This is a genomic window from Winogradskyella epiphytica (assembly GCF_003217215.1).
In the GTDB taxonomy this organism is placed as follows: Bacteria; Bacteroidota; Bacteroidia; order Flavobacteriales; family Flavobacteriaceae; genus Winogradskyella; species Winogradskyella epiphytica.
Genome location: NZ_QJTD01000001.1, coordinates 865071 through 1095756, shown reverse-complemented (window position 1 = coordinate 1095756; position 230686 = coordinate 865071). Strand labels below are relative to the sequence as shown.

191 protein-coding genes, 3 tRNA genes and 1 riboswitch (1 of these 195 running past the window's edge) are annotated in these 230686 nt (G+C 34.4%); of the genes, 113 read left to right on the top strand and 81 right to left on the bottom strand.

Annotated elements, in window-relative coordinates; genetic code table 11:
* The 4 genes from DFQ11_RS04775 to DFQ11_RS04760 all read left to right on the top strand — a co-directional run.
* Positions 1–525: the 3' portion of a TetR/AcrR family transcriptional regulator gene (locus DFQ11_RS04775; protein ID WP_110474830.1), read on the top strand. It extends 72 nt beyond the left edge of the window; only the last 525 of its 597 coding nucleotides appear in the window; the start codon falls outside the window, past its left edge; it ends in the stop codon at positions 523–525.
* 7 nt (positions 526–532) lie between these two features.
* Positions 533–1876, top strand: a complete 1344-nt coding sequence (locus tag DFQ11_RS04770) for a TolC family protein (protein ID WP_110474684.1) — start codon at positions 533–535, stop codon at positions 1874–1876.
* Positions 1877–1962: 86 nt separating this feature from the next.
* Positions 1963–3144 (top strand): efflux RND transporter periplasmic adaptor subunit, encoded by a 1182-nt coding sequence (locus DFQ11_RS04765; RefSeq protein WP_110474683.1) that lies wholly within the window; start codon positions 1963–1965, stop codon positions 3142–3144.
* Positions 3145–3189: 45 nt separating this feature from the next.
* A complete protein-coding gene (locus DFQ11_RS04760; protein ID WP_110474682.1) occupies positions 3190–6714 on the top strand; it encodes an efflux RND transporter permease subunit in 3525 nt (1174 codons plus the stop codon).
* Positions 6715–6799: 85 nt separating this feature from the next.
* Here the strand turns inward: DFQ11_RS04760 and DFQ11_RS04755 are convergent, their stop codons facing one another.
* The gene (locus tag DFQ11_RS04755) at positions 6800–8107 is read right to left on the bottom strand and encodes a RagB/SusD family nutrient uptake outer membrane protein (RefSeq protein ID WP_110474681.1); all 1308 of its coding nucleotides are present in this window, start codon (positions 8105–8107) and stop codon (positions 6800–6802) included.
* A gap of 18 nt (positions 8108–8125) precedes the next feature.
* Positions 8126–11098, bottom strand: coding sequence for a SusC/RagA family TonB-linked outer membrane protein (locus tag DFQ11_RS04750; RefSeq protein WP_110474680.1), 2973 nt, complete (start codon positions 11096–11098; stop codon positions 8126–8128).
* A gap of 292 nt (positions 11099–11390) precedes the next feature.
* Between DFQ11_RS04750 and aspS the strand changes: the two genes are divergently transcribed.
* From aspS to DFQ11_RS04730, 4 genes are all read left to right on the top strand, one after another.
* Positions 11391–13145 (top strand): aspartate--tRNA ligase, encoded by a 1755-nt coding sequence (gene aspS / locus DFQ11_RS04745; protein WP_110474679.1) that lies wholly within the window; start codon positions 11391–11393, stop codon positions 13143–13145.
* A 191-nt stretch (positions 13146–13336) separates the two neighbouring features.
* Positions 13337–15088 (top strand): chloride channel protein, encoded by a 1752-nt coding sequence (locus tag DFQ11_RS04740; RefSeq protein ID WP_233487593.1) that lies wholly within the window; start codon positions 13337–13339, stop codon positions 15086–15088.
* Between the two features lie 22 nt (positions 15089–15110).
* Complete coding sequence (locus DFQ11_RS04735; protein WP_110474677.1) at positions 15111–15356, top strand: hypothetical protein; 246 nt, start codon at positions 15111–15113, stop codon at positions 15354–15356.
* A gap of 178 nt (positions 15357–15534) precedes the next feature.
* Positions 15535–15726, top strand: a complete 192-nt coding sequence (locus DFQ11_RS04730; protein WP_110474676.1) for a cold-shock protein — start codon at positions 15535–15537, stop codon at positions 15724–15726.
* Positions 15727–15806: 80 nt separating this feature from the next.
* Here DFQ11_RS04730 and DFQ11_RS04725 read toward each other — a convergent pair whose 3' ends face one another.
* Together DFQ11_RS04725 and DFQ11_RS04720 are read right to left on the bottom strand one after the other, a co-directional pair.
* On the bottom strand, positions 15807–16262 hold the full coding sequence (locus DFQ11_RS04725; protein WP_110474675.1) for a hypothetical protein: 456 nt from the start codon (positions 16260–16262) through the stop codon (positions 15807–15809).
* Positions 16263–16299: 37 nt separating this feature from the next.
* Positions 16300–16749 (bottom strand): nucleoside deaminase, encoded by a 450-nt coding sequence (locus DFQ11_RS04720; RefSeq protein ID WP_110474674.1) that lies wholly within the window; start codon positions 16747–16749, stop codon positions 16300–16302.
* Between the two features lie 65 nt (positions 16750–16814).
* On the opposite strand from DFQ11_RS04720, the gene DFQ11_RS04715 reads away from it, so the two are divergent.
* Positions 16815–18596: a 1-deoxy-D-xylulose-5-phosphate synthase gene (locus DFQ11_RS04715; protein WP_110474673.1), complete on the top strand. Its 1782-nt coding sequence runs from the start codon at positions 16815–16817 to the stop codon at positions 18594–18596.
* On the opposite strand, the gene DFQ11_RS15145 is transcribed toward DFQ11_RS04715, so the two are convergent.
* Complete coding sequence (locus DFQ11_RS15145) at positions 18570–18740, bottom strand: hypothetical protein (protein WP_158524981.1); 171 nt, start codon at positions 18738–18740, stop codon at positions 18570–18572. The two genes, DFQ11_RS04715 and DFQ11_RS15145, sit on opposite strands and share 27 nt — an antisense overlap.
* An 85-nt stretch (positions 18741–18825) precedes the next feature.
* Positions 18826–20166, bottom strand: a complete 1341-nt coding sequence (locus DFQ11_RS04710) for a deoxyguanosinetriphosphate triphosphohydrolase (RefSeq protein ID WP_110474672.1) — start codon at positions 20164–20166, stop codon at positions 18826–18828.
* Positions 20167–20394: 228 nt separating this feature from the next.
* On the opposite strand from DFQ11_RS04710, the gene DFQ11_RS04705 reads away from it, so the two are divergent.
* From DFQ11_RS04705 to DFQ11_RS04675, 7 genes are all read left to right on the top strand, one after another.
* Entirely contained in the window at positions 20395–23166 is a 2772-nt protein-coding gene (locus tag DFQ11_RS04705) for a TonB-dependent receptor (RefSeq protein WP_110474671.1), read from the top strand.
* Positions 23167–23293: 127 nt separating this feature from the next.
* Positions 23294–24427 (top strand): hypothetical protein, encoded by a 1134-nt coding sequence (locus DFQ11_RS04700; protein WP_110474670.1) that lies wholly within the window; start codon positions 23294–23296, stop codon positions 24425–24427.
* A gap of 215 nt (positions 24428–24642) precedes the next feature.
* A complete protein-coding gene (locus DFQ11_RS04695) occupies positions 24643–25239 on the top strand; it encodes a hypothetical protein (protein ID WP_110474669.1) in 597 nt (198 codons plus the stop codon).
* Between the two features lie 286 nt (positions 25240–25525).
* Positions 25526–26734, top strand: a complete 1209-nt coding sequence (locus DFQ11_RS04690; protein ID WP_110474668.1) for a porin — start codon at positions 25526–25528, stop codon at positions 26732–26734.
* Positions 26735–26810: 76 nt separating this feature from the next.
* The gene (locus DFQ11_RS04685) at positions 26811–29108 is read left to right on the top strand and encodes an inorganic phosphate transporter (protein WP_110474667.1); all 2298 of its coding nucleotides are present in this window, start codon (positions 26811–26813) and stop codon (positions 29106–29108) included.
* A gap of 306 nt (positions 29109–29414) precedes the next feature.
* Positions 29415–30266 carry an OmpA/MotB family protein gene (locus DFQ11_RS04680; RefSeq protein ID WP_110474666.1) on the top strand — a complete coding sequence of 284 codons (852 nt, stop codon included), beginning with the start codon at positions 29415–29417 and terminating at the stop codon, positions 30264–30266.
* A gap of 107 nt (positions 30267–30373) precedes the next feature.
* A complete protein-coding gene (locus tag DFQ11_RS04675; RefSeq protein WP_110474665.1) occupies positions 30374–31093 on the top strand; it encodes a DUF6503 family protein in 720 nt (239 codons plus the stop codon).
* 72 nt (positions 31094–31165) lie between these two features.
* On the opposite strand, the gene DFQ11_RS04670 is transcribed toward DFQ11_RS04675, so the two are convergent.
* The 3 genes from DFQ11_RS04670 to DFQ11_RS04660 all read right to left on the bottom strand — a co-directional run bounded on the left by DFQ11_RS04670 (position 31166) and on the right by DFQ11_RS04660 (position 35274).
* Positions 31166–31837, bottom strand: a complete 672-nt coding sequence (locus DFQ11_RS04670) for a hypothetical protein (protein WP_110474664.1) — start codon at positions 31835–31837, stop codon at positions 31166–31168.
* A gap of 362 nt (positions 31838–32199) precedes the next feature.
* The gene (locus DFQ11_RS04665; protein WP_110474663.1) at positions 32200–33996 is read right to left on the bottom strand and encodes a ribonucleoside-diphosphate reductase subunit alpha; all 1797 of its coding nucleotides are present in this window, start codon (positions 33994–33996) and stop codon (positions 32200–32202) included.
* Positions 33997–33999: 3 nt separating this feature from the next.
* Positions 34000–35274 (bottom strand): ribonucleotide-diphosphate reductase subunit beta, encoded by a 1275-nt coding sequence (locus tag DFQ11_RS04660; RefSeq protein ID WP_110474829.1) that lies wholly within the window; start codon positions 35272–35274, stop codon positions 34000–34002.
* 830 nt (positions 35275–36104) lie between these two features.
* On the opposite strand from DFQ11_RS04660, the gene DFQ11_RS04655 reads away from it, so the two are divergent.
* Together DFQ11_RS04655 and DFQ11_RS04650 are read left to right on the top strand one after the other, a co-directional pair.
* Positions 36105–36839 (top strand): LytR/AlgR family response regulator transcription factor, encoded by a 735-nt coding sequence (locus DFQ11_RS04655; RefSeq protein ID WP_110474662.1) that lies wholly within the window; start codon positions 36105–36107, stop codon positions 36837–36839.
* Between the two features lie 3 nt (positions 36840–36842).
* Positions 36843–38807, top strand: a complete 1965-nt coding sequence (locus DFQ11_RS04650; protein WP_110474661.1) for a tetratricopeptide repeat protein — start codon at positions 36843–36845, stop codon at positions 38805–38807.
* 74 nt (positions 38808–38881) lie between these two features.
* Here DFQ11_RS04650 and DFQ11_RS04645 read toward each other — a convergent pair whose 3' ends face one another.
* On the bottom strand, positions 38882–39448 hold the full coding sequence (locus DFQ11_RS04645; RefSeq protein ID WP_110474660.1) for a DUF3109 family protein: 567 nt from the start codon (positions 39446–39448) through the stop codon (positions 38882–38884).
* 169 nt (positions 39449–39617) lie between these two features.
* Here DFQ11_RS04645 and DFQ11_RS04640 point away from each other — a divergent pair, with 169 nt between their 5' ends.
* Genes DFQ11_RS04640 through DFQ11_RS04630 form a run of 3 tightly spaced genes read left to right on the top strand, consistent with a single transcriptional unit; the run spans position 39618 to position 41027 of the window.
* The gene (locus DFQ11_RS04640) at positions 39618–40199 is read left to right on the top strand and encodes a MarC family protein (RefSeq protein ID WP_110474659.1); all 582 of its coding nucleotides are present in this window, start codon (positions 39618–39620) and stop codon (positions 40197–40199) included.
* A 10-nt stretch (positions 40200–40209) separates the two neighbouring features.
* On the top strand, positions 40210–40413 hold the full coding sequence (locus DFQ11_RS04635) for a hypothetical protein (protein ID WP_110474658.1): 204 nt from the start codon (positions 40210–40212) through the stop codon (positions 40411–40413).
* Positions 40413–41027, top strand: coding sequence for an FAD-dependent oxidoreductase (locus tag DFQ11_RS04630; protein WP_110474828.1), 615 nt, complete (start codon positions 40413–40415; stop codon positions 41025–41027). Before DFQ11_RS04635 ends, DFQ11_RS04630 begins: the two co-directional genes overlap by 1 nt.
* A gap of 11 nt (positions 41028–41038) precedes the next feature.
* On the opposite strand, the gene DFQ11_RS04625 is transcribed toward DFQ11_RS04630, so the two are convergent.
* The 3 genes from DFQ11_RS04625 to DFQ11_RS04615 all read right to left on the bottom strand — a co-directional run bounded on the left by DFQ11_RS04625 (position 41039) and on the right by DFQ11_RS04615 (position 43771).
* Entirely contained in the window at positions 41039–42646 is a 1608-nt protein-coding gene (locus DFQ11_RS04625; protein WP_110474657.1) for a S41 family peptidase, read from the bottom strand.
* A complete protein-coding gene (locus tag DFQ11_RS04620; protein WP_110474656.1) occupies positions 42646–43077 on the bottom strand; it encodes a deoxycytidylate deaminase in 432 nt (143 codons plus the stop codon). The genes DFQ11_RS04625 and DFQ11_RS04620 overlap by 1 nt, the downstream gene beginning before the upstream one ends.
* 103 nt (positions 43078–43180) lie before the next feature.
* The gene (locus DFQ11_RS04615; protein ID WP_110474655.1) at positions 43181–43771 is read right to left on the bottom strand and encodes a HupE/UreJ family protein; all 591 of its coding nucleotides are present in this window, start codon (positions 43769–43771) and stop codon (positions 43181–43183) included.
* A 132-nt stretch (positions 43772–43903) separates the two neighbouring features.
* A riboswitch (SAM riboswitch) is annotated at positions 43904–44028 on the top strand.
* 103 nt (positions 44029–44131) lie between these two features.
* Here DFQ11_RS04615 and DFQ11_RS04610 point away from each other — a divergent pair.
* From DFQ11_RS04610 to DFQ11_RS04575, 9 genes are all read left to right on the top strand, one after another.
* A complete protein-coding gene (locus tag DFQ11_RS04610) occupies positions 44132–45145 on the top strand; it encodes a homocysteine S-methyltransferase family protein (RefSeq protein WP_110474654.1) in 1014 nt (337 codons plus the stop codon).
* Positions 45146–45166: 21 nt separating this feature from the next.
* Positions 45167–47884, top strand: coding sequence for a methionine synthase (gene metH / locus DFQ11_RS04605; protein WP_110474653.1), 2718 nt, complete (start codon positions 45167–45169; stop codon positions 47882–47884).
* Positions 47885–47930: 46 nt separating this feature from the next.
* Entirely contained in the window at positions 47931–48887 is a 957-nt protein-coding gene (metF, locus tag DFQ11_RS04600; protein ID WP_110474652.1) for a methylenetetrahydrofolate reductase [NAD(P)H], read from the top strand.
* A 346-nt stretch (positions 48888–49233) separates the two neighbouring features.
* The gene (locus tag DFQ11_RS04595) at positions 49234–50547 is read left to right on the top strand and encodes a tyrosine-type recombinase/integrase (protein WP_110474651.1); all 1314 of its coding nucleotides are present in this window, start codon (positions 49234–49236) and stop codon (positions 50545–50547) included.
* A complete protein-coding gene (locus DFQ11_RS15140) occupies positions 50544–50720 on the top strand; it encodes a hypothetical protein (protein ID WP_158524980.1) in 177 nt (58 codons plus the stop codon). Before DFQ11_RS04595 ends, DFQ11_RS15140 begins: the two co-directional genes overlap by 4 nt.
* Positions 50721–50830: 110 nt before the next feature.
* Complete coding sequence (locus DFQ11_RS04590; protein WP_110474650.1) at positions 50831–51631, top strand: hypothetical protein; 801 nt, start codon at positions 50831–50833, stop codon at positions 51629–51631.
* A gap of 89 nt (positions 51632–51720) precedes the next feature.
* Positions 51721–52026 (top strand): helix-turn-helix domain-containing protein, encoded by a 306-nt coding sequence (locus tag DFQ11_RS04585; protein WP_110474649.1) that lies wholly within the window; start codon positions 51721–51723, stop codon positions 52024–52026.
* Positions 52013–52495 carry a hypothetical protein gene (locus tag DFQ11_RS04580; protein WP_110474648.1) on the top strand — a complete coding sequence of 161 codons (483 nt, stop codon included), beginning with the start codon at positions 52013–52015 and terminating at the stop codon, positions 52493–52495. The genes DFQ11_RS04585 and DFQ11_RS04580 overlap by 14 nt, the downstream gene beginning before the upstream one ends.
* Positions 52496–52556: 61 nt before the next feature.
* Positions 52557–53033, top strand: a complete 477-nt coding sequence (locus tag DFQ11_RS04575) for a hypothetical protein (protein WP_110474647.1) — start codon at positions 52557–52559, stop codon at positions 53031–53033.
* A 457-nt stretch (positions 53034–53490) separates the two neighbouring features.
* On the opposite strand, the gene DFQ11_RS04570 is transcribed toward DFQ11_RS04575, so the two are convergent.
* Positions 53491–53572: transfer RNA gene (locus DFQ11_RS04570), tRNA-Leu, on the bottom strand.
* Between the two features lie 143 nt (positions 53573–53715).
* Here DFQ11_RS04570 and DFQ11_RS04565 point away from each other — a divergent pair.
* The 14 genes from DFQ11_RS04565 to DFQ11_RS04500 all read left to right on the top strand — a co-directional run bounded on the left by DFQ11_RS04565 (position 53716) and on the right by DFQ11_RS04500 (position 67764).
* Positions 53716–54657: a ribose-phosphate pyrophosphokinase gene (locus tag DFQ11_RS04565; RefSeq protein WP_110474646.1), complete on the top strand. Its 942-nt coding sequence runs from the start codon at positions 53716–53718 to the stop codon at positions 54655–54657.
* Between the two features lie 181 nt (positions 54658–54838).
* Positions 54839–55468, top strand: a complete 630-nt coding sequence (locus tag DFQ11_RS04560) for a 50S ribosomal protein L25/general stress protein Ctc (protein WP_110474645.1) — start codon at positions 54839–54841, stop codon at positions 55466–55468.
* An 80-nt stretch (positions 55469–55548) separates the two neighbouring features.
* Positions 55549–56181 carry an aminoacyl-tRNA hydrolase gene (gene pth / locus DFQ11_RS04555; RefSeq protein WP_110474644.1) on the top strand — a complete coding sequence of 211 codons (633 nt, stop codon included), beginning with the start codon at positions 55549–55551 and terminating at the stop codon, positions 56179–56181.
* Between the two features lie 197 nt (positions 56182–56378).
* Positions 56379–57287: a bifunctional riboflavin kinase/FAD synthetase gene (locus DFQ11_RS04550; RefSeq protein ID WP_110474643.1), complete on the top strand. Its 909-nt coding sequence runs from the start codon at positions 56379–56381 to the stop codon at positions 57285–57287.
* On the top strand, positions 57280–58602 hold the full coding sequence (locus tag DFQ11_RS04545) for an HTTM domain-containing protein (RefSeq protein WP_110474642.1): 1323 nt from the start codon (positions 57280–57282) through the stop codon (positions 58600–58602). Before DFQ11_RS04550 ends, DFQ11_RS04545 begins: the two co-directional genes overlap by 8 nt.
* 188 nt (positions 58603–58790) lie before the next feature.
* Positions 58791–60062: a serine--tRNA ligase gene (serS, locus tag DFQ11_RS04540; protein WP_110474827.1), complete on the top strand. Its 1272-nt coding sequence runs from the start codon at positions 58791–58793 to the stop codon at positions 60060–60062.
* Between the two features lie 379 nt (positions 60063–60441).
* A complete protein-coding gene (locus DFQ11_RS04535) occupies positions 60442–62226 on the top strand; it encodes a tetratricopeptide repeat protein (RefSeq protein ID WP_110474641.1) in 1785 nt (594 codons plus the stop codon).
* Between the two features lie 95 nt (positions 62227–62321).
* Positions 62322–62642, top strand: a complete 321-nt coding sequence (locus DFQ11_RS04530; RefSeq protein WP_110474640.1) for a DUF4286 family protein — start codon at positions 62322–62324, stop codon at positions 62640–62642.
* A 122-nt stretch (positions 62643–62764) separates the two neighbouring features.
* A complete protein-coding gene (gene rsmA / locus DFQ11_RS04525; protein ID WP_110474639.1) occupies positions 62765–63553 on the top strand; it encodes a 16S rRNA (adenine(1518)-N(6)/adenine(1519)-N(6))-dimethyltransferase RsmA in 789 nt (262 codons plus the stop codon).
* Between the two features lie 58 nt (positions 63554–63611).
* Complete coding sequence (gene mgtE, locus DFQ11_RS04520; RefSeq protein WP_110474638.1) at positions 63612–64985, top strand: magnesium transporter; 1374 nt, start codon at positions 63612–63614, stop codon at positions 64983–64985.
* 310 nt (positions 64986–65295) lie between these two features.
* A complete protein-coding gene (locus DFQ11_RS04515) occupies positions 65296–66270 on the top strand; it encodes a 2-hydroxyacid dehydrogenase (RefSeq protein WP_110474637.1) in 975 nt (324 codons plus the stop codon).
* A gap of 24 nt (positions 66271–66294) precedes the next feature.
* The gene (locus DFQ11_RS04510) at positions 66295–66750 is read left to right on the top strand and encodes a DUF1801 domain-containing protein (protein ID WP_110474636.1); all 456 of its coding nucleotides are present in this window, start codon (positions 66295–66297) and stop codon (positions 66748–66750) included.
* A gap of 77 nt (positions 66751–66827) precedes the next feature.
* Positions 66828–67214, top strand: a complete 387-nt coding sequence (locus tag DFQ11_RS04505) for a VOC family protein (protein ID WP_110474635.1) — start codon at positions 66828–66830, stop codon at positions 67212–67214.
* Between the two features lie 70 nt (positions 67215–67284).
* The gene (locus DFQ11_RS04500; protein ID WP_110474634.1) at positions 67285–67764 is read left to right on the top strand and encodes a YtxH domain-containing protein; all 480 of its coding nucleotides are present in this window, start codon (positions 67285–67287) and stop codon (positions 67762–67764) included.
* Positions 67765–67831: 67 nt separating this feature from the next.
* Here DFQ11_RS04500 and DFQ11_RS04495 read toward each other — a convergent pair whose 3' ends face one another.
* The 3 genes from DFQ11_RS04495 to DFQ11_RS04485 are packed head-to-tail and all read right to left on the bottom strand — an operon-like array spanning position 67832 to position 71480.
* Positions 67832–69700 (bottom strand): GNAT family N-acyltransferase, encoded by a 1869-nt coding sequence (locus DFQ11_RS04495; RefSeq protein ID WP_110474633.1) that lies wholly within the window; start codon positions 69698–69700, stop codon positions 67832–67834.
* Between the two features lie 20 nt (positions 69701–69720).
* Entirely contained in the window at positions 69721–70971 is a 1251-nt protein-coding gene (locus tag DFQ11_RS04490) for an aspartate kinase (RefSeq protein WP_110474632.1), read from the bottom strand.
* Positions 70972–71000: 29 nt separating this feature from the next.
* Positions 71001–71480 (bottom strand): GNAT family N-acetyltransferase, encoded by a 480-nt coding sequence (locus DFQ11_RS04485; RefSeq protein WP_110474631.1) that lies wholly within the window; start codon positions 71478–71480, stop codon positions 71001–71003.
* A gap of 131 nt (positions 71481–71611) precedes the next feature.
* Here DFQ11_RS04485 and fbp point away from each other — a divergent pair, with 131 nt between their 5' ends.
* The gene (fbp, locus tag DFQ11_RS04480) at positions 71612–72619 is read left to right on the top strand and encodes a class 1 fructose-bisphosphatase (RefSeq protein ID WP_110474630.1); all 1008 of its coding nucleotides are present in this window, start codon (positions 71612–71614) and stop codon (positions 72617–72619) included.
* Positions 72620–72766: 147 nt separating this feature from the next.
* Here fbp and DFQ11_RS04475 read toward each other — a convergent pair whose 3' ends face one another.
* Positions 72767–73198 carry a tellurite resistance TerB family protein gene (locus DFQ11_RS04475; protein WP_110474629.1) on the bottom strand — a complete coding sequence of 144 codons (432 nt, stop codon included), beginning with the start codon at positions 73196–73198 and terminating at the stop codon, positions 72767–72769.
* A 115-nt stretch (positions 73199–73313) separates the two neighbouring features.
* On the opposite strand from DFQ11_RS04475, the gene mfd reads away from it, so the two are divergent.
* The 3 genes from mfd to DFQ11_RS04460 are packed head-to-tail and all read left to right on the top strand — an operon-like array spanning position 73314 to position 78940.
* Positions 73314–76667: a transcription-repair coupling factor gene (gene mfd, locus DFQ11_RS04470; protein ID WP_110474826.1), complete on the top strand. Its 3354-nt coding sequence runs from the start codon at positions 73314–73316 to the stop codon at positions 76665–76667.
* A 56-nt stretch (positions 76668–76723) separates the two neighbouring features.
* Complete coding sequence (locus DFQ11_RS04465; RefSeq protein ID WP_110474628.1) at positions 76724–77587, top strand: DMT family transporter; 864 nt, start codon at positions 76724–76726, stop codon at positions 77585–77587.
* A gap of 51 nt (positions 77588–77638) precedes the next feature.
* Positions 77639–78940: a TlpA family protein disulfide reductase gene (locus tag DFQ11_RS04460; protein ID WP_110474627.1), complete on the top strand. Its 1302-nt coding sequence runs from the start codon at positions 77639–77641 to the stop codon at positions 78938–78940.
* Between the two features lie 110 nt (positions 78941–79050).
* On the opposite strand, the gene DFQ11_RS04455 is transcribed toward DFQ11_RS04460, so the two are convergent.
* Complete coding sequence (locus DFQ11_RS04455) at positions 79051–79992, bottom strand: nicotinic acid mononucleotide adenyltransferase (RefSeq protein ID WP_110474626.1); 942 nt, start codon at positions 79990–79992, stop codon at positions 79051–79053.
* 210 nt (positions 79993–80202) lie between these two features.
* Between DFQ11_RS04455 and DFQ11_RS04450 the strand changes: the two genes are divergently transcribed.
* Entirely contained in the window at positions 80203–81204 is a 1002-nt protein-coding gene (locus tag DFQ11_RS04450; RefSeq protein WP_110474625.1) for an NAD(P)H-dependent glycerol-3-phosphate dehydrogenase, read from the top strand.
* An 82-nt stretch (positions 81205–81286) separates the two neighbouring features.
* Here the strand turns inward: DFQ11_RS04450 and DFQ11_RS04445 are convergent, their stop codons facing one another.
* The 4 genes from DFQ11_RS04445 to DFQ11_RS04430 form a co-directional block, all read right to left on the bottom strand.
* Positions 81287–81682 carry a hypothetical protein gene (locus DFQ11_RS04445; RefSeq protein ID WP_110474624.1) on the bottom strand — a complete coding sequence of 132 codons (396 nt, stop codon included), beginning with the start codon at positions 81680–81682 and terminating at the stop codon, positions 81287–81289.
* 79 nt (positions 81683–81761) lie between these two features.
* Positions 81762–82781, bottom strand: coding sequence for a phenylalanine--tRNA ligase subunit alpha (gene pheS, locus DFQ11_RS04440; protein ID WP_110474623.1), 1020 nt, complete (start codon positions 82779–82781; stop codon positions 81762–81764).
* 93 nt (positions 82782–82874) lie between these two features.
* A complete protein-coding gene (locus DFQ11_RS04435; RefSeq protein WP_110474622.1) occupies positions 82875–83276 on the bottom strand; it encodes a lipocalin-like domain-containing protein in 402 nt (133 codons plus the stop codon).
* A 76-nt stretch (positions 83277–83352) separates the two neighbouring features.
* Positions 83353–83709, bottom strand: coding sequence for a hypothetical protein (locus DFQ11_RS04430; protein ID WP_110474621.1), 357 nt, complete (start codon positions 83707–83709; stop codon positions 83353–83355).
* Between the two features lie 206 nt (positions 83710–83915).
* Here DFQ11_RS04430 and DFQ11_RS04425 point away from each other — a divergent pair, with 206 nt between their 5' ends.
* Positions 83916–84446 carry a CvpA family protein gene (locus DFQ11_RS04425; protein WP_110474620.1) on the top strand — a complete coding sequence of 177 codons (531 nt, stop codon included), beginning with the start codon at positions 83916–83918 and terminating at the stop codon, positions 84444–84446.
* A 342-nt stretch (positions 84447–84788) separates the two neighbouring features.
* Here the strand turns inward: DFQ11_RS04425 and DFQ11_RS04415 are convergent, their stop codons facing one another.
* From DFQ11_RS04415 to DFQ11_RS04365, 11 genes are all read right to left on the bottom strand, one after another.
* Positions 84789–85415: a carbonic anhydrase gene (locus tag DFQ11_RS04415; RefSeq protein ID WP_110474618.1), complete on the bottom strand. Its 627-nt coding sequence runs from the start codon at positions 85413–85415 to the stop codon at positions 84789–84791.
* A gap of 24 nt (positions 85416–85439) precedes the next feature.
* Complete coding sequence (locus DFQ11_RS04410) at positions 85440–86195, bottom strand: tetratricopeptide repeat protein (protein ID WP_110474617.1); 756 nt, start codon at positions 86193–86195, stop codon at positions 85440–85442.
* Position 86196: 1 nt separating this feature from the next.
* Positions 86197–87975 carry a BatD family protein gene (locus tag DFQ11_RS04405; protein ID WP_110474616.1) on the bottom strand — a complete coding sequence of 593 codons (1779 nt, stop codon included), beginning with the start codon at positions 87973–87975 and terminating at the stop codon, positions 86197–86199.
* A 110-nt stretch (positions 87976–88085) separates the two neighbouring features.
* Positions 88086–88940, bottom strand: coding sequence for an aerotolerance regulator BatC (locus DFQ11_RS04400; protein ID WP_110474615.1), 855 nt, complete (start codon positions 88938–88940; stop codon positions 88086–88088).
* Between the two features lie 68 nt (positions 88941–89008).
* Positions 89009–90046, bottom strand: a complete 1038-nt coding sequence (locus DFQ11_RS04395; protein ID WP_110474614.1) for a vWA domain-containing protein — start codon at positions 90044–90046, stop codon at positions 89009–89011.
* Positions 90039–91043, bottom strand: a complete 1005-nt coding sequence (locus DFQ11_RS04390) for a vWA domain-containing protein (protein ID WP_110474613.1) — start codon at positions 91041–91043, stop codon at positions 90039–90041. Before DFQ11_RS04390 ends, DFQ11_RS04395 begins: the two co-directional genes overlap by 8 nt.
* Positions 91043–92746 carry a hypothetical protein gene (locus DFQ11_RS04385; RefSeq protein WP_229791238.1) on the bottom strand — a complete coding sequence of 568 codons (1704 nt, stop codon included), beginning with the start codon at positions 92744–92746 and terminating at the stop codon, positions 91043–91045. Before DFQ11_RS04385 ends, DFQ11_RS04390 begins: the two co-directional genes overlap by 1 nt.
* A 28-nt stretch (positions 92747–92774) precedes the next feature.
* Complete coding sequence (locus tag DFQ11_RS04380) at positions 92775–93641, bottom strand: DUF58 domain-containing protein (protein WP_110474612.1); 867 nt, start codon at positions 93639–93641, stop codon at positions 92775–92777.
* A gap of 97 nt (positions 93642–93738) precedes the next feature.
* Positions 93739–94740, bottom strand: coding sequence for an AAA family ATPase (locus DFQ11_RS04375; protein ID WP_110474611.1), 1002 nt, complete (start codon positions 94738–94740; stop codon positions 93739–93741).
* Between the two features lie 154 nt (positions 94741–94894).
* Positions 94895–95716 carry a DUF4382 domain-containing protein gene (locus tag DFQ11_RS04370; protein ID WP_229791237.1) on the bottom strand — a complete coding sequence of 274 codons (822 nt, stop codon included), beginning with the start codon at positions 95714–95716 and terminating at the stop codon, positions 94895–94897.
* Positions 95717–95899: 183 nt separating this feature from the next.
* Positions 95900–96466 carry a DUF4382 domain-containing protein gene (locus DFQ11_RS04365; protein WP_110474610.1) on the bottom strand — a complete coding sequence of 189 codons (567 nt, stop codon included), beginning with the start codon at positions 96464–96466 and terminating at the stop codon, positions 95900–95902.
* 103 nt (positions 96467–96569) lie between these two features.
* Between DFQ11_RS04365 and DFQ11_RS04360 the strand changes: the two genes are divergently transcribed.
* The 3 genes from DFQ11_RS04360 to DFQ11_RS04350 all read left to right on the top strand — a co-directional run bounded on the left by DFQ11_RS04360 (position 96570) and on the right by DFQ11_RS04350 (position 99438).
* Positions 96570–97433 carry an aldo/keto reductase gene (locus DFQ11_RS04360; protein ID WP_229791236.1) on the top strand — a complete coding sequence of 288 codons (864 nt, stop codon included), beginning with the start codon at positions 96570–96572 and terminating at the stop codon, positions 97431–97433.
* Between the two features lie 85 nt (positions 97434–97518).
* The gene (locus DFQ11_RS04355; RefSeq protein ID WP_110474608.1) at positions 97519–98271 is read left to right on the top strand and encodes an SDR family NAD(P)-dependent oxidoreductase; all 753 of its coding nucleotides are present in this window, start codon (positions 97519–97521) and stop codon (positions 98269–98271) included.
* Between the two features lie 27 nt (positions 98272–98298).
* Positions 98299–99438, top strand: a complete 1140-nt coding sequence (locus DFQ11_RS04350; RefSeq protein ID WP_110474607.1) for an ATP-binding protein — start codon at positions 98299–98301, stop codon at positions 99436–99438.
* Between the two features lie 292 nt (positions 99439–99730).
* On the opposite strand, the gene amaB is transcribed toward DFQ11_RS04350, so the two are convergent.
* Positions 99731–101284 carry an L-piperidine-6-carboxylate dehydrogenase gene (gene amaB / locus DFQ11_RS04345; protein ID WP_110474606.1) on the bottom strand — a complete coding sequence of 518 codons (1554 nt, stop codon included), beginning with the start codon at positions 101282–101284 and terminating at the stop codon, positions 99731–99733.
* 122 nt (positions 101285–101406) lie between these two features.
* Between amaB and DFQ11_RS04340 the strand changes: the two genes are divergently transcribed.
* From DFQ11_RS04340 to DFQ11_RS04325, 4 genes are all read left to right on the top strand, one after another.
* Positions 101407–102477: an isoaspartyl peptidase/L-asparaginase family protein gene (locus tag DFQ11_RS04340; protein ID WP_110474605.1), complete on the top strand. Its 1071-nt coding sequence runs from the start codon at positions 101407–101409 to the stop codon at positions 102475–102477.
* Between the two features lie 158 nt (positions 102478–102635).
* Positions 102636–108206, top strand: a complete 5571-nt coding sequence (locus tag DFQ11_RS04335) for an alpha-2-macroglobulin family protein (RefSeq protein WP_110474604.1) — start codon at positions 102636–102638, stop codon at positions 108204–108206.
* Positions 108207–108258: 52 nt separating this feature from the next.
* Complete coding sequence (gene pbpC / locus DFQ11_RS04330) at positions 108259–110610, top strand: penicillin-binding protein 1C (protein WP_110474603.1); 2352 nt, start codon at positions 108259–108261, stop codon at positions 110608–110610.
* A 52-nt stretch (positions 110611–110662) separates the two neighbouring features.
* Positions 110663–111100 (top strand): hypothetical protein, encoded by a 438-nt coding sequence (locus tag DFQ11_RS04325; protein ID WP_110474602.1) that lies wholly within the window; start codon positions 110663–110665, stop codon positions 111098–111100.
* A gap of 97 nt (positions 111101–111197) precedes the next feature.
* Here DFQ11_RS04325 and DFQ11_RS04320 read toward each other — a convergent pair whose 3' ends face one another.
* Positions 111198–112253 carry an endonuclease/exonuclease/phosphatase family protein gene (locus tag DFQ11_RS04320; protein ID WP_110474601.1) on the bottom strand — a complete coding sequence of 352 codons (1056 nt, stop codon included), beginning with the start codon at positions 112251–112253 and terminating at the stop codon, positions 111198–111200.
* 137 nt (positions 112254–112390) lie between these two features.
* Here DFQ11_RS04320 and DFQ11_RS04315 point away from each other — a divergent pair, with 137 nt between their 5' ends.
* The 3 genes from DFQ11_RS04315 to DFQ11_RS04305 all read left to right on the top strand — a co-directional run bounded on the left by DFQ11_RS04315 (position 112391) and on the right by DFQ11_RS04305 (position 117042).
* Entirely contained in the window at positions 112391–115153 is a 2763-nt protein-coding gene (locus DFQ11_RS04315; RefSeq protein WP_110474600.1) for a carboxypeptidase regulatory-like domain-containing protein, read from the top strand.
* A gap of 32 nt (positions 115154–115185) precedes the next feature.
* Entirely contained in the window at positions 115186–116598 is a 1413-nt protein-coding gene (locus tag DFQ11_RS04310) for a DUF5689 domain-containing protein (protein WP_110474599.1), read from the top strand.
* Between the two features lie 72 nt (positions 116599–116670).
* Positions 116671–117042, top strand: coding sequence for a hypothetical protein (locus DFQ11_RS04305; protein ID WP_110474597.1), 372 nt, complete (start codon positions 116671–116673; stop codon positions 117040–117042).
* A gap of 55 nt (positions 117043–117097) precedes the next feature.
* Here DFQ11_RS04305 and DFQ11_RS04300 read toward each other — a convergent pair whose 3' ends face one another.
* Positions 117098–117616, bottom strand: a complete 519-nt coding sequence (locus DFQ11_RS04300; RefSeq protein ID WP_110474595.1) for a cation transporter — start codon at positions 117614–117616, stop codon at positions 117098–117100.
* A 97-nt stretch (positions 117617–117713) separates the two neighbouring features.
* Between DFQ11_RS04300 and DFQ11_RS04295 the strand changes: the two genes are divergently transcribed.
* The gene (locus tag DFQ11_RS04295; protein ID WP_110474593.1) at positions 117714–118589 is read left to right on the top strand and encodes a DMT family transporter; all 876 of its coding nucleotides are present in this window, start codon (positions 117714–117716) and stop codon (positions 118587–118589) included.
* Between the two features lie 115 nt (positions 118590–118704).
* Here the strand turns inward: DFQ11_RS04295 and DFQ11_RS04290 are convergent, their stop codons facing one another.
* Positions 118705–120786 carry an insulinase family protein gene (locus DFQ11_RS04290; RefSeq protein ID WP_110474823.1) on the bottom strand — a complete coding sequence of 694 codons (2082 nt, stop codon included), beginning with the start codon at positions 120784–120786 and terminating at the stop codon, positions 118705–118707.
* Positions 120787–120805: 19 nt separating this feature from the next.
* Complete coding sequence (locus DFQ11_RS04285) at positions 120806–122134, bottom strand: M16 family metallopeptidase (RefSeq protein ID WP_110474592.1); 1329 nt, start codon at positions 122132–122134, stop codon at positions 120806–120808.
* Positions 122135–122435: 301 nt separating this feature from the next.
* On the opposite strand from DFQ11_RS04285, the gene rplU reads away from it, so the two are divergent.
* Together rplU and rpmA are read left to right on the top strand one after the other, a co-directional pair.
* Positions 122436–123080, top strand: coding sequence for a 50S ribosomal protein L21 (gene rplU, locus DFQ11_RS04280; RefSeq protein ID WP_110474589.1), 645 nt, complete (start codon positions 122436–122438; stop codon positions 123078–123080).
* Between the two features lie 44 nt (positions 123081–123124).
* Positions 123125–123385, top strand: a complete 261-nt coding sequence (rpmA, locus tag DFQ11_RS04275; protein ID WP_110474587.1) for a 50S ribosomal protein L27 — start codon at positions 123125–123127, stop codon at positions 123383–123385.
* 112 nt (positions 123386–123497) lie between these two features.
* On the opposite strand, the gene DFQ11_RS04270 is transcribed toward rpmA, so the two are convergent.
* The 4 genes from DFQ11_RS04270 to DFQ11_RS04255 all read right to left on the bottom strand — a co-directional run bounded on the left by DFQ11_RS04270 (position 123498) and on the right by DFQ11_RS04255 (position 128825).
* Complete coding sequence (locus tag DFQ11_RS04270) at positions 123498–125270, bottom strand: MutS-related protein (RefSeq protein WP_110474585.1); 1773 nt, start codon at positions 125268–125270, stop codon at positions 123498–123500.
* A gap of 100 nt (positions 125271–125370) precedes the next feature.
* Positions 125371–126117 (bottom strand): succinate dehydrogenase/fumarate reductase iron-sulfur subunit, encoded by a 747-nt coding sequence (locus tag DFQ11_RS04265; RefSeq protein WP_110474583.1) that lies wholly within the window; start codon positions 126115–126117, stop codon positions 125371–125373.
* Between the two features lie 8 nt (positions 126118–126125).
* Positions 126126–128138: a fumarate reductase/succinate dehydrogenase flavoprotein subunit gene (locus DFQ11_RS04260; protein ID WP_110474581.1), complete on the bottom strand. Its 2013-nt coding sequence runs from the start codon at positions 128136–128138 to the stop codon at positions 126126–126128.
* Between the two features lie 12 nt (positions 128139–128150).
* Positions 128151–128825 (bottom strand): succinate dehydrogenase cytochrome b subunit, encoded by a 675-nt coding sequence (locus tag DFQ11_RS04255; protein ID WP_110474579.1) that lies wholly within the window; start codon positions 128823–128825, stop codon positions 128151–128153.
* Between the two features lie 332 nt (positions 128826–129157).
* On the opposite strand from DFQ11_RS04255, the gene DFQ11_RS04250 reads away from it, so the two are divergent.
* The gene (locus DFQ11_RS04250; RefSeq protein WP_110474577.1) at positions 129158–130450 is read left to right on the top strand and encodes an aminopeptidase P family protein; all 1293 of its coding nucleotides are present in this window, start codon (positions 129158–129160) and stop codon (positions 130448–130450) included.
* Positions 130451–130528: 78 nt separating this feature from the next.
* Here the strand turns inward: DFQ11_RS04250 and DFQ11_RS04245 are convergent, their stop codons facing one another.
* Together DFQ11_RS04245 and DFQ11_RS04240 are read right to left on the bottom strand one after the other, a co-directional pair.
* Entirely contained in the window at positions 130529–131842 is a 1314-nt protein-coding gene (locus tag DFQ11_RS04245; RefSeq protein ID WP_110474575.1) for a branched-chain amino acid transport system II carrier protein, read from the bottom strand.
* On the bottom strand, positions 131843–133396 hold the full coding sequence (locus DFQ11_RS04240) for a serine hydrolase (RefSeq protein ID WP_110474573.1): 1554 nt from the start codon (positions 133394–133396) through the stop codon (positions 131843–131845). It abuts the gene before it with no gap.
* Positions 133397–133487: 91 nt separating this feature from the next.
* Between DFQ11_RS04240 and DFQ11_RS04235 the strand changes: the two genes are divergently transcribed.
* Positions 133488–134261, top strand: a complete 774-nt coding sequence (locus DFQ11_RS04235; protein WP_110474571.1) for an alpha/beta fold hydrolase — start codon at positions 133488–133490, stop codon at positions 134259–134261.
* An 81-nt stretch (positions 134262–134342) separates the two neighbouring features.
* Positions 134343–134585 (top strand): DUF1660 family phage protein, encoded by a 243-nt coding sequence (locus tag DFQ11_RS04230; RefSeq protein ID WP_110474569.1) that lies wholly within the window; start codon positions 134343–134345, stop codon positions 134583–134585.
* Between the two features lie 75 nt (positions 134586–134660).
* Here the strand turns inward: DFQ11_RS04230 and thiL are convergent, their stop codons facing one another.
* Complete coding sequence (gene thiL / locus DFQ11_RS04225; protein ID WP_110474567.1) at positions 134661–135713, bottom strand: thiamine-phosphate kinase; 1053 nt, start codon at positions 135711–135713, stop codon at positions 134661–134663.
* Positions 135714–135995: 282 nt separating this feature from the next.
* Here thiL and DFQ11_RS15100 point away from each other — a divergent pair, with 282 nt between their 5' ends.
* From DFQ11_RS15100 to DFQ11_RS04160, 14 genes are all read left to right on the top strand, one after another.
* Positions 135996–136235, top strand: a complete 240-nt coding sequence (locus tag DFQ11_RS15100) for a hypothetical protein (protein WP_146221499.1) — start codon at positions 135996–135998, stop codon at positions 136233–136235.
* A gap of 136 nt (positions 136236–136371) precedes the next feature.
* On the top strand, positions 136372–136701 hold the full coding sequence (locus DFQ11_RS04220) for a HesB/IscA family protein (RefSeq protein ID WP_110474565.1): 330 nt from the start codon (positions 136372–136374) through the stop codon (positions 136699–136701).
* A 51-nt stretch (positions 136702–136752) separates the two neighbouring features.
* Entirely contained in the window at positions 136753–138201 is a 1449-nt protein-coding gene (sufB, locus tag DFQ11_RS04215; protein WP_110474564.1) for a Fe-S cluster assembly protein SufB, read from the top strand.
* Positions 138202–138237: 36 nt separating this feature from the next.
* A complete protein-coding gene (locus DFQ11_RS04210) occupies positions 138238–138645 on the top strand; it encodes a hypothetical protein (RefSeq protein WP_110474562.1) in 408 nt (135 codons plus the stop codon).
* Positions 138646–138649: 4 nt separating this feature from the next.
* Positions 138650–139402: a Fe-S cluster assembly ATPase SufC gene (gene sufC, locus DFQ11_RS04205; protein ID WP_110474561.1), complete on the top strand. Its 753-nt coding sequence runs from the start codon at positions 138650–138652 to the stop codon at positions 139400–139402.
* Positions 139403–139529: 127 nt separating this feature from the next.
* A complete protein-coding gene (gene sufD / locus DFQ11_RS04200) occupies positions 139530–140843 on the top strand; it encodes a Fe-S cluster assembly protein SufD (protein ID WP_110474559.1) in 1314 nt (437 codons plus the stop codon).
* Positions 140844–140846: 3 nt separating this feature from the next.
* Positions 140847–141155 carry a hypothetical protein gene (locus DFQ11_RS04195; RefSeq protein WP_110474557.1) on the top strand — a complete coding sequence of 103 codons (309 nt, stop codon included), beginning with the start codon at positions 140847–140849 and terminating at the stop codon, positions 141153–141155.
* A gap of 9 nt (positions 141156–141164) precedes the next feature.
* Positions 141165–142379 (top strand): aminotransferase class V-fold PLP-dependent enzyme, encoded by a 1215-nt coding sequence (locus DFQ11_RS04190; RefSeq protein ID WP_110474555.1) that lies wholly within the window; start codon positions 141165–141167, stop codon positions 142377–142379.
* A gap of 43 nt (positions 142380–142422) precedes the next feature.
* Positions 142423–143250: an META domain-containing protein gene (locus DFQ11_RS04185; protein ID WP_110474553.1), complete on the top strand. Its 828-nt coding sequence runs from the start codon at positions 142423–142425 to the stop codon at positions 143248–143250.
* Between the two features lie 33 nt (positions 143251–143283).
* Positions 143284–143706 (top strand): SufE family protein, encoded by a 423-nt coding sequence (locus DFQ11_RS04180; protein WP_110474551.1) that lies wholly within the window; start codon positions 143284–143286, stop codon positions 143704–143706.
* Positions 143707–143781: 75 nt separating this feature from the next.
* A complete protein-coding gene (locus DFQ11_RS04175) occupies positions 143782–144108 on the top strand; it encodes an iron-sulfur cluster assembly protein (RefSeq protein ID WP_110474549.1) in 327 nt (108 codons plus the stop codon).
* A gap of 7 nt (positions 144109–144115) precedes the next feature.
* A complete protein-coding gene (locus DFQ11_RS04170) occupies positions 144116–145951 on the top strand; it encodes an ABC transporter ATP-binding protein (protein WP_110474547.1) in 1836 nt (611 codons plus the stop codon).
* Between the two features lie 18 nt (positions 145952–145969).
* Positions 145970–146476 carry a DUF2480 family protein gene (locus DFQ11_RS04165; RefSeq protein ID WP_110474545.1) on the top strand — a complete coding sequence of 169 codons (507 nt, stop codon included), beginning with the start codon at positions 145970–145972 and terminating at the stop codon, positions 146474–146476.
* Between the two features lie 138 nt (positions 146477–146614).
* A complete protein-coding gene (locus tag DFQ11_RS04160; protein WP_229791235.1) occupies positions 146615–147526 on the top strand; it encodes a DUF3078 domain-containing protein in 912 nt (303 codons plus the stop codon).
* Positions 147527–147600: 74 nt separating this feature from the next.
* Here DFQ11_RS04160 and DFQ11_RS04155 read toward each other — a convergent pair whose 3' ends face one another.
* On the bottom strand, positions 147601–149871 hold the full coding sequence (locus DFQ11_RS04155) for a transglycosylase domain-containing protein (RefSeq protein WP_110474543.1): 2271 nt from the start codon (positions 149869–149871) through the stop codon (positions 147601–147603).
* 19 nt (positions 149872–149890) lie between these two features.
* Positions 149891–151102, bottom strand: coding sequence for a GTPase HflX (gene hflX, locus DFQ11_RS04150; protein WP_110474541.1), 1212 nt, complete (start codon positions 151100–151102; stop codon positions 149891–149893).
* A 561-nt stretch (positions 151103–151663) separates the two neighbouring features.
* On the opposite strand from hflX, the gene DFQ11_RS04145 reads away from it, so the two are divergent.
* From DFQ11_RS04145 to DFQ11_RS04135, 3 genes are read left to right on the top strand one after another with little or no spacing between them, the layout of a single operon-like run.
* A complete protein-coding gene (locus tag DFQ11_RS04145) occupies positions 151664–156880 on the top strand; it encodes a GEVED domain-containing protein (protein WP_110474539.1) in 5217 nt (1738 codons plus the stop codon).
* A gap of 26 nt (positions 156881–156906) precedes the next feature.
* Positions 156907–157812, top strand: coding sequence for a PorP/SprF family type IX secretion system membrane protein (locus DFQ11_RS04140; protein WP_110474537.1), 906 nt, complete (start codon positions 156907–156909; stop codon positions 157810–157812).
* A gap of 22 nt (positions 157813–157834) precedes the next feature.
* A complete protein-coding gene (locus DFQ11_RS04135; RefSeq protein ID WP_110474535.1) occupies positions 157835–159754 on the top strand; it encodes an OmpA family protein in 1920 nt (639 codons plus the stop codon).
* Between the two features lie 65 nt (positions 159755–159819).
* On the opposite strand, the gene DFQ11_RS04130 is transcribed toward DFQ11_RS04135, so the two are convergent.
* Complete coding sequence (locus DFQ11_RS04130) at positions 159820–160290, bottom strand: CYTH domain-containing protein (RefSeq protein ID WP_110474533.1); 471 nt, start codon at positions 160288–160290, stop codon at positions 159820–159822.
* Positions 160291–160506: 216 nt separating this feature from the next.
* On the opposite strand from DFQ11_RS04130, the gene dinB reads away from it, so the two are divergent.
* Entirely contained in the window at positions 160507–161604 is a 1098-nt protein-coding gene (gene dinB / locus DFQ11_RS04125; RefSeq protein ID WP_110474531.1) for a DNA polymerase IV, read from the top strand.
* On the opposite strand, the gene pyk is transcribed toward dinB, so the two are convergent.
* The 5 genes from pyk to DFQ11_RS04100 form a co-directional block, all read right to left on the bottom strand.
* A complete protein-coding gene (pyk, locus tag DFQ11_RS04120; protein WP_373287843.1) occupies positions 161601–163040 on the bottom strand; it encodes a pyruvate kinase in 1440 nt (479 codons plus the stop codon). The genes dinB and pyk overlap by 4 nt on opposite strands.
* 4 nt (positions 163041–163044) lie before the next feature.
* The gene (locus DFQ11_RS04115; RefSeq protein WP_110474527.1) at positions 163045–163524 is read right to left on the bottom strand and encodes an IPExxxVDY family protein; all 480 of its coding nucleotides are present in this window, start codon (positions 163522–163524) and stop codon (positions 163045–163047) included.
* Positions 163525–163661: 137 nt separating this feature from the next.
* Positions 163662–164399, bottom strand: coding sequence for a ribonuclease III (gene rnc, locus DFQ11_RS04110; RefSeq protein ID WP_110474525.1), 738 nt, complete (start codon positions 164397–164399; stop codon positions 163662–163664).
* Positions 164400–164406: 7 nt separating this feature from the next.
* Positions 164407–165657, bottom strand: coding sequence for a beta-ketoacyl-ACP synthase II (gene fabF / locus DFQ11_RS04105; RefSeq protein ID WP_110474523.1), 1251 nt, complete (start codon positions 165655–165657; stop codon positions 164407–164409).
* A 10-nt stretch (positions 165658–165667) separates the two neighbouring features.
* A complete protein-coding gene (locus DFQ11_RS04100; RefSeq protein WP_007137004.1) occupies positions 165668–165904 on the bottom strand; it encodes an acyl carrier protein in 237 nt (78 codons plus the stop codon).
* 182 nt (positions 165905–166086) lie between these two features.
* Between DFQ11_RS04100 and purN the strand changes: the two genes are divergently transcribed.
* The 4 genes from purN (at position 166087) to DFQ11_RS04080 (ending at position 170571) form a co-directional block, all read left to right on the top strand.
* Positions 166087–166650: a phosphoribosylglycinamide formyltransferase gene (purN, locus tag DFQ11_RS04095; RefSeq protein ID WP_110474522.1), complete on the top strand. Its 564-nt coding sequence runs from the start codon at positions 166087–166089 to the stop codon at positions 166648–166650.
* Between the two features lie 112 nt (positions 166651–166762).
* Positions 166763–167404 (top strand): ribonuclease H1 domain-containing protein, encoded by a 642-nt coding sequence (locus tag DFQ11_RS04090; RefSeq protein WP_110474520.1) that lies wholly within the window; start codon positions 166763–166765, stop codon positions 167402–167404.
* 272 nt (positions 167405–167676) lie between these two features.
* Positions 167677–168603, top strand: a complete 927-nt coding sequence (locus DFQ11_RS04085; RefSeq protein ID WP_110474518.1) for a PfkB family carbohydrate kinase — start codon at positions 167677–167679, stop codon at positions 168601–168603.
* A gap of 69 nt (positions 168604–168672) precedes the next feature.
* Positions 168673–170571 (top strand): amidophosphoribosyltransferase, encoded by a 1899-nt coding sequence (locus DFQ11_RS04080; RefSeq protein WP_110474516.1) that lies wholly within the window; start codon positions 168673–168675, stop codon positions 170569–170571.
* Positions 170572–171102: 531 nt separating this feature from the next.
* Here the strand turns inward: DFQ11_RS04080 and DFQ11_RS04075 are convergent.
* Positions 171103–171711, bottom strand: coding sequence for a superoxide dismutase (locus tag DFQ11_RS04075; protein WP_110474514.1), 609 nt, complete (start codon positions 171709–171711; stop codon positions 171103–171105).
* A gap of 115 nt (positions 171712–171826) precedes the next feature.
* Here DFQ11_RS04075 and DFQ11_RS04070 point away from each other — a divergent pair, with 115 nt between their 5' ends.
* From DFQ11_RS04070 to DFQ11_RS04050, 5 genes are all read left to right on the top strand, one after another.
* Positions 171827–174958, top strand: a complete 3132-nt coding sequence (locus DFQ11_RS04070; protein WP_110474512.1) for a UvrD-helicase domain-containing protein — start codon at positions 171827–171829, stop codon at positions 174956–174958.
* A gap of 39 nt (positions 174959–174997) precedes the next feature.
* Entirely contained in the window at positions 174998–176191 is a 1194-nt protein-coding gene (gene kbl, locus DFQ11_RS04065; RefSeq protein ID WP_110474510.1) for a glycine C-acetyltransferase, read from the top strand.
* A gap of 137 nt (positions 176192–176328) precedes the next feature.
* Positions 176329–177726: an OmpA family protein gene (locus DFQ11_RS04060; RefSeq protein WP_110474508.1), complete on the top strand. Its 1398-nt coding sequence runs from the start codon at positions 176329–176331 to the stop codon at positions 177724–177726.
* Positions 177727–177789: 63 nt separating this feature from the next.
* The gene (locus tag DFQ11_RS04055; RefSeq protein ID WP_110474507.1) at positions 177790–180549 is read left to right on the top strand and encodes a PD-(D/E)XK nuclease family protein; all 2760 of its coding nucleotides are present in this window, start codon (positions 177790–177792) and stop codon (positions 180547–180549) included.
* A complete protein-coding gene (locus DFQ11_RS04050; RefSeq protein ID WP_110474505.1) occupies positions 180549–181388 on the top strand; it encodes an alpha/beta hydrolase family protein in 840 nt (279 codons plus the stop codon). The genes DFQ11_RS04055 and DFQ11_RS04050 overlap by 1 nt, the downstream gene beginning before the upstream one ends.
* A 29-nt stretch (positions 181389–181417) precedes the next feature.
* Here the strand turns inward: DFQ11_RS04050 and DFQ11_RS04045 are convergent.
* Together DFQ11_RS04045 and DFQ11_RS04040 are read right to left on the bottom strand one after the other, a co-directional pair.
* Positions 181418–181491 (bottom strand) — tRNA-Ala (locus DFQ11_RS04045).
* Positions 181492–181558: 67 nt separating this feature from the next.
* Positions 181559–182356, bottom strand: a complete 798-nt coding sequence (locus tag DFQ11_RS04040) for a universal stress protein (protein ID WP_110474503.1) — start codon at positions 182354–182356, stop codon at positions 181559–181561.
* Positions 182357–182410: 54 nt separating this feature from the next.
* Between DFQ11_RS04040 and DFQ11_RS04035 the strand changes: the two genes are divergently transcribed.
* The 3 genes from DFQ11_RS04035 to DFQ11_RS15245 are packed head-to-tail and all read left to right on the top strand — an operon-like array spanning position 182411 to position 184444.
* Positions 182411–182911, top strand: a complete 501-nt coding sequence (locus DFQ11_RS04035) for a GNAT family N-acetyltransferase (RefSeq protein WP_110474501.1) — start codon at positions 182411–182413, stop codon at positions 182909–182911.
* The gene (locus DFQ11_RS04030) at positions 182908–184242 is read left to right on the top strand and encodes an MATE family efflux transporter (RefSeq protein WP_110474499.1); all 1335 of its coding nucleotides are present in this window, start codon (positions 182908–182910) and stop codon (positions 184240–184242) included. The genes DFQ11_RS04035 and DFQ11_RS04030 overlap by 4 nt, the downstream gene beginning before the upstream one ends.
* A gap of 25 nt (positions 184243–184267) precedes the next feature.
* The gene (locus DFQ11_RS15245) at positions 184268–184444 is read left to right on the top strand and encodes a hypothetical protein (RefSeq protein ID WP_189342978.1); all 177 of its coding nucleotides are present in this window, start codon (positions 184268–184270) and stop codon (positions 184442–184444) included.
* Between the two features lie 107 nt (positions 184445–184551).
* On the opposite strand, the gene DFQ11_RS04025 is transcribed toward DFQ11_RS15245, so the two are convergent.
* On the bottom strand, positions 184552–185181 hold the full coding sequence (locus DFQ11_RS04025; RefSeq protein WP_110474497.1) for a 2OG-Fe(II) oxygenase: 630 nt from the start codon (positions 185179–185181) through the stop codon (positions 184552–184554).
* 122 nt (positions 185182–185303) lie between these two features.
* Between DFQ11_RS04025 and DFQ11_RS04020 the strand changes: the two genes are divergently transcribed.
* Both DFQ11_RS04020 and DFQ11_RS04015 read left to right on the top strand, forming a co-directional pair.
* Positions 185304–185756, top strand: coding sequence for a 6-pyruvoyl trahydropterin synthase family protein (locus DFQ11_RS04020; protein ID WP_110474495.1), 453 nt, complete (start codon positions 185304–185306; stop codon positions 185754–185756).
* Positions 185757–185766: 10 nt separating this feature from the next.
* A complete protein-coding gene (locus DFQ11_RS04015; protein WP_110474821.1) occupies positions 185767–186543 on the top strand; it encodes a UDP-2,3-diacylglucosamine diphosphatase in 777 nt (258 codons plus the stop codon).
* On the opposite strand, the gene DFQ11_RS04010 is transcribed toward DFQ11_RS04015, so the two are convergent.
* The 3 genes from DFQ11_RS04010 to DFQ11_RS04000 form a co-directional block, all read right to left on the bottom strand.
* Positions 186540–187811 carry an MFS transporter gene (locus DFQ11_RS04010; RefSeq protein WP_110474493.1) on the bottom strand — a complete coding sequence of 424 codons (1272 nt, stop codon included), beginning with the start codon at positions 187809–187811 and terminating at the stop codon, positions 186540–186542. The two genes, DFQ11_RS04015 and DFQ11_RS04010, sit on opposite strands and share 4 nt — an antisense overlap.
* 72 nt (positions 187812–187883) lie before the next feature.
* Positions 187884–189575 (bottom strand): single-stranded-DNA-specific exonuclease RecJ, encoded by a 1692-nt coding sequence (gene recJ / locus DFQ11_RS04005; RefSeq protein WP_110474491.1) that lies wholly within the window; start codon positions 189573–189575, stop codon positions 187884–187886.
* A gap of 59 nt (positions 189576–189634) precedes the next feature.
* Entirely contained in the window at positions 189635–190066 is a 432-nt protein-coding gene (locus DFQ11_RS04000; RefSeq protein ID WP_110474489.1) for an OsmC family protein, read from the bottom strand.
* 195 nt (positions 190067–190261) lie between these two features.
* Here DFQ11_RS04000 and DFQ11_RS03995 point away from each other — a divergent pair, with 195 nt between their 5' ends.
* Both DFQ11_RS03995 and DFQ11_RS03990 read left to right on the top strand, forming a co-directional pair.
* Positions 190262–193393: a SusC/RagA family TonB-linked outer membrane protein gene (locus tag DFQ11_RS03995; protein WP_110474487.1), complete on the top strand. Its 3132-nt coding sequence runs from the start codon at positions 190262–190264 to the stop codon at positions 193391–193393.
* 12 nt (positions 193394–193405) lie between these two features.
* A complete protein-coding gene (locus tag DFQ11_RS03990) occupies positions 193406–194884 on the top strand; it encodes a SusD/RagB family nutrient-binding outer membrane lipoprotein (protein WP_110474485.1) in 1479 nt (492 codons plus the stop codon).
* Positions 194885–194931: 47 nt separating this feature from the next.
* Here DFQ11_RS03990 and DFQ11_RS03985 read toward each other — a convergent pair whose 3' ends face one another.
* Positions 194932–195960 carry an aminotransferase class I/II-fold pyridoxal phosphate-dependent enzyme gene (locus DFQ11_RS03985; protein WP_110474483.1) on the bottom strand — a complete coding sequence of 343 codons (1029 nt, stop codon included), beginning with the start codon at positions 195958–195960 and terminating at the stop codon, positions 194932–194934.
* 5 nt (positions 195961–195965) lie between these two features.
* Complete coding sequence (locus DFQ11_RS03980; RefSeq protein WP_110474481.1) at positions 195966–196976, bottom strand: dipeptide epimerase; 1011 nt, start codon at positions 196974–196976, stop codon at positions 195966–195968.
* 71 nt (positions 196977–197047) lie between these two features.
* On the opposite strand from DFQ11_RS03980, the gene DFQ11_RS03975 reads away from it, so the two are divergent.
* Positions 197048–197650, top strand: coding sequence for a carboxymuconolactone decarboxylase family protein (locus DFQ11_RS03975; RefSeq protein WP_110474480.1), 603 nt, complete (start codon positions 197048–197050; stop codon positions 197648–197650).
* A 25-nt stretch (positions 197651–197675) separates the two neighbouring features.
* Here the strand turns inward: DFQ11_RS03975 and DFQ11_RS03970 are convergent, their stop codons facing one another.
* The 4 genes from DFQ11_RS03970 to DFQ11_RS03955 form a co-directional block, all read right to left on the bottom strand.
* Positions 197676–198254, bottom strand: coding sequence for a uracil-DNA glycosylase family protein (locus DFQ11_RS03970; RefSeq protein ID WP_110474478.1), 579 nt, complete (start codon positions 198252–198254; stop codon positions 197676–197678).
* A gap of 3 nt (positions 198255–198257) precedes the next feature.
* The gene (locus DFQ11_RS03965) at positions 198258–199619 is read right to left on the bottom strand and encodes a dihydrolipoyl dehydrogenase family protein (protein WP_110474476.1); all 1362 of its coding nucleotides are present in this window, start codon (positions 199617–199619) and stop codon (positions 198258–198260) included.
* A gap of 90 nt (positions 199620–199709) precedes the next feature.
* Positions 199710–200381, bottom strand: a complete 672-nt coding sequence (gene rsmI / locus DFQ11_RS03960) for a 16S rRNA (cytidine(1402)-2'-O)-methyltransferase (protein ID WP_110474474.1) — start codon at positions 200379–200381, stop codon at positions 199710–199712.
* A 119-nt stretch (positions 200382–200500) separates the two neighbouring features.
* On the bottom strand, positions 200501–201253 hold the full coding sequence (locus DFQ11_RS03955; protein WP_110474472.1) for a hypothetical protein: 753 nt from the start codon (positions 201251–201253) through the stop codon (positions 200501–200503).
* Positions 201254–201448: 195 nt separating this feature from the next.
* On the opposite strand from DFQ11_RS03955, the gene DFQ11_RS03950 reads away from it, so the two are divergent.
* The 9 genes from DFQ11_RS03950 to DFQ11_RS03910 all read left to right on the top strand — a co-directional run bounded on the left by DFQ11_RS03950 (position 201449) and on the right by DFQ11_RS03910 (position 213936).
* Complete coding sequence (locus DFQ11_RS03950; RefSeq protein ID WP_110474470.1) at positions 201449–202090, top strand: thymidine kinase; 642 nt, start codon at positions 201449–201451, stop codon at positions 202088–202090.
* Entirely contained in the window at positions 202090–203199 is a 1110-nt protein-coding gene (gene alr, locus DFQ11_RS03945; protein WP_110474468.1) for an alanine racemase, read from the top strand. Before DFQ11_RS03950 ends, alr begins: the two co-directional genes overlap by 1 nt.
* A gap of 83 nt (positions 203200–203282) precedes the next feature.
* A complete protein-coding gene (mscL, locus tag DFQ11_RS03940; RefSeq protein WP_110474466.1) occupies positions 203283–203684 on the top strand; it encodes a large conductance mechanosensitive channel protein MscL in 402 nt (133 codons plus the stop codon).
* Between the two features lie 178 nt (positions 203685–203862).
* A complete protein-coding gene (locus DFQ11_RS03935; RefSeq protein ID WP_110474465.1) occupies positions 203863–204852 on the top strand; it encodes an aspartate-semialdehyde dehydrogenase in 990 nt (329 codons plus the stop codon).
* 116 nt (positions 204853–204968) lie between these two features.
* Positions 204969–207083, top strand: coding sequence for a prolyl oligopeptidase family serine peptidase (locus DFQ11_RS03930; protein WP_373287846.1), 2115 nt, complete (start codon positions 204969–204971; stop codon positions 207081–207083).
* Between the two features lie 325 nt (positions 207084–207408).
* The gene (locus DFQ11_RS03925) at positions 207409–208770 is read left to right on the top strand and encodes an Ig-like domain-containing protein (RefSeq protein WP_110474462.1); all 1362 of its coding nucleotides are present in this window, start codon (positions 207409–207411) and stop codon (positions 208768–208770) included.
* An 11-nt stretch (positions 208771–208781) separates the two neighbouring features.
* Complete coding sequence (locus DFQ11_RS03920; RefSeq protein ID WP_110474460.1) at positions 208782–211259, top strand: FG-GAP-like repeat-containing protein; 2478 nt, start codon at positions 208782–208784, stop codon at positions 211257–211259.
* Between the two features lie 87 nt (positions 211260–211346).
* On the top strand, positions 211347–212261 hold the full coding sequence (locus DFQ11_RS03915; protein ID WP_110474458.1) for an ABC transporter ATP-binding protein: 915 nt from the start codon (positions 211347–211349) through the stop codon (positions 212259–212261).
* Positions 212262–212529: 268 nt separating this feature from the next.
* Positions 212530–213936: an RtcB family protein gene (locus DFQ11_RS03910; protein ID WP_199446462.1), complete on the top strand. Its 1407-nt coding sequence runs from the start codon at positions 212530–212532 to the stop codon at positions 213934–213936.
* A gap of 53 nt (positions 213937–213989) precedes the next feature.
* Here DFQ11_RS03910 and DFQ11_RS03905 read toward each other — a convergent pair whose 3' ends face one another.
* The 10 genes from DFQ11_RS03905 to pdxA all read right to left on the bottom strand — a co-directional run bounded on the left by DFQ11_RS03905 (position 213990) and on the right by pdxA (position 224117).
* Positions 213990–214439, bottom strand: coding sequence for a 3-oxoacyl-ACP synthase (locus DFQ11_RS03905; protein WP_110474456.1), 450 nt, complete (start codon positions 214437–214439; stop codon positions 213990–213992).
* Positions 214436–215119: a monofunctional biosynthetic peptidoglycan transglycosylase gene (mtgA, locus tag DFQ11_RS03900; protein WP_110474454.1), complete on the bottom strand. Its 684-nt coding sequence runs from the start codon at positions 215117–215119 to the stop codon at positions 214436–214438. Before mtgA ends, DFQ11_RS03905 begins: the two co-directional genes overlap by 4 nt.
* Before the next feature lie 3 nt (positions 215120–215122).
* On the bottom strand, positions 215123–216238 hold the full coding sequence (locus DFQ11_RS03895; RefSeq protein WP_110474452.1) for an NAD(P)/FAD-dependent oxidoreductase: 1116 nt from the start codon (positions 216236–216238) through the stop codon (positions 215123–215125).
* Between the two features lie 51 nt (positions 216239–216289).
* The gene (locus DFQ11_RS03890) at positions 216290–218980 is read right to left on the bottom strand and encodes a zinc-dependent metalloprotease (RefSeq protein ID WP_110474450.1); all 2691 of its coding nucleotides are present in this window, start codon (positions 218978–218980) and stop codon (positions 216290–216292) included.
* Between the two features lie 142 nt (positions 218981–219122).
* Entirely contained in the window at positions 219123–220475 is a 1353-nt protein-coding gene (accC, locus tag DFQ11_RS03885) for an acetyl-CoA carboxylase biotin carboxylase subunit (protein ID WP_110474448.1), read from the bottom strand.
* 83 nt (positions 220476–220558) lie between these two features.
* A complete protein-coding gene (accB, locus tag DFQ11_RS03880) occupies positions 220559–221041 on the bottom strand; it encodes an acetyl-CoA carboxylase biotin carboxyl carrier protein (RefSeq protein ID WP_110474446.1) in 483 nt (160 codons plus the stop codon).
* Between the two features lie 31 nt (positions 221042–221072).
* Positions 221073–222068 (bottom strand): beta-ketoacyl-ACP synthase III, encoded by a 996-nt coding sequence (locus tag DFQ11_RS03875; protein WP_110474444.1) that lies wholly within the window; start codon positions 222066–222068, stop codon positions 221073–221075.
* 177 nt (positions 222069–222245) lie between these two features.
* A complete protein-coding gene (rpmF, locus tag DFQ11_RS03870; RefSeq protein WP_110474442.1) occupies positions 222246–222449 on the bottom strand; it encodes a 50S ribosomal protein L32 in 204 nt (67 codons plus the stop codon).
* Positions 222450–222457: 8 nt separating this feature from the next.
* Positions 222458–222997, bottom strand: coding sequence for a YceD family protein (locus DFQ11_RS03865; protein WP_110474819.1), 540 nt, complete (start codon positions 222995–222997; stop codon positions 222458–222460).
* A 79-nt stretch (positions 222998–223076) separates the two neighbouring features.
* Positions 223077–224117, bottom strand: a complete 1041-nt coding sequence (gene pdxA, locus DFQ11_RS03860; RefSeq protein WP_110474440.1) for a 4-hydroxythreonine-4-phosphate dehydrogenase PdxA — start codon at positions 224115–224117, stop codon at positions 223077–223079.
* A 261-nt stretch (positions 224118–224378) separates the two neighbouring features.
* Between pdxA and DFQ11_RS03855 the strand changes: the two genes are divergently transcribed.
* Positions 224379–224969: a riboflavin synthase gene (locus DFQ11_RS03855; RefSeq protein ID WP_110474438.1), complete on the top strand. Its 591-nt coding sequence runs from the start codon at positions 224379–224381 to the stop codon at positions 224967–224969.
* On the opposite strand, the gene DFQ11_RS03850 is transcribed toward DFQ11_RS03855, so the two are convergent.
* From DFQ11_RS03850 to mce, 4 genes are all read right to left on the bottom strand, one after another.
* Positions 224966–225145 carry a PID-CTERM protein-sorting domain-containing protein gene (locus tag DFQ11_RS03850; protein WP_229791234.1) on the bottom strand — a complete coding sequence of 60 codons (180 nt, stop codon included), beginning with the start codon at positions 225143–225145 and terminating at the stop codon, positions 224966–224968. The genes DFQ11_RS03855 and DFQ11_RS03850 overlap by 4 nt on opposite strands.
* A 330-nt stretch (positions 225146–225475) precedes the next feature.
* Complete coding sequence (locus tag DFQ11_RS03845; RefSeq protein ID WP_110474435.1) at positions 225476–227575, bottom strand: amino acid carrier protein; 2100 nt, start codon at positions 227573–227575, stop codon at positions 225476–225478.
* 180 nt (positions 227576–227755) lie between these two features.
* Positions 227756–227829: transfer RNA gene (locus DFQ11_RS03840), tRNA-Ile, on the bottom strand.
* 84 nt (positions 227830–227913) lie between these two features.
* Positions 227914–228318, bottom strand: a complete 405-nt coding sequence (gene mce / locus DFQ11_RS03835) for a methylmalonyl-CoA epimerase (protein WP_110474433.1) — start codon at positions 228316–228318, stop codon at positions 227914–227916.
* A 117-nt stretch (positions 228319–228435) separates the two neighbouring features.
* On the opposite strand from mce, the gene rbfA reads away from it, so the two are divergent.
* Together rbfA and DFQ11_RS03825 are read left to right on the top strand one after the other, a co-directional pair.
* Positions 228436–228834 (top strand): 30S ribosome-binding factor RbfA, encoded by a 399-nt coding sequence (rbfA, locus tag DFQ11_RS03830; protein WP_110474431.1) that lies wholly within the window; start codon positions 228436–228438, stop codon positions 228832–228834.
* Positions 228835–230037 carry an ABC transporter permease gene (locus DFQ11_RS03825; RefSeq protein ID WP_110474429.1) on the top strand — a complete coding sequence of 401 codons (1203 nt, stop codon included), beginning with the start codon at positions 228835–228837 and terminating at the stop codon, positions 230035–230037. It begins immediately after the preceding gene.
* The last annotated feature ends 649 nt before the right edge of the window (positions 230038–230686 follow it).

Here is a 230686-nt window from a genome sequence, read left to right as displayed (position 1 = left end):
GATATTGCCAATGACTTGGGTATTTCCAAAAAAACGATTTATCAGCATTTTGAAAACAAAACCAAACTGGTTGAAGCTACCACGATGTCCGTTTTTAAAGAAATCTCTGATGGAATTGATTGCATTTGTGATTTAAATAAAAATCCTATTGAAGAGGTTTTTGAAATTAAAAAATTTGTAATGCTTCATTTAAAAGACGAGAAGTCATCTCCTCAATATCAACTCCAGAAATATTACCCTAAGATTTTTACCAATTTAAAAAACAGACAATTTAGCAAAATGCTCAACTGTGTTACAGGTAATTTAAAACGTGGTGTAGAACAAAACCTTTATCGTGATTCTATAGACATAGAATTTGTATCACGATTATACTTTAACGGAATGCTCATGTTAAAAGATCAAGAGATTTTTCCTCAAGAGTCGTTCAGCATCCCTAGGTTAATGGACAATTATTTTGAATACCATTTACGCGGGATTTGCTCTCCAAAAGGATTAGAAATTTTAACAGACATACACAACAACTAAACTCATTATGACTAAAACACTAAGGCTACTGATTGGTTTTCTCATAGTTCAAATTGGATTTTCTCAAGAAGAACCTTCTGCGCTTTCTTTACAAGAAGCAATTCACTATGCGTTAGAAAATAATAGGACCGCTCTTAACGCCGCTCGTGATATTGAAGCTGCCAAGCAGAAAAAATGGGAAACTACAGCAACGGGTTTACCACAAATTAATGCATCGGTCGATTATCAAAACTTTTTAAAACAACAAGTTCAAGTGATTCCTGCTGAATTTTTCGGTGGAAATCCTGGTGAATTTCAAGAAGTTGTTTTTGGTACAAAACAGAGTGTTAACGCAACGGCCACCTTAAGTCAAAAAATCTTTGATGGATCTTACCTTGTTGCCTTACAATCGGCAAAAGTGTTTTTAGAAATCTCAAAAAATGCTAAGACCAAAACAGATCTTGAAGTCAGAAAATCGGTTATCGATGCCTATGGCAATGTTTTACTTGCTGAAGAGAGCGTTGAAATTTTAAACAGAAATATTGATGTCCTTGAAAAAAACCTTTTTGAAACCACTAAAATTTATGAAAACGGTTTAGGTGAAGAGGAAAATGTAGAACAACTTCAAATCACACTTTCTGGCGTTAAAAGTAGTTTGAACAACACCAACAGACTTAAAACTTTAGCCTATCAAATGCTCAATATTACTTTAGGATTAGATGTCTATAAACAATTAGAACTTACGGATGACCTTGAAACTTTAGCTGAAAACAATAGATCACTAGCCTTACTGGAAGTTGAAAACAATCCTGAAACCTCCATTGATTATATTATTGCAGCTAATGATACTAAAGCAAAAGAATTACTAGTAAAACTTGAAAAGAGTAAAGCTTTACCAACATTTAACACCTTTATCAATGGTGGTTATTCGGCTTTTGAAAATGACTTTACCTTTTTTAATAGCGACCAAAAATGGTTTGGTTCTTCATTATTTGGTGTCAGCCTAAATATTCCAATTTTTAGTTCCGGCATGCGAAGTGCTGCCACCCAACGTGCTCAAATTAATTTAGAAAAGTCTGTAGATGATCTCACAGAAACAGCACAACGTATTAAGCTTCAAATAGCTTCGGCCAAAAGCGATTATCAATTCGCTATTGAAGATTACGAGAACAAGAAGCAAAACCTCGCCCTTGCCGAACGCATTGAAACTAAAAATCAAACTAAATTTTTTGAAGGCATAGGATCAAGTTTCGAGCTAAGACAAGCGCAAACTCAATTATACACAGCACAACAAGAATTATTACAGGCTATGTTAGATGTCATCAATTCTAAAGCCGCCTTGGAAACTATTTTAAACACCCCAATTAAGTGAGTTTAAAAGCTATCATTCAAAAATAAAAAAGGACGGAAGTCACAACCATAGAAGGCATTAAATTAAAAAAAGAATAAATTAAAAACATGAAATATATATACTCCTTAATCATCATTGCTCTATTTGCAGTTTCTTGTTCTGGCGGAAAAAAGAAATCTGTAGAAAAAGTTATAGAAAGCGGAAATCTAGAAACCATCAGAGCAAAACGAGTTGAGCTTGTTAGCGAACAACAGGTCATCAATGATAAAATAAAATTGCTTGATGAAAAGATCAAAAGCTTAGACACGACTAAAAATGTGCCTTTAGTTACCTCTATTAAAGTGAACACCGAAGTTTTTGAACATGTTTTAGAACTGCAAGGAAATGTAACCACAAAAGATTTACTCACGGTTACACCAGAATTCAATGGTATTTTAACAAAGGTCTACGTTAAAGAAGGTCAATCGGTTAGAAAAGGTCAAATATTAGCTAAGATTGATGATGGTGGATTGAGTCAGCAATTAGCACAACTAAAAATTCAAGCCGAATTAGCCAAGACAACTTACGAACGTCAAAAACGACTTTGGGAGCAAAACATTGGTAGTGAAATTCAGTTTTTACAAGCACAATCTAACTACCAAGCACAGCAAGAGTCAGTCAATCAACTGAATAAACAAATTGCTAAAACGACAGTGATAGCCCCATTCTCTGGTACTATCGACGATATTATTACTGAGCAAGGAAGTGTTGTCGCAGCCGGTCAAACACCTTTAATGCGTATAGTGAATTTGGATAATATGTATATAGAAACGGAGGTTCCAGAACGCTACGTTTCTGATGTGACTAAAGGAAAAAGTGTATCTGTTAACATTCCGGTTTTAGGGAAAATTATTGAAACTAAAATTCGCCAGGCAGGTGATTTTATAAATCCAGCGAACCGAACATTTAAAGTTGAAGTGGAAATTCCTAATGATGACAAGAGCATTAAACCCAACCTAACTGCTCGATTAAAAATTAATGATTATACCAATGAGAATGCTATACTGATTCCACAAAGTGTGGTTTCAGAAAACTCAGAGGGCGAACAATATGTTTATATAGTGACCGATAAATCTGATAAAAATATTGGAACTGCAAAGCGTGTCATTATTAAAACAGGAAAAACTCAAGACGACATTATTGAAGTTCTAAAAGGACTTGAAACTGGCGCTGAAATCATTCAAGAAGGAGCGCGAAGTGTAAAAGACGGACAGTCTGTAGAAGTACTTAAAATGGAAGAGACGAAATAGACGTCAATTTTATTCACAATTTAAACATCTAATGACTAACATCTAATGACTCAAAAAAATAAAAAAAATACCGAAAAGGAATTTGGTTGGGCATCGTGGGCTATTAACAATAAAACCACAATGTACGTGCTTATTGCTGTCTTCTTTTATTTAGGAATTTCGGCATTTTTCAGCATGCCTAGAGAATCATTTCCTGAGGTTAACGAAACTAAAATTTACGTTAGCACCATCTACCCAGGAAATACAGCTGAAGATATTGAAAAGCTCATCACAGATCCTGTTGAAGATCGCTTAAAAACGGTAAGTAATGTTGTAGAAATCACCTCAACATCGCAGGAAGATTTTTCTATGGTGGTTATAGAATTTGATGAAAACATTACTGTTGAACAAGCCAAACAAAAGGTAAAGGACGAAATCGATTCGGAAACGGCTGGAGAAGACTGGCCAACTTTTAACGGCGCAAAAGTGACACCTGATGTTTTTGAATTGAGTCTTTCGGAAGAAATGCCTATTCTGAATATTAATATCTCGGGAGATTACCCAATTCAAAAACTCAAAGAATTTGCTGAATATCTTCAAGATGAAATTGAAGATTTGTCTGAAATTAAAAAAGCAGACATTCGTGGTGCTCAGGAAAAGGAAGTTGAAGTGGCTGTTGATATCTATAAAATGATGGCTGCCAAAGTCACATTTAACGACGTCTTAGGTGCCATTGGCAATGGAAATGTGACGCAGTCTGCGGGGAATTTAATAGCTAGTGGACAGCGTAGAACGATTAGAATTTTAGGTGAAATTCAAAACCCTTCAGAACTTGAACATTTTGTAGTTAAGTCGGAAAACGGAAATCCAATTTATTTAAGAGATGTTGCTACGGTTTCATTTCAAGAAGAAGACAAAACAACCTTCGCACGTAAGTCAGGGGACCCCGTAGTCATGCTTGATGTAAAGAAACGAGCAGGTAAGAACATGGTTGCCGCGGCTGAACAAATTCAAGTTATCGTTCAAAATGCTATTGACAATAAATTTCCACAAGATTTAGAAGTGACTATTACTAACGACCAGTCTTCGGTTACCATTGGCCAGGTTGATGATTTGGTAAACAACATCATCTTCGGGGTTATCTTAGTGGTAACAGTTCTGATGTTCTTCTTAGGTTTTAAAAACGCTTTATTCGTTGGTTTTGCTATTCCAATGTCCATGTTTATGTCACTTATGATTTTAGGATTAATTGGCTACAGTTTAAATACTATGGTTCTTTTTGGTCTTATCATGGGTCTTGGTATGTTGGTAGATAATGGTATTGTGGTTGTTGAAAACGTTTACCGTTTAATGGAAGAAGAAGGTATGACGCGTGTTGAAGCTGCAAAGAAAGGGATTGGAGAAATCGCTTTCCCAATTATTATTTCTACGGCTACCACTGTGGGCGCATTTATTCCACTAGGCTTATGGCCTGGTATTATGGGTGAATTCATGAAAATCTTACCTATCACCTTATCCATTGTATTAGGCTCATCCTTATTCGTGGCTATATTTTTCAACTCAGTATTGGTATCTCGATATATGACTACGGAAGACAAGGATATGCCTTTGAAGCAAATTATTAAAATCACAAGTATTGTGGCCGTTATAGGATTACTTATCCTATTATTTGGAGGTGATTACCGTGGCTTAGGAACCATAATGATTTTTACAGCTATAATGCTTTGGGCCTATCGCTTCTTTATTAGAGGATGGGCAAATAGTTTCCAAAATAAGGCTTTAGTGAGATTAGAAAATTGGTACGAGCGTCAATTGCGTAAAGCTTTATCGAAAAAGCGTCCTTACCTTTTAAGTGGCGGCACATTCCTACTTTTAATAGCTGCCTTTGTCGCTTTTGGAATTTCTCTATCACAACAACGTACAAAAGTAGAATTCTTTCCAGATAATAAGCCAAACCAGATTATTGTCTATATAGAATACCCTGAAGGAACGGCTATCGAAAAGACCAATGCTATTACCAAGCAAATTGAAGCACGTGTATACGATGTTATCAATGCCAACCAATACATGGATAACGGCGTAAATTTCATGGTAGAAAGTGCTGTTTCTCAAGTAGGAGAAGGTGCTGGAAATCCGCAAACTGATATGGGCTCTGGTGCAGAAATGCCTCATAAAGCAAAGATTACAGCATCGATGCGCGAATACAAATACAGACGTGGTGAGGATAGTGAGTTATTGCGTCAAAAAGTTCAAGAAGCACTAGTTGGTATTTATCCTGGTGTCTTAATTTCAGTAGAGAAAGATGCCAACGGACCACCGGCTGGATCTCCAATTAATATTGAATTAGATGGTAAAGATTATAACGAATTAATTGCTACCGCTGAATCGATGCGTGCTTTTATCAATTCTAAAAACATTGCAGGAATTGATGAACTTAAAATAGACGTGAATAAAGACAAGCCAACTATGCTTGTTGAAATTGATAGAGAGAAAGCTGGAGAATTAGGCATAACAGCCAAACAAATTGGCGATCAGTTACGTAATTCTATCTTTGGTTCTAAGGCTGGAATTTATAAAGAAGCTGGAGACGATTATGATATTTATGTGCGTTTTAATGAAGACACGCGATATAATAAAAGTGCTCTATTTAATCAAAATATCACATTTAGAGATAATACAGGTCAGATCAAGGAAATTCCATTGTCTACCGTAGCTAAACAGAAAAACAATTCTGGATTTAGCGCTATTAAACACAAAGCTACCAAACGTGTAGTAACCGTTTATTCGGCATTATCTCCAGGTTATACTGATGCTGGTGCTATTGTGGCACAGATTCAGAATGAAATGAAAAGCTATGAAGGACTACCGGAAGACATTCATATCGATTATACTGGTCAGATTGAGGAGCAAAATAAACAAATGACTTTCTTAGTGGGAGCCTTTTTTACAGGTCTCGGTTTAATTTTCTTCATATTGATTTTTCAATTCAACTCAATATCGAAGCCAACCATTATTATGATTGCTATTTTCTTAAGTTTTATTGGTGTGTTTGGAGGTATTGTGATCACGGGAAAACCTTTTGTGATTATGATGACCATGGTTGGAATTATTTCACTAGCTGGAATTGTGGTGAATAATGGTGTGGTACTCTTAGATTACGCCCAATTATTAATAGATAGAAAAAAGAATCTATTAGACCTCGGTGAAACTGACTATTTAAAGACTGAAGATCTTTTTGAAAGCATAGTAAAAGCAGGAAAAGCACGTTTAAGACCTGTTATATTAACTGCGATTACTACTATTTTAGGTTTAATTCCGTTAGCTATTGGTTTAAATATTAACTTCTTTACCCTGTTTGCCGATTTTAATCCCCACATCTATATAGGTGGAGATAATGTGGTGTTTTGGGGACCTCTAGCTTGGACCGTTATTTACGGTTTGTTAGTGGCTACCTTCTTAACTTTAATTGTAGTGCCTATACTATTTTACTTAAGTATAAGGCTAAAAATGTGGATGCGTGTAAAGTTCACTTCCGTGCCACTAAGAGCCAATGAAGTTGAAACTGCTAAAGCAATAGAAGTACAAGCCTAAGCAAAAAACGTTTTATGCTTTCAATATCATTAATAAAAAAAGCCCCAACTATTGTTGGGGCTTTTTTATCATTAAAACTAAATTATTATTGATTTTCGTTAGCTGGTATTGGAACTGCAACCGGTACAGCATCCGTAGATCTATCGTTTGGCAATTCATCTAATCTACCAAATCTTCTCATATCCACCCAACGGTGCCCTTCACCAAATAAAGAGTAACGTCTTTGGAATAAAATTTCATCTTCTAATGCATCTGGAGTTACTGCTCCACTATAGTCTCCTAATCCAACGGCATTTCTAATAGCATTAATTGCCATCACAGCATCAACTGGATTGCTAGCCATATTCGCTTCCGCATAAAGAAGTACCAACTCCTCATTTCTTAGAATAGGAATTACATCAACATTAGATTGATATATAAATACATCATGAGTTCCTACTAATCCACTTGCTTCAACAGAACTTTCTCTTTCCACAACCTTATTAGCTCTAGAATCATTTGGAAGTGCATCATCTACAAAACTTGAATGTGCTACTCTCACATTAGATGTTTGATTTAATGCCAAGTAAAGTGGGTTTGGAATATCTGCTCCCGCTAAAGAGAATGTATGATATACACCATCATTTAAATTCCCTGTCATATCCATAAAAGAATCATCCAACAAACTTAATACATTAGAATAATTACCTCTATAGGCTTCAACTCTTGCATTTAACCCTTTGTTAAATTCTAAGAATCCACTTGGCGTATCAAAACCTGAGTAACCCGAAGTTAGCGCAAATGGAAAACTAGATCCCGCATTAGCCAAATCGGTAGCGGCTGTAGTTAATAAATCGTTTATGTGAGCTAAAGCTTCATCATGAGTAACAAATGGACCTAAGTTATCAGGATCTGAAGTGTCTAATCGAATTCCGTTGGTATATTGATTATTGGCTACCATTAAAAACTCATGAGCTTTAAGGGTATTTAACACCCCTCTAATACCATTAATCTCTTCAGCAGAAAAATCTGCAGTCGTATTATCAAGGCCTTGAAGCATTAAGTTAATATCCTTAATAGCCGCATACCTAGATCCCCATGGACTAGTTGTATAAAAGGTATTATTATCTAAATTACCTGTTACAACATCACCTTCAAATCTTGGATCTGAACTTGTCCAATAATAATACTCTCTTCCAAATATACTCTGCACATCAACTTGAGTATTTAATCTATTTCTCATGTCGGATAAGACCCCAGACATTGCTTGTGGCAATTCACCTCGAGACAAATCATCCGAAATAGAATTTGTACTTGCACCGTTTAAACTTTCGCCACCTTCAAGTTCACAAGATGTAAATGCTGTGACGCTTATGGCTAAAAGTATAAAATAATATTTTTTTATAATTTTCATTTTTATAGATTTTTTATTTTAAAATTGAGCTGATAAATGGAACATGTATCTCTTAGATGACGGGAATGGCATTACATCAACACCAGTTGATAAACCAGTTCCACCAAAGTTTGATACTTCAGGATCATAGCCATTATAGTCAAAAATATTGATTAGGTTATTTCCAGATACACCAATTTTTAAACTTGAAACTACACCTTTAAATACTTGATCTAGAGTTGAAGTAGGAAGACTGTAGTAAAGTCCGATCTCACGTAATCTTAAGTAAGAGGCATCCTCTACAAATGGTGTTGCGTTACCTGCAAAAATTCCATTATTCACACGATATTCTCCATTAGGAATAACGCCATTTGGATCGAGAGTAATATCATCAAAATCGGCACTTGTACCACCGAAATCCGATAATAAAGTAGATAAGTTAATATTATCACCTCCTTTTTTCCAATGCCATAAGAATGATAATGTAAAGTTTTTATACTCAAATCTATTATTAAATGTCATTTGGAAATCTGGCTCAGCATCACCTAAAACTGATACAGGAGTTCCAGGTCCAGTAGTACCCACAATTTGTGTTACACTTTTACCTTCTTCAATTTGGAACTGACCTAAACTATTTCCAAATCCTCCTAAGTTAAAAGTAGGAACATTTAGTTCTGTCATTTCAGACTCGTTCTTAAACCAGCTAATTCCAGTATCCCATTTAAAATCACCTTTATCAAAAGCGGCAACATTTAGACCTATTTCAATACCTCTATTTTCTAAACTACCAGCATTCACCCATTGAAAACTATAACCAGTTGATGGTTCTATATTCGCTCTTAATAATAAATCATCAACAGTTTTTTTGTAGTATGTAAACTCTAAGCTTATTTTATTATCTAATAAGCCAGCATCAAATCCTAATTCTAATTCACCTTGTCTTTCCGGTGTAATCGCTGGATTTCCTCTAGTTGAAGGAACAGAGATTCCAACATTACCATCAATTGATGAACTACCATAAACCGTATATAATGATCCGAAGGCAGCAAATGTCCCCGCTTCACCATAAGCGATACGTGGTTTAAACCTATTAATCACATTAATATCTCCCCAAAAATCAAAATTATGTAAGTTAACCGCTAATGATGCCTTTGGATAATAAAAAAATTCGTTTATGTCACCGTTGTTGGTGGACTTATCTCCTCGAATTCCTAATGTTCCAATAAGTTTATCCTGGTAATTAATAGATTCTTGCACGTAAAAACCAAAATCCTCTTGCTCTAATCTAAATTGATTTACTGTTTGATTAGATGCCTGATCTAAATTGGTTTCTGAAGCAATTAAATCTGAAGCCACAACTCTAATCACATTTTGTGAGAATTGCTCATTGGTAAGACCAACTTGCGTTGTAAAGTTTAAATTATTATCAGTAGTATAATTATGTACTAAAAACGCTGAGTAATTTGTATTTGTGTTAGTTGTTGTTGAAACGGCAGATACACCATTTAAACCACCATTATCAGGTCTCATAAACTGTAACTCTTTTGGAAAGATTACTGTACCCGTTAAAGTATAGTGATCTGCTCCAGCTTTAGCTACAAATTTTAAATCTGATTTGTCTCCTCTATACAGGTTGATATCTAAAGTTCCACCTGTGATGAATCTTTGTGTCGATTCATTATTTGTCATTAAATCTCTAGTTTGTAAAGGATTCGATGAGTTATTAGGATGGTCTGGGTAATTTCCATTTTCATCTGGCAATAGATAATCCCATGGACGAGTATTAGTTAGTGCAACCCCTAAAGTTGCTCCAGTATTATCATTGTTAAAAAACCCTCTATCTGCAGAAGAATCGATATAGTTTGTTGTTACTGCTAACTTAATATTGTCTGTAAAGTTATGATCTGCATTCAATCTTAAAGATGTTTTTTCATAACCTGTTCTTTTAACGATTCCGTCTTCTTGATTTCTAGATAATCCAACATAGAATTTAGTCTTTTCAGATCCTCCAGACATGCTTACACTGGTGTTACTAATAAATCCTTTTTCACCAAACACTTCCTTTTCATAGTCACGTAAAGTTCCATTATTTAATGCTGCAGTATATAAAGCTCCTTCACCGTAAACACTTTCTGCTAAAGCGGCTGTCCAATTTCTTTGTCCTTGTAAGTTAATCACTTCGTTAAAACCTACGCCTTGCGAAAAGTTCAACCTTGTTTTACCAGCTTTACCCTTTTTGGTTGTAATGATAATTACACCAGCTGCACCACGAGAACCGTAAATAGCCGATGCGGAAGCTCCCTTAAGAATCTCAATATTTTCAATATCATCTGGATTGATATCCGCAATTCTATTGGTTGCGTTATCTTGAGATGATGGATTACCTCCAGTAGCTGCGCCTGATACGGTATTGATACCACCTGAAGCAATACTACTATTGTCTATATAAACTCCATCTATAATATATAAAGGTTGTGAATTACCGTTAATAGATGTGATACCTCTAAGTTTTACAGATAACCCTCCTCCTGGCGCGCCTGAATTTGCACTAACTAAAGCTCCCGTAAATTTTCCGGCTAATGCGCCATCTAAAGTTTGAGCAGGTGTTGTACCAGCCAAATCTTCTGCGGAAACAGTAGCAACACTATTCGCGGCATTAGTTCTTTTAACAGTAGATGCTAATCCAGATATAATAACCTCATCTAGCCCTGTAGCCGATTCTTGTAAGGTTACATTTATCTCCTTAGCTTCAGATACGACAACTTCTACTGTTTCGAATCCAAGAGAAGAAAATACTAGAGTTACAGGAAAATTTTCAACGTTAATACTAAATCTGCCATCAAAGTCCGTGACAGTACCTGTCGCCGTCCCTTTAATGATAACATTAGCACCAAGTAAAGGTTGATTTGTTGCTCCTTCGATTACTTTCCCCGTAACCTGCTGACCAAAACTCAACAGCGGAATAAAAATAATTGAAAACAAAAACACCTTTAAAGAGAAAGTGTAGTTCATAATTTTAAATATTTAAAAGGTTAGTCCCGATAAATATCGCAATAATTAATGATTTAACAATATTTTAATAATTAAAATATGATTATCTAATAAAATAACTTAAAAATTAATGAATTTACAACCTTACAATACTCACCGGATATTAACACTATAAAAAACTTCTAAAACAGTCAATTCACTAAACTTCTATTAAATAATTGGCAATTACATATTTTAAATCTTTTAACTTATTAAATTTGCACCTTCAATCATCGTAATGCATTAATTATGATGTAAACTTTAGGATTTTATTATGTACAGAAGTCACAATTGTGGTGAATTAAGAGCATCACACAATAATACAGAAGTAACACTTTCGGGATGGGTTCAAGGTGTTCGAGATAAAGGATTTATGATATATATCGACCTTCGAGATCGTTATGGTATCACACAATTATATTTTGATGAAGAGCGCACTCCAAAAGACATTATGGAAAAGGCTCAAAAGCTTGGACGTGAATTTGTAATTCAAGTTAAAGGTACTGTTGTTGAACGTTCATCAAAAAACCCTAATATTCCAACTGGAGATATTGAAGTCGTAGTTTCAGAATTACATATTTTGAACAGCTCTTTAGTTCCCCCTTTTACTATTGAAGACAAAACCGATGGTGGTGACGATGTACGTATGAAATATCGTTATTTAGATATTCGTCGTAATCCGGTAAAAAACAGTTTGATCTTTAGACATAAAGTAGCTCAAGCGGTTAGAAATTATTTATCTAATGACGGCTTTATTGAAATTGAAACGCCCTATTTAATAAAATCAACACCGGAAGGTGCTCGTGATTTTGTGGTGCCTTCTCGAATGAATGAAGGTCAGTTTTACGCTTTACCTCAATCGCCTCAAACCTTCAAGCAATTATTGATGGTTGGTGGTATGGATAAATACTTCCAAATAGTTAAGTGTTTTAGAGATGAGGATTTACGTGCCGACCGTCAGCCAGAATTCACACAAATAGATTGTGAAATGGCTTTTGTTGAGCAAGAAGATATTCTAAACACATTTGAAGGCTTAACGCGTCATTTACTTAAAGAAATCAATGGCGTTGAAATAGAGAAATTCCCAAGAATGCTCTATGATGATGCAATGCGTTTATACGGAAACGACAAACCGGACATTAGATTTGGAATGGAGTTTGGCGAATTAAACGAGGTTGCACAACATAAAGACTTTGGTGTATTTAATTCTGCAGAATTAGTTGTTGGTATTGCCGTACCAGGTGGAAATAGTTACACAAGGAAAGAAATAGACAAACTAATTGATTGGGTTAAACGCCCACAAGTAGGCGCTTTAGGCATGGTATATTGCCGTTGCAATGAAGATGGAACATTTAAATCTTCAGTAGACAAGTTCTACGACCAAGAAGATTTAGCGAAATGGGCAGAGGTTACAGGGGCTAAGCCTGGAGATTTAATCTGTGTACTTTCAGGTGCGACCAACAAAGTACGAGCACAATTAAGTGCATTACGTATGGAATTAGCTGAACGTTTAGGTTTAAGAAAGCCAAACGAATTCGCTCCACTATGGGTTATGGACTTTCCATTATTAGAATGGGACGAAGACACTGAACGCTACCACGCAATGCATCATCCATTTACATCACCTAAACCTGGACAATTAGAATTGTTAGATACAAATCCAGGCGAAGTGAAAGCCAATGCTTATGATTTGGTTTTAAACGGAAATGAAATTGGAGGTGGATCTATTCGTATTCACGACAAAAAGACGCAAGCTATCATGCTTAAGCATTTAGGGTTCTCGGAAGAAGATGCAAGAGCTCAGTTTGGTTTCTTGATGGATGCTTTTGAGTATGGCGCTCCTCCACATGGTGGAATAGCTTTTGGATTGGATAGATTAGTCGCGATACTAGGAGGTCAAGAAACTATTCGTGATTTCATTGCTTTCCCAAAAAACAATTCAGGTCGCGATGTTATGATTGATGCTCCTGCACCAATTGATAAGCAACAACTTGAAGAGCTAGGATTAATTCTTGGCAAGAAACAATAATAGTTGCCTTTTGGGAATTGCATTTCCAAAATTGTATATTTGGTAACAAGAGTATTGTACTCAAATTATAATAAACATTTAAACCTGTAGGTTGATTACTGAGAAAAGTCGAAGTATGAGCTTACAGGTTTTTTTAAAAGATGCCAACAAACCCTTTCATAAAACGTCTGCTTTTATTGCGATATAAATATATGTCGCGAAAAAACTTTATTTACATATTGAGTGTTACGGTAGGGCTGTTAACGGGTATTGCGGCTGTGACCTTAAAAAACATCACTTATACCATTCAATCCCTATTAGAAGAAGGCATTGTTTTTTCTCAAAACCAATTGTATTTTATATTACCAGTTATTGGTTTGTTTCTTGTTTTTCTGTTCACTAAATATATGTTCAGTAAAGAATTAGAACCATCGATTCCACCTTTTATAAAACGCGCAATTCCTTCATTACTATATTCATTATTACGGCAGAAAGGGTTATTATCCTATAAACTTATTTATCATCCATTGATAACCGCACCACTAACCGTAGGTTTTGGTGGGTCTGTTGGACTATTAGGACCTGCAATCACTTCCGGCTCTGCTCTGAGTTCTAATTTAAGTCGGATTTTACATGTAGACAGAAAAACAAGAACTTTACTTATTGCTTGTGCCACTGCTGCGGCTGTGGCATCCATGTTTAAATCACCTATTGCCGCCATAGTTTTAGCGGTAGAAATTTTCAGCTTGGATCTTACCTTTGCTTCATTATTACCCTTATTAATTGCATCGATCTCCTCAGTATTAACTTCCTATTTCTTTTTAGGAGATGAATTACTTTTCGATTTTAATGTTACAGATAAATTCAACCCAAGAGATACAGCCTTCTATATGATTTTGGGATTAGGAACAGGAATAGCCTCCATATATTTTACCAAAATATATTTTGCTATTTATGCTTTTTTTGACCGATTCAAAACTAGATTTACCAAATTGTTAGTCGGTGGTCTTGCTATAGGAATTATGCTCTATTTTATTCCTCCTCTTTATGGTGAAGGTTTAAGTTTTACAAGAGACTTATTTGATGGTAACTATTTGCACGCTTTAGGTACAAATCCGTTTGATAAGTACACGGATAATATATGGGTGGTTATTCTATTACTTATAGGGTTTACAATTTTTAAAGTCATCGCTATGACTACAACTTTCGCTGCTGGCGGAGTTGGCGGAGTTATTGTTCCAACCATGGTAATGGGGAGCGCCTTAGGTAATGTAATTGCAAAAATCTTAAATAATGTAGGTCTTGGTCACCAAGTATCTGAAGCTAATTTCACTCTAATTGGAATGGCGGGACTCATTGCAGGCGTAATTCACGCACCATTAACAGCTATATTTTTAATTGCCGAAATCACTGGTGGCTATATTTTGTTCCTCCCCCTCATGATTACGGTTGCAATATCTTACATGATTACCAAAACCTATATGGAACACACTATTTACACTCGTGAATTAGCAGAACGTGGAGATTTACTAACTCACGATAGAGATCAAAGTGTGCTTACTATGATGGAATTAGATAGTGTAATTGAAACCGATTTTATTTCGGTACACCCAGAAATGTCTTTAGGAGACATGGTTCATAATGCAGTATCAAAATCGAAGAGAAACTTATTTCCTGTTGTTGATAATGCTAAACGCTTAGTTGGAATTATTCTATTAGATGATATAAGAACGATAATGTTTGACCAATCTCTATATGATTCTACCTCTGCAGAAACCTTTATGCATAATCCACCGGAAATTATCAATTACGAAAAGGATTCTATGAAAGTGGTCATGAAAAAATTTCAAGACAGTGGTGCTTGGAACTTACCCGTAATTAAAGAAGGTTGTTATTATGGTTTTGTTTCAAAATCTAAATTATTGACGGCATACCGAATTGAATTGATTAATTTTACATCTTAAAAGCTTATTAATCATATATAGAATGAAACCTATAAAAGTCATCACATTCATCGCCTTTATTGCTTCTACAACTAGTATTATATGTGGACTTGCACTTGAGGTAGATTACAATCAAAAACTAATAGGTTTTGGAGTCCTTGGGATGTTTCTTGTTGTTTTTCCATTATTCTCATATTATAGATGGAAAGGAAAAGACGTTAAAGATTATATGCTTACTAAGGAGAATCTCGATAAAATGCGAGAAAGTCAACGCCAATCAAAAAAATAAAATTTCTCATTTCGAAAAAAACCCAATAGCCACCAAGGCCTTTCAATAAAGGCGAGGCAGGGTATTTCCTACTATAATTACAACTAATTGAAGCAATTATCTTAATAATTGAACGATTAAGTTTCACAAGACTTTAATTTTATATTATCTTTGTGCTTTAATTTTTATTTATATTATAATGACTGGAACAGTTAAATTTTTTAATGATTCAAAAGGATTTGGATTCATTACCAACGAAGAAACAGGAAAAGACATCTTCGTACACGTATCAAACCTTAATGGCGTAGAGTTACGCGAAGGTGATCAAGTAGAGTACGATGAAGAAGAAGGAAGAAAAGGATTAGTAGCTGCTAACGTGCAGGTACTTTAAGTATATATCTTACAAGTTTCAACGCTCAACCAATGGTTGGGCGTTTTTTTTGCTTTAATGTGAAATGAGAATCTATATTTCTATTGGAATTCTATCGGTGCATCCGTCTTTGGCAGTATAACAATACAAAAAGGTTGTGTCATTACCATGGTTGCATGGCCTTCCGGGCTAGTACGAATAATATTTACTATCCTCTTTTCCGAAGTTGTGGTCACCTCTAGCTCCAAACTATGACCTCCAGAACCTTTAACATCATCAAAAACCGCAACAGCAATATAGTTTTCAAAATCAATCTTCGTCTCGGTAAACGTATCTGATACTTTATTTACGGAGTTCATTTGAGCCATCAAATTTTCCCAATCTGATTGGTTATCAATAATCGTATTTTGCTTTTCGATACCCTCTGACCCCGAACCATAAAGGTTTCCTTTCGCAATTAAAACTGAATCTGTATTAGCCATTTTTGCCGCATTTTTACTCGTTTTACAACTAAAAACGAATAGTAATGATAGTATAATTAATGCTTGTAATTTCATATCTTTTAGTATTATTTGATTCTGTGATTATCTCGTTTTAATTTAAATTTCGTTTTTGGATAAAAAATCGCTTCATTAATTCGGAAGCCTCTTCCGCCATGACACCACTGACCACTTCGGTTTTAGGATGTAGCTTCGTACCCATGGTTTGAAATCCTCTTTGCAAATCTGAAGCGCCATACACTATTTTTGAAATCTGACTCCAATACAAAGCTCCTGCACACATTTGACACGGTTCTAATGTGACATACAAGGTACAATTCGTTAAGTACTTTCCACCTAAAAAATTAGCCGCTGAGGTAATTGCCTGCATTTCGGCATGGGCAGTGACATCATTTAATAGTTCCGTCAGATTATGAGTTCTTGCTATAACTCTATCTTCTACTACAATTACTGCGCCAACTGGAATTTCTCCCTTATCAAAAGCAACTTCAGCTTCCTGAAGTGCTTTTTTCATAAAGTATGTATCGTCAAATGGGTTTATCATAATTGTAAAAATACAATTCTAATTGAATTAATAAATACAATTGCATATAGTACATTTGTAAACGGATGAAAAAACTGTTAGATCATATTAATTTTCCAGAGGACTTACGTCGATTACAACCTGACGAATTGCCTCAACTTGCGAAAGAATTACGCGAGTTTATCATTAATATCGTTGCTACGAAAGAAGGCCATTTAGGAGCAAGTTTAGGTGTCGTTGAATTAACTATCGCACTTCACTATGTGTTTAATACTCCTAATGACCAACTGATTTGGGATGTTGGGCATCAAGCCTACGGTCATAAGATTCTAACCGGTCGGAAAGAGATTTTTGACACCAATAGACAATTACAGGGGATAAGTGGATTCCCCAAACGAAGCGAAAGTGATTATGATGCTTTTGGTGTTGGACATTCCTCAACTTCCATTTCTGCCGCCTTAGGAATGGCGATTGCTTCACAATTAAAAGGAGAAGACAAACATCATATTGCAGTGATTGGCGATGCATCGATAGCCAGCGGAATGGCCTTTGAAGGTTTGAATCACGCCGGAGTAACCACTGCCAATTTACTAGTTATTCTAAATGATAATGCCATAGGAATTGATCCTAGCGTTGGTGCATTAAAACAGTATTTAACCAACGTAAAGAAAGGCACAGAAAAACAAGACAACATATTTGAAGCCTTAAATTTTGATTATTCCGGCCCCATTGACGGTCATGATTTACCTTTAGTTCTATCGGAATTAAAGCGATTAAAAACCGTAAAAGGACCTAAGTTTTTACATATTATTACCACCAAAGGAAAAGGTTTAAAACAAGCGGAACTGGATCAGGTAAAATATCATGCTCCGGGGAAATTTGATGCCAAAACAGGGGAACTCGTTGTGACCTCAGGAAATAGTCAGCCTCCTAAATTTCAAGATGTTTTTGGTGAAACCATTGTTGAATTAGCTTTAAAAAACGAAAACATTGTTGGTATTACACCTGCGATGCCAACTGGAAGTTCTTTAAAGTACATGATGGAAATCCTTCCGGATCGTGCTTTCGATGTTGGGATTGCAGAACAACACGCGGTTACCTTAGCAGCAGGAATGGCAACACAAGGCCTTATTCCGTTTTGTAATATATATTCCACCTTTTTGCAACGCGCTTATGACCAAATCATTCACGATGTTGCCTTACAGAATTTACCGGTTGTATTTTGTTTGGATCGTGCTGGTTTAGTTGGTGAAGATGGCGCCACACATCACGGTGTTTTTGATTTAGCCTACTTAAATTGCATACCAAATTTGGTCATATTCGCTCCAAGTAATGCCATTGCACTTCGAAATATGATGTATACGGTTCAATTAGGCATTGATTTTCCTATTGCTATTCGTTATCCAAGAGGACGAGGCCATCTTTTAGAGTGGAAACTGCCTTTTGAAAAGCTTGAGATTGGAAAAGGCCTATGTATTAAAAAAGGAAGTCAGATTGCCATACTATCTGTCGGTACACTTTTAAAAACGGTTGAAGATGCTATCGAATTAATAGAAGATAAAGAGGCTATTGGCTATTATGATATGCAATTTGTAAAACCTCTTGATGAACAGTTATTACATGAAGTTTTCAAATCGTACCAAGCTGTTATTACTATTGAAGATGGAACTATAGTGGGTGGATTTGCCAGTTCAATTCTAGCCTTTGCAAATTCGAACCAATACAAACAAAAGATTATGACATTGGGTATTGAAGACCAATTTATAGAACATGGTACGGTAGACCAATTGCACCTTCTTCAAAAGTTGGACAGTTCTTCAATAAAAAAACAAATTGAAACTTTACTCGTTGAGATTAACAATCGCTAAATCGGTTTGTACATTAACTTGTTCTACTTCTGATTTTTTATGAACTACATTAAGTTCTTGTGGACTAGAAATATCATCAAGCAGTAATAAGCACGTCACAACAACAACGAAGATGACAAGCCCTCCAAGTATATTATTTTCCATAAGTAGGTTTTTTAATGGGTTGATTATAAAGTAAATAAAACTATAATTCCGTTAAAAAACAAATTTATTCGTTGAAATGCATAATCTATAAAATCTGACCTTGCAATTTCTTATGTAATAACATGGCATTTGTATCAGATAATTTCGATACATATAAGCAAATTGCTAGTAAGTTTTCATACAGAGATTCTTGTCCAAGTTTAACCGTTTCCGGCAAAGTACTTAGTAGCAAGTTATCATAATTAGACAGATTATCTTCATAATAGTTGTACGCCATTTTCCCGAATGACCTCAGCAACTGATTCAAAATTTCATAACCTGCAATTTCCTTATTAATCACTTCTTTTGAACGGTAGATATTATTAATACTAATATTAATGATGTCCTTAATTTGTGCTTTATACTGACTCACATCTAATAAAGCCGTTTCAAATTTACCCGCTAAAATCGCTTCTTCGTGCTTCATAAATAAGTTAGCTGCCTCGTCGATTAAAGCACCAATAGCTAAAGCTCTCAAATAACTAATGCGATCTTCTGTGGTTTTAAGCGTATTGTAATTTTCTATACGAATACTGCTTTTAACTAATTTAATAAGATACTCCAAAGCATATTCCTCTTGAATCAACCCGAGATTTATTCCGTCTTCAAAATCGATGATGGTATAACAAATATCATCAGCCGCTTCCACCAGAAAAGCCAAAGGGTGTCTTTGATAATTAAGGTTATTTTCATCCCTTTTAGCTAAGCCTAATTCTGAAGCAACATCTTCAAACATTGATTTTTCACTTTGAAAAAAGCCATATTTTTTATCAACAATATGATTGGTAGGTTTCTTAGGAAGAGATTCTTTAGGATATTTCATAAAAGCGCCTAAAGTAGCATAACTCAATCGTAGACCGCCTTCTCTACCCTCTCTGCTTTCGGTTAAAATTTTAAATCCGTTAGCATTCCCTTCAAAATCACATAAATCTTGATATTCTTTATCGGTTAAAAACGATTTAAACGCCGCACCTTCTCCTTCTTTAAAATAGGCTCCAATTGCTTTTTCACCAGAATGACCAAATGGTGGATTCCCAATATCGTGCGCTAAGGCTGCTGCGGCAACAATAGCACCAAAATCATTCATTTTATAACCATGAACGCTTTCTAAATGCGGGTGTTTTTTCAGTAATAACTGGCCTACTTTTCTACCCAAAGAACGACCAACAACACTGACTTCTAAACTATGTGTTAAGCGTGTATGAACAAAATCTATTTTAGATAAAGGCACCACTTGAGTTTTGTCTTGAAGACCTCTAAATTCGGTAGAAAATATAATACGATCATAATCGACCTCGAAACCTAGACGCGTTTCGTCTTGTTCCTTTCTTAACCTTTTGAAATTATCGCCGTAGCGCTTTAAAGAGAGTAATTGTTCCCAGTTCATAGTTTAAATCTTAAAGCTTGCAAGATATATAAAATGGTATTGAATTGTTTACAAAAACAGAAGTTAGATGACAACAACTTCTATATTATCTCAATGTTTCCTGCGTGTAAATTCAGTTAACACTAAGCTAACAGTTAACTAACCTTTTAATGACAAATCCATAATTCTGCTTTAACACACAAAAAAGGCTTTCAGAGTTTCTTTGTGCCATCTTTAAAAGAAGAAAAAATGAAAAGCTTACAAGCACTATTTATTGTATTTATTTCGGCATTTTCCTTTGCCCAAAACACAGGATCCGTCTCGGGTAAACTGATTGACAAGGATTTTAATAATGAACCACTTCCTTTTGCAAACGTACTAGTAAAAGGAACAGCAACCGGGACCACCTCGGATATGGATGGCCATTTTGAACTTCAGAATTTAGAAGTCGGATCACATATTATCGTAGTCAGTTATGTAGGTTATGAAACCAAAGAAATCGTAGTAGAGGTTCAACCTAACAAAAAGGTAACATTAAATGTTCCTTTAGGCTCAAGTTCTTCTACCCTCGATGAAGTTATTATTAAAACAAAAACCAGAAAAGAAAGTGAAACTGCATTACTACTCGATCAAAAAAAGGCTGTTGAGTTTAAACAAAGTATTGGTACAGAAGAGCTTTCTAGAAAAGGCGTTAGTGATGTCGCTACAGCCGTAACCAAAACTACAGGTATTTCTAAGCAAGAAGGTTCTGGGAATATCTATGTTAGAGGTTTAGGAGATCGCTACAATTCTACAACTATGAATGGATTGCCATTACCTTCAAACAATCCTTCAAGAAAGAACATCAGCTTAGATTTATTTTCCACTGATATTGTTGAATACATTTCAATTTCAAAAACATTTAGCCCTATTAATTATGGTGATTTCGCTGGTGCTAATATTGATATCATTTCGAAAGACTATAGAGGTAATGGATTTTTTGAAATTGACCTAGGCATTTCGGGAAACTCAAATGCAATTTCTGAGGACAACTTCTATTTGCAAGATGGTCCGGATAAAATAGGATTCTATAACCCAAGTCAACCTAACAACCCTTTAGCGGCTTATAATTTTGATACGAGTTGGAATACTAGCAAGCATGGCCCAATTAATAATAAAATCGGCCTAAAAGGAGGTGACTCCTATACATTTAAAAATGATAGCAGATTAAGTTTTTTTGCAACAGCATCCTTTGATAATGGTTATAAGTATAATGAAGGGATTGCACGAGGTTCTGTTAGCACTCAAGGTGTAGCGCGTAAAGATTTCACATTCGACAAGTTCGCTTATGAAACCAACACTACCGCATTAGGAAACCTTAACTACAAGATCAATAATACAAATTCATTAAGTTTTAATTCACTATTCATCAACTCATCAAGCCAGAGTCACGAAGAGTTTTCTGGAATTATTGATATTTACGATAATGCCTCTGAAGGTGGTGGATTTACAAGACGTTCAACCTTTGACAAAACATCGATTTTCATTAATCAGCTTTTAGGTAAGCATGATTTGTCTGAAAAGCTCGATGTAAATTGGGGCGTTTCTTATAACATGGTGAACAATGTGATTCCGGACAGAATGCAAAACACATTGGTTCCTGTAGATAACAATAATATCAATGGCGACTTAAGAGTATCTGATTTAGCCACCTCAGATAACCATAGATTTTATCAAGATCTAAAAGAAGACGAAATTGCTGCCAACATTATGTCATCTTATAAATTTGGTGAAGTTGAAGACGAAACTTATAAAGGCAAAGTAACTTTAGGTTATAGTGGACGATTTAAAAATGTAGATTTTGAAGCGACACAATTCAACTTCAGAATTAATAGAAATACTACACAACCTGTTGTAGATCGCAATAATCTTGATGCTTATTTTAACCAAAACAGTTTAAATCAGGGGTTATTTACTATTGAAACTTTTAGAGGTCCAGCAGGAACACCAGGCGTTTTAAATCCGCAAACTTATAATGGAAATCAGTTAATTCAAGCCGCATTTGCATCTTTAGAATATAAGTTTTCACCTCAATTCACAGGAGTCTTCGGATTACGTGGCGAGTATATATTCCAAGAGATTGAATGGGAAACATCATTAGATCCGAATGGAGACAAAAATGATTTTGACACGTTTGAAATTTTACCAAGTGCTTCATTAAAGTATGCTTTAAATGACAAACAGAATTTACGTTTTGCCGCGAGTAAAACTTATACACTTCCACAGTTTAAAGAAAGAGCACCTTTCCAGTATGAAGAAGTGACTCAAGTGTTTTTCGGAAACCCGAATTTATATCCTTCAACCGACTATAATGCCGATTTAAAATGGGAGTTATTTCCAAATAATGATGAAGTTTTCTCGGTAACCGCTTTCGGAAAGTACATTCAAGATCCTATCAATGAAGTTACTATTGCTTCAGCAACAAATGATATTTCTTGGGTAAACACTGGAGAGTCTGCTATTGCTCTTGGAGGTGAAGTAGAATTGAGAAAGAATCTATTCAACCTTTCTGATGACGAAGATTTAAAGAACAAAATCTCTTTAGGATTCAATGCCTCTTATATGCATACTGAACAAGATTTTGACAGAAATAAAGTGATTAATGAAACAGACTTAAGTGTTGGTTTTACTAATGATGATGGGAATTTAACAGGAGCTTCAGATTTATTATTGAATGGTGATATTAGCTACATCAAGGAATTTTCAGAATCGAAAAACCTTCAAGCTACATTATCCTACAACTATTTCTCAGATCGTTTATACGCGATTGGAACTAATAATAAAGGCAACTTAGTTGATAAGGCTATTGGCACATTAGATTTCACATTCAAATCTAACTTAAACAAAAATTTAAGTCTTGGTTTAAAGGTTAGAAATCTATTAGATCCTACAATTGAAAGAGTTCAAGAGACCCAAAATGTTATTGTTCAGTCGTACACAAAAGGCATTGATTTCAGCTTCTCTTTAACCTACAAATTGTAGTTAACATTCCATTAATATTAAGCTGAAATAAACACTCTAACTTAATACTTAATTAATACCAACGTAATCACTAAGTAAACATAGAATCGTTGATTTGTATAATAATATAAAACTTAAAAAAACCAAAATGAAACAAGTATTTTTATCAATGTTAGCCATAGCTACATTAGCATTAACCTCATGTAGTAAAGATGATGACGACCATGGAGGAACTAATTCTATTACTATTGATCCTAACAATTTTCAAGGTGTAGTAAACGATGGTGAGAATGTCACCTTGGATCCAACAGAAACTTATAAGTTAACCGGATCGTTTATCGTAAAAGGTGGTGGAACTTTAACGATACCAGCGGGAACTGTTATTGAAGCAACAGGCGGAACAAGTGCTTATATAGCAGTAGCACAAGATGCTAAAATATACGTGAATGGAACACAAGACAATCCAGTAGTTATGACATCTGGCTCAGCTAATCCTTCTGCAGGAAATTGGGGTGGATTAGTCGTTTGTGGTAGAGCAAACACAAATAAAGGAGGTTCTGACGGACAAACAGCAACAGCTGAAGTTTCGGACTTAACTTATGGTGGAACTAATAATGAAGACAATTCAGGTTCTATTCGTTATTTAAGACTTGAATATACTGGAGCTACATTTAATGGTTCTAAAGAGTTTAACGGTTTATCATTATTCGGAGTAGGTTCTAGTACTACAGTAGAGTATGTTCAATCTTTTGAAGGAGGAGACGATGGTATCGAATTTTTCGGTGGAACTGTAAACGGAAGATATTTAGTATCTGTTAATAGTGGCGACGACTCTATCGATTTTGCAGATGGTTGGTCAGGAACTGGTGAGTACTGGTATATTAAAGGAGGAACTCACGCAGGTATTGAAGGTTCTAATAATGGTGATGATGGTTACGCAACACCAACAACCACAGCAACATTGAGAAACCTTACTATTATTGGTTCTGGTGACGAAGGGGCACTTTACGTTAAAGAAGGTGGTGGACACTGGACACTTGAAAACATCTATGTATCTAACTTTGATTTAGGAATCAAAATTAAAAATGCAACTAGTGATCCTGCCGGAAATGCAAACATTGATAACGGTAATATTTCAATATCTAATATTCAGTTTGACAATGTAACTACAATCACGGATTACGCTGGACCAAACACTGAGTTCTATACTATTGGAACAAATTTAGGAGCTGGAAACGGAGCTGAAGTACCATCTTGGGCAACGGGTTGGACAAGATTCTAAAAGCTAATATTTAACCATTTTATAAAAAGCGCCTCTTTGGAGGTGCTTTTTCTTTTTTACATCAATTGGTTTTACTCTCCACTTTCGCTAAGTACAATTGTGTTTCGCTTGAGCAATCTAAATAAAAGCTTAAAAAATAGGGTAACAAATATTTTCATCTGTTGATATAAGGTTATAAAAGCCATAAACGGTAGAATATTAAATATTTAGAAATTATGAAAAACAAAAAAATCACTTACTTATCCGCCCTATTTACAATAGCATTATTTACAATGAGCTCTTGCGATAATGACCATGACCCAACAAATAATTTATGTGATGACACTTATGTAAGCACAGCAATAACAGATGCCTTTTCGATTGCAAATGGCTATGATGACTTGCCTGAGACCATGGATTTAGAAACCCACAAATACCAGATAAAAATAAATGCCGATGGCGAAATTTGTAGTGTTGGTTATCAAAACCCAAGCACTTGGACAGGCAATTATCTGATTGACATCGTTAATGAAACTTCAAATGCTTCTTATTCGGGTATACATTCTTTTTCACAAACACAATTAGATTATCAGAGCATTAGCCCAATTGCTGTAAGTTCAGGCGATATTATTACAGTAATGCGAACCATACAAAACAGCTCTTCACTTAACGAAACGGTTGGTAGAATATTAAGAAAATCTGATTATACAAATACGCCTTATCCAATAAACTATGGAACTGTTGAGTTTTTAAGTTCTGATTTTTATGGATCTGGTGGACCTGTACCAAATTTTGGTCAACCATACATCCCGTTAGGATTTAAAGTGAATTAAAAATAAAGTCATTTATCCAATGATGAACAACCAAATCCTAACTCAAGTGTAATAATCATTTAATACTAAATTTACACAGCTTTTAACCAAGCCTTATACATTTGCCCTTGTCTTATAAGACTTATTAGGGTTAACTAATTATTGGTTTTTGTCGACTAAATAACTTGAATTTCAAGGACTGCCTTTGACCAGGGCAGTTTCCTTGTTTCAAATATTAACACTCCTAAAAGCATTTATTTTTAAAATAAATAGGTTCTTTGCAGTGACAAAAACTAATATTTTAAAAATGAAATCTACATTTAGCCTAATTGCGATTGTTTTTTTAAGTGTCTTTAATTCTATCAATGCACAAGACATTAGCGATACATCGTTTGGCAAAGGGATGATTAATTTCGTGGCCAAGGACAGTTCTTTTAGTTTAAAATTTGCTCCTCGTTTCCAGATGCGTTCTATAACCTCATGGGATTATGTGAGCGATCAATATGGCAGTGCCAATCATAATTTACTTATTCGTCGCGCACGATTAAAATTTGACGGATTCGCCTATTCACCAAAATTAAAATACAAATTACAACTAGGACTTTCAAATAGAGACATTGCTGGTGCTAACGATTATAATAGAAATTCTCCTCGTTACATATTAGACGCGGTGATCATGTGGAACTTTGCTAAGGATTGGGAATTATGGGCAGGACAAACAAAACTACCCGGAAATTTAGACCAATTGGTTTCTTCGGGGAATATGCAATTTGTTGAAAGATCTTTATTAAACAGCCGATTTAATCTCGGAAGAGATATGGGTATACAATTACACCATAAAACCAAATTAGGAGATACATTTTTAATGCGTGAAAAAGTAGCCATTTCACAAGGTGAAGGCCGTAACGTCACCTCAGGTAATGAAGGTGGACTACAATATACTGGAAGGCTAGAGTTTTTGCCAATGGGGGAATTTAAGTCTAAAGGTGAGTATTTTCAATCTGATTTAAAGCGTGAAGAGCAGCCAAAGTTAATGCTCGCATTCACCTACAACTACAATCAAGATGCGGTAAGAACACAAAACAGTGCCGGTTCGTATATGATCCGTACAGACGGCTCTCTTTATGAGACTGACATTACTAGCATTTTTGCAGATGCTATGTTTAAGTATAAAGGTTTTTCATTCATGGGAGAATATGTAAAACGTACTGCAGCAAATCCGATGGCACGAGAAGCTAATGGAATTTCACCAACAGGAGATGTGGTTTTAATCGGTGATGCCATTAATTTTCAAGCCGGTTATTTATTTATAAATAATTACGAAGTCGCTCTACGTTTTACCGATGTTAATCATGACGATATAACTTATTTACTACCAACAACTGAATATACACTTGGTGTAAATAAATTCATCGTAGGCCATAAACTTAAAGTACAATCCGATTTAAGTTATAGAACTTTAGACGGAAATGACGACAATATTAGTTTTAGACTTGGCTTTGATATCCACTTCTAATCAAAAAGATAACATTAAGGTAACATTGCACTTAATTTCTATGGAGATATTTGCACTCTTTAATTAACTTAACGTTATGGATAATATTTACTTATTAATGATTATTGCTTTAGCCATTTTGGCGATAGCAGATTTAGTTGTTGGCGTGAGTAATGATGCTGTTAATTTTTTGAATTCAGCAATAGGTTCTAAAGCCATCAGCTTTAAAACAGTAGTCATTATTGCCAGTTTAGGTGTTGCCGTAGGTGCCATATTCTCTAGCGGAATGATGGAAGTTGCTAGAAAAGGAATCTTTAATCCTGGTGAGTTCATGTTTAATGAAATTATGATCATTTTCATGGCCGTAATGATAACAGACATTCTGTTATTAGATTTTTTCAACACTATTGGATTACCAACTTCAACCACAGTATCCATAGTATTTGAGTTACTAGGCGCATCTGTTGCAATGGCCTTTATAAAAATTGGTCATGCTAACGGAAGTTTTACAGACATTATTAATTATATTAACACATCTAAAGCTACCGAAATCATTTTAGGAATACTGCTGTCTGTGGTCATAGCATTTTCCGTCGGTGCGGCAGTCCAATGGGTGTCTCGATTGCTTTTATCCTATAATTTCGAACAAAAAGCATCATGGATTGGTGCTGTTTTTGGTGGAATCGCGTTAACCTCCATTACTTATTTCATTTTTATAAAAGGTTTAAAAGGAACTCCATACGCTGAAAACAGCTTTTCTATTTTAGGTGGAATGACCATGAAAACCTTCTTGGAAACAAGAACGCTTACCATTTTAGGTGTAAGTTTTGCGTTTTGGTCGCTTCTATCATTTGGTTTAATTACACTGGTAAAAACGAATATATACAAGCTAATTATAATCGTTGGTACTTTTGCTTTAGCCTTAGCTTTTGCTGGTAACGACTTAGTTAACTTTATTGGTGTTCCTATTGCAGCATTCAACTCATTTGAAGCTTGGGTTGCCTCTGGTGTATCCGCTGAGGAGTTTCCAATGGGCGTGCTTGCAGACAAAGTTCAAACCAATAATTGGCTGCTATTTGCAGCAGGTATGATCATGGTATTAACCTTGTGGTTTTCTACTAAAGCTCAGAGTGTTGTAAAAACGTCTTTAGACTTATCTAGCCAAGGTGCTACAGAAGAGCGTTTTCAACCTAATTTTTTATCGAGAGGTTTTGTAAGAAGCGCTATGTTAATCTCACAATTTTCCGAATATACCTTGCCTAATTCATGGCAAAAGAAAATTGACAAACAGTTTGAGCAACCCAAAGTTTCTAGCAAGATAAAAACAGCGGACTTACCAGCGTTTGACATGGTTAGAGCGGCGGTAAATTTAATGGTAGCCGCTGTATTGATTTCAATTGCTACATCATATAAATTACCTTTATCTACAACCTATGTTACTTTTATGGTGGCTATGGGTACCTCTTTAGCGGATAGAGCTTGGGGAGCAGAATCTGCAGTATATAGAGTTGCTGGTGTGATAAATGTTATTGGCGGATGGTTCTTTACAGCATTTAGTGCTTTCGTAGCTGCAGCCTTAGTAGCGTACTTGCTTAACCTTAATTTAGAGTTGATGTTTCCTCTATTGTTAGTTGCGGCATTTGCTTTATTAATTAGAAACTATCTTTCTCATAAGAAAAAATCTAATGCTACAGCAGAAGAAGACAGTTTAACAAAAACAGGAAGTAGCTCGGTACAAGGTGTAATTATTGAAAGTGCAGGAAATATTTCTAACGTCGTTAAACGTGGAAACCGAATTTACACTAATGCTATAGAAGGTTTAGCAAAACAAGATTTAAACCTACTTAAAAAGAATAAGAAACAAGTCACTAAGCTATCTGCTGAAGTAGATACTTTAAGAGACAATATATTCTATTTCATTAAAAACTTAGATGAAACAAGTTTAAGAGCAAGTAGCTTCTACATTAATATCTTAGGCTACTTACAAGATATGACGCAGTCATTAGAATACATTTCTAAGACCAGTCATAAGCATATTAATAACAATCATAAGAAACTTAAATTTAGTCAGATAAAAGAGCTTAAAGAAATAGACGTACGTCTTGAAGAACTCTTTAATGAAACTAAAGTGGCATTCGACTCTCATTCATTTGAACAGATCGGAACCATCATAAAGGGTAAAAAGGAAATCTTTGACTTAGTATCGGATAAGATTGCTAAACAAGTAGCAAGAACGAGAACAGAAGAATCAAGTCCTAAGAATACGACGCTTTACTTCAGTTTACTTTTAGAAACTAAAGATTTATTAACGGCGACTATGAATCTGTTAGAAGAGTATTATAACTCACATGATAGTTCTGTAGAGCCGGCTACGATCCATACTGATGACGATTAATAATATAATTTAACTTCATTAATTTTAAAAAAGCTTCAATTCATTATAAGATTTGAAGCTTTTTTATGTAAAATCTAATTTTTTCTTTATTAAAACGAACTAGAATTTTGTTCCAAGAACAATTCTCACAACTTAATCGACTTCAGATTATTACAACTTCGCCTTTAAGTACCTAACGTTGCGTTTAATTTGAAATTCATCTATCTCACCAAGTTGAAATGTTAAAAAAATTTCATCCTTCAACATCCAAAGTCATAGTTTCGTCGTATATATAACTTTAAAACGAGATTAACCAAAAATCATAAAATGAGAAAAATTTCAATCCTATTAGTTACAGCAATTTTGTTTAGCTCTTGTGTATCCAAGAAAAAATACTTGGCTTTAGAGCAAGAGAATGGTCAAATAAAAAGCGAATTAACTAAGACTCGAGTAGAGAAAGAAGATTTAGAAAATAAGTTTGCCGTAATCGAAGCACGTGTTAATCAATACAACGCTAAGATTCAATCTTTAAATGAAGATGTAGAAGGTTTAACTATTGAGAACAAAGCGAAATTTGAAGTTTCTGAAGATGGTGCTGTAGTTTCAACTGCTAGTAAAGAAAAAATGCGTGAAACACTTAAAAATGTTGATGCTGAAAAATTAGCTAATGCAAAAACTTTAAAAGATTCTATGAACTTAGCGGTTCAGTACAATCTAAGTAAAGCAATGGACACTAGCGATCTTAACGAAGATGAAGATATCGTTGTAGATATTAACGAAACTGTAGTAATGATTTCTATTGCTGATGATATGTTATTTAACACAGCAAGTTATAGAGTTGGAAATAAGGCTGACAAAATCTTAAAGAAATTAGCTGATGTGATTAATTCAGAGCCAAGCTTAGACGTAATGGTTGAAGGTCATACAGACTCAAGAAGCATCAGTACAGAGAAAATCGCAGATAACTGGGACCTAAGTGTTCTACGTGCAACATCTGTTGTTAGAAAATTACAAAATCAATTTAAAGTGGCACCTGAGCAATTAATCGCTTCTGGTCGTAGTAGCTACCAACCTTTAGTAGAAAATGATTCAAGAGAGAATCGTGCTAAAAACCGTAGAACTCGCATTATTTTAATGCCAAATATTGATAAATTCTTTGCTATGATGGAGGCAAAATAAATTCAAGTCTATCGTAATTAATCTAAAAAAGCATCCTCCCGTAAAAGTCGGCATTGGGTGCTTTTTTGTTTTATTAAACGTGTAATTTGTGGCATAACAAACATTTTATGAAACTACTGTTTACTATTCTTTCTATCTTCCTTTCTACAGTTAGTATTGCTCAAAATATCACTGGTAAACAACTATTAGAAAAAGCTATAGCTTATCACGACCCTAATCACAATTGGAAACATTTCAACAATGAGTTTACGGTTATAATGACCGATCCAAACTCAGAAAAACGCACAAGTACTATTTCAATAAATCTACCAGCAGACTATTTTAGTGTTTCAGCTATTAAGGATAGTATTACCACAACTTACAGTTTAGATAAAGGCAAGTGCCAAATGATGTATAATGGCCGAGAATTAGATAGCTCAACGGCTTCAGAAAAGGAAATGTCCTGTGACAGAGCCAAACTATACAAAAACTATTATACGTATTTATATGGTTTGCCAATGAAGCTAGACGATCCCGGAACCCACCTCAATGAAACGGTAGAGTTAAAACATTTTAAAGGCAAGGACTATTTAGTTTTAAGAGTCACCTATGACGAATCAGTTGGTAGCGATATTTGGTATTTCTATTTTGATCCAAAGACCTATGCGATGGAAATTTATCAGTTTTTTAAAACTGACGCTAACGGAAAGGACAAAAGGGATACAGGTGAGTACATATTGCTTTCTGAAGAAGTTCTCGTAAATGGTATTAAAATGCCCAAGGTTAGAGCTTGGTATTATAATAAGGATGCTGCTTATTTAGGCACGGACACCATGATTGAAAATTAGAGTACTCTTCTGTTTAAATAAAAAAAGCATCTCAGAAATGAGATGCTTTTTTATTTAAATACTTGGAACCCCTTAAGCAGCGTTCCAGATTGTTTTCACTTCCTCACAAAGTTGGAAAACATCTCTTATAGAAGTGTCTATATTTTTAGGTACTGAAATGACGGAATCGCCAAAAACATCTATAGATAAACACAATTCTTCTATTACCTCTTCCTCTTGTTTTGCAATTCCATCTTTCAAATATTTATAAAGTAAGGTTGAAACATACCTAGATTGTACGGCATCAAAAACATTGTTTTTCGATACATGGATTTTAACCGCACCTAAATACTTCTTTCCGTCTAATTCTAATCTAATAATTACATCTGGAGAAATTATTATTTCAACACCATTGATAATTATCGATTTAATTTCAGGGTTTTTAATGACCTCATGAGGAATGTTACAAAGTAAATTTGGTAATTTTAAATTTACAAATCTTGCCATTGCCTCTATAGATACCATTCTATCAATTGCTTGTCTCTGTTTTTCCGGCTTTCTTGAAATTAATTCTTCAATACCTTTAAAAACAGGTTCTAAATCACCATGTTTTTCTATGGCTTTCTTCATCCTAGCTTTCGCCAGTTGATAGTAAGAAACTCTAAATTTATTTGGCACTTTTTGTTGTCTTATTATTCTTCGCCTTTTAGCTTCACTTCCTGTAGCAAAATCTGCTAATTGATTAACTGAAATCTTATAATTCATGTTAAATATTTTTAATTAGAGACTATTATTTTATTATTAGACTCTAATTGTTAATAAGTCTAAAAACGGTTGATAAAAAATAAAGTCCATAAAGCCTTATTCTACCTATGTTTTAAACTTTAAAATTGTTTATTGAAATATTTAACTTGGAAGAATTAATCTTATTTTGTACGTTTGAGGAACAAAATAGGAGATGAGTTAATCTCAATTCTATTTTTTAATACAATTTAGGCCGCGAAACCAATTTGTAAAAAACAAAACCAAGAGGGATATTTCATTATGTCCCTTTTTTTATTGTCTGAACTCTACATAATATTTAATAAAACCAACCCTTGCGAGTTGGTTTTATTATTTAAATTGAATTAAGCTTCACAGCTTGTACATTCTTTCTTTTGCTTAAACTTCTGTGCCGCATTCATACTGTGTTGGTAGTATAATGACTTCACACCAAGTTTCCAAGCTGTAATATAAAGCTTGTTAATGTCTTTAACTGGCATATCTGGATGCACCATAATGTTTAAAGACTGACCTTGATCGATATGATTTTGTCTGTTAGCCGCTTGATAGATAATAGACATTTGGTCTATTTCTGAATAGGTTTTAAACACCTCTTTTTCATGATCAGTTAAACCTTCTAAATGTTGTACAGAACCATCATAATCACGGATACTTCTCCAAACCTCGTTAGTGTTCATTCCTTTTTCTTCAAGAAGATCTACTAAGTAAGGGTTTTTAATGGTCGTTTTGATTTTAGCGATGTCTTTCACATAACTATTAGACCAGATTGGTTCAATACCTTGAGAAACTTGTCCTAAAATAAACGCAGAAGATGTTGTTGGGGCTACAGCATTTAAAGTTGTATTACGTCTTCCGTATCCCTTTAAAATTTCTGGTTCTCCGAATAACTTTGCTAATTCTTCAGATGCCTTTACAGATTTCTGGTTGATAGTTTTAAAGATTTCACTATTTAAGTTAAATGCTTCTTGACTGTCGAAAGCTATCATTTTAGATTGTAATAAAGAGTGCCATCCTAAGGCTCCTAATCCTAAAGCTCTATTTTCTTTTGCGAAATTATAAGCCTTCTCCATGAATAAGAACGTTTGTCTATCATCACGATCTGGAGAATCTCTAAATTCTTCTAATTTAGTAATGAATTCTTCTAGTACAGCGTCTAAGAAATAAACCATGGTTTCAACGGCATCCGTATCTTTCCACTTGTCATAGTGCAATACGTTGATAGACGATAATACACATACAAATGACCATCTATCGTCTGTAGGTAGCATAATTTCAGTACACAGGTTACTTGCGTAAATCTCTAAATTCATATCTCTATAAACGTCTGCTGCATTATTGTTAGCATTGTCTTTAAAGAAGATATATGGATAACCTATTTCACCTCTTCTTTGTAAAACCTTTGCCCAGATTGCTCTTTTATCTTCATCTCCATCAATCATTTCTTGCATCCAATCGTTACCAACAGTTACACCATGTGTTAACTCTTGGATAGGATTACCTTCTGTACCAATTTCTAAAAACTCATGAATATCTTTATGATCAATTGGTAAATAAGGAGAGAATCGACCTCTTCTTACCGAACCTTGACTTACCACATCAACCATCTTTTCGAATAGTTGCATAATGTGAACAGCACCTGAAGACTCCCCGTTATTTTTAACTGGAGCACCTCTATGACGAAGCTTTCCAAAATAACCTGAAGTTCCACCACCTAACTTAGACATCATTCCAACTTCCGACTGAGTATAAAGGATATCCCCCATATCATCAGAAATATGTGACCCAAAACAGCTAATTGGTAAACCTCGTCTTTTTCCAAAGTTAGACCATACTGGAGATGCTAGCGAATAGTAGCCTTCCGCCATATAGCCATAAAACTTATCTGCAAATCCGTCAATTTTTAAGATTTCCTCAGCTCTATCAGCGATTTCTCTAATTCTTTCTTCCGGATTAGTACCTTCAGTAAGGTAACCAGATGCTAAAAATTGACGACTATGATCTGTTAACCATTTAAATTCGGGTTGCGTCTTCGCCTCTTTTATAGCTTCTTTTCTCGCTGTTAGTAATTCATCATAAGTAGATGTAGTTGTAGTTGATTCGTGGTTCAATGTGTCTTTGGAGTCTAAGTTCGTGTTGTTCATGATTTAAAATAGGTCGTCGCTGGTTATACTTTTTGTTCTTTTGCTATAATTGATGGAACGTTTCACGAAGAAATCTCCGTGTTTTGTTCCTATAATTTCATCATCAAACCATTCAGTTTGTGCTAATAATTCTTCGTTTACATCAAATACTTTTTCAATACCAATACTTTCTAATGAGCTATTGAATCTGTTTTTGATGAATTCGTTAATCACATCCTTAGGTAAGAAATCTAATTCACCTGCTTCGAATATCCAGTCGATAATTCTACTTTCAGAATTAAAGGCTTCTTCACATAATGCTTTAACAGATTCACTATGCTCTTCACCAAACCAAGTTGGATTTTCGTTTTTTATGATTTTTATAATATCAATTCCGAAATCACCGTGAATTTGCTCCTCTTTAGATGTTGCTTCAACAACATTAGAGATTCCCTTAAGCATATTTTTATGCTTGTTGAAAGCCATGATGATTAAGAATTGTGAGAATAAAGACACGTGCTCTATGAACAGAGAGAATAACAAAATAGATTCTGCATACTCTTTATTGTCTTCACTTTTTGCATTCTTTAAAGCGGTCTCTAAATAGTGAACTCGCCTCATTATAACCGGGTTTTTCTTTAGTCTTTTAAATTCATTGTTAAGACCTAAGATTTCCAATAAGTGTGAGTACGCATCATGATGGCGCACTTCACTTTCTGCAAATGTTGCTCCTACAGAACCAATTTCTGGCTTAGGCATTTTATGATAAATATCACCCCAAAATGATTTTACAGCTACTTCGATCTGAGATATAGCTAACATTGTGTTTTTAATAGCATTTTGCTCAACGACAGTAAGACGTGCTTTGAAATCTTGAATATCACTTGTAAAGTTAAATTCTGAATGAATCCAATACGAGTGTCTAATGGCATCTACATACTCATTAAGCTCTGGATATTCGTATGGCTTAAGGTTAATGCGCTTTTCAAAGATATTTGTTTTTCTAAGTCTTGCTTGTTCATCTCTATATAAAATGTAGGCTTTAGCGACATCTTGGAAAGTACTTCCCATCAATTTAATTTCAACAAGATCTTGAACCTCTTCAACAGTTGGAATATAGTTCTCGTCTTTGCCTTTACGTTCTAAAAGTTCGTTTAAAACATTTACAGAAATTTCCTTAGCATCTTCTTTAGTTCCATTACCAACAGAAAGCATGGCTTTTTCAACTGCATTTGAAATTTTATTTAAAACAAATGGACTTGTCTCATAGTCCCTTTTGATAATCTGCGTAATCTCCATAATTTTTAATTTAAAGCCTAATTCGTTATTTGAACAATGTATCATCGTTCAAAACTTAATCGTAAATCGGTAAAAACCTGTTTAATTTTTTTCCTAAACCAAGGAATATAAGTGGACGTATTATCTAATTATTGATCTTTCAATAGGATTTTCTAATACCTAAAAATTAGAAAATGTCATAATATTTTGCCCTGAACAAAGATTGACAATTGTACTCAAAAAAGAAAGGAGATTTTATAAACATTGTCAACAAGTTCTTAACAAAGCATTTTACCTACAAAGAATTTACAACAATCCAAAATATTAGACCAACACACTGATTTCCAGTATTTTATAAAAAATAACCTAATTGCAAATTTGTAAGATTTAGATTACTGAATAAGCCTTCATCAAGCGAGTTTATTGACGGTGACGAGAAGTCACATTGGATAAATTAAAAACAAAAAAGAGCGTTATAATAACGCTCTTTTCCCTAATAACTAACTTAAATTTAATTAGAGTAACCCTAAAAACTACTCATCAAAATTAAAATTTAAACGAAAAGTTCGATTTTTTTACAAACCTTACTTTTAGATTAATAGCATAATCCTAAAAAGGCAAATCCCCATTTACTCCTAATTAGGTTATTTTGTTAGTTCAAATATCAAGAAACTATCCTCTAAAATTTACCCGCAATGTATACCTGGTATTAAATCATGTGTAATTGGTCTTTAAAATTCTGATTTTATTAAAAATGTCATTCTACACATAAAACCGTGCTTAATACACATGTTTTCGTGTAAAACATTCATTATTTACATATATTTATGAGCAATATATTATTTTCCACCATGTTAAAAGCAGTAATTTTAGATGATGAGCCTAAGGCCATTCAGAGTTTAGTTTGGGAACTTGGTAACTTCGATCAGGAAATTGAAGTTATAGCTTCGTTTACAGACCCAGACAAAGCATTGACTTATTTAGAATCACATACACCAGATTGTTTATTTCTCGATGTACAGATGCCAACAATAGGTGGGTTTCAGTTTTTGGAACAGTTAAACCATATTAATTTTGCCGTAGTAATTACTACTGCTTATGACGAATATGCGATTAAAGCACTAAAGCACGAAGCTATAGATTATCTATTAAAGCCAATTGATTCTGACGATTTAAGAACTTGTATTGCAAAAATAAAAAAACACAGTGAACGCAATATCAATTCTTTAGACTTAGAACGTATGCTCACCAATTTTAATGCGCAATTCGATAAAAAGCGTATCACTATAAATGCTGATGGAAAACTTCTCTTCTTAGATGTAGATGATATCATATATATAGAATCGGACGGCAACTACAGCACGTTATATTTACAAAATCGCAAAAAAATAGTTGTAACCAAAAAACTGAAAGAGGTTGATGCCATGTTGCCAGAACATTACTTTTTTAGGATTCATAATTCTTATATCATCAATCTTAATAAGATAAAAGCATTTATAAAAAATGAAGGTTATGTGATCATGGATAGTGACCACAAGATTCCTGTGGCTAGACAACGAAAATCAGACTTCCTAGAAAAATTATAGTTCATGACTCAAAAATTACCCATTCAACTATTCAGTTTCTATCTCCTCCTTATTGTTTCTACAACATATAGTTTTTCACAAGAATTAGATTTTGAAAGTGCTTTAGATTATTTAGAAAACAAACAACCTCATCAATTCACCCAAATAGACTCTCTCTTAAAACCTTTTGAAACTGATAGTTTAAAAATAAAACGAGTAATTGAAGTATTTAAAAAAAATAATTATAATGAAGGCACTAGTTATGCCTTAAATTCGTTAGGTGTTTTATACCGAAATATTTCAAATTACGACCGATCGATTGCCTTACATTTAGAAGCAAAATCTTTTGCTGATGCCGCTAAAAATCCCGAGCTTAGAATAATCAGCTTGAACATGATAGGTGTAGCCTATCGCCGAATGGATGTGATTAAGCCAGCACTAGACTACCATACCGAAGCTCTCAAAATCGCTTACTCCGTTATTAGACCTTCAAATACTGTTGTACACAATATTGCCGTTTCACAAAATAGTATTGGAAATATTTATTTAGCACTAAAACAATACGACTTGGCCATTAATCAATTCAACAAATCATTGAAAATTGAGAAAGAGCTGAATAATGAATTAGGCTTAGCCATTAACCACCACAATATTGGTTACGCCGAAGAAGCAAAAGGCAATTTGAATGAAGCCTTAAAGCATTTTGAAACTTCATTGCGTCACAATAATAATATTGATTCTGAAATAGGTCGAGTCATTTGTTACAACAGCCTTGGAGGTGTTTATCTAAAATTAAAGAACTTTAAAAAAGCGGAACCATATATAAAGGTAGCACTTGAAAAAGCATTAATCTTAGATGATCAATTTTATATTACCTCTTCATACATCAATCTAGGTCAACTTCATATTGAATTAAATCAAATACCCGATGCTGAAACCAATTTAAAGAAAGCTTTAAATATTGCGGAATCCTTCAATCTCAAATCAAGCATAGCGGAATCTAGCCAACTTCTGTCAGACATATATAAAAACAGTCAAGAGTTTGAATCTGCTCTGAAGTATTATAAAAAAGCTGTTGATATTGAAAGCACTATATTAACCGAACAGAATCTTCAGTATATTAACGATATCGCTATTGAGTATGAAAACGAAGACAAGAATAACCAAATCAAAGCTTTAGCATTAGAAAATGAAGCCGTACGATTGCGACTAGAGCGAAATAAAAGCATTCTATTATACACATCGCTATTATTGGCTGCTATAGGAGTTATAATGTTTATTATACATAGAACCAAAGCTCTAAAAAGAGATAAGCATATTTTAACTTTAGAGCAAGACATGTTGCGAAGTCAAATGAATCCTCACTTTATTTTCAACTCATTAAACTCTATAAAACTATACATTATTAATAATGAGAAAGAAAATGCTGTGTACTACTTGAATAAGTTTTCAAAATTAATTCGGAAAATCCTTATGGCTTCAAAAGAAAAGGAAACCTCTTTAACCGACGAATTGGAAACGATGAAACTCTATATGAATATTGAAAATATTCGATTTTCTAATGAGATTGACTTTAAAATTAATGTGGATTCGTCTATAAATACAGAAATCACTAAAATCCCATCTTTAGTACTTCAACCATTTTTAGAAAACTCTTTATGGCATGGTTTATCTTCAAAACCCGATAACAAGAAAATTGAGATAAACGTTAAAAGAAAATCACCACAATTTATTACTGTAGAAATTATAGATAATGGAATAGGAAGAGCAGCCTCTAAGGAAATTAACGACCGCAAGAGGTTAAAAAGTAAATCTGTAGGAATTGATATAACTAAGGCTCGACTCGCTAACTTCTCAGAATCATTTTCTAATAGTTACACTTTAGATATTGATGATTTATACGAGAATGGCCAACCTTGTGGAACTAAAGTCACCATACAAATACCAACCAAAATTATCCCAGTTAAAACTTTAAACTTTTCAAGCTAATCCAGTTCTAAAGATCACATAACTTTAATTCAGTTCCTGGAAATTAAGTAATAAATAAAAGGCTAGACCGCTTTTTATTTCATGCTTTCTGCTACCTTTTCCAATTCAGCATACCAATCTTCGCCAAATTTTCTAATCAAAGCTTCCTTAACGAACTTATAAACAGGAACTCCTAATTCCTTTCCTAAAGTACAGGCGTCATCACAGATATCCCATTTTTCATAATTTACACCTGAAAACTCGGTATACTCCTTAACTCGAATAGGATATAGATGACAAGAGACTGGTTTTTCCCAATCAATCTCTCCTTGGTTATAAGCTTCTTCAATTCCACAAAGCGCCGTTTTCTTATCATCGAAAATAACATAAGCACAATCGGCCCCGTTAATTAACGGCGTTTCCAAATCACCAAATTCGGTGGTAATAGATGTGCCTTGTTTTTCAATAGCTTCTATCCCTTCTTTACGAAGAAACGGCTTAACTTTTGGATAAATATCCTCAAGAATTTTTACTTCAGCGTGATCTAATGGCGCACCTGCATCACCATCAATACAACAAGCTCCTTTACAAGCCGTAAGGTTGCATAAAAAATCCTTTTCTATGATGTCTTCTGAGACAATGGTTTTTCCTAGTTGAAACATGTTGCAAAAATAGCTAAACTTAACCGTAATTTAATATGGTTAATCTCTATTAATATTGCACCTTTGCAAAAAAATCGAGGAAGACGCCTAAAATCAGCCCTTTAAGCATCAAAAATGACAGGTATTTTGCTCAGTTTTAGACTAAAAAACATAAAAATAGTAGTACGGAATGCAGTTAAATTTTAAAGAAATATTCACAGCCTTTATGGTTCTTTTTGCAGTAATTGATATTGTTGGAAATATTCCAATTATCATAGATTTGCGTAAGAAAGTTGGACATATTCAAAGTGGAAAAGCATCTATAATAGCTGGTGTTATTATGATTATATTTCTATTTGTTGGACAGAGTTTATTATCGCTTATTGGTGTAGACGTGAATTCATTTGCCGTTGCCGGTGCTTTTGTTATATTCTTTATTGCTCTAGAAATGGTTTTAGGCATTACCCTTTATAAAGATGATGATGGTGACTCGATGACAGCTTCTGTATTTCCATTAGCCTTTCCTCTTATGGCCGGTCCTGGTACTTTAACCACATTACTATCACTACGAGCAGAATTCGCTATTGAAAATATCATTGTAGCTGTAATTAGCAACGTGATTGTTATCTTTATAGTATTAAAAACATCCGCTAGAATTGAACGTTTAATTGGCGCCAACGGAATTAAGATTATAAGAAAGATTTTTGGTGTAATTTTGTTAGCGATTGCTGTGAAATTATTTGCACATAATATTAAAGAATTATTAGCTTAAAACTTAAACTATGAAAATTTTCACTCTTATCTTATCCATCATAGCTGTGGCCTTAGTCATTTTTAATGCTACAAAATTAAATTTTGACGCCTTATTTGAAGGTGAAAGCCATACTGCTATAATCACGATTGTTGCTGCCTGTTGCGCTCTAGTTCTTTTACAAATCCTTAGGTTATCTAAAAAAATAGAAAAACTACATAAACAGAGAAAATGATTTTTGATGCCTTAATTATTGGTGGTGGAGCCGCAGGATTATCTTGCGCTTTAATATTGGGGTCTGCTAAACCTAAACCTTATGCAGAGGACAAGAAAATTGGAATTATAGTACACCAAAGATCATCCCACCTTCAAACCGCATTATTTAATAATGTATTAGGATTGCCACCTGGCACTTTAGGTACTAACATTTTAAAAGACGGAAAAAAACAACTTTCGAATCTTTATCCACATATCACCCAAATAGATAAGGAAAAGGTTACATCTATTGAAAAGGAGAAAGACTTTTTCATCGTTAGCACAAACAAGAACTCCTATAGAACTAAATTAGCAGTTATTGCAGTAGGATACACGAGTTTAATGACCATAAAAGGTCTTGAAGACTATACAGAACCTCATCCAAGGGAGGCTATTGCAAAAGATAGAATTTGGCTAAAAAATACAGATCACCTTATTGCCGAAAACTTGTATGTCGCTGGTACTTTAGCAGGCTGGAGGAGTCAATTTTCAGTCGCTTGTGGTAGTGGATCGCATGTTGCCACTGATATTTTAACCTTGTGGAATGATGGCAAACATTCTAAAGTTCACGATAAGGCCATTGAACCTTTATAAGCTAACTGCTACTATTGTTTGTAATTAGGGTATTCACTACTTAATAGAGTCACCTCTTTAACCATAAGATCTTCTTTATTGATAACCTCTTCAAAAGCATTATCATCGTATAACTGAAGTGCAAGTGTGGCCTTAATTAATCGCCTTATTTCATTATTGTAGGCAACAAAGGTGATGTTAGTTCGCTCTTTTGCATTTACAAAATTTTGAAAACGAAGAATCATCTCATCACTGACTTCAAAATTATTTATAAAATCGTATTTAGCCATATCTTGAAAGGCCGTGCGATCTTTATCTAATTCTTCAAAAACGAAATAACCAAAATGCCCTCTTCGTCTTAAATAGTTCATAGTTTCATTATCAAACAAACGATCTACAGGTACAAATACATCTGGGATAATACCTCCTCCCCCATAAACCACCTTTCCTTTAGGAGTGGTAAATTTAAGAGAGTCATTGACATCAATACTTTCTTCATCAGCTAATTCACCAGTACGTAATCGTTTGGCATAATCTCTATAATAGGTTTCGTTATCGCCATTAGTATAAGGTCTTTGGATAGATCGCCCAGTAGGTGTATAATATTTTGAAACTGTTAATCTCACTGCACTACCATCGCCTAAAGCCATTTCTCTTTGAACCAAACCTTTTCCATAAGAGCGACGACCAACAATAATTCCTTTATCATTATCCTGAAGCGCTCCAGCAATAACTTCACTAGCCGATGCCGAATTTTCGTTGATTAATATATAGACCTCTCCTTCCTCGAAATCACCTCTACGCGTGGCATAAATACGTTCCTCCTTGCCTTTCTTGTCTCGTGTAAATAAGATTAATTTATCATCTTCTAAAAACTCATCGACAATTTGTTCTGCAATACCTAAAAAGCCACCGGGATTATCCCTTAAATCTAGCGCCAGTTTCGAAGCGCCTAAATCTTTAAGCTCACTTAGTGCAGATTTAAATTCTTTAAATGTCGACTCAGCGAAGCGATTAATTTTTATATACCCTAAGTCATCTGTCAACATATATGCGGCGTCCACACTTTTAATTGGAATCGCTTGTCGTTCAACATCAAACTCCAATAAATCATCCTCACCTTTTCTGTATACGGTAAGCCTTATTGAAGTGTTTTTATCGCCGCGCAATTTTTCACCAATATCATCCACTAAAACATTACGACCATACAAGGTATCTCCATCAGCTAATAAAATGCGATCTCCACCCAATATTCCAGCTCGTTCACTTGGGCCGTTTTCAGTGGGTTTAATTACAGCTATACTATCTTTATAAGGATAAAAATTAATCCCGATACCTACAAAACCACCTTTCATATTTTCAGTGACACGCTCTAAATCCTCTTTAGGAATATACGTGGAGTGAGGATCTAGATTATCTAAAATCCCATTTACGGTCACATCGACAATGCTATCTGTATTTACGTCCTCAACATATTCATAATCGATATAATCTATAAGACGATTAAGTTTATCCTTTTTACTATTTGTCGTAAATAGTTTATCTGAAGTGTCTGTAAAATTTAATTTTCCGCCAATAAATACCCCAGCCGCAATTGCAACCCCAACAATAAGTGGTATGTATTTATTTTTCGTTGCCATTAATTATTTAAATCCTCTATCAATTCTAATTCAATACCTGCTTTTTCTAAAAACTGAAGACCGGAATCATCTTTATAACCTTGATGATAAACTACTCTTACAATTCCTGCTTGATGAATTAATTTACTACACTCTTTACAAGGTGATAATGTAATATATAATGTAGCTCCTTTACAAGATTGTGTAGATGATGCTACTTTAAGAATTGCATTTGCTTCAGCATGCAAAACGTACCATTTCGTATAGCCTTCGTCGTCTTCACAATAATTTTCAAATCCGGTAGGTGTCCCATTATATCCATCCGAAATAATCATTCGGTCTTTAACAATTAGGGCACCAACTTGCTTGCGTTTACAATGGGATAACTTTCCCCATTCTTGTGCAATTCGTAAATAAGCTTTATCGTAACGTAACTGTTTTGTCTTTGACATTAATAATGAATATTTTATACATGCACACTGTTCATAACGAATATAATTCGATAGTATTTCAAATACAACGTACTTGTAGTTAAAGTTTTACCAATCTTTCTACCTAATTGAGCAAATCACTTCCCATAATCATAGGAATAACTAAACCAATAACTATAGAAGAAATCACCATCACCCAGTCTCGGCGTGAAAACCTAAACACCGTCTGGCAAATAAAACCGATAAATAAAACTACAAATACTATAATAACTTGTGCCAATTCTATACCTAAAGCAAATTCTAGTAGAAGTTTTAATTTACCTTCAGACTGACCGGCAAACATTTTAAATTCTCTTGCAAACCCTAAGCCATGGACAAGACCAAAAAACAAGGTAGCAAAAAACAGCAGCCCCATCTTATTAGATTTTGGCTTTTTACTTGCTGTGAATACGTTATAAATAGCCGTAACTAATATAGTTATAGGTATTAAAAACTCTACCAATTCACCGTTAACACTCACTACTCCATAGGCTGCCAAAATCAAGGATAAAGTATGACCTAAGGTAAAAGTGGTCACTAATATTAAAACTCTTTTCCAATCATTAAATACATAAGGTACTGTAAGCACCATTAAAAAAAGAATGTGATCGTAACCGTTAATATCTAACACGTGGTTCATTCCGTATTGCACGTTGAACCAAAAATTTTCTAACATAATTTTGTATTTGGGTGCTCAAAGTTACAATAATAGCCACATATTCACATTAAAAATAAAGTGAATAAAATTTGCATTTCACTGATTTCTTTTGCACATTTACAATTCACGAAGTTCAAATAACTTATTTAATTGTTATCAAGAAAGGTGGAGGGATTAGACCCTTTGAAACCTTAGCAACCCTTAAACTTTTTAAGAAGGTGCTAAATTCTACTTAATTGTTCGATGTATAAATCGAGTAATTGGATAGATAACCAAACGAAATTACACGCCTGTAATTCAATTTCTTTTTAGCATTTTCATAATAACTCGTCTCAGCGAGCCTCATTTGACTTTTGGTTTAACCTAAAGAGTATAACTATGAGTATAATAAAAAGTAATATTGAAGCAGAACTATCAAAACGAATTCTAGTGTTAGATGGCGCCATGGGAACTATGCTTCAACAGTATAAATTCTCAGAAGAAGACTTTAGAGGCGAACGTTTTAAAGATTATCCCTCCTCATTAAAAGGCAATAATGATCTATTATCCTTAACTCAACCAAAAGCTATTGCAGAAGTTCATGCCAAATATTTTGAAGCTGGTGCTGATATTGTAGAAACTAATACGTTCTCCGGGACGTCTATTGCTATGTCCGATTACGATATGGAAGACTTGGTCTACGAGTTAAATTTTGAATCTGCCAAAATAGCCAAACAAGTCGCCGAAAAATTCACCAATGACAATCCTGATAAACCTCGTTTCGTCGCTGGCAGCATAGGCCCAACCAATAAAACAGCAAGCTTGTCTCCAGATGTAAACCGACCAGAATATAGAGCAATTACATTTGATGAATTGCGTATGGCTTACAAAGAGCAAGTTGAAGCACTTATTGATGGTGGTGTAGATTTACTTTTAGTAGAAACTATATTTGACACCTTAAATGCTAAAGCAGCCTTATTTGCTATTGAAGAAGTTAAAGAAGAACGCCAAATCACGATACCCATTATGATTTCGGGCACCATAACAGATGCTTCAGGCCGCACCTTATCTGGTCAAACGGTTGAAGCATTTTTGACTTCAATTTCACACATCCCCATGTTAAGTGTGGGATTTAATTGCGCCCTAGGCGCCGAACAGTTAAAACCCTACTTACAACGACTTTCCAACGCTACCCATCACTATACCTCAGCGCACCCTAATGCGGGCTTACCAAATGCGTTTGGAGAATACGACCAATCACCCGAACAGATGCAGCAATTTATTGAAGATTATCTCAAAAATGGCTTAATAAATATTATTGGAGGCTGCTGCGGCACTAGTCCGGCACATATCAAAGCAATTGCTGAAGTGGCTCAAAATTATCAACCAAGACAAATAGCTCTTAGAGTTTAGTAATCTGAAATCAAAAAAATTATGAGTGCATCTTACTACAATCACCCAACAACTAACCACCGCAAGTATCTAACTTTATCTGGACTAGAGCCTCTAGTGGTTACTCCAGAGAGTAATTTTATTAATATAGGAGAGCGCACAAATGTTACTGGCTCCAGAAAATTTCTGCGATTAATTAAAGAAGAGAAGTTTTCAGAGGCCTTAGAAGTGGCACGAAATCAAGTAGAAGGAGGTGCTCAAATCTTGGATGTCAATATGGATGAAGGTATGTTAGATGGCGTATATGCCATGACCACCTTCCTCAACCTAATAGCTTCAGAACCTGATATCTCCCGAATTCCTATTATGATAGATAGTTCAAAATGGGAAATTATAGAAGCAGGTCTGCAAGTAGTACAAGGAAAATCTGTGGTAAACTCTATAAGTTTAAAGGAAGGTGAAGCAGAATTTAAACATCATGCTAAACTTATTAAACGTTATGGCGCCGCTGTAGTCGTCATGGCTTTTGATGAAGATGGTCAAGCAGACACTTATAAAAGACGGATAGAAATATGTAAACGCACATACCATATACTAGTCAACGAGCTCAATTTCCCACCTCAAGACATAATTTTCGATCCAAATATTTTCCCTGTGGCTACCGGCATGGACGAACATCGTAGAAATGCGATTGATTTTTTTGAAGCTACAAAATGGATTAGAGAAAACCTGCCATTTGCAAATGTATCTGGAGGTGTCAGTAATGTCTCCTTTTCATTTAGGGGTAATAACATCGTTCGGGAAGCTATGCATTCCTCTTTCCTTTATCATGCTATTAAAAACGGAATGAATTTAGGAATTGTCAACCCTTCAATGCTTGAAATTTATGATGAAATAGATAAAGAGTTATTAGAACTTGTTGAAGATGTTTTATTTGATAGACGTGAAGATGCTACAGAACGCTTATTAGATTTTGCAGAATCTATCAAAGACCAGAAGAAAGTTCATGAAGATAAAATTCTAGAATGGCGAAGCGACCCTTTACAAGATAGAATTACACATGCTCTAGTAAAGGGAATTAACACTTTTATTATTGAAGATGTAGAAGAAGCCCGATTAGCATCGGAAAAACCGATTCATGTTATCGAAGGTCATTTAATGATTGGTATGAACGTGGTAGGCGACTTATTTGGAAGTGGAAAAATGTTTTTACCTCAGGTAGTGAAGTCAGCCAGAGTTATGAAAAAAGCGGTCGCTTACCTTCAACCATTTATTGAAGCAGAGAAAGATGGCAAGCAAGAATTTGCAGGTCGAATTTTAATGGCAACCGTTAAAGGCGATGTTCACGATATTGGGAAAAATATAGTTAGTGTTGTTCTAGGCTGTAATAATTATGAAATTATTGATCTCGGCGTCATGGTACCTCCCGAAAAAATTGTTGAAACGGCAATTAGAGAGAAGGTGGACATTATTGGATTAAGTGGATTAATTACACCTTCGCTTGACGAAATGGTTTACGTGTCTCAAGCGCTTGAAAAACGGAATTTAGATATTCCTATAATTATTGGTGGCGCAACAACGTCGCGAGCACATTCCGCTGTAAAGATTGCACCTCATTATAGCAATACTGTAGTGTATATAAATGATGCCTCAAGAGCTGTAACTGTAGTTGGCGATTTACTTAAAAAAGACAGTCAGCTTTATAAAGATCAAATCCGTGAGGAGTACGATTTGTTCCGAGAACAATTTTTAAAACGCACCCGAAAAAAAGAATATCTAAGCCTTAAAGAAGCTCGAAAAAACAAGTTTAATATTAATTGGGACACTTCGGAAATTGTGAAACCAAAAGCATTAGGTATTCAGGTTATTGAAGAGTTTGACATTAGTAAACTAGAAGCATTTATAGATTGGTCTCCATTTTTTAGAAGTTGGGACTTACATGGTAAATATCCAAATATATTAAGTGATGAACTTGTTGGAAAGCAGGCCACAGAATTATTTGCTGATGCTCAAGAATTACTACAAGATATTTTTAAAAACAAACTTTTAAAAGCGAAAGCAATTTTTGGTTTGTTTGAAGCAAACACCGTAAATGATGATGACATTGAAGTTTTAGTTCAAAACACCGAGTCTAAAGCTAGTAAAAGCACAGTTAAATTTTTAACCCTTCGTCAACAATCTAAAAAAGCCGCAGGTAAGCCAAATATTGCTCTGTCTGATTTTATTGCACCAAAAGAAACAGGTCTGCAAGATTATATAGGTTGTTTCTGTGTATCGGCTGGATTTGGCACGGCTGAATTAGCAGCACAATTTGAAAAGGATAACGACGATTACAATTCAATAATGATAAAAGCTTTAGCCGACCGTTTAGCCGAAGCTTTTGCAGAATATTTGCATAGAGAAGTAAGAACTAAATATTGGTGTTACGATCAAAATGAAAATTTAAGTAATGATGATTTAATCAAAGAAAGCTATAAAGGTATAAGACCAGCGCCAGGATACCCTGCCTGTCCGGATCATTTAGAAAAGAAAACAATTTGGAATATTTTAAATGTTGAAGAAAACATTGGCGTTGAGCTTACAGAAAGTTTAGCAATGTGGCCGGCGGCAAGTGTCAGTGGTTACTATTTTGCAAATCCTGAAGCTAGATATTTTGGTTTAGGAAAAATTAAAGAAGACCAAGTTGAGGATTACAGTCAACGTCGCGGCATAGCATTAGAAGATGCTACAAGATGGTTAAGTCCAAATATTGCTGATTAAAACATCATAACACCTTAAAGAGACCCTATCGTCATGGGAAGTACATATGAAAGTAACCGAACACATCATAAAAGCTAATGGAAAGACACAGTTTTCTTTCGAAATTTTACCTCCTTTAAAAGGACAACATATTCAATCTATTTTTGATAATATAGATCCTTTAATGGAATTTAAACCACCGTTTATTGATGTGACCTATCATAGGGAAGAGTATGTTTTTAAGGAAATGGAAAACGGTCTTCTCAAAAAACAAGTAGTTAAAAAACGGCCTGGAACGGTTGGAATCTGTGCTGCTATTCAAAATAAATATGCGGTAGACGCTATTCCGCATATCTTATGTGGTGGATTTTCTAAAGAAGACACTGAAAATTTTTTAATTGATTTAGACTTTTTGGGTATTGATAATGTCATGGCTTTGCGAGGTGATGCTGTTAAAAGTGAAACTTATTTTAAACCAGAAAAAGATGGACACGCTTATGCCAATGAGCTTGTATCCCAAATAGAAAATTTGAACAAAGGAAAATACTTAGATGAGGAATTACTCAATTCATCAACCACTAACTTTTGTATTGGTGTTGCTGCCTATCCTGAAAAACATATGGAAGCGCCAAGTTTAGATAGTGATATTCATTTTTTAAAGAAGAAAATTAAAAATGGAGCCTCTTACGTCGTTACACAAATGTTTTTTGACAATCAAAAGTATTTCGATTTTTTGTCTAAATGCCGAGCTGAAGGCATAACGGTTCCTATTATTCCAGGTTTAAAACCGATTGCGACACGTAAACAGCTCAACCTTATTCCACATCGGTTTCATGTAGATTTACCAGAAGATTTAATTATAGCCATTGTAAAATGTAAGGATAATAAAGCGGTAAAACAGGTAGGCATTGAATGGTGCATTGAGCAATCTAAAGAACTTCAAAAAGCAGGTATCCCTATTTTACATTATTATTCTATGGGGAGAAGTGATAATATAAGAACCATCGCATCAAAGTTGTTTTAACTAAAAAGCTAGGCCTTCGTAATTAAACTTCAGCCTATCGTATTTTTTTTAATAAATTGGACTTTAAATCAAAAAAAAATCGCAACAGTCTTTATATTAGATTGTTGCGATTTTAAATTGTACTCAAGGCGGGAATAGAACCCAGTTAATTGAGATAGTTCTTTAAACCCTATAAAAACAACCTCAAACCCTTGATTTTATTACTACTTCAAAAGATTATAATTAAATTTTACTATTCGTATAAATTAGCAATAGTTCGTATAAATTAGGCAAATGTTGTACACTATGTCGGCACCATTGTATTTATTTATTATATTTGGTTTGTTCAATTATTAGATTACACATTATGGCTTCGTTAAAGTATTTCACAAAAGGGAATCAAAACCCAACAACTATTTATTTACGTTTTACTCATGGGCGTAAAATTGATTTAAAACGTTCTACTTCATTACTTATAAATCCGAAATACTGGAATACTCAAAAAGGCTCGGTTAAACAAATTGCGGGTTTTGTGAACAAAAAGAATTTACAAAACGACCTCAACAACCTCGAGACAACTATTTTAAACAGTTTTAACGATCATTACTCTAGTGGTGGTATCATTAATTCAGAATGGTTAAATAAGACGATTAAACAATACTTTAATCAAAATGACAATACCGATTTAAATTACTTACTAGATTACGCAAAACAATACAAAGAAAATCTCGACACTAAAGTTTTAAATACTGGGAATACTGGCGTAACAGATAACACGAAAAAACGATATAACACCATTATAAATAAAGTCTCGGCGTTTGAATCTTACCAAAAGAGACGTTATACTTTTGAATCGGTTGATCTTAAATTTTATAATGATTTTAAAAACTACCTCTCTAAGGTTGAAAAATTAAACCTCAATACAACTGGCCGTTATATTAACTACATTAAAACTTTGTGCCTTGATGCAAAAAAACACGGAATCAAAATAAACCCTAGTGTATTGAATGGGGAATTTAGAGCCACAAAAGAGAAAGTAAATTTTATAACACTTTCGGAAACTGAAATACAAACCATTTTTAAACATGATTTTACAGAAACGCCCTATTTAGAGAATGCTCGAAACTGGTTAATTATAGGCGTTTGGACTGGTGCCCGAGTTAGTGACTTATTGAAATTCACAAAAGATAATATACACAATGGTTTTATTGAATACACCGCAAAAAAGACGAATCAAAAAATAATACTACCACTACACCCACAAGTCAAAGAAATTTTAGAAAACAATAAAGGCGAATTTCCTCGAGAAATTTCAAGTCAACGATTTAACGATTATATAAAAAAGGTTTGTGAACTGGCGGGAATTAATGAAATGGTAAAAGGCTCAAAATCAAAGAAACTTAAAAAGAAAGTTTGGCGTAAAGTAAAAGGGGAATTTTCAAAACATGAGTTAGTAAGTTCACATATATGTCGTAGATCATTTGCAACCAACCATTACGGCAAACTACCTACACCAGTTTTAATGGCTATAACAGGGCATAAAACAGAGCGTGTTTTTTTAAACTATATAAATAAAACCGCCAATGATAACGCGAATACATTAAACGAATTTTGGCAACTACAGGAACAAAAGAAACAACAAAAACCAATACTTGATATTGTTAAAACTGAAACCGCATGAAAAACGACATAACAACTACTCTAGGTTTTTTTAATACCTATTTTGATCTACTCAAGTTTTTTAATACCACAACTGAAACCTTTGAATACTTAAATAATGAAGTTGAGTTTATAACTGGTAAAAAACCTTTTAAAGACTTCAACGAGTTTAAAAGTAAAACTATGCTCAAATAATAAACTGGTAACACTATCAAAAACATATTTTTAACTCATAAAGAAAAGACTAAAAAGGCTCAATACTCTATGTAGTTAAAGTACTACGTTCAATTTACAAACTGGCTAAAATGAAATCTAATTTTAATAAATGGGGTATTTGGATACCTAACGAGGATGAAAAAAAACAAATTCAAGAAAATTTATCCAATCTCAAAAAAACACTAGATAATTATGTTGAGGATGAAAAAATATACTTAGATGACGAAATAAGTACTTGTGTTACTAATGAAAACATAACTCGAGAACTTGAAAGAATTAAATATCACACTATATACGATCTCGAATATAATGAGGGTTTTAAAGATGTTGTTTATTTTAAAAATGGATTTGTTGAGTTCAAACAAGATGAAAACCTTTATATTTTTATTTCTACATATAGGGTTCTAGACGATACAGCAAGGGCACAAAAAGTACTTCAAAACATTTTACGTGTACAACTTATCGACTGGTTAATAACAAACTACTATTCTATTAATAATGCAAAAGAGATAAAAGAATACATAAAAGAAAATATAACAACCCTAAAAGATATTGATTTTGATAGAGAAACATTTGAAAATATAGATAGTGAAAAATTTTTCATGTTCGCCGTGAGTAACTGGATAGAAACCGAACCTCATAAAAGTACAGCGATAGCATGTTTATATCAATATTTATGGATAGATACAACTTTTGAGAGAATTGCAGATTTACCTTATAGAATTAAAAAAGGTCATAGAAAATTTGCCGAGTATTGGAATAAGAATTTCTCTCATATTTATGAGTTCAAAGACACAAAACAGCCAAAATTCAAATATCATATACCTAAAGAATACAGACTTAAATTAATAGATACATTAAATGATTTTGAGTATCAAAGAACAAATTAAGTAAGAGTAGATTAATAACTACTATTTAACTTCTATTATCTACTAGTTCAGGTCTTAGTTTTACCATAATAACAAATAAATAAGATATTATGGCAACTGAAACAATTCAATTCTTAGGCACTACACCTAATGCACTGGCAAACCTCATCGACGAAAAAATTAAGGCTCAATTAGATGAGTTAAAAACCAACTGGACGCCAAAGGAACCCGACGACTTTATGTCTAGAAAAGAAACGGCAAACCTTTTAAAAATATCCTACGTGACCTTGCATGAATGGGTTCATAAACAAATTTTGAAACCCTATAAAATGGGGAACAAAACATATTTTAGTCGAAAAGAGGTACTAGAAACCCTTTATAATTCTAATAAATCACATAGCAATGGAAACGGCTAATATTGATTTTATAAGGGGCGTATATGAAAAAACGTCTAGTAATAAAGATGGCACCCGAATAGATTTTAAACGAATCACACCAGTAACACAAAACAATACATTGTTAACTGATATTGCACGTTTAGAACTAGACAATGGTTTTCATGATCGAAGTCGGTTTTTTGAATACTGGATATATTTTAAATCTGATGCATGGGTAAGAAGTAGTAAAACAGGTTTAGCCAATTCAAACATTACTAATATATTTTATGGGGATATTCCTAGAACACTAAACCTTATAACTAAAACAAATAAAGGTAAAGATTTTGAAAACCCTCAACACCTCATTTTTGTTTATGGATCCGATATAAAAAAGAAGTTTGTAGTTGATATATTTAAAGACTTCTACATAACTGATAAAACCCTCCTACTTCTATTTTTAAGAGATCATTACATAAAACATATTTATACAAAAAAGAACCGTTTATAAAACGGCTCTTTTCTTTTGTTCAAATTGCACTAACTGGCTACGCTAATACAAAGTAAAGATAATGAATATAAATCAAAAAGAACAATATATTGCTATTCCAATATGGTTGATTAAACTAACTTCAAATAAAAAATCTCCAATTTTTTTAACACCATTTCAAAGAGATTTATTTTGTTTGATAAGAGGGTTGTGCAACAATAAAAAAAATCAATTCGACCCGAAACCATGTTATGCAAAAGATGACTATTTTGTTAAAATATTTAATGTATCTATTAATCATATAAATAGAACAATTAAATTATTAAAAACACTCAAACTAATATCAATAGTAAATGAGACAAACCAACGACTTATTTATTGTCCGTATTTAGATAAGGGGTCTGTATTTTTAAATAAAAATGATGTTGGGGATTTTATACTTACTACGGAACACAATGTTTACAAAATACCTCATGAATTATCAGAACAGGAAAGAGAAACAGTTTTCGAGAATATAAGAAACAACACAAAAGAAATTCAACAATATGTTTTAAAATAAAATCAACCTGTAGGTGTATAGCAATCAACCTGTAGGTGTATAGCAATCAACCTGTAGGTGTATAGCAATCAACCTGTAGGTGTATAGCAATCAACCTGTAGGTGTATTATATATATAATATACTTATACTAAAGTTAATAAAAGAGTGTATATATAGTTCACACACATTTTTATTTCAAATCTAAAACAAGGGGTTGGGTATAATCACTAGACTTTTAAAATAGTGTACATCGCCACTTAGTCAGAATAATACTCACGGCAACTTTGTAAGGGGGGGCTTAGTTTATTGAATGAATAATATACTTATGATCTTAACCAGTATATTTAATTTAATTAAATCGATACCAGTTCATTAAATACAATTAGGTTTTATGCAATTGTTGTACACTATGTCGGCACAAATGAAACGCCCTATCTTCAAACATATTGAAAATAGGGCATTTTTAGAAATTATAAGTACTCAAGGCGGGAATCGAACCCGCACGTCTTGCGACATTGGATTTTGAATCCAACGTGTCTACCAATTCCACCACTTGAGCAATTTCGGAACGCAAAAATATAAAAATATTTCTCGCAAACTATTAAAATTAGTAGGTTTTATACTTTAAGTAGAAAAAATATTTATCTAAATTTGAACGCAACAAAAAAAGCTTCACTACAACAACTAAACAACTAATAACAAATGTCTTACAAAACTACAGAAGCAAAATTTTTTGCTTGTACACAGAGCACTTACCTTGCAGAACAGATTGCTAAAGCCTATGGAGCAGAATTAGGCAATGTAATTACATCAACTTATAGCGATGGTGAATTTCAGCCATCTTATGAAGAATCTATCCGAGGATCACGTGTGTTCATCATTGGTTCAACGCATCCTGGCCCAGAAAATTTAATGGAGATGCTTTTAATGATTGATGCCGCTAAGCGTGCTTCAGCCAGACACGTCACAGCTGTGATACCTTATTTCGGATGGGCAAGACAAGATAGAAAAGATAAGCCTAGAGTTCCTATTGCAGCAAAATTAGTAGCCAAAATGCTCGAAGCTGCTGGTGCAACTCGTATTATTACCATGGATTTACATGCTGATCAAATCCAAGGATTCTTCGAAAAACCTGTAGATCACTTATTCGCTTCAACAATATTTTTACCATACTTACAGAGCTTAAACTTAGACAATCTTACAATTGCTTCTCCAGATATGGGAGGTTCTAAACGTGCTTATGCCTATTCTAAAGCTTTAAAAAGCGACGTTGTTATATGTTACAAACAACGTGAAAAAGCGAATATCATTTCGCATATGGAACTTATTGGAGATGTTACCGGAAAAAATGTGGTCTTAGTAGATGATATGGTAGATACCGCAGGTACTTTAACTGCTGCTGCAGATTTAATGATGGAGCGAGGTGCATTAAGTGTAAGAGCGATTTGTACACACCCTATCTTATCTGGAGACGCTTACGAAAAATTAGAAAAATCTAAACTTGAAGAACTTATAGTAACAAACTCTATTCCTTTAAGAAAAGAGAGCAAAAAATTACGTGTCTTAAGTTGTGCTAACTTATTTGCAGACGTGATGCATAATGTACACCACAATAAGTCTATAAGTAATACATTTGTAATGTAAATCACCTGTTTGTTACAGAGTTAATAGTAGTTAAAATAGCTAAAACGTAGCCATTAAACCACAAGAAATAGCGGCTTTGTAAAAAAACGCGATCTTACAGCAATAATATCATATAAAATTTCTAAATTTGCAGCCCTCAAAATGAGGGAATTAAATTTTTAATAAACAAACATTTCAAACAATGAAATCAATTTCAATTAATGGATCTCAAAGAGAAAGCGTAGGCAAAAAAGCAACTAAAGCCTTACGTAATGCTGGTCAGGTTCCTTGCGTTATATACGGAAGAGACAAAGCTTTGCATTTCTCAGCACCAGAATTAGCTTTCTCAAAATTAGTATATACTCCTAATGCGCACACAGTTGTGATTACATTGGATAATGGGGAAGAGTATAACGCAGTTATGCAAGATATTCAATTTCACCCTGTAACAGATAGAATTATCCACGTGGATTTCTACCAAATTTTTGAGGATAAAGAAATCACTATGGAAATTCCTGTTTCATTTGTAGGTGTTTCTAAAGGTGTTAGAAATGGTGGTAACTTAAGAACTCCATACCGTAAGTTAAGAGTAAAAGCGATCCCATCGTTACTTCCTGACACAATCGAAATAGACATTACTCACTTAGGAATAGGTAGTAAACTATATATCACTGAATTAGAAAGTAAAGATTACAAGTTCTTACACCCTGACAACACTGTAGTATGTCAAGTAAGACGTAGTAGATTAGCTGTTGTAGACGCTGATGACGATGAAGAAGAAGAAGATGAAGAAGCAACTGAAGGTGAAGACACTGCAGCTGCACAAGAATAGATTATAACTATTTCAAATAATAAAAAAGCATTCTATTCATAGGATGCTTTTTTTATTTTTATAAAAAAGAAAAACACACCATGTGTACGTTTTTTACAAAATGGTTTACTCCCAGTATTAAAACAGAACTCACAGAAGAAGAGAAAATGAAAAAATTCTTAATCGTAGGCCTTGGTAACATAGGTGACAAATATGCCAACACTAGACATAATATCGGTTTTAAAATTCTCGAGTATTTAGCGGAAACCCGTGACGGTTCCTTTGAAACTGCCAAGCTAGGAGATATTTGTACTTTAAAAATTAAAGGTCGCACATTAATTCTTTTAAAGCCTAGCACCTATATGAATCTCAGTGGAAAAGCCATTAAATATTGGCTAGAAAAAGAAAAGATTCCCATGGAAAATTTACTCGTTGTCACTGACGATTTAAACCTACCATTTGGAACACTTCGATTAAAAACAAAAGGTAGTGATGGTGGTCATAATGGACTTAAAGACACTCAAGATAAACTACAAACGGTGAAGTATAACCGATTCAGATTTGGCATCAGTGATAAATTTACCAAAGGCCGTCAAGTCGACTATGTGTTAGGAGAATGGAATGACGAAGAAAATAAGCTTCTTAATGAACGTTTAAAAGTTTCTGCAGAACTTATCAAATCTTTCGCATTAGCAGGTGTCAACAACACTATGAACCAATTTAATGGCAAATAGTCGTAGATTTCAATTGAAAACCTAAAAGAACATTCAAACATTTCTAATGAATAGTTCAGCAATAAATGTCCCACAATTGAAATATCTAATCACTTAAATTACCAATAAAATAGGATTAATGACAAAACAAAATGTAGTTTTGTTTTACCTTTAATTGAATAGGAAATTATATCATCAACCATCCAAAATCTCAAGGCTTGACTTCGATTCTAGCAAAAGTAACAACGATAGGCACCTTTGATGGCATTCATATTGGTCATCAAAAAATACTTAAACAGGTAGTAAAACTTGCTGAAGAACAAGGTTATGTTCCTGTTGTTTTAACCTTGTTTCCTCACCCAAGAATGGTGCTTCAAAAAGACGATTCTATAAAGCTCTTGAACACCATTGAAGAACGTGTAGAATTGTTAAAAAAAATGGGAATTAAAGAGGTAATTGTAAAAGAGTTCACCAAAGAATTTTCTAATCTATCTGCTGAAGACTACGTTAAAGGTATTTTAGTTGATGAGCTTAATACCAAACATATAGTCATTGGTTACGACCATCATTTCGGTAAAAACCGAAGCGCAAATATCACCGATCTTAAATCTTTTGCGAAGCGTTTTGATTTTAAAGTTCAAGAAATTTCAGCGCAAGATATTGAAGATGTTACGGTGAGTTCTACAAAAATTAGAAGAGCTTTAGATCATGGTAAAGTCGATTTAGCCAATTCATATTTAGGTTATAATTTTTTTATCACAGGCACTGTTATTAAAGGTAAAGGCTTAGGAAGAACCATTGATTTTCCTACTGCAAATATTCAGGTTACAGCAACTTATAAGTTAATTCCAAGCGATGGAGTTTATGTCGTTAAATCCTATTTTGATGATAAAACTATTTTTGGAATGATGAATATTGGTACAAATCCAACGGTAGATGGTAAATCGCGATCTATAGAAGTTCATTTCTTCAATTTTAACGCTGATATTTATAGTGCTGAATTGAAAATAGAATTTCTGAAACGTCTTCGAAGCGAGCAAAAATTTGAAAATTTAGAGGCTCTAAAACTTCAACTCCAAACGGATATGCAAAATGCAAAGGCCTATATAGATACCTTAAATGAATAAATTTTTATTCAAACATATTGACAATTCAGGACTTATTGTTTTTAGAATCGTCTTTGGTTTACTCTGTGCTTTAGAGGCTTTTGGAGCCATAGCCACAGGATGGCTAAGACGTACTTTAATTGAACCTCAATTCACCTTTTCATTTATTGGTTTTGAATGGTTACAACCGCTTCCAGGAAATTGGATGTATGTCTATTTTATGGTCATGGGAACTTTTGGCTTATTTATCATGCTAGGATATAAATACAGATTTAGCATGCTCATGTTTGCCCTAATGTGGTCAGCCACTTATCTCATGCAAAAATCCTCCTATAATAATCACTATTATCTCTTATGTTTATTGAGTTTTATAATGGTATTTCTCCCTGCAAACCGTTATGTTTCACTAGATGTAAAACAAAATCCCTCTCTAAAACAATTATCCATGCCTAGTTGGTGTAAATGGGTTTTTGTTCTTCAGTTATTTATACTCTATTCTTATGCTTCTATCGCGAAATTATATCCAGATTGGCTAGACGCCACTGTAATGGAAATATTAATGCGAAGCAAATCAAATTACTATGTAGTGGGTGAGTTATTGCAACAAAAAGCAGCACATTATTTCATGGCCTACGGCGGCATTTTATTTGATGGTTTAATCATTCCTTTATTACTTTATAAGCCGACAAGAAAATATGCGTTTTTTGCTTCAATCTTCTTTCACTTGTTTAATTCGTTTGTGTTTCAAATTGGAATTTTCCCTTATTTATCTTTAGCATTTAGCTTATTCTTTTTCGAACCCAAAACCATTAAAAATATTTTCTTAAAAAAGAAACCACTTTACGAAGCTCACGACGTTTTTGTACCTAAATACAAGCCTGTGCTGATTTCAATCGCTTCTGTTTATTTTATAATTCAAGTAGCGCTGCCACTAAGACATCATTTTTTTAAAGATGATGTTCTATGGACGGAAGAGGGTCATCGTCTATCCTGGAGAATGATGTTACGGTCTAAAGGAGGTCGTACCACTTATTCTGTTGTTAATACCAATACGAATGAAGCTATTACCATTGATTTAGATGATTATTTAACCAAGAAACAGCAACGTGGTGCAAGTAATAAACCCGATATTATTTGGCAGTTTGCTCAACATCTCAAAAAAGACTTTGCGAAAAAAGGAGTTCCTGTCAAGGTGTATGTAAAATCGTTTGTTAGTGTTAATGGAAAAGCATCAAAACAACTAATAGATCCAAAAGTTGACCTTGCTAATGAAAAATGGCATCACTTTAAGCATCACGATTGGATTTTACCTTCAACCCATAAAGAGTTTAACTAACCTCCACTCTATCTTCGGTATTTATTATTAAATATGAAGCAGGAATTTATACCTGTAATAATACTATTATTATACATTTCTAAATTCTAATCATAAAACAGAACTTATAAGTTTTTTCCTGGTCATTTTCTTTATACTTTTGTTTCTTGTTTTTCTTGCGCCAATTGGCCTTAACTAAAATTAAAGATATGTTACAAGTTGCTTTTATTCGAGAAAATAAAGAAGACATCATAGAACGTTTAGCAAAACGAAATATTGATGCTACAGAAATGATTAATGAAGCGATTGATTTAGATGAAAATCGTAGAGCACTCCAAACTGAATTAGACAATACAAAGGCGGAGTCGAATACCTTATCTAAAGAAATTGGAAACTTGTTCAAGTCTGGTGAAACTCAAAAGGCTAACCTTTTAAAAGAGAAAACAACTCAACTTAAAGAAACAACTAAAAACTTAGAGCAAGAGCTCAATGATAAAATTGAAGCACTATCACAATTATTATATCTAATCCCCAACGTACCAAATCCTATTGTGCCAGCTGGTAATACTGATGAGGACAATGAGGAAACATTCAGGGAAGGCGATATTCCTAAACTCCATGGTGCTGCATTACCTCATTGGGAATTAGCAAAAAAGTACAACATCATTGATTTTGAATTAGGTAATAAAATCACAGGTGCAGGATTCCCTGTTTATATTGGAAAAGGAGCTAGATTGCAACGCGCACTTATTTCATACTTCTTGGACAAAAATACTGAAGCAGGATACAAAGAATACCAAGTCCCACATTTGGTTAATGAAGCTTCTGGTTTTGGAACAGGGCAATTGCCAGATAAAGAAGGTCAAATGTATCATGTCACAGCTGATAACTTATACTTGATTCCAACAGCTGAAGTTCCGGCAACAAATATTTTTAGAGATACCTTATTAAACGAAAGCGATTTACCAATAGGTATTACTGGCTACACTCCTTGCTTTAGACGTGAAGCCGGAAGCTATGGTGCACACGTCCGCGGGTTAAACCGTTTACACCAATTTGATAAAGTTGAAATTTTACGTGTAGAACATCCAGACAATTCATATAAAGCATTAGACGGAATGGTAGAGCATATAAAAGGACTATTAAGAGAACTTAAATTACCTTATAGAATCTTAAGGCTATGCGGTGGAGACCTAGGTTTCACTTCTGCCTTAACTTATGATTTTGAAGTATTCTCTACAGCCCAAGACCGCTGGTTAGAAATATCTTCTGTTTCTAATTTTGAGACCTTCCAAGCAAATCGTTTAAAATTACGCTTTAAAAACAGTGAAGGTAAAAACGAATTATGTCACACGCTAAACGGAAGTTCATTAGCACTACCTCGAGTTTTAGCGGGTATTTTAGAAAACTATCAAACTGAAGATGGTATAAAAATCCCTGATGTATTAATACCTTATACAGGTTTTGATATGATCTCTTAGGTATTAATCTAAACCTATTTCAAACTATAAATGTTAAATAATTGCGCTTTTTATCGATTAATTATGTATTTCTCCGCATTATCTAATATATTTTTAGACATTAGTAGCACCCAAAAGTGAATCTCCTGATTATGAAAAATGTTAAGCGAATTGTTTTGCTCGTTTCGTTAATAGTTATCGCAAGCAAAATACTTTTTTAATAATTAAAATATATAAACGCAACCAGGTTTGAATACTTGAATCATATTTACAAAATAATGATTAATAGCACATTTATTTAACTGGTCAAAATGTCTAAACTCAATGTTTAGACATTTTTTTTATAATTATTTTTAGAATTTCCAAATAAGGTATTCGCTATATTTACAAAAAGACAAAAATGCCTAGGTTATATTTCATTCTGCTTTTTATACTAAGCGGTTCTATTACTTTCGCACAAAGTAGCGAGGCACAAGCTGATAGTTATTATAAAAAAGGTGAATTCAAAAAAGCCTTAATCATCTATGAAAATCTACTAAAGGAACAACCTTATAATTCAAACTTCACCTACAAACTTGTTGATATCCATCAGCAATTAGAACAATATGATGATGCCGAAAATCTTATTCGACAACGATTAGAAAAACGTCAAAATCCGGCTATGGTTATCACTTTAGGTTACAATTATCAACTTAAAGACAGCATCACATATGCAAATCAACTTTATGAAGATGCTTTAGGCTTTGTAGATAAAAACCCAAATTATATTTATTCGATTGGTAGAAAATTTGAAGATTATTCACTTTTAGATTACGCCATAAAAGCCTACGAAAAAGGAAAGGTATTATCACCAGATAGAGACTACAGCATTCAGTTGGCCAGAATCTATGGTGACCAAGGGAATATAGAAAAAATGTTTGCCAACTATATTGAATACATTGATTACCAACCTAATTACCTCAACACCATAAAACGTTTAATCAGCGACTTTATTTCCGAAAACAAAGACAACGAAAATAATATATTTCTTAGACGATTACTCTTAAAAAAAATTCAACAAGAGCCTAAAACCTATTGGTACGAATTACTGAGCTGGTTGTATGTACAGGAAAAGGCCTATAATAAATCTTTCATTCAAGAGAAAGCGTTATATATGCGTCAGCCAGAAAGTTTAGATCGGATTATCGAATTAGCAGTCATAGCTCATAACGATAAGGACGATGATACTGCTAAAAGCATTTTCAACTATATTTTACAAACAACCCAAAATGCAACCACGGCTTTAACGGCGCATCAGTATATCTTAGAAATTGACACCAACAATGCTGACGAGAAAATGCTAACGGAAATTGACAAAACCTATCATTCGTTATTCGCTGAATTTGGTCGATCAGAACGTACCATACCTCTACAATTAGCCTTTGGAAAATTCTTAGCTTTCAACTTAAAAGAAACACAAACTGCAACACTATTTCTAAGAGAGAGTTTAAAACAAAACCTCTCTAAATTTCAAGAAGCCAAAGTAAAATTACTTTTGGCAGATATATTAGTCCTTCAAGAAAAGTTTAATGAAGCGTTAATTTTTTATTCTCAAATTCAAGTGAATCTTAAAAACAGTCCGATTGCTCAAGAAGCACGATTTAAGGTCGCTAAAACAAGTTATTATAAAGGTGATTTTGATTGGGCAGAATCACAACTAAAAATCCTAAAGTCATCGACATCACAATTAATAGCTAATGATGCCTTAGAATTAAAACTAATGATTTCAGATAATAAGTATGAAGACAGTACTCAAACCGCATTGAAGCATTATGCAAAAGCAGATTTATTAGCTTTTCAAAATAAAACAGATGAGGCGATTACACTCTTAGATAAAATACTTGAAGAACATCAAGGTGAAAGCATTATTGATCAAACACTTTATCAGCAGGCTAAACTTTTCGAACTAAAAAAGCAATACCATAAAGCCGAAACGAATTACCAACGAATTATAAGCGATTATGGTGATGGTATTTTATCAGATGATGCTCATTATTATTTAGCCGAACTTTGTAACACGCATTTAGCGCAACCTGAAGAGGCTAAAACTTTGTATGAAAAAATCATTTTTGAGCATCAAGACAGTATCTATTTCATTGAAGCTCGGCGAAAGTTTAGACTATTGCGAGGAGATACCATCAATTAGTTGTTTTTAAGCTCAAAGCTGATTGAACTATAAAACGCAATTCAAAGCCCACTTCGTCTCTAAATTCATACTTTTGTACTTTTAACTCCTATATCATGATCATATACAACGTTACCCTTAACATAGATAAGAGCATTCATACCGAATGGTTAGAGTGGATAAAAGAGCATATACCACAAGTTTTAGCAACAGGTAAATTCGTTGAAGCTAAACTTACTAAAGTATTAGTAGATGATGAAGGCGCCGAAACTTATTCTGTACAGTACAGAGCGGATTCAAGAGAAGCATTAGAATCTTACTACGCTGATCATGCGGAGCGATTAAAAGCAGATGGTTTACAACGTTTTGGAGATAAAATGCTTTCCTTTAGGACAGAGTTAGAGGTTGTAGATGAATATTCGGTTACATTCAAATAAATTAAGAACGGTAGAGGTCATTAATCATATGAATCGCATCTCATTTTGAAGTCCAAATAAAGAGACAAATTTATACCGCTAACGTCTCTTTATAAACAACTAATTAAATAATTCAAGTATTCGTGGCAAATCATAACCAAGTAAAAGCAAAAAAACATTTAGGTCAGCATTTCTTAACGGACGAATCGATAGCCCAAGACATTGCAGACAGCTTGTCTTATAAAGGCTACGACGATGTCTTAGAAATTGGACCAGGAATGGGGGTACTTACCAAGTACCTTCTCAAGAAAGATACGACCACACATGTTATTGAAATTGACACAGAATCGGTAGAGTTTCTTAAAAACAACTACCTCAACCTTGCGGATAGAATTATAGAAAAGGATTTTTTAAAATACGATTTAAACCTCGTGTTTAAAGACAAACCTTTCGCAATCATTGGTAATTTTCCTTATAATATTTCCTCTCAAATTCTATTTAAAACCTTAGAGTTACGACATCAAATCCCAGAATTTTCTGGAATGTTTCAAAAAGAGGTGGCGATGAGAATTTGTTCCAAAGAAGGCTCAAAAGTTTATGGCATCTTATCTGTATTAACTCAGGCTTTTTATGATGCCGAATATTTATTCACCGTACCCCCAACAGTCTTTAATCCACCACCAAAAGTAGATTCGGGCGTTTTGTTACTCAAACGAAAAGAAAATTACACGTTACCCTGCGATGAAAAATTGTTTTTTAAGGTGGTAAAAACGGCATTTCAACAACGCAGAAAAACATTGAGAAACAGCTTAAAAATCTTCAATCTTTCGGATAATCTAAAACCAAATACTATCTTTGGGCAGCGACCAGAGCAGTTAAGTGTTTCGGCATTTATAGAGCTCACTTCGTTAATTGAAAACGACATTAATTAACTTCCTTATTGCCATAAAGATCCTTATCTAAGGCATAAGAAAATACATCTATCATCACGTGGAAGAAATCCAAGAAAAAATACAGTTTCAACTAACTGATGAGCTTATCGAACAGGTAGAAGTCTTAGTTGAAGATAAAAACGACAAAAAATTAAAAGCCTTATTAAATGAGTTTCACCACGCAGATATCGCAGATATTCTTGATGAATTAGATCCTGAAGACTCCGTTTATGTCATAAAGCTTCTAGATTCTGAAACGACTTCAGAAATATTAATTGAACTCGATGAGGACATCAGGGAAAAGGTTCTTAAAAATCTTTCTAATAAAGAGATTGCCGAAGAAATAGAGGAACTTGATACCGATGATGCTGCCGATATGATTGCCGAACTTCCAGAAGACAGGCAAGCTGAAGTGATCTCACAGATAGAAGACGTTGATCATAGGGAGGAAATTCAAGAACTTTTAGCTTACCCAGAAGATACGGCTGGTGGACTCATGGCAAAAGAACTTGTAAAAGTTTATGAAACATGGACCGTTGCTGGATGTCTACGTAGAATTAGAGGTCAAGCAAAAGATGTGACCCGTGTTCACTCTGTTTATGTGGTTAATAAAAAAGAGCAGCTTATTGGAAGATTATCATTAAAAGATTTAATTACTTCTAGAAGTGATCAAAAAATAGCAGATATAGCTAAAGAAAATGTGGATTGGGTACATGTTAACGATAATGTAGAAGACGTGGCTAAAATCATGGCAAAATACGATTTAGAAGCAATACCGGTTGTCAATGACAATCAGGTCTTATTAGGCCGTATCACAATTGATGATATTGTAGATGTGATCCGAGAAGAAGCCGATAAAGATTATCAATTAGCCGCAGGTATTTCTCGTGGCGTTGAAGCCGATGATAGTGTATTCAAGTTAACCATTGCACGTTTACCATGGTTATTGATAGGTATGTTTGGAGGTCTTGGTGCGGCTACTATTATTGAGCAGTTCAATGTCAACATGGGTGATTTTATTATACTTCTAAGTTTCGTACCATTAATTCAAGCAACAGCAGGAAATGTTGGGGTTCAATCTTCAGCAATTGTAGTTCAGGGTATAGCTAATGGCACCATAGATGGTAAAATATTCAAACGCTTATTTAAAGAATTCTTAATTGGATTGGTCAATGGAATTGCCATCGCACTCATCGCCATATTAATTACTCATTTTATATTTGGCACTACATATATGGTTTCATTTACCATAAGTATTGCTCTAGTAACGGTGATTGTAATGGCCGCTATAATTGGCACTTTTATTCCTATATTTTTAGACAAAAGAGGTATTGATCCTGCCGTGGCGACGGGTCCTTTTATTACAACGAGCAATGATGTATTTGGAATTTTAACCTATTTTCTCATCGCAAAACTTATTTTAGGTATTTAATATTTTTTGGGCGTTACCACAAGGGTCAGGCTTTCACTACTCGCTTTTTACAAAAAGTAAAAGAGCTCAAACATACCGTTCAATCCTTAACGCAGTAATTATGATACCATTGCTAACAAAGAATACCCGATTGTGCTTAGAGCAAACATGCCTAACTTTCTCTTAAAATAGGCCTCAATTAAAGGTTTCAAACTTGCTTCAAGCTATTTTTATGATTAAATTTATGTTTAGAAACCAATAAGCCATACTTATCAGGTTTTATAGAATTTAATCTTTTTAAAACAGATTCCCAATTTCGTGGGAAGCACACATGAAAGTACTACACTTAGACTCCAATCATCCGCTTCTTATCAATGAATTAAAAGCTTTAGGATGCACAAATCATAAAGATTACAGCTCTTCAAAATCGGAAATTGAAGCCAAAATTTCTGAATATGAAGGACTGATCATCAGAAGTCGATTTACCATTGACCAACAGTTTCTAGACGCTGCTACTAACCTAAAATTTATAGGACGTGTCGGTGCTGGTTTAGAAAATATTGATTGTCATTATGCAGAAAAAAAAGGGATTTATCTCATTTCAGCACCCGAAGGAAATAGAAACGCTGTAGGGGAACACGCTTTAGGGATGTTATTGTCTCTATTCAATAAGCTCAATAAAGGGGATAGAGAAATTAGACAAGGGAAATGGCTACGAGAAGAAAATCGTGGATTAGAATTAGACGGCAAAACGGTAGGAATTATTGGCTATGGGAATATGGGCAAGGCTTTTGCAAAAAAACTCAAAGGATTTGACGTCAAAGTCATTTGCCATGATATTAAAACCAATGTCGGAGACGCTAACGCCAAGCAAGTTATTCTTGAAGAGATTAAAGAGAAAGCTGACGTCTTAAGTCTTCATACACCACAAACAGAGTTTACTTTAAATTTGGTAAATTCAGATTTTATCAACGATTTTAAAAAACCGTTTTGGCTTATAAATACAGCTCGTGGTAAAAGTGTTGTTACGGAAGACTTAGTTGAAGCCTTGAAATCTGGCAAAATTTTAGGCGCTGGACTCGACGTTTTAGAATATGAGAAAGCATCATTTGAAAATATGTTTAAGCCATCAGATACAATCGAAGGCGACAACCATCATTCAGTTGAGAATTTGCCTGAAGCGTTTCAATATTTAATCAATTCTGAAAATGTTCTACTCTCACCGCATGTGGCAGGGTGGTCTGTAGAATCTAATATTAAATTAGCTCAAACTATAGTAAACAAAGTGAAAAATAAGTTTTACTAAACACCTCAAATACAATTATAATTTATGCAATACAAAGCTACATCTGTTGAAGATTATATTAGTCAAACCCCTGAAGAACGTCATGACGTCCTAAATAAATTACGAAAAACAATAAACGACAATTTACCTGAAGGATTTGAAGAAGGCATTCAATATGGAATGGTTGGTTATTTCATACCGCATTCAAAATACCCAGATGGTTATCACTGTGATCCCAAAATCCCATTACCGTTTATGAGTTTTGCTTCACAAAAAAATTCTATTAACTTTTATCATAGTGGCATTTATGCCAATCAAGAATTACACGATTGGTTTGTAAAAGAGTACCCCAAACACTGTAAGCGCAAATTAGACATGGGAAAAAGTTGTGTTCGATTTAAGAAAATTGACGAAATACCTTTTTATTTGATTGGAGAATTAGTCACAAAGATGTCTGCAGACGATTACATTAACATCTATGAAACTGCCATAAAAAAATAAGGGAGGTTTTGAAGACCAATGATTATTAAAATAAGTTTAATTGTCTTCTCTTTTTCAGGGGAGCAAAAATAAATTCAATGAAAAAACGCGTCACAGGAATTGGTGGTTTATTCTTTAAAACCAAAGATCCTAAAGCTTCAAAAGATTGGTATAAAAAACATTTAGGTTTTAATACGGACGATTACGGTTCAACCTTTTGGTGGAAAGATAAAGAAGGAAGCGATTGTTCTACTCAATGGAGTCCTTTTCCAGAGGATACTACGTATTTTGAACCTTCAGAAAAACAATTTATGTTCAACTATAGAGTTGAAAATTTAGAGGAACTTCTAAAAGTTTTAAAAGAGGAAGGTGTGACCATTGTTGGTGACATGCAAACTTTCGACTATGGTAAATTCGCTTGGATTTTAGATAATGAACTCAATAAGATTGAGTTATGGGAACCTATTGATGCTGCTTTTCAGTAATTGTAATCTTTTTTTTACTAAATTTAGACGTGTAATCAATTTATAATACTAACCAATTAAATAATTTACAATGTCAAATGAGAATAAAGATTTAGGAGACGATCTAAATGATATTTTAGACGACGCTAAAGAAGGAGCTAGAAAAACTGGGGATAAAATTAGCCAGAAGACTAATGAATTTTCCAACGATGCTAAAGAGTTTGGACGAGACGCCAAAGAGAAAGCTTCGGAGTTTAAAAATGATGCAAAAGAAGTTTTAAGTGACGGAAAGAATGTCGCTATCATTGCGCATATCACCATATTTGGATGGATTATTGCGCTTATAATGAACAGCAGTAACAAATCAGAATTTGGTTCCTTCTACATTCGACAAATGTTAGGCTTAGGCTTAATTGGTCTTTTAGTGGGTTGGATTCCTATTATTGGATTTATCGTGGCTATTGTCCTAATTGTCGCTTGGATAATGAGCTTAGTGAGTGCCTTAGGAGGCGAAATGAAACCGACGTTCATTCTTGGTGACAAATTCCAAGAATGGTTTAAAGGACTTTAAACATTAAAAAAACCCAGAACTTTCGTTCTGGGTTTTTTAATTATAAATCTAGGAGAGCGGTAATTTATTAATTCTCGTTTTTCTCTTTGTCCTGTGGCGCATCGTGATTATCCTGGTGGTTATCATTAAACTTGCGCTCTAATTCTTCTTGAAACTCTTCCATTACTGGTCTTACCGTACTTTCAGGAAGGTCTTCTATTTTGATATACATTAAACCATCAACAGCATTATTAAATAACGGATCTACGTTAAAGGCGACAAGTCTTGCATTTTGTTTAATATACTTCTTAAGTAATACAGGCAATCGTAATGCTCCTGGCTCAACTTCGTCTATAATCTTATCAAACTTATTTAAATCGGCTTCAGTAGCATCAAAAACAAAGTCTTTGTCGGCATCTTTCAACTTGACCTTAAATTCCTTTTTAGGTCGTACATACTGCGCTACATAAGGGTCGTAATAATGAGATTTCATAAACTCAATCATCAAACTTTTAGAAAAGTTAGAAAACTGATTACTAATACTCACACCTCCAATTAAATATTTATGCTCAGGATAACGTAATGTGATATGTACAATACCTTTCCAAAGTAAGAATAAAGGCATTGGTTTCTGCTGATATTCTTTAATGATGAACGCACGACCCATTTCTATGGATTGACTCATCATTTTGTATAACTCAGGTTCAAAACGAAACAAATCCTGAAGATAGAACCCATCGATTCCAAAGCGCTCGAAAATTTTAGAGCCTAGTCCCATCCTATAAGCTCCAGCTATAATTTTTTTATCATTATCCCACAAAAACATATGGTGATAATAAGTATCAAATTTATCTAAATCAATTGCCTCATTAGTTCCTTCCCCAACTTCTCTAAACGTAATTTCACGAAGTCTACCTATTTCCCTTAGTATATTAGGAATCTCAGTCGGTGCACTTAAAAAGACCTCGTAATTTTTACTAATTAACAACCTGCCATCGCCATCTCGTAACTTATCTACTTCAGCAATCATTAATTCTGGAGCAATAGGCGTTACAATTCGCTTAGGTTGTTTAGCAACTTTTAGTTGGTTTTGAATATTGCCTAATATTTTCGGTTTATCCTCAAAAGTTTTGGATAACATATAGGTTTTTCGTCTTAAAAAGGAGGTGAAATCGTCAAGACTTTCATGTTCTTGCTGATCTTTAACTGTAATTGGTTTTCCCACCCTTACCTTAATTACACGTCTTTTTTGAGTCAATAGTTCCGAAGGCAGTTTTGCTGTTCTTAGGGTATCACTTAATTTAGAGAGACGGTAAAATAAGCGGCTGTTCTTAGCATGAAAATAAATAGGCACTACAGGAACTTCAGCTTTCTGAATTAATTTCATTGCAGCAACTTCCCATTCTTTGTCTACTACTAATTTTCCGTCTCTATACGTAGAAACTTCACCTGCTGGAAACACGCCTAATGGATGGCCATCTCGCAAATGTCTAATTGCATTTTTAAAACCCGCTATACTACTTTTCGCATCCTTATGATTTTCAAAAGGATTAACAGGCATGATATAAGGCTTTAACGGTTCAATTCGATGTAAAAGAAAGTTAGCAATGATTTTAAAATCACTGCGTTGTTCTAACATTAGCTTCAGCAATAAAATACCGTCTATTCCTCCAAGTGGGTGATTAGATATGGTAATATAAGGGCCTTCTTTTGGAAGGCGCTTCATGTCTTCTTCAGGAATTTCGAATTTAATCTGAAATTCATCTAATATAGCATCTAGGAAATCGACATTACTAAGGTGTTTATTACGGTCGTAAAATTTATTTAAGGTATCTATTTTAAGTACCTTCATCAATAACCAACCAGAAAATGTGCCTAAGAACCCATACTTATCTGTATGAATAACTTTTGCAACTTCTTTAGCTGTTACTAAACCCTTATCCGACGTTTTCCTCATGAAGCAAATGTAATAACTATTTATTTAGTGACTATCTGTACTGTTCCTTGTGTTAATTGTTTCAATAACACAGCCTTATCCTTCTCCAACTCCTGAATTGCGTCGGTATTATAATGTCTAATCGTATAAAGACTCACATTAGTGTTATAGGTAACTCTAAACTTCGCTCTTAAATGCTGAAGTAACTTCTCTAAATTATCATATAAGTTATCAATACAAACAGAAAAACTAATTGCTGAATTCTGAATGACATCAACTTTCATCTTATATAAATGCAATAAACTAAAAATTTCGCTAATATTCTCCTCTACGATATAAGAAAAATCTAAAGAAGATAGTGAAATTAAAGTTTGATTCTTCTTTACAATAAAGCATGGAATCTCTGGAATTAGCTCCTTAACCTTACTCACACACGTACCATCACCTTCTGGATTTAAAAATGATTTTACATATAATGGTATTTCTTTTTGTTGCAAAGGTTGAAGTGTTTTCGGGTGAATAACCGAAGCACCGTAAAAGGCTAATTCAATAGCTTCTCTATAGGATATTTGATGTAGTAATTGTGCATTTTCAAAATAGCGTGGATCGGCATTGAGCACGCCTGGTACATCTTTCCAAATCGTCACACTATTAGCATTTAAGCAATAGGCAAAAATTGCAGCCGTATAATCACTTCCTTCTCTACCTAAGGTTGTTGTAAAATTGTTGGCATCACTCGCTAAAAACCCTTGAGTAATATTTAATACAGAAGCATCTAATTTCGATGAAATATGCTCTTGAGTTTGCTCCCAATTTACATTAGCTCTTCTGTAATAATTATCTGTTTTGATAAATTCTCTTACATCTAACCAATTATTATTCAATCCAATTTCATTGAGATACTGACTTATAATAGTAGAAGAAATTAACTCACCATATCCAATAACTTGATCGTACACATAATTATAATCTGGCGACTTATTACTCTTAAAAAACAAACTTAATTCATCGAAAAGTAATTTTACCTTTTTAAAAACTTGGTGGTTTTCATTATCAAATAAATCCAATATAATTTGGTTGTGGTATTTAATAACTTCATGAATTGCACTTTGTAATTCAGGTTTATTATCAAAGTAATTTTTAATCACCACCTCCATAGCGTTCGTGGTTTTTCCCATTGCAGAAACCACAACTAAGGTATTCGTATAACCTGTAGTTTGTAATACTTTAGCTAAATTCTTTACGCCTTCAGCATCCTTAACCGATGCTCCACCAAACTTATAAACTCGCATACACATTTCCCTTAAATTCGGGAATCGTTTTAATTAATATTATTGAGATAATGCTCAATTCCTTGTTCATCCAATTGCACTACGTCCCAATCTCTCATAACGTTTGCCCCTTTACTTTCGTAAAATTTTATGGCAGGGTCATTCCAATCTAAGACCTCCCAACTCACACGCTTTACACCTAATTGTTTAGCATAACGTATAACTTTGTCTAAGAGTTTTGTTCCTAAACCCTGTCCTCTTTTAGCTTCACTCACAATTAAGTCTTCTAAGTGCAATACTTCACCTTTCCATGTAGAATACCTTGGGTAAACCAACGCCATTCCTTCAATTTTATTTTCTACCTCTAAAACAAAACAGGTAAATTTTGGTTGTTCTCCAAAACCATCTTCTTCTAACTGAGAAACACTTAATTCTACAGCATCTGCTTCTTTTTCAAAGGTGGCTAATTCTTGAATTAGTTCTAAAATACGCGGTACATCTTGCTTTTGTGCTAATCGAGGTTGGTTCATTATCTATAAAAAAAAAGAGAGGTCAAATATAATCTAAACTGACTTCACACCACAATTTATTTCAAGTTCGAAAACGATATAGTTTGTTAAAAATCACGATATTTGTGAGCTATAAATCAATAACCCATTTCATGTCGAATAGAAATCAAACCTTAGGTGAATTTATAATTGAGAATCAATCTTCTTTTAAATACACTTCTGGAGAACTTTCCCGTCTTATAAATTCAATTCGTTTAGCTGCTAAAGTTGTCAACCACGAGGTTAACAAAGCAGGACTAGTAGATATTATTGGAACCGCTGGAGACGTTAATGTACAAGGCGAAGACCAACAAAAATTAGATGTATACGCTAACGACAAGTTTATACAAACCATGACAAAAAGAAATATTGTTTGTGGTATTGCGAGTGAAGAAGAAGATGACTTTATCGCAATTAATAGTCAAGATGAAAATTACAACAATAAATATGTCGTTTTAATAGATCCTTTAGATGGATCTTCTAATATTGATGTGAACGTTTCAGTTGGAACTATTTTTTCTATCTACCGACGAATTACGCCAATTGGAACACCTGTAACCAAAGAAGATTTTCTACAAAAAGGAAACCAACAAGTTGCAGCCGGTTATGTGGTATACGGAACCTCAACGATGCTTGTTTATACTACTGGACATGGTGTTAACGGATTTACATTAAACCCAGCAATTGGAACTTTCTATTTATCACATCCTGATATGCAGTTTCCTGAAGATGGTCATATCTATTCAGTAAACGAAGGAAACTATATTCATTTCCCTGCAGGTATTAAAAAGTATATTAAATACTGCCAAGAGGAAGAAGGCGACCGACCTTATACAAGTAGATATATTGGATCTTTAGTTTCAGATTTTCATAGAAATATGATCAAAGGAGGCATTTATATGTATCCAAAGAGTTCTAAAAGTTCTAATGGTAAACTTCGTTTATTATACGAATGCAATCCAATGGCTTTTATTGCAGAACAAGCAAATGGTAAGGCGAGCGATGGTTTCACAAGGATTTTAGATATTGAACCTACTGAGCTTCACCAAAGAGTTCCATTTATTTGCGGTAGTAAAAATATGGTGGAAAAAGCTGAAGAATTTATGCGTAACGAACAATAAATTATTTTCGGTTTAAAATGGTTCGCTAACATTAAATCGGCTTGCACGGACTACAACCGAAACATTTAATTGTATAAAAAAAGTGACCATAATTTAACTAATACTAGTTATTTATGGTCACTTCATATTTTTAAGCCGTACTAACGGTTACTCGTTCATCGACTTAATGCCATCAATAAAAGCTTCTAAATCTACCTTATCATGAGCTAAGGATAAAGCCTTATCAGCGATATACTTTACATTGGCCGAGTTAAACCCTAAACCAACACACAGCTTCTCTAATAACCAATGCTGATTTGGTCCTTCGATATCATCAGCCCAAACCATACGCGCTAAATCGTAAAGACGCTCTAAACGTTTGTCGTACGATGCCGGAGGGTTTATTGGATGACTTTTATAGTCCTTTAATATTTCTTTGTATTCGCTTTCTGAAATATCTAATCTGGTCGCTAAACGGTCTAAAAACGCTTTTTCTTTCTCCGAAATTACACCATCACTCATTGCAACTCTCACGATTGCTGCAAAATGATCTTCGTTACGTTTTTTAAATCCGCTATCAAATAAATTTGAAAATGACATATATGTTTTTTTAAGTATCTTGTTATTAAATCCGAACAAATATAATTCTATTCGTAGAATTATTCAGTATGGTCCGCTTCAAAAATTTTATATTTGCACTTCCAAACAAAGAAACTTGAGTAAAGTATCTATTGCCCAAACGTTCGCACAAACTTCGCAACTGCAAAGTTTGCAAACTGCTATTGCCCAATCTCAACAGAAAGTTCATTTAAAAGGTTTAATTGGCTCTTCATTGTCCATTGCGGTTTCAGAAGCATTTAAAACGGCCGAAAAACCATTTTTATTAGTTTTTGACGATAAAGAAGAAGCGGCATATTACCTTAATGATCTCGAACAACTCATCAACGATAAAGATGTGTTATTCTATCCAGGAAGTTATCGCAGACCTTACCAAATCGAAGAGACTAATAATGCCAATGTACTATTACGTGCCGAAGTTTTAAACCGAATTAATTCGCGTAAGAAACCTTGTATTATTGTCACTTATCCGGATGCCCTTTTTGAAAAGGTGGTCACTAAAAAGGAACTCGAAAAGAATACTTTAAAAATCTCTGTTGGCAACGAACTCAGCATCGATTTTGTCAATGAGGTATTATTCGAATACAAATTTAAGCGTGTCGATTTTGTTACCGAACCTGGTGATTTTTCGGTTAGAGGTGGGATTGTAGATGTATTTTCATTTTCACATGATGAGCCCTACAGAATTGAGTTTTTTGGAGATGAAGTAGATAGTATTAGAACTTTTGATGTTGAAACACAGCTCTCAACAGAACGTATAAAAAAAGTGAGTATTATTCCGAATGTAGCGAATAAACTCATTGCAGAACAACGCGAAAGTTTTTTAAAATATATTTCAAATAAAACGGTTGTTTTCTCTAAGAATGCTTCATTAATGTTTTCGAGGATTGATGATTTTTATGGAAAAGCAGAAGAGGCTTTTAGAGGTTTAACAAGTGATATTAAACGGGCTGCTCCTGAAGAACTATTCTGTAATTCTGAAATGTTGAAGCGAGAGTTTATAGACTATTCTTTAGTTGAATTTGGGACTCAAAGTTATTTTTCATCTTCAACAAAAAGTGATGATAGTCAAATTATAAGGTTTAATACTCAACCTCAGCCTGCCTTCAATAAACAATTCAATTTGTTAATTGAAGATTTGAATGAAAATCATAAGAATGGCATTACCAATTATATCGCCTGCGTAAGCGAGCAACAAGCGAAACGCTTTCACGATATTTTTGAAGATGCTGAGCAAGAGGAAATTCATTATAAAACCGTTGTCCTTTCATTATACCAAGGTTTTATAGATCCAGAGCATCATATTGCCGTTTACACCGATCATCAAATATTTGATCGTTACCATAAATTCCATCTTAAAAATGGCTATGCTAAAAAGCAAGCCATCACCTTAAAAGAATTAACCAGCCTTGAAATTGGCGATTACGTGACACATATAGATCACGGTATTGGTAAATTCGGTGGTCTTCAAAAAATTGATGTAGAAGGTAAAAAACAAGAAGCTATAAAGTTAGTTTATGGTGAGCGTGATATATTATACCTCAGCATTCACTCTTTACATAAAATCACCAAGTTTAACGGAAAAGACGGAAAGCCACCAACGGTTTATAAGTTAGGAAGTAAAGCATGGAAAACCCTAAAACAAAAAACCAAGTCTCGCGTCAAGGAAATTGCATTCAACCTCATAAAACTGTATGCAAAACGAAAACTAAAAAAAGGGTTTCAATACGCACCAGATAGCCATATGCAATTAGAATTGGAAGCCTCTTTTATTTATGAGGATACTCCAGATCAAATGACGTCTACTGCAGATATAAAGGCAGATATGGAAAGTGAACGTCCTATGGATCGATTGATTTGTGGTGATGTTGGTTTTGGCAAAACGGAAGTAGCGATTAGAGCGGCTTTTAAAGCTGTAGATAACGGTAAGCAAGTCGCTGTTTTAGTACCAACGACCATATTAGCTTATCAGCATCATAGAACATTTACGGAGCGATTAAAAGACTTCCCTGTCACTGTAGATTACGTGAACCGATTCAGAACAGCGAAAGAAAAGCGCGAAACTCTAGAAGGCCTTGAAAAAGGAACCGTTGATATTATAATTGGAACTCATCAATTGGCCAATAAAAATGTAAAATTCAAAAATTTAGGTCTGCTCATTGTCGATGAGGAACAAAAATTTGGTGTCGCTGTAAAAGAAAAATTAAAGACTATTAGGGAAAATGTAGATGTTTTAACCTTAACAGCAACACCGATTCCGAGAACACTTCAGTTTAGTTTAATGGCCGCACGTGATTTATCGGTGATTACAACACCACCACCAAACAGATACCCTATTGAAAGTCATGTGATTCGTTTTGGGGAAGAAACCATTAGAGATGCTATTAGTTATGAAATTCAACGTGGTGGACAGGTTTATTTTATTCACAATAGAATAGAAAATATTAAGGAAGTTGCGGGAATGATTCAACGTTTGGTTCCGGACGCAAAAATTGGAATTGGTCACGGACAACTCGATGGTAAAAAACTCGAAGAATTAATGCTTGCCTTTATGAACGGTGAATTTGATGTATTAGTCAGCACCACCATTGTTGAAAGTGGATTGGACGTACCAAATGCCAACACTATTTTTATAAATAATGCCAATAATTTTGGATTAAGTGATTTACATCAGATGCGTGGTCGTGTTGGTAGAAGCAACAAAAAAGCCTTCTGTTATTTTATAACTCCGGAATATTCTGCTATGACCGCCGATGCCCGTAAACGTATTACAGCTTTAGAGCAATTTACCGAATTAGGCAGTGGATTCAATATTGCGATGAAGGATTTAGAAATTCGAGGTGCAGGAGATTTATTAGGCGGCGAACAAAGTGGATTTATTAATGATATTGGATTTGATACTTATCAGAAAATATTGAATGAAGCCATAGAGGAATTAAAAGAAACCGAATTTGCCGATTTATATAAAGACGATGGTAAGCCGAAAAAATATGTCAAGGATATTACCATAGATACCGATTTTGAACTGCTATTCCCAGATGATTATATCAATAATATTACCGAACGATTAAACCTTTATACCAAGCTAAACGAACTTAAAACTGAAGAGGAATTAACCAAGTTTGAAACTGAAATTATTGACCGATTTGGCGAATTACCAACTCAAGTTTCAGATTTATTAGACAGTGTTCGTTTGAAGTGGCTAGCCATCAAAATGGGTATTGAAAAACTGATTATGAAACAAGGTAAGATGGTCGGTTATTTTATCCAAGATCAGAATAGTGGATTCTATCAAAGTGAGGATTTTTCGAGAGTATTGCAATTTGTTCAAATGAATGCTGGCAAATGCAAGATGAAAGAAAAACCAACCCGAAATGGTTTGCGTTTAATTATAACTTTCGACAAAATAAAATCTGTAAAACAAGCATTGGCTGCACTTTCTGACGTTTAGCAAGTCTTAACATATAGGTAAACTTTCGTGATTAAAGCGGAAAATGACTCTTTTATATGAATGAAAATAGTCACATCAAACACGTTTTTTGGCTTACCGTTGCAACGCTTTGCATCAGCACTTCTGGAGCCTTAGGAAGATATATCGCCTTACCTGCCCCCGTTTTAATTTGGTGGAGAGCTGCTTTTGCTGTGGGAATTTTATACTTGTTTTGTCGCTACAAGGGCCTTGACCTAAAGATTAATTCTGCAAGGGATTATAGAACCTTTATAATTAGCGGACTCCTGATGGGAGCGCATTGGATTACATATGTTTATGCTTTAAAATTATCTAATGTTGCTCTTTCTGTATTAGCATTATTCACTTATCCAATAATTACAGCTCTATTAGAACCTTTGTTTTCTAAAGTGAAGTTAGATCCTATTCATATTATTTTAGGACTTATCATTCTCTTAGGTATTTATATTTTGGCGCCAGAATTTAGTTTAGAGAATGATCATGTTCTTGGCATTTTGTTCGGAATTCTTTCGGCTTTCTGTTATGCCATTCGTACTTTAATATTAAAACAGCACGTTACTAATTACAATCCCACGATGCTGATGTTTTACCAGGTGGTAATTATTTCTATTGTCTTAATTCCTGTTTTGTTTTTTATGGATAGTTCTAATATCAAAACGCAGTATCCTTATGTTATATTACTAGCTTTACTAGCCACAGCCATAGGTCATACGATGTTTGTAAATAGCTTAAAACATTTTAAAGTAAGTACCGCAAGTATAATTGGAAGTATGCAACCTGTGTTTGGGATTATTATTGCCTATTTATTTTTGAATGAGATTCCTACAATGAGTACCTTAGCGGGAGGAAGTCTCATATTGGCAACCGTAGTTATTGAAAGTATAAGATCTAGACGTAAATAAATTTACTGGCTCAGTTGTTGCGGCTATTCTAGAATAAAAAGATATCTAATTATGAAGAAATTATTATTGCTGTTTTTGGTTTTACCTTTAGTATCGATTGCTCAAAGTGTGAAAGGCACTTTTTCTCCTGCTGAAGACTATACCTATGCCTTTTTATACAAAGCAACTCCGGAAAGTGCGAATTATATTAATAGAGGGCAATTAGATAGTGAAGGTCATTTTGAAATTCCTTTAGATTCTACAATGATACCAGGAATTTATAAGATTGTATATGCCATTCCACCAGAAGAAAATAATTTCGATTTCATTTACGATGGTAAAGAAACCGTAGCGTTTAATTTCAGTCAAGAGAAAGGCGTTAATTTCACTGAATCTGAAGAAAATAAACTTTGGGAATCCTATTTAAAGAGTATTGATATGGTGAACCAAACCATCAGTAATTATTACAGCAGAGCCAATTCAGATGAAAAAGGCTTTAAAGCAATTTTTAAGACTTTAAAAGATACCCAAGAAGCTTATGAAGAATTAGCTGAAGGCAAATTAGTTTCAAAATTTATTGTTTCTAACAGACCCTATATGCCGAAGAATTATGAAGATATTTCGACCTATTCAAATAATTTAAAGCAACATTATTTAAGCCAAGTTAATTTTAGTGATGACTTATTACAGAGTTCATCGTATTTAACGGAGCGTGTTTCTGCTTATGTTTTTAATATGGTTGCCAATCCGACTGATGAAATTTATAAATCTCATATCGATGATGTAGCTGCAGCCATTGGTAGTGATGATTTAAAAATTAAAACAAGTCTTTTAGAAATGATCTGGCAGCGTTTTGTTCAATTAGAAAACAATAATGTGGCCAATTATATCGCAGATTCTTATTTATTAGAATTAGCAAAATCAACCAATAATAAGGTTTTAGAAAACGTTCTAATGTCTTATAAAAACACTTCTCTTGGTTCAAAAGCTCCAAATTTTGAAATCACTTACAATAACCAAGAAACAAGTCTACATCAATTAGAAGGTGCAGACTATTACCTTCTTATTTTTTGGAGCAGTGAATGTGGACATTGCTTAAATGAATTACCAAAAGTAAAACGATTAGTTGAAGGTAAAAGCAACTTAAAAGTAGTGGCTTTTGGTTTAGAAAATGAAAAGAGAAATTGGGAAAGAGAGATTAAAAATTATCCCGATTTTATTCATGACATAGGATTAGAAAAATGGGACCATCCTCTAGTAAAAACCTATGGAATTTCAGCAACACCAATGTACTTTTTGTTAGATGCTTCAAAAATTATTATTGCAAAGCCTTATGGGTATGATGATGTAAAGGCCGCTTTAGAAGATTTATAAAACTTCGCTTTCCAAATTCAGCCTGGCTGATTAAAACTTATCAAAAGAAAAACGCCCAATAAAACAAGTGTCTTATCTGGGCGTTTTGAAACTAAATAACCAACCAAAATTTAGCTTCTTGTATTTGTTCTTTTATTCTCTACTTTCTTTGTTCTTTGTTTGCGCTTTTTAGCTCTTTCAACTTCTAAAGTTGACTTTCCTTCTACATCTGCACTTCTGTAATACTGTATGTATCCTCTTCCTTTAAATTCATAAACCGTGCCAGAGTTTGCATGGAACAACTCTATCGTACTATCATTAATAACGTCGAGTTCAAAGAATTCATTATCGAAGAAATCATAATCTAATGTTAATGTTTTTAAATACATATCGCCCGAAACATCTCCTATTCCATAAGCTCCTGTATAATCCCAATAAATAGAATCATAATTATACACATTCACGTCTTGAGAGCTTCTAAACGTATTGTCATTTCCTCCAGATAAAAACTGTAAATAATTCTCATTATCAAATTCATTTAACGCTCCATAATTACTGGTATATGTCTTTTCCCAAGCTTCATACTCCTGTAAGAAATAATGAATATTATCATAGAAGATATAATCATAGTCGAAATTAGATTTTTGATATCCATCTAAAAAATAAGAAGTATCGTTATACGGATTATATAATTCTATAGTATTGTAGTCCACCTGATACACATCAAAACTATCAAATCCGTCAATAACGTGGTCTACATCCAAAATCATATCATAAGCGTCGTAATTTCCTATTTGCACACCATAGCCGCCACCTTGACTACCAAATCCAACTAAATTATTATTAGCATATAACCTTCCGTTCTTAAACGATAAAGTAAATGCAATTTGAAGAAATGGCGTTTCACCATAACCTTGGGTCGCATTAATATCTACATACCATAAATCGTAAGAGTTTAATAACTGATTTAATGAAACTGTTGGAGTATCTGCATAATGTATTTCCTCCTTATAACATGAGGTGAAGAGGGTTGCACTAAGTGCGAATCCTAAGAGTAGTTTTAATGATTTCATAATCCAACAATTTAAAGTTATTGTAATGTAAGTTTCAAAACATGTGCCAAAAATAAAATTGAAGTTTAGAAAGCTTTATGCTTAGGGCTTCATAAGTTCATTAGCCGAAGACCTATGGAGGTACTTTACTTACACGGCGCAAAGCCTATTATTATAGATAATCTTTCTATAAATTTTACGTATTTTTGATTAACAAAATGAACAAGATCTATGAGTGATACTACAAAATACGCGGTATTTGGTGCAGGAAGCTGGGCTACCGCAATTGTGAAAATGCTTTGTGAAAATTTAGACGAAGTCGGTTGGTATATGCGAAGCGTTTATGCTAAAGAACACATCTTAAAAGAAAAACATAATCCAAGTTATTTAAGTTCAGTTGAATTCCATACCGAACAATTAAAACTTAGCAATGATATTAATGAATTAGCAGACTGGGCAGATGTCCTTGTTTTTGTGATTCCCTCTGCTTTTATGTATTCGGAATTAGAAAAGCTAACTGTAGATATTAGTAATAAAACTATTGTCTCTGCAGTAAAGGGAATTATTCCAGAATCGGGATTGTTGGTTGGTGAGCATTTTCATGATATTTATAAGATTCCTTTTGAAAATATCGCTGTTATTGCTGGTCCTTGTCATGCGGAAGAAGTGGCTTTAGAACGACTTTCTTACCTCACTATTTCTTGTGCTGATCCCGTAAAAGCTCAAGCCATAGCCGATAACTTAGCAAGCGATTATATAAAAACGAAAATCAGCGATGATGTTATTGGTGTTGAATACGCTGTAATGATGAAAAACATTTACGCTATTGCTGCTGGAATTGCACATGGTTTAGGTTATGGCGATAACTTCCAAAGTGTACTGATGAGTAATGCCATTCGCGAAATGAAACGCTTTATAAAGAAAATGCATAAGATGAAGCGAAACATTAATAACTCGGCTTATTTAGGCGATTTATTAGTAACAGGCTACTCTGTTTTTTCACGAAACCGAATGTTCGGAAATATGATTGGCAAAGGCTATACGGTGAAATCGGCACAAATGGAAATGAACATGATTGCTGAAGGTTACTACGCCACCAAGAGTGCACACTTACTTAATAAAACCAATAAAAAGAAAGCTCAACTTCCAATAATAAATGCCGTTTATGCGATTCTTTACGAAAATAAAGATCCGAAAAAGGTATTTAAAAAATTAACCGAAAAGTTAGATTAGTGCCAAGCTCAATTTAATAGTGAGTATTCCTATTGAAATAAATTCATAAACTGTAAATAAGATTCCTGCACATGCAGGAATTTTATTTTACTAAAACACCGCGTAACTGCATTAAAGGAACAGTTTGCAAAGCCTTTACGTTTATGGTATTCTTTCTAAACAAATAGGTTTTATCAAACATTTGATTCCCTTCAAAAAAGGTAATTTTAAACTCGTTATTAAGCTCTAATACTTGTTCTTGTAGGTATTCTATTTTGGCGTAACTTCTCGCCGGTAGTTTTGCGATGGTATGTCGCATTACAGGCGTAATTTTTTTATCGTTATATCCTTTAGTTACTATTAAAACCGTATCTAAATCCTTATCACTATTATTAATGATATAGGCGTTCCAATCTTGAGTTTTATATTCCAAATGTTCTTCTTGAACAACAGCCACATGAACATCCTTTACCTCAGGAATTTTTATGTCTTTTTTCATAAACGCAAAAAGCTAATTGAGATTTTGTGATTCCTCATTTTCATACGGAATAACAAAATTAATAGAATGGTATTACAAATTATAGGGCGCTTTTAAATTGCTCTAAGAATCTCACATCATTCTCACTTAATAGGCGAATATCACTAATTTGATTCAGTAACATTGCAATACGATCAATTCCCATTCCGAATGCGAATCCAGAATATTGCTTAGAATCAATTCCGCAGTTATCTAAAACATTAGGGTCTACCATACCACAACCCATAATTTCTAACCAACCTGTTCCTTTAGTAATTTTATAATCGGTTTCGGTTTCTAAGCCCCAATACACATCTACTTCAGCACTTGGCTCTGTAAACGGGAAGTAAGAAGGACGCAATCTAATTTTAGATTTTCCGAACATTTCCGTTGTAAAATATTGAAGTGTTTGTTTTAAATCAGCAAAACTCACATCTTTATCAATATACAAGCCTTCTACTTGGTGAAAGAAACAATGTGAACGCGACGAAATCGCTTCATTTCTATAGACACGGCCTGGAGAAATAGTTCGAATTGGAGGTTGATTGTTTTCCATATAACGCACTTGTACCGAACTGGTATGCGTACGTAATAAAATATCAGGATCGGTTTGGATAAAGAAGGTATCCTGCATATCTCTTGCTGGATGATATTCCGGTAAGTTTAATGCTGTAAAGTTATGCCAATCATCTTCAATTTCTGGTCCTTCACTGACGTTAAAGCCTATTCTTGAAAACACATCAATAATTTCATTTTTTACAATAGAAATTGGATGACGAGCCCCAATAGCAATCGGTTCACCTGGACGAGATAAGTCTCCGTAGATTCCTTTCTCTTCTTCCTCATTTTCTAAGGCTTCTTTTAAGTCATTTACTTTAGCTTCAGCCGTATTTTTAAGTTCATTAATCACGAGTCCGAATTCACGTTTCTGATCATTCGCTACATTTTTTAATTCGCCATAAAATTCTTTTAATAAGCCTTTTGAGCCTAAATATTTAATTCTAAAGGCTTCAACCTCTTCTTTAGATTGTGCTTTAAAAGCTTCTGCTTCAGCTATAAGTTCTTTAATCTTGTCTATCATGATATCTTAAAAATAGATGGCAAATTTAGTGATTTTATGAACAAAAAACGCCTTCTAATTGAAGGCGTTTTTAACTATTTTTCAAGATTTTAGTTATTGTCTCATAAATACATCTTTATAAGTCTCACCTCCATCAATTTCTTCAAAATACATTGTGTTGCCTTCAAATTTAGCTTCTTGGACATAAGTATCACCATCCAACGTTGTCGAATACATACCTGAACCTACGTTTTCCCAAGTTCCCGTGGCAACATATTCTACTTCGCACCCATTGCCCATGTTTTCATAAACGGTTGTTTTAAAAACACCATTTGAGGTTATAACTAATGTTGTTAATTCCTCGCATTCCTCTAAAGGAATTTCTACACCATTTTCGAAATATTTGTAATATTTCCAGGTTCCAACGAAAGGATCTTCAGACCCATTGTCGTCGTCACTACTACAAGATGCAAAAACAAGTGCAAATACGCTAAAAAGTAAAATTATTTTTTTCATATTTTGATATATAAATTATTAAGTAATTGCGAAAATAATAATTTATATAAATTTTTATAAGAATAAATCAATGAATTTATTCTATATACTCCGTTTCTACAAAATAATTAACAATTGCTTCTTTCATCAAAACGCTTTGCTCACCTGCTTTAAGATGCGGTAATTGTGCTTTTACTTTATAATGCGGCCACCCATCATCATCTACAAAATCAAATTCATAAAAACCATAAGGCTCTAAAACTTTGCAAATCGCAATATGCATCAAATCGAGTTTATGATCTTTTTTAAACTCCCTATGCAGCTGACCTAGCTCTTGTACTCCGATGAGGTATATGATAGAATCCAGATCCAACTTATCGCCATCTGCAAATTGATTGGATAGTTTCTCTACCACCAAATCCCATCGTTCTTTTAATTGTTCGTCTCTTGCCATAGTCACTCATTTCCCTATAAACGGGAATCTTTTAATTGTTAGTTCACAGATTAAATTTGAACGTTTTATGTTGATTTTCAATTTCAACAAAGCGTTCAATCTTATTTTCTTATGAGGCTTCAAAGTTAAGAAACTTAAACATCTTGAATTCCTATATTATTCTAAAATGCCAAAAAAAGTGTAGGTTTGCTTAAACAATATATTATATGAGCATAATAGACATCATTTTAGCTGCACTTTTGTTGTTTGGATTTATACGCGGCTTATTCAAAGGTTTTTTTGTAGAAATCGCTTCATTGGCCGCCTTGGTTTTAGGTGTTTATGGTGCCATTCACTTTAGTCATTATGCCGCTGCCTGGCTAGACCCTAAAGTCGATTGGAATGAAAAAACCATGAATATTGTAGCCTTCGCCATCACCTTTGTAGTCATAGTTTTAACAATTAGCTTAGCCGGAAAAGCACTTACAAAACTTGCTAATTTTGCCGCATTAGGCTTAATCAACAAACTTTTAGGCGGTGTGTTTGGAGCTGTAAAAATTGGACTAATCCTCAGTGTGATTTTGATCGTTTTTCACAAAATGAATAACAACTTACCCTTTATGGAGAAAGAAGATCTGGAACAAAGTTCTCTGTACGAACCTGTAAAATCCTTAGCTCCGATGATTTTTCCTGATTTAATAAAAAGCGAAGCCGAACCTTCTACAGAAGAACAGGAACAAGAAGAGGCAACGGCCTAAAAAACTTAATACTTAGTATCCTGTTTAAGTAAATAAATAGCTTATCTTACATACTACCTGAGCTGCCAAAATGAGATAGCTTAAACTAAAGATATAGCTATGGAAAATACTGAGCTAATAGGAATAGTCTTCTTAACTTTTTTAGTCATCCTTTTTATATATTGGAAGACTACTATCGGTCATTTCAAAAGAGAATATGGTGAAAAAAGAAGAAAACTCTGGGGACAGCGAACCTTCTATTGGGAAGGCGCCATTATCATAAGCAGCCTGCTTACAATACTGATAATTTACATCTTAGAATGGGCTGATATTTTGACTTTCTAAGCGTCGTATCAATGATGATTAATCGAGATGATAAATCTCCATGATATCTCTAAGATGTTTCTCGAAGTCAATTTTTAAATCAATTAATTTTCCAGAGTGCACATCGAATACCCATCCGTGAACTTTTAATCCACGATTCCTATACGCCTTTTGAACAGCAGCCGTTTTAAGTAAATTAATACATTGCTCTTGTACATTAAGCTCTACCAAACGATCATATTTCTGACGCTCATCCTCGATAGCATTCAACTCCTCACGGTGTAATCTGTACACATCTCGAATATTTCTTAACCAACCATTTAGAACACCTAAGTCTGCCGATTTCATTGCGGCTTCTACGCCACCACATGCGTAGTGTCCACATACCACAACATCTTTCACCTCTAAGTTTGTTACGGCGTAGTTCACCACAGACATTGCATTCACGTCTGTCCCGATGACCATATTAGCAATGTTTCTATGAACAAATACTTCACCTGGTTGAAGACCCATTAAATCTTCGGCAGTAACACGACTATCCGAACAGCCTATATAAAGTAACTCAGGATTTTGTCCTTTTCCTAAATTTTCAAAGTATTTTGAATTAGCAGAAAGTTTATCTTTAATCCATTTTTCGTTGTTTTTAAATACTTTAGATAAATTCATGAGTTCTATTTAGTTGTTGACTTATTAAATTTTCAGCAATTTAATATCTTTTAGAGGAATCCACCCTACAGATTTATCAGAAAGTTCAATTTTTTTCCAATCATTATAGGTCTCAATGACTTGGACCTTGGTCCCTTCATGCAGTCTAAATAGTTCTTCGCTGGCTTGATTCGGATCAGCTTTCACTCTACTTTCAGACGCAAAAACAATAGCAGGGTTATCTTTCGAATCAAAACCATTTTTTTGAAATGCCATAGCTATCGAAAAACATGCTACCCCTAAACTCACCACACTTACAACAAATGCTAATCGTTTTTTTGAACTGGTATATGTAAAATGATACATCAGAAACAGCAATACAAATACGAAAACACCACCAATGGCTATTTTTGCCCAAGTATCTGCGCTAAAGGTATTCACAACCGATTTTGTGATTCTTGAAAATCCCACATCTGGTACTTTTTCAATCGCGTCAATAGTCATATTTTGCGCAAAGGCTAAGTTATTTTGTATCTCCTTGTCATTAGGATCTAACTGCAATGCTTTTTCGTAGTAATAAATACTCGGAGCTATATTGTTGAGCTTATAATTGGCATTCCCAAGGTTAAAATACAATTCTGCAGAATGCATCTTTGAATCCAATATAGATTCGTATTTATCAATTGCTTCAGCGTATTTTCCATCGTTATATAAGTCATTAGCTTCACTGAACGTTTTATCGTTCTGAGAAAAACCAATGAAGCTAAAACAACATAAAAGTAAAATAGTGATTGCTCTCATATTATCTCAGTTGCTTATCTATTAATGAAATCGTTTTTGCCGCTTTATCATAATCATTTTGCATGGTTACTTGTTCAATTGGTGTGTAACGTGCTAACTCGCAATTCTCTAAAATTGATATAAAATCTGAAACGACTGGTTTTTCCACTTGACGATCCACTAAGAGATTTTCAATTTTTTCTTTATTGAAATCACTGGTTTCAATATTCAATTTTGCTTTTAAATAATTATGAAGTGCTTTTTCTAGAGCTAGGTAAAAACTTTCTTTCTGACCCATCGCTTTTTTAGCTTCACTCAAATATTTTCGAGCTAAACGATCTGCTTTTCTGATTCGGTTGCCTTCAACATCTGCATCGCGTTTATCTTTATTTCGTCTCATAGCAATCGCTATTGGAATAACTAAAAATGGCAAGACTAATAAGGCCCAAAATTCTTTAGACTTAAAGAAAGGCTCTGATTTTATACTTGACCAATCTGTAGATGTTTTAATAAAGGCAAAGGTATTAGTGTTAGGATTCACAGCTTGCTTCGTTGAAGATACTCCTGCATTATTTTCATTATTCACAGAAGCCGTTGGGCCTTCTAAAACATCAATTACAATATCTTCTGAAGAGATTCGCTTATAACTCTCCGTCTTCAAATCGAAATAGGAAAATGAAATCGTTGGTATGGGATATTTCCCCTTGTATTGAGGAACAATTGTATAGGTATCAGAAATACGCCCCTGCATTCCGCCTAAATTTGTTCTAACATTTTCTTCGTGCTCCGGCTCATAAACTTCTAATGAACTCGGTGCGGTTAGCTTAGGTAGTTCGAATAATTTTAAATTTCCTCGTCCTGAAACTTCAATTTTAGCCTGAAGTGATTCCGTAGCGTTCAATTCTGTTTTGGAAGTAGTCACATTAAATGAGAAGTCACCAACAGCACCTTTGAAGTCGGAAGGTTGTCCTTGTTCTGGCAAAGGTTTTACATTAATGGTTCTTGTTCCAGCAGTTACTACCTTTGGTACATTCGTCGTTAATCGTCTTCCAAAAATATCTGTACGATTGATTGGCACCTCAACGGTTACATCTAAAACTAAAGGTTCTATTTTTAAAGCTCCTGATTTTTGTGGATAAAGGACAGTTTTTCTTAAAACCACATAGCGATAATCCTCCCCCTTATATTCTCCACTTTCAATGGTCAGGTTTTGCATTTCAATATTCTGACTCCAAAAATCATTATACCTAGGAATATCTTTTTCTCTCCAGTTATTACTAACACCAATGTCTCTTGCCACATAGAGCTTGTAAACCACTGTTATTGCTTCGTTTAAATAAGGATTTGAATTAGAAACCTCAGCCACCAGATGAACCTTATCTGCGGCGACATCTGAAACAGTTCCATTACCGTTAGGCGCATTCACTGCTTCTGTAACAGTAATGGTTATGGGAAAAGTTTTATAAGACTCGCCATCAATCTCAATAATAGCCTGTTTAATTGTAAATTTTCCTCGTTTTTGAGGCGCTAAAAAATAGCTGTAAGTTTTGGTATAACTTCGTTTACCGTTAATCCATGAATTACTTACTGAGGTATTAGGGCCACCAACCACATCAAAACCTTCAAAGTTAGGCGGAACAAAATTGTCGCCATCTTGATTCATTTCAAAATCGATACGTAAACGTTCGTTAACTCCTAAGGTTTTCTTGCTGACTTTAGCTTCAAACTTGACTTGTGCTGAAGCAATACTTGTCGCAAGTATTAAGAATACTATTAATATGTTTTTTAATATTGATTTCATCTTTAATCTTAAATACTTACAAGGTTTTAAAATCTTGTAGAACACTAGAAAGAACCACTGAGACTGATAACTTTTTCACAAGAGCAAACAACTAAAAACCATCGACTAATCTACCAATCCTTATCAGTCTGAACTTTTGCGCCTTTTTGTTTCTGAGCGTTCATTTTTTCTTGAACCTTTTGCTCTTGATTTTGCATAGCATCTAAAATATTCTTTATCTGCTGAGGAGACATTTGTCCAGGCTGTGGTTTTGGTTTTTGGTTTTTGTCATTCTTATCATCGTCGCCTTTGCCTTCGTCATTTTTATCATCTTTAGGCTTTCCATCTTCATCTTCGTCCTTATCTCCATCTTTTTTATCTTGGTCGCCTTCGTCTTTCTTGTCTTTATTATCCTTATCCTCTTGATCGTCTTTATTATTCTCGTCCTTCTGTTCTTGATCTTTTTTATCTTGTTCGGATTCCTTGTCCTCGTCTTCTTTATCTTCTTCGCCGCCGCCATCTTGCTTTTGCTGTTCAGCACATTCTTTTGCTAAAGCGAAATTATAACGCGTTTCTTCATCATTCGGGTTGTTTCTTAATGCATTTTTAAAGGCTTCAACAGCTTCCTTACACATCTCTCTTTGCATCAAGATATTTCCTGTATTATGAAATGCTCTGTGTTTTTCGTCTTTTGTAGTTGCATTTTTTGCTGCTTCTTGACTTCTGAATAAAGCTTCTTCAAAACTGCCTTTTTTATAATAGGTATGTGCTAAATTATAAGCGCCAACGGCTTTGTTAGGTGCTTCCGAAATAGCTTTTCGGTATTCCATTTCGGCTTCTACATAATTATCTTCTTCCACTAAAGTGTTAGCCTTATAAACAAGGTCCGCCGCTTTTTTTTCAGCCTCCAATTGCTGCTTATCGAGATCTTGGGCAAACCCGAAACTTCCTATTATAAGTGTGATAAGTAGTATGTAAAATCTCATGTTTATTTTGATTATGAAAACGACCTCTAAATTACTAAAGCCAATACTCACTTAGCGTTAAAAAATATCTAAAAGTTCTCATTGAACAGGTTGAGTTTCTTTAACCAAGCTGTTTTTCGTTCTAAAAAGAAAATATCAATGAATAATAAGAAAATTCCTAAACCAAGAAACCACTGAAATTGATCTTTAAAATCTGCGATTTGTTTTGATTCAAATTCTTGTTTATCCATTTTATCCAATTCGGCTTTAATTGCATTGACCACTTCTGCCGTATTGCTACCATTCATATAAATACCATTGGCTTCTTTGGCAATATTCTTAAGTGTGGTTTCATCTAAACGTGTAATTACCGTTTCACCATCTTTATCCTTCATATAATTGAGGACAACGCCATTACGTTTTATAGGGATTGGTCCACCTTTGGTTTGACCAACACCAATTGTGAGAATTCTTATGCCTTCTTCACTTGCTTCTTCCGCCACATCAACAGCATTGCCGTCATGATCTTCTCCATCTGAAATAATGATAAGGACACGATTGTTTTGCGTCTCATCATCAAAATAGGTTTTAGAAAGTTGAATAGCTTCACTGATTGCTGTCCCTTGTGAAGACAGCATATCCGTATTCATATTTTGCAAAAACATTTTTGCAGAAGCATAATCTGTTGTGATAGGCAATTGTGGAAATGCTGCACCTGCATAAGCGATAATTCCAACACGATCGCTCACCAAACTGTTAATAACCTGAGTTACTAGCTGTTTCGATTTTTCTAAACGATTTGGCGCAATGTCTTCAGCGAGCATACTTTTAGAAACATCGACAGCAAATACAATATCTACGCCTTCACTACGTACTGTTTCTAATTTGGTTCCAATTTTAGGATTCACAAGTGCCAATGATAGACAAGCAAATGCTCCACAAAGCACAAGTACTTTTAAAATACGTTTGAATAAGGATTGGTTTGGACTCAACCTATTTAGCAAATCTGTATCTGCAAATTTTCTCTGGGTCGAGCGTCTCCAATATTGAAGTATGACAAACAACAGTATGATTACCGGAATAACCAGTAACGTCCAAAACCATATTTTTTCATCGAGTCTAAACAAAGCTTCTAAATATTGTGTTTCTTAATAATAATTCAATCAATAATAAGAGTCCTGCCAAGAGTACTAATGGTCTGAATTTCTCTTCGTAATTGTAGTATTTCTTTTCTTCAATTTCAGTTTTCTCCAGCTTATTAATTTCTTCATATATTTCAGCCAACTTTTTATTGTTAGTTGCCCTAAAATATTTTCCTCCTGTTTCATTTGCAATTTCCTTCAACAACTTTTCGTCTATTTCTACTTGCTGTCTGCCATATCTAAAAGAACCATTAGGATAAATACCTATTGGCGATAAGGCCATTCCGTTTGTTCCCAATCCAATGGAATATACTTTAATACCGTATTCTACAGCAAGCTCACTAGCGATTTTAGGATCTATAAAACCAGAGTTGTTTACACCATCTGTAAGTAAAATAATCACCTTACTCTTGGCTCTACTATCTTTTAATCGGTTTACAGCGGTTGCCAATCCCATTCCGATAGCCGTTCCTCCTTCTATAATAGTATTATAATTGATATCTCTTAATGAGCGCTTTACTATAGATTTATCACTTGTAATCGGCGTTTTAGTATAAGCTTCTCCTGCATATTCCACCAAACCAATTCTGTCATTAGGACGACCATCTATAAAGTCTGAGGCAACTTCTTTTAAAGCCTCAAGCCTGTTAGGACGTAAATCTTTGGCCAACATACTAGCAGAAACATCAATAGCCATAACTATATCAATCCCACGAGTTGTCTTAGTTTTTGTTGACACATCAACGGTTCTTGGTCGTGCTAAAGCTATAATTAATAAGCCTAAAGCAATTATTCGTAAAGCAAATAGCACATGTCTGAATTTTGACCAAAACGACGAAGAAGTCTTAAAGCCTTTTAAGCTAGACATCTTTAATTCTGCCGTTTGTTTACTATGCTTAAACACATACCAAAGCATAGCTATTGGCAGAAGCAATAACAGCCAGAATAATTCTTTATTTAAAAATTCTATATTCTCAAACATCATTTTTTCTCTTCTTCTGTGACTTCATCTGGAACAAGCTCAATGGAATCTTTAATACGTTGAATGATATCCTCAACATAGTGATCATCAGCTCGCCATCTCAAAACAATTTGCTGCCTAACATTTTCTGCTCTAAAGAAAAAGACATTATACTTATAAGGTTGGCTACTTCCGCCATTTAATGCAATATTCATAGAACCATAAGTATATAGCCCTTCCGCACCATTTGGCGTAGTGTATTTATCTTTTCTTACCGTGATATCCGTTGCACCTTGATCCTCAAATTTCTTCAGAAGTGATTCGGTGGCATTTAATAAGTCTTGCGCTTTTTCTTCTTCCGACATTTCAATGGGCTGACCTTGTTCGTCTGTCATAATGAAGGCTGTAGTACTTACCTCGATACTGACACCTGATTTCTTTGACGCATATTTGAATAAAGCTGACTTAATTTTATCCTTATACTCTTCAGGAATTTCAACGTCTTCACGTTTTAACACCTGTGGTGTTTCAATAAAGATTGGAGGGTAACCGTAGGCACTTTCTACCCAATTACCTTCTAGAAGTTCTTTTCCTTCATGACCAATAATGGTATCTTTTACGTAGCCGAAACCATATTTTAAACCGAAACCAATAAAAGTTGCTACGAGTAAGAACAGTGCTATACCAATGGTTAACCAAATTTTTCTTCGTTTCTTTTTACGTTCTTGCTCTTCTTTGTATTTCTGGTCTAATAGCTTTTCTTCCTCAGAAGGCTCTGGTAAACTAACTTTAACGTGGTCAATGGCTTTATCTATTGTAGATTTATCCATTGCAGCAAGTTCAGGATCTGGTGCAGACTTGGCGAATTTTACTAAATCGGCACGTTGAAGAATAGACTCCAAGTTTTGAATTATCTCTTTTGAAAGTGGAATTTGATTACCATCTTTCAACAAGTTTAATCGATTTATAAGTTCTGATGTAGTACTTTCTAAAGCACGATCATATACTTGTTCGTCTAGGTATTTCCTAATGATAAAGGTTAATTCCGAATAGTATTCCTTTATTTCATCACGCCTTAAATATTCATTTTCGTCAAGTTTCTGCAATGCCAATTTTGCACGATCATAAGGTGGCAATAATGCGATTTCCTCTTCTTCCGTGAGCGGCTTTTTTCTCCAGATAAACCAATACAATAAGAATGCTACTAATACAATGGCTAATACTGCTAGTATAATCCACTTCCACATCTCACTTCCGCTTTTTTCAACTTCAATGATAGGTTTTATGTCGTATAGTTTTTGTTTTGTTGTATCCACCTCAACCGTATTCACAACAACTCTCAAGGAATCTGTGAAAAATGGTTGATCGTCAATAAGTATTTTTTGTCTTGGAATAGTATAAGCTCCCGAATCGAATTGTGTGAGTTTGTAAATTCTAGATAAGAAAAATTTAGACTCTTTTTTAGTCGTATCAATTTTTAAAGCTTCGACAGCTTCTAATGGCATAAAGGTTTGCCCTTCTGGAAATACGACAAGAGCCGTTGAATCTGCTTCAACATTAATTTTATAATCAATCTGTTCTCCTATCCTGATTGTTGTCGTATCAATTTCAGTGGAAACTTGAGCGAAGGAAACTAATGAGAATAGAAAAAAGAAAATTGTGAATAGACTAAACTCGGTTGACCGAGAGTGAAACACCGAAGCTTTCTTCTCGCCGAAAATCATATATCGAAAATCTTTACACCTCATTCGTTTACCCTCTTTGTTTAAAATATCCTAACAATTTCTTCACATAGCTTTCATCGACACGACAATCCATACTACCTGCACCAGATTTTTTAAAGCTCTCTTTAAAATATTGAACTCTATCGTTATAATATTTACTGTAATCTCGTCTTACTTTTTTAGATGCGGTATTAACCAACAGGAGTTCGCCTGACTCTGCATCTTGCATTTGCACCATTCCTAAGTTTGGAATCTCAGCTTCATGTTTATCATAGATTCTTATTCCGGTGATATCGTGTTTACCCGCTGAAATTTTTAGATTGTGTTTATAGTCGTCGGCAATAAAATCTGACAGCACAAAAACAATGGCTTTCTTCTTCATCACATTCGACAGAAACTTAAATGCTTGCGCAATATTGGTGTTTTTACTTTTTGGTTCAAACTCTAATAATTCACGAATAATTCTAAGAACATGCGAACGTCCTTTTTTCGGTGGAATATAAAGTTCTATATCATCTGAAAATAAAATCAGACCAATTTTATCATTATTCTGTGTTGCTGAAAAGGCCAATGTCGCCGCAATTTCAGTCACTATTTCTTCTTTAAATTGATTTTTAGTTCCGAATAGTTTACTCCCGGAAACGTCGGCCATAAGCATCATGGTGAGTTCACGTTCTTCTTCAAACACTTTTACATAAGGCTCGTTGTAACGCGCTGTAACATTCCAATCTATATTTCTAACGTCATCACCGAATTGATATTGACGCACTTCAGAAAAAGTCATACCACGTCCTTTAAAGGTCGAATGGTATTCACCTCCAAATATATGATCAGACAAACGACGCGTCTTGATCTCTATTTTTCGTACTTTCTTAAGAAGTTCTTTAGTATCCATTTTGTCAGTTTGCAGTATGCATTCTTCAATTTGCAGTAATCAGTCGTAGTATTCAGTTCCTAGTAAGTCACTGCTGACTGAATACAGGGAAGTTTTTTTAAGGTACTTCTATTTGATTTACAATCTTATTGATAATGTCTTCAGAAGTTATATTCTCTGCTTCTGCTTCATAAGTAATTCCGATTCTGTGACGTAATACATCGTGTACAATAGCACGAACATCTTCAGGAATTACATAACCTCTTCTCTTAATAAAGGCATAGCATTTAGCAGCTGTTGCCAAGTTGATACTACCACGAGGCGATGCTCCGAAAGAAATCAATGGTTTTAAATCCGCTAACTTATATTTTTCAGGATAACGCGTTGCAAAAATGATATCTAAAATATATTTTTCGATTTTTTCATCCATATAAACTTCTCTAACGGCTTCTTGAGCACTCAGAATTTGAGAAATTGAAACCACAGGATTCACTTTTTCATAAGTTCCTCTTAGGTTGGCTCTAACAATCATTTGCTCATCGTCGATAGTTGGATAATCAATAACGGTTTTCAACATAAAACGATCCACTTGCGCTTCCGGTAACGGATAAGTTCCTTCTTGCTCAACTGGGTTTTGAGTTGCCATTACTAAGAAAGGCTTGTCTAAAACAAAAGTTTCATCACCAATGGTTACTTGCTTTTCCTGCATGGCTTCTAATAATGCCGACTGTACTTTTGCAGGTGCCCTGTTAATCTCATCTGCTAATACGAAATTGGCAAAGATGGGCCCTTTTTTAATAGAGAAATCGTTCTCCTTCATATTAAAGATTAAGGTACCAACAACATCTGCAGGTAATAAATCTGGTGTAAACTGAATTCTACTAAAACTAGCATCAATAGCTTTTGACAAGGTATTAATGGCTAAAGTTTTTGCTAAACCAGGCACACCTTCTAATAAAATATGACCTTGACCTAATAAACCGATGAGTAATCGTTCTACCATATGCTTTTGTCCAACAATGACCTTATTCATTTCAAAGGTTAACAAGTCAACAAATGCACTTTCTCTTTCTATCTTTTCGTTAATTGACTTAATATCAACTGTACTCGTTTCTTCCATTATTTAGGGTTTTAAAAACAAAACTAACTTTATAGTGTTTTTCGACGTTGCAAAGTGTCATTTTTTTTTGTGAGTTGCTGTTAACAATTGGTTAAAAAAATAGAGCGACACTAAAGTATCGCTCTATATAAATTATTAAGATTTAGCATTTTAATTACTCCATCAAAGTAATAGCTTCTATGGTATTTGTTGTACCTACAGTAATTTCAACATTTTCTATAATTACTGCTTGATATAATGGTAAAGCATTAGGATCTGGTGTTACAGTAATAGTATAAACTCCTGCTGGTAATCCTGGTATTTCAAAAATTCCCGCTTCATTAACCATGGTAGATGCTGTTACACCTTCACCATTGTCTATAGAAACTTGTACTGCAACATCTGCATTAGTAATAACACCTGCCAAAGTTCCTGAATTCACTTCTAAACTCGCTCTTAAAACTGGTTTCAAATTAATGTTTCCAGAATTACCAGCCACAACGATAGATTCATCTACATCGAAATCTAGGATAAAATCGTAATTATAACCTGCTTCAATATCTTGATTAATCATCACTTTCAATCCAGACTGTTGAGCACTTGGTGTATTCAACGAACGTGGCTCTGTTTCTCCTGCTAAAACAACACTGTTATCCTCTCCTAATAATAATCTTATTTGCTTTATAGTTCCTGTTTGAATGTCTGCATTTTCAACTAAACTTAGGCTAACTCCACCAGTTAATTCTAATAAATCATAAACTCCAGGGTTCACAATTCCTATAGATTCCCAACCGCTATCGTCATCGTTTTCAGAATTATTTTGATACTTCACCATGACATCTACCACTTCAACAAAAACATGTTCATAATCACCTGGTTCGTCAACTAATTTTACAGACATTTTTGCTGTACCCGAATTATCTGAATTATCTGAATCGCTACATGAAAATGCTACGAATATTACTAAAATTGATGCAATTTGTTTTAAAAATTTCATGGTTATCTATTTTTAAGGTTTATAGTGTATATACGGAAAATAGTGGTGTTTGGATCAATTTTGCCACAATTCAATGACTGCCAGTCTCTTAAAAATTCCCACAAAAAAAAGCAGTACTTTCATACTACTCTTTTCAATTTTAGGACGCACTTGAACACGTCCTATGAATTAAGGATTAGGTAATTAATATTTAATTTTTCTGATTTCAGTATATAATTTTGGATCTAAAATTATCAATGATTCTTCTTGGTCATACCTTACGGAATTGTCTATATCTATATCAATAACAATGTCATAAAAACCATCAGAAATGAATTCCGATCGCACTAAGTTTGAAGGCGCAGCATTTCCAATTGTTGTAACATCCAAACTATATAACACATGATTATAGTCTATAAAATTATTATCACCTAACACTAATCTTATAGCATAGATAAAAGTTGACTCTACCGCAGCGCTTTCCACCAGAACAAGCTCCACACCATCGCGTAAGTCAGAAACATTATGCGTTCCACTGATAGCATTTAGACTTCTCCAAGCGTTTGGCGCATCTGTATTCTCTTTTACTTGCAACTGAACATCTGCAATATCTACATAAACCTTATCTAATACTCCCGCTGTACTTTTTAGTTTCACGTTAACACCTGTTAAGTGACCTTTGGAATCCATATCCTCTTTTGAACAACTGGACACACTAAGTAGCACAATAAATGCAAGAATGACGTACCTGAAAGTCGTAATAGAATTCATAAATGAGAGGTTGATTAATAACTATTCAATAATACCGTATTATCTATGTTTTGCGTATTTTTATACATGAATTGCACAAAAACCTATATAAACTGAAAATAAAGTGACATATTCTCGATTAATTGCAGGCACTATGTCCTGGGGAAGCTGGGGTAAACAGCTTTCTAAAAAAGAGACCGCAGATTTAATAGACTTCTGCGTTGCTCATAACATTTCTACATTTGACCATGCTGATATTTACGGCGCTTACACTACAGAGGCAGCCTTTGGTCAAGCTTTTAAGGATTCCGGAATTCAACGTAAAGACATTCAACTCATTTCCAAGTGTGGCATTCAATACTTATGTGACAGTAGACCAAACAAAGTAAAGCATTATGATTATAGCAAAAAGTATATTATCTGGTCAGTTGAACAATCTTTAAAGCATCTCAACACTGAATATTTAGATTTATTACTGCTTCATCGCCCGAGTCCTTTGATGGTTGCTGAAGAAATTGCTGAAGCCATCACGATTTTGAAAAAAGATGGAAAGATTAGTGATTTTGGGGTCTCCAACTTTAATGCTTCACAAATGGATTTAATTGGATTACGTGCTGATATTGATGTAAACCAAATTGAATTTTCACTCACAGCACATGCTGCAATGCACGATGGCACATTAGACTATATGATGACTAATGGTATTAAGCCTATGGCGTGGTCGCCATTAGGATCAGTATTTAAAGAAGATACTGAACAAACTAGACGCATACACAATCAACTCGGTCTATTAAAAGATAAATACAATGCTACAGAAGATCAGCTGTTACTAGCTTGGATTATGAAGCATCCGGCGGGAATTCACCCTGTTGTTGGAACAACTTCCAAAGAACGACTAAAACAAGCTGTGGAAGCTTCAAAAATCAATTTAGAATTAGAGGATTGGTTCTTGATTTTAGTCGCTAGTCAAGGTCATAAGGTTCCTTAATAAATTCCCGAGAAATCAGAAACCTCCACTATACTAAGAACAATAATTAACAAAAAGCTTCCTGCCGTCGCAGGAATAATACACTATGAGAAAAACAGCATTAATAACAGGTGCAACAAGCGGAATAGGTAGAGCAACTGCTCACGAATTCGCCAAACATAACATCGACTTAATCTTATGTGGTCGCAGACAACAACGATTAGATAGTATTAAAAAAGCCTTATCTAGAGAGACCAATGTGCATACTTTAAACTTTGATGTACGAGATAGAGAAAAAACGCTTGAAGCGATTGCATCTTTACCAAAAGAATTTAAAAACATTGACATTCTGATAAATAATGCTGGAAATGCACATGGTCTTGACCCTATCCAGTCGGGAGATTTAGACGATTGGGATGCTATGATGGATATTAATGTAAAAGGCTTACTTTATGTGAGCAAGGCCGTTATTCCAGGAATGACAGAAAGAAAATTTGGTCATATAATTAATATCGGTTCTTCGGCTGGAAAAGAGGTCTATCCTAATGGGAATGTCTATTGTGGTAGTAAACATGCAGTTTTAGCGATAACTGAAGGAATGCGTATAGATTTAAATCCCTATGGAATTAAAGTTGGTGCAGTCAATCCCGGCTTAGTAGAAACCGAATTTTCAGAAGTGAGATTTAAAGGTGATTCTGCCGCTGATAATGTGTATAAAGGCTATAAAGCTTTACAAGCAGAGGACGTTGCAGAAGTGATCTATTTTGCAGTATCGAGACCAGCACATGTGAATATTGCAGATATTTTAATGTTTTGTACTGCTCAAGCGAGTTCAACAATTGTGAAAAAAGAATTCTAACATTTCGAAATGATCTAAGGAAGTATAATGATTAACAAACGCTTACTCATAAAACATTTGCTCGCTCACAATGATGAGAATAGTTTCTATGATAAAAAGAGACAAATTGATATTACTCATAAAGAAGGTAAAGCCAAGTTCTTGAAGCATGTATGCGCCCTTTCTAATAGTAATCCCAAAAACAACTCGTATATCGTTATTGGTGTTGAAGACGAAGACAATAGTATTGTGGGCGCTGACTTCTTTGATGATAGCAAAATACAGAACCTCATTAATGCTTACCTCTCCAATCCGCCAATTGTTCAATATGAAAATATTCCTTTTCCACATTTACCAGATCATAAGGTAGTGGGATTAGTTACCATAAGACCTAATGGCGAAATTACCTCACTGAAGAAAAATATTTGGAAATATTATGGTGGTGCTGTCTTTCTTAGAGATGGAAGCATGAGTATGCCTAAGGTTTTCGATATTGATATTAAAGATGTTAATTCAAAGATTGTTGAAGCGATAGAAAAACATGCGCAGAATAACATCAAATTGACACTGGATGGCGTCTTTGATTTTATGAACAAGCGCCAAGATCTTAACCCTCAGTATAAAGTTTTTAAAGAATATTTTGTTCTGTGTTGGTCGGGAGATAAAAAACAGATCGACGATGAAACTTTTTTTTCAAGGGTTGATATTGAATTAGTAAATGAACAAGTTCGGCTATTTTATTCAACCCTAGACAGAGTGACCATTTCATATACCGAGGATGCTTTCAAAATAACAGAGTATGTAAAATTAGGTTTACAATCGTCCTTCAACTTTTATAAGCTTGAAGAAAAGATTATTCATTTTGGAGATAATGCACATTATTCCATAGAAACCAATCTTGTTTTTAATCCACCTCAATTCAACAAAAAAGTATTACATCATATTTTTAACACAAATAATGTGATTTTTGAGAAACTAAAAAAGAATGTTTCTTTGACGCAAATAGAAACTGAAGACCTGCATAATTTAGCGGCCAGTTATTTAATTTGTTACCTCAACGGTTTTGGTTTTGAAAATGCCTTGATAAAATTGGAAGCTGTAAAGCCATATTTAAAGAACTATAGTTCTACTCTGTATTCTTCTTATAAAGAAACTATTCGCATATTGAGAAAAGTAAAATATAATTAGTTGGTCGGAAATTATAATCGTTTCATCGCTATATTATACACTTTACCGATTGACATATAAAAAACATACTGATTATACATTTTTTTTAACCATTCATCATATTTATTGCTAAAGAGTGAAATTATTTTACATCTTTGTAATGCTATTAATCAATTATTTTAAGCCTTGTTTCCTTGAAAGTCCCAAAAACTGGATTTGAAACAAGGTTTTTTTATGCATTTTATCGAAGTTATGAAAACATAAAAAAGCCGCATCTCTCGATGCGGCTTTTAACCTTATCTAATTATAATACTTATAGGTCAAATTTGATTCCTTGCGCTAAAGGCAATTCATCTGAGTAGTTAATAGTATTTGTTTGTCTTCTCATGTACACTTTCCAAGCATCAGATCCAGACTCACGTCCACCACCTGTTTCTTTTTCACCACCGAAAGCTCCTCCGATTTCCGCACCAGAAGTACCAATGTTTACGTTTGCAATACCACAATCTGAACCAGCGTATGATAAGAATCTTTCAGCTTCTTTCATTTCGTTAGTCATAATTGCAGAAGATAAACCTTGAGCCACACCATTTTGCATTTCAATAGCGTTTTCAAGATCTCCAGAGTATTTCATGATGTATAAAATTGGAGCAAATGTTTCGTGCTGTACAATTTCAAAATGGTTTTCAGCTTCAATAATTGCTGGTTTTACGTAGCAACCACTTTCAAAACCTTCACCTTCTAAAACTCCACCTTCAACTAAAACGTTTCCACCTTCAGCTTTAGCTTTTTCAATTGCCGCTAAATACGTGTTTACAGAATCTTTATCGATTAATGGTCCAACGTGATTATTTTCATCTAATGGGTTACCAATCTTAATTTGTTTGTAAGCTCCAACAATCGCATCACGCACCTTATCGTAAACCGATTCGTGAATAATTAAACGACGTGTAGAAGTACAACGTTGACCACAAGTTCCAACAGCTCCAAATACAGCACCAGGAACTACTACTTTTAAATCTGCTGTTGGTGTAATAATGATGGCGTTGTTTCCTCCTAATTCTAATAAAGATTTACCAAAACGCTCAGCAACTGTTACTCCAACAATTTTACCCATTCTTGTAGATCCTGTTGCAGAAACTAAAGCAACTCTTCTATCCTTTGTCATAAACTCACCTACTTTGTAGTCTCCGTTTACGATACAAGAAATTCCTTCTGGTAAATTATTTTCTTTTAATACTTCGGCAATAATATTTTGACAAGCTATAGAACATAAAGGTGCTTTTTCAGATGCTTTCCAAACACAAACATCACCACAAACCCATGCTAAAGCTGTGTTCCAAGACCAAACTGCAACCGGGAAGTTAAATGCAGAGATAATTCCAACTACCCCAATTGGGTGCCATTGCTCTCTCATTACGTGACCTGGACGTTCTGAAGGAATGGTAAGACCGTTTAATTGTCTTGATAATCCAACTGCGAAATCACAGATATCAATCATTTCTTGAACTTCACCGTAACCCTCTTGTAAAGATTTACCCATTTCGTAAGACACTAACTTACCTAATGGCTCTTTTAATTCTCTTAATTTATTACCAAACTGACGAACAATTTCGCCACGTTGCGGAGCAGGAATATCTCTCCAAGTTTTAAATGCGCTTGTTGCAGCATCCATCACTTTATCATAATCTTCACGAGTTGTAGATTTAACCTTGGCAATTAATTGACCATCTACAGGAGAATAACTCTCAATAATTTCTCCGTTTGAAAAATTATTTGAACCCGTTGAGGTCCCTTCATTTATATCTTTTACGCCTAATTGCTTTAAGGCCTCTTTAATTCCGAAATCGGTAGCTACTGCTTCCATATTTGCTTATTTTTTATGAATTATTAAACTTTCCCGCGAAGTTACTAATAAAATGTTAGTTTGTCGAAGCGCAACATTCTTAAATTGTGTAATTTTAAGCACACAATCCATATTTTAGCCTAATGAAAAAACCAATTACACTGCTTTTTCTATCTCTATTGTTTTTTACTTGCAAAAAGGATGGACAAAAAACAGAAACCTCTAAAGATAAGACCATTATTGAAACGAAAGTTGAAAAACAAGACTTCGCTATTGTGATTCATGGAGGTGCTGGAACTATTTTAAAAGCAAATATGACTCCAGAACGTGAGGCCGAATACAAAGCTAAACTTGAAGAAGCCATTAGAGTCGGTTATGACATATTAAAAAATGGCGGAAGCAGCATAGATGCTGTTGAAAAAACCATCAATGTTATGGAGGATTCACCATTGTTTAATGCCGGAAAAGGTGCTGTTTTTACAAACGAAGGTACCAATGAGCTAGATGCCTCTATTATGGACGGTAAAACTCTAAACGCGGGAGCGTCTGCTGGAACCACAACCGTAAAAAACCCTATCAATCTAGCAAGAGTAATTATGGAAAAATCTGAACATGTTATGCTATCAAGAGAAGGAGCCGAAACATTTGCCCAAGAACAAGGTCTAGAAATTGTTCAGCCAGATTATTTCTTTACGGAAAGCAGATTCAATTCCCTTAAGAACATAAAAGACAAAGAAAAAACAGAACTCGACCATGACGGGAAGACTGCTTTTTATGACCCAAACATAAAGGATTCAAAATTTGGAACCGTTGGATGTGTCGCATTGGATAAAAATGGAAACCTAACTGCAGGAACGTCAACTGGCGGAATGACCAATAAACGTTATGGCAGAATTGGTGATACACCTATAATTGGTGCGGGAACTTACGCTAATAATGCCACCTGCGCGGTGTCGAGCACAGGCTGGGGAGAATATTTTATTAGAGGAATGGTCGCTCATGATATTTCGGCACTTATGGAATACAAAGGTTTATCATTAAAAGAAGCGTCGCGTGTAGTCATTCAAGAAAAACTCACCGAATTAGGAGGCACAGGAGGCATCGTTGCCGTGGATAAAAATGGAAATATGGTCATGGAATTTAATACAGCTGGAATGTATCGCGCAACTATGAATGACAAAGGCGAATTACATATTGGCATTTATGAAAACTAATATATGTATTATAACTCTAAACTAAAATAGCCTTTTTCATCATAAGTTGCTTTTTTCAAGTCAATTCCATTCGTATTTAAATAATTAATCGTACTTTTTGAACAAGAAAGAACGCACTTTAACCTGAAGCAAAATCTTACTATAAATATACTATTTCTATGCATATTAAAAAGCACTTCATTATACTTCTCCTCTTAGCCATTGTAATATCTTGTAAGAACAAAACTACAGATGTAGATAATATATATAAATATAGAGACTATATCAGCTATACAACTTCAGGCTTGGTTTCTGTAGCAGACCCCATCAAAATTAGTCTTGCCGATTCTGTTGCAGGCTGGGAAATAGATAAAGAATTACCTTCAGAAATACTGAAGATCACACCTCATGTTCAAGGTCAATTGAAAGCCATGAACAATCATATATTAATTTTTACGCCTGATGAAAATCTAGAACCATCTACAGAATATACGGTGACTCTAAGATTAAATGACATTTATAGTCATATGCCTTCAGATTTTAAAGATTATACTTTTCAGTTTAAAACCATTACACCTGGTTTCAGTATCAACACACAAAACTTACAATCCTATAACAAAGAATGGCAGTTCATGTTTGCACAATTACGATCTGCTGATGTGATTTCACTAGACGAAGCAAAAAAATTAGTAAGTGCTTCACAAAACGATAAAGCAATCCATTTGGTATGGAACGAAACAAATACGTCTTCGAAATTTTTCGAATTTAAAATTGATAGTATTAAACGCTTAGTGGAAGACAGTAAAATCGACTTAAAATGGAATGGATCTCCTATCAACGCTGAAACGAAAGGAGAAAATTCAATACTAATTCCCGGTCAAAACAATTTCGTAGTTGTAAATACTGAAGTTATCCAAAGTCAAGAACGCTTTCTATCCCTAAATTTTTCAGACCCATTAGCAAAACAACAGAATTTTTCAGGTTTAGTTTCAATTGAAGGTGTTAATAATCCAAAGTATATTGTTGATGGTAATGTCCTGAAAGTATACCCTAATAGCAAATTAGTTGGGGCTGTGAAAATTAATGTGTTTTCTGGCATCAAAAGCAATGATGGTTTTAAACTTAAAAAAACATATTCAGAAGTCATAAATTTTGAAGAATTAAAACCTGAAGTCCGACTTATTAGCAACGGAAGTATTCTTCCAAATTCAAAAGACTTAAAATTCAATTTCGAAGCGGTAAACCTGAGCAAGGTCGATGTGCGGATTATTAAAGTTTTTGAAGATAATGTTCTTCAATTTTTGCAAGATGAAAATATCAGTAGCAATAATGAATATGCATTAAAAAAAGTAGGTCGTCGAATAGCAAAAGAAACCATCACTTTAATTCAGGATGAAGCCCAAAATACAGGAAAATGGAAGGCTTATAGCATCGACTTATCTAAGTATTTGAAATCAGATCCTGGAGCCATTTACAGGGTGGAATTAAGCTTCAAAAAAGACTACTCTTTATACGACTGCTCATCTAACGCGGAAACAACATCTGTTGAGGATGGTGATGACTACGATGATTATTATGAGGAAGATTATTTTGCTTCCGACGAGATTACCGAAGAAGAGGAGAACTTACGCGAGGAACGTTATTGGGACAATTTAAATTATAGATATAAAAAATCGTATCGTTGGAGTGATAGAAACAACCCTTGTACAGACTCCTATTTCAACTATGGAGATAGAACAGTTGCTCAGAATTTAATCAGTTCAAATCTTGGAGTTATTGCTAAACAAGGAAGTGACAATGCCTACTTTTTTGCAGTGACAAATATCTTAAATACAAGTCCTGAAGGTGGCGTAAAAATCACCTTATACAATTACCAACAACAAGAATTAGCTGAAGGTATTACCAACAAAGACGGTATTGTTAAAGTAGATGCAAAAAAGAGAGCGGCCTTTGCTATTGCCTCTAAAGGCAGCAATGTTAGCTATATTAAACTTCAAGACGGTAATTCTCTTTCCTTGAGCAAATTTGATGTTTCAGGAAATAAATTACAACGCGGACTAAAGGGCTATATTTATGGAGAACGAGGTGTTTGGAGACCTGGCGATAGTTTATTCTTAACTTTTATACTAAATGACAATGCTAATAAATTACCAAAACGTCACCCCGTAAAATTAGAAATCACAGATCCTGTTGGAAAATTAGTATATAGAAAAGTATCAATAGACAACCTCAACAATTTCTATGATTTTATCGTTCCAACATCATCTGATTATAAAACGGGAAATTATAAAGCTAAAGTTTCAGTTGGTGGCGCAACCTTTTCGAAAACTTTAAAAATTGAAACCGTAAAACCCAACCGTTTAAAAATTAAAGTCAATTTTAATGATGAAGTGTTATCCAATAATAAACCTATAAACGGAAATTTAGAAGTAACATGGTTACATGGTGCTACAGCAAAGCATCTAAAAACTGAAGTAAAAGCAAAATTCTCAACAGCACATACAAGCTTCAAAAATTATAAAAACTACGTTTTTTCAGACCCAACAAGAACCTTTGAATCTGAAGAAATCAATGTGTTTGAAGGAAAAATTGATGCCAATGGAAAAGCAACCATTAACTCTAAATTGAATATTGGCAAAAACGCACCAGGAATGTTAAATGCTCAATTTTTAGTAAGAGCATTTGAAAATGGTGGCGACTTCTCTTTAGACGCTTTCACTATTCCTTACGCACCATATCAAAGTTTTGTGGGCTTACAATCGCCAAAAGGAAATGATTATGGATCCTATTATACCGACGAAAACCACACCTTTGATATCGCAACGGTTACAGCCGAAGGACAACCTATTCAAAGAAATAATGTAGAAGTAAAAGTCTATAAAGTGGAATGGCGTTGGTGGTGGAATTCCTCTTACGATAACCTTTCAAGCTATGTATCTAGTGATTATCACAGACCTGTTCAGTCATTTGTAGTAAATACTGATGCTAACGGAAAAGCTAAATTCAAACTTAAAATTCCGGAAGACGAACGTGGTCGTTATTTAATTAGAGTTGTGGACCCGAAAAGTGGTCATGCTACGGGAAGAACCGCTTATTTCTATAAAAATTGGTGGGAATCAAGTCCGTCTTCAGATAAAGAAGCCGCTAAAATGCTAGTGTTTTCAACTGACAAACAAAATTATAATGTTGGCGAAACAGCTCGACTCACATTCCCTTCAGGTTCCGAAGGCCGAGCTTTAGTCAGTATTGAAAACGGCTCAGAAGTGTTACAGCATCAATGGGTAAAAACAAATCCTGGAGAAACAACTATTGATATTCCTGTAACTCTAGAAATGGCGCCAAACGTGTTTATTAATATTTCATTATTACAGCCGCACGCTATTACCTCTAACGATCTACCAATTCGTTTGTTTGGGGTGATTCCAATGATGGTTGAAGATCCTTCAACCAAATTAGAACCTCAAATAAAGATGCCAGATGTAATAAGACCTGAAACATCTTACGAAATCAAAGTATCTGAAAAGAATAATAAGCCAATGACCTATACAATTGCGGTTGTTGAAGAAGGTTTATTAGATTTAACTCGTTTTAAAACGCCAAATGCTTGGGACGACTTTTATGCTCGTGAAGCCTTAGGAGTAAAAACCTGGGATATTTTCGATGATATTATTGGCGCTTATTCTGGTAGCGTTGAACAAGTTTTTGCTATTGGTGGAGACGAAAGTTTAGCCAAAGGAAAGAATAAAAAGGCCAATCGATTTAAACCTGTAGTTACCTATTTAGGACCATTTCTTCTCGATGCCGGAAAAACCAAAACACATCAGCTTAAAATGCCTAATTATATTGGTGCCGTGAGAGCTATGGTGGTCGCTGGAGACCATGTGTTAGAAGCCTATGGAAATGCAGAAAAATCTGTTCAGGTTAAAAAACCATTAATGGTTTTGGCAACTTTACCTCGTAAATTGAGTCCTGGTGAAAAAGTAACTCTTCCAGTTACAGTTTTTTCTATGGAAGACAAAGTGAAAAACGTAAAGGTTTCATTACAGTTAAGTGATGGAATCGAAGTAAAAGGAAATCATTCACAATCGTTAAAGTTTGATAAGCCCGATGAAAAAATGCTGTATTTTGAATTGGATGTGACCAAAGCTAAAGGCATAAATACCGTCGAGGTTATCGCTTCAGGAAATGGCGAAAAATCAACATACAAAGTAGAAATTGATGTTGAAAATCCAAATTCTATAACATCACGGATAATCGATGAAGAATTAGAGGCTAATGCTAAGAAAACAATAGACATAACCACATTTGGAATTGAAGGCACTAATTCGGCAACGGTAGAATTTTCAACCCTGCCACCTATGGATTTTACAGGACGATTAGATTATCTTATTCGTTACCCTCATGGATGTTTAGAACAAGTAACTTCAGGATTATTCCCACAATTATTCCTATCAGATATATTCGATTTGACATCTCAAAAGAAAAGAGAAGTTCAAAATAATATTGAAAGAGGCATCAAGCGTTTAGGTAACTACCAATTGCCTAATGGCGGAATGAGTTATTGGATGGGAGAAAACTCAGCTAATGATTGGAGCACAAGTTTTGCTGGTCATTTTATGATTGAAGCTGAGAAGAAAGGTTTTGTTTTACCATTAACCTTTAAGAGAAACTGGATTGCTTATCAACAACAAGCATCAAGAGAATGGAGACCTAGTTATAAAGTCTATCATTCAGATTTAGCGCAGGCCTATCGTTTATACACCTTAGCCTTAGCTGGACGTCCGGATTTAGCAAGCATGAACCGACTTAGAGAATTCGATGAAATTTCTAATGAAGCCAAATGGCGCTTAGCAGCAGCTTATGCATTAGCCGGACAAAAAGAAGCTAGTGAAGCCATTTCAAAAACGGCTAATATCGAGTTTCAACCACCTAAATCTGATTATTACACTTATGGTTCTGTAAATAGAAATAGAGCCATGGCTTTAGAAACTATGGTGATTTTAAATGACCCGAAAGCTAAGGAATTGGCTAAAACCATTGCCAAAGAATTATCGAAAAACCAATGGATGAGCACACAAACCACAGCTTATAGTTTATTGGCTATGGGAAAAATGGTGATTAAAAATGGTGGTAAGGATTTAAAATTAAACTATAGTATTAACGGTAAATCTGAAACGATTGACAGTAAAAACCCTATAGCCCAACGTAGCATTCCGATTAATAATGGCACTAATCAAATTTCAATTACAAATACAAATAGCAATTTGGTTTATGTGCGAATTTTAAATTCAGGAAAATTAAAACTTGGTGAAGAATTAATTGAACAACGCGGATTAACTATTTCAACAATTTATAAGGATCTGCAAGGCAACACGATTGATGTATCCAAACTTCAACAAGGTCAAGATTTTGTTGCTACGGTTAGTATTTCAAACATGACCAATGATTATGTAAACGATATAGCTTTAACGCAAATTTTCCCTTCAGGATGGGATATTGTCAACACACGATTTACAGATTTTGGCGATACCACAGTAAGTCAAGCGAGATTCACAGACATACGAGATGATAGGGTTAATTTCTATTTTGACTTGGACGCTAGAGGAAAACAAGGCACCAAAACCTTTAGTGTATTACTGAATGCATCCTACTTAGGAACTTACTATCTACCAGGAACACAGGCTGAAGCTATGTACGACAATGATTATCTTATAAGAAATAAAGGAAAATGGATTACTGTTGAAAAGTAAAAAAGTAATTACGACATACTTCAACTGTGCAAAAGGCGACAGTAATCTGTAAATGAAATCGATTATTAACTTCATAAGACGCAACAAGATTAAATCGGCCGTAGTCCTTTTAACTCTTGTTGCTTACTATTTTTGTTTACCGAAGCAGTTGTTTAAAGATCCAACCGCAACGGTCATTACCAGCCAATCCGATGAATTATTAGGAGCACTAATTGCAGACGATGGTCAATGGCGATTTCCGGCAAGTGTTAGTATTCCGGATAAATTCAAAAATTGTATACTCCTTTTTGAAGATGAATATTTTTACAAGCACCCAGGATTTAATCCGGTTTCAATCTTTAAAGCCTTAAAAGAAAATTTAGGTGCTGGAACTGTAAAACGAGGTGGAAGTACATTAACACAACAGGTGATTAGACTCTCTCGAAAAGGACAATCAAGAACCTACTTCGAAAAATTCATAGAACTAATACTTGCCACGCGATTAGAGTTCAGACTTTCGAAAGATGAGATTTTAAATCTCTATGCAAGTCATGCACCTTTTGGCGGAAATGTAGTGGGAATTGATGCGGCCTCTTGGCGCTATTTTAATCGCGATGCCTCGAACCTTTCTTGGGCAGAAAGTGCCACCTTAGCCGTGCTTCCAAATGCACCAAGCTTGATTTATCCAGGAAACAATCAGAAACTTTTATTAGCAAAACGCAATCGATTGTTAAAAAAACTACTCAACAAAGGCACGATTGGTAAGCTAACCTACGAATTAGCGCTTGCAGAGACTTTACCACAAAAACCGTATCCACTCCCTCAAATTGCGCCACATTTACTTCAAAAAATAGCTCAAACCCATAAAGGAGAACGCGTAAAAACAACGATTGACTTTGCACTTCAAGAACGTTCGAATGCTATAGCAAAACAACATCATAATCATTTAAAACAAAATGAAATTCATAACCTTTCCATCCTGGTTTTAGATGTAAAAACTCGAGAAGTTCTAACCTATATTGGCAATTCTCCAACGGATAAAGAACATCAAAACAATGTAGATATTATAGATAAACCCAGAAGTACAGGGAGTATTTTAAAGCCGTTTTTATATGCAGCAATGCTTGATGCTGGTGATTTATTACCCCATACTTTGGTAGCTGATGTCCCCACTCATTACGGGACTTATCAACCTCAAAACTACGATCAAACTTTTGATGGCGCAGTCCATGCTAATGAAGCTTTATCTCGTTCCTTAAATGTTCCGATAGTTCGAATGCTTCAAGAGTTTGGATTATCTCGATTTTACCATTATTTAAAAGCTCTTAAACTTAAAGATCTCACCTACGATGCTAATCATTATGGCTTATCTATAATTTTAGGTGGCGCAGAAAGCAGTTTATGGGATATGTGTAAAAGTTATGCCGCCATGTCTTCAACTTTAAATCATTTTAATGCCAATTCGAGTCAGTATTATTCGAATGAATTTCGTCAACCTATTTTCAATGCTAATCAGTCCGTCGATTTTGGAACATTGACTCACGAAAAAGAAGTTTTTGATGCCGCATCCATCTTTCTAACTTATGAAAGTATGAAACAAGTGAACCGACCAGAAAGTGATGAAAGTTGGGAATACTACGATTCTTCTCAGGAAATTGCATGGAAAACCGGAACTAGTTATGGGTTTAGAGATGCTTGGGCCATTGGTACCACATCAGATTATGTCGTTGGCGTTTGGGTAGGCAATGCTGATGGTGAAGGTCGACCAGGCTTAGTTGGTGTGCAAACGGCAGCTCCGATTTTATTTGAAGTATTCGACTTATTACCAAAAAGTGATTGGTTTGCCAAACCTTTTGACGAAATGTTAGAAGTAAATATCTGCAAGAAAAGTGGTTATCGAGCGTCTTCAATCTGCGATGATACAGAACTCCGATTTATTCAAGCAAGTGGTCAAAAAACCCAAGCTTGTCCGTTTCACAAACTCGTTCATTTAGATGAATCTGAGCGTTATCAAATCAACTCCTCTTGTGAGGCCACTTCAAATATCAATAGTAAGCCTTGGTTCATTCTTCCTCCTTTACAAGCCTATTATTATAAAACTAAGAATCCGTTTTACAAACCGCTTCCACCTTATAGAAGTGATTGTTTAGAATCTTCAGAAGTTTCAATGCAATTCATTTATCCTAACCAACAAAGTACCATTTATTTACCTAAAGATTTCGATGGCAAAACGAATGATTTAATCTTGAAATTAGCCCATTCAAAACCAGAGTTGGAAGTGTATTGGTATCTTGATGACTACTATATAGGAAGCACTAAGGATATGCACGACATGGCCATTTTACCAAGTCCAGGAACCTATATGGTAACTGTTACAGACGAGCTTGGAAATGAGCTGAAACATAAAATTACGATTTCGGAGTAATTACTTTCAAGTGCAAATCCTTATGTTTGCAGAAACAAATCAACTTTAAAATATGGAAATTGTTCAATTTATACATTCGAAATGGGCTTATTTAGTACTTATAGTATTAGTACTTGCCACGTTTAATGCGCTTATTAAATTCTTTGGAAATAAGGAATTCGACGCAAAAGATTTTAGACTTTCATTATTCACTTTAATTGCAATGCATATCCAACTATTAATTGGTATTGTATTGTATTTTGTCAAGGACTATTTTTCCGTAATAGAAGAAGTCGGTGGTATGGGCGAAATTATGAAGAATTCCGAATTAAGGAATCTTATTGTTGAGCACCCTTTAACTATGACTATTGCTGTTGCTTTAGTAACTATCGGTTATTCTAAACATAAAAAGAAACTAACATCGAAACCAAAATTTAAGTTATTGGCTATTTTTTATACCCTAGCTTTAGTTTTAGTTTTAGCTAAAATTCCATGGAATCTTTGGTTTTAATCTAATCCAACAAACCACAAAAAAAAGCGTCTAAATTAATTTCTAGACGCTTTTTTTGTGGTAAACTATTACTTTACAATTTTATTCAATACTGTGTTTATTCTACTTCTTTAATAAGATATACATACACAGGAAAGTGGTCACTAAAGCCTTCAGTAAAACCTCCAAAATCAAAGCTTCTAAATGGGTAGCCTCTATATTTCCCTTGCTTGTTAGTTAGATAAGGTTTATTGAAAATTCCTGCTTTATAAAACCTAAACGAAGAGTAATCTTTTTCCAAAAGTGGTTGTGTAAATAAGATTTGATCAAATAAACTCCATGCATCTCTATACGCGTTCGATCCTAGACCTTGTTTAAACATGTTTTCGTAGGGGTTAAAAACACCTTTTAAACCCACCTTATTTTCTTTACGCTCTGCTTTTAAAACACCTTTTATACTTTCATTTGTAGGATTATCATTAAAATCGCCCATAGTGAAAATTTTAGCGTAAGGGTCAATAGATTGAAGCGAATCAATAATACGTTTATTTAATTTTGCAGCACCAACACGTTTAGATCTACTTCTAGCCTCACCACCACTTCGAGACGGCCAGTGATTAACGATTACGTGAATTAACTCTCCATCTAATTCCCCAGAAACTAATAATTGATCTCTCGTATAAACACGTTTTCTAGAAAGGTCGTCATAAATTAAAAGCTCATGTGAACTTGTCGTAATTGGCTTAAAAAATGCTTTTTGATATAATAAAGCTACATCGATACCTCTTTTGTCTGGTGAATCATAATGAATAATCCCATAATCCTTTTTTAACAACTGTGGATCATTTACTAAATCTTCAAGGACGTCTCTGTTTTCAACTTCTGAAACACCTAAAATTACAGGAGAGTTTTTAGTATCATCAGCACCAATATCGGCAATAACTCTTGCCATATTTTTTACTTTTTTCTCATAGACTTCTCCTCTAATGGACGCATTCATTTCCATGATAGGACTAGCTTCATCATATTTCAAGGGGTCATTGATCGTATCGAACAAATTCTCCAAGTTATAAAAAGCAACTGTATGGATTTTGTACTTTTTCTTTTCTTGTGCACTTATACTTATAAATGCTAAGAAAAATAATATTATTAAATTGACTCTTAAGCTTTTCATTTAAAGGATTTTTAATTAACAGTATTTACATTACAAATCTTACGCCAAAAGTAGATATTTATTATAAATAATGTAAATTTGCAAGCCCTAAATAACTATTATTTAGGACAAAAAGATTATTAACTTGAAATTTAGGTATGAAAAAAAGTTTAATTATTTTGTTATTCGGAGTTTTTTCTTCTTTTACAATGATGGCTCAAAGCACTATTGTAAAGGGTAGTGTAAAAGACGCTGCATCTTCAGAACCAATTCCTGATGTAACAATTACGATTGAAAGCACACAACAAACCACTTTAACTAATGGGTTTGGAGAATTCGTTTTCTCTAGCAATGTACCATTAGGAGAGCAGGTTTTACAAATCTCTAAATTGGGATATGTAACTAAACGTTATCCTATTGTTGTAAATGAAGGACAAACGGTAAACATTACTGATATGACTTTAGATATTGATGTATCTGACGTACAAGACATGTTTACAATTACGCTTTCAGATGATGAACTTAATGACGATACTAGTGGAGCAGATAACATTTCCGGCTTACTATCATCTTCATTAGACATTTTCCAAAGAACAGCGGCCTTCGAATTTAGTTCGTCATTCTTTAAAGTAAGAGGTTTAGATTCTGAAAATGGTTCTGTTTTAGTTAACGGAATTGAAATGAACAAACTATTCAACGGAAGACCACAATGGAGTAATTGGGGAGGTTTAAATGATATGATGCGTAACCAAGTGTTAACGTCTGGTTTAACCCCTTCAGAATATAATTTCGGTGGAGTTTTAGGAACTTCTAATATTATTACAAGAGCATCAAGCTATAGAAAAGGCGGACGTTTATCTTTTTCATCTTCTAATAGAAGTTATACGAACCGTGCAATGGCAAGTTATGCTTCTGGTTTAGTTGAAGGAGGCTGGTCTTATGCTTTTATGATTGGTAGACGTTGGGGTGAAGAAGGTTATCAAGACGCTACTCTTTATGATTCTAATTCATTCTTTGCTTCAATTGAAAAGAAAATTAACGATAAGCACAGCTTAAACTTTACTTCTATTTACACACCTAACAGAAGAGGAAAATCTTCTCCAAACACTCAAGAAGTATATGACCTTAAAGGCATTAGATATAACGAATACTGGGGGCATTTAGATGGAGAACAACGCAACTCTCGTATTAAAGAAGTTGAAGAGCCAATTTTTATGTTAAACCACTATTGGGATATTTCTTCTAAAACAAGACTTAACACCAACGTTGGGTACCAATTTGGTAAATTGAGTAATAGTAGATTAGATTATGGTGGTGGTGCAAATCCAAGTCCAGCATATTATCAAAAATTACCAAGCTATTATATAGACAGAGATGATTTAGCTGGTGCTTATTTAGCGGAGCAAGAATTTATAAATGATGGTCAGATTGATTGGAACCGAATCTTAGATGCAAACGTTACTAATAACATCAATGATATTAGTGCTGCCTATGCCTTATACGAAGACAGATCGGATGATACTCAATTAACGTTAAACTCTATCTTAACCACTGAGATAAATGATAATATTATAGTTAATGGAGCTATTAACTACAAGAACTTAAAGTCTGAAAATTTTGGAAATATTATTGACTTATTAGGTTCTAAAGTTGGACTTTCTAACGTTGATACTTTTGACGGATTCCAGTACGATAATAAAAACCCAAATCGAATTTTAGGTGAAGGTGACAAGTACAGATATAACTTCAACTTATATGCTGATGTAATTTCTGCTTATGCTCAAGGGCAATTTAAATATAACAAAGTAGATTTTTACTTATCTGCTAACGTAACAAACACTACATATCAAAGAGAAGGTTTATGGGAACACAGTAGATTCCTAGGAGATAAATCTTACGGTAAAGGAGATGAGATTTCTTTCACAGGTGTTGGTGCAAAAGCCGGTTTAACTTATAAAATCTCTGGAAAACATTTAATCGATGCTAATGCTGGTTATATTTCAAGAGCTCCTAACTTACGTAATACGTTCTCTAACTCAAGAGAAAACCATACAATTGTAAAGAATATAAGTGAAGAGATTGTAACTTCTGGAGACCTTAGTTATATTTTCAGATCACCAATTGTTACTGCTAAATTAACTGGATTCTATTCTAAAATAGAAGACGCAAACGAAGTAGGATTTTACTATGCTGATGGTTTAAGTGGTGGAAACGCTATTGAAGATAATGATACTTCAGCTTTCGTACAAGAAGTTTTACAAGGTGTAGATAAGAAGCATTTTGGTGCTGAAATTGGTATAGAAGCACAAGTAACTCCAACTATTAAATTAAAAGGTGCTGCTTCTGTTGGACAATACACTTATGACAATAATCCAGACTTATACTTAACGTCTTCAAGCTTCAACACTCCAGATGGTTCAATTTCATTTGGTCAAGCGAACTTGAAAGATTACAAACTAGCAGGAGGTCCTCAAAGAGCCGCATCTGTTGGGTTTGAGTACAGAGATCCTGACTACTGGTGGTTTGGAGCTACAGCAAACTTCTTTTCAAATACTTACGTAGATATTAACACATTAACTAGAACGAAAAACTTCTACTTAGATTCTGATGGTTTACCAATGAACGATTACGACGAAGAATTGGCAACTGAATTATTAAAGCAAGAAAAGTTTAGCGACTATATGGTAGTTAACCTTGTGGGTGGAAAATCTTGGAAAGTAGGCGATTATTTTATCGGTTTATTTGCAAGTGTAGGTAACGTTTTAGACGAAGTTTATAGAACTGGTGGATTTGAACAAGGTAGAAATGCCAACTTCAGATCACTAAGAGATGACCACGCAAACGGTAAACCAAAATTCGGTTCAAAATACTGGTATGGTCGTGGTGCCAATTATTTTGTTAACTTAAACGTAAGATTCTAGAAAAAGAAAAATTAATAAATAATACTACAATTATGAAAACGAGTAAAATTTTAAAATTTATAATGGTCCTAATAGCTTCTGTAGCTATTACATCTTGTGTTCAAGATGATGATTATACGATTCCAAGTAGCTTAGGAGACGAAGAAAACGCAGCAGTTGAAGAACTAATGGCTACAGCAACTGAGATATCTTTTGCGCAAGTTAAGGCACTTTACACACCTGGAAGTGTATTAGAACCAATTGATACAGATGTTTATGTTAAAGGATATGTGTCTTCTTCAGATCACACAGGTAACTTTTTTAAAGAGTTCTTTATTCAAGACAGCCCATCAAATCCAACAGCTGGTATTAAGGTAATTTTAAACCAAGTTGATACTTATAACCAGTTTAACTTAGGAAGAGAAGTGGTTATTAACCTTAAAGGCTTATACATTGGTGAGGAACGCGTTGGAAATGGTGTTACTACAATAGGTGGTGCTATTCAAACTGATCAATTTGGAACGAAAGTTTTAAGTTTAAACGAAATTCAAATTAAAAAACAAGTTCTTAGAACTGCTGTAACTGAAGAAATCACTCCAAAAGTTGTTACTTTTTCTGAACTTACTAACGACCACGTAGGAATCTTTGTTAGTGTTGAAAATGTTGAGTTCCCTGAAAGTTTAGCAGGACAAACATATTTCGATCCAAATGAAGTATATGACACTAAAAGAACTATGCAAGCATGTGGTGGTTTTGATTACACTTACTTTAAATTAGAGACTAGTGGTTTTGCAACCTTCAAAAACGAATCTTTACCTACAGGAAATGGAACTATTTCAGCTGTTGTTGGTAAAACTTTTGATGGCGCTAGTTTAATCTTAGCTTTAAACTCTACTGACGATGTGAATATGAATGGTGAGAGATGTTCTTTATTAGATCCTTCTGATTTCAGCACCATCTTTTCAGAAGATTTTGAATCTGCGGTAAATAATACAAATTTAGATTTCCCAGGATGGACAAACTTTGCCGAAGCTGGATCTAGAGTTTGGAGAGAAAAAACTTTTGATGGTAATGGTTATACTGAGTTAAGTTCATTTGGATCAGGTAATCCTGAAAATATTGCTTGGTTAGTAACACCTGGTATTGATATGGACGCTCAAGACAATGAGTTCTTGAAATTTAAAACAGCACAACATCACTTAGATTCTCCTGAAAATACTTTAGAAGTTTTTGTTTCTACAGATTACGATGGTTCTAATGTTTTATCTGCAACATGGATTCCTGTAGCAGCTGACTTAGCGACACAATCAAATTCATGGTATGAGTGGGTAGACTCAGGTTTAATTGATATATCTTCTTACTCTGGAACCTTATATGTTGCTTTTAAATATGTAGGTTCAGGTACTAATGAAATTTTAGATGGTGCTTACCAAATCGATAACTTAGAGATTATAGCTCCAAACTAAACAATTTAAAATAGTGACAAAACCTGCTGATTAGTGAATTAGCAGGTTTTTGTTTTTTTATACCTTATATCTATGGCATCGTTTATTGATAATTATTACATATCTGTTTTTAACCATTATAAGAAAACGTCTGGAAAGAAAAGCTTGAGTATTGCTCTCTTTTATATCATTATACTAGAGCTATCTATCATTCTTGCTTTGGCCGCGTTCTTTTTGGCTTTTGCCAGTCAAATGAAAATGGATTTAATGTCTTCTACTAAGTTTTGGGTAATATACAGTCTAATTGCCTTATTTATTATATTCAAGAATTGGATGCGATATAACGGACGCAAAAGAACTGTTTTAAATGCGAAATCCAAACGAAATGACACATCCATTTACCTACTTTGGTTATTACCTGTTGGATGCTTTATTTTAGCTCTTATTTTACTTCAAGTACCATAAAAAAATGCCATCCGAAAGGATGGCATTTTTAATATAATTTTATTGAGTATGTTAATTACTCTGCTTGCTTTTCTTCTGTACTACAACATGCTTTTTTGCAATCTTTTGCACAAGTCTTCTTTTCTGCCTCGGTTTTATTAGCACAGCATTCCTTTTTACAGTCTTCTTTACATACTTTAGCTTCAGTCCCGAACTTTTCAACTTTATGCATATCTTTTACTTTGTAAATATCTGCAACACTTCCAACGGCTTCCTCTAAAGATTTTGGAGTTACTTTTGCTTCGTCGTACTCAACCATTGCTAAGCGTTTGTCAAAATCAACCTTTGCCGACTTTACACCTTCCATCTTCGCCATTTTCTTTTCAATGATTTTAGCACAACCCATTGCGCAAGTCATACCATCAATACCAAATTCTACCTTTGCATAAGTAGCATTAGGATCGAGAGTTGAAGCCACTTCTTTCTTAGTCACTTCTACCTCTACTGTTTTAACTTCTGGTTGTGATTCGTTCTTACAAGAAGTAAAAACTAAAGCAATAATTGCAACAATACTTAATGTCTTAAATGTCTTCATAGATTTTAACTATTAATATTTTGGTTAAATCTACCAATAATTGATGTTCCTTGCGAGACAATTAACGAATTTTGTGATTCTTTTATCATCTATTTGTATGAAAAACCTTAATCCTAAGTGGGTCTATCTCATGACACTATCTCTAGTGTGGGGCAGTTCATTTATTTTAATTAAGAAATCACTGCTTGGATTAAACGCTTATCAACTTGGAGCTTTAAGAACAATTATTTCTGGTGTTATTTTAATTGTTGTGGGTTTTAATCAACTCAAAACAATTCCAAAATCTAAATGGAAGTGGTTATTAGTTTCCGGCCTACTAGGATCTTTTATACCTGCATTCTTTTTCGCTATTGCAGAAACGGAAATTGACAGCGCGATTGTTTCTATTTTAAATTCTCTTGTACCTCTTAACACATTATTACTTGGCTTAGCTATTTTTAAAATTACATCAACCAAAAGACAAATAATTGGTGTCTTAATTGGATTTATTGGTACAGCTATTTTAATATTAAAAGGATCTGAACTTAACCCAAGTCAAAATTATCTTTATGCGGGATTTGTTATTGCATCTACCATAATGTATGCGGCCAATGTTAATATTATTAAACGCTATTTACAAGATGTGAAGCCATTAGCTATTGCTGCAGGTAATTATGTGTTTATTACAATACCAGCTTTAATTATTCTCATATTTAGCAATTTCTTTTCTTCAGAAACATTTAATAAGCCAGCCTTCGGAAATGCTTTATTGTATGTCACCATTCTTTCAGTTTTTGGAACGGCCATGGCAAAGGTGCTCTATTTTAAATTGGTACAATTATCCACACCGGTTTTCGCATCTTCAGTAACGTACATAATGCCAATTATCGCTTTAGGTTGGGGGATTTTAGATGGAGAGGCATTTAGCTTTATACAGGCTTTAGCAGCATTACTTATTTTGGTAGGTGTGTATTTATCCAATAGAACTAAATAATCTAATCGCACTTAAACTAAGGATTTTAAGCTTCCATCAAATTTTAAAAAATAGGAGAAACAAAAAAACCGAAGCTCTCGCTTCGGTTTCTTCTATTTATAAAAGTACTTTTTGATTATTTAAAATCAGCATCAGATACACCTTCGTTAATTTTAACTTCTGTAGTTTCAAAAGATAAAACTTGTGGCCCTGTAGTTACTGTCATCGTGTTTGGTAACTTTAAACCATCTACTTCTTTATAATCAGAGAAATCTGTTACTGTTGTCATAGTCATACCTTGCATTTCAGCAGTTTCTTCTGTTCTCACTAAAAGACCTGTTTTTGCATCGTAATATCTGTAAGAATCCATTTCTTCTTTTTCAACTTTAACTTTATAAACGTCAGCACCTTCAATTGTCATGACGCTTTCTAGTTTTAAAGATGATGGGTCCATACTTAATTCTGGAAACAATCCTTTTTCAGCTTTCTTTGCAGCTAATGCTTTTTCATCCATTGGTCTTTTTTGACCTTGCTGCTCCATATATCCAGTTTCTCCATCAAATACTTGCTTCATTAAAGTTCCCATACCTTCAACAACAATCTCCATAGAAGATTTATTTGGTGCCATTTGCTTAACTGTAGCTTTTGGCTTGAATGGAGCGCCTTGGATAGTTACATCAGAATTAACCAATAAAGTATTCACCTTACTTAAGTTATCTGCTCCACCAATAGCAGTAATATAATTATTAATTACAGCTTCAGCAGTTAAACCTTCTGGTAACGGCTTCGTAAATACAGGCTTTTCAACTTGATTTGCATAAGCATCGTAATACATGATTGGAATTCCCGTTTTTTCAAGATTCTCTAATACTTCACTACCCTTACCTACTATTACAATTCTTGAATTTTCAGGCTTAATATATTTATTAGCTACACGTTGAACGTCTTCTGCCGTTACTTCACTAATTTTTTGAATATAGGTTGCGTAGAAGTCCTCAGGTAAATCATTCAGTCTGATATTTAAAGCGTAACGCGCTACGGTTTGAGGATTTTCTAATCCCATAATGAAATTACCAATATACTTAGCTTTTGCGTCTTCAAGAGTTTGAGGATCTACTGGCTCCGTTTTAATTCTTTTAATTTCTTTTAAAGCTTCAACAACAGCACTATCAGTAACCATGTTTCTTACTTTAGCAGATGCGCTAAAACTACCTGCTCCATATCTATTAGCACTTATTCTAGAATAGGCACCGTAAGTATAACCATGTGTTTCACGTAAGTTTTTAAATAGGTAACCTTCACCTCCACCACCAAGGATGTTGTTTGTAATTAGAGCAGCATGATAATCTTTATCATTCATTTTGAAGTCAACACTATTTTGAATAGAGATACTTGACTGAGATGCATTTGGTAAATCAACAAAATTGATTTGCGTGTATTGTGCATTTGGAGTCACAGCAGGAACATTAGAAGATACATCAACAGACTGCTCCCAATCTTTGAAATATTTCTTTACTTGCTTTTTAACCGTTTTAAAATCTACATCACCAATGATTATTAAATAAGCGTTGTTAGGGTTGAAGTGCTTTTCATAATAAGCAACAGCATCACCAAAAGATACATTGTTAATTGTTTCTTCCGTTACAAATTCACCATAAGGATGTTTTGCACCATATAATAAGGCATCACCCACACGACCACTAATAGCATCTATACTTTTAGCTTCTGTTTTAAGACCTTCAATAAGTTTTTCTTTTTCCTTCTTGAATTCCTCTTCTGTCAATAATGGATTAATTGCTGCATCAGCCATAAGTTCCAAAATTCTTTCAGAATATTTTGAAAGAGAACTTGCATAACCACCAGAAATTCCAAGATTTAAACTTGCACCTAAGAAGTCAATTTCTTCATTAAATTCATCTTTAGGAATAGATGTAGTTCCGTTTCCTAACATACTTCCAATTAGACTTTCAACTCCCGCTTTCGCGCCATTGATAACTGGCTTATTATTAATATTTAAAGAATAAGAAACTCTTGGAAGTTTGTGATTTTCAACAACAAGAACTTTTAATCCATTTTTTAATTCAAACTCCATAGGAGTTTTTAAAGATATCGTTGGTTCTGGCCCAGCTTCAGGCTGTTTAGAACGATCTAATTGCGCATTCACATTTACTACTGATATTAAAAACAGCAAAATAAATGCAGATAGTTTAGTTTTCATATTATATGTTTTTTTCATCTTATTGTTCGTCATTTTGAGGTAAGTATTCAATTTCTACTCTCTGATTTGGACTTAAGTATTTTTTAGCTACAGCTTGTATATCTTCTCTTGTGATAGATCTGTAAATATCAATTTCTTTATTGATTAGGTTTACATCACCATATAACAAGTAATAAGTTGCAAGTGAACTAGCAATACCTTCAATATTAGAATTAGCGTTTACAAATTGATTTTCAAATTGATTGATCAATTTTTGGTGCTCACGCTCTGTAATTAATTCGTTTTGCATTTTGACGATTTCCTCATCTATTTCAGTTAACAAAGTATCTAAAGGAACTTCTCCTAAAGGAAGAGCAAACATCGCAAAAATGTTATAATCCATTTGTGGAATATTAACAGCTGCAACCTGTAAAGCTTGTTTTTGCTCATCAACTAATTTCTTATAAAGCACAGAACTTTTACCTCCACTTAAATACGTAGAAATCATATCTAAAATATAAGCATCCCTTGTTCCAAATCCAGGTGTTCTGTATGCTGCAAGAATCGCTGGAATTTGAATATTTTTATCGAAAGCTTGAGCTTTTTTAGTTTCAGTGATTGGTTGTTCTTTTGGGAAATTACGAACTACGTCTGGACCTCTCTTAACTTCACTAAAATATTTCTTTACTAATTCTTTTGTTTTAGCAGTATCAATATCACCCGCAACAATTAAAACCGCGTTGTTTGGTCCATAATAATCTTTAAAATAAGTATTAAATTCTTCAAGTGTAGAAGCATCTAAATCCTCTGCATACCCAATATTTGGGTGCTTATATGGGTGAACTTCAAAAAGATTAGCTCCTAGAGTTTCAAATATTTTACCGTAAGGAGATTCGTAACGCTGACGTTTCTCTTCTTTTACTACTTCATTTTGGGTATCAACACCAACTTGGTCAATTACGGGATGTAACATACGTTCTGACTCTAACCACAAACCTAACTCCAATTTGTTTGATGGAAAAAGTTCATAGTAATAAGTTCTGTCTTGAGACGTATTTGCATTAAATCTTCCTCCGTTAGCAGGAATAATTTTCATGAATTCACCACGTGCAATATTTTCTGATCCTTCAAAAAGTAAATGTTCGAAAAAGTGAGCGAAACCAGTACGAGGCGCATCTGCAGTACCTCCAAAATCTTTTCCTCCAACATCATACATAACAGATGTAATCACAACAGGTGCTGTATTATCTTGATGAAGGATAACGTGCAATCCATTGTCTAGGTCAAATTCCTCAAATTTAACCTCTTGCCCTTTTGCTTGATGACTAATCAGCAACAAAGAAGCTAAAGCCAGTAAATAATTTTTCATTGTAATTTTCTTTAAAATTAGATTGTGTTTTAAGTATAGGTCTATAGTTAATGTAATATGTTACAGGAACTTTCACAAAAATAGGGAAACCTTATGCTTTTTAACATAATTAAATGTGAAAATTCGGTCAGTTATAGTACCTACTATAATAAATATAGTTCATCTTATCAAAAAAACGGACTTAAAATCTATCCGAAAACGGTCAAAACGTTTGTACATTAATAATTTAGAAGTATATTTGCATCCGCTTTCAGAAAAGAAAGTACATTTTTTATAAACAAATTAATAAAAACGTTACGCTATGTACGCAATTGTAGAGATAGCAGGGCATCAATTCAAAGTTGAAAAAGACCAAAAAGTTTTTGTTAACCGTTTATCTACTGAAGAAGGTCAAAACGTAGAGTTTGACAACGTTCTTTTAATAGGTGATGGTGACAATGTTACTTTAGGCGCCCCAGCTATAGACGGAGCACTGGTTAGTGCAAAAGTCTTAAAGCACCTTAAAGGTGACAAAGTTATTGTTTTCAAGAAGAAAAGACGTAAAGGTTACCGTGTGAAAAACGGACACAGACAATCTTTAACTGAAATCGTAATTGAAGGCATTACTGCTTCTGGAGCTAAGAAAGCTGCCCCTAAGAAAGAGGCAAAAAAATCTGAGCCAAAAGCAGAAGCTAAAAAAGCAACTGGTAAGGCAGATGATTTAAAGAAAATTGAAGGTGCAGGACCAAAAGCTGCTGAAGCATTGGTAAACGCAGGTTACGAAACTTTCGAAAAAGTTGCTAACGCTAAGCCAGAAGAATTAAGTAATGTTCTTTCTGAAGCAAGCTCTAGATTAGCACACATCGTTACTGATACTTGGCCAAAGCAAGCAAGATTAGCTGCTGACGGTAAGTGGGACGAGTTAAAAGAATTACAAGACAGATTAGACGGTGGAATTGAAAAGTAATATTTTCAATTGCATTAATATTAACAAAATAAAACCTTAAGATTATGGCTCATAAAAAAGGAGTTGGTAGTTCGAAGAACGGTAGAGAATCAGAATCGAAACGTTTAGGCGTTAAGATTTTTGGTGGACAAGCTGCTGTTGCTGGTAACATCATCATAAGACAACGTGGAAATACTCACCACCCAGGTGAAAACGTATATCAAGGAAAAGACCACACTTTACACGCTAAAGTTGATGGTTTAGTGAAATTCACTAAGAAAAAAGACAATAAGTCTTACGTTTCTATAGAGCCTTTTGAGGCTTAAGAATTTCTTTCTTATCCAATAAAAAAACCCTTTCTATTCAATAGAGAGGGTTTTTTATTTAGTGATTGTTTTTACGTTGTTATTATTCTTTCAGAATGACATACTATCATTCCTATATGATCTCCATTTTCTTCAAGAGGAAACTCGCATTCATGTTTTGGCAAACGCCTTGCTTTAGTTTATAATCGAAAAATAATTCGTCATTTATAATTTCTGCATCGAAGTAATAGTTTTTTACCGCCTCTAATTCCGTTTCTATTTCTGTAAGACTTAAGTCGTGTGTTGCTATAATTCCTGTGGCATTTTGCTTCACTAACTTTTCAACAAACTTTCTAGAACCAATGGCTTTATCTGTACTGTTAGTGCCTTTTAATATTTCATCAAGAATTACAAAATAGTTTTTATCATTCTCAATGGTGTCTACGACAAATTTTAATCGAGTGAGTTCACTAAAGAAATACGAACTATCATCCGTTAAAGAATCCGTCGTTCTCATACTTGTGATTAACTTAATAGGCTTGTATTTGCTTTGGTTTGCACAAATAGGAAGTCCAACATTAGCCATAACAATATGAAGCGCTACAGTCCTTAAAAATGTGCTTTTTCCTGCCATATTAGCTCCTGTAACAATAAAGAACTGCTCCTCTTTTAAATCTAAATCACTATCAATTCGTTTTTCAGGATTTAAAAGTGGGTGACCTAAGCCTTTTGCGGATATCGTAATTGGTTCTTCAGTTAATTTAGGATAAGTGAAACTCTGATGATTAAATGCATAATTGCCAAAACTATTAAAGGCATCAAAAAATGTAACTACTTCAAACCAATCTTCAACCTTATGCGAATATTTACATACCCATTGTTCAACTTTATACGTGTTTCTAATATCCACGAGGAAGAACCCATTAAACAACACCAATGAAATCAAATTATTCCTATTATCTAAAGCATCAAGAGCTTTTGAGAATTTCGAAAATATTTCTGACGCTTTTACATTCTCAGACTGAATAAGTTCTTGTTTTGACTTCAATAATTCAGAATCAAATTCGGCATTCTCAATAGCTTGTAATAGTAAGGCATATTGTCTGAACGTATCTTTCGCTCTGCCTGTATGTTGTGCGAGGTTGCCAATTTTTTTAAAATATACACCTGTTATACCCAGCCCAACTAATAACCAATAGCCCATGATTGACATTGGAATAATTTCAGCAACTCCCAAACTTATCACAACTAAGGATGCGATACTGAAACCCATTGTTAGACCATATTGAAATTTCCCTAAAAAGGATTTATAATGTTTAAGCCAATTAATAATTGAGTTGGCCGAATGTTCTATTTCGACGCCTTGAGCGACTGCTGTATAATTTTGACGCCACTCTGGTAAGCTTGCTAATTCTTTAATAGCTTCTTGACGCTCCAATATATTGGTAATATCGTTAGACAATAAGTTTTCCGTCAGTTTTAAAGTGCCTTCATTAATGGCCGTCCTATTTATAAATTGAAAGAAAGAACCTTTTCCAAATAGATCGATATCAAGACTAAAAAAATGCTTTGGATTTTGAAATTCCGCACCATCAGGGCGATCATAAAAATCACCATTTGCTATTTTTAATTCATCTTCATTAATATTAATAAGACGTTTATATAAATCTCGTTTTGCCTTTAAATCAGTATATCTTGATAATAGCAATAAAAATGCTACAATCCCAACGACCGTAATTCCAACAACTATTTGCCAATTTGGGAGCATCGAATAGATTCCAAAAACCGTAAGAACAAAAACAGAAAGTCTTAGAATACTTAATAAGCTAAGATGTTTAAAAATGCGTTTAGACTCTATTTGATTAAGATCTATCTGTTCTTTATAAAATGTATTTGGCTTTTGCATAGTGGTGAATTGTATTCGAGATATATGAAAATAAAAATCCCAAGATAAGATAATACCTTGGGATTTATATAAATGATGTTCCTGTAGATACAGGAAATTATTAACCTTTTAGACTTGCTGCTAAGTACTCACGATTCATACGTGCAATATTCTCTAAAGAAATTCCTTTAGGACATTCTACCTCACAAGCTCCAGTATTAGTACAGTTACCAAAACCTTCTTCGTCCATTTGTTTTACCATGTTTAATACACGGTCAGTAGCTTCAATTTTACCTTGTGGCAATAATGCATACTGAGAAACTTTTGCTCCAACAAATAACATAGCACTTGAGTTCTTACAACTAGCTACACAAGCACCACAACCAATACATGTTGCTGCGCTAAAAGCGTCATCTGCATCATGTTTGTTTACTGGAATTGCATTTGCATCAATAGTATTTCCTGAAGTATTTACAGAAACAAAACCTCCTGCATGTTGAATTCTGTCAAAAGCTGTTCTGTCTACAACTAAATCTTTTATTACTGGGAATGCAGTTGCTCTAAATGGCTCGATAGTAATCGTATCGCCATCTTTAAACATACGCATATGCAATTGACAAGTTGTTACGCCACGGTCTGGACCATGAGCTTCTCCGTTAATATATAAAGAACACATTCCGCAGATTCCTTCACGACAATCGTGATCAAATGCTACAGGAGATTCTCCTTTATAAACTAGTTGTTCGTTTAAAACGTCGAGCATTTCAAGGAAAGACATATCAGGTGAAATATCATTGACCTTATAGTCAACCATTTTTCCTTTATCACTTGCGTTTTTTTGACGCCAAATTTTTAGTGTTAAATTCATAGTTTTCCTTATTTGTATGATCTTTGTTTTAATTCAATATCTTTAAATTCTAACTGCTCTTTGTGTAAAACAGCATCACTTGGCTCTCCTTTGTATTCCCAAGCTGCTACATACGCGAAGTTTTCATCGTCACGTTTTGCTTCACCTTTTTGTTCACCGCTTTCTTCAACAGCATCTTCTCTAAAGTGACCACCACAAGACTCTTCTCTATGTAAAGCATCTTTTGCAAACAATTCACCTAATTCTAAGTAATCTGCTACACGAGTTGCTTTTGCTAATTCCTCATTAAATTCTTCATTTGTACCAGGAACCATAACATCTTTCCAGAATTCTGCACGAAGTTCTCTAATTTCTTGAATTGCTTCCGTTAAGCCTTTTACGTTACGAGCCATTCCAACTTTATTCCACATGATTTTTCCTAATTTCTTATGGAAATAATCTACAGAATGTTTACCCTTATTATTTAATAAACGGTTAAGTAAATCTCTTACGTTTTTCTCTGCTTCTTCAAATTCTTTTGAATCTGTAGAAATAGGACCTGTACGAATATCATCTGATAAGTAATCACCAATAGTGTATGGTAATACAAAATAACCATCCGCTAAACCTTGCATTAATGCCGAAGCACCAAGTCTGTTGGCACCGTGGTCAGAGAAGTTTGCTTCTCCAATAGCGTATAATCCAGGAACTGTAGTCATTAAGTTATAATCTACCCAAAGACCACCCATAGTATAGTGAACCGCAGGATAAATCATCATTGGGGTGTTGTAAGGATCTTGATCTACGATCTTCTCATACATTTGGAATAAGTTTCCGTATTTGTTCTTTACAACTTCCTGACCTAATTTTTTAACAAGTGCTTTATCGTTAACATCTAAGTGTCTAACGGTAGCTTGCTCTTTTCCGTAACGCTCAATAGCAGAAGCGAAATCTAAATAAACTGCTTCACCTGTAGCGTTAACACCGTAACCAGCATCACAACGCTCTTTAGCTGCACGAGAGGCAACGTCACGAGGCACTAAGTTACCGAATGCAGGGTAACGACGCTCTAAGTAGTAATCTCTATTTTCTTCAGCAATTTCAGTTGGCTTTAAACGACCTTCACGAATTGCTTTTACATCTTCAATATTTTTTGGAACCCAAATACGTCCGTCATTTCTTAAAGACTCAGACATTAACGTAAGTTTAGACTGATGATCTCCAGAAACCGGGATACATGTTGGGTGAATTTGTGTATAACAAGGGTTTGCAAAGTAAGACCCACGTTTGTGAGCTTTCCAAGCCGCTGTTACGTTACTTCCCATCGCGTTAGTTGATAAGAAGAATACGTTACCATAACCACCAGTTCCAAGAACAACAGCGTGAGCTGAATGTCTTTCAATTTCTCCAGTAATTAAGTTACGTGTTATAATTCCTCGAGCTTTTCCATCTACAATCACCACGTCTAACATTTCGTGACGGTTGTACATTTTAATCTTACCACGACCTATTTGACGGTTCATAGCAGAGTAAGCTCCTAATAATAATTGTTGTCCTGTTTGTCCAGCAGCGTAAAAAGTACGAGATACTAATACTCCACCAAACGAACGATTATCTAATAATCCACCATATTCACGTGCAAAAGGAACCCCTTGAGCCACACACTGGTCGATAATATTTGCTGAAACCTCAGCTAAACGATATACGTTAGCTTCACGAGAACGGTAATCTCCACCTTTTACAGTATCGTAAAATAATCTGTAAGTTGAATCACCATCTCCTTGGTAGTTTTTTGCTGCGTTAATTCCTCCTTGTGCTGCAATAGAGTGTGCACGTCTTGGAGAATCTTGGAAACAAAATGCTTTTACGTTATAACCTAATTCAGCTAATGTCGCTGAAGCAGAACCACCTGCTAATCCTGTTCCAACAACAATAACATCAATGTTACGTTTGTTTGCAGGGTTTACAAGATCGATATTGTTTTTGTAATTAGTCCATTTGTCTGCAATTGGACCATCTGGTATTTTAGAATCTAAAGCCATATTAGATGTTTTTTAGTTGTTAAGGTGATGGAATAATGCGATAAAAATGAATCCTAATGGAATTATAATAGCATAAGCTTTTCCAAATCCTTTTAAACCTTTTGTGTATTTATTATTTGCTCCAACTGATTGAAATGCAGAGCTAAATCCGTGTAATAAGTGAAGTGCTAAGAATACAAAAGAAACACAGTATAAAGCTACTCTCCATACATCTACAAACTTATGTTGTAGTTCTTCAAAGTATCTGTAGTCACCATTGGCAAGCAATCCAGACATATCACCTTGAATATATTTAGTGTTTATTTCTGGAAACCAAAAATCATAGAAATGTAAACCCATAAAAGCTAAAATTGCCAAGCCGCTATAAATCATGTTTCTGCTCATCCATGTAGAATTTGCAGCTCCATTGTTTTTAGCATAGCTAATTGTACGCGCTTTTCTGTTTTTAATTTCTAAAACAAATCCCATTATAAAATGGAAAATAACACCAAAAATTAAAATAGGTTGCATAACATATTGAACCGCCCAAAAGGTACCCATAAAGTGAGATACTTCGTTAAAGGTATCTGCGCTAAATACAGATAATAGGTTAATTGCAAAATGTTGTAATAAGAAAATCATTAGGAAGAAAGCCGAAAGTGCCATGGCAAATTTTCTTCCAATCGACGAATTTAGAATTCCGCTCATTGTAGTTTTTATTTTTTTAGTCAAACAAAGATACATTGCAATTAACGTTTTCCCAACAACGGCTCTTGATAATTGATTTATTTAGAATGAATTTAATTAGAAATGTAAAACCCATATTTAACCAATTACGAATGAATCCTCTTAAAAGTCTCTTAAAATTTATGAGATTGTAGCGTTTCACTTTTCCTTGCCGTTTTGTTTGATTATTTTTGGGACGCTCAAAAACACAGATTCAAATGTCAGTTTGGACACAGTCGAAAACCTTGAGCCTTTACTACCATATTTATTCGACTGCGCTCAGTGTGGCATCCAACTTTGAAAATTACATTCACATGAAATACGATTTAATAGATAACAAACTTTTTATCAAAAACCGCAAAAACTTCATGGCTCAAATGAAGCCTAACAGTTTAGCCGTTTTTAACTCAAACGACATTTACCCAATTAGTGCAGACAGCACCATGCCATTTCAACAACATCGTGATATTTTTTATTTAAGTGGCGTTGATCAGGAAGAAAGTATTTTAGTACTGTTCCCTGATTGCCCAAAAGAAAAACATCGTGAAATTTTATTCTTAAAAGAAACTAATGACCATATTGCTGTTTGGGAAGGTGAAAAATTAACCAAAGAAAAAGCTTTTGAAACTTCTGGTATCAAAACGGTTTATTGGCTAAAGGACATGGAAAAAATTATGTTCGAATTAATGACTCAATGTGACACCGTTTACATTAACACTAACGAACATTACAGAGCTAACGTTGAAACGGAAACACGTGAAGACCGTTATACAAAATGGCTAAAAGAAAAATATCCTGCACATTCTGTAGCTAAGAGTAATCCTATTTTACAACGTTTACGTTCCGTAAAAGATCCTATTGAATTAGCCTTAATGCAGCAAGCCTGTGACATTACTGAAAAAGGATTTAGACGAATTTTAAAATTCACTAAGCCTGGCGTTTGGGAATATAATCTTGAAGCTGAGTTTATGCATGAATTCTTAAACAATCGCTCTAGAGGGTTTGCCTATACTCCAATTATTGGTTCAGGAAATAATGCTAACGTTCTACATTATATTGAAAACAACCAACAATGTAAAGCAGGCGAATTAATATTAATTGATGCTGGTGCAGAATATGCGAATTACGCAAGTGATATGACGCGTACAATTCCTGTTTCAGGAAGATACACCGATCGTCAGACAGAAGTTTATAACGCAGTAAATCGTGTTAAGAATGAGGCCACAAAAATGTTAGTCCCAGGAACTCTTTGGGAAGAATATCACGTTGAAGTTGGTAAAATAATGACTTCTGAGCTTCTAGGTTTAGGTTTATTAGACAAAGCTGATGTACAAAATGAGAACCCAGATTGGCCTGCCTATAAAAAATACTTTATGCATGGAACATCTCATCACATTGGATTAGATACTCATGATTATGGTATTTTAACAGAACCAATGAGAGAAAACCAAGTGTTCACCGTAGAACCAGGAATTTATATCCCTGATGAAGGTTTCGGTATACGTTTAGAAGACGATGTTGTAATTCAAAAATCTGGAGAGCCTTTTAATTTAATGCGCAATATTCCAATTGAGATTGAAGAGATTGAAGACATCATGAACTCTTAAAAAGAGTACAGTGTCTAGATAAAAAAACCAAAGCATTGATTTGCTTTGGTTTTTTTGTTTTAAAATTAAATCTCAACATCACTCTTTAATCTGAGACTTTTTTCTTTTTTGCCATAAGACACAAATCAAAAAGGCTATGAGTGCCGGTAAAACCCAACCTAAGCTTTGATTTGAGAATGGAATATCTTCAACAAAGGCATCTAACTCTTCCATAGGACTTATAAACCCTATGACGTCCGGAATGCTAAATATAAAGGTTGTAATAACTACAGCTCTAAACACTAAAGGAGTAGCTAACTTTTCAGGTAAGACATTCAATAAAATTAAGACAATAGTAATTGGGTAAATAAATAGTAATACAGGAAGAGCGACTATAATAATCGAGTTAAAATCTAACTGCCCAACGACTACGCCGACAACACAAGATAAAATAGCGCTAATCACATATACCTTTTGAGAATCTTTAAACAGGCCTTTAAAATAATCTGCTGTTCCAGCTATAATTCCAATGGCAGTAGTAAAACAGGCTAATGAAATAAGTACACTTAATACCGTATTTCCGAATTCTCCTAGAGAAGCAATACTTATACCTCGTAACAATTTAGCACGCTGCATATCATTACTCAATTCGGCATCAATACTAATTTGTGAACCATAATAAGCCCCTACTGAAATGAGTCCGGCATAAATAATAAACAAACCAAAGCCTGCGATAAATCCTGATTTCCGAATTAAAATTCGTTTTGAACCATAGGCCTCAACAGCCATATTTTTAAAATTCAAAGATATAATTATAACGGCTCCTACAACCACTGCTGCAATAGCATCAAAGGTTTGATAGCCTTCTAAAATTCCCGTAGCTAATGGTGTTTCAAATTGCGCTAATCCTGTACTGTATTCAGAAGAAAATAATCCGATGCAAATTACCGCCAATAACATAATAACAATAAATGGCGTTAGAAACTTTCCAATGAGGTTAAGAATCTTTGACCGGTTTAGTACAAAAACCAATACCAATGAAAAATAAATAGCACTTGTAAGTAATGGAGACGAACCAAATGTTGGAAATACAGCAATTTCATGAGTTGCCGCTGCCGTTCTCGGTGAGGGAATTGCCACAGCAATCGCATAAATTAAAATGCAATAAATAAAGCTAAAAGTTGGCGATACCTTCTTTCCGAAATCATATAAGGTTCCTTGCAATCTTGCGTGTGCCAATATTCCAAATATCGGAATCACCACAGCAGTAATCATAAAACCTATGGTTACCCAAATCCAATCTTCACCTGCATTATAGCCTAATAAAGGTGGTAACAACAGATTGCCTGCTCCAAAAAACAATGAAAACAAGGCAAAACTGGTGATTAAAAGTTCTTTTTGCTGAATATTCACCTAATTGATTTTCTTTAGTTCCAAATCATGAAAATCGAAACTAAAATCTGTAATTGGCGCAATGTATTTCATTGTTGCCGAAACTGCCTCAGCTTTTTCGTTAAATGTAAATTGCACATAAACATCTGCATCATAACTTCTGTCATTCCATTTGGCAACAAAAGTTGAAGCATTTAAAGGCAATAACTCACCGAATAATCGCGATGAACGTTTGCTTTTTATAGTATATCCCTTTTTTTCATCATGTGTTATAACAACATCGCCAAACCAGTCGTCTTTATAAGTCCCAACAATCTGCTCTGGCTTAGGCAAGCTTTTAAGTTTTTTAGCGTCTTTAACCTTTGTATAAACCGCAGCTTTTATACTGTCGTTGTATTTGATATAATTAGCATTTCTCGTTCCGTATTTATCTAACCAATTTCGGTTTTCATAACCTAGATAAGAATCTTTAATGGTGTTAGTTACGGTGTTAAATGCCATTCCGTTCATTTGATTGGTTAGCACCACAATACCTAAGTCTAAATCTGGAATCAAAGTAAACTGTGTCACTGTTCCTAATAAACCACCTGTATGATACACTTGCTTGTAACCACCTTTAACATCAGTTACAAACCAACCTAAACCATAACCTCTAAAGTTTGAATTATAAACATCTTCTTTACCCACTCGTAAAGGCGTTTGTAGTTGCCATAATTCATGAAATTGTTTCTCACTCAATAAACGCTCGCCGTCTTTAGTTACCGCATCATTCATTAAGAATTCTGCCCAAGTCAACATATCGGTAACATTACTCATAATTCCACCTGCAGGATTTGCAATTGCACTCCAATCATGAGGAATCTGAACTACTTTTCCTTCAGTCATAGCATGTGCATCTATAATATTAGATCTATCAGACACACGGTTATAAGATGCCTTACTGTTTACCATGCCTACCGGCTTCATAATTTTATTTTCAATAAACTCTTCCCAAGATAAACCGCTCACACGTTTTAAAACCTCTCCTGCGATGATGTACATATTATTGTTGTACTGAAATTCGCTTCTAAATGAACTTTCAGGCTCTAAGTAACGCACATTAGAAATTACATCTTCAACCGTAAAGTCGTTGCCTTCAGGAAAAAACATTAAATCCCCTGCGCCTAAACCTAATCCACTTCGGTGTGTCACCAAATCTCTAACGGTAAATTCTTCAGTCACCCAAGCATCATGTAATTTAAACTCCGGAATATGTTGCCTCACTTTATCGTCCCAATTCAACTTACCCTCATCAACCATCATAGCTAAAGCGAAACATGTAAATCCTTTACTGTTTGAAGCGACTCCAACCATAGTTTCATCGTTCATGTCTTTTTGGTTCGTTAATGAACGTAAGCCGTGCCCTTTAGAATACACTATTTCGCCATCTTTAATGATTCCGACGGATATACCAGGAACATCAAAAGTTGTAAGAGTTTCTTGTATAAGGTTGTCTAATTGTTTTTCTTCAATTTGCGCATTTAAGAGTAATGCAGAAATAATAAAAGCTGAAGTAAATAATTGTCTTAAGAACATTAAATATTGAATTTAGTTTGAAGACTCAAAGATACTAAAATGTTATAATGATTAGTGGGACATAATAATTTCAAACTTTATCTTTGTCATTATGACTTTAGATTATAAAAATAGTAGTATTCACTATACAGTTGAAGGCAAAGGAGAAACCATTGTTTTGCTTCATGGATTTCTTGAATCTCTTGAAATGTGGCATAATTTAGTTCCTGAGTTAACTAAAAAACATCAAGTCGTTTGTATTGATTTATTAGGACATGGAAAAACGGGGTGCTTAGGTTATATTCATAGAATGAAAGATATGGCCGATGCCGTTTTCACGGTTTTAGCTGAGCTCAAGATTAAAAAAGCAAATTTTGTGGGACATTCTATGGGCGGCTATGTCGCTCTAGCTTTGGCCGAAAATCATCCAAATCTTTTTAAAGGATTATGTTTGATGAATTCCACCTACGAAGCCGACGACAATGAAAGAAAACAAATTAGATCTCGCGCTGCTGAAATGGCTAAATCACATTATGAACCTTTAGTAAAAATGTCATTCGCAAATCTATTTGCTCCAGAAAATAAGGATAAGTTTAAAACCGAATTTGACGCTGCACTAGAAATAGCACTTAAAACTCCAGTACAAGGTTATATTGCTGCACAAGAAGGAATGACCTTAAGACCGAATCGCTTTATAGTATTTAATGGCATAAAAGGTAAAAAATTAATTATCATTGGAAAAAAGGACAATTTAATTGATGGTGAGAAAATAATTAGTCAAATTAAGGATACAGATATAGAATATGTAGAATTTTCGGAAGGTCACATGAGTCATATTGAAAACAAATCAGAATTAACTTACAATTTATTGCAATTCAACGAATAATACACCCCTTTAACGTTTTGTTAATCTTTTTTATATAAATTTATCTCAGAAATTAATAGTGATATTGTAAACCATCCTACTATGACACCAACTAAACTAATTTGCGACTTATTTGGACATAATTATCGTGTGACCAAAAAAGTAACCAACCACGTGAGCGAATACACTTGTAAGTGCTGTAAAAAACAATTAACGACGAATAGCAACGGGACCTTAACCGAATTAACTCCAAAACGCCAAGAAATTAATTATGCTTTAGAGCGCCTTTACAACGGGAGAATGATGCGTTCACAACGTAAATCGAACAATTCACCAGCTTACTAATAATTGTTATAAGTAACGCTTCATTTACACGACATTTTAATTCAATGAAGTGATTATTATAGCATTCAATAAACTTTATTCTTGTTGATTTAATGCATTCCAGCCTTTTGCAATTATTGGAATTTTTTGATCAGCTCTAGTTACTAAATGCATTCCTCTATCTTCTTCAGTCATATATCCTATTACGGTTAAATTTGGATTCCCTTTTATTTTTGGAAAATCCTCCTGAGAGATGGTCATTAGTAATTCGTAATCTTCTCCACCATTAAGTGCAATTGTAGTACTATCTAAATTAAATTCTTCACAAGTAGTAATAACTTGAGGATCTAACGGTAATTTATTTTCATACAAATCTACACCAACCTTGCTATGCTTACATAAATGAATAACTTCAGAAGAAATGCCGTCACTTACATCTATCATACTTGTTGGTTTCACATCCAATTCTTTTAATAACGCCACAATATCTTTACGTGCTTCAGGTTTTAACTGTCGCTCTATAATATAAGTGTACATTGATAAGTCTGGTTGGTTATGAGGATTAACTTTGAACACTTCCTTTTCACGTTCAAGGACTTGTAAGCCCATATAAGCACCACCAACATCACCAGTAACTACTAATAGATCATTTGGTTTTGCCCCAGATCTCAATACTTCATTACCTTTTTCTACTTCACCAATTGCAGTTACAGAAATAATTAATCCAGAAGTAGATGATGTTGTATCTCCACCAACCACATCGACATTATAAATTTTTGCTGCAGTTGTGATACCTGCATATAATTCCTCAAGAGCCTCTAGCGGAAAACGATTAGATACAGCAATAGAAACAGTTACTTGTGTTGCCATAGCGTTCATCGCATAAATATCGGACAAATTAACCACCATAGCCTTATAGCCCAAGTGTTTTAAAGGCGCATAACTCAAATCGAAATGCACACCTTCTATGAGTAAATCGGTAGAAACAACAACTTGTTTTTTACCAAAATTAAGTACGGCTGCATCATCACCAATTCCTTTAATCGTTGATTTTTGAGTTATTTTAAAATGATCCGTTAAATGCTCAATCAATTTAAATTCTCCTAATTCACTCAATGGAGTTCGCTGTGGGTTTTTATCTTCAATCATATTGCAAAAATATTGTGCTTTTCTGATATAAGAGCACTTTACTAATCTTATTTAGTTCCTTGCACAAATTTAAGGAATCTCATCAAACTTTTATAAATTAAACTCCTTGTGCGTCTCTCAAAATATTAGGTTCATCTAGTCAATTTTCTTTTACCTCATCAGTTGGTGCAATTTCTAAGTACGAAAATCTTTCAATTTTATGTATTTCATCGAAAAACCAACTAATTATATTCCAGTTCCATACAGTTTCATAATTTCGTAGCCCCTAAACCTACTAACTTAATGAAAAACTCCTCAGACAAAATATTGCCTTGTGCTATATTTGGACACAACTATGTTAGATCTAAGACTAATATAGATCAGACTGCAGAGCTAACCTGTTCACACTGTGATGTGGTAGTTATAACGGATCAACAAGGAAATTTCGAAAATCACACCATTTCCAACTCACAAATTAAAGATACTCTACAAGAATTCTATCGTCTTAACCGACGAATTCCTAAATTAAAAGTGAGTATTTAATTCCCGATTTCAATCGGGATAACATTTATAACTTCACCCTATATAATCATATGCTAATATAATGTTACTAGCTATGGTTATACCTTTCTTATATTGTATATTTGCATTCTATTTAGAACTAATCTACTTAAAGAATATGATTAAAGTATCTGAACAAGCAAAGAAGAAGGTTATAGAACTTATGACAGATGATGGCTTTGACCCATTTACACATTATGTAAGAGTAGGTGTGAAAAGTGGAGGCTGTTCTGGTTTGTCTTACGATTTACAGTTTGACAAAAATCAAACTGAGAGCGATAAAGTTTTTGAAGACAATGATATCAAAATTATTGTGGACAAAAAGAGCTTCCTGTACCTTATAGGCACTACCTTAGAATATTCAGGTGGGTTAAACGGAACTGGATTTGTCTTTAACAATCCAAATGCTAATCGCACATGTGGATGCGGAGAAAGTTTTTCTCTGTAACCCTATCTAATCTTTCCAAAGAGGAAAGAATCTTAAAATTTTGAAGAAATTATGAGTAAATATACTGAAGACGATTTAAGAGAAGAGTTAAAAACCAAGGAATACGAATACGGTTTTTATACAGATATTGAGTCTGATACGTTTCCTGTTGGCCTAAATGAAGAGGTTGTAATTGCAATTTCTAAGAAAAAAGAAGAGCCAGAATGGATGACTGAGTGGCGTCTTGAAGCTTTTAAAGCTTGGAAAGAAATGATTGAACCGGAGTGGGCAAATGTTAAATATGAAAAGCCAGATTTTCAAGCTATTTCTTATTATTCAGCGCCAAATACAAAACCAAAATACGACAGTCTCGATGAAGTAGACCCTGAGCTTTTAGCAACCTTTGATAAATTAGGGATTTCATTAGACGAGCAAAAAGCGCTTGCAGGTGTTGCAATGGATGTTGTTATTGATTCTGTTTCTGTTGCAACAACTTTCAAAAAGACATTAAGCGAAAAAGGCATCATTTTTATGAGTATGTCTGATGCTATTAAAGAACATCCAGAATTAGTTAGAAAATATATAGGAACAGTTGTTCCACAGAAAGACAACTTTTATGCGGCCTTAAACTCTGCAGTATTTAGTGATGGCTCTTTCTGCTATATTCCAAAAGGCGTTCGTTGCCCAATGGAATTATCAACATATTTCAGAATTAACCAAGCAAACACCGGTCAGTTTGAAAGAACATTGGTTGTTGCCGATGAAGGTAGTTACGTTTCTTATTTAGAAGGTTGTACTGCTCCTAGCCGTGACGAAAACCAACTTCATGCTGCTGTTGTAGAATTAATTGCTTTAGACGATGCTGAAATAAAATATTCAACGGTTCAAAACTGGTTCCCAGGAAGTGCTGAAGGAAAAGGTGGTGTTTACAACTTTGTAACCAAACGTGGTATCTGTGAGAAAAATGCAAAAATTTCATGGACTCAAGTTGAAACTGGATCTGCAGTAACATGGAAATATCCATCTTGTATTTTGAAAGGCGATAATTCGGTTGGTGAATTTTATTCGATTGCAGTTACTAATAATCATCAACAAGCCGATACAGGTACTAAGATGATTCACTTAGGTAAGAATACAAAATCAACGATTATATCTAAAGGTATTTCGGCAGGTAAGTCGCAAAACTCATATAGAGGATTAGTACAAATTAATTCTCGTGCAGAAAACGCTCGTAACTTTTCACAATGTGATAGTTTATTAATGGGTAATGATTGTGGTGCACATACCTTCCCTTATATCGAAGCGAAAAATAAAAGCGCCATGGTGGAGCACGAAGCAACCACAAGTAAAATTGGTGAAGACCAAATTTTCTATTGTAACCAAAGAGGAATAGATACTGAAAAAGCCATTGCACTTATTGTAAATGGATTTAGCAAAGAGGTTCTTAATAAGTTACCAATGGAGTTTGCTGTAGAAGCTCAGAAGTTACTAGAAATCAGTTTAGAAGGAAGTGTTGGATAAAATATTTCACTAAGTTTTTATTAGTAAATAAGTAATATGATAAAAAACAGTCTCATTATCATTTTAGCCTTAGTGCTAGTGGCTTGTAAAAATGAAGGCAAACAAGAAGTTAGCCTTGAGGAAAATCGTTCAAAATCATACGATCAAAATGATGGTCTCATAACTATTAAAGGTGACTTCGTTTATTATGCGGATGCTGCTGTTATCCAAACACCAACTGAAATTTACGGTGTAGTAATCGATGAGCAAATGCATGCTTTAGATAAGGAAGCGCAAGCATTTAAAAAAGAAGCTACAGATATGGTGCCTGTAACCGTTCGTGTTCGAAAGTTTGAAAAAGACGAAAACGAAGAAGGTTGGCAGTTTAAAGTAGAAATTAAAGAAATTTTAAAGGTGGAAGCACCTGACCCAGAAACAAAAGACGTTATAAAATTAGCAAAATAAGATTATGTTAAAGATAAATGACTTACACGCAAGTGTAGAAGGAAAAGCAATATTAAAGGGTATCAATCTCGAAGTTAATGCAGGCGAAGTGCATGCAATAATGGGACCTAACGGTTCTGGTAAAAGTACCTTAGCATCTGTAATTGCTGGTAAAGAAGAATATGATGTAACTCAAGGTTCTATATTCTTAGACGAAGAAGATATCGACGAATTAGCTGCTGAAGAGCGTGCACACAAAGGTATTTTCCTTTCATTTCAGTATCCAGTAGAAATTCCTGGAGTTAGTGTAACTAACTTTATTAGAACAGCTATCAACGAAACTCGCAAAGCGAAAGGTTTAGAGGATATGCCAGGTAAGGATATGTTGAAAATGATTCGTGAGAAATCTGAAATGTTAGAAATTGATCGTAAATTTTTATCTCGTTCTTTAAACGAAGGTTTTTCAGGTGGTGAAAAGAAACGTAACGAGATTTTCCAAATGGCTATGTTAGAGCCTAAGTTAGCTATACTTGATGAAACGGATTCAGGATTAGATATCGATGCGCTTCGTATTGTTGCTAACGGTGTTAATAAATTAAAATCTAAAGACAATGCGGTTATTGTAATTACCCACTACCAGCGTTTATTAGATTATATCGTTCCAGACTTTGTTCACGTGTTACACGATGGTAAAATCGTAAAATCTGGAACTAAGGAATTAGCTCACAAATTAGAAGCTCAAGGTTACGATTGGATTAAGGAAGAAGTAGGCGTATAAATTCTTAAACACTAACCTGTTTAATTGTTTACTCAGACACTCATCCTTTTTTAATATTAAAATAGTAATCAATTTTGAAACGTTAATTTTCAGCGTATCGAAGACTGATTACTGAAGACTTAAACACATGAATTTAAAAGAAAAATTAGTATCGTCATTTATGGCTTTTGAGGACACGGTAGATGTGCACTCTTCTGTCCATGATATTCGTACTGAAGCTATAAAAACTTTTGAGGCTGAAGGATTTCCTACTAAGCGTCAAGAAGAATGGAAGTACACATCCTTAAATTCAATTTTAAAGCATGATTATAGCGTGTTCCCAAAGCACGAAAATGATCTGGAATTTAAAGATGTAAAGAAATATTTCATTCATGATATCGATGCCTACAAAATTATCTTTATTGATGGTAAATATGCATCACACCTATCTCAAACAACACATGATGGTTTAGATGTTTGCTTAATGTCATCGGCATTAACAAAGCCTAAATACAAGATGATTATTGATAATTATTTCAATAAAATTGCTGGTAAAGATAGTTTGTCGTCATTGAACACAGCGTTTTCTTACGAAGGTGCTTATATCAATATTCCCAAGAATAAAGTGGTTGAGAAGCCTATTCAAATTATACACTTTTCGACAGGAAATGAAGCGGCTACAATGTTGCAGCCTAGAAACTTAATCATTGTTAACGAAAATGCACATGTTCAAATTATTGAACGTCATCAGAGTTTAACAGATAACCCTGTTTTAACAAATAGTGTTACAGAGATTTTCGCCAATAAACGTGCTATTGTAGATTATTACAAAATTCAGAATGACAGACAGAGTGCTACTTTAATAGACAATACTTTTGTTAATCAAAAGCAAGAAAGTTTAGCTAAAGTTCATACGTTTTCTTTCGGTGGAAAATTAACTCGAAACAATCTAAATTTCTACCAAAACGGAGAACGTATCGATTCTACAATGAAAGGTGTGACTATTATAGGCGATAAACAACATGTAGATCACAATACTTTAGTTCACCATATTGAACCTAACTGTGAAAGCCACCAAGATTATAAGGGGATTTACTCAGACAACTCAACGGGTGTTTTTAACGGAAAAGTCCTTGTTGAAAAATTAGCCCAAAAGACGAATGCTTTCCAAGCTAATAATAACATTTTGTTAAGCGATAAAGCAAGTATCAATACAAAACCTCAGCTTGAAATTTTTGCAGATGATGTAAAATGTTCTCATGGTTGTACTATTGGTCAGTTAGATGAAAGCGCGATGTTTTATTTACGTTCTAGAGGTATTCCTGAAAAAGAAGCTAAAGCACTATTAATGTTTGCCTTTAGTAATACGGTATTAGAATCGGTTAAAATTCCTGAAATTAAACAGAGAATCACCAAAATTATTGCTGATAAGTTGGGTGTGAGTACTGGGTTTGACTTATAATTTATGGTAGACATTTTAAAATTACCTTTAAAATTATTTATTAAAATTATTGCGGTAATTTTAGGTATTGCCTTAGTATCAGGAATCTTAGAACTTTATTTTAAGAACGGATTTTTTGAAGGTTTCATATTAACCTTTTTTGGTTTAGCATCCACTGCCCTACTTATAATTTCACTGTTTCTTATATTTCTAACGACTATTGATTTGTTGACCGGAGATTATAAAAAAGGACTTTATAAATTAGGAGTCGTTGTTGCATCATTGTCTATATATGCTGTTATATTTTTAAATACTATTTCTACATTATTTTAAATTATTATCATGCTTAATATCCAAGAAATAAGAAAAGACTTCCCAATCCTTCATCGTAAGGTTAATGGTAAGGCTTTAATCTATTTTGACAATGCAGCAACCTCACAAACCCCTCAACAAGTCATAGATGTTATTGTAGATTATTATACAAACTACAATGCTAATATCCACAGAGGTGTTCATAGTTTAAGTCAAGAGGCTACTGATGCTTACGAGCAAGCACGAATAAAAATACAGAAGCATTTTAATGCTAAGCATAGTCACGAGATTATTTATACTGCTGGTACAACACACGGTATTAATTTAGTGGCTAATGGATTTTCATCCCTCTTAAAAAAGGGTGATGAAATTATAGTTTCGGCTTTAGAACATCATAGCAATATTGTCCCTTGGCAGATGCTTTGTGAGCGCACAGGAGCGACTTTAAAAGTTATTCCTATGAATGAAAAAGGTGAGCTTATTCTTTCAGAATTTGATGGCCTTCTAAATGAGCATACCAAATTGGTGTTCGTAAACCATATTTCAAACGCTTTAGGAACTATAAACCCTATAGAATATATTATTGAAAAAGCCCATAAGGCGGGAGCAGCTGTTCTAGTAGATGGCGCTCAGTCTTGTCCACATTTAAAACCAGATGTTCAAGCTTTAGATGTCGATTTCTATGTTTGTTCTGCTCATAAAATTTGCGGACCAACAGGTGTTGGAATGCTTTACGGGAAAGAAGAGTGGTTGAAAAAATTACCACCATATCAAGGTGGCGGAGAAATGATAGCGGAGGTTTCTTTTGAAAAAACCACTTACGCAGGTTTACCACACAAATTCGAAGCAGGAACACCGAATATTTCTGGAGGAATTGCATTTGGTGCCGCATTAGATTATATGAATAACTTAGGATTTGATGCTATTGCGGAGTACGAAAATGAACTTCTAGTTTATGCTACAGAGCAACTTGAGAAGATCGAGGGTGTAAAAATATATGGTACGGCTAAAGAAAAAACTTCTGTAATTTCTTTTAATGTCAATGATATTCACCCCTACGATATTGGTACTATTTTAGACAAAATGGGAATTGCGGTGCGAACGGGACACCACTGTGCTCAACCTATTATGGATTTCTATAAGATTCCTGGCACTATACGAGCATCGTTTATGTTTTATAATACCAAGGACGAAATTGACACATTTATCACAGCATTAAAAAAAGCTGTAATGATGCTATCCTGAGTTTGGCACTAAATGTGTAATTTAATGGTTAAATAATATACACATGAAATTACTACTCAGCCTATTCACACTATTATTAGCGGTCACAGCTTGTGATTCGACTAAAAAGACCATAGACTCAAATCAGAAGATGCAAAAAGAAGAAACACTTTCTGGTACTTACTTTATCACTCATGTAGGCAATAATGATGTGTCTAAGCATAAGTTAGCCATCACCTTTGATGAAAGTACCAATCAATTTTCAGGATTTGCAGGTTGTAATCAATTTTTCGGAGCGTATTCAATAGACAACAATTCCTTATTGTTGAACAATGTTGGCGCATCCAAAAAACTATGTCATGGTGACGCTATGACCATAGAAGACCATATTCTAAAAGCCTTAGGTATAGTAGATTCATTTTCTATTGATGATTCCATATTATCGCTTTCAGGTAAATCTACGATACTTATTAAAGCTAGTAAAGCTGAAATGGTTTCTCAACGTCCAGCCGCAAAGAGTAATACAAGTGGAACTTCTATTAAGTACCAAGCTTTAACAAGAGGTAGTTTTGATTTTATTCTTATTTCAAGTTCTGAAATTATAACTTCTAATGATCAAAGTCTTCAGAAGTTAGATAAACACAGTATTAATCAAAAAGATTGGGACGGATTAAATGCGTTAATTGAAAAGGTAGATTTAGAGACATTTCAGAATTTGAATGTACCCTCTACGCAACATCAATTTGATGGTGCTGCCCATGCAACTTTAGCTATTCAAATTGGTGATATAGAATACATGTCTCCAACTTTTGATCATGGCAATCCACCTACAGAGATAGACGCATTAGTTAATAAAGTGTTATCCATAAAAGAAAATACATTAAAACAATAGCGATTTTGTAATTTTGCATAAAAGCAACACACTATGACGATTCAAGAAGTACAAGAAGAGATAATAGATGAATTTTCAATGTTTGAAGATTGGGAAGAACGTTACCAATACATGATAGACTTAGGTAAATCATTACCACTTATTGAAGACAAATATAAAACGGAGGATAATATCATTAAAGGCTGCCAAAGTAAAGTTTGGGTACATGCTGATATGGTTGATGACAAGGTGAACTTTACTGCCGATAGTGACGCTATAATTACTAAAGGAATTATCGCTATATTGATTCGTGTGTTTTCTGATCAACATCCAAAGGATATTATTGAAGCGAACACCGATTTTATAGATAAAATAGGATTAAAAGAGCATTTATCACCAACAAGAGCTAACGGGCTTGTAAGCATGATAAAGCAATTAAAAATGTATGCCATTGCATACCAAACACAATTGAACTAAGTTTCGTAGGTACAGTGTAGATGTTAGTGATTTATCACCTGCATCTAAAACCTATAAACTAAAAACTTTATAAAAATGAGCGATACTAAAATAGATACAGTTGTACTAGGAGAAAAAATTTTAAGAGTCATAAAAACCATCTATGACCCTGAAATTCCTGTAGACATTTACGAATTAGGACTAATCTACGATGTTTTTGTCAACGAAGATTTAGAGGTAAAAATATTAATGACTTTAACCACACCAAACTGTCCAGTGGCTGAAACTTTACCATTAGAGGTGGAAGAAAAAGTAAAATCGATTAACGAGGTTAAAAATGCGGAAGTCGAAATTACATTCGATCCACCATGGAGCCAAGAATTAATGAGTGAAGAAGCTAGATTGGAGCTTGGTATGCTCTGATTAAACCATGGCCAGACGTAGACCTACATCCATAAAAGACGATAAGAAAACAAACATAAAATCGTCCTTTAACGCTCTAGTTTACATTCCGAGGTTTTTTAGAGAAATATGGAGTGTTAATAAAAAGCTGTTTTTAGTATCAGCGTTCTGTAGGCTTATTGGAGCCTTACTTCCTGTAATCATCTTATGGGTTGGAAAACTTATTATTGATGAAATTATATTACAAGTTTCATTAGATAACCCTGATTACACTTCTCTTTGGACCTATGTTGCTGCTGAGTTTGCCTTAATTATTCTAAGCGACTTAATTAGTAGAGCAATATCCTTAACTGATGGTTTACTTGGTGATGAATATAATATTGCCACCTCGATTACTATTATTAAAAAAACGAATCAGATAAATATTGGTTTATTAGAAGATTCGGAGTTTTATGATAAGCTTGAACGCGCAAGAACTCAAACTTCAGGTCGTGTTGGACTTATGTCTAACGTATTAGGTCAAGCCCAAAGTACCATTTCAATTGCGACACTTGTCGCTGGTTTAATATATTTTGAACCCTACCTCATTATATTATTAGTCCTTAGTATTATTCCATCCTTTATTAACGAAGTTCGATTTAGTCAACAACAGTATTCCTTAGCACGAAGCTGGACTTCAGAACGACGCGAACTCGATTACTTGCGTTTTATTGGAGCCAATGACAAAACAGCTAAAGAAATTAAACTTTTTGGCTTAACTGACTTTATTGTAGACCGATTTAAAAACCTGTCTGAAGAATATTACCAACTCAACAAAACTTTAGCGATTAAACGTTCCGCTTTAGGTTTTCTATTCAATGTTTTGGGTTCTTTAAGTTATTACGGTGCTTATGTTTTCATTATATATCGTGTGCTTTCAGGAGCCATTACCCTTGGAGAATTAACGTTCTTATCAGGTTCATTTAACCGATTAATGCGAAACCTTCAAGATTTCTTTTCCAAATTCACGCGAATATCAGAAAGTGCATTATACCTCAAGGACTACTTCGACTTTACAGATATTTCTATTGTTCCTAAAGCCAAGGAAGATATGCCACTACCAAAGAAAATTCAATATGGTTTTGAATTTAAAGATGTACGCTTTGCCTATCCAAATTCAGAAACTGAAATTTTAAAAGGCATTAGCTTTAAAATTAAAGCAGGAGAAAAACTAGCTTTTGTGGGACAGAATGGTGCTGGAAAAACCACATTGGTAAAATTGTTATTGCGTTTTTACGAACCGACCTCTGGTGAGATTTTGCTAGATGGTACAAACATCAATCGATTTAATCTTGCGGAATATCAAGAGTATTTTGGTGTGATTTTTCAAGATTTCTTTAAATATGAATTTACCGTTAGAGAAAACATAGCCATTGGCGACATCGAAGAAATTGATAATCAACAAAAAATTGAAACTGCTGCAATACAAAGTTTAGCCGATGATGTTATAGCCGAATTAAAAGATGGTTACAATCAGCAATTAGGTAAACGTTTCACTAATGGTCAAGAATTATCTGGTGGTCAGTGGCAAAAAGTGGCCTTGGCAAGAGCTTATATGAAAAATGCCGAAGTGATGATATTAGACGAACCGACTTCAGCATTAGACGCTAGAGCAGAAAGTGAGGTTTTTGAAAGATTTATAGGATTAACAGAAGGAAAAACCAGCATTATCATATCACATAGATTTAGTACAGTGCGACAGGCTGATAGAATTTTGGTTCTTGAGCATGGCAAAATCACAGAGATTGGAACCCACGAGGAACTCATGGAAAATCAGTCTTTATACGCCGAATTGTTTACGCTTCAGGCTGAAGGCTATCAGTAAATTAATTACCTTTGTAACATGGCAGATGAGATTATAAATAGAGTAGCAAATAGCAAACTCAAGGTTGTAGATTTAGAGGATTATTATCCTGCAGGTAACCGCATTCTTTTTGATATAAAAGATTGGTTAATGGAAGGCTTAGTACTCCGCGAGAAAGACTTTAGAGCGCAGGTGGCAGCTCATGATTGGTCGCAATATCAAGATTGCTATGTGGCCTTATACTGTTCCACGGACGCCATTGTTCCAGATTGGGCTTATATGCTCATTTCTATGGAGCTACAAGACTATGCAAAATTAACTATCACAGGGTCTTTAGTGGATTTGGAATCTATAATTTACACTTCAATTATTTCAGAATTAGACCTTGAAGTTTATAGAGATTTACCCGTCATCATCAAAGGTTGTTCCCATAAACCAGTACCTGCTAATGCCTTGGTTTTATTATCTCAAAAATTAAAACCCATCGCAAAATCTATCATGTTTGGCGAAGCCTGTTCTTCAGTTCCTTTGTACAAAAGGCGCTAATCAAAATTATTTGTGACTTCTTAGACTTTCATGGGTCTTAATCAATGTGGCCTCTTTTAAATAGATATTTAGCAGAAGTCAACAAACACTTATATTTGCAAATTAATAACAACTTTAAATTATTAAAATTTAAAAATTATGATCAACAAAAAATTAATTTTATCCGCATTCTTTATGTTTGCTATAGCTTTTAGTTTTGCGCAAACGAAAGAAGAATTAAAAGCTCAAAAAGCTGAAAAGCAAGCCGAAGCAGATAAGTTTCAAAGTGAAGCTAACGCTATTCAAGCGCAAATAGACGCTTTACCAGGTTGGAGAATTGGCGCATTTGGAACAATTGGTGGTAGCTTATCTAACTTTAACAATTGGTATGGTCAAGGAACTCCTAATAATAGTTCTGGTAATATTGGTATTACTTTTAATGCATTTGCCAACAAAATTGAAGATAAATATTTCTGGAGAAACTCTTTAACTACAAATTTAGCTTGGACAAAATTTGATGATAAAGACGATCCGAATGATGATGATAGCTTTAGAACTGGAACCGATGTTTTTAATATCTCTTCGCTTTACGGAAGAAACATTAGCAAAACTTGGGCTATTTCTGGTTTAGCTGATTATAGAACTACACTTTTAGATAACTTTAACGATCCTGGGTTTTTAGATTTAGGTGTTGGTGCGACATGGACTCCTACAAGTAATTTAGTGGTAGTTATTCACCCATTAAATTATAACTTCGTTTTTGCTAAAAATGATGCTGCTTTCGAATCTTCTGCAGGTGCGAAAATTGTTGCAGATTATACAAGACAAATTGGTGCCATCAACTTTAAATCTAACTTCTCTACTTTCCAAAGTTATGAAGATAGCGACTTATCAAACTTTACGTGGACAAACTCATTTAGCTACAAGTTATGGAAGATGATAGGTGTTGGTTTTGACTTTGGTTTAAGAAGCAACAAACAAGAAGCGGCTAATTACCAAGCTGTTGATTTAAAAGATGCTGATAATAAATTACAGACTTATTATACAATTGGTATGAGCTATAACTTCTAATAAGAGGCTCTCATCCAAGTAAAAACCTGTCTAGATAGTATTTTAGACAGGTTTTTTTATGCTTAATACTGAGTTTAATTAAACTTCTTCTTTTTCTCTTTTTTCTTAAAAAGGCGTTTAAAGAATCCATCGCGTTTAGTGTCTTCGCAATCTAAATCGTCCAAGACTTTTTGTGACGGCCTTTCGAACTTAGCTCTCGTAATTGAATTAAATTCAGAATCACTATTTAACTTCTGATAAAACTTAGCGAAAATTGGTAAGGCTGAATTGGCACCTTGACCTAATCCTGTCGACTTAAATCCAATGGCATGATTATCATTACCAACCCAAGTGATAGTCGCTAAATTCGGAGTTAAGCCAACAAACCAGCCGTCTTTATTATTCTGAGTGGTTCCTGTTTTACCGGCTATTTCATTTTTCAACCCATACGTACTTCTTAGCCTAGACGCTGTACCATTATTTACGGTCGATTTCATCATTTCTAAAAGTACTTGTCTTGTGTAATCACTGAAAGCTTCCTTTTCTGATATCTCTGGCTCAAATGAAGCGATAACATTTCCATGTTTATCTTCAATTTTCGTAATATAATAGGCTTTAACAGCTCTTCCTTTATTGAGATAACTCGAGAATGCTCCTGTTAAATCTCTCAAGTTAATTTCAGCGACACCTAAAGCTAAGGATGGTTGGTTAGGCAGTTCTTTTGAAATGCCCATTCTTTCCACTTGTTCTATAACCTTTGGAATTCCAACCTCTTCTAGAACTTTAACCGCAATGGTATTAATAGAATTACTTAAGGCTTTTTCTAAAGTATAATTGATATAGGGGTCCTCCTCACTACTACCCGAATTACTTGGTGTCCAATTATCATAATTGGTATAAGTGACCTTGTTTAGTGAAAAATAGGTACAAGGATCCATGCCGTTTTCTATAGCTGCGGTATATACAAAAGGTTTGAAAGTTGAACCCACCTGCCTTTCACTTTGCGAAATATGATCGTATTTAAAATACCTATAATCAATGCCACCTATATAGGTTCGAACGGCTCCAGTACTTGGCTCCACAGACAGCATTCCTGTATTTAAAAATTTGAGGTGGTGTTTTAAACTATCAATAGTGGATATTTTTTGTACAGTATCACCTTTCCAACTAAATAAATCTACAAGTCTTTTCACCTTCAAGGAATCGTCGATTTGCTTATCCGTTAGTCCTTTTTCCTTATAAGCCTTTACCTGAGGCAAGTTGTTAATAGCGCTTTTTATAAGTATTGAATTGGTTTCCCATGGTGAGTTTTTTCCATAGGCTTTTTCAAAATCAGCTTGAAGTAGGGTCATATGTTCCTTCATAGCAGCTTCCGCTAATTCCTGCATCTTATAATCTAAAGTAGTATGAACAATCAATCCGTCCTTATAAAGATCATAAGACTCACCATTTGGCATCTTTAAAGTATCTAATATTGAAGCTAGTTGTTTTTTAACTTCTGCTCTAAAATACGGCGCTAAACCTAAGTCGTGATTAAATGAACGGTAATCTAATTTAAGCTCTTTATTGCTATAATATTTTAATGAATCTTTTGAAAGGTAACCATAAGTCACCATTTGATTAAGCACAACGTTTCTTCGGCCTTTACTACGTTCCTCATGAATTCTTGGATTGTAATAGGTATTCGCTTTTAAAGTACCTACTAAAGTCGCTGCCTGATGAATAGAAATATCAGAAACAGATAAGTTAAAGAATTTTCGTGACGCACTTTCAATACCATATGTATTATCTGAAAATGGCACCGTATTAAGATACAAGGTTAGTATTTCCTCCTTTGAATATACCTCTTCAATGCGTTTAGCTATTATAGATTCTTTAAACTTATTGATGAGCATGCTAAAAAATGCATAATTCTTCCTTCCATATAGATTTTTAGCTAATTGAAGCGTAATGGTACTTCCTCCTCCTGCTGATTTATCTTGCAGAATTAAGTTTTTTACGAATACGCGCATTAAACTGATATTGTCTATACCGTCATGCTCATAAAATCTAGAATCTTCAGTAGCTATTAAAGCATTAATGAGATGCTTAGGAAAATCTTCAAATTTCACAGGTTGCCTATCGTAGATATAAAACTTCCCTATTAATTTAGAATCTTTATCTAATACTTGAGTCGCTTCCTCTTGGATTATAGAACTCAAAACTTCTTTAGTTGGAAGTTTACCAAAGGCTCCTAAATATATACTTATGTATAATCCTACGAAAAATAAAATGACCGCAATCAATACACTAATGGACCACTTGACCCATTTACGTTTTGTTGCTCTTAAAACTCTTGACTTAAAGGTTTTTGAAGATGTAGCCATATAAAGAAAATTATGTTTCTTATTCTAGATCTTCAACGTCTGGATATAAGAAATGATTGTATGGAAAACGAGTGACATGAATTTCTCTAACCTCTTCATATACACGCTTTCTGAAATCTTCAATATTTTCTTTATTTAAAGCTGAAATAAACAATGCATTTCCATCTAATCTAGACATCCATGTTTTTTTCCATTCTTCAATCGTAAAGTTGGCTTTGGTTCTTTCCACTATCAAATCATCTTCATCGTAAGGTTCCGGCTCATAGGCATCAATTTTATTAAAGACCATGATTGTAGGTTTATCCTTACTATCTATTTCATCTAAAATTTGATTTACAGATTCGATATGCTCTTCAAAGTTAGAATGCGAAATATCAACAACATGCAAAAGCAAATCAGCTTCTCTTACTTCGTCTAAAGTGCTTTTGAAGGATTCCACCAATTGTGTTGGTAATTTTCTAATAAAACCAACGGTATCACTTACTAAAAATGGTAAGTTTCCTATCACCACTTTTCTTACTGTAGTGTCTAAGGTTGCAAACAATTTGTTTTCTGCAAAAACATCACTTTTGCTAATCACATTCATTAGGGTAGATTTTCCAACATTGGTATACCCCACTAAAGCTACGCGCACCATCTTACCGCGATTTCCACGTTGTACAGCCTGTTGCTTATCAATTGTTTTTATCTTGGCTTTTAATAATGCGATTTTGTCACGAACAATACGTCTATCTGTTTCAATTTCAGTTTCACCAGGTCCACGCATTCCAATCCCCCCTTTTTGACGCTCAAGGTGAGTCCACATTCCTTTTAATCTTGGTAATAAATATTCACATTGCGCCAATTCTACCTGGGTTCTAGCGTAACTCGTTTGCGCCCGTTGCGCAAAAATATCAAGGATAAGGTTAGTTCTATCTAAAATTTTACAATTTAGAATTTTACTAATATTTCGTTCTTGGGCCGGACTTAATTCATCATCAAATATTACAGTACCGATCTCATTTTCTTTAACAAAATTTGCGACCTCTTCCATTTTACCTGTTCCTATAAAAGTTTTAGGATTAGGTATCGCCATTTTTTGTGTAAAGCGTTTTATCACCTCACCACCTGCTGTATAAGTTAAAAACTCTAATTCATCTAAATACTCATTTGACTTTTCCTCATCTTGATTCTGTGTAATCACACCGATAAGAACCGTCTTTTCTAAATCTATTTCTTGTTTTTCTATCATATAATAATTAAAGTACAAAGTTAATCAAATGCACAATTCCAATATAATGATTTTAATATCTATATTTTGTTTGTAGTTAACATTTCTTAAAAGATCTCCTATTTTAATTAATGAATCATTAGACAAAGTAGATTCCTATAATTTTATTGTTTCCAACTATATAATTCAACGTATTAACCATGTATTAACCCATCATTTACAAACAGTTAATTTTTAACCAATAAGTTTTTCTAAAAATTATGTCAAAACACTTATTTTGGGTGGTAAGAATAAAAATCATAGGAAAAAGCTATCCTAGCTATATTAGGTCATACCCGAATTTTAATGAAAAAAAATGAGCTAAATATTTCTAGTGTTATTTGTCGATAAAAACAGTACTTAATCTATTATAGTATTGTTAACATCTTGTTAATAGTCATTTTTTATATATTCGGGCTTGTATAGTCTGTTCGTCAAATAACGCTAACTGTACCGTAAAATAACATACAATATAACAAAAACCAACAAACCCCTTATAATCAAACGATTATAAATAATTATTTTTTAACAAACAGAATAATAATGAAAAAGATTACTCTATTTTTAATTATGCTAGGCTTTTTCCTCACGGCGAGTGCACAGTATGATTTTGATCCGATAGTAGGACCTGTCACCGTAGTTTCCGGCGCGAACACTCCTATTAATCTAAACGATGTTGCTAACTCAGTAGGAGTTCCAGCGTCTTCAACAGGAACCTATAGTTCCTTCTCAGTATCTGCTGATTGGGTTGCTGGATCTGGTAACCCATTCTCTAGTGAAGCGGCATTAACGGTTGTAACCACTGCTGGTTCAGTAATAATTGATCCTCCTACAACAGGCGCAGGCACAGGAAATGATACTACCCTTACATTTGCTGGGGAGTTTGCTGGTCCGTATGATCCAACAACTGATGGTTTTATTGATTTAATCTTCGATCAAAGTTGGAGTAATTCTCAAGCAGATTATTCGAATATTGTAGTAACCATATTTGAATCACCTACATGCCTTATTCCAACAGGTATGGAGACTTCAATGCTTACTACAACATCCGCAGACTTAACTTGGACTGCTGGAGATTCAGAAACAGAATGGAATATTGAATATAGCACTACCGATTTTACTCCTGGTAATGGTGAAGAACAAGGAACGACTGCTGTTTCGGGTACTGCCACTGTTTCCCTTACTGATTTAACAGAATCAACAGAGTACTTTGTATATTATCAAGCAAATTGCGGTACTGAGGATGGATTAAGTGAATGGGCTGGCCCATTTGTTTTTTATACCGGATATTGTATTTCTAACCCGAGTTCAAACGATGGTAACGGAATTTCACAAATAGTATTAGGCACCGAGGTATTCCCTTCCGGTGGCGATATTACTTACGAAGATTTTACTGGTACAACAGTAGATTTAGCATCTAGTATTAATACAAATTTGCAAATTACTTTTGAAACAGGATACACGTACAATGTAAACGTTTGGATTGACTTCAATAATGATTTAGTTTTTGATAACGATACTGAACTTGTTTACTCAGGTGAGTCTACAAATGCTAACCCAACAACTCTTGATGCTTCATTCGTAATGCCAGAAACTCCTCTTGGAGTTTATAATATGAGAATAGGAACGGCTGATTTTGGACAAACAACTCCTAATCCATGTTATATAGGTGGTTATGGTGTAACGGCTGATTTTGTTATTAATGTAACAGAGGCTCCTGATTGTGTTCCTCCTTATCAACTAACAGCATCAGATATTTTATATGATTCTGCTTCTCTTAGTTGGACTCAACCTGGTAATGTGACTGAGTGGAATATCGAAATTCTACCAACAGGAACAGCACCAACTGGAATGCCTACAGATAGTAATGTCTCTAACCCTTATACAGTAACTAATTTAGACGGATTAAGTACATACGACTATTATGTACAAGCCATATGTACTGGTGAAACAAGTGCTTGGTCTGGTCCATATACATTTACCACTCTATGCGATGTATTCAGTCCAGATTATATTCAAGCTTTTACCACAATTATCCCAGATTGTTGGGACGAAGCTCATAATGGTGATGAAACCACAGGTCCTTTAGAAATAGGTGGAAGCTCATGGAGCTCTGATGGATTCCTTAATAATGGGAATACTGGAGCTTATAGAATTAACTTATATTCTAATAATAAAAGTGATTGGTTACTTTCTCCATTATTTGATTTAACAGGAGGTCCTTTCCAAGTTGAATTTGATTTTGGAGTTATGAACTACAACAGTTCAACAGCACCAGGAACTTTAGGGTCTGATGACACCGTAAAATTACTAATGAGTAGTGACGCTGGTGCAACATGGACTACTTTATTAACATACGACAATACTTCAGTATTTAGTGCAACAGGAGAGCACCCTGTAGTAGATCTTACGGCTTATGAGGGTCAAATAGTACAATTTGGTATTTTAGCTTCTGAGGGAACAGTAAACGACCCTCAAGATGTTGAAGTTTTTGTAGATAACTTTAGAGTAAGAGGAATTCCTACTTGTACTGAACCTACAGATTTATCCGCAACCAATTTAAGTTTAACGTCTACAGAGGTTACTTGGGTTGAAGCAGGTATATCAACTGAATGGACTATTCAATATGGTGAAGCTGGTTTTGCCTTAGGAACAGGAACATTTATTGAAAACGTTTCAACAAATCCTTATATTATCAATGACTTAACACCTGATACATTTTACGAATTTTATGTACAAGCGATTTGTGGCCCTGGAGATGAAAGTTCTTTTAATGGACCATTCCAATTCTTTACAGGATATTGTGAATCGAATCCTACGAGTAATGATGGAACAGGTGTAGCAAATGTTACAGTTGGAGTAACTGACTTCCCTTCTTATGGTGATGTAACCTATGAAAATCACACGACACCTGTCGTAAATGTTTACCAAGGCCTTGATACAACTGTTGAAATAGAGTTTGCTCATGGTTTCTCACACGATACAAACATTTGGATAGATTTCAATGATGATTTAGTGTTTGATATGACTGAGTTAGTGTTTCAAGGAGAATCTCCAGGTGGAGCCGGACAATTATTAGATGCCTCTTTTGTAATGCCTTTAACAGCACCAATAGGAGAACACAGAATGAGAATCGGAGCCGCTTATAGTGGCCAATCAACTCCGAACCCATGTTACAATGGGTCTTGGGGAACAACTTTAGACTTTACATTAAACGTACAGCAACTTAACTGTACCTTGCCTACTGCAAATTATACAACTGTGGCTGATTGTGACGGAGATCAATACTATATAGAAGTCGATGTTACTGACTTAGGAAGTGCAACATCTTTAGAAATCACTAACACTTATGATGCTGGAACTGTTTTAGTTGAGACAGTAGATACTTACCAAGCGGGACCGTTTCCTTTTGGATCTTCTGTGAAAGCCTTGGTTACGAATATTCAAGATAACGATTGTGTAATCAGCAGTCCTTTATACAATATTATAGCTTGTCCTCCAGAAAATGATAATTGTGTAGACGCTATTACGGCAGTGGTTAATGAATTCGCAAATTGTGATGCCGTAACACCAGGAACTATACTTGCCGCTACACCTTCAGGTGTTCCTAATGGAAGTTGTACAGGTTCACCTAATGATGATGTGTGGTTTACATTTGAAGCATTAAATGAATTACAAATTATTTCATTACAAAATATTCAAAATGGTACCTCTAACTTACATCATGCTGTATACGAAGGTTCTTGTGGTGAATTAACTGAAGTTTACTGTTCTACAGATGACTCTTCAATTACACCGCCTTTAACAGTAGGTTCTACCTATTATGTTAGAGTTTTTAGTGGAGGAAACTTACAAGAATCTTCTACGTTCGATTTATGTATTAGACCTGCACCTTCAAATATTATTTGTGAAAGTGCTGAGAACTTCTGTTCTGTAGGTGGTGCTTTAACAGCTCCTAACGTTATAGGTGTTCCTGGATTTGGGTCAGTTGCATGTTTATACTCTACACCTAACCCAACATGGAATATTATTCAAATAGGTCAATCAGGGCCAATCGAAATTCAAATAGCTCAAGAAGATGAAAATGGTAATGGTATTGACGTAGACTTTGTTATTTGGGGTCCATTTACTTCAGTGTCTGAAGCTTGTACAGATATACTACTTGAGGATTGTCCAACATGTCCTAATAATACATCGAGCCCAAACTTTTACCCATTTGGAAATATCGTGGATTGTAGCTATTCTGCTCAAGCTGTCGAAGATTTAACTATCGACAACGCGCAAACAGGCGAAATATATATGTTATTAGTAACTAACTTTAACGGTGGTGCTGGTAGTATAACTATTGAACAGACTAATATTACAGCTGGAGATAATGGTACTATTGAGGCTGAAATTACCGCTGAAATTGTAAGTGAAGAAGTAATATTCGATCCAACAGATAATCCAACTGTTTTTGAAACAAGTGTTTGTGGTTACGACTCTATTACGATCGAAGCTAATTCACCTTTCGCAGATGAATTTGTATGGTACAAAGACGGGTTTGTAATGGAAGGAGAAACATCTTCTACATTAGTGGTAACAGAATCAGATAATTATCAAGTATATGCATACGATGCACAATGTGGATCTGATGCTTATTCTCAAGTAGTCATTGTTAATTTATATGAAGGTGCTACACCTCTTGACCCTCAAACTCTTGCAGTATGTGATGGACCGGAACAAGATGGCTCCGTAGCATTTGACTTAGATGCTTTTACTGATTCATTAGCTCTTGGTGAAGGTTTTACGGTTAGTTATTACACTAACGTTACTGATGCTAACCAAGCTATTAACGCTGTGTCTTCACCTTATGTATCAACTGGCGAACTATTAATCATTAGAATTGAAGATAGTGCAGCTGCAGAAGATGGGTACTTAGGATGTCGTGAATTGTCATCTGTAGAGCTAATTGTAAATCCTCTACCAGAAATAAATCAACCAGTAGACTTTATTGTCTGTGATGACCTTGACGGCGTCGTTGACGGTATTACTGAGTTTGATTTAACATCGATAGATGCAGAAATCACTACTGATGCTAATATTCAAATCACATACCATACATCTCAAGAAGATGCTGAAAATGGGAATGCAGCTATAGCGAGTCCATATTCAAGTGAAGGAGAAACTGTTTACGTTAGAGCTCATAACTTAGAAACGGGCTGTCATACAACAACATCATTTGATTTAGTTATCAATGACGTTCCATTAGCAGAATTTAATCCAGAATTAAATTATGTGGTTTGTCCTAACGCGACATCTCCAAATGTGATAGATATCATCCCTTCTAACTTTACGGCAGAAGAAGTATCCGTGTCTTGGACACTAGATGGAAGTCCAATATCTGGAGGAAGTGGTTTAACATTTGGGGTATTATTAGCAGGAGATTATACAGCAACCATAACCTTTAATGAAACCGGTTGTTCTAATACATTAGCTATTGAAGTTACAGAACTAGAAAACTGTGTAATACCACAAGGTATCTCACCAGGCGTTACACCAGGACAAAATGATGTATTCGACTTAAGTAGTTATAATGTTACTAAGCTGGAAATTTTTAATAGAAACGGTACTTTAGTATATTCTAAGAAAAATTATACTAATGAATGGTATGGTCAAACTAATGATGGCGACGAGTTACCAGTTGGAACATATTTCTACACTATGGAATATGAAGGTGGTACTAAGACAAGATCGGCTTGGGTATATATTAACAGATAATCAACTAACAGAATCAACTTTATATAATGAAAAAACTCTCTATTATAGTGGTTTTGCTTATGGCATTTCAGATGCATGGGCAACAAGACCCTCAGTACACGCAGTACATGTATAATATGAATATAGTCAACCCTGCTTATGCTGGGTCAAAGGAGAACCTCTCCTTTGGACTATTGTACAGAAATCAATGGGCAAGAATTGATGGTGCACCAGAAACTGGTACATTCTTCGGTCATTCGCCGCTGGGAAATAATCTTGGATTAGGTGTATCTGTAATTTCAGATCACATTGGACCAGTAAATGAAACAAATGCTTATGTCGATTTATCATATACTCTTAGGCTAGGAGGTGAACATAGATTAGCATTTGGTGTGAAAGCTGGAGCGACTTTCCACGATATCGGACTGTCAGGTTTAGATTTAATAGACCCAGCCGATCCATTTTTCGCAAATGATATTAGTGAGGTAACTCCTAATATTGGAGCAGGCTTCTTTTACTATACCAACAAGTATTATTTAGCTCTATCTGTACCTAACTTATTATCATCTGTTCATTTAGATGCTAATGGGTACAAAATAGGTTCTGAAACACAGCACTATTTCTTAACTGGTGGTTACGTGTTCGACCTATCTGAGAACACCGAGTTAAAGCCTTCATTTATGGTGAAGTCTGCATTTGATGCACCAACATCTTTCGATGTTAATTTAAACGCTAGATTCTATAAGAAATTTGAAATTGGTGCTTCATATAGGTTAGATGATTCTTTTTCAGGATTAGTTAATTTTGCATTAACACCAGCAATTAGAATTGGCTACGCATATGATGCAGTATCATCTGATATTAAAGCCTATGCACCGGCATCGCATGAGATCATGTTGTTATTTGATCTTAATTTCGCAAAACGTGTTTCACGTTCACCTAGATACTTTTAATCACAGTTAAGCTAAAACAATTATGAAAAACTTTAAAACATTATTATTTATTACGTTGATGAGTAGCTTTTGCTTAACTGCTCAGAATAAAGACACTCAAAGAGCAGATAAACATTTTGCTAGATATGAGTTTGTTAAAGCAGCAGAAAGCTATAATAAGTTAGTTGAAAACGGAAAAGGAGATGCTTATGTATACAGCCAATTAGCAGAAAGTTATTATAATATTTTCGATACTCAAGCTGCTGAACGTTGGTACGCAAAAGCATTAGAATCTTCGGATAAGCCAGAAATGATCTATAGATATTCTGAAATGCTTAAAGCTAATGGTAAATATGAGGCTTCTAATCAACAAATGAAGCGCTTCGCTTCAATGAGACCAGCAGATGCCAGAGCTATTGCATTTAACAAGAATCCTGACTATTTACCTAAAATTTTAGAACAAGGTAAAAAGTTTAATGTTCAGAATGCACCTTTTAACTCAGAGCAATCTGATTTCGGTGGAACATTACATGATGGAAAGTTATATTTTGCATCTGCTCGTAATGATAGTAGAAAGACTTACGGATGGAACGAAGAACCATTTTTAGATATTTACTCGGTAAGTAAGAATACTGATGGTACATATTTAGAACCAGAATTAGCTAATAGTACTCTAAACACTAGACACCATGAAGGCTTAGTATCTATTACTCCTGACGGTAAGACTATGTTCTTTTCAAGAGAAAGTTATTACGAAAAAGATTACGAGAAGGATTCTTTAAGCACTACTCGTTTTAGTCAAATCTATTTATACAAAGCGACTAAAGTAGGTAATGATTGGGATACTGTAGAGAGTTTACCATTTAACAGTGAAAACTATACAGTTAAAAACCCTTCTGTTAGTTCAGACGGAAAGACTTTATATTTCTCTTCAAACATGCCAGGCGGTTTTGGAAGCTACGATATTTATAAAGCACCTATCAATGATGATGGTACTGTTGGAGAACCAGTTAACTTAGGTCAAAAAGTGAATACGGAAGGACAAGAGATGTTCCCATATATTAGTAGTGATAACACACTTTATTTTTCATCTACTGGGCATTTAGGCTTAGGTGGTTTAGATGTATTCTATACAAAAGAAATAGATGGAAAATTTGCACCTATTCGTAATGCTGGTATTCCAATTAATAGTAATTCAGATGATTTTGCTTTTACTATTGACGAAGAAACTGGTGAAGGATTCGTTTCATCCAATAGAGCAGGTGGTAAAGGAAGTGATGATATCTACATATTTAAAAAACTTCAACCTTTATGTGATGTGTTAATTACAGCCACTGTTTTAGATGACACAACACGTGAACCATTAAGTGGAGCAACGGTTTCTTTGCACGATTCGCAAGGCAATAAAGTAGTTACTAAAACTACAAACGCCGAAGGTATCGCTGAATTTATCGTAGAGTGTGAAGAGGATACGGAATTAGAAGTTGTTATGGACGGTTTTGATAGCAAGAAAGTCTCTGTTAAGGGATCAAGCGAAGAAGAAACTGACGTTCAGATTTCTTTAGATCCTATTGAGAAATTGATACTTGCTGATAACATTGATTTAGAAACTATCTACTTCGATTTCGACAAATCTAATATCACCGCTGCTGCAGCTTTTGAATTAGATAAATTAGTTCAAATCATGCAGAAGTATCCTGAATTAGTTATAAAAGCAACATCACATACAGATAATAGAGGTTCTGAATCTTATAATCAAGGACTTTCTGATCGTAGAGCTAAAACTACAGTTCAGTATGTGATTTCTAAGGGAATAGATGAGTCTCGTATCTCTGGTGAAGGGAAAGGAGAGTCTGAACCAAAAGTAGATTGTTCTTCTGGTTGTACAAGAGAACAACATGCAGAAAACAGACGTTCAGAATTCCTAATAGTAAGTGGAGGAACACAAGAAGTCAAAGAATAAGAATAATAACCAACCAATTATTCACCAATAGAGCCTATTCCTTTAAAAGAATAGGCTTTATTTTTTTACCATTCCGAATATGGTGTTTTGCTTAACTGAGAATTAAAATATTTTAAATCGCCCGTCACCTCTTTTCCTAGCCATTCTGGCTTTTCAAAATGTTCATCTTCTGATGATAATTCTACTTCAGCCACTATCAACCCATAATTATCATCTAAAAACACATCTATTTCAAAAATATGTTCATCATATTTTACTTCGTATCGTGTTTTATTTATTATTCCTTGTTCGCAAAGTTTTAGAAGTTCCTCAGCTTCTGAACCTGATATTTCTTTTTCCCATTCATAACGAGAAATTCCATTGAATTTTGATTTTCCCTTAATTGTCAAATAACCCTGGCCGTTTTTCAATCTCACACGAACAGTACGTTCTTTATGACTATTTAAAAAGCCCTGTTTTATAGTGTATTTATTAAAAGCTTCGTTTTTAAAATCTTCTGATTTTACTAAAAATTTACGTTCTATCTCTATATTCATTTTTGAAGAATTTTCTTAATTCTATTGGATGGACTAGCACTTGGGGCTTCAAATTTATTTGTTACTAAATTCATCATTCCTGCATCTATAATTTTATCCTAAATCGTTTTATACTTGGCTAGATTACCTATTAAAAGTCGAATTATAAATACCATTATATTCCTGATTTACTCCTATATTTAATTGTCTTTGATAAAGATATTATAAATTTGAATGATGGACGCGCCTTTCCCAATTAGAAAAATAATCCATGTAGATATGGATGCCTTTTATGCTTCTGTGGCTCAAATGGATTTTCCCGAATTGCAAGGGAAAGCTATTGCCGTAGGTGGCGGTGGTACGCGTGGCGTTGTGAGCGCTGCGAGTTATGAAGCCCGTAAGTTTGGTGTTAAAAGTGCCATGTCCGGAAAATTAGCTATAAAATTATGTCCAGAACTTATCTTTGTAAAAACTGACTTCGAAAGGTATAAAGAGATTTCTAATCAAATTAGAAAGATATTCTATGATTATACCGATTTAGTTGAGCCCTTATCCTTAGATGAAGCTTACTTAGATGTCACAGAGAACAAAATAGGCCTTCCTAGCGCCTCTTTAATTGCTAAAAAGATAAGACAACGTATTAATGACGAAGTTGGCTTAACGGCCTCTGCTGGCATATCCATTAATAAGTTTATCGCAAAAGTAGCCAGTGATTACAATAAGCCAAATGGACAAAAAACGGTAAACCCAGAAGAGGTTTTAGAATTTTTGGAAGCCTTAGATATTCGCAAATTTTATGGTGTTGGTAAAATCACCGCCGAAAAAATGTATCAACTAGGTATTTTTACTGGGAACGACCTAAAATCCAAACCTTTAGCATATCTAGAAGAACATTTCGGCAAATCAGGTAGGTTTTATTACGATGTGGTTAGAGGCATTCACCATAGTGAGGTAAAACCTAACCGCATCAGAAAATCCTTAGCCGCAGAACGTACTTTTAGTGAAAACCTATCATCAGAAATTTTCATGATTGAAAAATTAGAGCATATCGCCGAAGAAGTCTCTAAACGATTACTTAAAAGTAAAGTCGCCGGTAAAACGGTCACATTAAAAATAAAGTATAGTGATTTCACTCTTCAAACTAGAAGTAAAACGCTACCCTATTTTGTAAGTGATAAAAATGTCCTTTTAGAAACCGCTAAAGATTTATTATACCAAGAAAAATTAAATAACTCGGTGAGACTATTAGGTATATCTTTATCTAATTTAAATACAGATTCAAAGGTATCAAAAGCTAAAGATGCCGTAAGTGTTCAACTCAAATTCGAGTTTTAAAAACTACAACTTTCAATCTCTGTAACTCTTAATGTGTTTACCATACCTTTATCTTGAATTGGCATAGCCGCTAAACTAATAAGCATGTCTCCAACTTCTAAATAACCTTTTTTACAAGCTATATTATTGACATCTTCAATGGTTTCATCCGTACTTACAAACTTGTCATAATAAAATCCTGTGACACCCCAAAGTAAACTTAACTGTGTTAATATACGTCTGTTCGATGTGAATACCAAAATGTGAGCTGATGGTCTCCAAGCTGAAATTTGAAAAGCTGTATAACCACTATTAGTCAATGTAGAAATAGCTTTAGCATTAATTTCATTCGCCATATTAGCTGCGTGATAACAAATAGCTTTCGTGATATAGCGTTTAGTTCGAATATGAGGAGGTGATTGTGGCACTTCTATAAGTGGCGAATCTTCAACACTTCGAATAATATTCGCCATCTGACGAATTACTTGTACAGGATATTGACCAACAGAGGTTTCACCAGATAACATTACCGCGTCTGCTCCATCCATGACAGAGTTTGCTACGTCATTTACCTCAGCACGTGTTGGTGTTAAACTTGTAATCATAGTCTCCATCATTTGAGTCGCAATAATTACAGGAATACGAGCACGTTTAGCTCTAAGCACTAACTTTTTCTGAATTAACGGGACTTCTTCTGCAGGAATTTCTACACCTAAATCGCCACGAGCTACCATTAAACCATCACAATAAGCAACGATTTTATCAATATTCTCAACCGCTTCAGGCTTTTCAATTTTCGCTATAATGGGAATTTTATGATCACTATGTTCACTAATTAGTTTTTCAAGCTGCATTAAATCTTCTGCATGACGCACAAATGATAAGGCCATCCAGTCCACTTTTTGACCAATAGCAAAAATAGCATCTTCTATATCCTTTTCCGTTAAAGCAGGTTGTGAAATGTTAGTGTTTGGTAAATTAACGCCTTTCTTTGACTTTAAAGGACCTCCCTGAATAACTCTTGCTTTAACTTCTGATTTCTTATCGGTAGAAACCACTTCGAAAATTAATTTACCATCATCTAAAAGAATTCGTTCTCCAGGTTTGGCATCTTGAGGAAAATTGTCATAAGTCATATAAACACGTTCTTTTGTGCCCTCAAAACGTTTCCCAGTCGCAAAAATAATTTCATCACCCTCATTAACAAATACCTCGCCCTTCATAGTACCTACACGTAATTTTGGCCCTTGAAGATCCGCTAAAATTGATGCGTTATAACCAAACTCTTCGTTCAGTTCTCTAATCATTTTTATACGCTCCTCTACATCTTTGTAATCGGCATGAGAAAAATTGATTCTAAATACATTAGCACCTTCGTCCAACATGGCTTTTAATACTTCTTTCGTACTTGTTGCTGGTCCTAATGTGGCTACTATTTTTGTCTTTTTACTTATCATCAATCTAAAAAATTAAATTGTCTTTCGACTTTATTTTTAACGGATCTACCGTATAACTTGTTATTATTTGTGGTATGGCTTGTAATCTACTTAAGATAGTTTTTTCATCCACACTTTGAATCTCTTCTGAAATTTTTAAAAAAAAATCTACTTTCTTGTATTCTGGAATTAGATGGAAAGTTTTCAATACTTTGGAATTATCACTAAATAAAGTACCTGAGCTATACAAACTATCCTCTTCCTTTTGACAAACATTGGAGACCAAATTCCATTTGACATACTCCGTGTCATTATACCACTCAAAAAGACTGTAAGAAGACTCCAAATACTTGAAGTCCAAATCATTTTCTGTGCGTCTTAACTTGAGATTTATATACTTATTGAGTAAATAAGCTATTCGATAATCTTCTAATCTACAATGAATTGCAATAAGTTTATAGCTTTCGTCGTAAAAATCATCTAATATAAGCTTGTGTAAAGCCATACAAATATAACTTTGAATGGTAAATATAGCATTTTAAAAAATGAAAATTATTAAGAATAGGTTAATCTTAAATTTTAAAATAAACGAAATCGATGTAGTTGAATACCCCTTAGCTTAAATCTGAATTTTCAAATCAATTAAGACTTTGTTATTCGCTCTTGAAGCGCAAAAAATGCTCGCTTTGAAGCTTTTTCTTCTGCCTTTTTCTTAGAGGTAGCTCGTGCTTTAGAAATGACCTTATCATTGATAATCAGCTTCACCGAGAAGTGTTTTAATTCGTCATTACCCGTATCTTCATAAATCTGATAATCAAATGTGTTTTTCTCTTTTTGACACCATTCAATAAGTAAGCTCTTATAGCTAATGACCTTTCCCTCTAAGGCCTCAATATCTACATGAGGATTTATTACACGTTTATAAACAAACTTTTCGCAAGCCTTATAGCCTCTATCTAAGTATATAGCACCCACTAAGGCTTCGAACAAATTACCATGAATATTGCTACCAAAATTAGATTTTGGTATTTTACTTTGAACTAAATCAATAAGACCTAATTCTTCACCTAATTTATTGAGATGTTCTCTACTGACAACTTTAGAACGCATTTTAGTGAGATAACCTTCATCACCATGTGGTACTTTTTCATAAAGATAACCAGCAATGACTGAACCAAGAATAGCATCACCAACAAACTCTAAACGCTCATAATTCATAGCGTTTCCTTTTTCGTCCGTAAGGTTCATTGAACGATGTGTAAATGCAGTGATATAAAGAAACTTTGACTTAGGTTTAAAGCCCAAAATTTCCTTAAGTTGTAAAAAAAAATTCCCGTCCTCTTGAGAGCGGGAATTTAATATGTTACGAATGAAGCTCATTCGGGATTTAATCTAATTTTTTAAATAATACGCAGGCGTTGTGACCGCCAAATCCAAAGGTATTACTCATTGCGACTTTAATATCTCGTTTCTGAGCTTTATTGAGGGTTAAATTTAATTCGGGATCTATGTTTTCGTCAGCTGTTTCGTGATTAATTGTTGGAGGAACAATACCATGTTCCATCGCTAGTATAGAAGCAATAGCCTCAATAGCTCCAGCAGCACCTAACAGGTGACCTGTCATAGACTTTGTTGAATTAATATTAATGTTCTTAGCATGGCTTCCAAACACTTCTGATATAGCTTTTAATTCGGCAACATCACCTAAAGGTGTCGATGTACCGTGTGTATTAATATGATCTACATCTCCTGGTTTTAAACCTGCATTCTCTAAACAATTTTTCATCACCGCTACAACACCTATTCCATCAGGATGTGGTGCCGTCATATGATACGCATCCGAAGATAAGCCTCCACCTACAACTTCTGCGTAGATTTTCGCTCCTCTTGCTTTTGCATGTTCATACTCTTCTAAGACAATCGCTCCTGCCCCCTCACCTAATACAAAACCATCACGGTTAGCATCAAATGGTCTTGAGGCTGTTTGAGGACTTTCATTTCGAGTACTCATAGCATGCATAGCATTAAAACCTCCCATACCAGCTATAGTAACTGCTGCTTCACTTCCACCTGTAATAATCACGTCGCAAGACCCTAAACGAATAGTGTTTAATGCGTCGATCATTGAGTTGGCAGAAGAGGCACATGCTGATACTGTGGTATAGTTTGGTCCCATGAAACCATATTTTATAGATATGTTTCCTGGTGCTATATCCGCAATCATTTTGGGGATGAAGAATGGGTTAAATCGTGGAGTTCCATCACCAGCGGCAAAGTTTAACACCTCATCCTGAAATGTTTCTAAACCACCTATTCCGGCTCCCCAAATGACTCCTACTCTTAATTTGTTTAGTTTATCAAGATCAAGTTTTGAGTCTATAATAGCTTCATCTGAAGCCACCATTGCGTACTGCGAAAACTTATCCATCTTGCGCGCTAACTTCCTATCAATAAAGTCAGTAACCTCAAAGTTTTTTATTTCACAAGCGAATTGTGTTTTGAACTTCTCAGCATCAAAATGTGTCACGGGAGCAGCACCACTCTTGCCACTAACAAGAGCATCCCAATATTCATCTTTGGTATTTCCTATTGGTGTAAGTGCACCTAAACCTGTAACTACGACTCGCTTTAATTCCATAAAAATTGAATTATTTTTTCGCCTCCTCTATATAAGAAATAGCTTGACCAACTGTTGCAATATTTTCAGCTTGATCGTCTGGGATCTGAATATCAAATTCTTTTTCAAATTCCATTATCAATTCAACAGTATCTAATGAATCCGCTCCTAAATCGTTTGTGAAGCTTGCTTCAGTTACAACTTCGTTTTCATCAACACCTAACTTGTCTACGATAATCGCTTTTACTCTTGATGCAATGTCTGACATAATTTTTTAATTTTAAGTTTTAATTAGTAGGCAAAAATAAAAAACTTTATTTTAAAAAACACCTTTACCGATAAAATGTGCAGTTAATTACTGAAAATCGATAGAAGTATTTGATTTTAACCTCTAATTGTTAATTATTATTCTTTTTTTTGTTCGAATATAAGAAACAAATATAACTGTAAATGAAACGTATTGTAATTTTTGCGTCCGGAAGTGGATCTAATGCTGAAAATTTAATTAAGTTTTTTCACAACAGCGATAATGCGTCTGTTATTCAGGTTCTAACTAACAATCCTCGTGCCAAAGTTTTAGATCGATGTAAAAACCTAAATATAAGCGCCTTATCTTTCAATAGAATAGCATTTACAAAGACCAATGATGTTTTAAATATTTTAAAAGCTACACAACCCGACTTAATTGTCTTAGCTGGATTTTTATGGAAATTTCCTGAATTCATATTAAAAGAGTTTCCGAATAAAGTAATTAATATTCATCCTGCCTTATTGCCAAACTACGGAGGAAAAGGAATGTACGGAATGAATGTTCATGAAGCAGTGGTTAAAAATAAAGAAAAAGAAACAGGAATCACTATTCACTATGTAAATGAGAATTATGATGAAGGCGCTGTTATATTTCAAGCAAAATGTGATGTTTCAGCAAACGACACGGCCGAAGATGTCGCTGAAAAAATTCATTTGTTAGAGATGGAGTATTTTCCGAAGATTGTGGATGAATTATTAAAATAGACGACCTGTTACTTCGAGTACAGTTAAATGTCTCAGAGAGAAATTAATCATAATATAGATTCCTACCATCGTAGGAATAGTAAAAAGACACTCACTTTTGTGAAGACTAACGATGTCTAAAAAGAAAAAGAAATATTACGCGGTTTGGAAAGGTCATAAGACAGGAGTCTTCGACTCTTGGAACGACTGTAAAGCTCAAATTAAAGATTACGAAGGCGCCCAATATAAATCCTTTACTACTTTTGCCGCGGCTAAAGAAGCTCTTAAGGGTAATTATTTTGACTATATAGGAAAGAATAAATCCTTTAAAAGCGATCTTTCTAATGAACAACTCAAAAAAATTGGTCAACCTAACTACCATTCTATTTCGGTAGACGCTGCTTCAAGCGGAAATCCAGGCATTATGGAGTATAGAGGCGTGGATACTAAAACAAAAAAGCAACTTTTTATTCAAGGTCCGTTTGAAGAAGGCACCAACAATATTGGAGAATTTTTAGCTTTAGTTCATGGCTTAGCATTTCTCAAACAACATAATAGTGACAGAATAATGTATACGGACTCAAAAACAGCAATGAGCTGGGTTCGAAAAAAAACATGTAATTCTAAACTTCCGCGAAATGCTAAAAATAAACCAGTATATGATTTGGTAGATCGTGCCGTGCAATGGCTAAAAACAAATGAGTATTCTACGACGATTGTAAAATGGGAAACCAAGGCCTGGGGAGAAATTCCTGCTGATTTTGGAAGAAAATAATTCTAGCAGTTGTAGCTTCTTGTCGTATTTCACAAAGAATTATTTGATGAAATCTACTCTTAATAATCCACAAGCTTAATTGGTGACACCTTTATTTTTTTTCTAAAAATTACTCATTGTTGAATTGAATGTTTGATGTACCACCTTTAAAATCCTAGTTTAATTATTAAAGGATCTAAATTGTCTTTTTTCAATTTCTAGTTCAAGTTCAATTTGGGTTTCAATTTCAATTATATTTCACGTACTTTTGCACCGTAATTCAAAATTCTTTTATGAGTAAATTAGTGATTGTTGGTACGGTAGCCTTTGATGCTATTGAAACACCATTCGGAAAAACAGACAAAATCTTAGGTGGCGCTGGAACTTTTATAGGTCTTGCTGCATCGAATTTTAATGTCGATTCTGCTGTAGTTTCTGTAGTTGGGGGCGATTTCCCTCAAGAATATTTAGACTTGATGTCTGACCGAAATATTGATGTTTCTGGAATAGAAATCGTTAAAGATGGTAAGACCTTCTTTTGGAGTGGTAAGTACCACAACGATATGAACTCTCGCGATACCTTAGCCACCGAATTAAATGTACTTGCAGATTTTGAACCTGTAGTTCCTGAGAATTACAAAGATGCTGAAGTGGTTATGCTAGGTAACTTACATCCTTTAACACAAATGAGTGTTTTAAATCAGATGGCCAACAAGCCAAAGTTAGTGATTTTAGATACCATGAATTTTTGGATGGATTGCGCATTAGAAGATTTACACAATACTATTAAGCATATTGACGTTATAACTATCAACGATGAAGAGGCGAGACAATTAACTGGAGAATACTCTTTAGTTGTTGCCGCTAGAAAGATTCATGAAATGGGTCCTAAATATGTTGTAATTAAAAAAGGAGAACACGGCGCTTTATTATTTCATGATGATAATGTGTTTTACGCTCCTGCACTTCCTTTAGAAGAAGTATTTGATCCAACAGGTGCTGGAGATACCTTCGCTGGTGGATTTGCTGGCTATCTGGCAAAAACAGGTGACTTCTCATTTGAAAATATGAAAACAGCCGTAATATATGGTTCTACTTTAGCCTCCTTTTGCGTCGAGAAATTCGGCACAGAACGAATGCTTAGTTTAACGGACAAAGAAATTTATAATCGATTAGACCAATTTAAAAGTCTAACCCAATTTGATATTGAACTATCATAAACCAACGCGCTCTAAACTGAGCGCGTTTTTTTATTTTATAATAACACAACTAACTGCGGATAAACAATTATGAGTGACGCTTTAAAACATGAGTGCGGAATTGCACTTATTAGACTTTTAAAACCATTAGAATACTACAAGGAAAAGTATGGTAGTGCTTTTTATGGTGTTAATAAAATGTATTTAATGATGGAAAAACAGCATAATCGCGGTCAAGATGGTGCTGGATTTGCAAGTATTAAATTAGACGTTAAACCTGGTGAGCGCTATATAAGTAGAGTACGATCTATTGCACAGCAACCTATACAAGATATTTTTGCTCAAATCAACGAACGCATAAACGATGAGTTGACTAAGAATCCGCATTACCAAGATGATGTTGCCTTACAAAAACAGAACATTCCATATATAGGAGAAGTATTATTAGGGCATGTTCGTTATGGAACTTTTGGTAAAAACAGCGTAGAAAGTGTTCATCCGTTTTTAAGACAAAACAATTGGATGCACAGAAATTTAATTGTCGCTGGTAATTTTAATATGACGAATGTCAATGAACTTTTTGATGACCTCATAAGAATTGGTCAACATCCAAAAGAGAAAGCTGACACCGTTACTGTTATGGAAAAAATCGGACATTTTTTAGATGATTCCGTTGGTAAAATTTATAAAGACCTTAAAAAAGAAGGTTATAGTAAAGTGGAATGCTCACCTTTAATTGCAGAGCGTTTAAATGTTGCTAAAATCTTAAAAAGAGCTGCAAAAAACTGGGATGGTGGTTATGCAATGGCTGGCTTATTGGGTCATGGTGATTCTTTTGTATTAAGAGACCCTTCTGGAATTCGACCAACTTATTATTATAAAGATGATGAAATTGTTGTAGTTGCTTCAGAGCGTCCGGTAATTCAAACTGTTTTTAATATTCCATTTGAATCCGTAAAAGAATTAAAACCAGGCCACGCTATCATTACTAAGAAATCTGGAGAAACTAAAATAAAGAAAATTTTAGAGCCTTTAGAACGAAAAGCCTGTTCTTTCGAACGCGTCTATTTTTCGCGTGGTAGTGATGCTGAAATCTACAAAGAACGAAAAATGCTAGGAAGACTGATAATGCCTAAAGTTCTTGAAGCCATAGACTATGATACCAAAAATTCAGTATTTTCATATATTCCTAATACGGCAGAAACGTCATTTTTTGGAATGATTGAAACTATTGAAGACTACCTAAATGAAAAGAAAACAAACTCTATTCTTGCAGGAAACGGTAAACTATCTGCTGAAAGGGTTACGGAAATTTTAGCAGAAAGACCAAGAATAGAAAAAATAGCAATTAAAGATGTTAAACTTAGAACCTTTATTACTGAAGATAGTAGTAGAGATGATTTAGTAGCGCATGTTTACGATGTTACTTACGGCGTTATTAAACCAAAAGATAATTTAGTAATTATCGATGATAGTATTGTAAGAGGTACAACGCTTAAGAAAAGTATTATTAAAATGATGGACCGATTAAACCCAAAGAAAATAGTCGTGGTTTCTTCTGCTCCTCAAATACGTTATATTGACTGTTACGGAATTGATATGGCCAACCTTGATACTCTTGTTGCTTTCAGAGCAGCATTAGAATTATTGAAAGACAACAACCTATATCATATTGTAGAAGAAGTTTACGAGAAATGCCTGAAACAGGTCAATATGAAAGATAAGAATGTCGTAAACTACGTCAAGGAAATTTACTCCAACTTTACAAATGAGCAAATTTCTGATAAAATTTCAGAAATGTTAAGTAGTGAAGATATAAACGCCGAGGTGAAAATCATTTTTCAACCAGTAGAAAACTTACATAAGGCTTGTCCGGATAATTTAGGTGACTGGTATTTTACAGGTGACTATCCAACAGCTGGAGGAAACAGAGTTGTTAACAGAGCCTTTATTAATTTTTATGAAGGTAAAAACGAAAGAGCTTATTAGATTTAAATTGGCAAAAAAACACTTTGTCCGAAAAAGCAAGCTCATTATCAAAGATTTATGCATTTCATCTATTATTTGCATGTTATTTAATAAATTAAATATACATTGGTACTACCATAACATAAGTAGGTTAAGTTCATGGTAGATTTGGGGCAAAAAAAGGTGAACTTCTGTTCACCTTTTTTTATGCTCTATTATTAAGTATTAGTGCATTAGATCACTCCTTACTCAACAAAGCTCTTCATCTTAGTTTTGTATGAAAAACGTCACTTTTCACTCTTAGACTAATAAATACGTCGTTTATCCATAAAATTCATTATTTAACTTATGGTCCACTTATATTTGAGCCACCATAACATAAGTAGGTTAAGTTTATGGTAGATTTGGGGCAAAAAGGATGAACATCTAGTTCATCCTTTTTCATTTTATATCTACAAAAGTAGGCCTCTCATTTTATTATGAATTGATTTTAAGGCATAAAAAAATCCGAGCCTTTTAAGACTCGGATTTTTACTTTATTTACTTAAGCTATTATTTTGCTTCAGCATAACGTCTTTCAACTTCATTCCAGTTAATTACATTAAAGAAAGCTTCAATATAATCTGGTCTTCTGTTTTGGTAATTTAAATAATAAGCATGCTCCCATACATCTAAACCTAAGATAGGTGTACCACCACAACCAATTCCTGGCATTAATGGGTTATCTTGGTTTGCAGAAGAACAAACTTCAACTTTTCCACCTTTGTGCACACATAGCCATGCCCAACCAGAACCAAACTGTGTAGCCGCTGCTTTAGAAAAAGCATCTTTAAAGGCATCAAAAGAACCGTAAGCTGCCTCAATAGCATCTTTTAACTCTCCAGATAAACGTCCTTTTCCTTCTGGATTCATAACTTCCCAAAATAATGAGTGATTATAAAATCCGCCACCATTATTTCTAACAGCCTTATTATCCATATCTAAGTTAATAAGAATGTTTTCTATAGTTTTTCCATCTAAATCTGTTCCTTTTATTGCAGCATTAAGATTGTTAGTGTATCCTTGATGGTGCTTAGAATGATGAATCTCCATTGTACGAGCATCAATATGTGGTTCTAAAGCATCATATGCATATTTCAATTTCGGTAATTCGAAAGCCATAATATTTATATTTTTAATTGGTTAATAAATTGTTTCTACCCAAAGTTACAATTTTGTACGTAATATATTCTTAATAAACTATTAAGATTACCTATTTTGGTATAAAAAATATCTCTTGCAAAATTCAGCCTTTCAAATTTACAATGCTTCTGCTGGTAGTGGAAAAACGTTTACACTAGCAAAAGCCTATTTAAAAATTTTAATTCAATCAAATAGCTACAATCAATTCAAGTCTATATTGGCTATAACCTTCACTAACAAAGCTGTTGGAGAAATGAAGGAGCGAATTGTAGATATGCTAAAGTCTTTCTCTTCAGAAAAAAGTCTTACGGATCCACACCCAATGTTTGTAGCTATTTGCAACGAATTAGATATAGATCCAAAACATCTACATGATAAATCTAAACATATCCTTAATCATATTATTCACAATTATGGAGCGTTTGATATTTCGACGATAGATGGATTTACACATCGTGTTATAAGAACTTTTGCGCACGATTTAAAATTACCCATCAACTTTGAAGTCGAATTAGATCAAGAACGACTTTTAAATGAAGCTGTAGATAGTCTTATCGCTAAAGCTGGAAGCGACAAAACACTTACCAAACTTTTGGTTGATTTTGCCATAGAAAAAGCAGATGACGACAAAAGCTGGGATATTAGTTTCGATTTTAATAAAATTTCAAAATTATTAGTAAATGAAAATGATCTATTCGCTATTCAAACTTTAAAAGAAAAATCTTTAGATGATTTTAAAGCATTAAAAAAGCAATTAGCATTAGACGTAAAAGAAACAGAAAGTAGTCTTGTTAATACCGCGAATTTGGCTTTGACATTAATAGACGAAGCCAACATAGATCACAAAGCCTTTAATAGGAGCTCTCTGCCAAATTATTTTATAAAGTTAAGCACAAAACAGAATCCAACTAGTTTTGATTCTGCTTGGCAAACTGCTCTCGTTGAAGGTGGAAAATTATATCCTGGACGAATTAAAGGAGACGACGCAGCAACTATAGACAATTTACAACCACGTTTAGCGGAAGCTTTTTTGGAAACTAAAGCACTTTTTTATAAACTACAACTCAAAAAAGGGCTTTATAAAAACATCACACCACTTTCTGTTTTAACTGCTATTAAAAACGAGTTAGACAAGTTAAAAGCAGATCAAAATAAAATGTTGATTTCAGAATTCAACACAATTATTAGTCATGAAATTAAAAACCAACCGACACCCTTTATTTATGAACGCTTAGGTGAAAAATTCAAACATTTCTTCATCGATGAGTTTCAAGACACCTCTAATCTCCAATGGGAAAACTTAGTACCCCTACTTGACAATGCACTTTCAACAGTTAAAGGTTCTGCTATGCTGGTTGGCGATGCTAAACAAGCCATTTACAGATGGCGAGGCGGAGAGGCTGAACAGTTCATAAAACTTTATAATAAGTTCGATAACCCCTTTCAAGTTGAAGCGGATGTATTAGCTTTAGATACCAATTATAGAAGTGCAAAAGCAATTATTGAATTTAATAACGCCTTTTTCGATTATTTAAGTGAGAACGCGTTTAGTGAAACCGCTTATGCTGAGTTGTATAAAAATGCAAAGCAAAATACGCATAGTGCTTCAGAGGGCTATGTAAACATTGAGTTTTTGGATATTCAGAAAGAAGACGATAAAGATGAAATGTATACAACTTCGGTCTTAGAAACTATCAAGCAATGTCAAGAAAACGGTTATCCATTAGATGATATTTGTGTTTTAGTAAGACGAAAAAAAGATGGAGTGGCCATTGCTAATTTCCTCAATGAAAATGGCATTAAAATCACATCGTCTGAAACTTTACTTTTAAAAAATTCAGATAAAGTTAATTTCATTAATTCACTTTTAGCATTACTAATACAGCCCGAAAATGACAGCTTAAAAGTTGAAGTTCTTTCCTATTTGGCAACACAAAAAACTATTGAAGATAGACATCTCTTCTTTACCACCTATCTCAAGAAGAATCTCGACGAAATGTTTTCTGCTCTGCAAAAATTAGAGATTTATATTGACAGAAAAAATTGTCTTCAATTACCATTATACGAATTAGTGGAACACCTTGTTAGGATTTTTAATTTGAATGAGGTCTCTGATGCTTATCTGCAATTTTATTTAGATGTTGTGTTAGAGTTTACGCAAAAGCAAAATTCAGATTTATCGGCATTCATCAATTATTTTGAAAAAAAGCAAGATAGTTTAAGCGTAGTTACGCCCGAAAACATGAACGCTGTGCAAATTATGACCATTCACAAATCGAAAGGTTTAGAATTTCCTGTCGTTATATTCCCCTATGCAGATTTAGATATATATAATGAAATCGAGCCTAAAGTTTGGTATCCAGTTGACCCAGAAAAACACAATGGCTTCAATTTACTACTTCTTAATTACAAGAAAGAAATCGAGTTCTATAGTGACAACGGAACTCTAATATATAACACTCATAATTCACAATTAGAATTAGATAATATCAACTTGCTATATGTGACATTAACACGTGCCGTGGAACAACTGTACATAATATCTAAACTACAAGAAAGTACAAAAGGAGAAATAAAAAAGAAATCCTATGCTGGTCTATTAATGAACTTTTTACAATACCATAATAAATGGACTGAGGGGCAATTAAACTACAGTTTTGGCACTTTGAATTACAATAATAATAAGTCGGAAAAAGAAACGCAATCGAAACCTCTGAATTTTATATCTGTACCTAAGGAAGCACATAACCTTAATATCGTTACTAAATCCGGATTACTATGGGACACACAACAAGAAGCCGCTATAGAACGCGGGAATTTAGTGCATTTAGTACTTTCAAAAATTAAAACAATAGAAGATTTAGACCATGCGTTTAGCGAATTAATTATTTCAGGAGAAATAACAAAAGACCATACTGTAGCATTAAAAACTTTAGTATTAAAGGTTATAGAACATCCAAAATTGGCCGAATTCTATAAAGATGGTTTTAAAATTTTTAACGAACGTGATATCATTACCCATTCAGGTCAACTCTTACGACCAGATCGATTAAATGTGAACTTAAAGAATGAAGCTGTCATTATTGATTATAAAACTGGTGATGCTAAAGCCTTTCACGCTAATCAGCTTAATGATTATGAGCTCGTATTAAATCGTATGAATTTGAAGGTAACTCAAAAACTATTAGTTTATATAAATGATACTATTGAAGTTCTTGAAGTCTAATTTTCATAGTATCTTTGTTAAATAACCAATATTAATATTATGTACGGAGATATTAAATATCATTTACAGGAAGAAATAGAATCTATTAAAGACGCTGGGCTTTATAAAGAAGAAAGAATTATCACATCACCTCAAGGTGCTGAAATAACCTTAAATACAGGTCAGAAGGTTTTAAATTTCTGCGCCAATAACTACCTAGGTTTATCATCACATCCAGATGTAGTTCAAGCCGCTAAAGACACTTTAGATTCACATGGTTTTGGAATGTCATCTGTAAGATTCATTTGTGGTACTCAAGATATCCATAAAGAGTTAGAACAAAAGATTGCAGATTTTTACGGTACAGAAGATACCATTTTATATGCTGCTGCTTTTGATGCAAATGGCGGTGTATTCGAACCATTATTAACTGCAGAAGATGCCATAATTTCCGATTCATTAAATCATGCCTCTATTATAGATGGTGTAAGATTATGTAAAGCGGCGAGATATCGTTATCAAAATAATGATATGGCCGATTTAGAAAAACAACTAATTGCTGCAAATGAAGCAGGTGCTAGATTTAAAATTATTGTAACTGACGGTGTATTTTCTATGGATGGCTTATTAGCTCCATTGGATAAGATTTGTGACTTAGCAGATAAGTATGATGCTATGGTTATGATTGACGAATGTCACGCAACAGGATTCATTGGAGAAACAGGAATCGGAACACTTGAAGAAAAAGGTGTACTTGGTCGAATCGATATCATTACCGGAACCCTAGGAAAAGCTATGGGTGGTGCTATGGGAGGGTATACAACTGCAAAAAAAGAAATTATCGAAATCTTACGCCAGCGTTCTAGACCATATTTGTTTTCAAATTCTTTAGCTCCAGCAATTGTAGGCGCGTCAATCAAAGTTTTTGACATGCTTAAGAATGATACAACTCTTAGAGATAAGTTAGACTGGAATACAAAGTATTTCAAAAAAGGAATTAAAGAAGCTGGGTTTGATATTGTTGACGGTGACTCTGCCATTGTGCCTGTAATGCTCTATGACGCCAAACTTTCTCAGAATATGGCGAACAAACTTCTAGAGGAAGGTGTTTATGTAATAGGTTTCTTTTACCCAGTGGTACCTAAAGATAAAGCAAGAATAAGAGTACAACTATCTGCTGCACACACAAAGGAACAACTTGATAAGACCATCGCAGCTTTCATTAAGGTTGGAAAGGAATTAAATGTTATCTGATATGATTTTAAAGTTGACTCAATCGCTCTAATTTAGGGCATTATAACAATAATTTTATATATTTGCCTTTGTTAATAAAGTATAACAACTTACTTTTGCAGATAATTAACACTTAAAAACTAAAAATTAATTAGAATATGAAAAATCTTAGCAGATTATTTTTTGTCGCAGTGCTTATCGCGAGCTTTAGCACATCTAACGCTCAAGACAAGAACAATCCATGGGCTATTACTATTGGAGCCAATGCAGTTGACTTCTACCCAGTAGGAGAAGATGCACCACAAGGAGAGTTTCTTGATGAATACTTCAACTTAGAAGATCATTGGAATATCTTCCCATCTCTTTCTACAGTATCAGTTTCAAGATACCTTAGTGATGGTTTTACCTTTACTGCGAAAGGTTCTATAAATAAAATTGACAAATTTGGTTCAAACTCTAACCCAATGACTGGTGAAGAGACAACTAACAAAGTTGACGATTTAACTTACTATGGTATTGACGGTAGAGTTTCTTACAGTTTTATGAATGTAATTAACTCAAAAACAATCGATCCTTACTTAGGAGTAGGTGGTGGTTACACTTGGTTAGATGACATAGGAGCTGGTACTTTAAACGGTACTTTAGGTTTCAAATTTTGGTTATCTGAAAACTTAGGCCTTGATGTACAGTCTACTTACAAGCACGCTTTCGAAGACTACTTACCAAAGCATTTCCAACATTCAGTTGGACTTACTTTCAAGTTTGGTGGTGTTGATACCGATGGTGACGGTGTTTACGATCATGAAGACGCTTGTCCAGAAGAAGCTGGTTTAGCAATCTTTAACGGTTGTCCTGATACTGACGGTGATGGCATCCAAGATTCTAAAGATGATTGTCCTAACACTCCAGGTTTAGCTGAATTTAACGGTTGTCCTGATACTGATGGTGACGGTGTAATGGATAAAGATGATAAATGTCCAAACACTCCAGGTTTAAAAGAATTAGCTGGTTGTCCAGATTCAGATGGTGACGGTGTTGCTGATGTTGATGACAAATGTCCTAACGAAGCAGGTCCTGTAGCTAACAACGGATGTCCTTGGCCAGATACTGACGGTGACGGTGTATTAGATAAAGACGATAAGTGTCCTAATGAAGCTGGTACTGTTGCTAATCACGGTTGTCCAGAAGTTAAGCCAACTGAAGAAGTTATGGAAACATTAAATAGCTACGCAAGAACTATTTTATTCCAAACTGGTAAAGCTAGTTTCCAAAAATCAGCTGATCAAGTATTACAAGCAATGGTTGCAATCTTTAAAGATTACCCAGAAGCTAACTTCTCAATCGAAGGTCATACTGATAGTGTAGGTTCTAAATCAAGTAACTTAGCGTTATCTGACAGAAGAGCTAATGCTGTAAGAGATTACTTAATCGCTAACGGAATTAAAGCTGAAAGATTAACAGCTAAAGGTTACGGTGAAGATAATCCTATCGCAAACAACAAAACTGCAGCTGGAAGAAAAGAAAACAGACGTGTAGAGGTGAAGTTGAAAAACTAATCACATCTAAAATATAATTCAGAAAAACGCTCCGATATTCGGGGCGTTTTTTATTTTTATAATATGACAACTTTTATAAAATCCGTACTAGTAGATCTTCAAAAGAAACAACTCAACTTAGAAGAACTCATATTTATACTTCCTAGTAAACGAGCTGGTGTATTTCTTAAACATCACCTTTCAACTTTATTAGACCAACCTATCTTTGCTCCAGAAATTCAAAGTATCGAAGAGTTTGTTGAAGACCTCTCTGGGTTGAAAAATATTCCAAATACAGACTTAATATTTAAGCTCTACGAGACGTATAAAAACAATACTCATAGTCAAGATCTAGAGCCCTTCGAGTCTTTTTCAAAATGGGCTCAAATATTATTACAAGACTTTAACGAAATAGATCGCTATCTTATACCTCAAGAACAAATATTTGATTACCTCAGCGATATAAAGGAACTCGACCATTGGTCACTCGAGGCCAATCAAACAGAATTGATTAAGAATCATTTAAAGTTTTGGAAGCATCTAAAAAACTACTATGCTGAATATTCCGAAAGTCTTATACAATCTAAACAAGGCTATCAAGGACTTATCTATAGAGAAGCTGCTAAGGGAATAGAAAACTATATTCAACTTTCACAAAATAAAACCCATGTGTTTTTAGGGTTTAACGCCCTCAATACCGCTGAATCAGAAATTATTCAAAGTTTATTAGAAAATAATCGTGCCCATATTTATTGGGATATAGATAAATCATTTATTGATGACCCCATTCATGATGCCGGTTGGTTTACAAGACAACATCGAACACAATGGAACTATTTCAATACACATCCATTTAATTGGACAACTTCATTGTATACCGAGCCAAAAAATATCCAAGCTATTGGAATTCCCAAATTAGTAGGGCAGGCAAAATATATTGGGCAATTGTTAGAAGATCTTACTAAAGACGAAACCAATTTATCTAATATTGCCGTTGTTTTAGGTGAAGAACACTTATTACTTCCAGTTTTAAATTCTATTCCTGAACACATAACTAAACTCAATGTCACCATGGGACTGTCATTGCAGTTTGTACCATTGGCTTCATTTTTCGAACAACTCTTAACTTTACATAAAAACAATCCGGAGCATTTTTATTATAAAGATGTTATCGGGTTACTCTCACATCCTTCAATTTATCCTTTGTTCGAAACCAAAACCTCAAATATTTCGAATGAATTAGTAGCGCATATTCAGAAAAACAATTTAGTTTATATAAGTGTTAATGAACTAGAAACTTTATCGAAGTCTCATAAAGAACTTATCACCTTATTATTTCAATCTTGGAATAATAGTCCTACTCTGACTTTAAAACAGTGCTCAGACCTTATATTTAAGATGAAAGAGCACCTAGACACTAATAAACAACATAACGCATTAGAATTAGAGTATCTCTACCGATTTAATATATTATTCAATCAACTCTCTGAATTAAACAGTAAATACGACTACCTAAATTCTATAGATGCCCTACAAACTATCTATAGAGAGCTATTAAGTTCAGAAACATTAGATTTTAAAGGAGAGCCATTAGAAGGTCTTCAGATTATGGGAATGTTAGAGTCTCGTGTACTCGACTTTGAAACCGTCATCATAAGTTCTGTAAACGAGGGAATTCTACCTTCCGGAAAAACGAACAATTCTTTTATTCCGTTCGATGTAAAGATTGAAAACAAACTACCTACTTTTAAAGATAAAGACGCCGTATATACCTATCACTTTTACAGACTTTTGCAACGCGCGAAAAACGTCTATATTTTATACAATACAGAGATTGACGCCTTAAAAGGTGGTGAAAAAAGTAGATTTTTAACCCAATTAGAAATTGAAGGCATTCATGATGTTAAACACAGTATTGTTTCTCCAGAGGTTCCAATAATAGAAAAAAGTTTAAAACAAATCTCAAAAACTCCTCTAGTTATTGAACAATTGAAAACTCTTGCAGTAAAAGGTTTTTCTCCATCTTCATTAACTAATTATATCAGAAACCCTATGGATTTCTATTATGAAAAAGTACTTGGCATTAAAGAATTTGAAGAAGTAGAAGAAAACATCGCAGCAAACACCTTGGGCTCTGTTATTCATAATTCTTTAGAAGATTTTTACAAACCATTGGAGGGAGCTTTTTTAACTATTGAACACCTTCAAGGATTCAAAAGTCAGATAAAGCCAATGGTTACAAAGCATTTTGAAGACTTATACAATAAAGGCGGATTCTCTAAAGGGAAAAATCTCATCATCTTTGAAATTGCCCAACGTTATATTTTAAATTTTTTAAATCTAGAAATACAAAGCCTTAAAGAGGGTAATGAAATAAAAATCCTTTCTATAGAAGCAGATGAGGCCATTGAAATTAAAATAGAAGAATTAGACTTTCCTATTAAGATAAAAGGTAAGGTAGATAGGGTTGACATGTGTAATGGTATTACAAGGGTTATAGATTACAAATCTGGCAAGGTCTCACAGAACCAAGTTGAAATCGTTGATTGGGAAGACATCACTACAGATTATAAAAAATACAGTAAGCCATTTCAGATTCTGTGTTATGCCTATATGATGCGCCAACAGAACCAAATAGAATTACCTATTGAAGCCGGAATTATCTCTTTTAAAAATTTAAATGGAGGTTTTCTTAAATTTGGTAAAAAGGAAAAACCTGGAGGTCGTTTAAAAAACCAAATGATTACAGAAGAAACGCTTGACAATTTTGAGATAGAACTAAAAAAACTCATTGCAGAAATCTGTAATCCTGATACAAATTTTATTGAAAAAGAACTCGACTAATGCACATTGATAAAAACATAGTTTTAGAAAGAGAAGGAAAGAAACCAATTCTCATTGATACGTTTTATTCTAGAGAACGGACCAATCAACGTATCGTTATATTTTGTCATGGGTACAAAGGTTTTAAAGATTGGGGTTCATGGAATATAATGGCAGAACATATCACTAATACAGGATTTTGTTTTGTAAAATTTAATTTTTCTCATAATGGTGGTACGGTAGATAATCCTATAGATTTCCCTGACCTAGATGCTTTCGGAAACAACAACTATACAAAAGAGCTTGACGACCTCCATGATGTAATAGAATGGATTCAAATGCACTTTAAAACCAATTCTAATATAGACACCAACAAGATTTGTTTGATAGGTCATAGCCGAGGCGGTGGTATTGCTATTCTAAAAGCATCAGAAGACCCTAGAATTACTAATCTTATAACTTTAGCTAGTGTGAGTGATTTTGGGCGTCGCACTTCTACGATTGGCGATTTAAAAGAATGGAAAGAAACTGGTGTGAAATATATTTTGAATGGTAGAACCAAGCAGAAAATGCCACATTTTTTCCAATTTTATGAAGATTTTAAAGCGAATGAAAACCGTCTTCATATTGAATCGGCAGCAAAACGGATTAATATCCCTTGGTTAATTATTCATGGTTCAAAGGATACCTCTGTTAATCTAAGCGAAGCAGAAGAATTGCATCAATGGAATCCCAATAGCGAATTGAAAATTATTGAAAATGCAGATCATGTTTTTAATACGAAACATCCTTGGAACGATAAGAAACTATCTAAGGAATTGCAGTCTGTAATAAATACTATCACTGACTTTATTCCATAAAAAAAAGCGTGCTCTAAACACGCTTTTTGTGGAGAAGATCGGGCTCGAACCGACGACCTCTTGACTGCCAGTCAAGCGCTCTAGCCAACTGAGCTACATCCCCAAATATGCTTCAAATATAGACTTATTTAATAGAACTATTATCCTAAAAGACCATTTTGAAGAAGTTATTATTTCAATTCACTTAACACCAAAACGGGCATCGTCTTCGTATAAAAATCTTTCTTTAAAATAGTATCCTTTTCCCACAGCTTATTAAAAAATCCACGTTTGCGTCTTACTACGCATAATAAATCAGCTTCATTTTCTTTGTGATGCTCCAAAACAGCCATAAAGGTTGTAGGACTTTCGGTAATTTGAGTGGTTGAAATAATAGATTCTAATTCCTTATTTATTTCAAAATCTGACTCCTTATGATGTGGTGTTTTCACCAATAACAAGGTTACTACCGATTTAAAATGCGCTTTTATAGTTTTTAAAGGTTGTAAAACTCTGTCTTTTTTTATCAAAGCAGATTTAACAGCCATTAAAATATTAGAGTAGGGTTTAAATTCACAACCTTCAGGAACAATTAAAGCGGGAATATGAGTTCGCTTAATAATCTTACCTGAGGTTTTTCCTAAATACACTTCATCTTTAATTGAGTTAGTTCTAGGTTCTAATACCACTAAGTCTACCTCTAAATCCTGACAAACTCTTTCTAAGGTCTTAATTAACTTTCCCTTATAGGTCTTAGTATGCACCTCAACCCCTTCTGTGTTTATTGAAGCCACATGCTTTTCTAAAAAGGCTTTAGATTCTGCTTCTAAGATTTGATCAACCTTAATCATTGAACCTGCTTTACTATAAACATTATATATTTGAACCACAAAAACTTTAGCACTAATGGCTCTTGCAAAATCTATAGCATATTTTAAGTGCGATTGCGCATTAGTCGAAGTACCAACAGGAACTAAAATTGTTTTCATGTGCTAATATTTTTATTCATTACAAGGTTAATCCTTCAAAAGTAAACATTAAAAATGATACGTAAAGCAGAAGAAAAAGATATTGAAATAATTCTTAGTATTACTCAAGCCTGTGCTAAATCAATGGTTGATAATAAAATATATCAGTGGAATGAAACCTACCCAAATAGGGCAGCTTTTCAGAATGATATCAACAGACATGAGCTTTTTGTACTAGAAAACAATAAAACTATTCAAGGCTGTATTGTTATTTCCACATTTATGGATTCTGAATACGAATCAATAGATTGGCTGACCAAAAATGATAGAAATATTTATATTCATCGTTTAGCTATTCACCCTAAACATCAAGGCAAAGGTTATGCTCAAAAGCTTATGGACTTTGCTGAACAATTTGCTATTGAAAACAACTATACATCTATTAGATTAGATACTTTCTCTCAAAACAAAAGAAATCAAAAGTTTTACGAACTTCGCGGCTATAATCGATTAGGCGAAATTTATTTTCCCAATCAAAGCAAATACCCATTTTACTGTTACGAATTAGTCCTATGAGTTCAACGATAACCTTAAAACAGATTAATAAATTAGCTATACCCGCATTAATAGCGGGCGTTTCTGAACCTATCCTGTCTTTAACAGATGCTGCTATTATTGGTAATATGGAATATAACGCAACAGAATCATTAGCAGCTGTTGGCATTGTAACTACTTTTTTATCCATGTTAATTTGGGTTTTAGGACAAACTAGAAGTGCTATATCTTCCATTGTATCTCAATATTTAGGGGCTGGAAAAATTGAAGCTGTTAAAAATCTCCCAGCACAAGCTATCTTTTTAATTACTTCTTTAAGTCTATTAATTATAGTCATAACCTACCCACTAGCATCTCATATTTTTAAGTTCTATAATGCTTCAGATACGATTTTAAGCTATAGTGTAGATTATTATCGTATTCGAGTGTTTGGCTTTCCTTTTACCTTATTTACCATTGCTGTATTTGGTACATTTAGAGGTCTTCAAAACACGTATTATCCCATGTTAATTGCTATTTCAGGTGCACTTGCCAATATAATTTTAGATTTCGCATTTGTTTATGGAGTTGATGGTGTTATTCCTGCAATGCATATCAAAGGAGCTGCTTACGCGAGTGTTATAGCCCAACTTTTAATGGCAGGACTTTCTGCCTATTTTATTCTAAAAAAAACAGATATTCCTTTAATCGTGAAATTTCCATTTAATCCAGAGATCAAACGATTTGTCCTGATGATTCTTAATTTGTTTATAAGAACTATTGCCTTAAATATTGCCTTATATTTCGGAACTAGCTTTGCTACTAAATATGGCGCTTCCTATATTGCCGCCTATACCATTGCTATTAACCTGTGGTTTTTAGGTGCTTTTCTTATTGATGGTTATGCGAGTGCGGGAAATATTCTTTCAGGGAAATTATTAGGAGCTAAAGACTATAAAAATCTTATTGAATTAAGTAATAAATTAATTAAATATGGCATTATTGCTGGTTCAATCATCGCGGTAATCGGTGCCTTGTTTTATTACCCTATCGGACATCTTTTTAGCAATGATGACAAAGTTCTAAAGGAATTTTACAGCATCTTTTGGATTATTTTAGCCATGCAACCATTATGTGCTCTAGCCTTTATTTTCGATGGTGTATTTAAAGGACTTGGACGCATGAAATACCTTAGAAATGTTTTACTTTTTTCTACACTTGTTGTATTTATTCCAATAGTTTTATGGACGGATGCTTTAGATTACAAATTATATGGAATTTTCACTGCCTTCACCTTATGGATGGTTGCTCGAGGATTACCTCTAATCATAAAATTTAGAAAAACGTTTAAACCACTTGCCGAAAACATGTAAATTTGGTGGAAATTCAATTTTATAGATGAACCTTTTAATTACATTACTACAGGACGTAGATATAAATGAAAAGCTAAAGGACGCACCTGATAGCAGCTATGGGATTGGCGTATTTATAGGTACACTTTTGCCTTTTGTTCTTTTAGTGGCTATTGCTTACGCCGTCTATAGATATAATAAAAACAGATTTAAAGAAGAATAATATGGATATACTTAGTTTTTTAGGAGGCAATGGTCTCTTTCTCCTACTTGCGCTTGTACTTATTATTGTGTATTTCTACAACAGAAACAAGCGTCGTTAATTCTCTGTTATCGCGTTTTCAACCAACCTGTAATGCTCAACCTTGGTGTATTAACAGGTTTAACCTCATGCTCTAAAACTTGACTTTCAAAAATAACAACCTTTCCAGGGAAAGGGTAAATAGCCTTTTCCTCACTATTGAGATATAGTACAAGTTCTCCACCATTTTCGGGTTTCCAATCCTCATTATTTAGATAACAAACAAATGATAGTTTTCGTCTGTCATCATTCTGGAAGGTATCTAAATGACGCTTATAGTAGGTGTCTTTAGGATAAATTGCATAGTGAAATTCCTTCTGATTAATACCCAAAAAACAAGTGCGATTGAGGTAATCTTTCAAGTCATTAATTTTAGCAAAAAATAGTTCCTCAGCCGCATTACAAGAACGCTCATCTATCCACAGAATAATGTCGCCTCTTACTGCTTTTTTTACAACCTCATTGTCTTTATTACCTATAGCCGATTTCTTAAACGCATCTTCTTCATACTTAAGAAGTAGAGAATCACGCAAGGCTAAAACCTCTTCAGTTGTAAAGAAGTTATCTATAATACTGTATTTTTGAGTCGAAATGTCTGAAATGATAGATTCATACAGCGTATTTTCAACAAACGGAATAGCTTCAAACAGGCTGCTCACGCTAGACTAGAGATAAGAATTTGATTCATTATATACTCCTATTTTAAAAAAAGTGCGCAAATGTAATCTAAAAACCATTTCCTTTTACATTTATAATATCTTTGTATCTTAAATAAATTTGCATGAACAAGATTCGTATTACAAAACAGTTTTCTTTTGAAACAGGCCACGCACTTTATGGTTACGACGGTAAGTGCAAAAATGTTCATGGACATAGTTACAGTCTGTTTGTTACCGTAATTGGCACACCGATCTCCGATAATACCAATGTGAAATTTGGAATGGTTATAGACTTTGGTGATTTAAAGAAAATTGTGAAAGAAGAAATTGTAGATGTTTTTGATCACGCTACGGTTTTTAATAAAAACACGCCACATGTTGAGCTTGCTAAGGAGCTGCAACAGAGAGATCACAATGTTTTATTAGTAGACTACCAACCAACAAGTGAAATGATGGTTATAGATTTTGCTGAAAAAATAAAAGAGCGATTACCAAAAACAATAAAGCTTCATTCTTTAAAACTTCAAGAAACAACGTCCAGCTTTGCTGAATGGTACGCTTCTGATAATGAATAAACCGCATCACATAACACTTCCCGAAGGAAAGAAAATCTACTTCTCATCAGATAATCATCTTGGAGCTCCAACTACTGAAGCCTCCAAACCACGTGAACAAAAATTTGTTGCTTGGTTAGATGAAGTAAAGCAGGATGCTGCAGCAATTTTTCTACTAGGCGATTTATTCGATTTTTGGTTTGAATATAAAACAGTTGTACCAAAAGGCTTCACGCGAACCTTAGGAAAACTGGCAGAAATTAGTGATTCTGGAATTCCTATCTATTTTTTTGTTGGGAATCACGATTTATGGATGAATGGTTATTTTGAAGAAGAACTTGGCATTCCTGTTTATCATGAGCCTAGAGAATTCATCATTAGTTCTGGAGCTGGAACACCTAATTCTAAAACCTCTTTTTTTATCGGTCATGGTGATGGCTTAGGCCCTGAAGACAAAGGCTATAAACGAATGAAAAAAGTATTCACCAATCCGCTTTTTCAATGGCTATTTAAATGGGTGCACCCAGATATTGGAGTTAGAGTTGGACAGTATATGTCTGTAAAAAACAAGCTGATTTCAGGTGATGAAGATGCTAAATTTTTAGGTGAAGACAATGAATGGTTAGTCGCTTATTGCAAGCGTAAACTTGAAGAAAAACATCGTGATTATTTCGTGTTTGGTCATAGGCACCTCCCTTTGGAAATTCCACTTAAAGATCATTCTAAATATATAAATCTAGGAGACTGGATTCAGTATTATACTTATGGTGTTTTTGATGGGAAAAACTTCAAGTTAAAGAAATTCTAATCCTCCCCTATTTCATAGTCTGCGATATCTTTTCGCAAATCTAAGTCTCTTAATGACTTGTTTTTAATGCTTATCGTCGTGACAGTAAGTAATGTCACTGCTCCACCAAGAATCACTGCTAATGGCGCACCAAAAATCCTTGCGGCGATACCGCTCTCCAAAGCACCAAGCTCATTAGAGGAACCGACAAACATTGAGTTTACAGCTCCTACTCGCCCACGCATGGCATCTGGTGTTTTAATTTGTAAAATTGTCTGACGAATTACCATAGATACACCGTCAAATACGCCGGAAAGGAAAAGTGCTACTAAACTCAACCACAACACTTTTGACGCACCAAAAATCATCATACAAACCCCAAAACCGAACACCGCAATAAGCAGCTTTTTTCCTGTATTCTTAGTAATTGGCAAATAAGTTGTAGCAAACATAGTTAATATACTACCTGAAGAAAGAGCAGCATTCAGCAAACCAAAAGCTTTTGGTCCTGCATCTAAAATATCCTTTGCAAAAACGGCAAAAATGGCAACGGCTCCACCAAAGAGTACAGCTATCATATCTAAGGTCAGTGCTCCTAAAATAACTTTATCACTAAACACAAATTGAAGTCCAGCCTTTAAACTCTCTTTAACAGACTCATTAGTCTGTTGATATAAAATCGGCTTCTTCTTAATTTGAAAAACTAAAGTAAAGGCAATTACTACAAGTAAAAAAATTATGCCTAGGGTATAGTTAACTCCTATCCAAGCAATTAAAAGACCTCCACTTAATGCACCGAAAACGCTTGCGCCTTTCCAAGTACTACTACTCCATGTCGCTGCGTTAGGATATATTTTCTTAGGAACTATTAAGGCAATAAGCGAAAAAATTGTAGGCCCAAAAAACGCCCTCAAGATACCACCAAAAAATACTAAACCATAGATACCATATAGTATCGTATTTGTTTTCCAGGACGTTTCAATATAATTTGTAGTCAACCAAAATAAACCAAAACTGATTATTGAAAAAAGGGCAATACAAAGCGTGAATAAGTTTCGCTTTTCTTTTTTATCTACAATATGACCCGCGAAAGGCGCTAATAAAAAAGCTGGTACAAATTCACACAGTCCGATAATTCCCAGTGATAATGGGTCTTGCGTTAAAGAATAAACTTGCCACTCGATAACTACAAATTGCATTGACCATCCAAACACCAAGGCAAAACGAACTAATAAAAAAATATTAAATTCTTTTATTCTAAGAGCTGCGTAAGGATCATTTTTTGCCATGTTTACTTTGCGTGAAAACGGAAACCTCTTAATTTTTTTGTTATTTTAAATTAAAAATCTTGTCTCCGAAAATTATTCTTTGATATCCTTCAATTTTAACTGTAAACTCACTGCTCCATTCCAATGATTTTCATCGATAGCGTAGGCTGCTCTAAATGGTCGTTTGTTTTTAGTAATATCTAATTTATCTCCCAAACCAAATCCAATACACACTATTCTATCATTGAAAGATTGTGTTACCGTTAATCTAATATGCTTATCATCTTCACCTACACATTTTCCCCAACCCGTATCTTTAATATTTTGAGACATAAAAACTGGAGATAAATTACCTGGACCAAAAGGGGCAAATTGCTTAAGAATTCGCATTAACTTTTCATTGATTTGTCCAAGCTCAATTGCCATATCGATTTTTAATTCTTGTGTTAACAATTTCGGGTCGATAGTTTCTTTAACAACACTTTCAAATTTAGCTTTAAAAGCATCGTAGTTTTTCGGATCTAAGGTTAAACCAGCGGCATACTTATGGCCACCAAACTGTTCTATATATTCTGAACAGACTTCCAGTGCATTATAAACATCAAATCCTGAAACAGAACGTGCTGAAGCCGCCAACTTATCACCACTTTTAGTAAATACCAAAGTCGGTCTATAATAAGTTTCTGTTAATCGTGACGCTACAATCCCAATCACACCTTTATGCCAAGTTTCGTCATAAACCACAGTTGTAAAACCTTCTTGTTCATCATTATTTTCAATTTGAACTAAGGCTTCTTCTGTAATTCGCTTATCAGTTTCTCGTCGGTCTGTATTGAATTCATCAATTTCTACAGCAAAATTAGCAGCAAGATTAAAATCAGTTTCAGTTAAAAGTGTCACGGCATGATTACCGTGTTTCATACGACCTGCTGCATTTATTCTTGGAGCGATGATAAAAACCACATCGGTAATAGTGAGTATATCCTTTTTCACTTCGGCAATAATAGCTTTCATGCCAGGTCTCGGATTGGTGTTAATCACATTTAAACCCATATACGCTAAAGCCCTGTTCTCATCGACAATAGGAACAATATCCGCTCCAATTGCAGTGGCTACTAAATCCAAATACTCCGTTAAATCTTCAACTGTTTGTCCTTGATTTGAGGCTAGTGCGGTAATCAACTTAAATCCTACACCACAACCACATAACTCTTTAAAAGGATAGTTACAATCGGCTCGTTTGGGGTCTAAAACTGCAACAGCATCAGGGATCTTATCTCCTGGCCTATGGTGATCACAAATAATAAAATCAATATTCTTTTCTTTTGCATATGCAACTTTGTCAATGGCTTTAATACCACAGTCTAGAGCAATAATTAATGAAATATCATTGTCATGAGCAAAGTCAATGCCTTTATAGGAAATACCATAACCTTCATCATATCGATCCGGAATATAGGTTGCAATCTGTTCGGTTCTCGTTTTTAAGTATGAAGACATTAGGGCAACCGACGTTGTACCGTCGACATCATAATCACCATAAACCATGATATTTTCTCCATCTTCCAAGGCTTTTTCTATCCTCGCAACTGCCTTATCCATATCCTTCATCAAATAGGGATCATGAAGGTCTTCAAAACTTGGTCTGAAAAACTTTTTGGCGATATCAAAAGAGTCGATACCACGTTGCACTAATAAGGTCGCAATGATGTCATCGACTTGAAGCTCATTCTTTAATCTTTCAACCTTTGACGGTTCTGGTATTGGTTTTAATGTCCAACGCATGATTTTCTCTAAAAATAAATCTTCAATTTATAAACTTTAAATATAGTGACGACACGTGACTATTTTTCCAATGAAGTATGGTAGTATATGTTTGTTTTTACTTCTGAAAATCGTCTAAACATTTCCATAACTCCACAATATTTTTCAATGGATAAGTTCACAGCTCTTTCATATTTTTTTTCATCTAAATCTGATCCATAGAAATGATAATCTACAACTACCGAGTGATAATACTTGGGATGTTCTTCAGTTAATTCTCCTGAAACATCAATTTTAAAATCTTCGACATCAACTTTCATTTTATCTAAAATCGAAATGACATCAAGAGCAGAACAGCCTGCTAATGAGGATAACATCATAGCTTTTGGCGATAAACCAAAACGCTCATTTTGTCCTTCAATATCTGTATCCATGATTACAGTTTTTCCGCTTGGATTATCTGATTCAAAGGTTAATCCACCCTTCCATTGTGTTGTTATTTTATGTGACATATCGTTATTTTTTTAGATTCTTTTTCAAAAATACCATTATTAAATTAAATTAGAATTTCGATGTCCTTCTATTGTTCAAATATGACTGGACTCATATAGTTTCAGGAATTTAGAATTAATATAAAAAGCAATTTAACTTCAAAATTTGATTTTTTTATATAACTTGTAAGAGAAACCAACCAAAATTATTTTTTTATGAAAAAAAACGCAGTACAATCTCTTGCGGTCTTTTTCTTACTCTTCTCGTTCGCGCTCTCTGCGCAAGAGATAACAGTAAGCGGAACCGTAAAAGACACCAACGGCATGCCGTTGCCTGGAGTGAATATTCTCATCAAATCAACAACCAAAGGAACGGCTACAAATTTTGATGGAGAATTTGAAATTAAAGCATCTCAAGGAAATATTTTAGTTATTTCCTACCTAGGCTTCAAAACAAAAGAAGTGGCAGTCACTGGCACGAAACTAGATGTTGTTTTAGAAGAAGACCTTAATCAGTTAGACCAAGTGGTTGTAACAGCTTTTGGTATTGAAAAAGAAACTCGTGAGTTAGGTTATTCTATTACACAAGTAAAAGCTGAAGACTTAGAACTTGCAGGTCAAGCAAATGCTATTACGGCATTACAAGGACGCGTTGCCGGATTACAAGTTAATCAGACCTCAGGTTCTTCTGGTGGAGGTGTAGATATTTTAATACGTGGTGTAACCTCTATTGACCCTAGTAGAAACAACCAACCGCTCATAATTGTCGATGGTATTGCTTTAAACAATGACACTTTTGCAGGTAACGTATTGCCAAGTGCTGGTTCAAACTCTACGGGAAGTAATGAGCAATTTTCATTCACTAATAGAGCCGCAGATATCAATCCTGAAGACATTGAATCTTTTAACATTTTAAAAGGAGCAGCTGCAACAGCTCTATATGGTATTAGAGCAGCGAATGGTGCTATCATTATTACAACGAAAAAAGGACAGTTAGGTAAACCTAAAGTTTCTGTAACAGCATCTTCTACTTTTAGAGAAATTAGAACAACACCAGAATTACAAACTAAATATAGAGAAGGTTATAATGGAGCCCCTAGATTATTGTACACCCCTGATTCGGAGACAGGTTTTACAAGATTTGGAGGGACTACCTTTTATTCTTGGGGACCAGAATATGCTTTAGACTCCTTTACTTTAGATGACGGTACTGTGGTAGATTTATCTAATGATCGTTTCTACGATCCTTATGATTTATTTAAAACAGGCTTCAATACCCAGGTTAATTTTAATATTAGTGGCGCCACAGAAAAAATGGATTATTTCTTTTCTATGGGTAATAATAGTGAAGAAGGTGTTCTTCCAAATTCAGAATACAATAAAACCTCTTTTAGAGTGAACGGAGGTTACCAAGTGACACCTGAGTTTAAGATTAACTCTTCAATTTCATATACAAATTCTGGAGGAACACGTGCTAATAGTGGTGATAAATCCGTATTTAGTGCATTATCCTATTGGTCTGCAACTATTCCGATTAATGATTATCAAAATGCTGATGGATCACAACGTAACTATACGAATGGAATCACAGATAACCCAAGATACTTTTTAGAGAAAAGTAATCTTCAAGACGATGTAAATCGTTGGGTAGGAAACGTGACTTTTAATTGGGCTCCAAAAGATTGGCTTAACGTAACATACTCAGCCCAAGTTGATAACTTTTCAGATCAACGAAATAGATTTGTACCGCCAGATTTAGATGTAGGTACGCAGGTTGGAGGTTTTATCGTAGAGCAAGACATCGATTTTCTTGGCTTAGAATCTAACTTCTTAGTCACAATGGAAAAAGATTGGTCCGATAAATTTGGAACTACTTTAACCTTAGGTAATCAGATTTCAGATTCTAAAACGGACTTCACATCATTAAGAGGAGAAACTTTAAATGTTCCAGGAGTCAATGATATAGCGAATACTATAAATATGTTTGGAGGAAATAGTATTACACAACTTCGAAATGTGGGTGTATTTGGTGAACTTAAAATGGACTATAACAATAGTCTATTCTTAACCATTTCAGGAAGAAATGATTGGGTTTCAACATTACCAAAGGAAAACAGATCATTCTTTTATCCTTCTGTAAGTTTAGCTTATGATATTAAAGACTTAATCGGCGATAATAACTTTTTAAATTTTGCTAAGATTAGAACGTCTTGGGCAGAAGTTGGTAAAGGTCCTGTTTTCGGAAGAACTGGTCGATATTTTGTGGCTGATGGAGACTTTCCTTTTGGAGGTTCTGGAGGTTTTAGATATAGTACTCTAGAAGGTGATATTAACACTAAACCTGAAAAAAATCAATCTTTTGAAATTGGTACAGATTTAAGGTTTTTAGATAATAAGATACGGGTAGATTATGCCTATTATACCACAAGAATTAAAGATCAAATATTTGATGTGGCTACGGCGCATTCAACAGGAATATCTGCCTTAAATAGAAATGCTGGAGATTTTAAAACCTCTGGTCATGAATTATTAATTGGTGCTGATATTATTAGAACAGACGATGTTAGGTGGGAACTTATATTAAACTATTCTACCAATAAAGGTGAAGTAATTGATTTACCAGACGATATAGAATCAGTAGTTTTTGCGGATTCAGGATTTGCTGGTGTAACTTCTGAAGTTCGTGAAGGAGATGAAATTGGTACTTTATATGGTTGGACTTGGAGATACGAAAATGGACAACGCTACATTGATGCAGATGGTAAACCACAAGTGGATTTAACAGAACGTAAAAAGGTAGGAAATGCATTCCCGGATTTCGTCGCTTCTATTGGAAACTCATTGTCTTACAAAAATTTATCATTCAACTTTTTATTAGAGTGGAAAAAAGGCGGAGATATTTATGATGCCGGAAGACGTAACTCCATACGAAATGGTAATCCGAAATTCACCGAGTTTAGAGACGTTACAACCGTATTAGAAGGTGTTATGGATGATGGTAATGGCGGATTTGTTCCAAACACAACTGAAACATTAATTGACCAGAATTACTATAGAAGTTCAACTCAGTTTAACCGAGCTTCAGAAATTCTTGTACAAGATGCTTCATGGGTAAAGCTTAGAAATATTGGTTTAACTTATAACTTTAAAGGCACCATATTAGAAACACTTAAAATTGATCAGTTAGCTATTTCGGCTAGTGCACAAAATATTTTATTATGGACCCCTTACGATGGATTTGATCCTGAAGGAAGCCAATATAGTGCTGGTTCTAATGTGTATGGTTTTACCGGATTAGGAACACCGATCTCTGAGAGTTACACATTTGGTATTAATATAGGATTTTAAAAAAAAGACAAGATGAAAAAACATATAACAAAAAGCCTATTTCTAATACTCTTAATGATAGGCGCTACGGCATGTAGTGAGGACTATTTCGAAGTAAATACGCCCTCCGGAACAGTAAATGAAGACCAATTAAGAATGAATGACCTTTTGGCGCCTGTGATTCACAGCACAATGGAAGGCCAATACTCTGCAGAATTAACCTTTGGCAACTATGTTCAAAACTTTGTGAGTCAACAAGGAGGCGCTGTTGGGGAAACCCAAGCCAGTGGTTTATGGTCTCAAATATATCTTTATGTGTTACCTAATATAAAGATTATTAAGGAAAAAGCTGCTGCAGAAAACGCTATTCATTTTGGTGCTGTAGCGGATGTTTTGACAGCTATAAATTTAGGAATTGCGACGGATACTTGGGATAATATTCCATATTCTCAAGCTAACCTTGGTCAAGAAAATTTATTTCCTGCTTTTGATACTCAGGAGGAAATATATGCGGAAATATTCAACTTATTAGATAACGCCATTGCAGCCCTTCAAGCCACTGACGATTCTGGAATTTTTGTAGGCAATGAAGACCTAATTTACAGAGGTGATTTAGATCAATGGCTTAGAGCCGCTTATACACTAAAAGCGCGTTATCAACTGCGTATGGTTGGCAATGGTTCTATTAGTGCTACAGAGGTTTTAAATAATATTAATAACGGATTCACATCTAATGATGATGATTTTCAAATGCACTATGATGATCGTAATATTAACCCATGGTATTCTGGCGAAATTTTAGCTAGAGCAACAGGTAATTTTTATCACGACATCGCAAGCCAAATTGTAAGCACTATGAATGGCGATTATTACCCGTTCCAAAGTGGCGCCCTAACCATCGATCCACGTCTTCCTGTTTTTGCTACTAATGGTGGTGAAGAAGAATGGAAAGGATTTGTAAGTGGTGGAGGCGGTTTGGCACCTGATGGAACTTCTGCAAACGCGCAATTTGTTGATGGAGGATACTTTACTAGAATTGACGCTCCATTGGTTCTAATCACTTATGCTGAAGCTCAATTTATAAAGGCAGAAGCTGCATTTTTAGCAAATGGCGGTAATGAAACTAGTGTTGGTTCTACTTCTGTTGCTTATGAAGCTTATTTGGAAGGAATTTCGGCAAGTATGAATAAATACGGTGTTGACGGATCAGACTACTTAGCCGATGGTGTTGTTGCTGTTGGTGAAGGTGGGTTAATGTTGAATCATATTATGAAAGAAAAATACATTCATAATTTCCTTAATCCTGAAACTTTTGTAGACTATAGACGTTATGATTTCTCAGATGAAGTCTTTGTAGGCTTAACTATAAGAGAAGAAGATGATAGTGAAGGAGATTACGCTGGAGAATGGTTTAGAAGAGCAACATACCCATCTTCAGAGTTAATTAGAAATGAAGATGTGGTTTTAGCAAATCAACAATTGCCTACAACGCCAGTTGGTTGGGATGAATAAAAAGTATAATCTTAATTTTTAAAAGCCGTGATTCTTCGCGGCTTTTTTTATGCCATTTGATTTAGAGCTGAGGCTAATGTTTTAAGATCTTCTTTAGTGTGATTAGCAGTAATAACAACTCTATTCATTGGCAAAGTATAGGACGGATATTCAAAACTTGTTATTATTATTCCTCGCTTTAAAAGTGAATTATAAAACCCTTCTTTTTGAAAATACAGAACAGGATACCCTTCATTTTGACTTTCTACAATTTCGGGTTTCAGTAAAGAGAATAGAAAGGCCATATTAGATTTTAGATTCTTTTGCTGAACCTCATAAATATCATGCCCCTTAACAAAAGCATGTAGATATGCAGGATTTGCACTTGATGAGCTGATAAATGCTGATTCATTTTTAATATCATTTATCATTAAACGATTACCCGCTATTAATCCACCAGATAATCCTAAAGCTTTACTCAACGAGCTGACCATTATTTTTTGCTTTAACCGCGCAGAGTTAATCGAAGAATAGATTCCACAACCGGACTCTCCTAGTAAACCAATAGAATGTGATTCGTCTAATAACAGAGTTATTGTTTTATACTCTGAAATAGTTTCTAAAAAACTGAATGAGGTTGGATAAACTTCAAGGGCCAACATTGCATCTGCCGAAATCATAATATGTTCCTTGTGTTGATCTGTAAGCTTAGGATGTAATTTTCCATTCACAAATAAGGGTAAACTATCCTTTGCAACAATAGCCGGATGAGTTTTAGGATAATGGAAAAATGATGAAGATGTTTTAGACAAATAATCTAGCACTAATTTTCCCGCTAAAGCTCCTGAAGAGACCGTTGCCGTAGCTTCTGCTTTTACCCATTCTGCTAATTCGCTTTCAGCAATATCGTAAATGGACAGTTTAACATTAGCGTTTCTTGAGCTTCCAAAAAAAGCGCCCCATTTCCTTATACCTTCTATAATGTGATTTTGGAATTCTTTATGTGTTGCTAAACCTAAATAAGCTGTGCCTCCAAAATAGAGATAGTTTTTATCATCAACAGTTATAGTTCGGTCTGGAAACGCATCTACCTTCATTAAGTTTAAATTAAAGAAACACCTATTCCAAGTCCATCGCTATATATAACTTTTCCGTTTTCAATAGTAACACCTTTTGCAATATCTTTAGCTAAAAGTAAAGCACCATCCATATCTACATAATCCAATAAAGGTAATAAATGTGCAATAGCCGAAATTCCAACGGTAGATTCCGTCATACAACCTACCATAGTTTTCATTCCTAGTTCTTTCGCCTCGTTAAGCATTCGTCTTGCTGGCGTTAAACCTCCACATTTAGTCAACTTAACATTAACGCCATGAAAATGACCATGACATTTAGCTACATCTGCTTCAACTTGGCAACTTTCATCGGCAATAATTGGTAATACTGATTTCTCATAAACTTCTTTATGGCCTGCCCAATCATCTGCTCTTAAAGGTTGTTCTATAAACTCTACTCCTAACTTTTTTAAGGCAGGCGCATTTTTTATAGTCTCTTCTGCTGTCCAACCACAGTTCGCATCTACTCTAAATACAGCATCGGTATGTTTACGAAGTTCTTCAATGATTTTTATATCCTCTTTGGTGCCTAGCTTAATTTTATAAATTGGCCAAGGCAACTCCTTCATTTTAGCAACCATCTTTTCAATGGTATCCAATCCTATAGTATAATCGGTTAAGGGATTGTTGTCAATATTATACTCCCATAATTCATATAATTTCTTCTTCTTTTTAGAAGCATATAAATCGTTAAAAGCTAAATCTAAAGCACAAAGTGCAAACATATTATTCTTTAGATGTGGCTGCATTTTCGTCCAAAACACTTCAGGAGTAACATTATTCAAACCCTCTATCATCTCTCGTAATGACTCTAAATCATTAACCATATTTTCTACTGATATATTATAATAGGGGTTAGAAGTAGCTTCACCAAAACCAGAATGTCCATCTTCACTGAGTTCGACAATTAAAGAAGGTTGAACGTCATGAGATTCTCTTGAGATGGTGAAGGTGTGTTTCAATTGCAAATCGAAACTCCTTAAAGTCATTTTCATGCTACTAAAGATTGATAATTTCATTAAATTTAAAAAAATTATCGATTATAATCTTCTAATACAGAAAAACAATGGCATTAGTAACTCCTTTATCTGCGGAACACGATTTAGAAACAAAAGAACTAGCGGAATTCTTCAATGAAACACTTGGTTTTTGCCCTAATTCAGTCTTAACCATGCAACGCAGACCAGCAATAAGTAAGGCATTTATAAATTTAAACAAAGCCGTTATGGCCAATGAAGGTCGTGTCACCTCAGCCTTAAAACGTATGATAGCTTGGGTGAGTAGTAATGCTACCGGTTGTCGTTATTGCCAAGCACATGCCATTAGAGCTGCAGAACGTTATGGTGCAGAGCAAGAACAGTTAGATAACATTTGGGATTATAGAACTCATCCTGCATTTACCGAAGCTGAACGTGCGGCATTAGATTTTAGTTTGGCTGCTTCACAAGTTCCAAATGCTGTAAATGCTGAAATTAAAGCGCGATTATATCAACATTGGGATGAAGGTGAAATTGTAGAAATGTTGGGAGTAATTTCATTGTTTGGATACCTTAACCGTTGGAACGATTCTATGGGAACTACACTTGAAGAAGACGCTATTGACAGCGGAAATAAAATCTTAGGAAAACACGGTTTTGAAGTAGGAAAACATGATGGTTCAAAATATTAGTCGGTTTTCTATAAAAGAAGGAACCTTATTCTAATTTTAAAACCTTAGCGATTTTCTTCCGCAACTCAGGTACTACCAATTCTTCAAACCATGGATTCTTACTTCGCCAAAAACGATTGGTTGGTGAAGGATGTGGAATAGGAAAATATCTTGGTAAATACGATTGATAGTCGCCAACGGTTTCCGTTAATGTTCTTTTAGCTTTGTCTTTTAAATAATAGTTTTGGGCGTAAGCACCAACTAAAAGAATCAATTCCACATTCGGCATCTTATCAAATAATTGCTGGTGCCATTGTGGTGCACATTCAGGTCTTGGTGGTAAATCTCCTGATTTCCCTTTACCTGGATAACAAAATCCCATTGGTATAATGGCAAAGTTTCGAGTATCGTAAAACTGTTCGTTAGTAACATTCAGCCATTCTCTTAGTCGTTTTCCACTTTGATCGTCCCAAGGAATTCCAGATTGGTGAACTTTTATTCCTGGCGCCTGACCAATAATTACAATTTTAGATTTGGAATTTGCAGTAACTACAGGTTTTGGGCCTAATGGAAGATGTGCTTTACAAATGGTGCATTGACTAATATGTTCAAGCAATTGTTTCATAATCTAATCGTCATCTTTCATCATACTTTTTAAATCATTGGTATATGATGGATAAGTAAAAATCTGCTTTTTAAACTGATCTACGGTTAATCCTGAATTAATTGCCATTGCGAAAATGTTAATATTTTCATTGGCTTGAGAACTCAGTATATGAGCGCCTACAATCTTTTGAGTTCGCTCATTAACTATAATTTTATAGGCATAAGCTTCAGCATTCTCTTTTTTAGCATTAAACCAGTTTTTGGAATCTCCTTTATAAACAATGACCGACTTATATCTTCTTTTCGCCTCTTCTTCAGAATAACCAACCGTTGCTAATTGCGGCTGAGTAAAAACAACAGATGGCACTAATGGATTTGTAAATACTTTAGAATTACCATTTATAATATTATGTCCTGCAATATAGCCTTGTAAGCCCGAAAGTGGTGTTAAAGGCAGTGATTTACTTGAAACGTCACCACAAGCATATACGTTTTTATGACTAACACTCTGCATAAAATCGTTAACTAAAACTCCGGTGTTATCGGACTTTATATTGGCTTTATCTAAATCTAATTTTTGAATTGCCGGAACTCTACCTGAAGTATTAAACACTTTTCTGGCCTTAATCGTTTCAGTTTTACCATTCGACTTATAAGTAAGTAAAAAGTTTTTGTTCAATTTTTCAACTTTTGAAGCTTGAGCATTGAATATAAATTTTACTCCATTATTCTTTAAAACCGATGTCAGTTTTTCAACTAAATAGGAATCGAATTGCGAGAGTGCTTGTTCGCCAATATCAATCATTGTGACTTTACAGCCTAAGGTAGAAAGCATATAGCAAAACTCCATTCCCACATAACCTGACCCAATAAATAGGGCCGACTTGGGGATTTTTTTCATATTGAGAATATCGTCACTAATTTTCAATAGTTCAGCACCTTCAAAATCTAAGGACCTGGGCACAAAACCTGTGGCGATAACAAATTTATCAGCGGAAATAGTTTTACCTTCTACTATAACTTCTGATTCACTAATAAATCTTGGAGATTGATGATACAAGTCTACACCTAATTTTGAGAGGTTCTTTTCGGTAGATAAAGGTACAGGATCGGTGAAAGAGGATTTGAATTGTTGAACAGCTTCCCAATTTAATTTCGGTAATTTTGAAACTCCTATTCCATTCCAATGTTTTGCCTTTTGATAAAAATCGGCAAATTGAAGTAATACTTTTTTAGGATCGCAGCCTCGTGTAGCACAGGTGCCTCCAAATTCACGCTTATCAGAAATAGCAACCTTTAATCCAGCTTTCGCACAAGCTTTTGCTGCCGTTTGTCCTGCAATTCCGCTACCAATAACAAATATATCGTAATGTTTAGGTTTCATAGTCTTAAATTCAACTATGAAGTTACGCAATGTTGTTGTGAATATATAATGCTGTAGACCTTAAAGTTAGTCCATTTGCAATGTGCTTATTTACTTTCTCCCGTCTACCACAATTACAATCTCACCTTTAGGCGGCTTATTGGTATAATGTTCTAAAACTTCTTTTGCTGTTCCTCTTATGGTTTCTTCGTACAGTTTGGTTAATTCACGCGATACTGATACTAATCTATCTTCACCGAAGTACTCACAAAAATGACCAAGGGTTTTTATTAGTTTATGCGGACTTTCATAAAAAATGATGGTTCTCGTTTCTTCGGCAAGTAGCAAAAGTCTTGTCTGTCTTCCTTTTTTTACCGGAAGAAAGCCTTCAAAAACAAATTTATCGTTAGGCAAGCCACTATTTACTAATGCCGGAACAAATGCTGTTGCACCAGGAAGGCAATCTACTTCAATATTATTTTCAACACAGGCTCTAACTAATAAAAACCCAGGATCGGAAATTGCTGGCGTTCCGGCATCACTAATCACAGCAATGGTTAAACCTGATTTTAATTTTTCAATTAAATTATTCACCGTTTTATGCTCGTTATGCATATGGTGGCTCTGCATTTGCGTAGAGATTTCAAAATGCTTTAAAAGTTTTCCCGAAGTTCTAGTATCTTCGGCTAAAATTAAATCGACCTCTTTTAAAACTTCTATAGCTCTAAGAGTGATGTCTTTTAAATTACCAATTGGTGTAGGAACGAGGTAAAGTTTGCTCATTAATCTTTTAAATATTTATCTGAATGATTTTAATAAGAGTGAAAATAATTACCTCTATTATTTCGGTTTAATTCTTCTAAAGTGAGGTTGATTTTAAAGTATCAATTTAAACTAATGGCTTAACTAAATCGTCCTTCGACAATCTGAAAAAATCGCTCTTCATATTCTTCCTTGCCTTCCCAATTGTTATAATCGGGCTTCACATATTGTTCAATTAGGGTTTTAGCTTCCTCCAATGAATGTGATGTATTTATTTGAGAAATTACGCGGTCGTAATCTTCATTTTGACCGTCAAACAAATGTTTAATAAAAGCAAGTTTATCATTTAGTCCTATTTGAAGACCTTGACCTTTTAGTTTATCGTTCAACGACTTCTTTTCTTCAGCCGCTTCTCGTTTCTGAGCTTCTTCAACAGGTTCAAATTCTGGCATATTACCAAAGCCCGAAGTGATATCGTCAAAATCATTAGAAGCCGATTTCTTATCTTCAACTGGAATGGCTTTTTCAATTAAAGCGTCAACCTGATGTGTTTCCTCTGGCATTTGAGCAACCATATCCTTTATCTTCTCCATCACAGGTTCCATGATATCATCGTCCTCAACTTCGTCTACATTTACATAGGTTCTATTTTCGATTTCAATATTATCACTCACCTTATTGTTGAAGGCTGTATCTAACATATCAAAAAACGAAGAATCGTTTCCGATAGTTGGCATTTTATCGTCAAAATTTTCTTGAGCAAATTTTAAAACTGTAAGTTTTTCATAGAGTTGAGATACTTCTGCATGAAGTTTATCTACATCTCCTCGGCCTGTTAATTTTAGAATCCTATGCGCAATGCTCACTAACTCTGATTCTAATTTCTTTTTCATTTGTTCTAAATTTTAATACTATTATAATGGAGAGACTTTATGTTCTTCAACTTTGACAATCAATATATACACCTTATAAAATAAGAATATAATTTCTTTATCCTCTTTTCGTAAGTTTTACTTTTGATTTTTAATAAATTTGCGTAACCTTTATAAAAACAAAGGACGTCTTTGTTTTAGTGCTAAAATTACAAAATGTTTCTCGAAAATACAGTAAATCATAAAGAACAATTTGGGTGGATTGAAGTGATTTGCGGATCCATGTTCTCAGGTAAAACCGAAGAGCTGATTCGCCGATTAAAACGTGCAAAATTTGCACAACAAAGGGTTGAAATTTTTAAACCTGCTGTTGATACACGTTATGATGAAGACATGGTTGTCTCTCATGACTCTAATGAAATTCGCTCTACGCCTGTTCCTGCTGCGGCCAATATTCCCATCTTAGCAGATGGATGTGATGTGGTTGGAATTGACGAAGCTCAATTTTTTGATGATGAGATTGTACGTGTTTGTAATGATTTAGCTAATAAAGGTATCCGCGTTATTGTTGCAGGTTTAGATATGGACTTTAAAGGTAATCCGTTTGGTCCAATGCCTAATCTTATGGCAACCGCTGAATACGTTACTAAAGTACATGCCATCTGTACCAAAACTGGAAATTTAGCACAGTACAGCTATAGAAAAGCCTTGAGCGACGATTTAGTATTGCTTGGTGAAGTTGACGAATACGAACCCTTAAGTAGAGCTGCATATTATAAGAGCATGCAACGAGATAAACTAAGACAAATGACGGTGAAAGATGCGGAAGAAATAGATTCTAAAGAAAAAGAAATTTAATGCTTAAAGCTCACGAAACCCAACTCGAAATTGATTTAAGTGCTCTAACGCACAACTATAATTATATCAAATCTAAATTAAAAACTGGAACCAAAGTCTTAGGCGTGATAAAAGCTTTCGCCTACGGAAGTGATTCTGTTGAAATTGCTAAACATCTTGAAAAATTAGATGTTGATTATTTCGCTGTCGCCTATACGCAGGAAGGTGTGGCTTTAAGAGATGCTGGAGTTAAGAGGCCTATTTTGGTCTTACATTCGCAATCCGTTAATTTTAAAACCATTATCGAAAGATGCCTTGAACCTAGCATTTATAGTGATTATGTTTTAAAAGAGTTTATAAAAACAGCGGAATCTTTATCACAAAATAATTACCCTGTTCATCTTAAATTTAACACAGGTCTTAATCGACTTGGGTTTAGTGAAGACGAAATTGGGGATGTTGTTTCTAAACTAGAAAACACCTCAGCTATTGAAGTGAAATCTATGTTTTCACATTTGGCGGCAAGTGAAGATCCTAATGAAGAAGAATTCACAAAACTTCAAATTAGTCGATTCAAAACTATCGCCCAAAAATTTGAAACGCAAGCAGGTTATAAACCATGGTTACACCTTTGTAATACCTCTGGAATCATAAATTATCCCGAAGCGCATTTAGATATGGTAAGATGCGGTATTGGACTTTATGGCTATGGGAATTCGGTTGAAGAAGACCAAAAACTAAAACCAATCGCTACCTTAAAATCTATAGTCTCGCAAATTCATCAAATTAAAAAGGGAGAATCTGTTGGTTATAATAGAGCGTATAAGGCTAAGGGTGACGAAAAAACAGCCACTATTCCACTTGGACACGCAGATGGTCTTAATAGGATCTATGGTAAAGGTAAAGGCTACGTTACCATCAATGGTAAAAAAGCATTTATTCTCGGAAATGTTTGTATGGACATGGTTATGGTTGACATTACTGATATAAACTGTAAAGAAGGTGATGAGGTTATTATCTTTGGTCCTAAGCACAGTGCAAACGACCTCGCAGAGTCTGCAAACTCGATTTCTTATGAAATATTGACTTCAATTTCACAGCGCATACCCCGAATTTTTAAAAATGAATAGTTATTCGTTTTTTCTTCGTGTGACTTTTTTGATTAACTTGTGTCTTATTAACTGATTAACTAACTATAAAAAAACACAAAATTATGCTTAAAGAATTTAAAGATTTTATAATGACAGGTAATGTCATTGACCTTGCGGTTGCTGTAATACTTGCAGGTGCTGTAGGTATGGTTGTTAACGGATTTGTAACAGACATCATGATGCCAATTGTTGGTAATTTTGCCGGAGGCGTAGATTTTGCAGATTTGAAGTACGTATTATCTCCAGCCACCGTTGGTACAGATGGTGAGATTACAAAACCAGAAAATGCTATCATGTATGGAAAATGGGTAAATTCAATCATCAATTTAATCATAGTTGGTTTTGTACTGTTTATGATTGTAAAAGCTTACAATAAAACGAAAACTCCACCAGCTCCAGCTGCTCCTGCAGGTCCAACTGAGCTTGATATCTTAAAAGAAATCAGAGATTCTTTAAAAAAATAAATCACGTATAGCGACACCGCTACACTAAACTTTAACCAAACCCAGACTCCAAAAGTCTGGGTTTTTCTTTTTAATAAAACAGGAACCTCTACACATAAATATTATCATATTTTTAAGAGCCATTAAACCCTTTTAAATAAAGAAATACATAATTTTGAGCAGTTAAATGATTTAATTTATGAAAGTAGCAATTGTAGGTGCAACAGGAATGGTTGGTAACGTTATGCTTAAAGTTTTAGAAGAGCGTAATTTTCCTGTAGATGAATTATTATTAGTAGCATCAGAACGTTCCGTCGGTAAAAAAATGAAGTTCAAAGGAAAAGACCTTGAAATAATTAGTATTCCAACAGCTCTTGAACTTCGTCCAAACATCGCCTTATTTTCTGCAGGTGGAGCCACATCACAGGTGTGGGCACCAAAATTTGCTGAAGGAGGAACCACAGTAATTGATAATTCTTCAGCTTGGAGAATGGATTTGACAAAAAAATTGGTCGTTCCAGAAATCAATGCACATCAATTAAACAAAACCGATAAAATTATTGCCAACCCAAACTGCTCAACCATACAAATGGTCATGGCATTGGCACCCCTTCATAAAAAATATAAAATTAAGCGCATCGTTGTTTCAACCTATCAATCTGTTTCGGGAACTGGTGTAAAAGCGGTTGAGCAAATGGAGAATGAAATCGTAGGTAAAAATGGCGAAATGGCCTATCCTTATCCTATTCATAAAAATGCAATTCCACATTGTGATGTTTTTGAGGAAAACGGCTATACCAAAGAAGAAATGAAATTGGTTAGAGAAACTCAAAAAATATTAGACGATCGTACAATTGCTGTAACAGCAACTGCGGTGAGAATACCAACGGCTGGCGGACATAGTGAGTCTATTAATGTCGAGTTTGAAAACGACTTTAACCTTAGTGACGTGAGACATTTACTTAACGAAACCGAAGGTGTTACCGTTCAAGATAATTTAGATGTTAATGTTTACCCTATGCCAATGTATGCAAACGGAAAAGATGATGTTTTTGTAGGTCGTATAAGACGAGATGGTTCTCAACCTAACTCTTTAAATCTATGGGTTGTAAGTGACAACTTAAGAAAAGGAGCCGCAACTAACACTATTCAAATTGCAGAATACCTTATTAAAAATGGTCTTGTCTAATACTATTTAATTTAACTCAAATGGATAATTCATATCTTTGGAGTTACTATTACTTTATATCAAAAAATCTAATTATGAAAAAATCTCTTCTCGCTACTGTAGTACTGAGTATTTTTATGTCTTGTAAAAACGAAACTAAAAAAGTGAAAACCGTTACTGTTGATTATCCTGAAACTAAAAAAGTTGATACTATTGACACCTATTTTGGGGAGTCTGTTGCCGATCCATACCGTTGGTTAGAAGACGACCGTAGTGAAGAAACTGAAGCTTGGGTTAAAACTCAAAATGAAGTTACTTTTGGGTATCTAAATAACATTCCTTACCGAGAAGAATTAAAAGACCGACTTACAAAACTTTGGAATTACGAGAAATTCGGAGCTCCTTTTGTTGAAGGAGACTATACCTATTTTTATAAAAATGATGGTTTACAAAACCAATCAGTGATTTACAGATATAAAAATGATGCGGATCCTGAAACAGCAGAAGTATTCTTAAACCCAAATACATTTAAAGAAGACGGTACAATTTCATTAGATGGATTAAGCTTTACTAGAGATGGTAAAACATTAGCCTATTCTATTTCTGAAGGCGGAAGTGATTGGAGAAAGATCCTAATCATGAACACTGAGAATAAAGAAATTGTTGAAGACACTTTAGTAGACATTAAGTTTAGTGGTATGTCTTGGTACAAAAACGAAGGCTTTTACTATTCAAGCTACGATAAACCTGAAGGAAGTGAGTTATCTGCCAAAACAGATCAGCACAAGGTTTATTACCACAAATTAGGGACAAAACAATCTGAAGATAAACTTATTTATGGTGGAACAGAAGATGAAAAACACCGTTATATTTATGCAGGTGTTACTGAAGATAACCGTTATTTAGTTATTACTCCTCGTGTTTCTACATCAGGAAATAAACTTTATATCAAAGATTTGACTAAAGCTAATGCGCCTTTAGTTGAAATATTAGAGCATACGGATTCAGATTCTAATATTATAGAAAATGTAGGCTCAAAGCTTTATATAATGACGAACCTAGATGCTCCAAATCAAAGAATTGTTACGGTTGATGCATCCAACCCTTCTCCTGAAAATTGGGTCGATGTAATTCCTGAAACTGAAAATGTTTTAACACCATCCACAGCTGGAGGCTACTTCTTTGCTAATTATATGGTTGATGCTGTTTCAAAAGTGAAACAATACGATTATGATGGTAAATTAATAAGAGAAGTTGAATTACCTGGTGTTGGTAGTGCTGCTGGATTCAGTGCTAAGAAAGATGAAAAAGAATTGTATTATTCATTTACAAATTATGTAACTCCAGGAAGTATCTATAAATATGATATAGAAAATGGAACTTCAGAGTTATACAAAAAACCAAGTATAGATTTTAATCCTGAAGATTACGAAAGTAAGCAAGTATTTTACACTTCAAAAGATGGTACAAAAGTACCTATGATTATTACTCATAAAAAAGGATTAGAACTTAATGGTAAAAACCCAACGATTCTATACGGTTATGGAGGATTCAACATTAGTTTAACGCCATCTTTCAGCATTGCTAATGCAGTTTGGATGGAACAAGGTGGAGTTTATGCTGTACCAAATCTAAGAGGTGGTGGAGAATATGGTAAAGCATGGCATAATGCAGGTACTAAACTTCAGAAACAAAATGTATTTGACGACTTTATAGCAGCCGCTGAGTATTTAATTTCAGAAAAGTATACTTCTTCAGATTATTTAGCCATTAGAGGTGGTTCAAATGGAGGATTATTAGTGGGTGCAACAATGACACAACGTCCAGAATTAATTAAGGTTGCTATACCTGCTGTTGGTGTTTTAGACATGTTACGTTACCACACTTTCACTGCAGGCGCTGGTTGGGCTTATGATTACGGTACCGCTGAAGACAACAAAGAAATGTTTGAATACTTAAAAGGTTATTCTCCTGTTCATAATGTTAAAAAAGGCGTTCAGTATCCTGCAACAATGATAACTACTGGAGATCATGATGACCGAGTAGTTCCTGCTCATAGTTTTAAGTTTGCTGCCGAATTACAAGCTAAGCAAACTGGAAACAATCCAACTTTAATTCGAATTGAAACAGATGCTGGTCATGGTGCTGGTACACCTGTTAGTAAAATTATCGAGCAATTTGCTGATATATTCGGATTCACACTTTACAATATGGGATTTGAAAATCTTCCAAATAATATCGAAGGAAAATAACATGAAATTGAAGAATAAATCAATTTCATAATAAAATTCGAAACTACAATTTAGACTTGCCTCATAATGCAGATAATATCTGTTTTATGAGGCAAGTTTCGTTTTAGCCTTTTGTCTAATAAAAAGACCAATAACGCTTATACTTGAACCTATTTTACCACTCATGTCATCACCTAAAAAGGAAGTTAATTCACAATGTATCATTCTAATTTATAGACAACTAATTAAAGTTTAACAAAAAACAACTATATTTAAATCTAATTATTGTCTTTAGAAACATTTTTAGCCACTAAAAATACTTTTTAAAGTTGTTTAAGACATCTGCATGAATAAACATTACGCTTTCGCTTTAATTTTAATTTTATTCCTGTTTGCTTGTGGTAAGGACGATGGATTAACTCCTTTACTTATTGAAACACAACCAGATCATATTACTATTACCCAAAATTCAGAAGTCGAAATTTTTATACTCGCAAACGACGTAAATATTCCAACAATTGGCGAGATTACTATAACCTCTCCTTCGCGTGGAATTGCAACAATTTTGGATATTAATAACACGCCTAATAATCCAAGTGACGATAGCATAAAATATATCGCAAATTCCAATGAGGTGGGTGTAGATACCTTTCAATATACAATTTGTAGTCATTCGGGAGATTGTAAAACAGAAACTATAACGGTTACAATTACCTCAAGTACAAGTGTTCTTTACGATTTAGAAAACATGCCTTTTTCAACGCTTTCAGAATACCAATTGTTTGAAGGAGACTTAAAAAACCTTGAACCATCGTTCAATGTTATTCCCTATACTTTAAATTCCACTTTATTCAGTGATTACGCCAAGAAAAAACGTTTTATATGGATGCCCAACAATAGCAAAGCCGTCTTTGTAAACGAAGACGACATTTTAAACTTTCCGGTTGGAACTATTTTGGTGAAAAACTTTTATTACGATAATGTCTTACCAGATAACAGCACTCAGATCTTAGAAACTCGATTAATTATAAAGAAGCAAAATGGTTGGGTTTTTGCGAATTATGCATGGAACAATGATCAAACTGAAGCGATTTTAGACATGAATGGACGCTATGTAGATGTGCAATGGCTTCAAAATAACGAAGAAAAATCCGTAGAATACAGAATCCCTTCCGGAGCTGAATGTCATACCTGTCACAAAGTTACAGAAACAGCGAGACCAATTGGTCCAAAGCCAAGGAATTTAAACTTAAGTTATGATTATAATGATGGTACTGCAAATCAGTTAGAGAAGTTAGTGGATATTGGCTATTTAGAAAACACTCTTCCCGCCTCTATTTTAAAACTACCGGATTATAATGATTCTTCTGAACCTTTAGACTTAAGATTAAGAGCTTATTTAGATATTAATTGCGCCCACTGTCACTCAGAAGAAACGCATTGTGCCTATCGTCCTCTTCGCTTGGATTTTTCGTCGACAGAAGATGACACTAATCTAGGTGTTTGTGTAGATCCTGATACAGACCTTGGCTTAGGTCTTGGACATATTGTAGAGCCTGGATACGCTAGAGGCTCCGTATTACATTATAGAATTAACTCTGTAGAACCCTCAAACAGAATGCCTTTATTAGCGCGCACTATTATACATACTGAAGGAGTTGAACTTGTTGAAGCATGGATTAACTCACTAAATATAACCTGTAATTAATTCAACCAAAAATGAAAAAAATTCTACACCTTTCAACGCTTATAATCTTGTTTTGCTTACATGGTGGCGCACAAGTTTTAAATCAGCCTGCCAACTGGCCTAATAGTGAGTGGACCCTTACAGGAGACTATAATGCTAATTATCTAATAGGCGACCCAAGAAGCTCTTCAAGCAGCTCTTTTTCATTCGATGATAATTTGGCAGGTGGCATATCGATAAATAATGTGGCGGCAGAATCTCCAGTTATAAATTTAAATGCCGCTAATAATGCGAATGAATCCATCATTAAAGTAACATTTCCTTATGTCTTAAACATTTGGCAAACTGAATCTTTAAGGTTACAATATTGGAATGCCGATGCAAGTGAATGGATAAATTGGGGACCTGCTCTTGAAGATAATTCTGCATTATCAACAGATTTTTGTAGCGGTACCCCTAACAATTATATCAGCGAAGATTTAGACATATCCTCTTTTTCAAGTGTACAATTGTCCAATTTTAAATACCGAATATTATATAACGATAATTATTCTTATGGATGGGGTTTTTGCGTGACCTCACCATCAATAAGCTCATCGATACCTCCTGCATGTGCCAGTGTAACTTCAATCTCAGTTAGTAATATAAACTCTCATAGTGCATCTGTTAATTGGATAGCAGAAGGAACAGAAACAGCATGGGAAGTAGCGCTCCTACTTGCCACAGAGGACGCTCCTAGTTCAGGTGAAACAACATCGACTAATACGTATAGTCTTAGTGACTTAACTCCAAACACAAATTATAAAGTCTATGTTAGAGCTATTTGCCCTACAGAAGGCTTTAGTAATTGGAAAAGTCAGAACTTTACAACAGGAGAAGACACTTCTGGTTACCCAGTTACCTTTACAACAAACCCTATAAACACAACAGGGAATTACGATATTGCCTTAGTAGACTTAAATGGTGATTTCTTAGATGACGTGGTTTCTGTAAGTGCTAATAATTTAAACATCCATTACCAATTAGCTTCAGGCGGATTTAATATGGTTAATGTCCCAACACCACAAGCCACGTATTCTCCAAATTGGAGTTTAGCTGCTGGAGATTTTGATCGCAATGGTTATAACGATCTTCTTTACGGTGGACAAGGAGGTGTCACTTTTATGAAAGCTAATGATACAGGAACAGGTTATACAGAAATATCTGGATCCGAATACGTGTTTTCACAACGCTCGCACTTTATAGATATTAATAATGATGGGCATTTAGATGCCTTCGTCTGTCATGACGTTGAAGCAAATGTTTATTATATCAACGATGGCTCAGGAAATTTACAGTTTTATCAAGGGCCTAGTGAAGGTGTACTTCCAAACGGTATTGGTACCGTTCCAGGTGGAGGAAATTATGGAACAACTTGGGTCGACTATGATAATGATCGTGATATGGATTTATTTATAGCTAAATGTAGAGGGGGTTCAACAACGATTAGCACTAATGAATTATGGAGAAATGACGGAAACGGCGTCTTTGTAAATGTGGCAGATAGTAATAATTGGTATAGTAATAATTACCCTGAAGCAGGACATGATAATTCTTCTAATTTAGGAGACAATGTACAAACTTGGTCTTCGGCTTGGGCCGATTTTGATAATGATGGTTATATGGATGTATTTGTTGGTGCAAGTAGTACGGCGAATGGCTATTCAAAATTAATGCGAAATAATGGCGATGGAACATTTACAGATGTCACTGCAGGCTCCGGTGTATTAAACGCTAATTTAGGTGTGGAAAATGCGCCAGCTGATTTTGATAATGATGGTTACGTAGATATTTTATCTAATGGGAATATTCTGTTTAATAATGGTGATTTTACATTTACCACTTATAATGATTACATGCCACAAAGTGGTGCTATTGGAGATACTAATAACGATGGTTTTTTAGATGTTTTTCGAAATGGAAAAATTTATCTTAACAATGCCAATTCAAATAACTGGATTAAAATTAATACCATTGGAACGCTTAGTAATATAAATGGAATTGGGGCAAGGGTTGAAATACAAACACCTTCAGGCATACAAATAAGAGATGTAAGAAGTGGTGAGGGTTTTGAATTTATGAGTTCACTCACTACACATTTTGGAATTGGCACCAACGAAAGTGTTGAAAGTATCACCATATATTGGCCCTCTGGAACGGTAGATCATATTACCAACCCTGCAATAAATACAACTCATAACATTGAAGAAGGTACAGCCTTAAGTATTATAGATGAGACCTTAGTCGATGTCACTATTTATCCAAATCCAGTTGAAAAAGAACTTAATATCTCAACCTCAGCAGACATAGTGAACAAAGTTGCTACAGTTTTTGATGTCAATGGAAAGCGAGTTATGAGTAAAAAACTTGATTCAAAAATTATTGACGTTGCAAATTTAAACAGTGGCATATACTTTTTAAGAATAGAATCTGAAGGAAAAAGTATTAAACGTAAGTTTATTAAAAAATAAAATTCTCTATTTTATGTTGAAAACTGTTAGATAATTCTAACAGTTTTTTTTATAATTAATACTAGATGAAACTTATATATTTGTAACATGCTTCAAGTAAACAACCTTACCTTCGGATATTCAAGAACTAAAGTTTTAAAAGAAATTAATTTCAAGGTTCAACCAGGAGAAAACCTCGCTATAATTGGTGAAAGCGGTTCAGGAAAGAGCACCTTATTAAAACTCCTCTATGGTGAATATGATTTAAAACAAGGTGAAATTTATTGGAAAGATGAACAAATCTTAGGGCCAGAATACAACCTGGTTGTGGGTTATGATTTTATGAAATATGTGACTCAAGAGTTTGATTTGATGCCATTCACCACAGTTGAAGAAAACATAGGAAAATACTTGTCTAATTTTTTTCGTAAAGAAAAACGTATACGAACAAAAGAGCTTATCGAAGTTGTAGAATTGGAAGCCTTTGCTAAAACGAAAGTTAAACTGTTAAGCGGCGGCCAAAAGCAACGTGTGGCTTTAGCAAGAGCATTAGCATTAGAGCCTGAAATACTATTATTAGACGAACCTTTTAGTCATATAGATAATTTTCAAAAGCAAGGTTTACGACGCAATGTATTTAACTACTTAAAAGAAAAAAATATAGCCTGTGTGGTTGCAACCCATGACAAACATGATGTATTAGGTTTTGCGGACCAAATGATTGTCTTAGACAACTCCAAAATTATTGTAAAAGACACACCTCAAAATTTATATAAAAACCCTCAAAGTGCATTGATAGCTTCATTCTTTGGGGAGTATAATATCATAGAACCTTATGGAATTGTATATGCTAATCAATTAAAAATAGTCGAGCACTCCGAATTAAAAGCTATTGTAAAACAATCTTATTTTAACGGAAGCTCTTGGTTAATTGAAGCTTTGTTCAAAGAGGATATTATATTTATTCAACATGAAAACGAATTGGATATCGATTTAGATATTTACTTTACTGTCCTGATGTAGTTTTAACCATACAGCTCTAAGAAATTTAAATTAAGTTCTTGGACTCAATTCAATTTTTAAGTCCTGAATAATGGTCAGTGTATGCTACTCAATCTAATTAAGAAGGCACTAAAATTTCACATTTCATTCTCTCTCTCCAGTCATTTGTTAAGGACGAAAATGATTAGTATCTTATCTTAAGTACTTTAAATCGCTATAATTTTAAAAATCTAATTGTAGACATCTCTTTAATCGATGAAGCACTTTTTAAAGAAGTACTATTTCCATTATGAACTCAAATATAAAAATAACAGGTCACGATTTAATCGCTTTAGGTTATAAGCAAGGGAAATGGATGAAAAAAGCCATCAAGCATATCAATCTCCACCAACTGCAAGGTGACGCTCTAGTATCCTATTTAGAGCAATTTAAAACACCAGAACCAATTGCGTTGCACTCTACACCAAAGCCATTTTCAATTAATATTAGAGCTGAAAATGAATTAGAGAGAGACAATGTTGACCATGTTATTAATTCAATGGAAACCTTAATGAAAACGCCGACCTTAGTTGATGGGGCTATTATGCCTGATGCTTGCCCTGCAGGACCCGACGGTACTATTCCTGTGGGAGGTGTTGCTGTTGCAAAAAAAGCCATTCATCCAGGCATGCATAGTGCTGATATATGTTGTTCAGTTTTGCTAACCGATTTTGGACAAATAGACCCGAAAACTATTTTAGACGTTGCACATACTCACACACATTTTGGTCCTGGCGGACGCGATAGAGAATCACAATTTCAATTTCCACAAGAATTGTTAGAAGCCTTCAAATCTAATGTGCTCTTAAATGAAGAATATATGATTCAAATTGCAAAATCTCATTTGGGAACTCAAGGCGATGGTAACCACTTTCTATTCGTTGGAACTTCTGAAAACACAGGAAATACCATGTTAATTACCCATCATGGTTCAAGAGGCCCAGGTGCCAGATTATACGCCAAAGGCATGAAAATTGCTGAACGATTTAGGCAAGAATTATCACCAGACACTAAAAAACAAAATGCTTGGATTCCTTTTGAAACGGATGAAGGACAGTCATACTGGGAAGCTTTGCAGATAATGAGAAAATGGACAAAATTGAATCATGAAGTGCTTCATAATTCGGTTTCTGAAGAATTAGGAATTGATATTGAAAACAGATATTGGAACGAGCATAATTTTGTCTTTCGGGATGGCGACTTATTCTACCATGCCAAAGGCGCTACCCCATTAGACCCTAAGTTTATGCCAGATATAACAGGGCCTAGGTTAATTCCGTTAAATATGAGTGAACCGGTTTTAATAGTTGAAGGCAAGACTACAAAAACCAATTTAGGTTTTGCACCACACGGCGCCGGTCGAAATATGAGCAGAACTCAACATAGACGTAGCAAAACAGGTAGCACAATGCAAATATTCAAGGAAGAAACTCGCGGCTTAGATATTCGGTTTTTTTCTAAAGAAATTGACATAACCGAATTGCCTTCTGCCTACAAAAATGCGAAAACCGTAAGAACTCAAATGAAAGAATTTGGTTTAGGACAGGTGATAGATGAAGTAATCCCTTATGGTTCTATTATGGCCGGCGACTGGCAGAAAAACGCACCTTGGAGAGTAAAGCGTGAAAAACGTACAGGGTCTAAAAAGAAAAAGTAATATTTTAAAAGTGTGAAGTTGATATTATAAAATAAGTAAGAACTTTGAGCTTTCTAGTGAATCTCTTTTATTATGAATTTATGTTCTTTAAACACAATTTCGTCACCTACTTGTTTTGAAATTAATAATTGTGCTATTGGGGTCATAGTAGAAATTGCATAATAGTGCTTGTCTTCAACCACCAATTCTCCAGCACTAATAGCTATAAAATAATTAGATTGATTAGTTATCACTACAGAACCCAAAGTAACTTTTTCATGCTCAGATTCTGGATTAAGTTTCTGTAGAATTTGTTTTTGTTTTTCAATTTCAGATAATTGCTGACCAGCTTTTTCTCTTTCTAATTGTAACATGGCTCTTCCCGTTTCGTGCTTATCACCTGCACTACTTTTAGTTTCTGACTGTAACGAAATTTGAATTTCAGAAATAGTGTTATTAACGGTTTGTAGCCTATCATTAATAAACTTTTCACACAAACTATATAAGGCTTCTTTTAGCTTCATTTTTCAGATTTTAAATCAAGTTTTCCATAAAACTGCATCTGTCTAACAATCCATTCTTTTCGGTTTTGAATATAGTTTGAAGCCGGATTAGCCCGATAATTCCTTGGATTAGGTAATATAGCAGCTATTGCAGCAGCTTCGTGAGTATCTAAACCTGCAGCCGACTTTTTGAACCAATGCTGGGCCGCAGCTTCTGCACCATAAATACCTTCGCCCATTTCTATACTATTCAAATAAACTTCAAGAATACGCTCTTTAGTCCAAATAGCTTCAATTAAAAATGTAAAGTAAGCTTCTAAACCTTTGCGTAGCCAACTCCGATTAGGCCAAAGAAAAAGGTTTTTTGCAGTTTGCTGACTGATGGTACTTCCTCCCTTAATTCTTTTTCCCTTTTTATTATAGTCATAGGCTTTTTCAATGGCTTCAATATCAAAACCATTATGTTCTAAAAACTTTTGGTCTTCACTACAAATAACTGCAAGTTGCATGTTCTTAGAAATATTATCTATAGAAACCCAATCATGTTTCCACAATTTAGTGTTCTCAGTAGTCTCAAAATAACGAATCACCATTAATGGTGTTATCGGTACTGGAACATACTTGAATAAAACAACGAATCCCACCGAAAGAACAACAAACCAGAGAAATAGTTTGATAAAGAACCTAAATATACTTTTCATGCCTTAATCAAGTAAATTGGCTAAATCCTTTCCGACAGAACTTCCTATGGCGATGCCCATACCACCAAGTCTTACACCACAAAACACATTATTACTCAACTGCTTTATAATTGATTTTTTTTGTGAACCTACACCCATAATACCCGACCATCGATGGTCAATTTCATAATTGGTATGAGGTAAAATAATTGTTTTCAATATCTCTTCAAGTTTATTCTGTATAAGATCTGTTTGTTTAAATTCTGTAGTTTCTTCCGATTTAAAGTCAAGGTTTCGTCCGCCTCCAAGTAAAATTCTTTGGTCTATATTTCTGAAGTAATAATATCCCTCATCTAAATGAAAGGTTCCTTTAATCTGTAAATCCTGTATTGGTTTTGTTATTAATACTTGTGCTCTTGCAGGTTTGAGGTCTAAAACATCAAACTGCCTTGAAAAGCCATTTGTGGCAATAAAAAGTTTGTTTGTGTTCAAGTTGAAATGACTCGTCTTAATAGTTACTGAATTTGAATTTTCAGAAAAGGACTCAACCATGGTGTTATTTAGAATTTTCACTCCTAGAGACTGAACTTTATTTAATAAAGCATTCATCATTTTACCTGTATCAATCTGCCCTTCAAATGGATTATAACAATAATTTATTTTTATATGTTCGAAGCCAAATTTATTCTTTGTGAAAGAGAAAACTTCAGCATTAAAAATTGGGTGAAGCAGTTTGTTAATTTCATTCCGCTTATTTAAACAGGATTCATAAAGTTGTTCATCAGATTCTAAAAACAATTCGTATCCACCAAAATTTTGATATCCAATAGATGCATCCCCTAGATTTTCTCGAAGCATTTGTAGGCCATCTACACGGCTTTTAACAAGCTTCATAACTTCTTCCTCGGAATGACGGCTAAGATCATTTATAATCTCACTTAGACTTCCAAAACATGCAAATCCTGCATTCTTTGTACTTGCACCTTGCGGAAGTATTCCTTTTTCGAGAATTAAAATTTTTGATTTAGGATAGCGTTTTTTTAATTCCAAAGCACAATTAAGGCCTACAATACCACTACCTATGATTGTAAAATCAATGTTAGTTAACCACGTTTTTATTTCCCAATATGATAAATTCATAACACAAAAAAAGCTCCTAATATAGGAGCTTTTAAAGTATAAATTATAATCTTATTCTACGACTATTTTCTTCGTCACTTTTTGTGAACCGTCTGAAATTCTTAACATATAAATTCCTGACTGAGCATTTTGAAGTTGAATAGTTTCTTCAAATCGGCTAACACTACTATACACTTGGTTATAGATTGATCGACCTCTCATATCAAAAACATCAATAGTAATTGCTTCACCAGATTGTGGCGTGAAATTGATATTAAACTCTCCATTATTTGGATTAGGATAAATACTTAAATTAGTTATTTCGTCCTCTTGAACACTCATAGTTTCTGTACAAAATGTCATTGACCAATCGTTAAACGTACCAAAATCTCCATTATAAAAATCAGCCATTAAAATCATCCAATCTCCTGCCATATCTAAACCGTTAAATGTGCTCAACGGTTCATATGCCTCATAAGTCCCTGTAGTTGGGCTTGCACAGGCAATTTCTGGTTCGTTATCTTTAAAAACAACATCTATATTACCATATCTCGCTGTAGTACAATTTCTTCCCCAAAGTACCACATAATCGACCCCGTTTGGATGCATTAATTGAACAACTAAGTCTCCAATATATGGGTGTGTGATATCTAATGAGACCCTTAGGTCTGTAATAGTCCCAGAAGAAGGAACGTTAATAGTGTGACTGACAACCGCACCTTGGGTATTTGGTCCAGTTCCATCTGGAATTGCTAAGCCTAAATCTCCTGATTCAAAAGATGTACATGAAATGTCTACGCCTATCGCTATATTTTTAGTGTTCACATTAAAAAATATACCATCCGCAGCTTCTACCATAATTCTACAGCTTCCAGAGATAACATCTGGAACAGTGATATTGTGAGAACCATCATTTGGCGTATTCGTTGCTAAAACGATATCAAAATTTTCACCTCCATCAGTTGACATTAAAATGTTGACATTTGCTTCATTAATGTTATTAGAAGTTGTTCCTGCAACATCCCAAGTAATAGTTTCAGTAGCCCCAGCTTCCCAAGTAATACCACTAGTATTTTGAGAGGTAACGATAAAAGGTCCCGCTGCTGTTGTAACAGTAGCTATCATTTCGTCTGCATCCGTTTGTCCTCCTCGAGCATCGTTATCTCTAACCGTTAATTTATAGTTGATATTTCGATTAACCATGGCTAATTTTTCCCAAGTTGTAGAAGTACCTCCACTACTAACTACGTCAGGAAGCCTTGGTATATATCTAACAGGGTTACTTGTGCCTTCAAAAGACCTAACTAACGGTCCTGATGTATTTGTTTCCGACGGTAAACCTGCTGGTCCCAAGTCGTATTGTTCCCAAGTATATGTTAAGGTTTCTTGACCGTCAATATCTGTAGAACCACTTCCATCTAGTTTATATGGTGTTCCTTGTGGAATTGTATAATTCATGCCCGCATTGGCAACTGGTTCTGTATTATTTGTTGTCACACGATCTACGGGACAAACGCCTGTACTTAAAACGTGAGACCAAATTCTACTAATACTGTTTTGATGAAAATAAGCATCACTTCCGTATTGAATATTATCAGAGCCACAAATACCTGCATAGGCCATAATAGTAGAGCCACTTCCAGGTTCATAAGCACTAAAAGCAGATCTATTTCCTCCACTACAACTTCCAACGGTTCCATTAAAAGTATGAGGTGCACCGAATTGATGTCCTAATTCATGAGCTACAAAATCTACATCATAAGAGTCTCCAACTGGTTGAGACAAACCTGTTACCCCTCTTGCTTTATTATAAGGGTTACATGTTACTCCTAATCCTGCTAATCCTCCAGCTCCAGTACTAAACGTATGACCTACATCATAATTTGCAGCACCAATAGTACCATTAATAATACTCTGACTCTGATTTATTAGAATACCCGCATTATTATTATTGAATGGATCGTCTTGAGGATCAGTAAAAATTATATTAGTATTATCAGCGACCAAAGTCATTGTTATTGATAAATCTCTCTCATAGATACTATTCACTCTATTTAATGTTACAATTATAGCCGCCAAAGCACCTTCAACTGTACCTCCATGAAACTGAGTATATTCTCCAGTACAAGCAATAGCAATACGGTAATTTCTAAGTGTTCCATCATTGGCATTTCTTTCCATATCAACGCTATCCATATTAACGTTATCTAAAAGAGGATCATCTATAACTCCACATTCAAAATCAAAGTTTCTAGCTTCAATATTTTTCTTAGAATAAACCGTATAAATATTTCCGGTTTTTGAAAAAGGATCAATAAATTGGGTTCCGTTTGATGTTCCTAAAATCATGGCATGAAACCCTTTAGGTGTGATACTAAACCTAATAATCTCTGTAGGATTATCAATACCTTGACCTGTGTAGGTTCTCATATTAGGATATTTGGCTTGTAGCTCTGGCTCCATTATGGAAGCTTCAAAAACTTTGAATTGATTTAGTTGTCCATCGGAATTTGGAAAAGAAATTAAAGTATTGCCAGTATTCTCACGATTGCCAACATTTTGCAGGCTATTTTTTAGTTCTTCAATATTTAATTGAAAGAATTTTTCGTTTTTTAAACTGATTTTTCGAACAACCTGTTCCATTTGATTCGCTCTATCATCACTTACACTTTTCCATATTTGAGAAGTATTTTGTGAATGAGCTGAAAACGAAAACAAAGTTATTGCTACAATTATAAATTGTAAAATGTAATGTTTTTTCATAATTAGTTAGTTAGTTATTCTATTTAGAGTTTCTAAAATTAAGGTATTTATACAACAGCTAAAAAAATAAATTAGCAGGATTTTAGAAACGTATAAAAATTAGCATATAAAAAAACCCAAACTTAGCAGTTTGGGTTCCTTATTATTCTTCCGTTTCCTTTGTCAATTCAAAGTCTTCCATAAATTTAGTGGTATAATTACCCGCTAAATAATCAGGATTCTCCATTAACTGTCTATGAAATGGAATTGTAGTTTTTATACCTTCTATAACGAATTCGTCCAAGGCACGCTTCATTTTGTTTATAGCTTCCTCTCTAGTCTGCGCAGTTGTTATCAACTTCGCAATCATTGAATCATAATTTGGAGGAATACTATAACCTGCATAAACATGTGTATCTAATCGTATACCATGACCTCCTGGTGCATGAAGTGTTGTAATTTTACCAGGTGAAGGTCTAAAGTCGTTAAATGGATCTTCAGCATTAATTCGACATTCAATAGAATGTAATTTTGGCGTATAGTTTTTTCCAGAGATTGGAACACCTGCAGCCACTAATATTTGCTCACGAACCAAATCAAAATCTATAACTTGCTCCGTTATGGGATGTTCTACTTGAATACGAGTATTCATCTCCATAAAGTAAAAGTTTCTGTGCTTATCAACTAAAAACTCAATTGTTCCTGCTCCTTCATACTTAATGTACTCAGCTGCTTTAACCGCAGCTTCACCCATTTTCTTTCTCAATTTATCGGTCATAAATGGAGAAGGTACTTCTTCAGTTAATTTTTGGTGACGTCTTTGAATAGAGCAATCACGTTCCGATAAATGGCAAGCTTTACCAGTAGAGTCGCCTACAATTTGAATTTCGATATGGCGAGGTTCTTCGATGAGCTTCTCCATATACATATCATCATTTCCAAAGGCTGCTTTAGCTTCTGATCGTGCTGACTCCCATGCACTTTGAAGGTCTTCTGCTTTCCAAACCGCACGCATTCCTTTACCACCTCCACCAGCAGATGCTTTAAGCATAACTGGATAGCCAGTGGTTTTGGCTACTTTTTTACAGTCTTCAAAACTTTCAATTATGCCATCGCTTCCAGGTACACATGGTACACCTGCCGCTTTCATAGTAGCTTTAGCATTTGACTTATCACCCATACGGTTAATCATCTCTTCAGACGCACCGATAAATTTAATTCCATGCTCTTCACAAATTTTAGAGAATTTAGCATTCTCAGATAAAAAGCCGTAACCAGGATGAATAGCATCTGCGTTTGTTATTTCTGCAGCTGCAATAATATTTGATATTTTAAGATAAGATTCACTACTCGCTGGTGGTCCAATACAAACGGCTTCATCTGCAAACTTCACATGAAGACTGTCTGCATCTGCCGTAGAATAAACCGCCACGGTTTTGATTCCCATCTCTTTACAGGTTCTTATAACTCGTAGAGCTATTTCCCCTCTATTGGCAATTAATATTTTTTTAAACATAACTTCTCTTTAAAAAATTCATTTTCCAAGCACCAAATTCCAATATTTTGGTTTTGGGATTTGTGGATTGGAATTTTCAATTGTTATGAAGGATCTACCAAGAATAATGGCTGATCAAATTCTACTGGAGATGAGTCATCTACCAATACTTTTACGATTTTACCAGAGACTTCTGATTCAATTTCGTTAAATAATTTCATAGCTTCAATAACACAAAGAACATCACCTTCCTTTATATCAGTACCTACTTCAACAAACACAGGTTTATCAGGAGCTGGCTTACGATAAAATGTCCCAATAATAGGTGATTTTATAGTGATGTATTTTGAATCTTCACTCGGAGCAGCTGGAGTAGCCGGTGCTTCTTGAGCTGGAGCAACTGGTTGTGCTGGCATTTGCTGTTGCATTACAGGAGCTGCCTGCATTGGCACTTGCTGTACGTATGTAGTATCGTTCTCTGAACCGGTTCTAATGGTTATCTTAACGTCATCCATTTCTAACTTAACTTCGCTTGCGCCTGACTTAGCGACAAATTTGATTAAGTTCTGAATTTCTTTTAAATCCATAATATTTAGATATTTGTTAGTTAGTTTTTAATTAAGAATTATAAGCCCATTTAAAATAAATAGAGCCCCAAGTAAATCCACCACCAAAGGCAGCAAATATAATATTATCACCTTTTTTTAGTTGTGATTCATAATTTGATAATAATAACGGTAATGTTGCAGAAGTTGTATTTCCATACTTCTCAATATTCATCATAACCTTAGATTCTTCCAATTCAATTCGATTGGCAGTAGCATCGATAATTCGCTTATTCGCCTGATGTGCTGCTAACCACTGAATATCGTCATTTTTAAGATTATTTCTTTCCATTATCCGTACCGTAACATCAGCCATATTAAACACAGCATTTTTAAATACTGTTTTGCCATCTTGAAAGACATAATGTTTACCTTCTTTGAAGGTGTTTTCATTTATAGGATAAGCTGATCCACCATAAGTGGCTTGTAAAAATTCTCTACCGACGCCATTACTTCGCAGAATCTCATCTTGTAAACCTAAGTTTTCGTTATTAGGTTCAAACAATACAGCTCCTCCTCCATCACCGAAAATGATACAGGTCGCTCTGTCTTTATAATTTATAAATGATGAATTTTTATCCGCGCCTATTAAAAGAATCTTTTTATAGCGGCCCGCTTCTATATATGCAGCTGCAGTAGACATTCCGAATAGGAAACTAGAACAAGCCGCCTCCAAATCATAAGAAAATGCATTAACTGCACCTATCTGAGTAGCGGTGTATGCTGCTGTTGATGCAGCCTTCATATCTGGTGTTGCAGTGCAAACTATAACCAGATCTATTTCCTTTGGATCTAAATTCGATTTTTGAATTAGGTCCTCGGCAGCTTTAATTGCTAAGAAAGAAGTTCCTTTTCCTTCCTCCTTTAGAATTCTACGCTCCTTTATTCCAGTTCTCGTGGTAATCCACTCGTCATTGGTATCGACCATTGTTTCTAATATTTTGTTGGTTAAAACAAAGTCAGGAACATAGCCTCCGACAGCTGTAATTGCCGCTGTGATTTTACTCATTGTTAGGATTTAGAAAATTAAAAATATAGAAAATTGGAGGAATCCGATGTGTTTCGATCAATTTTCATTGTTTTTTGGCAAATATTAACGCAAAGTAAGTGGTTTTTGTGCTAAGCAAAAAATATTAATAAAAAAAACGCTCACAAAGGAGCGTTTTCTTGTATGCACGCATAGTAATTATGCTGCAGTTTCTTCTTCTACAGAGTTGTCAATTAAAACTTGACCTCTATAATATAATTTACCTTCGTGCCAATGAGCTCTATGGTATAAATGTGGCTCACCAGTTGTTGGGCAAGTTGCTATTTGAGGTACAGAAGCTTTGTAATGAGTTCTTCTTTTATCTCTTCTTGTTTTTGATATTTTACGCTTTGGATGTGCCATTTTAAATGTTATTTATCCGTTAATAGTTTTTTTAAATTATTCCAACGAGGATCAATATCCTCAGATGTTTTTTCTTCTAATTCCTGCTTAGGACTTAATTCTTCTAATTTTGATAGTATATCTGATTGCAATGTGCCATCTTCTATACCAGGATGAACTCGTTTTATAGGAACCGCTAAAATAATAAGTTCATATATATACTGTGCCACATTAATTTCGTAATCGCCATGTGGTAGAATTAATATGTCTTCATTATCATCATTGTACTCGTGACCAAATTTAACAACTAATTTAAATTCGTCATCAATCGCTTGATCATAGGGTTCATTTGTAATATCGCAATTCACATTTACCGATCCTTTTGCTTTAAAATAGAACTCTAAAAGAGTTGCTTTCTTTACTAACACAAGGTCGATTTTTACGTCAACTGCATTGAATTCATCGTATTCAAAATGTTCAAAGAACGTGTTATCAATTTGATAATCAAAATGATGCTCTCCTACTTTTAGTCCTACGAAAGGAATCGTATAAGATTTTAATGCCTTCATTGCCACACTCATTTTGAGCCTGCAAATATATAAATTTTTAATTATTTATAGCCTAGATATCAACAATTTTTGTTTATAACTATCGAGAAGCCTTTTTTAAAGGGTTTTTACTATAATAATCATATTCTTCGCGCTTCCTAAAAATTTGAATCGCTGTAAAAATGGCTTGTTTCATTGAACTGTCGTCTGCAATACCTTTTCCGGCAATTTCATAAGCTGTTCCATGATCTGGTGATGTTCTTACTTTACTTAAGCCTGCAGTATAATTAACACCTTGACCAAAAGCGATTGTCTTAAATGGAATTAAACCTTGATCATGATATGAGGCAATAATCGCGTCGAAATTTTTATAAGTATTTGACCCAAAGAAACTATCAGCGGAATACGGACCGTAAACTAAACTACCGTCAGATTTAATTTTTTCTAATGTAGGTTTTAGAATAGTATCATCCTCATTACCGATTACACCATTATCACCAGCATGAGGGTTAATGGCTAAAACAGCTATTTTCGGTTTTCTAATTCCGAAATCTTGTTTTAAAGAAGTTATAACGGTAGCCACTTTTTCTTTAATAAGCTCTTCCGTAATAGCATTACTTGCATCTTTAAGTGGAACGTGATCAGTAAGCAATCCAACACGTAAAGCATCAGAAACCATAAACATAAGACTTTTTCCTTCTAATGCTTTTGCTAAATAGTCGGTATGTCCAGGAAAATTAAATTTATCAGACTGTATATTGTGCTTGTTAATTGGGGCTGTTACTAAAACATCAATATCACCATCCTTTAAAGCTTTAGTTGCTGCTTCAAGTGATTTAATTGAGTATTCTCCTATCTTTTTATTTTCTTTTCCGAAATCAATTTTTACAGCTTCGTTCCAAACATTAACTACATTCACTTTTCCTAATACTACTTTATCAGGAGAGTCGATATTGAAAAAATTAATTTTACTCTTAAAGTGGTTCTTAAAAAACTGCATTATTTTACCCGAAGCAAAGATAACGGGTGTATGTAGCTCTAAAGTCCTAGGATCTTCATAAGCTTTTATAATAATTTCTGGTCCAATTCCATTAAGATCTCCAACTGATATTCCAACAATGACCGATTCTTTTTGTTTCATATGATTATGCTAACTTTTTCTAAAATACTATAAATTATATGACCAATTAAGGTCAACCTTACGCCCTTTAAGGCAAATGAAAATTAGTCCTAAATAAATAAACACAACTGTTTTAGTAATGCTTCATTTCAAACTTAAGCTCCTAAAATTTCGTTTAATTGAAAAATATAGTCGCTCGTTATATATTCATTGAACAAAGTTATATTTCATAATTTGGACTTAACTTTGTCTTTGCAAATTTAACTAAATAAAGCACAATTTATGTTTACAGGTATAATTGAAGATTTGGGTACAATAAACAATCTTGTTAAAGAAGGTAGTAATTTACATATTACGATGCACACGTCGATTACAAACGAATTAAAAATAGATCAAAGTGTAGCTCATAACGGCGTATGTTTAACGGTTGTTGCTATTGACGGAGATACCTACACTGTCACAGCGATTCAAGAAACTTTAGACAAGACAAATCTTGGTACACTCAAAGAAGGTCAGTTAGTAAATATAGAAAGAGCAATGAAACTTGGTGATAGATTAGATGGCCACATTGTTCAGGGTCATGTCGATCAAACTGCTACTTGTATTAATGTAACTGAAGAAGATGGCAGTTGGATATTCACCTTTGAATATGATAAAGCGCTCAACAATATTACAATAGAGAAAGGTTCTATAACAGTTAACGGAGTGAGCTTAACTGTCGTAAACTCAAAGTTAAATAGTTTTTCTGTGGCAATTATACCTTATACCTTTAAACACACAACATTTAAAACATTAAAAGTCGGTGATACCGTAAATTTAGAGTTTGATGTCATTGGTAAGTATGTAACTCGATTAAATGAATTACGTAATTAAGCCGTTTTTTTAGATAACTGATAAGTCTTGTAGGCACCGTAAGTCAATGCTACAACAATAAGTAAGACAATACCACTATCAATCGGTAGACCCGGCGGTGGCGGTGGCGCTGGTGGTTGAGGCACGCCTTCACCAACATTCTGAGACATAGATGCGAAACCTACGAGAAAAAGCAAAGCTGAGGCTAACATTTTATTGTTCTGCATTCTATATATTAGATAATGTGTAAATTTATAAAAAAAACTGAGTTAACAAAATTAATCACGATAAAAAACATCTACGAAAGGTAAGTTTTATCGATAAAACGCAAAAAAAAAATAAGATTGAATTGGGAAAACACCTACAATTTTTATGTTAGCTCAATAACAAATATAATTATTTTCAGCAATAAATGTCTTTGAAGTAACTAATAATTTTAAAAGACACTCTTAAGTACTAAGTGCTGAAAATCAAGATACAGCATTCTTAGTGTATTAAATTTTAAGACATGTCGCAATTCTTAACAACTAATCATCAGATTTTATAAATTTTGGATTGATATACAGTTTACCTGTTTTTAATTTATCCCAATACACTTTCATATCGGCACTTATTTCTGGGGCCATTATATATAAGCCAATTATATTAGGAAAAGACATCGCTAGTATCATCATATCAGCAAAACTCAGTACCGCCCCTAAGCTAACTGAAGCTCCTAATACTACAAATACCAAATACATGACTTTATAAACTAACTCTAATTTTTTACTTCTCCCAAACAAATAAGTCCATGAGCGCATACCGTAATACGACCACGATACCATTGTAGAGAATGCAAAAAGAAAAACAGCTATAGCTAGAACCGCAGGGAACCACGACACAACAGAACCAAAAGCATCGGCTGTTAATTCTACGCCACCTAATCCACTATTAGATTCATGCATTCCGGTGAAAATTAACACAAGAGCGGTCATTGTACAAACTAACATAGTATCTATAAACGGCTCTACTAAAGAGGTAAAGCCATCAGCAATTGGGTGATTGGTTTTAGAGGCACTATGTGCAATTGCCGCAGATCCAACTCCTGCCTCACTAGAAAATGCTGCACGTTGTAATCCTATAATTAGCACCCCAATAAAGCCTCCTTTTAAGGCTTCGGCAGAAAAGGCACCATCAACAATAGCAAGGACAGCTCCTCCAATATATTCTATATGATATCCTATTACAACTAAACAACCTACTACATAAAAAATGGCCATAATAGGCACCACTTTCGCGGTAACGTTAGCTATACTCTTAATTCCACCAATAATTACCGCTCCTACTAAAAGCGCAAACCCGATTCCGAACCAAAACCCTTGCCCCTGCAAAAATGGAATTTGTTCAGAAACAATTTTAAAGGCTTGATTAGATTGTAGCATATTTCCTCCTCCAAATGAAGCTCCTACTCCAAGTACAGCAAAAAGGATAGCTAAAAACTTACCTAATTTCTTTAAGTTTTGTTTTTCCAATCCGTAGCGTAGATAATTCATAGGTCCACCGAAAATACGTCCCTCTTCATCTATAAAACGATATTTAACACCAAGTGTACATTCGGCAAATTTTAAAGACATCCCGAAAAATCCTGCCAGAAACATCCAAAAGGTAGCACCTGCTCCTCCTAAAGAAATTGCTACTGCAACTCCAGCGATATTTCCCAATCCCACTGTAGCGGAAACAGCCGTTGCCATAGCCTGAAAATGCGTAATTGTTCCTGGTGCGTCTGGATCGTCATACTTACCCCGTGCTAATTCTAAAGAGTGTTTAAATCCTCGAATATTCACAAACTTCAATCGAAGTGTAAAAAATATACTACCTAGGATAAGCCAAATTACAATAAAAGGAATGGTGTTTGTTTTAACCTCACCGTTAGGATGTAAAAGTGGTTTGGCGGAATCGAAACTAATGACTCCTAAAAGTGGGGCTTTGAATGAGCCTGTTTCAGGTATTCTTGAAATAAATTCACCTTCTTTAGTTATGTGATTTATAGTTCCATCTGCCAAAGCGACTACTGTAGATTTTTCATTTTGATTACTTAAAAGTACAACGATGTCTTCTCCCTTTTTAACAGAACTACCATCCGCAACTAACCACTTCTCAACTTCATAGTCTAAGTTGGTAACTTTATTTTTAAGAGGAAGCTTAATGTTTATTGAAGAAGAATAAACCACAGGGTCGTATACTCCAAGGGCTGCAAAAGGGTCCCAAAATAGAATAGCGCCTAATACATCAACAGCAGGCTGTACCTTACTATTGAAAATTTCCGTAATTGATTCGGCTGGAATTTTAAATTCTTTTGAAACACTATTTCCATTAGCATCGCTCACAAGGACTGAATGCTTCATACCTTCAATTAAACCATCAGATTCTTTAGATTTCAAAGAGGTTTCAACATTACTCCATTTATACTGATAAGGAGGTTTTCCGCCTTGAACTTCAACCTTAGCTACTCCATCATTAATTTCAGAAGAAGGATTGAGAAATTCTACGTTCACAACTAGTTCATCAGTAGATTGAACTTGAGCTATAGTATTATTAGAAAAAACGAAAAACAATGCCAAAAAGGCACAAAAAGTATATTTTGTCATCTATTTATTTAAAATTTCACAATTTAAAGACTGAAAATCACAATATTAATAATAAGAGAAGCTCCTCCAAAATTATAAGCTGATTTTTTTTAGTAATACCAGAAGTGATTAAGTAGAAAAAACAAAAAAATCATCATAAAAAAAAGCCTCTACATTTCTGTAAAGGCTTGGTTTTACTTGTGGTCCCACCTGGGCTCGAACCAGGGACTTTCTGATTATGAGTCAGATACTCTAACCAGCTGAGTTATAGGACCCATTAGCATAGAGCTAACTTCAAGTTACTCTTTTTTCAAAGAGAGTGCAATATTACTACATATTTTTTTACCGACAAAGTATTTTTATTTTTTAATATCCTGACATAATTCAATCAATACACCATTAGTCGCTTTAGGGTGTAAAAAAGCGATCAACTTATTATCAGCCCCTTGTTTCGGCTTTTTATGAATCATGGTAAAACCTTCTTCGGTTAATCTTTCAATTTCCTTTTCAATATCATCAACAGCAAAAGCGATATGGTGAATGCCTTCACCCTTTTTTTCTATGAACTTAGCAATCGGACTATCTTCATGAGTAGCTTGAAGCAATTCAATTTTATTCGGTCCACATTCAAAAAATGAGGTTTTTACACCTTCACTTTCAACCTCTTCAGTTTTATAATGCTCTTTTCCAAATAAGGTGGCAAAAAGATGATTTGAACTTTCAATATCTTTTACAGCAATTCCAATATGTTCAATTTTTTTCATTAATTCTTATTTCAGTTTCCGCTAAATCGGAAATCTCATTAATAATTTATACCTTCAAAAATAAGATAATCTTTAAATAACATCTACTTTTGCAGATGATTAGTTATTATAGTCATTATGGAAGAATTAACACAAAGACAGAAAAAAATAGGAGGTATACTCCAACAAGATTTAGCAGAGGTTTTACAAAAAGCAGCGACTGATGGTGGTTTACGAGGCGTTATAATCTCTGTAAGTAAAGTGAATGTCACTACAGATTTAACGGTAGCGAAAGTATATCTAAGTATATTTCCTAATAAAGAAGCAAAACCTTTATTGGAAGGAATTAAGTCTAACAAACCTTTAATTAGACACGAATTAGCCCAACGTACACGTCATCAACTTAGACGTATGCCACAATTAGAATTTTTTATCGATGATTCGCTTGAGTACATCGACGGAATTGAACGTTCCTTAAGAGGTGAAGACAATCCTATAGAAAATCCGGATTTATTAGGTAAGCGAAAAAAATCTTAAGTGAATTTTCCTCTTTATATAGCAAAACGTTACCTGTTTTCTAAAAGCAGTAATAATGCTATTAATATAATGACATGGATTGCCTCTGGTGGTGTTATTATTGCATCTGCAGCACTTTTTATTGTATTATCTGTTTTTGCAGGTTTAAAAGATTATAGTCTCAACTTTTCGTCTTTTGTAGATCCAGATTTAAAACTCATTCCTTCTGAAGGAAAATCTTTTCAATGGACAGAAAATGATAAATCTTCACTTTTAAAGATTGAAGGTATTGAAGCGCATTCAAAAATTGTTGAAGAGCGCATCATTATTAAGTCCGAAAACAAAAATCTTCTCGCCACCTTAAAAGGTGTTGACAGCAATTACCTAAATGTGACTAGCGTTGATACTATGGTCACTAGAGGAAATTGGCTTACTCCTGAAAGTAATGATGTGGTTTCAGGTTGGGGAATATCTAATAATCTATCTTTTGGAGTTTTAGATTATTTAAAGCCGTTATCATTATACGTTCCAAAGGTCGGTAGAGGGCAAGCAAGTACTTTAAAAGGTTATTATAACTCGGTTTACGTAAATAATGTTGGTCTCTTTGAAATTAACGAGGAGCTGAATAATAAATATGTGTTTTCAACCATTGAATTGGCAAAACGATTACTGAATTATAACGACAATCAACTCAGTGCTATTGAACTTAAGTTGACACCTGATGCTAACGAATCGGAAGTTAGATCAAAACTTGAAGCTACCTTCGGAAATAAATTCACCATAAAAAACAGAGCTGAACTTAACGATGCTTTATTTAAAATGTTGAATACGGAAAATCTTGCAATCTACCTTATTTTTACTTTGGTGATAATTATTGCTTTGTTCAACGTGATTGGCGCAATTATTATGATGATTCTGGATAAAAAGAAATCACTGAATACCCTATTCAACTTAGGAACTGAAACGAAGACGATTAAGTCAATTTTCTTTTTACAAGGGAGTCTAATGACTATTGTAAGTGGAATTATTGGAGTGACGATTGGGTTGATTGTGGTATATCTACAACAGTCTTTTGAATTGGTGATGCTCACACCTGATTTGGCTTATCCTGTAAGACTAAATTTCTTGAATGTTCTCATTGTATTAGCGACGATTATTGCTTTGGGGATTGTAGCTTCTAAAATCGCTTCACAGCGTATTACTAAGGAATTGATAAAAAGCTAGGTTGGAGACCTGCGATCTGAAAATTATTACGCGGAGTTACGCAGAGGTGACATAGAGAGTCGCGGAGATAGTTTAGATTCTAATTTCACGAATCAGCAATGGAACCTCACTACTGACTAACAACTAAAATCTAATAACTAAAAAAGTCACTAATTCCACTAATCAACCAACAACTGAAAATCCACAACAGACAACTATTACCCAGAGTTGCGCGGAGGAGACACAAAGAGCCACATATAAAATATTTGATTTTAATTTCACAAATAATCAATGAAACTGCACTACCGGCTAACAACTAAAATCTAACAACTCAAAAAGACACCAATTGCACTAATTTCCACTAATCAGCGGACAACTGAAAACACACAACTGATAACAGGGGAAAACCCAGAACAGACAACTATTACCCAGAGTTGCGCGGAGGTGACCCAGAGAGTCGCGGAGAAAATATCAGATTCTAATTTCACGAATCAACAATGAAACCACACTACCGGCTAACCACTAAAATCTAATAACTCAAAAAGACACTAATTACACTAATTTCCACTAATCAACCAACAACTGAAAACCCACAACAACAACTATTACCCAGAGTTGCGCGGAGGAGACACAAAGAACCACAGAGAAAATATTTGATTTTAATTTCACA

Coding starts and splice junctions, on each gene's coding strand:
- alr (WP_110474468.1), top strand. CDS start 202,090: ATGCTTAAAGCTCACGAAACCCAACTCGAAATTGATTTAAGTGCTCTA.
- DFQ11_RS04435 (WP_110474622.1), bottom strand. CDS start 83,276: ATGAAAAAAATAATTTTACTTTTTAGCGTATTTGCACTTGTTTTTGCA.
- accC (WP_110474448.1), bottom strand. CDS start 220,475: ATGTTTAAAAAAATATTAATTGCCAATAGAGGGGAAATAGCTCTACGA.
- hflX (WP_110474541.1), bottom strand. CDS start 151,102: ATGATAGAAAAACAAGAAATAGATTTAGAAAAGACGGTTCTTATCGGT.
- DFQ11_RS04710 (WP_110474672.1), bottom strand. CDS start 20,166: ATGAACTGGGAACAATTACTCTCTTTAAAGCGCTACGGCGATAATTTC.
- DFQ11_RS04740 (WP_233487593.1), top strand. CDS start 13,337: ATGTCGCGAAAAAACTTTATTTACATATTGAGTGTTACGGTAGGGCTG.
- pdxA (WP_110474440.1), bottom strand. CDS start 224,117: ATGAAACAAAAAGAATCGGTCATTGTTGGAATATCAGTTGGAGATCTT.
- DFQ11_RS04130 (WP_110474533.1), bottom strand. CDS start 160,290: ATGAATATAGAGATAGAACGTAAATTTTTAGTAAAATCAGAAGATTTT.
- sufC (WP_110474561.1), top strand. CDS start 138,650: ATGTTAAAGATAAATGACTTACACGCAAGTGTAGAAGGAAAAGCAATA.
- DFQ11_RS04465 (WP_110474628.1), top strand. CDS start 76,724: ATGAATGAAAATAGTCACATCAAACACGTTTTTTGGCTTACCGTTGCA.
- mce (WP_110474433.1), bottom strand. CDS start 228,318: ATGAAAAAAATTGAACATATTGGAATTGCTGTAAAAGATATTGAAAGT.
- DFQ11_RS04450 (WP_110474625.1), top strand. CDS start 80,203: ATGAGTGATACTACAAAATACGCGGTATTTGGTGCAGGAAGCTGGGCT.
- DFQ11_RS04645 (WP_110474660.1), bottom strand. CDS start 39,448: ATGTTTCAACTAGGAAAAACCATTGTCTCAGAAGACATCATAGAAAAG.
- DFQ11_RS04510 (WP_110474636.1), top strand. CDS start 66,295: ATGCAATACAAAGCTACATCTGTTGAAGATTATATTAGTCAAACCCCT.
- DFQ11_RS04320 (WP_110474601.1), bottom strand. CDS start 112,253: ATGAAAAGCTTAAGAGTCAATTTAATAATATTATTTTTCTTAGCATTT.
- DFQ11_RS04485 (WP_110474631.1), bottom strand. CDS start 71,480: ATGAACCAACCTCGATTAGCACAAAAGCAAGATGTACCGCGTATTTTA.
- DFQ11_RS03990 (WP_110474485.1), top strand. CDS start 193,406: ATGAAAAAACATATAACAAAAAGCCTATTTCTAATACTCTTAATGATA.
- accB (WP_110474446.1), bottom strand. CDS start 221,041: ATGGATTTAAAAGAAATTCAGAACTTAATCAAATTTGTCGCTAAGTCA.
- DFQ11_RS04575 (WP_110474647.1), top strand. CDS start 52,557: ATGAATATAAATCAAAAAGAACAATATATTGCTATTCCAATATGGTTG.
- rpmA (WP_110474587.1), top strand. CDS start 123,125: ATGGCTCATAAAAAAGGAGTTGGTAGTTCGAAGAACGGTAGAGAATCA.
- DFQ11_RS04145 (WP_110474539.1), top strand. CDS start 151,664: ATGAAAAAGATTACTCTATTTTTAATTATGCTAGGCTTTTTCCTCACG.
- DFQ11_RS04430 (WP_110474621.1), bottom strand. CDS start 83,709: ATGGCAAGAGACGAACAATTAAAAGAACGATGGGATTTGGTGGTAGAG.
- DFQ11_RS04755 (WP_110474681.1), bottom strand. CDS start 8,107: ATGAAAATTATAAAAAAATATTATTTTATACTTTTAGCCATAAGCGTC.
- DFQ11_RS03935 (WP_110474465.1), top strand. CDS start 203,863: ATGAAAGTAGCAATTGTAGGTGCAACAGGAATGGTTGGTAACGTTATG.
- DFQ11_RS15145 (WP_158524981.1), bottom strand. CDS start 18,740: ATGGAAAATAATATACTTGGAGGGCTTGTCATCTTCGTTGTTGTTGTG.
- DFQ11_RS03980 (WP_110474481.1), bottom strand. CDS start 196,976: ATGAAAATGACTTTAAGGAGTTTCGATTTGCAATTGAAACACACCTTC.
- DFQ11_RS03930 (WP_373287846.1), top strand. CDS start 204,969: ATGTCTTGTAAAAACGAAACTAAAAAAGTGAAAACCGTTACTGTTGAT.
- DFQ11_RS04725 (WP_110474675.1), bottom strand. CDS start 16,262: ATGAAATTACAAGCATTAATTATACTATCATTACTATTCGTTTTTAGT.
- DFQ11_RS04235 (WP_110474571.1), top strand. CDS start 133,488: ATGACTTTAGATTATAAAAATAGTAGTATTCACTATACAGTTGAAGGC.
- DFQ11_RS04325 (WP_110474602.1), top strand. CDS start 110,663: ATGGAAATTGTTCAATTTATACATTCGAAATGGGCTTATTTAGTACTT.
- DFQ11_RS03995 (WP_110474487.1), top strand. CDS start 190,262: ATGAAAAAAAACGCAGTACAATCTCTTGCGGTCTTTTTCTTACTCTTC.
- DFQ11_RS04750 (WP_110474680.1), bottom strand. CDS start 11,098: ATGAACTACACTTTCTCTTTAAAGGTGTTTTTGTTTTCAATTATTTTT.
- DFQ11_RS04260 (WP_110474581.1), bottom strand. CDS start 128,138: ATGGCTTTAGATTCTAAAATACCAGATGGTCCAATTGCAGACAAATGG.
- dinB (WP_110474531.1), top strand. CDS start 160,507: ATGGACGCGCCTTTCCCAATTAGAAAAATAATCCATGTAGATATGGAT.
- rnc (WP_110474525.1), bottom strand. CDS start 164,399: ATGAGCTTCATTCGTAACATATTAAATTCCCGCTCTCAAGAGGACGGG.
- DFQ11_RS04210 (WP_110474562.1), top strand. CDS start 138,238: ATGATAAAAAACAGTCTCATTATCATTTTAGCCTTAGTGCTAGTGGCT.
- sufD (WP_110474559.1), top strand. CDS start 139,530: ATGAATTTAAAAGAAAAATTAGTATCGTCATTTATGGCTTTTGAGGAC.
- DFQ11_RS04760 (WP_110474682.1), top strand. CDS start 3,190: ATGACTCAAAAAAATAAAAAAAATACCGAAAAGGAATTTGGTTGGGCA.
- DFQ11_RS04165 (WP_110474545.1), top strand. CDS start 145,970: ATGGCAGATGAGATTATAAATAGAGTAGCAAATAGCAAACTCAAGGTT.
- DFQ11_RS04290 (WP_110474823.1), bottom strand. CDS start 120,786: ATGAAAACTAAACTATCTGCATTTATTTTGCTGTTTTTAATATCAGTA.
- DFQ11_RS04240 (WP_110474573.1), bottom strand. CDS start 133,396: ATGTTCTTAAGACAATTATTTACTTCAGCTTTTATTATTTCTGCATTA.
- DFQ11_RS04595 (WP_110474651.1), top strand. CDS start 49,234: ATGGCTTCGTTAAAGTATTTCACAAAAGGGAATCAAAACCCAACAACT.
- mscL (WP_110474466.1), top strand. CDS start 203,283: ATGCTTAAAGAATTTAAAGATTTTATAATGACAGGTAATGTCATTGAC.
- DFQ11_RS04020 (WP_110474495.1), top strand. CDS start 185,304: ATGAACAAGATTCGTATTACAAAACAGTTTTCTTTTGAAACAGGCCAC.
- DFQ11_RS04405 (WP_110474616.1), bottom strand. CDS start 87,975: ATGAAATCAATATTAAAAAACATATTAATAGTATTCTTAATACTTGCG.
- DFQ11_RS04735 (WP_110474677.1), top strand. CDS start 15,111: ATGAAACCTATAAAAGTCATCACATTCATCGCCTTTATTGCTTCTACA.
- DFQ11_RS04690 (WP_110474668.1), top strand. CDS start 25,526: ATGAAATCTACATTTAGCCTAATTGCGATTGTTTTTTTAAGTGTCTTT.
- DFQ11_RS15140 (WP_158524980.1), top strand. CDS start 50,544: ATGAAAAACGACATAACAACTACTCTAGGTTTTTTTAATACCTATTTT.
- rbfA (WP_110474431.1), top strand. CDS start 228,436: ATGGAAGAATTAACACAAAGACAGAAAAAAATAGGAGGTATACTCCAA.
- DFQ11_RS04375 (WP_110474611.1), bottom strand. CDS start 94,740: ATGGAAGAAACGAGTACAGTTGATATTAAGTCAATTAACGAAAAGATA.
- DFQ11_RS04425 (WP_110474620.1), top strand. CDS start 83,916: ATGAGCATAATAGACATCATTTTAGCTGCACTTTTGTTGTTTGGATTT.
- DFQ11_RS03890 (WP_110474450.1), bottom strand. CDS start 218,980: ATGAAAAAACATTACATTTTACAATTTATAATTGTAGCAATAACTTTG.
- DFQ11_RS04305 (WP_110474597.1), top strand. CDS start 116,671: ATGGCATCGTTTATTGATAATTATTACATATCTGTTTTTAACCATTAT.
- DFQ11_RS04370 (WP_229791237.1), bottom strand. CDS start 95,716: ATGAAATTTTTAAAACAAATTGCATCAATTTTAGTAATATTCGTAGCA.
- rsmI (WP_110474474.1), bottom strand. CDS start 200,381: ATGAGCAAACTTTACCTCGTTCCTACACCAATTGGTAATTTAAAAGAC.
- DFQ11_RS04500 (WP_110474634.1), top strand. CDS start 67,285: ATGTCAAATGAGAATAAAGATTTAGGAGACGATCTAAATGATATTTTA.
- DFQ11_RS04265 (WP_110474583.1), bottom strand. CDS start 126,117: ATGAATTTAACACTAAAAATTTGGCGTCAAAAAAACGCAAGTGATAAA.
- DFQ11_RS04615 (WP_110474655.1), bottom strand. CDS start 43,771: ATGTTAGAAAATTTTTGGTTCAACGTGCAATACGGAATGAACCACGTG.
- pbpC (WP_110474603.1), top strand. CDS start 108,259: ATGAAATCGATTATTAACTTCATAAGACGCAACAAGATTAAATCGGCC.
- DFQ11_RS04590 (WP_110474650.1), top strand. CDS start 50,831: ATGAAATCTAATTTTAATAAATGGGGTATTTGGATACCTAACGAGGAT.
- DFQ11_RS03985 (WP_110474483.1), bottom strand. CDS start 195,960: ATGAAGGTAGATGCGTTTCCAGACCGAACTATAACTGTTGATGATAAA.
- DFQ11_RS04770 (WP_110474684.1), top strand. CDS start 533: ATGACTAAAACACTAAGGCTACTGATTGGTTTTCTCATAGTTCAAATT.
- DFQ11_RS04220 (WP_110474565.1), top strand. CDS start 136,372: ATGATTAAAGTATCTGAACAAGCAAAGAAGAAGGTTATAGAACTTATG.
- DFQ11_RS03865 (WP_110474819.1), bottom strand. CDS start 222,997: ATGAAGGCATTAAAATCTTATACGATTCCTTTCGTAGGACTAAAAGTA.
- DFQ11_RS03915 (WP_110474458.1), top strand. CDS start 211,347: ATGCTTCAAGTAAACAACCTTACCTTCGGATATTCAAGAACTAAAGTT.
- DFQ11_RS03905 (WP_110474456.1), bottom strand. CDS start 214,439: ATGAAGCTAAAAGAAGCCTTATATAGTTTGTGTGAAAAGTTTATTAAT.
- fbp (WP_110474630.1), top strand. CDS start 71,612: ATGTCGAATAGAAATCAAACCTTAGGTGAATTTATAATTGAGAATCAA.
- DFQ11_RS04560 (WP_110474645.1), top strand. CDS start 54,839: ATGAAATCAATTTCAATTAATGGATCTCAAAGAGAAAGCGTAGGCAAA.
- DFQ11_RS04050 (WP_110474505.1), top strand. CDS start 180,549: ATGCACATTGATAAAAACATAGTTTTAGAAAGAGAAGGAAAGAAACCA.
- DFQ11_RS04490 (WP_110474632.1), bottom strand. CDS start 70,971: ATGCGAGTTTATAAGTTTGGTGGAGCATCGGTTAAGGATGCTGAAGGC.
- DFQ11_RS04765 (WP_110474683.1), top strand. CDS start 1,963: ATGAAATATATATACTCCTTAATCATCATTGCTCTATTTGCAGTTTCT.
- DFQ11_RS04640 (WP_110474659.1), top strand. CDS start 39,618: ATGCAGTTAAATTTTAAAGAAATATTCACAGCCTTTATGGTTCTTTTT.
- DFQ11_RS04665 (WP_110474663.1), bottom strand. CDS start 33,996: ATGAACAACACGAACTTAGACTCCAAAGACACATTGAACCACGAATCA.
- DFQ11_RS15100 (WP_146221499.1), top strand. CDS start 135,996: ATGAAAAACTCCTCAGACAAAATATTGCCTTGTGCTATATTTGGACAC.
- DFQ11_RS04585 (WP_110474649.1), top strand. CDS start 51,721: ATGGCAACTGAAACAATTCAATTCTTAGGCACTACACCTAATGCACTG.
- DFQ11_RS04565 (WP_110474646.1), top strand. CDS start 53,716: ATGTCTTACAAAACTACAGAAGCAAAATTTTTTGCTTGTACACAGAGC.
- DFQ11_RS04090 (WP_110474520.1), top strand. CDS start 166,763: ATGTCTAAAAAGAAAAAGAAATATTACGCGGTTTGGAAAGGTCATAAG.
- DFQ11_RS03925 (WP_110474462.1), top strand. CDS start 207,409: ATGAATAAACATTACGCTTTCGCTTTAATTTTAATTTTATTCCTGTTT.
- DFQ11_RS04310 (WP_110474599.1), top strand. CDS start 115,186: ATGAAAACGAGTAAAATTTTAAAATTTATAATGGTCCTAATAGCTTCT.
- DFQ11_RS04620 (WP_110474656.1), bottom strand. CDS start 43,077: ATGTCAAAGACAAAACAGTTACGTTACGATAAAGCTTATTTACGAATT.
- DFQ11_RS04365 (WP_110474610.1), bottom strand. CDS start 96,466: ATGAATTCTATTACGACTTTCAGGTACGTCATTCTTGCATTTATTGTG.
- DFQ11_RS04390 (WP_110474613.1), bottom strand. CDS start 91,043: ATGTTTGAGAATATAGAATTTTTAAATAAAGAATTATTCTGGCTGTTA.
- DFQ11_RS04315 (WP_110474600.1), top strand. CDS start 112,391: ATGAAAAAAAGTTTAATTATTTTGTTATTCGGAGTTTTTTCTTCTTTT.
- DFQ11_RS04135 (WP_110474535.1), top strand. CDS start 157,835: ATGAAAAACTTTAAAACATTATTATTTATTACGTTGATGAGTAGCTTT.
- DFQ11_RS04610 (WP_110474654.1), top strand. CDS start 44,132: ATGAGTATAATAAAAAGTAATATTGAAGCAGAACTATCAAAACGAATT.
- DFQ11_RS04155 (WP_110474543.1), bottom strand. CDS start 149,871: ATGGCTACATCTTCAAAAACCTTTAAGTCAAGAGTTTTAAGAGCAACA.
- DFQ11_RS04035 (WP_110474501.1), top strand. CDS start 182,411: ATGATACGTAAAGCAGAAGAAAAAGATATTGAAATAATTCTTAGTATT.
- DFQ11_RS04675 (WP_110474665.1), top strand. CDS start 30,374: ATGAAACTACTGTTTACTATTCTTTCTATCTTCCTTTCTACAGTTAGT.
- DFQ11_RS04530 (WP_110474640.1), top strand. CDS start 62,322: ATGATCATATACAACGTTACCCTTAACATAGATAAGAGCATTCATACC.
- DFQ11_RS04170 (WP_110474547.1), top strand. CDS start 144,116: ATGGCCAGACGTAGACCTACATCCATAAAAGACGATAAGAAAACAAAC.
- kbl (WP_110474510.1), top strand. CDS start 174,998: ATGTACGGAGATATTAAATATCATTTACAGGAAGAAATAGAATCTATT.
- aspS (WP_110474679.1), top strand. CDS start 11,391: ATGTACAGAAGTCACAATTGTGGTGAATTAAGAGCATCACACAATAAT.
- DFQ11_RS03965 (WP_110474476.1), bottom strand. CDS start 199,619: ATGAAACCTAAACATTACGATATATTTGTTATTGGTAGCGGAATTGCA.
- DFQ11_RS03920 (WP_110474460.1), top strand. CDS start 208,782: ATGAAAAAAATTCTACACCTTTCAACGCTTATAATCTTGTTTTGCTTA.
- DFQ11_RS04410 (WP_110474617.1), bottom strand. CDS start 86,195: ATGAGAGCAATCACTATTTTACTTTTATGTTGTTTTAGCTTCATTGGT.
- serS (WP_110474827.1), top strand. CDS start 58,791: ATGTTACAAGTTGCTTTTATTCGAGAAAATAAAGAAGACATCATAGAA.
- DFQ11_RS04650 (WP_110474661.1), top strand. CDS start 36,843: ATGACTCAAAAATTACCCATTCAACTATTCAGTTTCTATCTCCTCCTT.
- DFQ11_RS04635 (WP_110474658.1), top strand. CDS start 40,210: ATGAAAATTTTCACTCTTATCTTATCCATCATAGCTGTGGCCTTAGTC.
- rpmF (WP_110474442.1), bottom strand. CDS start 222,449: ATGGCACATCCAAAGCGTAAAATATCAAAAACAAGAAGAGATAAAAGA.
- amaB (WP_110474606.1), bottom strand. CDS start 101,284: ATGGAAGCAGTAGCTACCGATTTCGGAATTAAAGAGGCCTTAAAGCAA.
- DFQ11_RS04715 (WP_110474673.1), top strand. CDS start 16,815: ATGAAAAAACTGTTAGATCATATTAATTTTCCAGAGGACTTACGTCGA.
- DFQ11_RS04175 (WP_110474549.1), top strand. CDS start 143,782: ATGAGCGATACTAAAATAGATACAGTTGTACTAGGAGAAAAAATTTTA.
- DFQ11_RS04180 (WP_110474551.1), top strand. CDS start 143,284: ATGACGATTCAAGAAGTACAAGAAGAGATAATAGATGAATTTTCAATG.
- thiL (WP_110474567.1), bottom strand. CDS start 135,713: ATGATTGAAGATAAAAACCCACAGCGAACTCCATTGAGTGAATTAGGA.
- DFQ11_RS04000 (WP_110474489.1), bottom strand. CDS start 190,066: ATGTCACATAAAATAACAACACAATGGAAGGGTGGATTAACCTTTGAA.
- DFQ11_RS04300 (WP_110474595.1), bottom strand. CDS start 117,616: ATGAAGACATTTAAGACATTAAGTATTGTTGCAATTATTGCTTTAGTT.
- DFQ11_RS04115 (WP_110474527.1), bottom strand. CDS start 163,524: ATGGCTTTACACAAGCTTATATTAGATGATTTTTACGACGAAAGCTAT.
- DFQ11_RS04190 (WP_110474555.1), top strand. CDS start 141,165: ATGCTTAATATCCAAGAAATAAGAAAAGACTTCCCAATCCTTCATCGT.
- DFQ11_RS04445 (WP_110474624.1), bottom strand. CDS start 81,682: ATGAAAAAAGACATAAAAATTCCTGAGGTAAAGGATGTTCATGTGGCT.
- DFQ11_RS04100 (WP_007137004.1), bottom strand. CDS start 165,904: ATGTCAGACATTGCATCAAGAGTAAAAGCGATTATCGTAGACAAGTTA.
- DFQ11_RS04685 (WP_110474667.1), top strand. CDS start 26,811: ATGGATAATATTTACTTATTAATGATTATTGCTTTAGCCATTTTGGCG.
- DFQ11_RS04270 (WP_110474585.1), bottom strand. CDS start 125,270: ATGCAAAAGCCAAATACATTTTATAAAGAACAGATAGATCTTAATCAA.
- DFQ11_RS04495 (WP_110474633.1), bottom strand. CDS start 69,700: ATGAGGAAAACGTCGGATAAGGGTTTAGTAACAGCTAAAGAAGTTGCA.
- metF (WP_110474652.1), top strand. CDS start 47,931: ATGAAAGTAACCGAACACATCATAAAAGCTAATGGAAAGACACAGTTT.
- DFQ11_RS04720 (WP_110474674.1), bottom strand. CDS start 16,749: ATGATAAACCCATTTGACGATACATACTTTATGAAAAAAGCACTTCAG.
- DFQ11_RS04250 (WP_110474577.1), top strand. CDS start 129,158: ATGAAATACGATTTAATAGATAACAAACTTTTTATCAAAAACCGCAAA.
- DFQ11_RS04010 (WP_110474493.1), bottom strand. CDS start 187,811: ATGGCAAAAAATGATCCTTACGCAGCTCTTAGAATAAAAGAATTTAAT.
- DFQ11_RS04460 (WP_110474627.1), top strand. CDS start 77,639: ATGAAGAAATTATTATTGCTGTTTTTGGTTTTACCTTTAGTATCGATT.
- DFQ11_RS03950 (WP_110474470.1), top strand. CDS start 201,449: ATGTTTCTCGAAAATACAGTAAATCATAAAGAACAATTTGGGTGGATT.
- DFQ11_RS04030 (WP_110474499.1), top strand. CDS start 182,908: ATGAGTTCAACGATAACCTTAAAACAGATTAATAAATTAGCTATACCC.
- DFQ11_RS04195 (WP_110474557.1), top strand. CDS start 140,847: ATGGTAGACATTTTAAAATTACCTTTAAAATTATTTATTAAAATTATT.
- DFQ11_RS04075 (WP_110474514.1), bottom strand. CDS start 171,711: ATGGCTTTCGAATTACCGAAATTGAAATATGCATATGATGCTTTAGAA.
- DFQ11_RS04335 (WP_110474604.1), top strand. CDS start 102,636: ATGCATATTAAAAAGCACTTCATTATACTTCTCCTCTTAGCCATTGTA.
- metH (WP_110474653.1), top strand. CDS start 45,167: ATGAGTGCATCTTACTACAATCACCCAACAACTAACCACCGCAAGTAT.
- DFQ11_RS03875 (WP_110474444.1), bottom strand. CDS start 222,068: ATGAGTAAAATCACAGCGGCAATTACAGCTGTCGGAGGCTATGTTCCT.
- pth (WP_110474644.1), top strand. CDS start 55,549: ATGTGTACGTTTTTTACAAAATGGTTTACTCCCAGTATTAAAACAGAA.
- DFQ11_RS04655 (WP_110474662.1), top strand. CDS start 36,105: ATGTTAAAAGCAGTAATTTTAGATGATGAGCCTAAGGCCATTCAGAGT.
- DFQ11_RS04670 (WP_110474664.1), bottom strand. CDS start 31,837: ATGAATTATAAGATTTCAGTTAATCAATTAGCAGATTTTGCTACAGGA.
- DFQ11_RS04475 (WP_110474629.1), bottom strand. CDS start 73,198: ATGTCATTTTCAAATTTATTTGATAGCGGATTTAAAAAACGTAACGAA.
- DFQ11_RS04285 (WP_110474592.1), bottom strand. CDS start 122,134: ATGAAAAATTATTTACTGGCTTTAGCTTCTTTGTTGCTGATTAGTCAT.
- DFQ11_RS04680 (WP_110474666.1), top strand. CDS start 29,415: ATGAGAAAAATTTCAATCCTATTAGTTACAGCAATTTTGTTTAGCTCT.
- DFQ11_RS03855 (WP_110474438.1), top strand. CDS start 224,379: ATGTTTACAGGTATAATTGAAGATTTGGGTACAATAAACAATCTTGTT.
- DFQ11_RS04695 (WP_110474669.1), top strand. CDS start 24,643: ATGAAAAACAAAAAAATCACTTACTTATCCGCCCTATTTACAATAGCA.
- DFQ11_RS04230 (WP_110474569.1), top strand. CDS start 134,343: ATGACACCAACTAAACTAATTTGCGACTTATTTGGACATAATTATCGT.
- recJ (WP_110474491.1), bottom strand. CDS start 189,575: ATGCGTTGGACATTAAAACCAATACCAGAACCGTCAAAGGTTGAAAGA.
- DFQ11_RS04080 (WP_110474516.1), top strand. CDS start 168,673: ATGAGTGACGCTTTAAAACATGAGTGCGGAATTGCACTTATTAGACTT.
- sufB (WP_110474564.1), top strand. CDS start 136,753: ATGAGTAAATATACTGAAGACGATTTAAGAGAAGAGTTAAAAACCAAG.
- DFQ11_RS04535 (WP_110474641.1), top strand. CDS start 60,442: ATGCCTAGGTTATATTTCATTCTGCTTTTTATACTAAGCGGTTCTATT.
- DFQ11_RS04580 (WP_110474648.1), top strand. CDS start 52,013: ATGGAAACGGCTAATATTGATTTTATAAGGGGCGTATATGAAAAAACG.
- DFQ11_RS03970 (WP_110474478.1), bottom strand. CDS start 198,254: ATGAAACAATTGCTTGAACATATTAGTCAATGCACCATTTGTAAAGCA.
- DFQ11_RS04085 (WP_110474518.1), top strand. CDS start 167,677: ATGAGTAAATTAGTGATTGTTGGTACGGTAGCCTTTGATGCTATTGAA.
- DFQ11_RS04255 (WP_110474579.1), bottom strand. CDS start 128,825: ATGAGCGGAATTCTAAATTCGTCGATTGGAAGAAAATTTGCCATGGCA.
- DFQ11_RS04515 (WP_110474637.1), top strand. CDS start 65,296: ATGAAAGTACTACACTTAGACTCCAATCATCCGCTTCTTATCAATGAA.
- DFQ11_RS04545 (WP_110474642.1), top strand. CDS start 57,280: ATGAATAAATTTTTATTCAAACATATTGACAATTCAGGACTTATTGTT.
- DFQ11_RS04730 (WP_110474676.1), top strand. CDS start 15,535: ATGACTGGAACAGTTAAATTTTTTAATGATTCAAAAGGATTTGGATTC.
- DFQ11_RS04380 (WP_110474612.1), bottom strand. CDS start 93,641: ATGGATACTAAAGAACTTCTTAAGAAAGTACGAAAAATAGAGATCAAG.
- DFQ11_RS04040 (WP_110474503.1), bottom strand. CDS start 182,356: ATGAAAACAATTTTAGTTCCTGTTGGTACTTCGACTAATGCGCAATCG.
- rplU (WP_110474589.1), top strand. CDS start 122,436: ATGTACGCAATTGTAGAGATAGCAGGGCATCAATTCAAAGTTGAAAAA.
- DFQ11_RS04400 (WP_110474615.1), bottom strand. CDS start 88,940: ATGAGATTTTACATACTACTTATCACACTTATAATAGGAAGTTTCGGG.
- DFQ11_RS03910 (WP_199446462.1), top strand. CDS start 212,530: ATGAACTCAAATATAAAAATAACAGGTCACGATTTAATCGCTTTAGGT.
- mtgA (WP_110474454.1), bottom strand. CDS start 215,119: ATGAAAAGTATATTTAGGTTCTTTATCAAACTATTTCTCTGGTTTGTT.
- DFQ11_RS03895 (WP_110474452.1), bottom strand. CDS start 216,238: ATGAATTTATCATATTGGGAAATAAAAACGTGGTTAACTAACATTGAT.
- DFQ11_RS04185 (WP_110474553.1), top strand. CDS start 142,423: ATGAAATTACTACTCAGCCTATTCACACTATTATTAGCGGTCACAGCT.
- DFQ11_RS15245 (WP_189342978.1), top strand. CDS start 184,268: ATGAACCTTTTAATTACATTACTACAGGACGTAGATATAAATGAAAAG.
- fabF (WP_110474523.1), bottom strand. CDS start 165,657: ATGGAATTAAAGCGAGTCGTAGTTACAGGTTTAGGTGCACTTACACCA.
- DFQ11_RS04625 (WP_110474657.1), bottom strand. CDS start 42,646: ATGGCAACGAAAAATAAATACATACCACTTATTGTTGGGGTTGCAATT.
- pyk (WP_373287843.1), bottom strand. CDS start 163,040: ATGATAAGTAAAAAGACAAAAATAGTAGCCACATTAGGACCAGCAACA.
- DFQ11_RS04705 (WP_110474671.1), top strand. CDS start 20,395: ATGAAAAGCTTACAAGCACTATTTATTGTATTTATTTCGGCATTTTCC.
- DFQ11_RS04385 (WP_229791238.1), bottom strand. CDS start 92,746: ATGATTTTCGGCGAGAAGAAAGCTTCGGTGTTTCACTCTCGGTCAACC.
- DFQ11_RS04295 (WP_110474593.1), top strand. CDS start 117,714: ATGAAAAACCTTAATCCTAAGTGGGTCTATCTCATGACACTATCTCTA.
- DFQ11_RS04415 (WP_110474618.1), bottom strand. CDS start 85,415: ATGAATTTATCTAAAGTATTTAAAAACAACGAAAAATGGATTAAAGAT.
- DFQ11_RS03975 (WP_110474480.1), top strand. CDS start 197,048: ATGGCATTAGTAACTCCTTTATCTGCGGAACACGATTTAGAAACAAAA.
- DFQ11_RS04350 (WP_110474607.1), top strand. CDS start 98,299: ATGATTAACAAACGCTTACTCATAAAACATTTGCTCGCTCACAATGAT.
- DFQ11_RS04700 (WP_110474670.1), top strand. CDS start 23,294: ATGAAACAAGTATTTTTATCAATGTTAGCCATAGCTACATTAGCATTA.
- DFQ11_RS04055 (WP_110474507.1), top strand. CDS start 177,790: ATGACAACTTTTATAAAATCCGTACTAGTAGATCTTCAAAAGAAACAA.
- DFQ11_RS03955 (WP_110474472.1), bottom strand. CDS start 201,253: ATGAAAAAGAAATTAGAATCAGAGTTAGTGAGCATTGCGCATAGGATT.
- DFQ11_RS04505 (WP_110474635.1), top strand. CDS start 66,828: ATGAAAAAACGCGTCACAGGAATTGGTGGTTTATTCTTTAAAACCAAA.
- DFQ11_RS04355 (WP_110474608.1), top strand. CDS start 97,519: ATGAGAAAAACAGCATTAATAACAGGTGCAACAAGCGGAATAGGTAGA.
- DFQ11_RS04455 (WP_110474626.1), bottom strand. CDS start 79,992: ATGAAATCATTAAAACTACTCTTAGGATTCGCACTTAGTGCAACCCTC.
- pheS (WP_110474623.1), bottom strand. CDS start 82,781: ATGATAGACAAGATTAAAGAACTTATAGCTGAAGCAGAAGCTTTTAAA.
- DFQ11_RS03845 (WP_110474435.1), bottom strand. CDS start 227,575: ATGACAAAATATACTTTTTGTGCCTTTTTGGCATTGTTTTTCGTTTTT.
- DFQ11_RS04660 (WP_110474829.1), bottom strand. CDS start 35,274: ATGGAGATTACGCAGATTATCAAAAGGGACTATGAGACAAGTCCATTT.
- purN (WP_110474522.1), top strand. CDS start 166,087: ATGAAACGTATTGTAATTTTTGCGTCCGGAAGTGGATCTAATGCTGAA.
- DFQ11_RS04140 (WP_110474537.1), top strand. CDS start 156,907: ATGAAAAAACTCTCTATTATAGTGGTTTTGCTTATGGCATTTCAGATG.
- DFQ11_RS04160 (WP_229791235.1), top strand. CDS start 146,615: ATGATCAACAAAAAATTAATTTTATCCGCATTCTTTATGTTTGCTATA.
- DFQ11_RS04340 (WP_110474605.1), top strand. CDS start 101,407: ATGAAAAAACCAATTACACTGCTTTTTCTATCTCTATTGTTTTTTACT.
- DFQ11_RS04060 (WP_110474508.1), top strand. CDS start 176,329: ATGAAAAATCTTAGCAGATTATTTTTTGTCGCAGTGCTTATCGCGAGC.